Raw genomic sequence first — 226,413 nt, 5'->3', positions numbered from 1 at the left:
TGGTGACCAGGATGGCACCCACATAGGCGTAGATGAGTTGACCACGTGGGTGGGAATGCGTGCCGATATAGAAACCGTCTTTCAGTTTCCTCGCCATCCCGCCTACTGGCCGATCTATTGCCTGGTAGTCATCCCGGTTTTCGCTCTTTCCAAACATGGCGTCTTTGCGATAGTCGTTGTCATCCAGGAGCGCGCGGCGTCGTACGCCGACAAGTACCTTTGGCCGGACGCCAATATGCGTCGCAACGATCTAATGGAATCGAGGCATCGATCCAACAGTCTGGAGCCAAATGTAATGTCAGTGTATCGAAACTTCAACCAGGAAGAACTGGACCAGCAGTACAACGTCAGGGCAGGAATCCCCGGGTTCCAGGACATCTTCCAGGCATGGGAGAAAGTCAGCGCGGAATTCCGTCGCGCCCATCCGGTCAGGGAGAACCTTGCATATGGTCCGGACGCCAAGCAGGCGCTGGACTTCTTTCCCGCAGCCACCAAGAATCGTCCGCTACTGGTCTTTATTCACGGTGGCTATTGGCAATCGCTGGACAAGTCAGACTTCAGCTACGTTGCCGCGCCCTACCTGAAGCACGACATCAACGTTGCGGTGGTGAACTACCGCCTCGCCCCGGATGTCGGCATGAGCGAAATCGTCCGCGACAATCGCGACGCCGTGGCATGGCTCTATCGCAATGCGTCTGAACTCGCATTCAATGCGAACCGGATCTTTGTCTCCGGCCACTCCGCCGGCGGACATCTCACAGCCACGCTGGCAGGGACCGACTGGGAGACCTTCGGCGTCCCCGCCGACATCCTCAAGGGCGGGTGCGCAATCAGCGGCTTGTATGACCTGGAGCCCATCCGCCTGTGCTATCTCAACAAGGTGGTGCGGCTGACCGCGGCAGACGTTGCGAGCTACAGCCCGATGCACCATCTTCCGCAAGTGAAACTGCCCATGATCCTGACCGTTGGCGGGGATGAATCCCCGGAGTACCACCGGCTGCAGCGCGAGTACCAGGCGCTGCTAGGTGAATGCGGTTTTGACGTGCAAGTGGTGACCCAGGAGCGCGGACATCATTTCGACGCGGTCGACCTGCTGGGCGACGTCAACGGCGCCCTTGCCGCGGCCGTATTGCGCATGATCGAGCGTGCCTGAGAACTGAGTCGCGGATCAAGTGGCATTCCCGCGGCGGTTGACCGCGAGCCGGCGCTTGCAATCCAACTCGGCCGATGGCTGGCGACCAGCTCGCCATCGGCCGTCACCTATCTCACCGCACTTTGGCAGCAGGCCAAACCCAGGGATCTGCGCAGCCACCTTGATCACGCTGAGGCACAAAGCTGCGTAATATTAATCAGAGGGGGAAATCCGATGTGAGCCAAACGATACGTCGACGGGGGTGATGGCGCGTCCACTCGCGTCAGCCAACGTGAGCTTTTGGGCATCGCGATGAAAGACGATAGATTGCTGGAAATGCGGATCTTCAAGGCTGTGGTCGAGACCGGCGGATTCACAGCGGCAGCGCATGCGCTAAATGCAAGCCAGCCTTTCGTCAGCCAAACCATCAATAGCTTGGAGCGCCGATTGGGCGTGCAACTTCTGCACCGCTCCACGCGGATGCAACGCCTGACCAGCGAGGGTGAGCGATTTCTCACTTCATGTAACGCGCTACTTGACGCCATTGAGCAGGCCGAAGCCCAGATCCGTTCAAGCGAGCCCACTGGTGACTTGCGTGTCAGCGTCCCCCAGGCCTTCGGCATCGATCAGATTGTCCCGGCATTGCCCGGCTTCATTTCGACCTATCCCAAGTTGACGGTTCGATTTTCGCTGTCCGACTCGCTCGTCAATCTAATTGAGGACAATTTCGATGTAGCAGTGCGGATGGGTCTCCTGCAGGATTCATCGTTGCGCAGCCGCAAGCTTTGCGAATTGCAACGTATCGTCGTTGCTTCACCTGGCTATATTGCCCGGCATGGCATGCCGGTAACGCCGCAGGGACTGGATCGTCATCAATGCCTGCTCTGGGATGCCCCACGCGACCACCTGAACCGCTGGCCCTTCACGATTAATGGCAAGCCGGAGAAAGTCCTGGTACGGGGCCGATTCCGCAGCACCGATGGCAGCACACTGTTTGAGCTATGTGTTGCCGGCATTGGCATCATGCGGCTGGCGGAACACTTGGCGCTGCCGGCAATTCGCAGCGGCAAACTGGTGCCGCTGCTATCCGATTACCAGGCGCAGGACGACACCGCCATCTACGCCGTGTATCTGCCCGAACGCCAACTGGTGCCGCGCATCCGCGCCTTCGTCGATTATTTCGTCGAGGTGTTCCGGAAACCGCCATGGCAAACACCAGCGCCTTGATGCGCACTTATATGCCATAGAAATAAATCCTATTGCTGCTCGCATCTAGATCGGCCCCGGGTACGCGATATAACCTCGCGTCACTGATACCCCCCGCAGACAGGAGCAAGCATGAGCAGCACCGCACAACAAATGACCGAGCTTCGCCGCACGGCGTCCCACCCTTCGAACAACTCAATCTACCGACCCAGGCAGCAAGGTCTGAGATTCCCCAGCCTGCCGGACTTCGCCACGTTTGCCGAAGAGCGCCAGCATCGCAAGGAACGGCTGGTAGCAGCATGCCGCGCATTCGCAGTGCATCACCTCGATTACGGCTTTGCCGGCCATCTGACCGTGCGCGACCCCGAGTTCCCGGAACTGTACTGGACCAATCCGATGGCCGTGCATTTTTCGCAGGTCAAGCTTTCCAACCTGATCCTGGCTGACCATACCGGGAAAGTGGTCGAAGGTTCCTATGCACTGAACCGCGCCGGATTCGTGCTGCATGGAGCGGTCCATGAAGCCAATCCGGATATCGTCGCGATGTGCCATGCGCACACCGTCTATGGCACCGCGTTCGCTGCCCTCGGCCGGCCGCTCGATCCGATCACGCAGGATGCGGCCGCGTTCTTTGAGGACCATGTGGTTATCAAGGACGAGGCCGGAGCGGTCGCCGTCGAAGAACAGGCCGGTATGTCCGTCTGCGACTATTTCAAGGGCGTGAAGGCAGCGATCCACCAGAATCACGGACTGCTGACCGTCAGCCGCCACAGCATTGAAGCCGCTGCCTTCTGGTTTATCGCGCTCGAACGCTGCTGCCAGCAGCAGTTGCTGGTCGAAGCCACCGGCAGCAAGCCGGTGATGGTGCCTGAGCGCAGCTCGCGCTACAGCCGCGAACACGTCGGCAGCGAATACATCGGCTGGCTGCATTTCCAGCCGATCTATGAGCAACTGGTACAGACCAGCCCCGACATGTTCGATTGATGTTCGACTGATACTGCGATTCGAAGCTGCAGGCCAGGCTCGATCCGAGGCCTGCCGTGAATGGAGACAATGATGTTCAAGACTTTACACGGTGATGCCACCACGCACGCCGAACTGGAGGAAGCCACCTACGCTAAGGTGAGCTGGCGGCTGATCCCTTTCCTGTTCCTGTGCTATGTGTTTGCCTACCTTGACCGCGTCAACGTGGGCTTTGCAAAGCTGCAGATGCTCTCGGACCTGAAGTTCAGTGAGACGATCTACGGCCTCGGGGCCGGGATCTTCTTCATCGGCTATTTTTTGATGGAGGTGCCCAGCAACCTGGCGCTGCATCGATTCGGCGCGCGCAAGTGGATCGCCCGGATCATGGTCAGTTGGGGCGTGGTTTCCGCAGCCATGGTCTTCGTCAAGACACCCACCGCGTTTTATGTTCTCCGCTTTCTGCTCGGGGTAGCGGAAGCGGGCTTCTTCCCGGGGATCATTCTCTATCTCACCTACTGGTATCCCGCTTCACGGCGCTCCAAGATCACGGCGCTGTTCATGACCGGCATCCCGATCGCGGGTGTACTGGGCGGGCCGCTGTCCGGCTGGATCCTGGATCGCTTCCATAATGTCAATGGCATGCACGAATGGCAGTGGCTCTTCCTGCTGGAAGCCGTCCCCTCGCTCGTGGCAGGCATCGTCACCTTCTTCTATCTCGATGACAGAATCAGGGACGCGAAGTGGCTCAATGCCGAAGAGAAGGCCATGCTCGAGCGAGAACTTGCCGGCGAATCCGACAAGATCGAGGTACACCATGCCAGCGGCGCATTCACGAATGCGCGGGTCTGGGTACTGTGCGCTTGCTATTTCGGCATCATCATGGGTCTCTACGGCATCAGCTTCTGGCTACCGACGCTGATCAAGGCTTCCGGTGTCACCACTGCGCTCGATGTCGGCCTTCTCACCATGATTCCGTATGGCGCAGCCGCCATTGCGATGGTGATGATCGGGCGCAGTTCGGACCGCACCAAGGAGCGTCGCTGGCACGTTGCCCTGCCGGCGATTGTCGGCGCGTTCGGCTTGGCGGCCAGCACGCTGGTATCACACCAGCCTGCCATGGCGGTCCTGGCGCTTACCTTTGCGACGATTGGTATCATGGGCGCCCTGTGCCAGTTCTGGACGATCCCGCCGGCCTTCCTTGGCGGCGCGGCCGCAGCGGCTGGTATCGCGCTGATCAATTCGGTGGGGAATCTGGCGGGATTCGTCAGCCCCTATCTGGTTGGCTGGATCAAGGACACCACGAATAGCACGGATCTGGGCTTGTATTGTGTCGCCGTGTCATTGATCCTGGCAGCAGCGATCGTGCTTACGGTACCGAGGAAGGTGGTGAATCATTGAGCTTGAGCAGATCCTCATACAGGGCGCGTGGCACCTCGATTCCCATCTGGTCGCTGTTGGCTCGCGCGGCGTAGCGACGCTGCGATGGCAAACGCGCACCCTGACTCGTGATCGCCTCGAACAGGCTCTCGGCGCGTTGAAGGTACTCGCTGGCGCGCTCTCCCAGAAACGCGTTGGGGTCAAATGCCAGAAGCAGCTCGCCGTGACACGGTGTGGCGCCGGCACCTGCATCGAACTCCATGGACTCCGCACTTGTCATGTCGCCGATCAGCGGCCCGGCCATCAACTCGATCATCGCGGACAACGCGGAGCCCTTGTGCCCACCGAACGTCAGCATGGCCCCTTTCAGCGCAGCGACCGGGTCAGTCGTCGGGTGCCCGTCGGCGTCGACTGCCCATCCCTCCTGCAAGGCCTTGCCTTGCCGGCGGTGGAGTTCGATGTCGCCTCTGGCGATCGCGCTGGTCGCGAAATCGAAAACAAAGGGCGTCTTCCCTGGACGCGGCCAGGCGAACGCTAGGGGATTGGTCCCGAACACCGGCTTGGTTCCGCCAGCGGGGGCCACCCACGAATGGCTCGGTGTCATGGCCATCGCGACCAGACCTTCGCTCGCGAGCCTTTCCACTTCCGGCCAAAGGGCGGAAAAATGAAAACAGTTATTGATGGCCATGGCCGCCAGGCCGCACTCCCGAGCTTTCCGGATGAAATGCGGCAGACCGGTCTGAAACGCTAGCAGCGAGTTGCCAAAGCGGGCATCGACCCGGACGATGGATGCCGCCTGGTCGATGAGTTCCGGAACAGCGTGGCCATCGACCTTCCCATGGCGAATGGTATGGACACACACCAGCAGGCGATACAGCCCATGGGACTGGCAATCGTCGCGCTGGCCCGCAACGATAACGTCTGCGATCGCCTTGCTGTGCGCCTCGGAATACCCGTTCGTTTGCAGGACATTGAGCGAAAGCTCGCGTACCTCCGCGAGCGAAAGTCGGACTGTTTCGGACATCGATGTGCAATGCCTCCGTATGAGACGTCTACCGTGCAGTTACGCGATCTGGAGCAGCCAATCCGGAGCATCCTGAAGCGCTACGGGTCGAAGGAAGCGCTGCAATGCGGCGTACCCGACCGACGTGGTTTTGGGGTCAGTGGAAGCCGGCCATGGTCCACCGTGTTGCTGTGCCCGCGTCACGGCTACACCGGTTGGTACACCGGAGAACAGCAGGCGTCCGCCAATATTCCGCGCCGCCCTCACGATCTCGCGATTGTCGTCACTGTCCTTGTCGGCACCCCAGATCGTGACGGTGAGTGTTCCCTTGATAGCGGAGAGTACATCGGGAATTTCGCTGACGGATGGCACCGTGACCACCACGGCTGCTGGCCCGAACATTTCCTCGCGCAGGCCCGAATCCGAAATGAAAGCGGCGCCGGTCGTCTTGAACAGCCGGGGGGCAGGACCTGCGCCGGCTTCTCTCCCTTCCAGGATCACCTGAACGTTGGGATTGGCCTTGATGCGCGCAGCAGCGTCTTCGAAGCCGTTGCGGATGCCTTCGCTAAGCATGCGATGGGTTGGCTGCCCCGCCAGCGCGTCGCCCAGCGCGGCGACGAACTCGCGCCCACGCTCGTCATCGACAACAACAACAATCCCCGGGCTCGTGCAGAACTGGCCACAACCTTGCAGAATCGACGCCGCCAGGGCCTTGGCCGGGGCAACCGCATCAAGGTGAAGCGCCGCCGGGAGGGCCACTACCGGATTGATTGAACCGAGCTCGCCGAAGAAGGGAATTGGAATCTCCCTTTCATTGGCAGCGCGCCACAATGCCACGCCGCCCTGATAGGAGCCAGTAAAGGCGACACCTGCGACAAAGGGGTGCTTGACCAGGTAAATATTGGCTGCGCGCGACATTTCACAATCGAGCACGGAGAACACCCCCTCCTCCACCCCTTGCTCTCGAAGGACGTCGGCCGCAAGCTGCGCAACCGCGATCGACAGTCTGGGATGCCCATTGTGCGGCTTCACGACGACCGGACACCCCGCCGCCAACGCCGCTGCCGTATCGCCGCCCAGGACAGAAAACGCGAACGGAAAGTTGCTTGCTGCAAACACGGCAATCGGACCGATCGGAACCAGCACACGCGTCAGACGCGGACGGCCAGACGGCGGAGGGCCGGGAATCGCTTCATCGTCCACCCTGGCATAGGGAACTCGCGCCACGACTTCTTCCGCGAAGCCGCGTAGCTGGAAAGACGTGCGAGCGATTTCGCCCATCAGCCGGGCGTTACCGAGGCCAGTCTCCTCGTCGGCCAACACGGCGAGTTCACTCGCGCGAGAGTCAAGCGCGTCGGCCAACGCGCGCAGCAATCCGCTCCGGACCGCGGGACTCGAATGCGACCATGCCGCACTTGCCTCATGGGCACGTGCCGCGCGCTGATCGATGGTCGCGAAGGCTTGATTCTGTTCGGAAGAGTGCATGGCTTGATACGAGGGAATCTGACGGTAGAGCTGAAGAGCGATCGGAACGCGGGGGGTCCTGCATCGCGGGACAAGGGCGGGTCGTTCGAGTACACGCGCCCCAAGGCTGCCCATATCGCTGCCTTGGAGCAACGCCGGATCAAACAGTGTCAGGCGTCAAGGCCTTCGGACCACGCGCCATACCAATCGCGGAACAGCGCATATTGCTTCTCGGCATAGTTGCGCTGCGCATCGCTGAGCGCGTCCGTCTCGTTGAAATGGAGCGTGTATTCCTTGTCGCCGTTCAGAACCATCAGGTGCTTGTAGAACAGGACGAGATCCGTGCCTTCGTCGAATGACGACAAGACATTGAGCGCAGCCTCCAACTCCCTGGCCTGGCGACGGGCTTTGACATCACCCTTGGCCGCTTGTTTGCTCAGCTCGACCAGTTGCAGGACTTCACGCGGCAATGCGTTGCCAATGCCGGTGATCGCGCCGGTGGCGCCGCAGTTCACGAACCCGTGGAACACCTGCGTGTCGACGCCCGCCATCAGGATCACGTTTTCGTCTTGCGACGTAATGTGTTCCGCAGCGTAGCGCATGTCCGCGGCACCGCCGAACTCCTTGAAGCCGATGAGGTTCGGAAACTGTCGACGGAGCTCAAAGAACAGATCTGCGCGAGTCGCAAAGCCGTAGTACGGGCTGTTATAGATCACCGCCGGCAGGCTGGGTGCCGCGGCGAGAATGGCGGAGAAATGCGCCTTTTGCGCGGCGGGGGAAGCCGCTCGCGACAGGAGGCGCGGAATGACCATCAGGCCCTGTGCCCCGACCTCGGCGGCATGAGCTGCGTGAGAGACCGCCTCCTTCGAATTGACTGCGCCAGTCCCGACAATGGTTGGAACGCCAGCCGCAACGAGGCGGGCCACGCCCTCTTGTCGCTGCTTCTCCGTCAGCAGCGGCCAATCGCCCATCGACCCGCAGTAAACGACGGCGCTCATGCCGAGCTCAACGAGTTCCAATCCCTTGGCGACGAGTGCGTCGAAGTCCGGCTTGCGCTCCGGCGTGCAAGGGGTCATGAGTGCGGGGATAGTACCCTCAAAAATGTTGGAAGACATCACGCGGTCCTGAAAGTCAGAAGGTTTCGGAAAGAGCGGAATCACAGTGCCCGAGAGCAGCATCGGCGATGCGGCTCCGCAGGTCGTCGAACTCCGCGGTGTGCATATTGTATAAACTCTGATCAAAAATTTGGCACGGAAATTCGTAAGGGTTTACCCTCCGCACGATACGAAACCAAATCATCGCTGCAGGCCGAATCCGCATAAAACGTGCTCTTTTCTGCCCACCATGCGCCCTCACCGTGCGTTTTAGGACGCCCTTTTGCCCCATGACCCGTCATTCATAGGGGAAACCCCTCGTTCTCGTATATTGCATGTTGTATAAAATCTCGTCGCTGGCGCTGGCGAGGCGGGAATCCACCCGCTGACCAGCAGAAGATCAAAAAGGATGAGCAAAGATGGCGAATCAACTCAGCGAGGCTGTCCCCGAAGTCAGTGTGGGGCAACATCGCGGCACGACAACAAGGGACCTGCGCCGCGTTGTTGCAGCGGCAATGGTTGGATCTGTAGCGGAATGGTATGAGTTCTTCCTGTACGGCACGGCGTCCGCACTAGTATTCGGTACGCACTTCTTCAAGAAGACAGGAAATCCCATCGACGGGCTGCTCGCAGCATTCGCGCTCTACGCCGTCGGGTTCGCAGCACGACCCATTGGAGGCATTGTCTTCGGTTACTACGGGGACAAATTCGGCCGCAAGTAGCTCCTCCAGGTGAGCCTGGTGGCCGTGGGGATCACAACGTTCCTGATGGGATGCCTTCCCACTTTCGAGGCGATCGGATACTGGGCTCCCATCTTGCTCGTCACGCTGCGCCTCATTCAGGGCTTTGCCTTTGGTGGAGAATGGGGCGGCGCCGTGCTGCTCGTCAGCGAACACAGCCCAGACAATCGCCGCGGCTACTGGGCCAGCTGGCCGCAAGCAGGCGTGCCGGCAGGCAACCTCGTCGCGACGCTCATCCTGCTTGCGCTGTCGAGTACGCTGCCGGAACAGGAATTCCTGTCATGGGGCTGGCGTGTCGCCTTCTGGTTCTCCGCTGTCGTGGTGCTGATCGGCTTCTGGATTCGCCGAAAGGTCGATGATGCCCCGATCTTCAAGGAGTCGCAGCAACGCCGGGAAAAGGATCACGCGACCCAGCAAGGTGTTCGCTATGTTCTGCGCTATCACTGGAAAGAGGTACTGATCGGCATTGGCGCGCGTTTTGCGGAGAACATCCTCTACTACATGGTGGTAACGTTCTCGATCACATACCTGAAGCTTGTCGTTGGTGCAGACACCACACGGATTCTCAAGCTGATGTTCTTTGCGAATGCCCTGCACTTCATGATCATTCCGCTCATGGGCTACCTGTCGGATATCATCGGCCGAAAACCGGTGTACCTGACAGGTGCAGTCCTCACGGCAGCCTGGGGCTTCATTGGTTTCCCGATGATGGATACAGGAAACGACTGGATCATCATGGCGGCGATCGTACTGGGCCTGGCGATTGAGTCGATGACCTACTCACCGTACTCCGCGCTCATGACCGAAATGTTCCCGACCAATGTCCGATATACGGCCCTCTCCTTGTGCTACCAGATCGCGCCCCTGATGGCGGGCTCCCTGGCTCCGCTCATCGCGCTTTCCCTGCTGGAGAAGTACCACTCCTCCACGCCGATCGCGCTGTATCTCGTGGCTGCAGCAGTCATCTCGATCATCAGTGTGGCAGCAGCGAAGGAAACGCGCGGCAAGTCACTGCGTGAAGTCGACGCCGAAGCGAAAGCGCGAGCGAACGGCTAAGCCGGACTCCCTGAACAGCGAAAAAGAGCCGCCCCATGGGGCGGCTCTTTGCTTTCCTCACTAATGTCGCCCGTAGTCAGGCCATAGCCGAAATGGTCCGCAAACCAGGAGGCCTCGGGGCCGCCTCTAGCTTGCGTTGCGACGACGGGAGATCAGGAAGTTCTTAAGCTCCTCACCCGCGTGTTCGATGTGTCGTTTCAAGAGCGCGGCCGCGCCTCGCCCATCACCCTTGCGACAGAGCTCGACCAGTTGCCGATGCTCGGATTCGGCAATGTCCCGGCTCGCTGAAGACAAGGAAAGCTGGAGGCGCGTGTAACGGTCTGTCTGCTGGAGCAGGGACGCGACGATGTTCGCCGTCTTGGGCTGATCGGCCTTCGACAACAACAGCTGGTGCAGCCTGGTATTCAGATCGCCCCAACGGTCCTGCGCCTGGCCTCTGAGCTCGCCACTGAACTCGGCAAGAATCGCGTCAAGTTCCCTGAAATCCTCAGCGGATAGTTTCCTGACGGACCTGCGAATCAGCGTGGGCTCCAGCAGTGCCCGCAACTCGAACAGTTCGGTGAGCTCCTCGATCGATAGCTCGGACACGATGGCTCCCTTGTGGGGAAGTATCTTCACCAGTCCTTCACTCTCGAGCTGCACCAGCGCCTCTCGCAGAGGGATGCGGCTTATCCCGAGTTCGCTGGCTAGCGCGTCTTGCCGGAGTTGATGACCGTCTGTGTACAGGCCTGAGAGGATCCGGCGTCGAATTTCATCAGCGGCGGCCTCTGCTCGCGTCAGATGGCGAAGACCGGGTTTATTGACGATCATTGGAAGTTGACAACGGCGTCAGTCATCGCCATTTTGCATATTTTCTACATTCTACAGCAAGGCCTCCGAGTCTCACGCCCTTCGACGCTCCTGCAGAAACAGGATAAGTTCCTGGCCCGCGTGTTCAATATGGCGCTTGAGCAAGGCGCACGCCTCCCTGGATTCGCCGTGCCTGCAGAGCCGGACCAGCTCCTCATGTTCGGCTTTGGCTCGCTGCACGGCAGCGTCGCTGATCGAGAGTTGTACTCGGGTGTAACGATCAGTCTGCCGCAGTAGCGACTCGACAAGATCCAGGGATCTCGGTCTATTTGCACGCGCCAGCAAGATCTCGTGCAACTCCGTGTTGAGTTCCCCCCAGCGATGGGAATGCCCCTCGGCAAGTTCAATCGCATACTGTTCCAGAATCTCTTCGAGACGATCGTAGTCAGCCTTCGTGAGACGAGGAATCGAGTGCCGGAGCAGATGCGATTCAAGTAACGCGCGCAACGAGAAAAGCTCTTCGATGTCCTTCGTCGACAGTTCGGCGACGATTGCGCCCTTGTGGGGAACGATCTTTACCAGCCCCTCGTTCTCAAGCTGAACTAGCGCCTCCCGCACGGGGATGCGGCTGATGCCGAATTCTTCCGCGAGAAGATCCTGCTTGAGTTGATAGCCCTCCACAAGCTCGCCTTCCAGAATTCGCCGCCTGAGTTCTTCTGTTGCCGCTTCCGCGCGTGTTGCCGCGCCCAGCGCAGACGTTGATCTTCCGCTCATATTTGTCTCGTGGATGCACCTGATCGACGGGACGCTCTGGGTGCGTCTCGGCCAGGTAGCATTCTACCGTCCTCATGTGCCTTGCTGATGGCGCAGCACGACTTGCAGATACCGCGCATAGCGAAGTCTCCAGCACACGAAATGGTGCCGCTCAGGACATACGAATACTCTGACATCCGCATGGCGCACATTTGCGCCGTGGCGCCCCCGATTGGGCGATGGCTTGCCGGCAGTAGTGCAGACCATCCGGAGTAGGCCGGGCGCGCTATCTCAGCCCTCGCCGACGGGCGGGCATAAGCTCACAGATTCATTGCGGCCTACGACAGGCCCGTGGCGAGCCCCAGCCACCGGGGCCGCGCTCACTACACGCTGCGATAGCGTCCCGCTGCATGCTCCTGCGCGAAGTTTGGCAGCATGGCCTGCCGTGCGGCCTGGTAGGCGTCCCACTGGGTGGCGTCGTGCAAAGACGGAATCGTGATCGGTTCGCGACGATCGAAACCAACCAGGGCGGCATCGACGAGTTCGTCGACTTCCATCACTCCGGGAATCGCGTTGACGTCCTTGCCCGCGCGCGCCCAGATTTCGGTACGCGTCGCCGCGGGCAGCACCGCTTGCACGTAGACGCCCTTTGGTCCGAGTTCGAGTTGCAAGCCCTGTGAAAGAAACAGCACGAACGCCTTCGTAGCGCCATAGACGGTCGATCCGAGTTCCGGCGCGACCCCGACCACAGAGGCGATATTCACGATCGCGCCCGTACCCGCTTGTGCAAAGCGCGGCGCGACCGCAGCAGCGAGTCGCACGAGTGCGGTCGTGTTCAGATTGACGATCGCAGCGACGGTGTCTGGCGTCTGTTCGACGAAGGTGCCCGGCGCACTCATGCCGGCATTGTTCACAAGCACGCCGATGCTCGCGTCGTCTTGCACGCGCGCCTCCACCCGATCGAGTTCTGCGGCGTTGGTGAGGTCAGCCTTGACGATGTCGACGCCGATACCATTTTCGGCTCGCAGTCTCGCGGCAAGATGCTCCATGCGGCTGCGATCACGCGCAACGAGGACAAGATCATGGCCGCGCTTAGCGAAGCGATCGGCGTACATCGCGCCAATGCCGGTAGAAGCGCCTGTAATGAGTACAGCAGGTTTCGTGGGCATCACGTTTGTTGCTCCTTTGGAGATGATCAGGCATTAATCATGATAGTCATCATGATTGCTTTTATCATGATAGCCATCATGTATAATGTCAAGGTCTAGCGCCTGGAGAGGAAATGAAAGTCAGCCGAGAGCAAGTCGCCGAGAACCGGCAGAAGATCCTGGACGCTGCGAGTCGCCTGTTCCGTGCGCAGGGCTTTGACGCCGTGACGGTCGCCGATGTTATGAAGGCCGCTGGGCTCACGCACGGGGGCTTCTACGGCTACTTCAAATCAAAGGATGACCTGATAGCACAAACGCTCACGCATGTGGCTGCTCAAGGCGTGCGGGCGGGCACCGACCTCGCGCGCTATGCGGCGAGCTATCTGTCGCCTGCCCATCGCGACGATGTCGCGGGCGGCTGCCCGATAGCGGCGCTTGGCGCGGAAACGGTGCGGCAGACGCCAGAAGCGCGCGCTGCGATGGCAGAGGGGCTGCAAAAGCAAATCGAACGCTTCGCAGCGAGCGCGCCGCAAGCCGACGCTGCCACAGTGCGGCGCACTGCGATTGGCAGCTATGCGGCGATGGTCGGCGCCGTGATCCTCGCGCGGTTGGCGCAGGATCCGAAGCTTTCCGACGAGGTGCTTGCTCAGACGCACGCGTGGATCCTTGAAAGTACGAAGAGATCAGCAGGATGAGCATTTCGCTCAACTGAGATCGGCCATCTACAACCGTTCGACCGCGCTCTCAGGCGGACTTTTGAACGCCAACTCCGCCCTTTCAAGTGGCCGTCGCACTGAAATCCTTGTGACCGTCCGAGATTTGGATCGGTAGGCGTCGACCGTCCCCCGTCGAACCCTGCATCCCTCGCAAGACACCTTTCGCTCCACGTGCCCGCCGCTTGCCGCAGCGTGGATGGCGGTGCGCCGGCCGAAGTGCTGCGCCTTCGCCCCTGCGCAGCCGAACGACTTAGAAGGGTCAGACTGCGCCTCTCGCGTTCGGCAGAGTCCAGCCACGTAGCGCGACGAACTCGTCATCGGCCATATTGTCAAAGTAACGTGGCTGGAGTTCACCCACATGAAGCCTTTCTTTGGCGCCGCAGTTGCCCTCCTTGTACTCACTGCCGGCTGCGCCTCGACGTGGTCGCCCGCGACTAATCAGACCGCCCAGCGAATTCCGGCCGACACGGATACCTATATCCTGCGCGCTAACCACGGTGCGACGCGCGGTGACTCCACGTCAAAGCCACCGGTGCTCAGTGTCGGTGTCAGCTATTCCGATACGCAATTAATTCTGCCCTGGTTCCTTACTGACATCATCAACGCAGTTAACGATCCCTAGTCTGTCAGCGACTTGCTGCAATCTGATTGGGAGCGGCATCCGAGGACCTGTTTTGGGGCTGGCAGCGCGGATCGCAGAATGTCCCAGTGCGGCCACAAAGCGTCGTCTACTGGCGCACGGTCGAATGACCGAAGCGGCTGAGACAAAGAGACGCTCCCAAATCCGGCCCCCAATGACTGCTTCTGCTCAGCCAGAACCGCCTGCATTGACTGGGATCGAACACGTTATCTCCGATCTTTACAACTTTTCTATCCGCGACGTGTCCTCGCTTACGGAACCTTGATGCTCCGCTGCCTACCATGCACGCGTTAGTGAGAGAAGGCAGGCACTTTCCATGTGGTCTAACTTCTGATGTCTTTCGTCCATGAGAGCGGCCAACATGGGGTTGGCCGAAGAAAATTTAGGAGTGCATTGTTATGAATGACCTATTGACGTTTGCCATCGAGGCCCATGGGGGCCTAGGACGCTGGAAAGAGCTATCCGAAGTGTCGGCGGACTTGGATGTTGGCGGAGTCCTTTGGGGACTTAAAGGGCAGCAAGGATTCGTCGGTGCGTCGCGCGTCACAGCGGCCCTGCATCACCAGTGGGCGTCGCATTCCCCGTTCTTGGACCCAGCGCACCGAACCTCCTTCGAAGCAGAGAGCGTTGCTATCGAGACCTTGGATGACGATATTGTCGAGGCTCGCGAAAATACACGGCAATCCTTTGCCGGTCATACGCTCGAGACGCCATGGGATCGAATTCAACTTGCCTACTTTGCTGGGTATGCAATGTGGACGTATCTCACGTCACCTTTCTCCTTGGTCGCGGAAGGCTTCGAGTCGGAAGAAGTAGCGCCGTGGCAAGAAAATGGCGAGACATGGCGCACGCTCCGAGTCCGGTTCCCGAAATCGATCGCCACCCATTCTACTGAGCAGACCTTCTATTTTGACGACAAGGGTCTCTTGAGACGGCACGACTACGACGTGGAGGTGTCGGCCGGATCACCAGCGGCTCACTATGTCTACGACCATAAGCCGTTCAACGGGATCATTGTTCCGACCAAACGGCGAATCCATATTCGCGGTGAAGATGGCAAGCCGCAAATGGAACCCCTGCTTGTGTCGATCGATCTCAGTAACATCAAATTTAGCTGACGTGTCCGTGTCCTGATCGCACAAGCGCTCGGCCGCGTCGAGTAGAAATATATCGCAAGCAGCTTGTGGCGGCTGTGGCAGTCATGCTGGGCTGCCACAGTTCTGCGCGTCGGCCGGTGTTTGAATCGGTGCCTGGAACACAGTGACCCGCATCCAGGCACCAATCCGTCACTGCTGCGCCGTTTCACCCGCCGCACGCGACCCGACCTTCTGGCTAAAGCTGGCCCACGAATGGCCGTTGGACCTTTGTGGATTCAACCGGTCGATGCAACACACTAGAGGCTGCGGCCGGCCGCTCTTCGATCTCAGGCGTCGCTTCCCGGCCATGAAGCGTCGTTCGGTCGCTCCTTTACTAGGACGTTCGGACGCCAGGTGTACACCCCAAATCCGCCGCTCAAAGGCGACTGCGTGCTTCGCCTTATGTCTCAGGCAACTCGCGGGATCCTTTGGCCCGTATCGTAGTGGCTTCCTGTGTTCTCTAACGCACGCACAAGCCTACCAGCCCTTGTTAATGTGAAGAGTATGAGGCAGCGATGTACTGAATGATTGAGGCAGGATCTGTGGCCAGCTATCGTTGTTGTGGCTATCTCAATCGCTTGGGATAAGTCATCTGAAAGCGGTGATGGGAAGAATATAAAATGATAGTAAAAGAAAAACGCTCTATTCCGCTTCTACAGCCGGAAGCGCCACGACTAGTCAAGATAGCGGTCGTGCTTTTTGCATTTGTCTGGCTCAGGCAGATGCTTTTTTTAGCCCCTCTTCTTTTAAACGACTTTCGCCAAGGCCTCTATGCGTCTCAGGTACAGCGGCAGGCCACTGCAACCTTGGCCTTATGGCTTGCTCTTAATGCCACGTTGATGATTGCAATGGTCTATCAAAAAAACTGGGCCAGAATTACACAAGTGCTATCGACACTGGTGGGACTACTACTTATTGCATGGGACCCTACAAACGACTTTAAGCTTGGCATCGTGTATTTATCTAATGTGGTGGCGACTGTTCTGCTCTTTCGGCCTTCCGCCGATGCCTGGTTCAAGAAGCGTCAGTATTAGTCCGCTGTGGGTCGTCTACGGAAGTTTGGGGCCGAGTCGGGAGGGGCGATCGTCGTTGGGCGACGAGCTTCCGAGTTCGGCCAAAAGCAGTCGGTCAGTGGGGCCTGTCAGAAAATTTGTGTTTAGGGCATAACATGTCACCAAGGAGCATGTATGCCACGCAAGACAAAGACGAGCCAGGCGGCAGACCGTGATCTGCCGACCATCCCAGAGGAACTGATCGCCCATTTCGTCAAGGGCCCGATGACCGCCGAGGCGGTGCAGGACGCCTCCATGGCGTTCAAGAAGGCACTGATCGAACGGGCTCTGGGCGCTGAACTTGGTCATCATCTGGGCTATCCGCCGGGCGAGCAGCGCCCGGCCGGAACGGCCAATCAGCGTAACGGCAAGACCGCCAAGACGGTGTTGACCGAGGATGGCCCGCTGCGAGTGGAGATCCCGCGCGATCGGGACGGCAGCTTTGCGCCGATCCTGATTCCCAAGCATGAGCGGCGCTTCACGGGGTTCGACGACAAGATCATCGCCATGTATGCCCGCGGCATGACTGTGCGAGAGATTCAGGCCTTTCTGGCCGAGCAGTACGGTACCGAGGTCTCTCCGGAGTTCATCAGCTCGGTGACCGATGCCGTCCTGGACGAAGTCACCGCCTGGCAGGCTCGCCCGCTGGAAGTCATGTACCCGGTGGTTTTCTTCGATGCGCTGCGGGTCAAGATGCGCGAGGACGGCGTCGTGCGCAACAAGGCCGTCTACCTGGCCCTGGGTGTGCTGCCCGACGGCACGCGCGACATCCTGGGCCTGTGGATCGAGACCACCGAGGGCGCGAAGTTCTGGATGAAGGTGTTCAACGACCTCAAGACCCGGGGCACCCAAGACATCCTGATTGCGGTGACCGATGGCCTCAGGGGCATGGAACAGGCGCTGAACGCGGTGTTTCCGCACACGACCCTGCAGACGTGCATCGTGCACCTGATCCGCAACAGCCTGGACTACGCGAGTTGGAAGGAGCGCCGGGCCGTGGCCGCAGCGCTCAAGCCGGTGTACACGGCGCCCACCGTGGAGGCCGCGCAAGCCGAGCTGCTGGCCTTTGAGCAAGGCGAATGGGGCCGGCGCTATACGCCAATCGCGGCGGCCTGGCACCGGGCGTGGGATCAGGTCATCCCATTCTTTGCGTTTCCGCCGGCGATCCGCAAGATCATCTACACGACCAATGCCATCGAGAGCATCAACGCGCAGCTACGCAAGATCATCAAGACACGAGGCCACTTCCCCAGCGACGAAGCAGCCACCAAGCTGCTGTGGTTGGCCTTGCGCAACATCACCGGGAGCTGGGGCAGCTCAACCCATGACTGGAAGGCTGCGATGAATCAGTTTGCCATCCTTTACGAAGACCGATTCACGCATCCGCATCGCTGAGATAATGTCCACTCGCCAGTCAGATTGATGGCGAGCTTTAAGCTGCCCTGCACACAAAAAATCTGACAGGCCCGGTCAGTGTCTTTGCTCGGGTGACTGCTTCAGGCTGTAGCAGCCATTCAGTTCTTCTATGCCAATGTCTGCTGACGTCAATAGCAGACATTGGTACCAGCGCAGCAAAGACAAATTCGACAATTGATAGGTGTTTTTAGCTATCTACAAAAAGCTGGTCGATTCAGGTATCCCGCCGGGGGAGCAGTTCGGTACGAAAACTGTATTGCTCTATCCATCTCACCGACTGTGTGATACCTCCGAATGGAAAGAAATGCAGGCTTACCTTTCCATGTGCCTCTGTCAGGCCGGTGGCTAGGCGATCAACAAAAAGATCCGGCCCCGCTGAGCCGAACAGCTTGCCGATGGAGACGCCGTACTTGGACCACATCGATGCGCATGCGCTGACGCCGCACAAGGCGGCATAGCGTGCCAGAACCGCGATGCTTGCAGGGCCCGGCACGCCCACGCGCACTGGATGTTCAATGCCCCGCTCACGCAGGGCTTCCAACCACTCCAACACGATATCTGCATCAAATGCGAACTGCGTGACGATCAAGGGCGTCATGCTGCGTCGTTCGATGCTGTGGCACTTGCGTTCTAGCACCTCCCACTGATCAGCCATGCTCATGACCGGATGGCCTTCTGGATGACCACCCACGCCGACCACCTTGATGCCCATGCGCTCGAAAACGCCTGTCTCGATCAGCGAGGCGCTGTCGGAAAACGGTCCCATCGGAGTGGGCGGATCTCCTGCGATCACGAAGCAACGTTCGACACCGGCTTCAGCGACCGCGCGCTCGACGAACGACTGAAGCTCGGCAAGCGAGGCGATACGGCGTGCAGACAAGTGCGGCATGGGCTCAAAGCCGAGTTTGCGGACTGCCAACGCTGCGGTCAGTCGCGCATCGTTGTCCTCACGTGGAAGGTAGGGAATGGAAATTGTTGACGCAGGCAATATCCGGGGCGCCGCTGCGGTCAGCGCAGGAATGTCCTTCGCACTTACTTCTAACGAATAGGCGTCCGTGATGCTGCTGACGGGCCTGGGCTTATCGGGATGAATCAAGGGTCTTGCCATGCTTGGCGAATACTGGAGGAACTCCGACACGCCAGCGCTGAGCGAGCGCCAGAAGCCATTGAACACATTGTGGAAGCCCAGGGGTGGCGTCGCTCACCCGACAAGGCGTATCAGCCTTCTGCTGGCGTCTCGTCGCCGTAAAACATCACTCCCAGCTGGATACGCTCGCGGCCGCTTTCCACCCGGTGCCGGTTCGTGTCACGCAGCGAGTAGACGCATCCGCAATACTCCTGCTGGTAGAAGTTCTCGCGCTTGCTGATCTCGATCATGCGCGCGGAGCCGCCGCCTTTGCGCCAGTTGTATTCCCAGTAGATCAGGCCGGGGTACCTTGCCGCCGCACGCACGCCGCAGTCGTTGATCTGCTGCATGTTCTTCCAGCGCGAGATGCCCAGAGAACTGGTGATGACCGGAAAGCCGTGCTCATGCGCATACAGCGCCGTGCGCTCAAAGCGCATGTCAAAGCACATGGTGCAGCGCACTCCACGCTCGGGCTCGTTTTCCATGCCCTTGGCGCGCTCGAACCAGTTGTCGCGGTCATAGTCGGCATCGACGAAGGGGACGCCGAACTTCTCCGCGAACCGGATGTTCTCGTTCTTTCGCAGCTCGTATTCCTTGAGCGGATGGATGTTGGGGTTGTAGAAGAAGATGGTGTAGTCGATGCCGGAGGCCAGCATGGCCTCCATGACCTCGCCCGAGCAGGGCGCACAGCAGGAATGCAGCAGCACCTTGTCGTGACCACCGGGCAATGGAAGCGGTTTGCGTTCGACGGTGGTGTTCATCAGTTGGCTCCTTGCGCAATGGCGATGACAGGCTGTCGGGCCAGTTCGATGAAGGCCCGCACATAGTCGATGGCGGTGTCCGCCTCGCGTGCCCCCAGGAAGATCTGCTTGGCGATGCCGCGCACGCCCAGTCGCACAGGCACCACGTCCATCTTGGCCGCGTATTCCTCGACAAGCCAACGCGGCAAGGCGGCCACACCGCGGCCGCTGGCCACCATCTGCAGCATGATGTCGGTGGTCTCGATGGCTTTGTGGCGCCTGGGTGTGACACCGGCCGGCAACAGGAACTGGTTGTAGATGTCCAGGCGCTCGATATCCACGGGGTAGCTGATGAGCACTTCCTGGGTCAGCTGCTCGGGCTTCACATAGGCCACCGAAGCCAGGGCATGGCCCTTGGCCACGACGAGCACCTGCTCGTAGTCGAACACGGGCACGAACTTCAGACCCGGCTTGAACAGCGGGTCTGGCGTGACCAGCAAGTCAATCTCGTAGCCGAAGAGCGCGCCGATCCCGCCGAACTGGAACTTCTGCTTGACGTCCACATCCACGTCGGGCCATGCGGCCAGATAGGGTGAAACCACCTTGAGCAGCCACTGGTAGCAAGGGTGGCACTCCATGCCGATGCGCAGCGCACCGCGCTCGCCCTGCGCAAACTGGCCCAGGCGCTCTTCGGCCAGGTCCAGTTGCGGTAGCACCCGGTTCGCCACCGCCAGTAGGTACTGACCGGCCTGCGTCAGGCGCAGGCTTCGCCCTTCGCGCAGCCAAATGTCGGTGCCCAGTTGCTGCTCCAGTTTCTTCATGCTGTGGCTCAGGGCCGACTGGGTCAGGTTCAACACGCCCGCAGCGGCCGTCAACGACCCTTGTTTCTCGACCTGCTGAACGATGCTGAGGTGGATGCGTTCAAGCATTTGAATGATCCAGGTTCATGGATTTATGAAATAAGACCATTTTACTTCATCGATAACCACAGCTAGCATCCGCACCCATTGTTTGTTTGCGTTGTTCGTAGCGCTCATGGCCCTCATTCACAAACTCGGATTGCGCGGGTAATGGCCTGGGCCAAGGCCGATCCCGCGTGAGCCTTGCGGGTGGGATCCGCACTGCCGGGCGGGTGTCCCGGCGCCACACGGAACCATCTATAGGAAAGCAAAAATGACACGTCCACTTCGTTTAGTCGCGGTTTCCGGCGGGCTGCAACGCCCCTCCAAGGCGGCAGCCGTGGCGGAGCACCTGCTGGACCTGATCGCCGATGAAGTCCCGTGTGAACAGCGCCTGGTCGAACTGGGCCAGTTCGCGCCCCAGCTGGCCGGCGCGGTCTGGCGATCCCAGCTGCCCGATACGCTGGAGCGCGAGCTTGCTGCGGTCGAGCAGGCGGATGTGCTGGTGGTGGCAACCCCGGTCTTCCGCGGCTCCTACACGGGACTGTTCAAGCACTTCTTCGACTTCATTCATCAGGACGCCCTGATCGACAAGCCAGTCTTGTTGGCTGCCACCGGCGGCAGCGAACGTCATGCCCTGGTGATCGACCACCAGTTGCGGCCGCTGTTCAGCTTCTTCCAGGCACGCACATTGCCGCTGGGGATCTACGCGACCGACAAGGATTTCGTGGACCACCGTCTGCAGGACGAAGCGGTGATCGAGCGGGCCGGACTGGCGGTCCAACGGGCATTGCCGTTGGTCGAATTGGCGCGCCAGGCCAGGCCCTCTCTGGCCGAGGAAGTGGTTGTGGCCTGAAACAAGAATCGTTTTTTTTCAGAAATTAGGTCACTAGATCGCAATGAACAACGAACTTACCTTTAACCTCAAGAGCATTTGTTTCGATGAAAACTATCACCCATCGGACAGCACGCGCATAACCACCAACTTTGCCAACCTGGCCCGGGGAAAGAGTCGGCAGCAGAACCTACGCAACACGCTGAGGATGATTGACAGTCGCTTCAATGACCTGGCGCATTGGGACAATCCGATGGGAGATCGCTACTCTGTCGAACTCGAGATCATCTCCGTTGAGATGAATATTGATACCAAGAGCAGCAATTATGTATTTCCGTTGATCGAGATACTGAAAACCAGCATTCTCGACAAGAAAGCGAGCAAACGCATCGACGGCATCGCGGGGAACAATTTCTCCTCCTACGTGCGCGATTACGACTTCAGTGTCTTGCTTCCAGAGTACAACCTCAATCGACCGGAATTCAGCACTCCAGACAATTTTGGCGACTTGCATGGAAAGCTGTTCAAGCAATTTGCCAACTCAAGCACTTACAAGGAGCGCTTCAACAAGCCGCCTGTCATCTGCATAAGTGCCTCGACCAGCAAGACCTATCAGCGAGCCGGGAATCAACACCCCATACTCGGTGTCGAGTACAAACAAAATGAACTGTCCTCGACCGACCAATACTTCGCAAAAATGGGGATGCAGGTTCGATTTTTCATGCCTCCGAATGGCGTCGCACCATTGGCTTTCTACTTTCATGGTGACCTGCTGGACGATTACACGAATCTCGAGTTGATCGGCACCATCAGCACAATGGAAACCTTTCAGAAGATTTATCGCCCCGAAATTTACAACGCCAATTCTGCAGCAGGGAAACTCTATCAACCGAGCCTGAAGAACCAGGATTACTCGTTGACGCAGATTGTCTATGACCGGGAAGAACGCAGCCAGTTGGCTGTCAAACAGGGGAAATTTGCGGAGGAGCACTTCATCAAGCCGTACAAGAGCGTCCTTGAACAATGGGCTGCCAATTTCTCGCTCTGACCAGCCCAAATACACAGACCATTTTTCACGAAGAAGCTATTGCGTAGCTCGGCGATGTCTCGCCCTCGCCAACTCGCCCCCACGATAATACTGGTCTCCACGTCTGAATCGGGTTGGCGAGCAGCGCGGAATTCTTCCGATATCTCGTTGACCAAGCTCGCCGGAGCGAAATCACTGTGTCGCGGCACTCGCATCGGCGCTGCCTGCCGTCATGTCCCACATAACACGCCATCCCGTGGCTGCCCGGGCAAAGCAGTCCCGAAGCACGCTCGCCACACCCATCTTTGTTTGAAAGGAATCCTCAGATGTTTGAAACCTCCGTCGCCGGCAGCCTGCCGAAACCAGCCTGGCTGGCTGAAACCAACAAGCTCTGGCCCCAGTGGAAGGCTGAAGGCGATGCGCTTCGCCAGGCCAAGGCCGACGCGACCCTACTGTGGATTAAGGCCCAGGAAGACGCAGGCCTGGACATCGTGTGCGACGGCGAGCAATCGCGACAGCACTTCGTGCACGGTTTCCTTGAGCAGGTTGAGGGCATCGACTTCGAGAACAAGGTGAAGATGGGTATCCGCGACAACCGCTACGACGCGATGGTGCCGCAGGTGGTGTCGGCTCTGCACCTGAAGGGCCGAGTACATGCCTTCGAGGCGCAGTTGGCGCGAGCGCACACGAAGAAGAAGCTGAAGTTCACCCTGCCAGGCCCAATGACCATCGTCGACACCGTAGCGGACCGCTTCTACGGCGACAAAGTCAAGATGGCATTCGCCTTTGCCGAGTTGCTCAACCAGGAGGCCCTGGCGCTTCAGGCTGACGGCGTAGACATCATCCAGTTCGACGAACCCGCCTTCAATGTCTACATGAAGGATGCCGCCGACTGGGGCGTGCAGGCGCTCGAGCGCGCGGCGCAGGGCTTGACCTGTACGACGGCGGTGCACATCTGCTACGGCTACGGCATCAAGGCCAATACCGACTGGAAGAGTACCCTGGGCGACGAATGGCGCCAGTATGAGGCGGTATTCCCCGCACTTGCCCGCAGCCGCATCGATCAGGTGAGCCTGGAATGCATCCACTCCCATGTGCCGCCCGATCTGATGAAGCTGCTAGCCGGCAAGGACGTGCTGGTCGGCGTGATCGATGTGGCCAGCGACGTGGTCGAGACACCCGAGGAAGTGGCTGACACCATCGGCCGGGCGCTGGAGTTCGTGCCGAAGGAGAGGCTGTTCCCGTGCACGAATTGCGGCCTGGCGCCGATGGCGCGGGACGTGGCGTGGCGCAAGCTGGAAGCGCTGGCAGAAGGCACGAGGCTGGCAAAGGAGCGGCTCACCACGACGTGACGCACTTCTGATCGTCGCGCCCAGTCATCTTAGTCGCGCCGTCGGTGGCGCGACACATCCCGCGCATACTGAATCGACCAGCCTTTCCAAGATTGCTTGAAGTCTCAAGGACTATCGAGCGTTACGTATGGCTGCCATGTGACAGTGACTGGCCCATCATGATTTTGGCATGACAGGCTGCAGCCGCTGCATAGCGGTCGTACGTAGGCGGCAGCTTTGGGTCCGGCAAGAGACGACTGGGTTGCAGCGGGCAGCGCATGGTGGGGCAGCTGGCGGCCTCGACAATCGCTTCGGCGTCGTTGCGATCGTTCTTGTTCGTTTTGACGAAGGGTGTCACATATTGTGTGACGACCTCAATGTCGAGCGGGAGTCCCTGATGCTCGTCGAGCGGCGCGAATGAGCTTGGTCGCAGCGTCGCCCGGATGGGCTGACATCGACTGGCAAGGGTGACGACGCCCGCACCCTCGCGCATCCACTTCGTGCTGCAGACCGATGGCGGAAATGAGATCAAGACCCTTAGATGTCGGGGGCGACCAAAAGACCACTTTTCACGACGTGGATCATTGCAAGGCGATCTTCGACAGCCTTGCGCAGAACCTCCCGTCCCCTGAACGGGTCCGTCAGGTAACTTGCGTACTGGCTCGCCCGAATTTGCACTTTGAGACTCATCGTCGTCGGCCCGCTCTCCGGCCATGTAACCAGAAACGCCGGGCCACTGTCGTCGCATTCGACGAAAACAGTGTCTGGGGACGGAAAACAGCAGTCAGCGCCCTGGGCCAGAAACTGCAGGTCCTTGTCTTTGAACTCGTAGGTTGCCATTTCATTCTCCCATCTGCCCGGAAGATCGTGGCGTCAAAGTCATCATAGCAGGGCGTCGCCGCCGCGCTGACGGAACCATGCCAGCAGGCTTGAACGAGGTGAAGAATTTTCATTTTCCATTTTGGGGAAATTTGGGCCACGACGACGAAGCTGCGGAACGGCATCTGACGGAGGATATCGCAGGGGAGCGCCCGCGCCCCGACCGGCTGATCCCTTTGCCCGGGCCGTGCCTCAAGTCAAAGATTGACGCGCTGGAAATATCCGGTCAGTTCGAGGTAGCCCCGTCCGACCGCTTTGCCTCCCCGCAACGCAGTCACTGCGCCCTCCCAATAGACCGCGCCGGTGCTCGCGCGGCTATCGAGTTCCTGATCATCCATCAGCGGTGCCAGTTCGAGCGAAAGATCGCCTGCGCTCAACCGCATGGCAACCGGATAGCTGGTGCCGGTACGAGGCGAGCGCCAACGGCGCATCGGCAAGAAGTTAACCGCCTCTGGAGCCAGTACCTGCACGTGACCGTCGCCGCCGCGCAGCGTGCCGCCTCCCCAGAACTTGCGCCCCGCCTTGTCCCGAATCTGGAAGGCCATCAACGCGCCGCCGTCATCCAGGTTGAGGCCGAGCCAGTCCCAGCCGACGGCCTCGTCGGCCAGCAAGGTCGACGACCATTCGTGATCCAGCCAGGCGGTGCCGTGCACGGTTTCCTGCTGGCCGCCCCGCTTCAAGGTGCCGCTCACCGTGAGCCCCGGCAGGCTGTAGTAATAGCTTGCCTGGGCCGCCAGAGGGCCCTTGCGGCTGTAACCCCGATCGCCCTGAAGCAGCAACGGTTGGGTTGGCTCCATGGTCAGATCGAGCGTGAAATCCTGCGCGGGAAACCTGGCCCGGTAGCGCCCCGTCATCTCCCGGCGCAGCGACCAGTTGTCGATGTACACATCGGTGTCGGCAGTATCGGCGACGGCCAGGCCAAAACCGCTACGCGCCGCGCGCTGGTCGTGTCGGAGCTTGCCGGCCACAGGATCGCTCAGTGCGACATTGGCGAACAGCAGTTGCTGCGGCGCGAAGCGGCTTGGGTTGGCCTGGTCGAACTGCGGTCGCGAGCGGAAGAACGTCACCTGGAAGCCGAGCGGCGCGCCTGCCTGGTTCTGCAGCCAGCCGGTGGCATACCACCATTCGGTACGATAGTCGGGGTGCGCGCCGTGGTCGCGCGGGAAGGCCAGGGTTCGGCCTGCGTCGACGGGCGGATAGGCGGGCGCGGCGCCCAGCACCGCGGTCGCCACGCCGGAAGCCGGCAACAACAGCAGGAATGAGCGCCGCTTCACCAATCCTCCTGCACCGCGCGCACAGCGCTGCGCGACATCGCCTGCCGCCCGCTCGCCAGTGCAGCGAGCGATGCCGCCGCCACCACCGCGCTCGCCACCCGGGCCAGGAATGCCCAAGGCACATGCAAGCTCATGGTCCAGTGGAACGACTGCGGGTTGACAATGTGAACCAGGATCATGGCGATGACCCATCCCAGCGCAAGGCCGGCTGCCACGCCAAGCAGGGCGAGTAGCGCGCCCTCCAGCGCCAGCATCGCGCCGATCTGCCAACGCATGAAGCCGAGATGCCGCAGCATGCCGAATTCGCGCGCGCGCGCCAGGGCCTGCGCGCTGAAGCTGGCGCCGATGCCGAACAGGCCGATCACGACCGCTATGCCCTCCAGCAGGTAGGTCACTGCGAAGCTGCGGTCGAAGATTTTCAGAGTGATGGCGCGAATCTCGCCGGGCTCGGCGAAGACAATATGTTCACCGCCGGCGACGCGCTGGCGCAGTCTCTCCCTGACCTGCGCCGGGTCGGTGCCCGGCTCCAGCCACAGGGCAACGTCAGTGACACGCCGCTCGTCCGTGAGCCGCCGATAATCGTCCTGGCTGATCACCACCGTACCATACTGGCGTGCGTAATCGCGCCACACGCCGCCCACCAGGAAGGCGACCCGCCGGCCCTGCAACGGCAGCGTGACGCGTTGCCCGGGGTGGAAGCCATAGAGGTCGACCATCGCCTCGCTGACCCATACCACCGGCGGATCACCCGGCTGCGCCGCGACGGGCGCAACCGTCAGCGGCAGCCGAGCGCCCGGATTGCGCGGATCGATCGGCCTGGCAATGACCGTTACGGGCGGACGCCGGGGATCCAGCAGGATCTGGCTCGAACGCAGAAACTCGGCACGCGCAACGCCACGGACGCTGGCGATGGCCGCCTGGTCGTCAAGCGAGAAATACGCGCTGTCGCCGCTTGACGAAGCACGCAGATAGAGGTCGGCCGGCAGGACATGGTGCAGCCAATCGTCCACCGAGATGCGGAAGCTTGACACCATGATCGCCATCGCGACCATCAGGCTGAAGCTGGCGACGATGCCAGCCAGGGCGATGGACGCGCGGCCCGGTGCGCCGGCGAGTTGGGTCAGGGCAAGCTGCGGCACAGCCTGTCGCGAAGACGGCAGCAAGCCGAACACAAGATGCGCCAGCCGTGGCATCAGCAGGATGGCGCCTACCAACAGCAGGGCGATCGCCGCATAACCGAAGACCGGCAGATCCGCCACCGGCCGCAGCGGCGTCAAACCAAGCCCGGCTCCCATCGCAGCAAGCCCGGTCCACGGCGCACGTAGCCGCTTGAGCGGAGTCTCCTCGTCGCCCGCCTTGAGCGCCTGCGCCGGCCGCGCGCGGGCGGCTTCCCATGCCGGTGCGAGACTGCCCAGCACGGCCGCCGACAGGCCGAGCGCGAAGAAGATCAGCGCTGCCAGCGCGTCGAAGCGGACACTGGGCCGTATCCCTTCAAAGTAGCCACCGCCCAGATCGCCCCCCGCGTACCTGAGCACAGCGGCGGCGAGGACGAAGCCAAGCGCCAGGCCGAGCATCGCGCCGAGCGCGCCTTGAGCCGCGCCTTCCGCCAGCAGCAGCCGCAGCAGACCACCGCGCGTCACCCCCAGGGCGCGCAGCAATGCAAGCTGCGAGCGCCGCCGCAGCACTGACACCGCCTGCATCGTGAACACCAGGAAGGCGCCTGTGAACAACGCCACCAGGGCAAGCACGTTCAGGTTCACCCGATAGGCGCGCGACAGGTTGGAAGTTCGGCGCGCGTTGTCCTGCGGCGAGCCCGCCACCACACCTGGCGGCAGCAGCGCAGCCAGCGCCTGCGCAAAGTTGTCGGTGTCCACGCCCGGCCTGAGCTTGACGTCGATCCGCTGCAGCAGGCCAAGCCGGTCGAGGCGCCACTGCGCCGCACCGATATCCATCACGCCCAGGCGCAGGCTCTCGCCCGCCGCCGGCAGCGTGCCGGCAATACGCAACGTAACCGCGCTGAGCCCGACTTGCACCGTGAGCGGGTCCCCGGGCTTGAGATCGAGCCAGCTCAGCGCCGCCGGCGAAAGGAACACGGCGTCGGGATCGAGTACGTCGAGCTTGCCTGCGCGCTCCTCGGCAGGCCGCCCGATCAGATTGGGTGTCACAGGCCCTGCCCGGAACACATCGACGCCAAGCAGCGTCAGCGCACCGGTGCGCCCCGGTACCCGCGCATCGACCTGCACCACCGGGCTGGCCGCCGCCACCTCCTGCAGCCCCGCGATGCGCGGATAGAGCGATTCGTCAAAGCCCATGCGCGGCCCGCGGATTTCCAGATCGGCATTCCCCATCAGGGAGCGCACTGCCTGGGAAAACTCCGCCAGCGCAGCGTGGTTGACCAGATGCACGCCATAGCCCATTGCCACACCGATGGCCACGGCAAGGATGCCCACGATGGCGCGTCCGGGATGGGCGCGCAATTCGCCCAGGAGCAGCGCAAGGCCGAGTGAGCGCGGCGTTCGCATGGCTCAGGCAGCCGCGCTCATCGGCGGCCGCGGCCCCAGCGGCGTCAGCCCGCCTGGCGTCAGTTGCAAGACGCGGTCCGCCGTCGCCGCAGCCAGTGCCGAGTGCGTGACGATCATCGCGGCCGTGCCGTTTGCGTTGACCAGTTCGCGCAGCAGGCTTAGCACCCGCGCAGCCGTATCGTGATCAAGGTTGCCAGTCGGCTCATCTGCCAGCAGCAGCATCGGCCGGTGTACCAGGGCACGCGCAATCGCCACCCGCTGCAGTTCCCCGCCGGAAAGCTCGCGCGGCAGACTGTCCTCGCGCCCCTCAAGCCCAACCGCGGCGAGCATCTCGGCAACGCGCGCCGACGCCTTTTTCCGCTCGACGCCGTTCAACAGCAGCGGCAGCGCTACGTTCTGCGCCGCGCTCAAATTCGGCAGTACATGGAAGGCCTGGAACACGAACCCCAGCTTTCGCCGCCTCAGCAAGGTGGCGGCATCGTCGTCCAACTCGCCCAGATCCTGTCCGTCGAACTGGATGCGGCCACTGTCGGGCCGATCCAGGCCGGCAATCAGGTGGAGCAGCGTTGACTTGCCCACGCCCGATTCACCCATGACGGCGACATATTCGCCCGCGTTCAGCGCAAGACTGACTCCGCCGAGAACTGTGCGCGGTCGGGCGCCGTTGTATGTCTTTGAGACGTCTGTAAGAGTCAACACGATGTCGTCAACCTCGCGAGGCGCACATCCCCGGCAAACCAGTGTCGGAAGCGCGGACACGAAGGCCGACGCCTGGAATCCGGCGGCGCCACCACCCTATTCAAGCTCGACCCCGGTTAGGATCAGGTAGGCGAGGCCCGCGGCCAGCAGGCCGGCGGCCAGCATCCCGTAGTACCACGCCCGATGCCGCGGCGGCTCCGGGTGCGGCATGTGAAACAACAGCCTGTATTGCATCCCAAGCTCCCGTACTGCGTCCCTGACTGCAGCATAGGCCGGCGCGGGCCCCCGGCAAGAGAAACGGAGGTCAGAGACGCGGATCTTCCTTGTCCCGCTTGCTGGCCGCATGTACCGTGGAAGCAAGCTATTTAGCAGGTACCACACGGCGCGTCCGCATCCGGTATCCGTGCAGGTGGCCGCGCACCTGTGAGCTTCGTGGTGCCGGCGCAGATCCGGACTTTCCCGGACGACCACGCGGCCAAGGTGCGGGACTGGTTCGCGAGCCGTCTCGACCAGTCCGAGACTCGCCCGGGCTGATCCTGGCCGCTGTGTCCGTTGGTCTGGGTCTCGCAGCAAGGGGGCAACGTGTCAGAAGATCTCAATCAGGAGAAGCTGCGCCAGCTCGCTGCCACAGTCGCCACCCAGATCGCCGAAGAGGACCGCCCCGCCGTCATCGCATTAATGCGTCAGCTCTTAGGGATCCGTGACAGCGAACTGCCCCGGTATGAACAGGCGCGCGCGGCTTACCGAGCGACTGCGCAAAGCGGCGCAACCTGGGCCCTCGCGAAAATGGCGGCTGGGGCTCTCAAGGAATACGCCTGGGACAGCCGTAGCACGTCCACGCGACTTGGGCTTTCGGGTCTCGCCGTCGTCGCGGCCGCGTTCGCCCGTCAAACCGTAGGGATCGCGGCGTTGGGGGCGCTAATTGGCGTCCCCCTTTGGATCGTGTTTGGCGCCGGCGGCCAGTTCCCCGACCTACTGATTGAGGAGCTCTCCAAGATGGAAGCTTCACGGAGGTTTGCTCAATGACTATGCCACTGCCACAGCCCCTCGCCGGATAAGCCGCCGGAAGGCCTGTGGCTTCCCGGAGGACGCTTCGGATTAGGGTTGGAATGTGATGCGGGCAGCCGAGATCTGGCCCGTTTCGGCCAACGTGGCGGAGGAATGGGCCGCCGACCGTGTTTCCGGTCCCCATCCACAAGGAATCCTGCCTCAAACGCTACGCGCTCGTCGCGTTCCCCATGGGCGACGTCCCGCCTCTCGTCAGCAAAAGAACGCAGCGAGCGCACGGCAAACGCACGATTCGGAGCGAACCGCCATGCCCGCCGATAAGTTCGTCGCCTCACTTTGTTGGCGCTATATTTGCTGACACAGCCGCGGAACTCGAGATAGGCCATGCGAGCAACTGTACTTTAATGGTCGCATGGCAATCGCTCCGAGGACTGCAAGACGCCAACGATCGTCGAACCGGCGGATGGGCACGTCAGCACCGGCGACGTGCGTATGCGGGCCGGGCCGGTAGCCGTACTCGGACCTGGAGCATCAAATGAAGCCAACGCGCAATACCGACTCCGCCCCAGGTGAGTGGTACATCGACACCGCGTGCATCAATTGCGGTGCATCGCGTCACGTCGCGCCGGGGCTGATTGTCGAACGAAACGACAAGAGTGTCTTCGCTCGGCAACCCGTCACGCCGGAAGAGCACCTTGCTGCCTGGCGTGCGGTGCTCGTTTGTCCTACAGCATCAGTACGCAGCGAAACGAAACAGCCTCGTCCGAATGCCGCAATCTTTCCGCAGCCGATCGCATCGGGCGTGTGGCGCTGCGGATTCAACGCACGGTCGTCGTTTGGCGCTCATTCCTATTTTGCCGCGCGTGCGGACGGCAATCTGCTGATCGACTCACCGCGCTATGCGGCCGAGCTCGTGAAGTGGTTTGACGACAACGGTGGTATTGCACACATCCTCCTGTCGCATCGTGACGACGTCGCAGACGCAGACAAATACGCGCGTCAATTCGGCGCGCGCGTCTGGATTCACCGAAAGGATGCGTCGGCCGCCCCATATGCTACGGATCTGCTCGACGACGGGTCGGCACAGAACATAGCGGCCGGCGTGCGCGCCATCCCTGTGCCCGGGCACACTCGGGGCAGCGTCGTGTACCTGCTCGATGATCGCATGCTGTTCGCGGGTGATTCGCTTGCCTGGAGCCCACGCCAGCAGGACCTCGTCGCGTTCAGGGACGCGTGCTGGTACTCATGGGCAGAGCTCACCGAATCGCTCAGCAAGCTGACCGCATATCGCTTCGAATGGTTGCTTCCTGGTCACGGTTGGTTCGTGCACTTGCCGGCCGAGGAAATGCATGCTCGCCTGCTCGCGTTGGTTGGGCGCATGCGAGAGGATTGAAGCCTTACTCAGAAGGCCGCGCCAGCGGTGACTATCAGACCGCTGGCCCAGAAGAGCTGAGGCTCAATATGCACATTGCCGATTCCTACACGGGGAATGGAGCAGGCTGAGCGTTCGACGGGCCCGGCTATATAGGAAGAGCCACGCCGTCCTGCGCGCCGGGAAAGCACCGGAACTGGGCTGGGATCTCGCCAGACCCTTGCAGACGAGATTGCGCTTGATGACTGACGGGAACCAGCGTGCGCAACGGGTCAATGCGTACTCGGCGGCCCGCCTGTCCGTCGAAGCAGACGTCTACAAAATCACCCTGCCAGCTATCGTTGCTCAAGCCATCCGTGCTTGTCCTGCCTCCGACAGCCGAAAGCGCGTTTCACATTGTGGAATTTGCGCCAAATTTCCGCGGCTTCATCTTTTCGCCACCTGAAAACTGGTTTTGCATCGCAAAAATTTACACCTATCTCATTGAAAAATAAGAGAAAATTAAGTCTTATGTCTTATATAAGACTTCACTGCGGCGCATCAAACGGCGCTACCATTTGGTCATGCATTTCGCTTCGACATACGTAGCGGCACGCTCAACCGTTTGCTCAAACGCGCTTTCCTCTTAGGAGATACACATGGCCCAATATCAAGACGACATCAAGGCAGTTGCTGGTTTGAAAGAGAAACACGGCAGCGCGTGGGATGCCATCAATCCCGAGTACGCCGCACGCATGCGCGCCCAGAACAAGTTCAAGACGGGCCTGGACATCGCCAAGTACACCGCCAAGATCATGCGCGCCGACATGGCCGCCTACGATGCCGACCCGTCCAAGTACACCCAGTCGCTGGGCTGCTGGCACGGCTTCATCGGCCAGCAGAAGATGATCTCCATCAAGAAGCACTTCAACAGCACCGAGCGCCGCTACCTTTACCTGTCCGGCTGGATGGTGGCCGCGCTGCGCTCCGAGTTCGGCCCGCTGCCGGACCAGTCGATGCACGAAAAGACCTCGGTCAGCGCGCTGATCCGCGAGCTGTACACCTTCCTGCGCCAGGCCGACGCCCGTGAACTGGGCGGCCTGTTCCGCGAGCTGGACGCTGCCCAAGGCCCTGCCAAGGCCGCCATCCAGGCAAAAATCGACAACCACGTCACGCACGTCGTGCCCATCATCGCCGACATCGACGCGGGCTTCGGCAACGCCGAAGCAACCTACCTGCTGGCCAAGCAGTTCATCGAAGCGGGCGCATGCTGCATTCAGATCGAAAACCAGGTGTCCGACGAGAAGCAGTGCGGCCACCAGGATGGCAAGGTCACCGTGCCGCACGAGGACTTCCTGGCCAAGATCCGCGCCATCCGCTACGCCTTCCTGGAACTGGGCGTGGACGACGGCATCATCGTGGCCCGTACCGATTCGCTGGGCGCCGGCCTGACCAAGCAGATCGCCGTGACCAACACGCCGGGCGACCTGGGCGACCAATACAATGCCTTCCTCGATTGCGACGAGATTTCTGCCGACGCACTGGGCAATGGTGACGTCATCATCAAGCGCGACGGCAAGCTGCTGCGTCCCAAGCGCCTGCCCAGCAACCTGTTCCAGTTCCGTGCTGGCACGGGCGAAGCACGCTGCGTCCTGGATTGCATCACCTCGCTGCAAAACGGCGCCGACCTGCTGTGGATCGAAACCGAAAAACCGCATATCGCCCAGATCGGCGGCATGGTCAGCGAGATTCGCAAGGTCATCCCGAACGCCAAGCTGGTGTACAACAACAGCCCGTCGTTCAACTGGACCCTGAATTTCCGTCAGCAGGCGTATGACGCGTTGAAGGCCGCGGGCAAGGATGTGTCGGCATACGACCGCGCCCAGCTGATGAGCGTGGAATACGATCAGAGCGAACTGGCGAAGATCGCCGACGAAAAGATCCGCACCTTCCAGGCGGACGCCTCGCACGAAGCAGGCATCTTCCACCACCTGATCACGCTGCCGACCTACCACACCGCCGCACTGTCGACCGACAACCTGGCCAAGGAATACTTCGGCGACCAAGGCATGCTGGGTTATGTGGCTGGCGTGCAGCGTAAGGAAATCCGTCAGGGCATCGCCTGCGTCAAGCACCAGAACATGTCCGGCTCGGACATCGGCGACGACCACAAGGAGTATTTCAGCGGCGAAGCGGCCCTGAAGGCGGCGGGTAAAGACAACACCATGAACCAGTTCTGATACCGGTAATACCCCAAGCAAAACACCCCAAAGGTTGGATCGATGTCCAACTTTTGGGGTGTAGTTCATTCAGCTTGTCGTTTCTTGTCAGACGAGATACCTCGCGGGGTACTCATTGAACATCGTCTTGTGCGCTTCCATGCTGATCTAGAGCCCACGCTGCCCGCGTACCTGCGGCTTTCAGGCGGACGCTATTGCTGCCAGCCCAGGCCCAGGCTCTTCTGCAGAGCCACGTAGTCACTGACCAGCTGCGCGTCGCCGGCGATCCGGTTCTGCTGCGCCGATAGCGACGTGCGCTCGGCGTCCAGCCAGTCCAGCGCGGTGGTGGTGCCGGCCTTGTAGCGCTGCTGGGTCAGGCCGGCGGTGCGGGCGGCCGAGGACTCGATCTTGCTCAGTTCGATCACGTAGTCGCGCTGGTGCCCGTAGCGCGACAACCCGGTGTTGGCATCGCGCAGGGCGCCGAGCACGGTGCTTTCGTACTTGGCCCGTGCCATGTCGCGGCCTGCCTCCGCCTGGTCGACGCCGGCCCTGACCCGGCCGAAATCGAGCACGTTCCATTGCAGGTAGGGCGCGCCGACCCAGGTGAAGTTCTCCTTGCGCGCGAGATGGCCGGGATCCGACGCGACGAAGCCCAGGCTGCCGAACAGGGTCAGCTTGGGAAACCAGTCCGCCACTCTCTCGCCGATCTGCGCCTGCTGCGAGGCCAGCCGCCGCTCGGCGGCGCGGATGTCCGGCCGGTTGCGCAGCAGCGCCGCCGGATCGCCCACGGCCACCGTTTCGGGCACCGCCGGCAGCGCGCGCGGCGCGGCAAGCTCAGCGTCCAGCGCGCCGGGCGCACGGCCGGTCAGTACCGCGAGCTGGTCCATTGCCTCGCTGATCTGCACTTCCAGCGGCAGCACGGAGGCACGCGTGCTCTCCGCCTGGGTGCGCACCCTCTCCACATCCAGCTCGGAGGCCACGCCGCGCCCGCGGCGCTGTTCGGTCAGCGCCAGGATGCGTTCCTCCAGCTCGGCGGATTCACTGGCCAGCGCACGGCGCTGCTGGTTATCGCGCAGGATCACGTAGTTGCGCGCCACTTCGGCCGCCAGCTCGACATGGGCGTCGGCCAGGTCGGCCTCGACCGCATCCGCCTCGGCGGCGGCGGCCTCGATTGCGCGGCGCGTGCCGCCGAACAGGTCGATCTCCCAGCTCGCGTCGAAGGTGGCGGCGTAGAAGCCGATGGGGCCGCGGCCGCTCGATCCGGCCGGCTGGCCTTTGAGCACTGCGGTGTCGGGCGAGCGCGCCCGCAGATAGACAGCGTCGACCGACCCTTTGGGCAATGCGTTGCTCTCGTGCCCGCGCAGCGCTGCGCGGGCCTGCCGCAGCCGCGCCTGCGCAGCATGGATGTCGGGCCTGTTCGCCAGCGCCGACTCGATCAGCGCATCGAGCTGCGCGTCGCCGAGTTGGCGCCACCAGTCCGCGGCGGCGGGTGCTGCGGCGGGCGCGGCGGATACCGCCTGCGCCGGCGCGCGATGAAAGGTGGCGGCCTGCATGGCCTCGGACGCTACCGGCGGCGCGCCGCGGTAGTCGGGCCCGACGGTGCAGGCCGCGCCAAGCGCGCTGGCGATGGCGCCGCACAGGCAGGAACGGAAGGGAAACGAAGAACGCGGCATCGGCGATCGGTCTAATGGCCCGCCGAAGCCGTGCCGGGCGCGGGCTTCTTCAGCAGGAGAGTGAGCGGAATGCACAGCAGCAGCGCGATGCCCATCAGGTAAAAGCACTCAGAGAAGGTCATCACCGCGGCCTGCTGCTGGATCTGGGCGGCCAGCTGGCCGAGCGCCTGCGTCTTGGCGTGGACGAGATCGCCATGCCGTGCCGCGAAGGCTTGCGCGCTGGCGGCCATGTAGTCCTGGCCGATCAGCGAATTGCCGCTGACCGACTCGCGGATGACCGCGTCGTGGAAAGCGTTGCGCCGGTCGATCAATACGCCCAGCAGGGCCAGCCCGACCGAGCCGCCGAGGTTGCGCGCCATGTTGTACAGGCCGGCGGCGTCGCCGGCGTCTTCCTTGGCCACTGCGGCCATCGAGGCCTGGTTCAGCGGCATCATCGCCATCACCTGCCCCACCCCGCGCAGCAGTTGCGAGCCGATGAAATCGTCGCCCACCGACTGCGCGGTCAGCCCGATGTCCAGCATGCAGCTCACACCGAAGCAGGCGAGGCCCGCGATCACCAGCACACGCACGTCGACCTTGCCCATCAGGCGCGGCAGGATCGGCATCATCAGGAAGGCAGGAATGCCCGAGATCAGCATCACGCTGCCGGATTGCTGGGCGTTGTATCCGGCAATGCCCGACAGGAACTGGGGCAGGATGTACGACATGCAGTACAGCCCCGCGCCGACCGTGAAGACGATGAAGATCACGCTGGCGTAGCTCTTGTTGCGCAGCAGGCTCAGCCGCACGATGGGCCTGGCCGTGAAGCGCTGCCCGACGACCAGCACGCCGATGCCCAGAATGGCGGCAACCGTCAGGCAGATGATCGTCGTCGACTCGAACCACTGCTCGCGCTGTCCTTCTTCCAGCAGCACGGTCAGCGAGCTCAGGCCGATGGTGAGTGCGACGATGCCGACCCAGTCAGCCTTGATGAACTGGCCCCAGTCCACACGCTCCTTGGGCAGCCCCACGCACAGCAGCACCACCAGCGCGGCCGACACCGGCAGGTTCAGGAAGAAGCACCAGCTCCAGTCGATATTCTCGGCCAGCCAGCCGCCCACCACCGGACCCAGCATGGGCCCGAGCAGCACGATCAGGCCGAAGATCGTCATGCCGATGGGCATCTGCCGGCGCGGCAGGCGCGTGGCCACGATGGTCTGCGCGGTGGGAATCATGGCGCCGCCGGCGAAGCCCTGGCCGATGCGGCCGACGATCATCTGCGTGAGGCTGTGAGAGGCGCCGCACATGGCCGAGAAGCCGGTGAACAGCACCGCGTTGCCGAGCAGGAAGTTGCGCAGCCCGAACACGCGCGTGAGCCAGGCCGCCAGCGGGATCATCACGATCTCCGACATCAGGTAGCCGGTGGAGATCCAGGTGCCTTCGGTGCCGGTGGCGCCGATCTTGCCCTGGATCTGGGGCAGCGCGGAGTTGGTGATCGAGATGTCGAGGGTGGCCATCAGCGCGCCCAGCGCGCCGGCCGCCACGGCGATCCAGTCCGTGACCGAGGCGCGGGGCTGCGCGCCGGCAGCAGCGGCCGGCGGGACTGTGTTAGCCACGGGCGGCTTCTTGTGCGATACGGCGTTCGGCGTCGCGGGCGCTGCGGGTATCGACACGCACCGTCACCGACAGGCCGGGCACCAGTACCTTGCGCGCCTCGCGGCCGGCGTCGATGCGGATACGCACCGGCACGCGCTGCACGATCTTGGTGAAGTTGCCGGTGGCGTTCTGCGGCGGCAGCAGCGCGAACTGCGCGCCGGTACCCGGTGCCAGGCTTTCTACGGTGCCATGCAGCTCCGCGCCCGGCAGCGTATCGACCTCCACGGTGGCGGACTGGCCCGGCCGCATCATGCCGATCTGGGTTTCCTTGAAGTTGGCCTCGAGGTAGAGATCCTGCACCGGCACCACGGTCAGCATGCGCGTGCCCGGCTGCACGTACTGGCCCACGCGCACGCTGCGGTCACCGACGCGCCCTGCCGTGGTGGCACGGATCACGGTGTCCTGCATGTCGAGCTGCGCCTGGCGCGCGTTGGCCTCGGCCACCTCGAGCTGGGCCTTGGCCTGGGCGATCTGCGCCTCGACCGCGCCGATCTGGCGCTGCGCTGCGTCCAGCGCGGCAGCGTCCGCCCCGCTTTCGGCGGCGGCCTGCTTGCGCTTAGTGCGCAGCTCGGCCAGGCGCTCGTCGGTCTCGGCGCCGCTGCTGACCAGCGGCGCATAGCGCTCTACCTGTTCGGCCGCCAGGGCCTCCTGCGCCCGCGCGCCCTGCAGCGTGGCACCCGCGCGCACCGCATCCGCGCGCCGTTGCAGCAGCTCGGCCTCACCGCGCGCCACATCGGCCTTGCGCGCCGCAACCGTCGCGCTCGCCTGCTCCAGCGCCGCGTGGTACTGGCGGTCGTCGAGCTGCGCCAGCGGCGTGCCGGCCTCGACGGCCTGGTTGTCGGCGACGAAGACCGTCGCCACATAGCCCGAGATCTTGGGGGCAACGATCACATTGTCCGCGCGCAGATAGGCATCGTCGGTGGTCTGGACGAAACGGCCGACCATCCACCAGCGCAGGCCCCAAGCCAGCGCGCAGGCCAGCAAGGCGGCGCCCAGCAGGAGCACGATCATCCGGGTGCGGGGCCGCCTGCGGCCGGCTGCTGGGGTATCCGGGAGGACGCTGTCGTCGGCCGGCACGGTGATGGACATGGGGGGCTCCAATTCTTTCCGACTGGAATAATTATTTCGGTCGGCAAATTTATTCCACTTGGAAAATTTTTTCAACTGTTATATTTCCGTGCGGAACGGGACACCGCCCCGCACGGGGCGCACATAGAGAGCGATGGCAAGGAATCGACATGCCGCCGACAGCGGCTATCAGCGGGGCGAAGAGACACGGGCGCGGATCGTCGAGGCCGCACTGAAGCTGTTCGGCGAGCGCGGCTTCGACGGCGCGTCAACGCGTGACATTGCCAATGCGGCGGGCGTGAACGCGCCGGCGCTGCAGTACTACTTCGACAACAAGGAAGGGGTGTATCTCGCCTGTGCGGAACACATCGCGACACGCGTGTGGGAGCACCTCGGCGGCGTCATCGAACGGGCCGAGCAAGCGCTCGTCGAGCAAGTTGACGACGAAGCCCTGATCGAGGCCTTCTGCGCAATCCAGGCGCGCAGCGCGGAATTCATGTACACCTCGCCCGACGAACGCCTGAACTGGCGCCTGTTCATGGCACGCGAGCAGGCCGGGCTGGGCAATTCGGCCGCTTTCCGCGTGATCCAGGAGCGTGTCAACGAGCGCTCCACCGCCGTCATGTCGGCCATCGTGGGCCATCTGCTGGGCCGCCCGGCCAGCGACACGGAGACCCGCATCCGCATGATGGCGCTGAACGGCCAGATGCTGATCTTCCACGTGCTGCGCCGTAGCGCCCTGACCGCGCTGGGCTGGGACACCATCGACGCGGAACGTATGGCGCTGCTGAACCAGACCGTCGGAGAACAGACGCGCACGGTGCTGCGCGCGATGGTGGCCGAGCGCGATGCGCGGGCCGGGGCACAGGCGGGCCGCAAGCGCCCACCTGCAAGCACGACCGCACAGGCAAAGGAACACACGAGCCGGCCGGCGCCCCGGCGCGCGGCAAAGTCCGCAGACTGATACGACACCGCACGAGACGTGGCCGCGACGCGATCACCCCGGCCCTACTGCATCTCCGTGTCTCTCTCTAGGCTGGTGGCGTCATTGAAAGAGCCGTCTTCCAGCCGGATCCATCCCGGACGATCTACTATGCAATAGGCTTCGGCGGCAATGGCATGAGGTACTCCGCCCAGGCCTGGCGCCGCATGGTCGACCTACACCGGCGCATCGATAACGACAGCAAGAGGAGACCGGTATGACAGCAAGAGATCGCACACTTTCCCCGCCTGCGCGGCCCGGACGCCGGACCGCGCTGCGGGCCCTCGGCGCCCTGGGCGCCGGCACCGCGCTACAGCCCTTCGGCGCGCTGGCGGCAGGCGTTACCATGCCTTTCGCCAACGGCGAGCGCGAGCTGGTGGCCTTTCCGCAGAAGCGGCCGCTGATCTTGCTGACCAGCCGGCCGCCGCAGCTGGAGACCCCCTTCTCGGTCTTCAACGAGGGCCTGCTCACGCCCAACGACGCCTTCTTCGTGCGCTACCACTGGAGCGGCATCCCCACCGAGATCGACCCGCAGACCTACCGCCTGCGCGTGGGCGGCAAGGTCGATCGGCCGCTGGAGCTGTCGCTGGCTGAGATCAAGCAGCTGGCCACCCCGGTGGAACTGGTCGCGGTCAACCAGTGTTCCGGCAATAGCCGCGGCTTCTCCTCGCCGCGCGTGAGCGGCGGCCAGCTCGGCAACGGCGCGATGGGCAATGCGCGCTGGACAGGCGTGCCGCTCAAGGCGCTGCTGCAGAAGGCGGGGGTGCAGGCGGGCGCGGTACAGGTGAGCTTCGACGGCCTGGACCACCCGCCGCTGGGCAATGGTCCCGATTTCATCAAGGCGCTGCCGGTCGACCACGCCATGGACGGCGAGGTCATGCTGGCCTGGGGCATGAACGGGCAGGACCTGCCCATGCTCAACGGCTACCCCCTGCGCCTGGTGGTGCCGGGCTACTACGGCACCTACTGGGTCAAGCACCTGTCCGATATCCAGGTGCTCGACAAGGTCTTCGACGGCTTCTGGATGGCCAGCGCCTACCGCATCCCCGACACCCCCTGCGCCTGCGTCGCGCCGGGAACGGCACCCGCGCACACCGTGCCGATCAACCGCTTCAATGTGCGCTCCTTCATCACCAGCCTGGCGGACGGCGCGCGCGTGGCGGCCGGGCGCTCGATCACGGTGCGCGGCATCGCCTTCGACGGCGGCTACGGTATCAGCGACGTCGCCTTCTCGGCCGATGGCGGCCACAGCTGGCAGCAAGCGCGCCTGGGCCGCGACGACGGGCGCTACGCCTTCCGCGAATGGACGGCCACCTTCACGCCGCCACGCAAGGGCAGCTACGCGCTCAAGGTGCGCGCCAGCAACCGCATCGGCCAGAGCCAGCCGTTCGAAGCGCTGTGGAACCCGCCGGGCTACATGCGCAACGTGGTCGAGACCACGCATGTGATCGCAGCCTGAGGGAGAACGCCATGACGATGCACCACACCCTGCTCGCCGGCGCTGTCTGCCTGGGCGCCATCGCCGCCGCGCCGTCCGCGCGCGCGGAGACGATCACGCTGCCGCAGGAAACCGCCACCTTCCGGGAAAGCACGCTGCCAGGCTACAACCTGGTGCTGCGCAACTGCATGGTCTGCCACTCGGCGCAGTACGTGCTGACGCAGCCGCCCGCCATGCCGCGCAGCTACTGGGAAGCGACCGTCAAGAAGATGAAGACGCCCTTCGGCGCGCCCTTTCCGGAGGAAGACATCCCGGCCATGGTCGACTACCTGGTGAAGACCTACGGGGCGGAACAGGCGACACCGGCGAAGGCGCCCCAGCGCTGACTTCGGTGAGCGCCCGGTGGTGGTTTGCTCCCCTCTCCCGCTTGCGGGAGAGGGGCCGGGGGTGAGGGCCGGCGCTTGCGAATGGCGACATGCTGGAAAACACCGACGGCTTCGTTTGGATGTGGCGCCTTGCTAGACCACCCCTCACCCCCGCCCTCTCCCCATGAGGGGAGAGGGAGCCAAGACACTATGCTTGGCCAATGGCGTTGGCGCATCTTGTCGGCTTCGTCTTGCGTTTGTGTGCTGGACCACACCGATGGCTTCGTCTGGTCGTGGCGCCTTGCTAGACCACCCCTCTCCCCAACCCTCTCCCCATGAGGGGAGAGGGAGCCAAGACCTTGTACTTGACCAGCGGCGTTGGCGCACCCTGTCGGCTTCGGTCTCGCGCCGCGCTGATTTGCTCCCCTACAGCAAGGCTCACTAGGCGTTCAAATGCCGCAGCGGACCTAGGCCGCCGGCCGCGGCGTCGGTTTGCCCTCGTGCGGCTTGGCCGGGCTCCGCGGGCAACCTGAACACGGCCACCGCATGCAGCATCTCCTGCGCCTGCATCTTCAGGTTCTCGGCCGCCGCCGCGCTCTGCTCCACCAGGGCGGCGTTCTGCTGCGTGGTCTGGTCCATCTGGCTCACGGCCTGGCCCACCTGGATGACGCCGGTGCTTTGCTCATCGCTGGCCGTGCTGATCTCGTCCATCAGCTCCGTCACCTGCCCGATCGCGGCCACGATCTCCTGCATGGTGGCGCCCGCGCGGTCGACCAGTTCAGTGCCCTTGTCGACTCTCGCCACGCTGGTCTGGATCAGGTCCGCGATCTCCTTTGCCGCCTGCGCGCTGCGCTGCGCCAGGTTGCGCACCTCGGCCGCGACGACGGAGAAGCCGCGTCCCTGCTCGCCGGCACGCGCGGCCTCCACGGCGGCATTCAGGGCCAGGATATTGGTCTGGAAGGCGATGCCGTCGATCACGTCGATGATGTCGGCGATCTGCTTGGAGCTGTCGTTGATGCTGCGCATGGTGTCGACCACCTGGCCCACCACATCCCCGCCCTTCCTGGCGACGGCGGAGGCGCCGTGCGCCAGCTCGCTCGCCTGCCGAGCGTTGTCGGCGTTCTGCCTGACCGTGGTGCCGAGCTGATCCATCGCGGCGGCGGTCTCCTCCAGCGCGCTGGCTTGCTCTTCGGTGCGCTGGCTGAGATCCAGGTTGCCCTGCGCGATCTGCGCGCTGGCGGTGGCCACCCCCTCGGCATTGCGGCGCACGCCGCCAACCACCTCGGCCAGGCTGTCCTGCATGGTCTTGAGCTGTACCATCAGGCTGCCTTCGTCGCGGGGCTTGAGCGCAATGTCCGCGCTCAGGTCGCCGACCGCCACGCGGCGCGCCACGCCGGCGGCATCGCCCGGCTCGGCACCCAGCTCACGGCCGATCGAGCGCACGATCCACAGGCCGATGGCAAGGGCCGCCGCCACGCCGAGGGGAATCAGCAGGACGAAGGTGGTGCGCAGCCTGGCATAGCGCGCGCCGGCCAGGTCGAACTCGCGCCCGGCTTCGTGCTCCTGCAGCTTGAGCAAGGCGCGCCCGTTCTCGCGCACGGGCGCGAACAGCGGACGCAGGCGCTCGGCCACGATGCGCTGGACCTCGTCCACCTCATTTGCGCCCAATGCCGCGACGGCCGGCTGCAGCCCCTCGCGCACGAATCGATCGCGCGCGGCCGCGAAAGCCTCGGCCAGCTTCACCTCATCGGCCGTCAGGTTGGTCGCGCGATACGCGTCCCATGCCGCATCCAAAGCGGCCGCATTTGATTTCACTGTCTGCAGGCTGGCTTCGATCGTCGGCGCATCCGGCGTCAGCGCGGCGGAGGCGAGCGCCAGCCGGTCCTGCATCAGGCGGTCATTGATCTCGGCCAGTTGCCGGGCAGGCAGCAAGCGGTCGTTGTAGACGGACTCCAGGCCCATCTCGGTGGCCTGCACGCCCCACAGGCCCAGGAAACCGATGGCTGCCAGCAGTATGGACAATGTGGCGATCAGCGCGATCAGCCGCGTGGAGATTCTCAGCTTGTTCATGACGGATGCCTTGCTTCGTGGTGTTGGGTCGCAAAGCCCCGACATGCGGGCATACCAAGCTGCCTTGATACCGGTATGCCCGCCGTCGGTGCGGGTCGGGCACCGCTGGCAATTCCCCCGCGCAATTGCCGCGCTGCCACCTGACCTGCAGGTCCTTACGTCCGTCACGACGGGGGGAAGCATCCTACTTTCGGGGGGGACAGAGGCCCGGCAAGCGCATTTGAGTAGTGGCCTATCCGAAGCCAGGCCACTTCTGTCAGAAGCGCCTGAATTTACACGCTGAGATTGGAAGATTCGCCATTCACCGCCAAGGCAAGCGCGGGCCGCCGGCTACGCCAGCGCTGCCGCGAAATAAAGAGAAATGGCGCGGAATGGCGCGAAATGGGCCTGCGGATCGCAGGCGGCGCCCTGCCCTTTCGGCCCCGCGAAGAAGACGAGCCGCAAGCGCGCCCGCCGGACCAATGGTGTGCGGGGGACCGCGTCAGTGGGCCTTTTCTGCCGGAGGCGTGGACGGCTCGCTGGCCGCGTGGCCGGCATGCACCCCGCGCGGACGAGACGCATGGGCCAAGGCATGCTGCTGGGCGCGGACGCGCTCGCTGACGCTCCAGCCGGGGTCCGACAAGGACGGCCCGAACAGCAGGGGCACCGCGGCGAGCGCCAGTGTCACCATGCCGGGCAATGCAAGGAAAAGCAGTTTCATGGAAGCAGCGGAAAGCGGTGCAAAAGGGGGCGGAGGGCGGGGCCGGCAAGGCCAGCAGTCAGGGGGATGCGCCGCCATGCCGCGCCAGGAAGTCCTCCACCTCCGCCCAGGTAGGCGCATGGGCACCGGCGCACGTGGCGGCCAGCGCCGCGGTCGCCGCGGCCCAGCGCATGCGCCGCGCGGGCGAGGCCAGCGGGTCGCGCAACAGCGCCGCCATCCACCCGCCCATGGCGGCATCGCCACAGCCGACGGTGTCGACCACCTCCACGGCGAAGGCAGGCTGTTCAATCGACGCTGCGTCGCGCAGCCAGCGCATGCCGAGCGGGCCCCGCGTGAACAGGATCTCGGCACGCGGCGCCTGCGCGCGCAGGGCCGCCAGCGCTGCCGCCTCGGACTGGCCGGGATAGAGCGAACGCAGGTCTTCATCCGAGACCTTGATGTAATCGGCCAGCGCGGCCACGTGGGCGAACGCCTGCATATAGCCGGAATCACGCATGGGCGTGCGGAAGTTCGGGTCGAAGGCGATGCGCTTGCCGGCCGCGGCGGCCTGGCTGGCTTCCTCGCACAGGCGTGCGGCCAGCGGCTGGCGGGCCAGGCTCAGCGAAATGGACGACGCGCGCGGCCTGGCGCCAGCCGGGCGGGAGCCGCGTCGGGTCGAAGTACAGATCGGCGCTGTCGTCGCCTACGAAGAAGTAGCGTGGTGACGGGCCGGCGCCGACGAAGGCCAGCAGCGGCGAACGCGGCACGCGCTGCAGGAAGCGCATGTCGAGGCCGGCGGCGCGGCTCGCCTGCGCGATCTGCTCGCCCAGCTCATCCTCGCTGACCGCGCCGGCAAAAGCGGTGGCCACGCCCTGGCGGGCACCGGCACAGGCCACGTTCCAGCACGAGCCGCCGGGCAGTCCCAGCCAGCGCTGGGCGTCCTGCCTGACCATGTCGGTCAGGGCTTCGCCGAATACCACATAGGCGGGCAGTTTCATGCCGGACTGCCGCTGTGCACAAGGGGGACCCGGTCGCCTGCAGGCCGGCGGCGCGCCGATGGAGGGCGCGGCGATGAACAGTGCGGAAGGGCCATGCGTGTTGCCTGCATCAAAGCGGAAAAGCCGAGATGCTCGCACAGTGTCGAGCGCGAGGCCAGGGGGCTGGCCGAAACCGGCTTCAGCCGGCCTGGGCAGGCGCCGCTACGGGCACCGCTACAGGCGCTTCGGCCGGGGCGGCGGTGGCCTGGCTGCAGGGTGCCTTCTGCTGCTCGGCGCGCTGCTGGGCGCGCTTCTCGGCGCGTGCGCGCTCGATGACGGCCCAGTCGGGGCCGGCGACTGCCGGCAGGGCGGCGCTGAGCGTGGCAGCACCCAGCAGGGCGAGAAGAACGGTTTTCATGGGGTGGCTCTGGTCCGGAAAAAGCGGGACAGGATGACGCGATGGCATCGCCATGTCTACGCCGGCTGGACGGTCGCCGTACCGGAACGGTCGCCTTCCCTAGCGGGGGAGGAGGAAGACGGCACGCAGCCGGCACGACCGTGCCAGTCCGCGTAGAGGAGCCCGCGGCCCGCGCCGGCCATGCTCATCCGTCTTCCTGGAGGTCGACGAGCGGACGGCATGGCATGCAAGGCGCGGACTGGCGGGCAAGATGAAGCCTGTCTGGATATGGGGGGGCTTCAGGCGGCGCTCTGCGCGGCGTCGGCGCCGGCATGCGAGGGCTGCGCCGACACGCCGGTCAGGTCGCGGCCGGCCAGGTCGAGGCTGGGTGCGCCGGCACGGTTGCCTTCGGTGTACGGGTCGCGCTTGCCGATGTTGGCACCTTCGGAGTAGGGATCGCGCTTGCCAATGTTGGCGCCTTCGGAGTACGGATCGCGCTTGCCGATGTTGTTGCCCTCGGTGTAGGGATCACGCTTGCCGTTGTGCATGTCGTAGCCGTAAACGTCGCTGGCAAAGCCGCTATCTCGCGGACCCGATGCATTGGCCTGTGCGCTGGCCAGTACGCAGGCGCCAAGGGCAGCTGCGGTTGCAAGGGTCTTGAGGAGCTTCGTGTTCATGATGGTGAGTAAGTTCAGAGGGAGACGGCGCTTCCGCTTGCGCGGTGCGGGATGGGCGGATCTGCGTCTCGCGCGCCGTCCGTTTCGCCTTTTGAGCTGTGCAGTCGGCTATCGCGTCATGCACAGGTAGGCAGTGTAGTCACCGGACACTCATTCCAGAAATGATTTATTCGTCTTGGAACCAGTCGCTTTTTTCATTTGCCATGCAGTCTGAAGGGTCAGGGCGGGCTTGGCCGCCGCATGCGTGGGCCGCCTGCCGGGCCAGGCCCCCACCGCGACAGGCCCTGAGCGGCGGCGCCCTGCGGCTCACGGGCTTGCACGGGCAAGCCCGGCTGCCCGACTCAATCGCGCGCCGTGGCCGGCACCTCCACCACCTTCGGCGCCTTCTGCCAGCCGCCGCCGAGGGCCACGAACAGGCGGATCTGATCCAGCGCGATCTGGCTGTCCGACGCGGCCAGGTCCATCTCCGCCACCGCGAGGCTGCGCTCGGCGTCCAGGCTGGACAGATAAGGCGTGCGCCCGGCCTGGTAGAGGCGGCGCTGCTGCGCCGCGGCCCCCGCGGCCTGCTCGCGCGATGCGCGCAGCGCGGCATTGCGCTCCATCTCGCGGCCATAGCCGCTGAGCGCGGTCTGCGTCTCCTGTAGGGCCTTCAGCACCACGCCATCGAAACGCGCCAGCGCGGCATCGGCGCCTGCTTCCATCCCGTGGATACGCGGGCGCACGCCGTTGGTGGGCAGGTTCCAGGTGATGGCCGGGCCGATGCCCCAGTGCGCGGTGGGACCGGTACCGAAATCGGACAGCAGGCCATTGAAGCCGGCCGACGCACCGATGCGGATCGAGGGATACAGGTCGGCCGTGGCCACGCCGATGCGGGCGGTGGCCGAGGCCAGCTCGCGTTCGGCCTGGCGCACGTCGGGGCGGCGCTTGAGCAGCGCTGCGCCATCGCCCACCGGCAGCGGCTGGCGCAGCCGCGGCTCTTCCTCACAGGCGAAATCGGCTGCAGGCAGCCCGCCGGGCGGCTTGCCCAGCAGCGCGGCGAGGCGGTAGCCCGCGCCTTCCCGCTCGGCCTCGAAGCGCGGCAGCGTCGCGCGCAGGCTGTCGGCCTGCGACTGGGCACGCATGGCATCGGCCGGCTGGCCGCGGCCGGCGGCCACCATCTTGCGCACCATCTCCGCCTGGCGCTCGGCCAGCTTGACCTGCTGCTCGGCCACTTCGTGCTCGTGGGTGGCGGCGCAGCCCTGCACATAGGCGCGCACTGTCTCGGCGGCGACACCGACGCGCGCGGCGTCGAGCGCGGCGGCGCTGGCGTCGGCAGCGGCCAGCGCGGCCTCGTCGGCGCGCGCCAGCTTGCCGAAGAAATCGATCAGGTAGGACACCGAGAAGCCCACGTCGCCGATGCTCAGCGGCGGGATCTTCTCCAGCTTGAGCAGGCTTTCCCCCGACAACTGGGCCCGCTCGGCCCGACCCCAGACCGCGGCTTGCGGCAGGTTCTCCGACTCCACTTCGTGATAGACCGCGATGGCACGCCGCAGATTGGCCGCGGCCACGCGCAGGTCGGTGTTGGCCGCCAGCGCCTGGCGCACCAGCACATCCAGCTTGGGATCGTCATACAGGCGCCACCAGTCGTCGGGCGGCGCCTCGGCCGAGACCCCGGCCTGTCCCGCGCCGGCGAGGGGGCCATTGGCCTCGGGTGTGCGCACCAGCGCCTGCTCGGGCACGTGGTAGTCGGGGCCGACCGCGGTGCAGGCGAACAGCAGGGGCATCAGGGCCGGCAGGACGGCCAGGCGCAAGCCGTTCATTGCCGCGCCCCCTTGGCCGGGCTGCCCTCGCGCACGGAAACCGTGGCGGTGCGCCCCGACACCAGCCGCACGCCGGGCGGTACGTCGTCCAGCGCGATGCGCACCGGTATGCGCTGCGCCAGCCGCACCCAGTTGAAGGTGGGATTCACATTGGGCAGCAGGTTGGAGCCGTTGCTGCGGTCGCGGTCCTCGATGCCGGCGGCGATGCTCTGCACGTGGCCGCGCAGGCGCGTCTGCTCGCCCATGATATGGATGTCGACCGCGTCGCCTACCTGGATGCCGTGCAGCTTGGTTTCTTCGAAGTAGCCTTCCACGTGGAAGGACTCCACATCGACCATCGAGAAGACCGGCTTGCCGGTGCTGACATAGTCGCCCAGGCGCGGCAGGCGGTCGTTGACATAGCCTTCCACCGGGCTCAGCACGGTGGTGCGCGCCAGGTTGAGCCGCGCCACCGCCACTGCCGCCTCGTCCTGCGCCAGCGCCGCCTCGCCCTCTTGCACGCGCGAGCGCCCTTCTTCCACCACCTCGGCCGACACCACGCCGCTCAGGGCCACGCTGCGCGCGGCCTCGCGCCGCGCCTGGGCCAGCACGGCGCGGCGGGCGGCGGCGGTGGCCTGGGCCTGGCGCAATGCCAGTTCAAAGCGGTCGCGGTCGATCACGAACAGTGGCTGGCCGCGGTGCACGCGCTGGTTGTCCTTGACCAGCACCTGCGTGACCAGGCCCGAGACATCAGGCGCGACCTGGACCACCTCGGCGCGCACGTGGCCGTCGCGCGTCCAGGGCGCGACGGTGTAGTACTCCCAGAGATTGAAAGCGACGCAGGCGCCGACCACTGCGGCGGCCAGGGTCAGCACGATGGACAGCAAGGAACGCGGGCGGAAATTCATATTTGCAGCCAGCGCGCGGCGGCGACGATGCCACCGAGCAGCATGGAGTAGAGGGCGAGATTGAACAGGGAACGGTGCCAGATCAGCCGGTAGAAGCCGAGCCGCGCGAGCCCGGCGCGCAGCAGCGCCATCAGCCCCACCGCTAGCAGCATCAGCAGCAGCAGCGTGGGCACGAAGACGCCGTAGACGTTGATTTCGCCGCTCACGGCGCCTCCTTTGCGGCGCGTACGCCGGCTTGCCCGCCGATGCGGTGCCTCATGCGGTGCCTCATGCGGTGCCTCATGCCGTGGTCCTCGGCATGGGATGGCGGGCGGGATACAGGGTGACCTGCAGCACCACCAGCGCCGCGCGCGCTTCGCGCGCCTGGCGGCTGGCCGGCGCCATCAATTGGGCCAGGGCCGCATCGATGCCCAGGGAAAGTGTGGACGGCGCCGGCGCATGGGCGGCATGCAGGCGGTTGCGGAAATGCGCGGCCACGCCTTCGAGCACGCCCGCCACCGCGGTGCGCGCCGCCGGCGGCAAGGCCGGCAGGCTGCGGTGCAGCGCCAGCGCGCTGAATCCGACCTGCAGCTCGGCAAAACCGTCGCTGGCCAGTGCGTCGTCGCTGGCCGCCAGGCGCGGCACGAGCTGGCTGAGCCGGTCGAGCATGCGCCCGCCCAGCGCCCCGGCGCCTGCGCCCGCGTCGCTGGCCTGGCGCGTCACGGTGGCGTTGGCCAGGTCCTTCCAGCTTGCGCGGATCAGGCGGTGGGCCGCCACGCGGGCGCCGAAGGGCCGCGTCGCCATGGACCAGAAAGGCGCGAACAACATGGCCCCGACGCTGGCCAGCATGCCGTTGAAGATGCCCAGGAAGTTGACGTCGTAGACGCTGTGGAAATTGGCCAGCGACGCCGTGTTGACCGACAGCAGCATGGCGATCAGGTTGAAGCCCGGCCTGGGGATCAGCACGCCGATGCCCAGGTAGGGCAAGGCCATCATGCCTGCCAGCGTCTCGAAGTCATGGGTGTTGGGCACCACCAGGAACAGGTAGAAGGACGAGACCGCCAGGCACATCACTGACCAGCGCATAAAGGTGCGCGCCACCGGGCGGGGTTCTTCGATGGTGGAGAAGAAGCAGCAGGCGATTGCCGCCACGGCCACCGCGCCGCCACCGTCTTCCCAGCCCGAGGCGATCCACAGCAGTCCGGCGCAGAACACGGCCAGCCCGGTCGAGCCCGCATACCAGAGCAGCATGCCGTGGTCATGGTGGTGCGCACGCGTGAGCGGCTCGCCGCGATGGCGCAGGCGCGGCCCGCGGGCGCTGCTGCGGCGGGCGACCAGGCGGCGCTGCAGCGTGCGGCAGTCCCTGCACAAGGCGGCCAGGGTGCGCAGGTGGTCGACGGCCGCCGCGATCAGGCTGGCGTGCCAGCGCCGGTGGCCTGCCAGCGTGTCGCGGATGGCGTCCCCGGCGTCGCCGTCACCATCCACGGGGAGGGCCGCCGCCTTGGCCGCGCCCTCCAGATCCGCATCCAGCACCGGCGCCGGGCCGGCAAAGCCCGCCCGCGACCAGGCGCGCATCTGCGCCATCGCGCGCCCCAGCGGCTCGGGAATGCCTTCGGGATGGCGGCGCAGGTCCTGCATCACGCCGGCCAGGGAGGACAGCACCGGCAGCAACTGCGTCATGCGCTCGCGCAGCGCGCCAGCCATCCGCAGCACGTACTCGTTCTCGGCGTCATAGGAAAGCTGGGCGATGAGCTGGTCCAGCGCCAGGATGTCCGCCGCCAGGCGGTGGCGGCTGCCGTGGCGCAGTGCGTTGGCCTCGGGATCGGCCGACAGCATGTCGCTGGCCCACAGCGCCGCGTCGGCCAGCCAGGCCGCCGCACGCGCGCCCAGCGCCGAGGCGACGTTGGCCGGAAACACGACGGAGCCGACCACGCCCGCGCAGACGATGCCGATCACGATCTCTTCGATGCGCGCCACCGCGACATCGAAGATCTGCCCGGGCTGCCCGACCGAGGGCAGCGCCACGATCGGCAGCGTATAGGCCGCCAGCAGGAACACATAGCTGCGCGGCGTGCGCTGCAGCAGCGACAGGTAGAGCAGCAGCGCCGTCCACAGGCTGATCGCGGCCATCAGCAGCACCGGACCGTTAACGAGCAGCGGCACCGTCACGACGGCAGCGCTGGCGCCCAGCAGCGTGCCGAGCACGCGGTAGGCCGCCTTGGAGCGCGTCGCCCCGGTCAGCGGATGGGAGACAAAGTAGACCGTAGCCATCGCCCAGTAGGGGCGCGGCAAGTCCATGGACAGCGCGATATAGAGCGCCAGCATCGCTGCAAGAAAGGCCTTCAGCGAAAAAAGCCACTGCCGGGCACTCGGCCAGCCAGCCATGGTGACGAACCTATTGTCTTGGAGATGGGGTGGGGGCGCCGGACCGGCTGCTGCGTTGGCAGCCGGCCCGTGCGGGCAGCTTGGCGCCAGGTAGGCGCCAAGCTGCCGGAAACGTCGTCAAAGGGTGCTGGCGGCCTTGCCTTGCTTGCCGCGGCCGGACGCTGGCCGGGCCGTGCGCCGGGTTCCCGCCCGGCGCGCCGCATGGGCGCTGGCGCCGTCGAACCTGGCCAACCCGCTGGGCAACTCATTGGCGCGCGCGCCGCCCAGGGGGACAATGCAACAGCCCGCTGCAGCCACGATGGCGACGGCTGTCGCAACGGTGGCGGAACGCGCATGCGCACGGATCATCATCTTGCTTCCTTCGATTCACAAAAACCGGGTGGCCGCGCGCCCTGAGCGACAAGAATGTGGCGAGGACGGCGGTCCCGCCGCAATCGGGAGGCGGCACCGGCAGAAGCGAAGTGTAGCCAAATACCCGACATTCTCAGAATGATTTAAAATTACACATCGCATTCGTTTTTTTCATACAAAGGTGGTGTCCCGTGCCCATGGATATCCGCGCCCTGCGCTATTTCGTCGAAACCGCGCGGCTCAAGAGCTTCACGCAGGCCGCCGCCTCCCTGTTCGTCACCCAATCCACCATCAGCAAGATGGTGCGCCAGCTCGAGGATGAGGTCGGCCAGCCGCTGCTGATCCGCGAGGGCAAGCAGGTCAGGCTGACCGATGTGGGCCGCGTGGTCTATGAACGCGGCCAGGAAGCGCTGGGCGTGGTGCACAGGCTGCAGCTCGAGGTGGCGGACCTGTCCTCGCTCGGGCGCGGCCAGTTGACGGTAGGCATCCCGCCGATGGCCAACCTCTTCTTCTCGCCCGCGGTCAGCGAGTTCCGCCAGCGCTACCCCAACCTGGAACTGCGCCTGGCCGAACACGGCGGCCACCTGGTGGAGCAGCAGATCGCCAGCGGCGAGCTGGAAGTGGGGGCCACGGTGCTGCCCGGCGACAGCGGCCTGGCCCTCGCCTCGCGCCAGTTCGCCAGTTATCCGATCTGGGTGGCCGGGCCGCGCAAGGCCAGCTGGGCCAAGAGCAAGACCGTCACGCTGGAGGCCCTGCGCGACGAGCCGCTGGTGCTGCTCAACGACGATTTCTCGCTGACGCGCAAGATGCGCTCGGCCTTCCTGGACGCGCGCATCGAACCGCGCATCGTGGCGCAGAGCGGGCACTGGGACTTCCTCGCCTCGATGGCCGCCGCCGGCCTCGGCACCACCTTCCTGCCGCGGCCGCTGCTGGCCAAGCTGCATATCCAGGACCACCTGGCGGTGGCGCGCCTGGTCGAGCCCAACGTGGACTGGGCGCTGGCCCATATCTGGCAGCCCGAGCGCTACCTCTCCCACGCCGCACGTGCCTGGCTGGAAGTCTGCAACGAGGTGCTGGGCGCCTGAGGCGGGCAAGGCCGGGCCCGGGCTTACCCGTATACTGCTGGGCCATGGCCTACGATCTCAACGACAAGCTCGTCATCGGCATTTCCTCGCGCGCGCTGTTCGACCTCGAACAGGCGAACGCCATCTACCAGAACGCGGGCGTGGCGGCCTATGCCGCCTCCCAGCGCCAGCATGAAGACGCGTCGCTGGCGGCCGGCACGGCCTTCCCGCTGGCCGGCCGATCCCTCGCGGCTGCCGGTGCCGATGGGGCGCATAGAGCGGATGGAGCGAAGGACACGCCGTGAAGACCGCCCTGCTCTACCTGCTGACCGCCTTCGCCGAGATCGTCGGCTGTTACCTGCCATGGCTGTGGCTGCGCCAGGGCGCCACTGCGTGGGTTCTGGTGCCCGGCGCGCTGGCGCTGGCGGCCTTCGCCTGGCTGCTAACGCTGCACCCCGCCGCATCGGGCCGCGTCTACGCCGCCTACGGCGGCGTTTACATCGCTGTGGCCATCCTGTGGCTGTGGCTGGTGGACGGCATTCGCCCCAACCCTTGGGACCTCGCCGGCGCCGCCGTCGCCTTGACGGGGATGGCCATCATCGCCTTCCAGCCGCGCTGATCCCGCCTGCCGCCCACGCGTCCCGCGCGGGACGGTCCTGGCCGCGCTCCGCCGCCATAGCGCGGATCCCCGCCCGCTTGATCCAGCGCAAGTCCCTGCGGCAAGGGCGTGCCATCATCGACTGATCCCGGCGGCGGCGGCCTGTACTGCCGCGCCCCGGCCCTTTTGCCCTTGCTATGAGGAGTCGACATGACAGCGATGATGAAGGCCGCTGTGGTGCGCCAGTTCGGCGCGCCGCTCGAAATCGATGAGGTGCCGGTGCCGGAGCCGGCGCGCGGGCAGATCCAGGTGAAGATCGAGGCCTCGGGCGTCTGCCACACCGACCTGCACGCCGCGCAGGGCGACTGGCCGGTCAAGCCTACGCTACCCTTCATCCCGGGCCACGAGGGCGTCGGCTACGTCTCGGCGGTGGGTGCCGGCGTGACGCGCGTCAAGGAAGGCGACAGAGTCGGCGTGCCCTGGCTGTACAGCGCCTGCGGCTATTGCGAGCACTGCCTGCAAGGCTGGGAAACGCTGTGCGAGAAGCAGCTCAATACCGGCTATTCGGTCAACGGCGGCTATGGCGAGTACGTGGTGGCCGACCCCAACTACGTGGGCCTGCTGCCCGACAGCGTGGATTTCGTCGAGATTGCGCCCATCCTGTGCGCGGGCGTGACCGTCTACAAGGGACTGAAGGTCACCGACACGCGCCCCGGCCAGTGGATGGCGATCTCGGGCATCGGCGGCCTGGGCCACGTGGCGGTGCAATATGCGCGCGCGATGGGACTGCGCGTGGCGGCGATCGACATCGATGATGAAAAGCTCAAGCTGGCCGAGAGACTCGGTGCCGAGGTGACGGTCAACGCGCGCAACGTGGATCCCGCCGCCTTCCTGCAGAAGGCCATCGGCGGGGCGCACGGCGCGCTGGTGACTGCGGTGTCGCCGCAGGCCTTCTCACAGGCCATAGGCGTGGTCCGGCGCGGCGGCACCATTGCGCTGAACGGGCTGCCGCCGGGGGACTTCGCCACGCCGATCTTCGACGTGGTGCTCAAGGGCATCACTATCCGCGGCTCCATCGTCGGCACGCGCAGCGACCTGCAGGAGGCGCTGGAATTCGCCGCGCACGGTGCGGTCAAGGCCACCGTGTCGACCGCGCCGCTGGAGCAGATCAACGATATCTTCCAGCGCATGCGCGCCGGCCAGATCGAGGGCCGCGTGGTGATGAAGATGTCAGCCTAGTCCTCTTCGCGGAAAGCAGCGGCCCTGCGGCGAGGCGGGGCCGCCCTTTCAGCACAGCCCTCAGCGTTTGCCGTCGAGCAGGTCGTTGAGGATCTCGTCGAAGTTCTGCTGTGCGTCCTCGAGCGTCTGCAGGGCCGCGTCGAAGGTCTGCAGGGCCAGTTTCGAGGGCTTGCCGCTGCCATCCGGCGGAAACTGCGATTGCAGCGCGTTGAATGCCACCTGCACCTGCCGCGTTGCGCTGACCACGCGCTCCATCGCCTGCGCTTCTTCCGCCCGTGCCTGGGCTGCGTTCTGCTCTTCCATCCCGTTCACTCCATTGCGCGGCCAGCGGGCCGCATCGTGCGATACATCGACCATCGTACAGGACACATCAAGCCTCGGCAGGCGGGCGCCCTGCATGTGCCCGCCACACGGCCATGCGGCGCCCACCGCGCTTTCCCTTGCGCTATCCTTAGCCAGGTTCCGCGAGGCCCGGCGACTCTGCCGGGCATCACGCACACCCCGTGCCTATCCGACATTTTACCGATCCGCTTCATGAGCACGCCAATCGCATGCATCGCGCCGCCCTCCGCCCCGCCCTCGCCGCCTGGATCCGGGCATCGGTGCTGCCATGCCTGTGCGCGATCCTGCTCGGAGGCTGCGCATTGCCTGCGCTGAAAGACAGGCCGCCATCCACCGCCCTGCCGCAGGAGCAGGCGCGCGCGACGCCGCTGGGCCGGGGTGTCGCCGCGCTGGTGGCCGCACATCCGGGCGAAAGCGGCATCCATCCGCTGGCCAACGCCCACGATGCCTTCGCGGCCCGCATCCTGCTGGCGCGCGCCGCCGCGCGCACGCTGGACGTGCAGTACTACATCTGGCGCGGCGACCTGACCGGCACCTTGCTGCTGGAGGCCCTGCACGCCGCCGCCGAGCGCGGCGTGCGCGTGCGCCTGCTGCTGGACGACCACGGCACCGATGGCCTGGACCCGGTGCTGGCCGCACTGGATACGCATCCGAACATCGAGGTGCGGCTGTTCAACCCGTTTCCCCTGCGCAAGCCCAAGATGCTGGGCTACCTGACGGACTTCTCGCGGCTGAACCGGCGCATGCACAACAAGTCATTCACCGCGGACAACCAGGCAACCATCGTCGGCGGGCGCAATATCGGCGACGAGTACTTCGGTGCGACCAACGACGTGCTGTTCGCCGACCTCGACGTGCTCGCCATCGGCAGCGCCGTCGACGCCGTCTCCGGCGAGTTCGACCGCTACTGGGCAAGCGCCTCCGCCTACCCGGCGCGCCAGCTGCTGCCGCCTGCCAATGCCGCCCAGCTGCAGGACCTGGCCGCACAGGCCTCGCTCCTCGAGCACGACCCGGCGGCGGCGGCCTACATGCGCGCGCTGCGCGAGCTGCCGTTCATCCAGGCGCTGGTGCAGGGCGAGCTGGCGCTCGAGTGGGCCCCGACGCGCATGGTCAGCGACGATCCGGCCAAGGTGCTGGACAAGGCCGCGCCCGAGACGCTGCTGCCGCACCAGCTCAAGGACATCATCGGCCAGCCGCAACAGCACCTGGAACTGGTGTCGCCCTACTTCGTGCCCACCGCCACGGGCGTCGAGGCCTTCGGTGCGCTGGCCAGGCAGGGCGTGCGCGTGCGCATCCTGACCAATGCGCTGGAAGCCACCGACGTCGCCGTGGTGCACGCGGGCTATGCCAAGCGGCGCAAGGACCTGCTGCGCGCCGGCGTCGAACTCTACGAGATGCGCCGCGCGGCCGGCACCGGTGGCGGGAGCGGCGCAGGCGCCACGGATGGCCGCCAGCCCGGCAAGGGCAGCTCCGGCAGCTCCGGTTCCAGCCTGCATGCCAAGACCTTCGCCGTGGATAACGAGCGGGTCTTCGTCGGCTCCTTCAATTTCGATCCGCGTTCGGCCAGGCTCAATACCGAGCTGGGCTTCGTCATCGACAGCCCGGTGCTGGCCGGGCGCCTGGCAACGCTGTTTGACACCGCCATGCCCGCCGAAACCTATTCGGTCCGGCTGGACGACAGCGGCAAGCTGCAGTGGACCGAGCAGACCGATGGCCAGACGGTGCGCCACAGCACGGAACCGGGCACGACGCTGTGGCAGCGCCTGTCCGTCTGGTTCCTGTCCCTGCTGCCGATCGAGCCCCTGCTGTAGCCGCGCGTGCGACGCCGCGGCCGGGGGGCATGGCACGGTCTGCGGCGCGGCGCACATGAGCCCGCATCCGCCGTGCGCTGTCGCACCTCTTCGCCGACGGCTATGTCCTAAGCTCCACGGTAGAGAGGCACGGCATGTCCGCCCGCACAGCGCCTACACTAGCGATTCCGCCCCCAACGTCCGCATTACCATCCCGCCATGACGGCCCCGCTTCGCTCCTTGCCGCTGCTCGTGCGCACAGCCTTGACGGCCACCCTGCTGACCGCGAGCGGCTTTGCCTTCTATTGGACCTACCTGACGCTGAACCAGGACCGCCTGATGTTCGACGCGCGCCGGCGCCCGCCGCGCGGCACCCTGCCCGAGGGGGTGTCGCTGTATGCGCACGAGGTGCCGGGCGGCATGCTGAGCGGCTACATCTACCAAGATATCGCGGCTGGCGCCGTGCGCGACCTGCTGTTCTACCTGCCGGGGCGCGGCGAGGACGTGCTGGACACCATGCAATTCCTCAAATGGCTGCCGCCGTACATCGCTTTTGCCACCTTCGATTACCGGGGCCTGGGCCATTCCGACGGCCAGCCCTCCGAAGTCTCGGCGGTGGCCGATGCCAGCCAGTTCCTGCTGCACCTGCGGCGAGCCTTTCCGCACACACGCGTGCATGTGGTCGGGCGCAGCCTGGGCACCGGCGTGGCGATCCAGCTTGCCGACCTGCAGGACTTCGAGAGCCTGCAGCTGATCACGCCGTACGACACGCTGATCGAGCTGGCGCGCAAGCGTTTCCCTCTGGTGCCGATGCGCCAGCTGATGCGCCACCATTTCAATTCCCTGGCGCACTGCGGCAAGGTGATGCAGCGCACCAAGGTATTGCTGGCCGAATCCGACAACGTGGTGCCGCACGATTGCTCGGAGCGCCTGATCGCGGCCTGGCCCGGGAAGGTGGCGCGGCAGATGGTGCCCGACACCAACCACTACACCATCATCGAGCGGGCCGAAACCTGGCAGGCCCTCAGCGAGTTCGCGCTGGAGTCGGATGAGGACGACGCGCCCGCGGCAAGCGAGATCGACGCGCCAGGCACGGCCCATGCGCGCCTGGGCGCAGATGCGGCGTGAGCGTCACACGACCGACGGCCGGAGCGCACGGTAGAATGCGCGCATGAAACGAATTGCAGCAAAAGCAGTTGGCGCCGGCCTGGCGCTGGCTGCGGCCGGCGTCCTGCTGGGCGGGTTCGCCGCCGTTCTCAGCCTTGGGCAACTCCCCTCCGTAGATGCACTGCGCGACTACCGCCCGGACGTGCCGCTGCGCGTCTATACCAGCGATAACGTGCAGATCGGCGAATTTGGCAACGAGCACCGTGAGTTCATCCCCTTCGAGCACATGCCCAAGCGGATGACCGAGGCCCTGCTCGCCGCCGAGGACGACCAGTTCTACCAGCATGCCGGCGTCGACCTCGCTGGCATCGCGCGGGCGGCGCTGGCCGATATCGGCGAGGGCTACGCGCAGGGTGCGTCCACCATCACCATGCAGGTCGCGCGCAACTTCTACCTGTCGCGCGAGAAGACGCTCGCACGCAAGTGGTACGAGATCCTGCTGGCCTGGAAGATCGACCGCACGCTGTCCAAGGACCGCATCCTCGAGCTGTACATGAACCAGGTCTACCTGGGCGAGCATGCCTATGGCTTCGGCAGCGCCGCGCAAGCCTACTTTGGCAAGCCGCTTGACTCGCTGTCGCTGGCCGAGACCGCGATGCTCGCGGGGCTGCCCAAGGCACCGTCGACCATGAACCCGGCGGTCAACTATCCGCGCGCCAAGCGCCGCCAAGAGTACGTGCTGGGCCGCATGCTGGCGCTGGGCAAGATCACGCCGGCGCAGTTCGCCCAGGCCAAGGCCGAGCGCGTGGCGGTGGTCGACAGCGAGGGCGGGCGCTTCGACGCGCACGCTGAATACGTGGCAGAACTGGCGCGCCAGCTCGCGCATGAGCGTTTCGGCGACGCCGCCTACACGCGCGGCCTGAACGTGTACACGACGGTGTCTTCGGTGCGCCAGACGATGGCCTACGACGCGGTGCAAGCAGGGCTGGAGCGCTACGCGCGACGTCATGGCGGCAAGGGACCGGTGCCGCAGGCCGCGCTGGTGTCGCTCGATGCCAAGACCGGCGCGATCGAAGCCATGGTCGGCGGCTCCGACTTCGGCGTCAGCCGCTTCAACCACGCGACCCAGGCCCAGCGCCAGCCCGGGTCCACCTTCAAGCCCTTCATCTACTCGGCCGCGCTCGAGCGCGGCGTGTCTCCCGGCACGCTGATCAACGACGCGCCGCTCGACGCCGGATCGCGCTGGCAGCCGGGCAACGATGACGGCCGCTTCCTCGGCCCGATCACGGTGCGCCAGGCGCTGGCCGACTCGCGCAACCTGCCTGCCATCCGCACCCTGCAGACCATCGGCATCCCCTATGCTGCCGACTACGCCAGCCGCTTCGGCTTTTCACCCAAGCGCCTGCCGCGCTACCTGCCGATGGCGCTGGGCACCGGCTCGACCACGCCGCTGCGGCTGGCCGCCGCCTATGCCGTATTCGCCAACACCGGTTACCGCGTGGAGCCCTACCTGATCGACCGCATCACCGACGGCCAGGGCAATGTGGTGTACGCCGCCGGCCAGGACGAGCCGGAGCCGCAGCGGGTCATCCCCGCGCGCAATGCCTTCGTGATGGACAGCCTGTTGCGCAGCGTGGTCGACAACGGCACCGGCAATGCGGTGCGGCACTATCTGCGCCGCGAAGACGTGGCGGGCAAGACCGGCACCACCAACGAGGCCATCGATGGCTGGTTCGCCGGCTACGCCGCAGACGTGTCCACGGTTGCCTGGATGGGCTTCGACGACAACCGCAGCCTGGGCAGCCACGAGTTCGGCGCCACCACGGCGCTGCCGATCTGGGCCGCCTACATGGAAGGGCGCCTGGCCGGCGTGCCAGAGTCCGCGCAGACGGCCCCCGTTGACGTGACGCGCGTGGGCGGCGAATGGATCTACGCGGAGAACGCCGACGGCAGCCACGGCATTGCCTCGCTCGGCTTCCCGCCGCCGCAGCCTGCCGCCGCGGCCGATGGGACGGTCGGCACGGACGGCAACCAACCGGCCGGCGCGCAGGCGGAACAATTGCCGACGGCCGCACCCGCCAACGCGAATGGCGGTGTCGGGGAGCAGCCCGCCGGCCGCACCGCCGGCACCACGGTCGCCTTGCCGATGCCGGCTGCCGGGCCGGCACGGCAGCCGGCAGCCCAGCTATAGCCCGCCGCTGCCGACGCGGCCCGCGTGAAGGGGCGACGCCGGCGGCAGCGATGGCGTAATACGAACAAACCAAGCGAACAAGATAAAGAAGGATCCCGCGCACCGGGCACAGGATGGCAAACATATTCTCGAGCATCACCTTGATCTGGTGCGTGACCATGCTGGCGACCGCCGGCGTGCTGCTGCGGCCCTTCCGGCTGCCAGAAGCCTTCTGGGCGGTGGCTGGCGCCGTGGTGCTGTGCGCCACCGGCCTGCTGGCCCTGCCCGCCGCCGCCGCGGCGGTGGCCCAGGGCTGGGACGTCTACCTGTTCCTCGCCGGCATGATGCTGATCGCCGAACTGGCACGCAAGACGGGCCTGTTCGACCATGTGGCGGCGCTCGCCGTGCGGCACGCGCGCGGTTCGGCGCAGCGGCTGTTTGTGCTCGTCTACGGCTTCGGCACGCTGGTCACAGTCTTCATGTCGAATGACGCCACTGCCGTGGTGCTGACACCGGCCGTGCTGGCCGCCGCGCGCGCGGCCAGGCTGCGCCGGCCGCTGCCTCACTTGTACGCCTGCGCCTTCATCGCCAATGCCGCCAGCTTCGTGCTGCCGATCTCCAATCCGGCCAACCTGGTCGTGTTCGGCGAACGCATGCCGCCGCTGGCAGGCTGGCTGGCGCGTTTCGCACTGCCATCGGCCGCCGCCATCGCCGTGACCTTCGCCGTGCTGTACTGGACCCAGCGGGAAGCGCTGCGCGAGCCGATCGCGGATGACGTGCCCGTGCCCCCCTTGTCGCGCCAGGCCCGGCTGACGGCGCTCGGCATCGCGCTGACCGGGCTGGGGCTGCTGGCCGCCTCGCACTACGGCGTCCCGCTGGGCTGGCCGACCTTCGCCGCCGGCGCCGCCACCTTGCTGCTGGTCTGCGCCTCGCGTCCGGCCCTGCTGCTGCCAGCGTTGCGCGAGGTCCCCTGGAGCGTGCTGCCGCTGGTGGCCGGCCTGTTCGTGCTGGTGGCCGGACTGCAGCAGGCCGGCGCCATCGCGGCGCTGGCGCGCGCCGTGCAAGCGGCCGCCGGATACGACGGCATGATAAGCCTGTGGGGCATCGGCTCGCTCGTGACGCTAGTCTGCAACGTGGTCAACAACCTGCCTGCCGGCCTGGTCGCCTCCTCGGCGCTGGCCGCCGGGCATGCATCCGAAACGCTCACCAGCGCCGTGCTGGTCGGCATCGACCTGGGCCCCAACCTGTCTGTCACCGGATCGCTGGCCACGCTGTTGTGGCTTACCGCGTTGCGGCGCGAAGGCCATGCCGTGGGCACGCTGCAGTTCCTGCGCGTGGGCATGCTGGTGATGCCGCCGGCGCTGCTGGCGGCATTGGCCGTGCTCGTCTAGCCTTTCTCCCGTCAGCCGGACGGAAGGCGCGCCGCCCTAGCGCGGCGGGACTGTCGCAACTGGCTGCGAGCCCGCCGTGCCGATCGCCACGCCGATCGCCACACGTTGGGCGCGAACGCCCTGGGCGCCTCCGGCCGCGTCCGGCCGCTCCAGCATGCCGCGCTCCACCATGGCCTGCGGCGGCGGCACCGTGGCAACGGGCAAAAGAAGAAGACTGCTGCAGGGAAACGCGATCAATGGGTTCAATTGCCCGTCCTCACGGTGACACCGCTAGCGGCGTATCGGAATTGGCGAGATGGCGTCGTGGCTTGTGGCGAGGATGCCGCACGCCGAAGCATTATGGGCGCATATCGGCCCGCATTTGCGACAGCTTGAGGCGTGTCACAAACTATTCACAGAAGACTGCTCACAGACGTGCTTTCCTCTAGGCTTTCGGCGCCACAGCGTGGCGCCGGCCTGACTGAAACGCACCTGCCATGTTCAAACCCCGACTTCTTGCCCTGCTGATCACGCTGGGCGCCGCTGTGTGCGCCACGATCCCGGCCCACGCGCAGATCCGCGGCGCCGGTTCGACGGCCGCCGCACCCGTCTACCGCATCTGGGCCGACAGCTACCAGGCCGCATCCGGTCAAAAGCTCAGCTATGACCCGGTCGGCTCCGGCGAGGGCATGCGCCGCATCCGCGCGAACCAGGTCGACTTCGGCGCCTCGGACGTGCCGCTCACCCCCGACGAGGCCAGACGCCAGGGCCTGGTGCTGGTGCCGACCGTGGTGACGGCCGCGGTGCCGGTGGTCAACCTGCCCGGCGTGCCGTCCGGCCAGCTCCGTCTCAGCGGCGAGCTGCTGGCCGACATCTACCTGGGCAAGATCGAAAGCTGGGACGCGCCGGAGATCCGCACGCTCAACCCGGGCCTGGCGCTGCCGCATCTGCGCATCCGCCCGGTGGTGCGCGCCGACAGTTCCGGCACCACCTATCACTTCACCGACTACCTGAGCCGGATCAGCCTGGAATGGAAGACGCGCTACGGCGCGCGCTCCACACTGGATTGGCCGGCCGCCTTCCTGCCGGCCAAGGGCAGCGGCGAGGTGGTCCGCGCCGTGCGCGCAAGCGCGGGCACGATCGGTTATGTCGACTACAACTATGTGCTGGACGGCGACCTGAATGCCGTGCAGCTGCGCAATGCCGCCGGCCAGTTCATCACGGCAAAAGTCAACGCCTTCCGCGAGGCCGTGCTCAACAGCGACTGGAACCGCAAGGGCGACTTCGCCAGCCCCTTGGTCAACCGCGGCGGGCATGACACGTGGCCCATCACTATGGGCACCTTCATCGCGGTGCCGGCGGTCAGCCGCGACGGCGCGCGCACGCTGGCGGCGCTGCGCTTCCTGACCTGGGGCTACCTGCACGGCGACGAACTGGCGCGCCAGGCCAAGTTCGTGCCGCTGCCCGAGCGCGTGCAGGCCGGCGCCTACCGGGAACTGGCCGGCATCACCGACACCGCCGGTACGGCAATCGGCTTGCAGAGCATGGGCGGAGCGGCTGCGCGCTGAGGGTGGAGGCGCCTCGTTGGCGTCTTATGGGCATCTTGTGGGCGCCTGGCGGCTGCCATATAGTGGCAAATGGCATTGCGTCAGGCTTCTCCGCCACGTTCCAGGATGCCAACGACATGAGCAAGCAGCACCCGGCCCCGCCACATCCGGACCATGCTCCCGGCCCCCCCGTGTCCGATCGGATCCGGGCGCGGCTGCAATCGGCGCGGGAACGCTTCCACGCTAACGACAACATCGCCCGCTACATCGAGCCCGGCGAACTGGAGGCCCTGCAGGAAGAGGTCCAGGCGCGCATGGAAGATCTGCTGCGCAGCCTGGTGATCGACGTGGAGAGCGACCACAACACGCGGGAAACGGCGCGCCGCGTGGCCAAGATGTACCTGCGTGAAGTCTTCGGGGGCCGCTATGTGGGCTCGCCCAACGTCACGGAATTCCCCAACGTCGAGCAGCTCAACGAGCTGATGATCGTGGGGCCGATGCGTGTGCGCAGCGCCTGCTCCCACCATCTGTGTCCCATCATCGGCAAGCTCTGGGTGGGCGTGATGCCGAACCAGCACTCCAACCTGATCGGGCTGTCCAAGTACGCGCGGCTGGCCGAGTGGATCATGCTGAGGCCGCAGATCCAGGAGGAGGCGGTGGCCCAGCTCGCCGACCTGCTGCAGGAGAAGATGAATCCGGACGGGCTCGCCATCGTGATGGAAGCCGAGCATTTCTGCATGCACTGGCGCGGCGTGCGCGACACCGACGCCAAGATGACCAACAGCGTGATGCGCGGCTCCTTCCTGAAGGACGACAGCCTGCGCCGCGAATTCCTGACCCTGCTCGGCCTGAACCGAAGCTGAGGGAGGCCCGCCATGCTCGTGCGCCTGCTCTATGCCAGCCGTGCCAGCCAGCCACTGGCACCCACTGCGATCGACGACATCATCGCCACCAGCCTGGAGAACAATCCACGCCACGGCATCACCGGCGTGCTATGCCACGGCAGCGGTATCTTCCTGCAGGCGCTCGAAGGCGAGCGGCAGGCAGTGTCGGCGCTGTACCAGGCGATCTCGCGCGATGCGCGCCACCAGGACCTGGTGCTGCTGCACTATGAGGAAATCTGCCAGAGGGACTTCGCGCCCTGGGCCATGGGGCGCGTGAATGCGTGCAAGGTCAATATTGCCACGATGCTGAGGTACTCGGTGCAGGGCGAACTGGACCCCTACCGCACCAGCGGGGCGGCATCGCTGGCGCTGCTCAAGGAACTCATTGCCGGCGCCTCCATCGTGGCACGCAGCCCCGAACGCGGCCGCGGCTAGCCGCGGCGCGCCAAAACGACTCAGGAATCGGACTCAGGCTTCGATCAGGAAGCGCTTGCGGTTCTTGCCGAGCCAGGCCGGTGCTCGGCCACGGCCGGACCAGGTGGCCCCGGTCTTCGGATCGCGGTACTTGGGCGGGAGAGCCGTGCCGGCCTTGGCTGCGTTGCCCGTTCCCGCCGGGCGGCCACGCTTGCGCTTGGGCAGCAGGTCCGCCACCGTCAATTCATATTCGGCCATCAACTCGTGAATGCGCGCGATGACGTCCGCCACCTCGCTGCGCCGCGCCGACTCCAGTTCGGCTTCGATCCGCTGCCTTTCTTCGAGCAATTCCTTGTACGTCGCCATGGGCTCTCCCGGTCGGAATGAGGCTTCTATGGTACTCCATGCGCCGCGGTCATCACCGTACTTATAACGCTTGCGCCGCCCCACGGATCCGCGCTACAGTCGGCCCCGCCCGCATACATTTTGTATGCAAAATATGAACACAAAATAATATTGGAGACCTATGCCATGGAGCTTGCCCAACAAGTCTTGCCCAATCTGCTCAACGGCCTCGAATGGTCGGGCTGCGCGCTCGCCATGAGCGGCTCGCTGCTGGTGGCGCTGCACAACAGGGCTTCGCGCTGGGGCTGGATTTCCTATCTCTGTTCCAACCTCGTCTGGAGCGCCTTCGCCCTGGTGACCGGCACCTACGGCCTGTTTGTGCAGCAACTGGGCTTCACCGCCACCAGCCTCTACGGCCTGTACCGCCACACGCAGTACCATCGCCAGCTGGAAGCCGGCAGCCCCGCCTAAGCTCCCGCCTAACTTCCCACCAGCGCGCGCACCAGCGCGCCGAGCTGGACGGCGCCGAAGCCGCCCAGCACCAGGGCCGAGGCGCGCCGGATCCACAGCAGGCGCGCCGGGCTTACCGCGTGTCGCAGGCGCGCCACACAGCCGACCAGCACCAGCCACCACGCCGCCGATCCGGCGAAGACGCCCGCCACCATCCATGCGGGCGAGGCACCGACCACCGCGGCGGCCAGCGCCGAGAAAATGGCGATGAAGGACAGGATGGTGGCCGGATTGGCCAGTGTCAGCGCGAACGTGGTCGCGAAGACGCGCACAGGCCGGCCGCCCTCCGGCCGGCGCGCCACAGCCTGGCTCGCCCCGCCGCTATGCCAGGTGGCCCAGGCCAGCCATAGCAGGAATACTGCCCCGGCCACGCCGAGTGCCATTCTCGCGCCGGTCAGCGCAGAGATCACCGCCGCCACGCCCCAGGCGCCCGCCGCCCCGTAGAGCGCATCCGCGCTCGCCGCCCCCAGCCCTGCCGCCAGCCCTGCGCGCGGCCCGTGGTCCAGGGTGCGCTGGATGCACAGCAGCCCGATCGGCCCCACCGGCGCGGCAATCGACAGCCCGATCAGGGCAGCCTTGGAAAACAGGATCGCGTTCGTCATGTCCATGGCCCCCAGTCTAGCGAGCGCCCTATACAACCTAAACCCGCGTTTTTAGGCAAAACTATGGTCTAACCTAAAATTTTCCGGCGATTCGCCATGAAGCCGAAACTGCCTGAGATCGACGACAAATCCTGGCGCTTGCTGCGCGTGCTGCAGGAGGACGCGCGCTGCCCGCTGAAGACCGCGGCCGCCGCGGCCGGGCTGTCGATCCCGGCGGCGGCCGAGCGGGTCCGCAAGCTTGAGGAAACGGGCATCATCCGCGGCTATCATGCCGACATCTCGCCGGCTGCCGCGGGCTACGGCGTCCAGGCCGTGATCGGCATCACTGCCCAGCAACCCAATAAACGCAAATTGCTCGACGTGCTGAACAGGTCGCCACAGGTGCTGGAGTGCCTGCACGTGACGGGCGCGGACTCCTTTCTGCTGCGCGTTGTCGCGCCGGACATTGCCGAGCTTGAGCAGTTCATCGGCACCATCAACGGCTATGGCGAGACGCGCACCTCGATCGTGATGTCCGAGCCCCTGCCACGGCGGGGCCTGCAAAGGCCCTGAGCGAGCCGTGGCCCCGGCCGTGCAGCGGGGCGGGCGTGTGTGCCGCACGCCAGGATAGGCCTGGCATGCGGGATTCAGAGTACCGCCAGCCGTCGCGCGCCGCGCCGTAGCCAGGGCGCGGCACGCGACGGCCGGCCAAGTCCGGCCACCCCCGCCTGGCGGGTGGCGGTGCATCACCATGCGCCCGGGCGCGGCGCTGGCGGCGATCGCCGGCGACCTCGCGCGGGCCGTAGATTGTGCAATCCACCCCAAAAAAAACGAGGAACCGCTCATGCACACCCAAGCCGCGACCATCATCTCCCTGCGCAAACCCGCTCCTTCGCGGGCAGCACCGCCACTGCCCGAGTGGATCCAGTCGCGCATGCGCCAGCATTTCGACGAGCGCATGGGCAAGCTCTGGGGCGGCGACCACCTGCTGCATGGCCGCACCCCTGGCGCCGACGCCCTGTACCTGAACAGCAACGACTACCTTTGCCTGCTGGGCGAGCGCTCGCTGGTGCGGGCCCAGGCGCGCGCGCTGCTGCAGGACGAGCGCGAACTCTTGATGTCCAACGTCTTCCAGCACGGCGACACGCCGCAGCGCCGCGCCGAACGCCGGCTGGCCGCGCTGATGCAGGCCGAGGACGGCCTGATCGCCCAGTCCGGCTGGGCGGCCAACGTCGGCCTGGTGCAATGCATCGCCGGCCCGGGCGTGCCGGTCTACATCGATATGAACGGCCACGCCTCGCTGTGGGAGGGCATCACGGCGGCGGGCGCCCAGGCCGTACCCATCCGGCACAACGATGCCGAGCACCTGCGCCGCCAGGTCGAACGCATGGGGCCCGGGGTGATCATGGTCGACTCCGTGTACAGCACGACCGGCAACGTCGCGCCGCTGGCCGACCTGGCCGACATCGCGCAGGCGAGCGGCTCCGTGCTGGTGGTCGACGAATCGCACTCGCTCGGCACGCACGGCCCGGGCGGCGCGGGCCTGGTGGCGGCGCTGGGACTGGCCTCGCGGGTGCACTTCCGCACGGCCTCGCTGGCCAAGGCCTTCGGCGGCCGCGCCGGCTTCATCGCCTGCTCCACGGCGTTCAAGGACTTCTTCGCGGTCGAAGCCCGGCCCGCCATTTTCAGCTCCGGCCTGCTGCGCCACGAAATCGCCTGGTTCGAGGCGGCCACCGCCTTCATCGCCGCCGCCGACGACCGGCGCGCCAGGCTCCACGCCATCACACGCTCCACCCGGGCGGCGATCTCCGCGCTGGGCTACAACATCAGCAACGGCAGCGAGCAGATCATCGGCCTGGAAGCGGGCAGCGAGCCGCAGGTCAAGGTGCTGCGCGACGCCCTGCAGGCGCGCGGCATTTTCGGTTCGGTTTTCTGCGCGCCGGCAACCCCCAAGAATCGGGCATTGATGAGGCTTACACTGCATGCCAAACTTAGCGCCGCAGACATCGAGCGCCTGCTCAGCGTGCTGGCAGACATCCGCGAAGAGGTGCGGCTCGACCAGTGGTCGTCCACGCGCCGCGCCCAACGCGGGGCCTCGCTGGCCGAGGTGGCGGTGCAATCGCTTGCTGCCTAGTCCGCTGAATCATTGAAATGGGAGGTGAAGGACATGCCATGCGGGAATCAGCGCTAGGGCGAAGCAGGGACTTCGGATTGCACTGCAATCCGCCTGCGCAGCGGCACGCGCTTACCAGCGCGTGCGCGCCCTGCAAGGGCAAAGCGCAGCAATAGCACGGCTATTGCGAGCATTTGCAACGACGCGATGAGCCCGCATGGCATGGCAGGCACCGACCGATTTCAGTGATTCAGTGGACTATCGGCATCTCGGGGCACGACCAGGCAGCACAACCAGCCACATCATCGGAACAGGATGGACAAGACGCTCCCGCGCAGGGACAAGGACATGACGTGGGCGGCGCGCTTCGGGCGCGCCTGGCAGACGCTGTTCGATTCGGCCGTCCGCGCCGCGCTGCTCGACGAGGAGAGCGTGGCGCGGCTGCGCCGCATCCAGCTGGTCGGCATGCTGGGCGTGCTCGGCCATCCGCTCTATTACGTGATCTGGCGCTACGTTTTCCCGCAGCACTATGAGAACCTGGGGCTGCGGCTTTTGTGCACCGCACTGTTCATCCCGCTGCTGTTCGCCTCCCGGTTGTCCCAGCACAGCTGGATGTCACCGTACGCGCTGTTCGCCATCACGGTCGGCCTGCCCTTCGCCTTTGTCTTCTTCTACCTGGAGAACGCCGGCGCGCTGGCCTGGGCAGAATCCGTGCTGATCGCGGTGGTGATCCTCTATCACTTCAGCACGGCCTTCGCCACCATCTCCCTGATCAGCGGAACGGCCGCCGCGGTGGCACTGTTCCTGCTGGGCGGCAACTCGATGGCCAGCATCCCCTGGGATGCCGTGCTGCTGCAGTTGCCGCTCCTGGCCTTCGTGATCGCCGTGCTGTTCGTGATCAAGATCGACCGCCAGGTGCTGATAGAGCAGAAGCAGCGCGGCATGGCGGCTGCGCTGGCCACGGTGGCGCACGAACTGCGCACGCCGCTGACCAGCCTGGCCATGACGGTGGACGGCATCCGCGCGCGCCTGCCGAGGATGCTACCCGCCGAGGATCCGCAATTGCCCGCGCTGCTGGCGGCGGCCGAGCGCATGCGCTCCGACCTGGCCCACGTGCATAACAGCATCGAGCTGCTGGTGGCCAACTCCAAGGACCCGCTGTCGGCCACCAAGTCCTTGTTCGACCCCTGCGTGGCCATCCAGGACGCCATCTCACGCTTTCCCTTCGAGCCGGGCTTCGCACGGCGGGTCAGCGTCGAACCCTGCAACAACACGCTGGTGCTGGGCAATCCGCAGTTGTTCGAGCTAGTGATCACCAACCTGACCAAGAACGCCCTCGAAGCCATCCGCCGCGCCGGCAAGGGCGACATCGTCATCCACTGCGAAACAGGGGACGATGCCATCGAAGTCGTCTTCCGAGATACGGCGACGGGCGTGCCACCGCAGGTGCTCAAACGGATGTTCCAACCGTTCTTCTCCTACCCCGCGCATCGCGGCACCGGCATCGGCCTGGCCTTCTGCCGCAATGTCCTGCGCAGCTGGGGCGCTTCGATCTCCTGCGACTCGATCGAGCACGAGTTCACCGAGTTCCGCATCCGCTTTCCGCGTCCCGAGGCGCGTCCGGAGTTGCGTGCCGAGTTGCCGCGCTGAACCGAAGTCAACCGTTTTCGACAATCCGCATCACGATGTTCCTGGCCGAATCGAGATGCGCGACGGTCATCGAGCGGGCGGCCCGCGCATTGCGTTCGCGACATGCCCTCAGAATGTCCTCGTGCTCGATCTGGAACGACGGCGTGTCCGCGAGCAACGTATTCTGCAGGCGCTCGTAACGTTCGACCTGGCGGCGCAGCTCCGCGATTGCGTTGAGGTGACGTTCGTTGCCGCAATGCGAATACAGGAGCTCATGGAACTCCCGGTTGAGTTCCCCCTGCCTTGCCGGCGTACCTGCATCGCCGAGCAGGCGATGGACGAGTTCGGCGCGCGCAAGCGTCTCATTGTCGAGCTGCTTCACACTCCGATAGATCGCATCGCCTTCTAGCAGTGCCCGCAAGTCGTAGATCTCCTTCACGTCCGACGCAGTCAGCGTCCGCACGACGGCGCCGCGATTCCTGAAGAGGTCTACCAGCCCCTCGCCCGCCAGCCTTTGAATGGCTTCGCGAAGCGGGATCCTGCTGATCCCGAAGCGGTCGGCCAAGTCTCGCTCGACCAGCCGCTCCCCACTTCCCAGCTCGCCGCTGACGATCATCTCCCGCAGGGACGCAGTCACCTGGTCCGCCGTGGAGTTGAATCTTGTTTCCATGACCGAGAGTCCTGTAATTTGGAATAATGGTATACCAAACAGGAATCCGGTGCCACAATGGAACCCGCAGGTTGGTACCGCGCGTGAGGCCCAGCGCCGCTGACCCAGCATCCACTGACAACGTTTCGACTTCGAAGGAGAACACGATGGCCCACGGCGTGCATAAGTATCGCGTTTCGGTGGAGTGGACGGGAAACCAAGGGACTGGCACGTCGGGGTATCGCACGTACGGCCGTGATCACATCATCCGCGCGGGCTCCAAGGCGGACATTTTGGGCTCGTCCGATGCGGCGTTTCTCGGAGACGCGGCACGCTGGAATCCCGAAGACCTGTTGTTGGGCGCTGCATCAGCGTGCCATAAGCTCTGGTATCTGCACTTGTGCGCGGATGCCGGCATCTGCGTGCTTGCCTATGTCGATGACGCCAGCGGGACGATGATCGACAGTCCCGAGGGTGGGCGATTCACGGAAATTATCCTGCACCCTCGCGTGACGATTCGAGTTGGCGATGATCGCGACAGGGCGGAACGTCTGCATCATGTGGCACATGAGAAGTGCTATATCGCAAACTCCGTGAACTTCCCCATCCGATGTGAGCCTGTCATCGAGTTCTCCGCAGCCTGATTCCGTCTGGTCCTGCCCAGAGTTCGCCCGGATGCGCCTTCATGCCGAAATGTGAGCGGTTGCCCTTCGTGACCTGATGCATTTCCGCGTCGCGTGCTACGGAACAGCGCGCCCCATCCCATCCAGAAACTTGCGTTTCCGGGCGGGCCGGTTGCTCAGGTCCAAACCAAGGCCAGTTTGTTTCATGCGCTCATTGTGCCTGGCCAGGTCTCGCCTGAGCATCCTTGCTTGTGCGAGTTTTGAACACGATCCAGAGTTCGCCCTCGAAGCCGGGGCTCACATGCACTGGCTGAATGCACCAGTCCCACCGCTGTCGGCGCCCCGGAAGCCCAGCCATGATCCAGCTCCGGTTGGCGACTTTCGCACGACGGCGGCTGAACTGCTTGGCGGCTGCTGCCCCGGAACGGAGACGTCGAATGCCTGGTCATTGGCGAGCATGTATTGCATCCATACTTGCTGCCCCGAGCTTTGCGCCCATGCTCCCCCGATGCATTGGGCGGCTTCCTTAGGCGCAAGCTTACTTTCGCCAATGGCACGAGTGTCTTGCGTGGGAGGCGGCGTGTAAGGCGACATGGCGCAGCCCGTGAGTGCGGCGGTGGTCAGAGCGACGATGAACGGATATTTCATGTTCTTAGCTCCATATCGAATCGCAGAAGCACCGACGATGCCATTCGAGTCGAATCGTCACCTGCCAGTGCCGGTTAAGTGACCCAAGATGGGTCAAGTCCCCCGTCCGTACAACATAACAGTCTAGGCGCCAGACGGCGGATGAAGTAACGGAAATGCACTGATACGAATGAACGAAGGATGGAAGACGTCGTTCATTCCAATTCCGGTGAGTTTCCGTTGCCTTTCTGGAAGGCGATAACGGTGACTGCCCAATGTGCGGGCTTGCCGGCAGCTCAGTTCATACACGCAAGTCCGTGGCGCATTCAGGGGCAATGCGGTTGACCAGCACCATACCGACGGCGGTCCACCATTCGCTGGCCGCCGGGTCCGTCATTCGCGCTTCGTCCTCCGCGATCCTCTTCTGCTCGGGACGACGCAGGAAGTCCTCCAGGTCGTTGAGGCTGGCGAAGCCCATCAGCGTCACCCCGTCGATACCGCTAGCCTGCGGGTGGTACAGCGGCAGGCCCGGCTCGGTCGGTCCGATGTTGTGTAGCTGCACGTAGCGCGTGGCCCAGCCCTTGGACTGTGCAGCCGAGAGCGGTGCATGTTCGTGAAGCCACCACCGCTGGAACGCCTCCCGGCCAACGGCCGAGCCACGCACGTGGAGCTTGACCAGCGTAACGGCCTCGTTGCCCGTGACACTCGGCACGATGAGATACTGACAAGACAGAATCGGGGCGATGTCGCGGAAGATCGCCTGATCTTCGGGCAGGATCTTCTCTCGCACACGGGCATTCCCTAGCACCACGGCAATGTCCTCGGGGCCCGCAAAGTTCAGGTAGGCGATGCCGTCCCAGCGCGGGCGCCGGTAGGGTTCGACACGGCCGATGACGGTGGGCCACAGCTTGCCCTGCGCATCGACCGGCGCGCGGTACGGCGGCGCATTGGTATGGGTCGGTCCCGGCGCGAAGCGATGCAACTGGTCGTAGCGCAGCAGGCGCTCCAAGCTGTGGTCGTCCGGCTCCTCGGCATGGATGAAGCGCACGCCATGCACCTTGCGCCAATACTCGCCCCAGTGCTCGAAGTTGAGATTCGGATTGCCCTCGAAGACATTGGCGGTGGCATCGGCGGCCGGGTCGGCGATCACTTGCCCGGCACGGTCGAGGAGGTGGCCGTCGGCGCGTCGGCGTTCGGTCAGGGGTGTGTTGTCGGCACGCGAGAGCAGCGAGCACAACACGGTCAAAGGACGGTCGCTGCCGGGTTGAGGTTGCAGGTACGGAGCACGGAACAGCCGTTCTTCGCCAGTCTCAGTCATGGTGGTGATCTCCAGGTGGATTGTGAAGAAAGGACACGGCCAGCGCCGCCAGACCTGCAACTACGGCGAAACCATAGAGGCCGAGCGTGCCCCCATGCGCCCACGCGAAGCTGCCGATGGCGGCGCCAGCCGCCATGCCCGCCATCGTGCCAGCCATTAGTAGGCCGTTGAGGCGGCTGCGGGCCTGCGGCTCCAGCCCATTGACGATGGACTGGTGCGACACCAGCGCGGCCATCACGCCCAGGTCGAAGGCCACGGCGCCGGCCGCCAGGGCCCACGGGCTGGATGGCAGGATTTCCATGCCCAGGAACGCCACGATCACCAGCACGCACCCCATGCGGATCGCGGGCAATGGCCCGCGGCGATCATTGAGGCAGCCGAACCCGGGCGCAGCGAGGGCGCCAGCCGCGCCGGCAATGCCGTAGAACCCCGCCACGCCGGCACCCAGATGGAACGGCGGCGCTGCCAGCACCAGAGCGAGCGTGGACCAGAACGCGCCCAGCGTGGACGCGAGCAGCGCCTGGGCCAAGACGGCCAGCCGCAGGGCGCGGTGCTGTCGCCAGAACGTCCACAGGCTGGCGATCAAGAAGCCGTAGCGGCCGCAGCTTGCGGGCGCCAGGTTCGGCACGGTACGCAAGGCGATCGCCATCACCCCCAGCATCAGGCAGGCCGCGCCGAGTTGCATGGCGCGCCAGCCCAGGGTATCGGCGACCCAGCCACCCAGGGCGCGCGACAGCAGGATGCCGCTGAGCAACCCGGTCGTGACGGTGCCCACGGCACGGCCGCGCCGTTCAGCGGGGGCCAGTTGCGCGGCAATCGGCACAAAGTCCTGGCCGATACTGCCCAGCAGACCAACGGCGACGCTGGCGACGACCAGCCAGCCAAGGCCGGGGGAGGCGCCGGCTGCCAGCAGGGCCAGCACCAGCAGCATCGCTTTGACCAGGACCAGCCGCCGCCGCGGCACCACGTCCCCTAGCGGCGCCAGCAGCAGCATGCCCAGCGCGTAGCCGATCTGGGTCAGGGTCGGCACCCAGGCCACCCGCTGCGGGCTGGCGCCGAACTCCGACTGCACCAGGGACAGAGCGGGCTGGAGGTAATAGACATTCGCCACACCCAGGCCGGCACAGATTGCCAGAAGCAACAGCACGCCATTCAGGCGGGGGCTGGGCAGAAGGGCCATTTGAGGCATCAGGTACTCGCATCGGAATCGACAGCTCCGGCGGGCTGTCCCAAGGAAATGATATTGACGAATCAGGAGTCGATATATGCTCTATCAATCGAAATAGAGTTGAACTGAATTCGTCAATAGGTACCCCATGAATACGCCAGACCCTTTTCGCGGCATCGCCGTCTTCATGCAGGTTGTGCAGGCCGGCAGCTTCACGCTGGCGGCCGAGCGACTAGACATGAGCAAGTCGGGCGTCGCCAAGAGCATCGCCCGCTTGGAAGCCACGCTGGGCGTGCGACTGTTTCAGCGCACCACGCGCCGCTTGAACCTGACCGACGAAGGCCGCCAGTTCAACGACGGCTGCGTGCGTGCCCTGGCGGAGCTGGAGAGCGCGCAGGCGCAGGTGACAACGCAGCACCAGGCGCTGGCCGGGCGGTTGCACGTCGATCTGCCGGTGGTCTTCGGCCGGCGCTGGGTCCTGCCGGTGCTACTGGAGATCGCCCAGGAGCATCCGGCGCTCGAACTGGACGTGAGCCTGACTGATCGCCGGGTCGATCTGGTCGAGGACGGCATCGACCTGGTGATCCGCATCGGACCGCTGCAAGACAGTGCCACCTTGGTCGCCAAGCCCCTGGGCGTGCAGCAGGCGGTGCTGGTTGCCCATCCCGACTACTTGGCCCGGCACGGCCAGCCGCAGACCCCGGATGACCTGCACCAGCACGCCTGCATCACCTTCGGCAGCGGCGGACAGGCGCGGCCCTGGCACTTCCTCGACCGCCACGGCCACAGCCATCCCCTGGCGGTGCGCGGCCGCCTGGGCCTGAACCATAGCGAGGCCATTCTGGATGCCGTCCTGGCGGGGCACGGCATCGCGCTGCTGTCCGACTGGCTGGTGGCTGAACACCTCCGGGCGGGCCGGCTGGTACAGGTGCTGCCCAAGGTCGGAACCCAGGGATTCCCTATTCACGCAGTGTGGCAGAGGAACCAGCACCTGTCGGCGAAAGTGCGACGGGTCGTGGATCTGCTGGCCGAGCGATTCGTAACCCGGGTGCCCTGGCAGGTCAGTCATATTGACGGGCGAACTGTGGCACCGTGACTTCGCCGGTGCGCGAACGCCAGCCCCGCGACAGTGGCGCTCAGCGGGCTGCGGTCGACGAAACGCCCGCCCAGCCAGTTACCATGGATCCGGCACCTCCAGCAGCCTTACTCATCCCCGAGCGGGTGCCGACGTATCCCGGAAAGCGCCATAGCGCATGAGCCGTTCGTGCCGGCGGGCCAAGAGTTCTGTCGGACCGTAGACATCGATCGCCCGGAGGCTCTCGCGCAGGATGCGCTTCAGCGCGGACGCCATCTGCACGGGATTGCGATGCGCCCCGCCAACCGGTTCATTGGCGACCTTGTCGATCAATCCCAAGGCCTTGAGCCGGTGCGCCGTCAATCCCAGGGCATTGGCGGCGAGCTCGCCGTGCCCCGCGCTCTTCCACAGGATGGACGAGCAGCTTTCCGGCGAGATGACGGAGTAGGTTGCGAACTGAAGCATGACCGCCACATCGCAGACGCCGATGGCCAACGCCCCGCCCGAACCGCCCTCGCCGATCACGGTGGTGATGATCGGCGTCTGCAGCCCGGCCATTTCCATCAGGTTGCGGCCGATCGCCTCGGACTGGTTGTGTTCCTCGGCTTCGATGCCGGGCCAGGCGCCCGGCGTGTCGATGAACGTGAAGACCGGAAGCTGGAATTTCTCCGCCAACTGGAACAGCCGCAATGCCTTCCGATAGCCTTCCGGACGGGGATAACCGAAGTTGCGCAGGGTTCTTTCCTTGGTGCTGCGGCCCTTCTGGTGTCCCACCACGACGCAGGGCCTGTCATCGAAGCGGGCGAGGCCGCCGACGATGGACTGATCGTCGCCATAGCGCCGATCGCCGTGTAGCTCGTGGAAGTCGGTGAACATGGACTGCACGTAATCGAGGGTGTACGGCCGCGCGGGGTGCCGCGACACCTGGACGATCTGCCACGGAGTCAGGCGCTCATAGAGGGCCTTCGTCAACTGCTCGCTGCGAATTGACAGCCGTTCGATCTCATTCGAAAGGTCGATCGTGGATTCCTCATCGGAATAGCGCAGCGCTTCGATCTTCTCTTCCAGCTCGCCGATGGCCTTCTCGAATTCAAGGTAGATTCTCGCCATATACATCCCTGTCGCTTGTGTTCTTCTTCTGCCCGCGCGTGCGCCGACCGATCGCCCTAGGTGATGGGTTCGAAGCCGGTCAGGTCCTTGCTGAGGTGGAGGCCCATCGCCTTGCAGGCGGCGCCCAGCACGGCTACCAGCTTCGCGTCCGGCAACGCTTCATCCAGCGCGATCAGTTCCGCCCAGAGGGGAAGCCAGTATCCGGCAGCACCTTGCCTGCCCAGCAATTCCGATACGCTAGCCTGCAAGTCGGCCGACAAGGCGTCGGCGATGCCATCGGCATCCTCCTGCGCGTCGACCACCAGGCAGATCGTCCGATCGCGCAGAAACGCGCCGTGCCCGAGGATTGCTCCCGCATCCAGCGCGATCAGCAGGTCGGCCTGCCTCTCGCCTCTCGTGCCTGTCGTGCTTGTCGCGTCGGAACCGGCCATGGCCGCATCGATGTGCGCGATCGCGTCATGTCCCGACATTTCGATGACGGTGGTGACCTGGCAGTGGCCTGGAAAGCAGTTGTCGATGCAATGCTCCAGCCACGTCGACAGCTTCCTGACGCCGGGCCGATATCTGCCCACGACTTTCAGCGAAAACCCCCTGTATCTGTCGATCATGTGCCCGGCTGCTGTCGCGATGCTCTCTCCTGCCCGGGCTTGGGGTGGCGCCATGAAGCTCATGAGGCGTCCTTCATCGGCGGCATGAGCATGCCTTTCAGGAAGGCCAACAGTGATGCGTCAAGCCCCATGCCGACTGCCAGGCCTGGCTCATGGTCGAACAGCGCCTCTTCCTGCAGAACAAGCATTTCCAGCAGGGACAGCGAGTCAGTGCATTCCGGCGCGCCGTTGCTTGCCATTTTTTGTTGCAGCCATTGCAGTCGGTTCCGGAGCGTCTCGAGGTGGCGCTGCTTCTTCTCCATTACCTCCAATGTCTCGGCAAGGAGCTCGCAAGGAGCAATGCCCTGTCCATCGATGATCTCCCCGATGCGTGCCAGCGGATGTCCGATCTGCCTCAGCAGCAGAATGCGGCCCAGCCGGATTACGTCCGTTTCGATGTAGAGCCGGTCGCCTTTGCCTGACCGGACGGCGGGCGACAGCAGTCCAATCGAATCATAGTGGTGCAGGGTGCGCACCGACAGGCCGGTCTTGCGAGCCAGTTCACCAATCTTCAGCATCGATGCAATTACCTCCGTGCGCGGCATCTTGGGGCCTGACGTCACGTCAGAGTCAAGCGGATTCTGCCGGAGGAGCGGATCGCGATGGAGCGGCTTTCGGGGGTACGCCGTGATCGTTGCGGGGCCGGCATGCACACGACAGATTGCCTGGCAGGGCGTGTAGCCAGATTGCACAGCCGCGTGGCTAGGTCATGCCTTCCGATCCGAGGGAATCGGATACGGCCTGCCTGAAGAGATTCAGCGCCGGTCCGATTCGATCCGCCGATGTGTTGCCGAATCCGAAGACAAAGCCCCTTCTGCACTGTCCGCTCATGCAGTAGCGCGACAAGGCCGGGACGTCGATGCGATGCGCCAGCAGCGCTTTGGACACTGCCACATCATCCATGGGAATCCTCGCCACTGCCGACAGATGCAGACCCGCACTGGCCGCGGGAATATCGAAGAGATCCGCGCACAACGTCCTCAGGCAATGCTGCATCAGTCCGGCCCGCTCTGCATAGCGGCTTCCCATTCGCCGGAGATGCGCGGCCAATTGCCCGCCCTGCATGAAGTCAGCCACCACACCTTGCGTCGGAACCGAAGCGTGAAAGGAAAAGACCTGTGTTGCACGTGCGAACGCCGCGACCAGACCGGGCGGCATCACGATATAGGCGAGGTTGAGAGCCGGCGAGATCGATCGGTTGAAGTTCCCGATATAGATTACCCGCTCACCCTGGTCGAGCGCCGCAAGGGGCGGGAGCGGGCGTTTGTCGAAGTGGAACGCATTGTTGAAGTCGTACTCGATAACCCAGGCATTCCGCGCCCGCACCCATTGCAGCAGTGCCAGCCGCCTCTCCAGAGGCATCGTACTGCCGAGCGGGAATTGATTGGTCGGCGACGCCACCACCAACTTGGCGCCTGGCGCAAGATGGTCGAATTGTGCGCTGTCGAGCCCCTGCATATCGATCGGCACGTGCACCAATTCCGCGCCGGCCGCCATCAAGGCGGCAAGCCGCGTCGTGTAGGCAGGATCCTCGACGATGACCTGATCTCCCGGATCCATCAGTACGTGGCCAGCCAGCATGAACGCTTGCGTCGTGCCGCTGACGACCAGTATCTGCTCGGCTGAGCAAGGTACCGCGTGTGCTTCTCCAAGGTATGCCGCTATCTGCTCGCGCAATTCAGGCAAGCCCAGTGTCGCGCCGTAGCCCAAGTCTGCCACCGGTGCCGAGCGCCAGTACTGTCCGGATGCCTTGGCGAACTGATCGAACGGCAACTGGTCCAGCGCCGGCACTGTAGGACTCAGATCGAACGCCCCGCCGCGCTCGGACGGCAAGCTCAGATCGAGCAAGGCCTGGGTCCTGCGAGACACATGGACGCCCGGCATCGCGTCCTCAGACCGCTTGCCGGCGCTCCGATCCTTCGTGGGATGGCGGTCTTCCGGCAGGACGGCCGCGATATAGGTGCCGGCGCCAACTCGGCAGTGCGTGTAGCCCTCAGCAAGTAAGCGCTCATACACCAGGACAATCGTGTTGCGCGACACCTGCAGCTCGGCCGCCAGTCGACGACTCGGCGGCAATCGCGCGCCCTTGGACAGGCTTCCAAGCAAGATCGCCTGACGGATCTGATTGAAGACCTGCTCGTGCAAGGGCGTCGCGCTGCTGCGGTCGAGAGACAGCGCACTCCATGTCGGGTAATTGAAATTCAGTGCCATATGCAAGCCATACGATGAGCGACTGCCCGCAAGCCACGCATGCGCGACGCGCAACAAGCGGAGAGCAGGCGCCCTGATCGCACTATACGTGCCGGCACCACAGCGGACACTAGGTGCTAGCCAGTATCCGCAGCGCTTCATCGTGCCGCCTCGGGTTGCCCGATGCAATCAGCCGATTGCCCGAGTAGATTGTCAATGGCTTGCCTTCCCAATCTGTGATTACGCCGCCCGCGCCCTCGATGACCGGCACCAAAGCGCAATAGTCCACTTCCCGGTGCCGGCCGCAGTCAATGGCAATGTCGATGGATCCGCTCGCCACACTGCCATAGGCATAGCAACTGGAACCGTACACACACCATTTGGTAGCGGCGCGCAGCGTGTCGAACACTTCCCGCTCCTGCGGGCCGAATGGCTCCGGATTACTGCACGAAAGCAAGGCCTCGGACAGGGACGGACATTGCCGACTGCGAATCGGGCGCTCATTAAAGAGCGACTGCCGGCCGACCGCGCCCACCCACCGGTCGTTGGTGATGGGGTGGTCGATGACGCCAACGATGGGAGTACCGTACCTGGCCAGCGCGATCAGCGTTCCATAGATGGGAATGCCTGTGACGAAGGCCTTGGTGCCGTCGATGGGGTCGATCACCCACACATATTCGGCATCCAGGTCCGTGGCATCGAATTCCTCGCCGAGAATTCCATGATGCGGATAGCGATGCTGGATCAGCATGCGCAGCGTGGTTTCCACATGCTTGTCCACGTCGGTCACCGGACTGTCGTCCGCCTTGGTTTCGAACCCTCGGCGGGTATGCCTGTTCTCGCGCAGGATCGCGCCGCTGGCGTTCGCCAGGCCGTGGGCGAATGCCAGCAGTTCGTCAATGACATTCGGGTCAGTATGGTCGGACATGGTCTTCCCTGGTTCACGCAAGCAAGGTTTCAGGAATCGGCGCCCCGGTCTGCGCCGGGCGTGTGTGGCGGGACATGCGGTTCTCCAGCGCGCGGACCATGCGATCCGCGGCGAAGGCGAAGCCAAGGTAGAGAAGGCCCGCCGTAATGAAGATCTCGTAGGGAGCGAAGGTGCGGGCGACCAGCATATTGGCGACGCCGGTCAGTTCGGCAATGGTAATGGTGCTAGCCAAGGAAGTTCGCTTCACGGTTTTGATGACCTCGTTGCCATACGCCGGCAGCGCTAGCACGATGGCGCGCGGCAGTATGACCTGCCGGTAGAGCGAAGCGAGCGACAGGCCGAACGCCTGTCCCGCTTCGATTTCTCCCCTGGGCACGGCTTCGATTGCGCCACGCAGGATGTGCACGATGTACGCGGTGGTGTTCAAGGTGAAGGTGAGCACAGCGCACCAATAGGGATTGCGCAGGTACTGCCAGGCCCAGCTCTCGCGCACAAGCTCTATCTGTGCCATCCCGTAATAGACGATGAAGATCTGCACCAGCAGCGGCGTGCCGCGGAACACTTGGCAGAAGGCCTCGATCGGCCAGCGCAGCCAACGCGACCCCTGCACTCTCGCAATCGACAGCGGCAGTGCCAGCAGATTGGCCAGCAGCATCGTGATGGCGAACAGCTCAAGCGTGAGTTTGGCACCTTCCCAGAGCATTCCCAGGCTGTCGCCCATGAGTTGAAAGTCCATTGTCATGCACTCCTTTCGCCACGCGCTACGCGTCTTTCGAGGCCAAACAGCACCGCTGAGCTGGCCAGCGTCAGCGCCAGGTAGATGGCGCCCGCCGTCAGGTAGAAGAACAAGGCCCGGCGCGTGTCGCTGGTGGCGAGCTCCGCTGCCTTCATCAGCTCGCTGAGGCCGACGATGGAGATCAGGGACGTGTCCTTCAGGATGGAAATCCAGATGTTGCCCAGGCCCGGCAATGCGAAGCGGAGCAAATGCGGGAGTTTGATGCTGGCAAAGACCTGCCACGTGCTGAGCCCCAAGGCCTTGCCCGCTTCAACCTGCCCGGGCGGCACCGCTTGCAACGCGCCCCGAAAGACCTCCGCCGCGTAGCCGCCGAAAATCAGCGCCAAGGCGAATACGCCTGCCGGGTAGGGCGGTACCTCGATCGTCCCGGTCGGGGCGCCGACCAGGGCAGCCAGGCGTGTCAGCGCGACCGTGCTGCCAAAGTAAACCAGCAAGATCAGGAGCAACTGGGGTGCGCCTCGAATGGTCGTCACGTACACGTTGGCGAGCACACGGATAGCACGATGGCGTGAGAGGCATGCAAGGGCGCCAAGTATGCCCAGGACGCCGCCAAGCACGGACGAGAGCAACGCCACCTCTACCGTCATCCAGACGCCCCGGGCAATCGTCGGCCCCCAACCACTGAATATGTCCATATCTGTTTTGCCTTGCGATTGACGAAACTATCGGCATTGCTTTGCGCGCTGCCTCACTTCCACACCGAGGGCAGCACACTGAAACTCCAGTACTTTTTGTTGATCGCCTTGAAGGTCCCGTCGTCAAACATAGACTTCAGCGCCGTATTGATTTCATCGCGCAAGGCCTGGTCATCCTTGCGCAATCCGATTGCCACACCATCGCCAAAGTACTTGCGCACCTCGAACTCCGGCCCGATGAACTCATAGTTGCGGCCTTCGGCCTTGCCCAGGAAATCCATCTGGACCTTGATCGGCCCGACCAGGGCCATGTCGATGCGGCCGGCGACAAGATCAAGTAGCAGGTTCTCGGCGGAGTCGTAGCGGGCGATGTCCACGCCGACGAATTCGCCAGCCAGGTAGCTGTCGTTGGTCGTGGCGCGCTGCACGCCGACCACCTTCCCCTTCAGAGCCGTGATGTCGGGCGAGCCGTCCGCCTTGAACGGTTTGAGACCCGCCCCCTTGCGCGCGATGAATCGTGCGGTCGACGCGCGATACGGTATGGAAAAGTCGATGCTCTTTTTGCGCGCTTCGGTGATCGACAGGCTCGACGCGACGATGTCGACCTTTCTGGCCATCAATGCCGGAATCAGGCCGTCAAATCCAAGGCAGACAAATTGCACATCGGACTTGACACGCCTGCCCACCTCCCTCGCGATATCGACCTCGAATCCCTTCAAGGCGCCGGACGCATCCCGATAGTTGAACGGTGGGTAGGTGCATTGCACCCCTACCTTGATGTCGCGTGCGTGGGCAACGACAGAGCACAGCGCCAGGGCGCCGATAAGCAGCAGCTTTTTCATCGGACAATCCTTTGTGATGAATGACCGAGGATGGTCAGTGACGGAGGATGGCATTACAGAACACTCTCGATGAACTTCCGACAGCGCTCGCTCCTCGGCTGGCCGAAAACCTCCGCCGGCGCACCGCGCTCTTCGACCCTGCCTTCATGCAGGAACAGGATTTCGCTGGACACCTCCCTGGCGAAGGCCATTTCATGCGTGACCATGACCATGGTCCTGCCCTCCTCGGCCAACTGCTGGATGACCTTGAGGACCTCACCGACCAACTCCGGGTCAAGCGCTGAGGTCGGCTCGTCAAGCAGGAGCAGCTTGGGCTCCATGGCCAGTGCCCTCGCAATGGCGCAGCGCTGTTGCTGCCCGCCCGAGATGTGGGCCGGATAGTGGTGCTGCCGGTCGTACAATCCGACCTTGGCCAGCAGCGCCTGCGCTCGCTCGTTGGCCTCCTTGCGGGTCAGCCCCAAGACCTTCATGGGCGGCATGGTGACGTTCTCGAGCACCGTCATGTGACTCCAGAGATTGAAGCTCTGGAACACCATGCCGATACCGGCACGCAATCGGTTGACCTGCTTCATGCTGAGCGCCGCCGGTTGACCGTCGGCACGGGCCCGCAGCCGGATAGGTTCGCCATCGATCGTGATGCTGCCCGCATCGGGCACTTCCAGCAGATTGAGACATCGCAGAAACGTGCTCTTGCCTGAGCCGCTGGCGCCAATCAGCGTCACCACGTCATGCTCGTTTGCGCTGATATCCAGGCCGCGCAGAACGTCCGTCGCGCCAAAGCGCTTGCGAATGTTCTGCGCCGACACAATCTCTCTAGCGGTCTTCTGGGTCATGTCGATCTTGTCTCCTTATCATTGATCCCGGTGACGGCTGCGCTTCTGGTGGCGCATGCCTTGTCATTTCAGAGTGTCCCGGGATAGGCACCGCCATCCAGCAACAGATTTTGTCCGCTGATGAAGCCTGCGTGACGGCTGCATAGAAAAGCGCAGGCGTGTCCGAACTCCATGGGATCGCCGAAGCGCCCCGCGGGGTTGCGCGCCATCCATTGCGCCTCGACCGCGTCCACAGTGGTGCCGGACAATCTGGCCTCGGCCTCGAGGGTGGCGCTCAGGCGGTTGGTGGCAAACGGCCCGGGTAGCAGGTTGTTGATGGTGACGTTGCGGCTTACTGTGCGTCGGGCCAGCCCCGCCACAAAGCCCGTCAAGCCGCAGCGTGCCCCGTTGGAGAGGCCGAGGATGTCGATCGGCGCCTTCACGGCAGACGAGGTGATGTTCACGATGCGCCCGAAGTTGCGAGCCATCATCGCATCGACCGTGGCACGGATCATTTCGATTGGGGCCAACATGTTCGCGTTCAGGGCATCAAGCCAATCAGCGCGGGTCCAGTCACGAAAGTCGCCTGGTTTGGGTCCGCCGGCGTTGGTCACCAGGATGTCCGGGGACGGACAGGCGGCGAGCACGGCGGCACGCCCTGCTTCCGTCGTGACGTCTGCTGCAACGGCCGTGACCTCGGCGCCGGTCGCTGCGCGAATCTCCTCGGCCGTGGCCTCCAGGGCTTCGCGCCCCCTCGCCACGATGGTCAGCTTGACGCCTTCCTCGGCCAGCGCCGTGGCGCAACTGCGGCCCAGGCCCTTGCTGGCCGCGCAGACGAGTGCGTGCTTGCCTCGAATTCCCAGATCCATGATTTATTCCATCCTTGCGTTCAGAGAAAGCTGGCCTTGACGACCCCGAACGGGGCGAACGTGGACGTCACGCTGGTTCCGCGCACGGCAGCGTACTGCCTGGTGAAGGAACCGGACATCACCTGCATGCCGGCTTGCAGCGGCTGGCCGAACTCCGCCAGCTTGTTGGCCAGCCAGACCACAGACAGCAGACCACCGCCGTCCATGACCGCCGAACCGGGAGCCACGTCCTCCAGGCGGCCATTGACTTCGACGGCCACCGTCGCGCGCGCCAGATCGCGATTGCCCGCAACCAACGGCATGGCTTCGCCGGTGACATAGGCCTTCTGCTGCGCGTTGTCCGCCATTGCAAGCGGCAGGTTGCCGGAAAAAGGCCCGCGCACTTCCACGATCTCCAGGGCGGGAGCGGCGTGTGAGACCGCCTGGACTACCTCGTCGAGCGTGACACCGGGGCCGCGCAGCGTTTTTCCCAGGGTCAGGCAAAGCTCATTCTCGAAGCCGGGCTGGATCAGCTCGTCGTATCGGTAGCTTTGCCCGCTTGAATGCGCGGCGCTCTCCAGCAAGTAGCCAAAGCACGGTTCGTGGACCCCTTGCTGCTGGCGCATCGCTGGCGCAGTCAATCCGACCTTCCACCCGGATTGGCGCTCGCCATGGGCGGTGCGGCGTCGCAGCAAGGCCAACTGCACGGCATACCCTTGTTGCAGCGAGAACTTCCCGGCCCACTCCGCGGGCATATGGCGGCCGTCCTGCATGGCGGCCCAGAGTGCATCGGCAATGATTTCAATTTCCGTGGTATTCATGGTCTGGTAGAGAGAGATACTTGCTCATGCCACGCCGGCAGTCCGCACCGGCGCTGCGGGCAGGCATCGGGCCTGCACAAGGCCTGCCGACCCGTTGGCTTCCGATGCCTCCCGTCCGCCTTCGCCGGGGCAGAGACTTGACCACCTGAGCTAGTATCCCTAGCGGCCATGTGCTCGGACAAGGACCAATATCGCGATGCGACAGGTGCCAATTTCCCCGGCGGCAGGGTAACTAGAACGTGTGCCGGATGCCCGCGACGACGCCTGTCTGTCCAACCCCCGCTGGTACCGAGGTCCCGCTCACGACGCCGAATTGCGAACCGCCTTTGTTGCGCATGTAGGAGGCGGTCAGGTACAGGTCCGTGCGCTTGGACAGGTTGTAGTCCGCCTGGAAGGCATAGCTGATCGCGTCATCTGGGCTGTGCCGTCGGTCAGTCCAGTAGACCGCGGCGCGAAGGATGAACGCTGGCGATACAGCATATGAGCCGCCAAGCCAGAGTAGATTGGAGCGATACGTCGGGGAGCTCAGGCCGCTCTGAAGGTGTCGGTAGCCGGCCATCGTGGAGAGCGCCCTCGTCTTGTAGACAAGCGCCGCGGCGTAGCGCCGCTCGATGCTTCCGGCCGATGCCACGGATGCGCCGCGGCGTTGGTCATAAATCAAGGCCGCGCCGAACGCGCCGCCGCTGTAGGCCACCCCGGCGCCAAGCTCCTGTCCGACCCGCGGCACACCGGGCACCTCGCCACCGTTGGCAATGGTCGAGTCATAGCCGGTGCTGCCCATCGCACTCAAGGTCAAGGCACCGAAATTTCCCGTGTACTTGACCGTGTTGTCGGCACGATAGGACAGCTGAAGATCGTGTGCGAGGACCGAGTACGTCATGAAACGCATCGGATCCATTGGTGCAAGCAGGTCGTACAGCGGAATGTACTGGCGCCCGAGCGTCAGCAGCCCCCACGGTCCGGAGACCCCCACGAATGCCTGGCGCCCGAACAGCCTGCCACCCTGTGCAGACGTGCCGGTATCGAGGTTGGAGCCACTCTCGAGGGTAAAAATCGCCTGCAGCCCGCCACCCAGCTCTTCCGTGCCGCGCAGCCCCCAACGTGTGCCCGAGCTGTTTCCCGATGCCATACGCCATGCCGAGCCGGTGCCGTTCTTGTCGGCGTGACTGACATACTCGATCCCCGCGTCGACGACGCCGTACAACGTGACTCCGCCTTGCGCCTGTGTCTCGCCTCCCCACAGGCTGCCGATCGCGGCCGCGAACAAGCCGCCCCTCGCCTTTGTGCGCATTGTTTCCTCCATCTCTCGTTGTTCTTGTGGCGGTCCTCGCACCTAGAGCCGACTGTCCCTTGGAACAACCGACCCTACGATCCTGACAACCGATCCGCGCGGGCGTTTTTTGCGCGGAAGCCCCGCTCACCGCCTGCCATCCCCCGTAACTACATTGCCGAAAGGCCGCGCCGCAGACGAGATACCCCCGCGTCGAGCCGGTCGATGCTGCTCGCGTAACACCAACGCAGGTAGCCCTCTGCCTGCTCGCCGAATGCGATGCCCGGTGCCAGCCCGAGCCCATGGCTGACGGCGAGTTGTTTGCAGAAGGCGAGGCTGTCGTCCACACCCTCCACGCGAAACAGCGAATACATCGCACCAGGCGGTGGCGGTCCGACCGTAACGCCAGGTATCGCGGACAGCCGTTCGGCCAGGTAGTCGCGGGACTGTTGCAGCCGGGAAACGCAGGCCTGCACATCGGCCTCGCCGTGTTCGAGCGCCGTCAGGCCGGCAAGCTGGACGAATCCCGGGGAGCAGGTGGTATTGATTTCAATGAGCTTGCTCACTTCCGGCATCACCGAGGCAGGCCCCACCATCCAGCCGAGCCGCCACCCGGTCATCGACCAAGCCTTGGAGAAGGAATTGCAACTGATCAGGCGGTCGCCTTCCTCGGCGATATCCAGGAAGGACGGAGCGCATCGGGCGCCGTAGAAGAGGCGCTGATAGACGTCGTCGGAGATGATCCAGATGCCGTGCTTGCGGCAGTGCGCCAACACCTGCAATTGCTCTGACTTTGTTAGAGAGAACCCCGTTGGATTGTTCGGGGCATTGATGAGCAGCGCTTTCGTCCCTGGCGAGAGGGCCGCCAGAAGCGCAGGTATGTCCAGCCCCCATCCTGACGCCGAAAATGTCTGGGCAACGCTGGCCACTTCGGCGCCGAGCATCTTCGGCATCTCGATCAGGTTCGGCCAGACAGGGGTCACGGCGACGACACGATCACCCTTGCCCAGGATTGCCTGCATCGCCATCATGAGCGAGGACGTACCCGACGCCGTGACGGCGATCCGGTTCACAGCGATCGGCTGACCGTGCAGCTCACTCAGGTAGGCGCTGAGGCGCTCCCGTAGCGCGGGCATCCCCAGCGTCTGCACATACCTTGTCTGGCCCTGGCGAATGGCCGAGATGCCCGCCTCTTGAATGTACGTTGGCGTGGGGGTGTCCGGCTCGCCGAACCAGAATGCGAGCATGTCCTCACGCGACATCGCCGCGTTTGCAACCTCCCGGATTGCCGAGGATCGCAATCTCCTCACATCGTCCCTTGCTGCCGGTTGAACCGTGGAAACACCGCTCACTTCGTCCTCCTCTCGATCGTGGCACGCGCTGAGCGTGAAGGCCCTGAACCATTCAATCCGCGTTGATTCCGGGGAAATCCTGTATTGGTATAGTATCTGCGTATATACGGTGTTTCTTACTGATATCACGCACGCATCTATACGTTTTCAAATCAAACATTCTGTGTTTTCGTTGGTACTGAAATGAATATTTCACGCGTATCGTTGGACCGGGCAGACGTCAAGATTCTGCGAGCCTTGCAAGAGGACGCGCGACTATCGAGCGCAGACCTGGCTGAACGTGCAGCCTTGACGGCGTCACCTTGCTGGCGAAGAGTCAAGATCCTGGAGGAACAAGGGGTCATCTCCGGCTACCACGCCAGGCTGGATGCGGCAAAGCTGGGGTACGGCCTGACAGCCTTCGTGTTTTTCAAGCTCGTGCGGGGCGATGCCAAGCGCATGCAGGCATTCGAGCGCGCGGTGCAGGCCCTGCCCCGGGTGATGACGTGTCATCGCGTCTCGGGCACATACGATTACCAGATGATGGTGATCGCCGAGGACCTGAATGAGTTCGGCCGGTACGCGGAGAAGAACCTAAACAGTCTTCCCAATGTGAGTGAGATGTACACGTCCTTCGTTCTGCATGAGGTGAAGGCGATGGAACACGTGCCGCTACCGTCGATGTGAGTTTGGTTTGTTGTCGCTGCCAGCCGCCAGGTTGACTGAAGCAGCTTGGCGGCGATTCGCAATTGTGGTTCTGTCGGGGTAAGGACGTGAAGACGGCGCTGGGCCCACAGGTCATTCGCGTGAGGCCATCAGAGAATAGAGTTGCTGCGCGGCGGATGCACCAACCTCCTTGCAGCTTGTCGGAAGCAGGCCCAACTGTGGGGATGTCATCATTCATGCACGGCTCAATAGAGCCTGTCTCAGAACGACGACGAGGTGAAAAGGCTGCCGGCGGGTTAGTGAGCGCTGCCGCCTGCCTCAGATGTCGAAGTAAAGGTAGAACTCCCAGGGATGCGGCCGCAGCTTCAGCGTGTCGATCTCGTGCCTGCGCTTGTAGTCGATCCAGGTCCGGATCACGTCGTCGGTAAAGACATCGCCCTTGCGCAGGAAAGCCGAATCGGCCTCCAGCGCCGCCAGGGCTTCTTCCAGCGAGCCGGGAACCTGCCGGATGGCGGCGGCCTCTTCCGGCGGCAGTTCGTAGATGTTCTTGTCGAGCGGTTCGCCCGGGTCCATGCGGTTCTCGATGCCATCCAGGCCGGCCATCAACATCGCCGAGAAAGCGAGATAGGCATTGGCCGAGGGGTCCGGGCAGCGGAACTCCACACGCCGCGCGGCCGGTGCATCGGAGACCATCGGAATCCTGGCCGCCGCCGAGCGATTGCGCTGGGACATGGCCAGGTTGACCGGCGCCTCGTATCCCGGCACCAGGCGCTTGTAGGAATTCGTGCTGGGCGCGCAGAACGCCATCAGGGCCGGCGCGTGCCGCAGCAAGCCGCCGATATACCAGCGGCACATTTCCGACGTCATCGCCCAGCCGCCGGCGTCATAGAAGAGGTTCTCGCCCTCCTTCCACAGGCTCTGGTGGCAATGCATGCCGCTCGCGTTGTCGGCGAACAAGGGCTTGGGCATGAATGTCGCGACCTTGCCATGCCGGCGCGCGACGTTCTTGCAGATGTACTTGTACATCATCACGTTGTCGGCCATGCGCAGCAGCGGCGCGAAGCGCATGTCGATCTCGTTCTGCCCTGCCGTGGCCACCTCATGGTGATGCACCTCGACCTGGATGCCGGCCTGCATCAGCGCCAGCACGATCTCGGAACGGATGTCCTGCAGCGTATCGTGCGGCGGCACGGGGAAATAGCCTCCCTTGTACCGCTGCTTGTAGCCGAGGTTGCCGCCGCCATACCCGCCCTCATCGCGTCCGGACGTCCATTCGCCTTCGGCGGACTCCACGTGGTAGTAGCCGGAATGCTGATCCTGCCCGAACCGGATGGAATCGAAGATGAAGAACTCCAGTTCGGGGCCGAAGTAGCAGGTCGTGGCGATGCCGCTTTGCCGCAGGTAAAGCTCCGCCTTCCTTGCCACGTAGCGCGGATCGCGCGAATACGGTTCTTTCCGGACCGGGTCCACCACGTCGCAGATCACGGCCAGCGTGGTTGTGCTGCAGAACGGATCGATGAAGGCCGTGGCGGGGTCCGGCCGGACCAGCATGTCGGATTCGTGGATTTCCTGGAAACCGCGGATCGAGGACCCGTCGAAGCCGATGCCCGCCTCGAACAGCTCGTCGTTGACTTCCGGCAGCGTGATCGAGAAGTGCTGCCACAGGCCGGGCAGGTCCGTGAACCTGAGGTCCACCACCTGGACGGCGCGCTTGCGGATCAGGTCGATCACGTCGCTTGGGCGCTGCGGTGGTTCAGCGCGGTAGCTGCCTGGTTCGATCGAGACCGTGGTCATGCCTGCCTCCTCGTCTGGCCCAGCATAGACCAACATTAGTCCGTCGGATTCCGAAAGGAAAGGCCGCCCCCGTCACGCTGCCGGCTGCATCACGCCCTCGCAAGTGCTGCGGGCGCCGCGCGCCCCGCCGGCCGCTTCGCCGGCCGCCAGCAGCCCCACATCGACAGCAGCGTCGGCGAGCCGGCGCACCGCATCACGCGGCGGTGCGCCGTCATGCTCAGCTCTCCGCGTAGAGGCGGTCGAGCCGGTCGTACAGCGGCTTGTCCACCAGGCGCTGGCGCTCGCTGAAAGGAACCACGAGCGCGGGATCCTCGTCCAGGCGGCCGTGCGCGGCGAGCGTGCCCAGGGCGCGCTGCATGCCCAGCACCGCACCCTGCAGCGCGGCATTGGCGTACAGCACGATGCCGTAGCCCAGCTTGGCCAGCGCCTCGCGCGACTGGGTCGGCGTCTTGCCGCCGATCACGATATTGATGAGCTGCGGCGCAGTGAACAGCCCGGGCAGGCGCTCGATATCGGCCAGCGACTCGGTCGCCTCGATGAAGAGGATGTCCGCACCCGCCTCGATGAAGCGGTGGCCGCGCTCGATCGCGTCCTCGATACCATGCACTGCGGCAGCATCCGTGCGGGCGATGATCTGCAGGTTGGCGTCCTCGCGCGCATCGACCGCCGCGCGGATCTTGCCCTCCATCTCGCCGGCGCTGACGACCTCCTTGCCGGCGAAATGGCCGCACTTCTTCGGCATCACCTGGTCCTCGAACTGGATGGCGTCCGCGCCGCTGCGCTCCAGCGTGCGCACCGTGTGGCGCACGTTGAGCGCGTTGCCGAAGCCGGTGTCTGCGTCGACGATCAGCGGCAGCGTGACGGCATCGCGCACGCGCGCCGTGTGCTCGGCGATCTCGGCCAGGCCGACGAAGCCCAGGTCAGGCAGGCCGAGCGACATATTGGTGACGCCGGCCCCGGTCAGGTACAGCGCCTCGAAGCCGGCGTCGGCGATCACGCGCGCGCTCAGCGCATTGAAAGCGCCCGGCACCAGCAGGCCGCGGCGCTCCTTGACCTTGTCGCGGAAGGCGGCACGGCGTTGGGCGGAAGTCGATGACATGGTTGGGTCTCCTGTTGAAGGTCGGGGCTTCGGCTTTTGCGAGAATCATGCCAATTGGGGCGGACACGGCGCCGGGCCTGCGCCGGGCTCGAAAAATCAAGGACTTGCACGATCCGCGCGCGGCGGCGCCTCATGGCAGAATGTTCCACCGTTTCATAAAAGGCAAGACGGAACGTTCCGGCCTGGAACACCGCTCCGCTGCCCTGGCACGCGCCTCCCTGGAGACAGCCTTGACCCGACTTCCACCGCCCGCCATCTCCGCCGGCGACCGCCCCGGCATCGCGCTGGTCAGCATCAGCCGTCTGCAGACCCTGTGCGAGAGCGTGGCCCCGCGCTACGCCGACCGCGCCCGCTTCCTCTCCGTGCGCGCGGGCTACGGCGCGGCGGTGGCCGCGCTGCAGGCGCACGTCGAGGCGGGCAGCGTCGACGTGGTGCTGGCCGCCGGCTCCAACGGCGCCTACCTGCGCGACAACCTGAACGTGCCGGTGGTGATGGTCAAGGTCAACGGCTTCGACGTGCTGCGCGCGATCACGCAGGCCGTCGCCGCCTGGCCCGGCACCGACGTCGGCCTGGTCCTGCACGAGTCCATCTCCAAGGAATTGGCGGCGCTCGGCGCCTGGCTCAACGTCGGCCTCAGGCAGCGCGCCTACCGCTCGATCGACGAGGTGCGCACGGCGGTGGACACGCTGGCGGCCGAAGGCTGCAGCGTCATCATCGGGCCCGGCATGGCCTGCGACGTCGCCCAGCAGGCCGGCCTGGAGAGCGTGTTCCTGTATTCGCTGGGCGCGGTGGAGGAGGCATTCGAGCGCTCGGTCGAACTGGCGCGCGTGAGCCGCCAGAAGGAAGCGAAGCGAGAGCGGCTGAACACGATCGTGGCCCACCTGCGCGACGGCGTGGCCGCCTTCGACGGCAACGGGCAGCTCGAAGCGGTCAACCCGGCCATGCTCGGCCTGCTGGGCCTGGAGCGCGAAGCCGAGGTGCCGGCACGGCTGCGGCAGGTGGCCGGCACGCTGCTGCGCGAGGCCAGCGAGCAGGGCACGGCCATCGTCGAGCGCATCGAGCAGATCGATGGGCGCGCGCTGATCGTCAACTGCATGCCCATCGTCGAGCAGGGGCAGCGCGCCGGCTCGGTCGTGACCGCGCAAGACGCGCTGGTGGCGCAGCGCGTCGACCGCTCGCTGCGCACCAGCCAGCGGCCCAAGCACCTGGTGGCGCGCCACGGGCTCGACGACCTGGTCGGCACCTCGCCGGCGCTAGACCAGGTACGCCGACTGGCGCGCGCGGCCGCCGCGCACGATGCCACCGTGCTGCTCAGCGGCGAGAGCGGCACCGGCAAGGAACTGGTGGCGCAGGGCATCCACAACGCCAGCCGCCGCCGCGGCAATCCCTTCGTCGCCTTCAACTGCGCCGCCCTGCCCGAGGGGCTGATCGAGAGCGAGCTGTTCGGCCACGAGGAAGGCGCCTTCACCGGCGCGCGGCGCGGCGGCAAGCCCGGCCTGTTCGAGATCGCCCACACCGGCACCATCTTCCTGGACGAAATCGGCGAGATGCCGGCCGCGTTGCAGAGCCGCCTGCTGCGCGTGCTGCAGGAGCGCGAGGTGATGAAGCTGGGCTCAGGCCGGGCCACGCCCATCGACGTGCGCGTGATCGCCGCCACGCACCGCGACCTGCACGCGCTGGTGGCGCAGGGCGCCTTCCGTGCCGACCTCTACTTCCGCCTCAACCTGCTGCCGATCCGGCTGCCGGCGCTGCGTGAACGCCGCGAGGACCTGCCCGGCCTGGCGCAGCACCTGCTGGCGCGCGCGGCCGCGCAATACGGCCTCGCGCGCGACGCCGGGCAGCGCGTGCTGGCCTTCCTCGCTCCGCTCTTCGCGCACTATGCGTGGCCAGGCAATGTGCGCGAACTGGAGAACCTGCTGGCGCGCGCCGCCATCTACCTGGGCGATCCCGCCATCGACCTCGGCCAGGATGCGCGCGATTTCTTTCCCGAATTCGAGCGCATACATGCCGCGGCGCCGGGCGGTCTGCGCGCGGCCGGCAGTGCCGGCACAGGGCCGGCCACGCCCGTCACCCGCGAGGACGTGCTGCAGGCGCTCGCGCGCAACGGCGGCAATCGCGCCGCCGCCAGCCGCGAGCTGGGCATCGGCCGCACCACGCTGTGGCGCCTGATGAAGGAATAAAGCGAAGGATAGCCGCGCCGCCTAGCACGGCGGCCGCACCCAGGCCGCGAACGCGGCGATAGCGGACTGCCGCGGATGCTGGGGCAGCGACACGAGGTAGAAGCCGTAGCCGGCCAGCGCCAGCGGATGCGCCTTGACCAGGACGCCGCGCCGCAGCTCCTCGCCCACCACCACATCGCTGCAGATAGCAATGCCCTGCCCGGCCATCACAGCATCGAGCGCATGCAGTTCCTCGCGGAAGCTGAGCGCCCACCCCTTGCCCGGCAGCGCGAGAGCCGGGTCGATCAGGCGCGCGGTCGCCAGCCATTGCTGCCAGGTCGGTGCCTGCGGGTCGCGGTTCATCCAGTCGAAATGGATCAGCGGCAGGCGCAGCAGGTCAGCTGCGCGCGCAATGCCCGCACCGTCCGCGCCGCCGGCCAGCAGTTCCGGCCGGCAGACCGGGAAGAAGCTGTCGCGGCAGATCTCCTGTGCCGCCATGCCGGGGGGCATCGTCCTCGCGTAGCGGATCGCCACATCCGCGTCACCGGCGCGCAGGTCCAGCACGGCATCGGTGCCGATGATCTCGAGCGGGATGTCCGGATGGCGTGCGCGCCAGTCCGGCAGGCGCGGCACCAGCCAGCGGCTGGCAAAAGCGTTGGGGCTGGTCACGCGCAGCGGCGCCTGCGCTTTCGCCTCGGTGGCGTAGGCCATCGCGCCTGCCAGCGCATCGAAGCCGTTGCGCAGCGGCGGATACAGCCGGGCACCGGCGTCGGTGAGTTGCAGGGGGCGCGGTTGCCGCTGGAACAGGCTTTGGCCGTACAGGGTCTCCAGCAGGCGGATCTGGTGGCTGATGGCCGTCGGCGTCACATTGAGCTCGGCCGCGGCAGCCTTGAAGCTGCCCAGCCTGGCGGCAGCCTCGAAGGCTTGCAAGGACCGCAGCGGGGGCAGCTTTCTCATTGACCTGGATGAGCTTTCCTCACCTTGACCTGAGTTCTTTGATTTTGCCATGCCCCCCTGGGTATGACAGCATGAATCGACAGCCTCGATACCCCGGCCGCGGCGGTCGGCCACAGGAGGGCCTGACCATGGACATGCACCCCGCCGGCGGCGCCCGGTCACGCGGAAACGAACTGCGCGAAAACGAACTGCGCGCTGGCGCCGTCACGGCCTTGCGGTGGGCGCTGCGCGGCAATGTGGTGTTGCGCGGTGACGGCGCTTACGCGGCCGCGCGTCGCGTGTGGAACGGCGCGGTCGACAAGCATCCCGCGCTGATCGCCTACTGCGAGAACGCCCACGACGTCGCCGCCGCGCTGGCCTTTGCGCGCGATGGCGGACACGCGCTCGCAGTACGCAGCGGCGGCCACAATGTGGCCGGCTTGTCGGTCTGCGACGGCGGCGTCGTCATCGACCTGTCGCGCATGAAGCGTATCGCGGTGGACCCCGCGCGCCGCGTCGCGCAGGCGGGCGCCGGGCTGCGCCTGGGAGAATTCGACGCCGCCACGCAGGCCCATGGCCTGGCCACGACGATGGGCGTCAACAGCGACACGGGCATCGCTGGGCTGACGCTGGGCGGCGGCTTCGGCAAGCTCGGGCGCAAGTACGGCCTGGCCTGCGACAACCTGCTCGCCGCCGACGTGGTGCTGGCCGATGGCCGGCAGGTGCGCGCCAGCGAGCAGGAGCACGCCGACCTGTTCTGGGGCCTGCGCGGCGGCGGCGGCAACTTCGGCATCGTCACGGCCTTCACCTACCGGCTCCATCCGGTCGGCCCGATGCTGCTGACCGGCAGCGCGCTGCACCCCTTTGCGCAGGCACGCGATGCGATGCGCTTCTATGCCGGCTATGCGGCCACCGCACCCGACGAACTGAGCGTGGATGCCGCGCTGGTGACCGCGCCCTCAGGGGAGCGCTTTTTCAGCATGTCGGCCTGCCATTGCGGCAGCGCCGCGCATGGTGAACGCCTGATCCAGCCCCTGCTGGCATTCGGCAGCCCGGCCGAGGCCCGGCTGCAGGCCGTGCCCTACCTGCAGATCCAGGCCGCCGGCGACAGTCTCTTCCCGCCGGGGCGCCGCTACTACTGGAAGGCGCAGTTCCTGAAGACACTCAGCGACGAAGCCATCGACGCGCTGCTCGAAGCCTATGCCGCCTCGCCCCTGCCTGGCGCGCTGCTGGTGCTGCAGCAGGTGGGCGGCACCATCGCGCGGACGGCGCGCGATGCCACGCCCTACGTCAACCGCGACGCGCAGTTCGATTGCTTCCCGCTCGCCATCTGGGACGATCCCGCGCAGGACGAGGCCGCCATTCAATGGACACGCGCCGCCTGGCAGGCGATCCGCCCCTTCTCCACCGGCGGTGTCTACGCCAACAACCTCGGTGAGGAAGGCGAGGACCGCGTGCACGCGGCCTACGGTGACAACTACGCCCGTCTCGCCGCGCTCAAGCGGGAATACGATCCAGGCAATGTGTTCCGGCTGAACCAGAATATCCGGCCGGCGGCAGCCGGTTTATAGGCCTCGATGGGCCTCGATGGGCCTCGACGCGCTTATAGGCCCCGCTGCGCCAGTTGCGGGTGGCGGTCGTCGGCCCTCAGCACGGCCGCCATCGCCTCGGCCCGGTCGAGCAGCAGCTTGTCGGCCAGCGGCGGCGCCATCAGTTGCACGCCGATCGGCATGCCGGCCGCGTCGAATCCGGCCGGCAGCGCAATCGCCGGGGCGCCGAGGAAATTGCCGGCCCGGCAGAACTTGCCGATGCCGGCGTGCGCGGCATCGCCAGCGTCCAGCGGCAGCGCGCCGTGGTCGCTCACTGGCATCAGCAGCGTGCCGCGTGCGCCGATGGCCTGCGTGAACGCGGCGGCGGCCTCCGTCCTGCGCGCGATGGCGCGCGCATAGGCATCGTGCCCGATCTGCGCGCCGGCCAGGATGCGCTGGCGCACGACCTCCCAGAGCGGTTGCCGCTCGTCACGCGCCAGTTGCCCGTGCAGGCCATAGCCTTCGTAGCCGATGATCAGCGAGTTGTCATCGGAGAGCGGGCCGATCTCGAGGCCCTCCGGCGGCATCCAGGTCGTCAGCCGCCAGCCTGCCGCGCGCAGCCTTTCCAGCCCGGCCTCCCAGGCTTGCATGGCATCGGCATGCAGCGTGGCCGGGAAGGCCCGCGCATCCAGCACATAGGTCTCATGGTCGGCGGCGGCCAGCGCGGCGCGCAGGTCGCCCAGCAGCGCGCCGTCCGTCGCCAGCGTGATCGGATCGGCGGCGTCGGGGCCGCACAGGATGGCGGTCAGCGCATGGGCATCGACCACCGTGCGGCAGATGGGCCCGAGCACATCCAGGCTCGGCGCCAGCGGCACCACGCCCGCGCGGCTGATGATGCCGCTGGAAGGCTTGAAGCCGACCAGGTGGCTCAGGCCGGCCGGCGCGCGTACCGAGCCGCCGGTATCGCCCCCCAGCGCGATGGGCGCGAGACCTGCCGCCACCGCCACGCCGGCGCCCGAGGACGAGCCGCCCGGCGCGCGCGCCAGGTCCGCATCCCAGGGATTCCAGGGGGTGCCGCACGTGGGGTTCTGCCCCGACAGGCCGAAGGCGAACTCCGTCATCTGCGTCTTGCCCAGCACCACCATGCCGGCGGCGGCGAGCAGGCCGGCCACGGTGCTGTCCTCGCGGCTCACCACCTCGGCACGGCTGAGCGAGCCGGCGGACACCGTGACGCCCGCCAGCTCGATATTGTCCTTGAGAACGATCGGCACCCCATGCAGCGGGCTGCGCGGCGGGCCCGCCTGCAGCGCGCGGTCGGCCGCATCGGCCTGCGCGAGGGCGTGCTGCGCCAGCACGACGGTGAAGGCATTGAGTCCGGCTGCGCGCTCGATGCGCGCGAGGAAATGCTGCGTGACCTCGCGCGAAGTGAGGCGGCGCTCTGCAATCTGCCGCCCGATCTGCAGGGCACTTTGGAAATGAAGGTCTGGGGAGGCGTCGCGCATTGGGGGTGTGAGTTGCGTGTTCCGGAACGCGCCGCCTCCATTACGGTGCAGGAGGCGGCCGCCGCTTTGACGTGGAGGTGACGCTAGGTCAGTTCCTTGCCCGCCGTTTCCGGCATGCGCAGGAAGGTGATGAGGGTGATGACGGCGCCAACGAGCACGTAGTAGAAGAACCAGCGCTCCTGGCCGATGCTCTGCAGCCACGTCAGCAGGTATGGCGTGGTGCCGCCGAGCAGGGCCACCATCAGGTTGTACGGCGCCCCGATGCCGACCGCGCGCACGCTGGTCGGGAACTGTTCCGACATGATCGCCGGGGCGATTGAGGTGTACAGCGCGTAGAGCACCAGGCCGAACAGCTCCACCGCCAGGATCGAACCGAAGGTCGGCTGCATGGTGGTAATGAGCGGATAGAACAGCAGCAGGTAGCCGAGCGCGAAGACGATCAGCTGGGGCTTGCGGCCGATCTTGTCCGACAGCATGCCGAACAGCGGATGGAGCAGCATGAAGACGATCATCGCGATGGTGTTGGCGGCGAAAGCGGTCTTGGAGTCCGCATGCAGGGCACGGATCGCGTAGGTCGGCACGTAGGCCACGAACAGGTAGAAGGCGAAGGTGGTCAGCACCGAGAAGCCGACGATGCGCAGCGTCTCGCGCGGATAGTCGCGCAGCAAGGTATGCAGCGGCCGCTTGACGGGCTGCTGGTGCAGTTGCCGGGACGAGGCCTTGGTTTCCGGCACTGACGTGCGCAGCCACAAGCCCGCCACGCCGCCCAGGGCGCCCAGCAGGAAGGGGATGCGCCAGCCGTAGTCCTTCATCTGCTCGGGGGTGAGCCAGGTCGTCAGCGCCCAGCCGATGGCCGAGGCGGTCAGGATGCCCGCGGCGGAGCTGAAGAAGGCGAAGCTGGAGAAGAAGCCGCGGCGGTGGCGCGGCGCGATTTCGGCCAGGAAGGTCGAAGCCGACGCATATTCCCCGCCCAGCGACAGGCCCTGCACCAGGCGCGCGGCCACCAGCAGCAGCGGCGCGAACAGGCCGATCGATGCATAGGTGGGCGTAAGCCCGATCACCAGGGAGCCGCCGGCCATCATCAGGATGGTGGCTGCCAGCGCCGACTTGCGGCCGTAGCGATCGGAGAAAATACCAAGTGCCCAGCCGCCAACCGGCCGCATGAAGAAGCCAACTGCGAAAATGGCGAAGGTGGCCAGCAGCGATGCGGTCTCGTCGGTCTTCGGGAAGAACTGGCCGGAGAAGAACACGGCGAAGGTGGCGTAGATGGTCCAGTCGAACCATTCGACGGCGTTGCCGATGCTGCCGGCGGCGATCATGCGGGCGGTCGATACCGGAGTCTCCACCGGTACCGCTTGTCCTGCCTGGGTCACGTGATTCATTGGCTTTTTGCTCTTATGGACGGATGGGGGTGCCTATACGTTGGATTTCGCCAACCACACCCAATATTTATACGAAAATGGTCACACACAAAAGATTAACGTTAGGTAATGGACACGTCAAGCGTGCATAACGAGGAAAACGGACAGGTCGCGGACGACACGGACCTGCGCTGCCTGGGCGCCTTGCAGGGCAATCCGCGCGGAACATGGCGCGAACTGAGCGCGGCCTGCGACGTCGCCGAGCGCACGCTGTCGCGCCGGCTGCAGCGGCTGATGGAAGGCGGCTACGTCAAGGTGGTCGCCGAGCTGGATCCGGTGGTGCTGGGCAGCGGCCCGGTGCTGCATGCCTGGCTGCAGGTGGAGAACGGCAGGGAAACCGAGGTGGCGGAGCACCTCGCGCGGCAGCCGCAGACCCAGGTCGTGCTGGCCACCACAGGCGCGGCGGACATCTTCACGGAGATCAACCTGCAGACGCAGGAGCAGTTGTCCGACATGGTCGTGCGCACCCTGCCGGCGGTGCCGGGACTGCGCCAGGTGGAATCGCGCGTGGTGCTGCGCTCGTTCCGCCGTGCCAGCCGCTGGCGCATCGACGGCTCGGCGCCGGCCGAGCCGGTCAATGCCGGCCATGAGCGCAGCACGCTGAGCGCCGACGAGATGCGCCTGGCCGAAGCGCTCGCTGGCGACGGGCGGGCCAGCCTGGGCGCGCTGGCGGAGGCCTGCGGCGTCAGCGAACCGAAGGTGCAGCGCGTGATGAGCGGCCTGATCGAGCGCAATGCGCTGACCTTCCGCGTCGAACTGGAGCCCTCGCTGGTGGGCTACGGCGTGGAGGCCATCGTGTCGGTGCAGGCGCGGCCCGGGCTGGCCGAACGCATCGGCGCAGAGCTGGCGCAGGACAGGCATACCCGCTGCCTGTTCGGTACCAGCGGGCGCTCGCAACTGTTCTGGCACGTGCTGTGCCGCGATATCCGCGACCTGTGGACCGTTTCGACCGAGCGCATCGGCTCGCTCGACGGCGTCATCTCCTGCGACGTCAGCACCGTGGTGAAGGCCTACAAGCGGGCCGGCCGGGTGCGCCACGGCCTGAAGGTGGAATAGGCTACTGGGGCGGCGGGGCCGCCGCCCTGCCCCGCCGCGGGCCGGCAGTTGGCGCGCGGCGCGCTAGCTACACCACGATCTCCTGATGCGCCGCCGGTTTGCGCGCCAGCAGCGCCGACAGCTTCTTCAGCGCAGCCGCCAGCGCCGCGCGGTCGCGCACGCCGCCAAGCGAGATGCGGATGGCGTTGGACGCCGCATCGCCCGCCTGGAAGGCCCCGGACGGCGTCACGGCCAACCCTTCGGCCCGCGCCGCGCGCGCGAGATCCGGCGGCGTCCAGTAGCTCGGCAATGCGTACCAGACGTGGATGCCCGCGGCCGGATCGCGCTGCGCGCTTGGCAGGCTGCCCAGCACCTGGCCGGCCAGGCCGTGCCGCAGGCGCGCTTCCTCGCGCACGCCGGACAGCAGCTCCGCCGCGCTGCCGTCGTGGATCCATTGCGTGACCAGTGCCGTGGTCAGCGGCGTCGACATCAGCGCGAAGGAGCGCAATGCCGCCAGGAAGCCATCCTCGGCCGCGGCATCGGGCAGCAGCACGAAGGCGGTGCGCAGGCCGGGTGACAGGCACTTTGACAGGGTCGACACGTAGTAGACGTGGCCGGGCGCGAAGTGCGCCAGCGGCGGCGGCGCGTCGGCGGCGAACTGCCAGTAGGGATCGTCCTCGATGATGCGCACGCCCAGCCGCGCCGCGACGGCTGCCAGCGCCCGCCGCCGCGCTTCGGGCATGGTCGCCGTGGTCGGGTTCTGCAGGGTGGGGTTCAGGTACAGCAGGCGCGCGCCGTGTGCCTGGCAGGCGCGCTCCAGCGCATCGGGGCGCATACCGTCCGCATCGGACTCCACCACCACGATGCGCCGGCCGAGCTGCTCGGCGGCGGCGCGCACGCCCGGATAGATCAGCGGCTCGGTCAGGATCACCTCGTCCGGGCGGCTGAGGGCCAGCATCAGCGCCGCCAGCGCGGCCTGCGCGCCCGGGCATACCGCCACGCGCGCGGCATCGACCGTGCCGAACATCGGCGCGAGCCACATGGCGCCGGCCTGGCGGTCGGCCTGGCCGCCGCCGCCCAGGTGGTAGGTCATCAGCAGGTCGGCATCGGCGCGCAGCAGCACCTGCGCCAGCCCGCGCTTGAGCATGTCTTCCAGGTCCAGGCCGGCCGGCGGCGGCGGGATGTTCATGCTGAGATCGACCATCTGTTCCAGCACCACCTTGGGCGCCGTCACATAGCTGCCCATCGCGCCGCGCGCAGCCAGCAGGTTGCGGCGCTTGGCCTCCGCATAGGCGCGCGTGACGGTGGTCAGGTCGACCTGAAGCCAGTCGGCCAGGCGGCGCTGGGCGGGCAGGCGGTCGCCCACGCGCAGGCTGCCCTGCGCGACGGCGCGCTCGATGGCGTCGACGATCTGCTGGTAGCGGGGCCCGGCGCCGCGCGCGAAGCCCGAGATCCACTCCGGCGCGCCATCGCGTACCGCTTCGCCCTTCGTTTGCATGGTTCCACCCTGCGTCATTTTGTCGCCGATGTATGGATTATGTCTTACTTTAGCATCGCGCAAAACAAAGCAAAACACATACATCCGAAGTCTTGTATGCGCCCCGTCATGCGAGCGCCGCCTCCCCGCGGCGCGGCGCGCGCCATGGCAGGCCACGCAGTTGGGTCGGCGGGTGGACCGTGTGACCCGTAACCAAGATGCGTGATATGTGCGATACAGCAACCACAGCCGTCGGCTCCCGGGCCGGCCCGGCCCGGACAGGCTTCAAGGCGTTCCTTCAACGAGGCGGCGGCGCCGCCGCCATGGCCCGGCGCGCGGCAGGAGCGGGCCTGTTCCTGCTGCTCACCGGCTGCAGCGAACTGGAGCTGCTCAATCCCAAGGGCGACATCGGCGCACAGGAGAAGACCCTGATCCTGGTCGCGCTGTTCCTGATGCTGATGGTCGTCATCCCGGTGATCGTGCTCACCCTGTACTTCGGCTGGCGCTACCGGGACTCGAATACCAAGGCCACCTATGCGCCCAAGTGGTCACATTCCACAAAGATTGAAGTCGTAGTCTGGGGCATTCCCTGCGTGATCGTCGCGGTGCTGGCGGTGCTGATCTGGAAGACAACCCACGATCTTGATCCATACAAGCCGATCGCATCCCATACAAAGCCGGTGCGGGTGGATGTGGTCGCCCTGAACTGGAAGTGGCTGTTCATCTACCCCGACTACGGCGTCGCCTCGGTGAACCAGCTCACCATCCCCGTCGACACGCCGATCGAGTTCCGGCTGACCGCCGAGTCCCTGATGAACTCCTTCTTCATCCCGCAGCTCGGCAGCCAGGTCTATGCCATGGCCGGCATGCAGACCCGCCTGCACCTGATCGCCAACCACGCCGGCGTCTATCACGGCCTGTCAGCCGCCTATAGCGGCGAGGGCTTCTCCGATATGCGCTTCGATGCCGTGGCAACGCCCCGCGCCGACTTCGACGCCTGGGTCGCCCAGGCCCGGCGCTCGCCGCTCAAGCTGGACCAGGCGAGCTACCGCGAGCTGGAACAGCCCAGCACCAAACACCCGGTCACCGTCTACGCGAACGCCACGCCCGCCCTGTTCGACGGTGTCGTCAACCGCTTCATGCGCGGACCGTCGGGCGAGGACATCTGCCGCAATGATGTCCGCGACACCCCCTTCGAGCGCGTCATCGCGCAACGCAACGGGAACCAGGCCGCAGAAGAACAGTAATCATGCTCGGAAAACTCAATCTCGACGCCATCCCCACCCACGAGCCCATCATCATGGGCACGCTGGCGGCGGTGGCCATCCTCGGCACCGCGCTGCTCGCGGCCATCACCCGCTACGGTAAGTGGACCTATTTGTGGAAGGAGTGGATCACCTCGGTCGACCATAAGAAGATCGGCGTGATGTACATCATCCTGGCGCTGGTCATGCTGCTGCGCGGCTTCGCCGACGCCATCATGATGCGCGCGCAGCAGGCCGTCGCCGCCGGCGGCGAAGCCGGCTACCTGCCACCGCACCACTACGACCAGATCTTCACCGCCCACGGCGTGATCATGATCTTCTTCGTGGCCACGCCGCTGATCGTGGGCCTGATGAACGTGATCGTGCCGCTGCAGATCGGCGCGCGTGACGTGGCCTACCCCTTCGTCAACTCGTTGAGCTTCTGGCTGTCGGCGGTGGGCGCGGTGCTGGTCATGATGTCGATGTTCGTGGGCGACTTCGCTGCGACCGGCTGGGTGGCCTACCCGCCCTTGTCGGGACTCGGCTACAGCCCGACAGTGGGGGTCGACTACTACATATGGTCCCTACAGATATCCGGGCTGGGCACGACGCTGACCGGCATCAACTTCATCGTCACCATCCTGCGCATGCGCGCGCCGGGCATGAACCTGATGAAGATGCCGGTGTTCACCTGGACCGCGCTGATCACCAACATCCTGATCGTCGCCGTGTTCCCGGTGCTGACGGCCACGCTGGCGCTGCTGTCGGCCGACCGCTACCTCGGCATGCACTTCTTCACCAACGAGCTCGGCGGCAACGCGATGATGTACATCAACCTGATCTGGGTGTGGGGCCACCCGGAGGTGTACATCCTGATCCTGCCCTGCTTCGGCGCCTTCTCCGAGATCATTGCCACCTTCTCGCGCAAGCCGCTGTTCGGCTACAAGTCGATGGTCTACGCCACCTCGTCGATCGGCATCCTGTCGTTCTTCGTCTGGCTGCACCACTTCTTCACCATGGGCTCGGGCGCGAACGTGAATGCCTTCTTCGGCATCATGACCTCGATCATCTCGATCCCGACCGGCGTCAAGCTGTTCAACTGGCTGTTCACCATGTACCGCGGCCGCATCCGCTACCACTCGGCCACGCTGTGGACGATCGGCTTCATGGTCACCTTTGCCATCGGCGGCATGACCGGCGTGCTGCTGGCCGTGCCGGGCGCGGACTTCGTGCTGCACAACAGCCTGTTCCTGGTCGCCCACTTCCACAACGTGATCATCGGCGGCGTGCTGTTCGGCTGCCTGGCCGGCATCAGCTTCTGGTTCCCCAAGGTGTTCGGCTTCACGCTCAATGAGTTCTGGGGCAAGGTGGCCTTCTGGTGCTGGCTGATCGGCTTCTACCTGGCCTTCATGCCGCTCTACGTGCTCGGCTTCAAGGGCATGACCCGGCGCATGAACCACTATGACGTGCCGGGCTGGCAGCCCTGGCTGATCGTCGCGCTGATCGGCGCGGTCATCATCGGCCTGGGCATCCTGGCCATCGTGATGCAATTCGTCGTCAGCATCCGCCAGCGCAACGCCAACCGCGACCTCACCGGCGACCCCTGGGACGGCCGCAGCCTGGAATGGGCCACGGCGTCGCCCGCGCCCTTCTACAACTTCGCCCACGTGCCGCAGATCACCTCGCTGGAACAGCACTGGGATGACAAGGAAACCGGACGCGCCTACAAGCAGCCAGCCCGCTACGAAGACATCCACATGCCGCGCAACACCGCCTCCGGCGTGGTCATCTCGGCCTTCAGCCTGGTGCTGTGCTTCGCCCTGGTCTGGCATATGTGGCTGGTGGCGGCCATCGGCCTGGTCGGCGTGATCGCCACCTTCATCGCCCGGACCTACGACCGCGATGTCGACTACTACGTGCCGGCGGCCGAGGTCGCCCGGATCGAGAACGCGCGTTTCGCGCAACTGCGCGAGGCAGCCTGAGCCATGACCACCGTACTCGTTCACCAAAGCCACGGCCACGGCCACGCACACGACCACGATCATCATCACGGCCACGACGATGGATCCCGCACCACGCTGGGATTCTGGATCTACCTGATGAGCGATTGCCTGATCTTCGCCTGCCTGTTCGCCACCTTCGGCGTGCTGGCCAACAGCACCGCCGGCGGCCCGACCGGGCGCAACCTGTTCGAGCTGCCCTTCGTGCTGGGCGAGACCATGCTGCTGCTCGCCAGCAGCTTCACCTTCGGCATGGCCATGCTGGGCATGCAGGCGGGCCGCCCGGCCCGCGTCAACACCTGGCTGGGCATCACCTTCCTGTTCGGCGCCGCCTTCATTGCGATGGAGCTTTATGAGTTCGCCGAACTGATCCACCAGGGCGCTGGCCCTGGTGTCAGCGCCTTCCTGTCGGCGTACTTCGGGCTGGTCGGCACGCACGGCCTGCACGTCAGCGTCGGCCTGCTGTGGCTGCTGGTGATGATGCACCACGTGCGCCGCTTCGGCCTGGACGCCCCCACCCGCCGGCGCCTGGCCTGCCTAAGCCTGTTCTGGCACTTCCTGGACCTGATCTGGATCTGCGTGTTCACCTTCGTTTACCTGCGCGAGTTCGTATGAAGCCCACTCCCCTGCAAGCCCATCATGCCGCGCAGCACGGCAGCCTGAAGAGCTACCTCGTCGGCTTCGCGCTGTCGCTGCTGCTGACGCTGGCCTCCTTCGGCGTGGTCATGGCCGGCCTGGTGCCGCGCGACATGCTGCTGCCCGCCATCGTGCTGCTGTGCGTGGCGCAGCTGGTGATCCAGCTCGTTTACTTCCTGCACATCGGCACGGCACCGTCGCAGCGCGAGAACGCCGGCATCTTCGTCTGCAGCGCGCTGCTGATCGCCATCATCGTGGCGGGTTCGCTGTGGGTGATGCACAACGCGAACACCAATATGATGCCGACCACGATGTCGGTGGAAGGCGCGAAGTTCCGCGAATAAGTTCCGCGCTTAGAAACAGAAGCAATAGAAGCAAAAGAGGTAGCTCGCCATGTACCAGTACACCGACTTCGACAAGGCCTTCCTGCGCAACCGCGCCGCGCAGTTCCGCGACCAGATCGAGCGCTGGCAGAGCGGGCGCCTCAGCGAAGACGCCTTCCGTCCCCTGCGGCTGCAGAACGGCTGGTACGTGCAGCGCCACGCGCCCATGCTGCGCGTGGCCGTTCCCTACGGCGAGCTTTCCAGCCGGCAGTTGCGCGTGCTGGGCCGCGTGGCGCGCGAGTACGATGCACCCGAGCCCGAGGTCTATCGGGCCGCCATCGAGGCGCAGGGCAAGCTCGGCACCGCGCAGCTGCCCACGCATCACGCCCACTTCACCACCCGCACCAACGTCCAGTTCAACTGGATCCCGCTGTCGCGCGCCGCGGATGTGATGGACCTGCTGGCTACCGTCGACATGCACGGCATCCAGACCAGCGGCAACTGCATCCGCAACATCTCCTGCGACGAGCGCGCCGGCGTGGCGCCCGACGAGATCGCCGATCCGCGTCCCTTCGCCGAGATCATGCGGCAGTGGACCACGCTGCATCCGGAGTTCGCCTACCTGCCACGCAAGTTCAAGATCGCCATCAGCGGCGCGGCCGAGGACCGGGCCGCCACCGACTGGCACGATGTCGGCCTGCGCCTGCTGCGCAATGAGGCGGGCGAGCTGGGCTTCCGCGTGGCGGTGGGCGGCGGCATGGGCCGCACGCCGGTGATCGCCACGGTGCTCGCCGAATTCGTGCCGTGGCGCCACATCATGAACTACATCGAGGCCGTGGTACGCGTGTACAACCAGTACGGCCGGCGCGACAACAAGTACAAGGCGCGCATCAAGATCCTGGTCAAGGCCGAGGGCCAGCGCTACATCGACGACGTGGCCGAGGAATTCCGGCAGATCGTCGAGGTGGACGGGGGCCCCCATACCATTCCGGAAGACGAGCTGGCGCGCGTGAGCGCCTGCTTCGTGCAACCCATGCGTGGCGATGCCCAGCCGGACGATGCGGCCGGCGAGGCCTTGCGCCAGGCGCAGGCCGCGCAGCACCCCGCCTTCGGGCGCTGGCTGCAGCGCAACGTGGCGCCGCACCGCGACCCGGCGCTGCGCATCGTCACGCTGTCCTTCAAGCGGCGGCTGCAGGCGCCGGGCGATGCCTCGGCCGAGCAGCTGGAGACCGTGGCCGACCTGGCCGAACGCTATTCCGCCGGCGAGGCGCGCGTCACGCACACGCAGAACATCGTGCTGCCCTGGGTGCATGCGGCGGACCTGTTCGCACTCTGGCAGGACGCCCGCGCCGCCGGCCTGGCCAGCGCCAACGTGCACCTGCTGACCGACATGGTGGCCTGCCCCGGCGGCGACTTCTGCGCACTGGCCAACGCGCGCTCAATCCCCGTGGCGCAGGAGATCACCGAACGGTACCAGGATATGGACGAACTCGAAGACATCGGCGAGATTGACCTGCACATCAGCGGTTGCATCAACTCCTGCGGACACCACCACAGCGGGCACATCGGCATCCTCGGCGTCGACAAGGACGGCCAGGAGTGGTACCAGATCACGCTCGGCGGCGCCGACGGCACCGCCGCCAGCGGCCCGGCCCAGCCCGGCAAGGTGGTCGGTCCCGCCTTCTCCGCGGCGGAAGTGACCGAGGCTGTCGGCGCCATCCTGTCGGCCTATCTCTCCCTGCGCGACCGCGATGCGGCGCGCCACGAGCGCTTCATCGACACCCTGCGCCGCGTCGGCCCGGAGCCGTTCAAGGCCGCCGCCAACGCGGTGCGGGACAGTACCGCGCGCGCCGTGCGGGAAACCGTGGAAAAGGAAGCGGCATGACACAAGCGGCACGCATCCGGCTGCTGACTGCAGCCGAACACCAGGCGGAAGATGCCACCAGCGCCACCGCGCTCGGCAACGACGCCGACCCCGCCTCGCTGGACGGGAGCCTGGACGGACTTGAGCGCATCGAGCTGGACTTCCCCAGCTTTACCGACGGCCGCGCCTACAGCCAGGCCTACCTGCTGCGCCGCCGCCTGGGCTTTGCCGGCGACCTGCGCGCAACTGGCGAGGTGCTGGTCGACCAGGTGATCCAGCTCGAGCGGATGGGATTCAGCAGCGCCGTGCTGCGCGACGCGGCCGATGTCGCCGATGCGCAGCGGCAGCTTACGCGCTTCCCGGCCTTCTACCAGGGCGATGTGGTCAGCCAGGGAAGCGCCGCCGGCCAGGCGCAGCGCGAACGCGGATGATCTCGCTGCCACAGCTGTCGCTGTTCACTTAACGCTGCACAGCGCACACCAACAATCTGAGTCCTTGCGGCCAACCCGTTCAACGGACGTTGAACCCACGGTTCTTCCAAGTTTGAATTATCCGGCGCCCGGTTCACTTAACTTTGAACCTTGCGGCTTTGCGGTGCGGCCTACACGCCCGCGTGTGGGCGGTGCCCATATAAGGGTGTGTGAGGGCTCTGGTCGACCCATAGGAGACATTGACCCATCAGCCCGCAAATCACTACCGCCAGTCGGTGGTGTCAGCCAGCACCTGACGTCCGTATCTCATCGGCCAGCCAATCGCGCAGGACGCGCACCTTCGGGTGGTCACGATTGCCGGTACGGTACACGAGGTCATAGCCGCGCTCGGCTTTCAGTTTGATGTTCGGGAAGGGAGCGACGAGCCTGCCCGCCGCGATGTCATCCGCCACCAGGGCACTGCGCCCCAGCACTACGCCCTCATCTCGAATGGCTGCCTCAATGGCCATGCTGCCATGGCTATATGCTGGACCACGGCCGCTGGCGGGCCGATCCACGCCCGCGAGCGCAAACCATTGTTCCCAATTGGCCAACATGCGGTCCTCGTGCAACAGCGTGCATGAGGCCAAGCTCTCGGGCGTAGGCAAACCGCCCACTGCTGCGAGATAGGCCGGGCTACAAACCGGCGTGACGGTTTCTTCCAGAATCCGCTCGGCGACGACGTTGCGGTAGCGGCCGCTGCCATAGCGGATGGCTGCGTCGACCTGACCGTCATTCAGATCGACGTTGACGTCCGTTACATCGAGATGAACATCGAGTTCGGGATGCGTGGCCTTCAATCGATGCAGGCGCGGCGCAAGCCACTTGCTGGCAAACGACACGCTGGTGCTGATCTTCAATCGCGACACGCTGTTCTGGGTGCGAAGGCGCTCGGCCTCCCGCGTCAATTCCCCTAGCAGGCGAGCAACCGACGCGTGAAACTCAGCGCCTGCCTCCGTCAGGACAATCCGACGCGTCAGCCGCCGAAAAAGCACCACGCCTAGATAGCTTTCGAGCGTTTTGATGTGCCGGCTCACCGCCCCATGGGTGACATGCAACTCCTCTGCGGCCAGCGTCATGCTGAGCAGCCGCCCTGTGGCCTCGAAGGCACGCAAGGTTTGCAGAGGGGGAAGGCGGTCGAACATCGTGGCTGAACGTGTGAATCTGGCTCACGCATTATGTGATGACAAATGGTTTGTCGGCAAGGCTGTCTGCGTCGCACCATTCAGGGCAGTAGCTGCGAGGGCCGCAGCGACTCTTCCCACCCGTCATTTCAGAAGCACGATGCAACTCCACACCTGGCTAATTTTTCTCGTCACGTCGATTGGCATGTCGTTATCGCCTGGCCCAAACGGCATGCTTGCGCTCACGCATGGCGCAATGCATGGCAGCCGTAAGACGCTGTTCACTATCGCCGGCGCAGTGCTCGGCTTCGTGGCTGTTATTGGTTTGTGCATGTTCGGTATTGGAGCGCTGATCAAGGCCTCTGTTTTGTGGCTCACGGCACTGAAGTGGGTGGGCGGTGCCTACCTGCTCTGGCTCGGGATTCAAGTCTGGCGCGCTCCGCCCATCGCGGTGACTGCCGGCACGGAACCTGTACAGGCCAGCGGCTGGTCGCTGTTTCGCCAAGGGGCGCTGTCGGCGGCAACCAATCCCAAGGGCATGCTGTTCTTCAGCGCGTTCCTGCCGCAGTTCATCGATCCGCAACGCAACCTGGTGATGCAATTCACTGCTGTGGCCGCAACCTACGCTGCCACCGAGTTTCTGGCCGAGTACACCGTGGCGAGCGCTGCACACCGAGTGCGCCCCTGGATTGAGCGAGTCGGACGCCGGTTTAACCGGGTGTGCGGCGGCGTGTTCGTCGTCATCGGTGCTGCACTGCCGCTGCGTGCCTAGAAGGCCCGGCAATGACCTCCTTGCAAAGACGGGACGCATGCCCGGCGCCGATTGTTGGTGACGCCCTCTGGGCGATGATCGAGCCACTGTTGCCACAAGCCAAGCCGAGGCGGTTCCGGCATCCCGGTCGCTTGCCGGTGTCGGACCGCGCCGCCCTAAACGACATTCTGTTCGTCAGCAATGGCATTCGTTGGGCCGAGCTGCCCGGCGAAATGGGGTACAGCTCTGGTGTTACATGTTGGCGCCGGATTCGCGCATGGCAACGCACGAGGGCATGGGCGCGCGTCTGCGACGTCCTGGTGCGAGAGCTTGCGCCAGCGCAACAGATCGACTTTGCTCGTACGTTCGATTCGGCAAAGGACCACGTTGGCTGGACAGGTTCGCGCCACCAGCACCACGCCGCCGCAGGCGCATACTGAAACTCGTGGCCGAGACTCCGCAAACCAGTGCGCGCATTGGCGCTGGCATGTTCGATATGAATCTTCTTGTCTTTAAACTCATCGTGACTCCGCTCCTGCTGCTGGCTGCCAGCGTGGCCGTACGCCGCTGGGGCGAGGCCGTGGGCGGCTTCCTGGTCGGCCTGCCGCTCACGTCGGGGCCGATCTCGGTGTTTCTGGCGCTTGAACATGGGTCGACGTTCGCCGAGCGCGCAACGTCAGGCTCCCTCGCGGCGACAGCGGCGCAAGCAGCGTTCTGCCTTGCGTATTGCCGGCTTGCTACCCTGGGCTGGCCCATTGCCCTGTCGGGCGCGTGCGTGGCCTTTGCCGTTGCCGCAACGGCGCTGCAAAGGAGTGGCTTGGCGCAGACCGGGCTGTTTGTCGTGGCGATGTCGGCCATGACGTTTGTGCTCTACGTCACGCCAAGAAACACTGCGCGCGGCAAGGGACTGAATTCGCCATGGTGGGACCTGCCGGCGCGCATGGTGCTGATTACGTGCCTGGTCGTCAGCGTGACGTTGATCGCGCCTTATGTCGGGCCGCAGGTAAGCGGCGTGCTCGCGTCGCTTCCGTTCATGGCGACCATTCTGGCCATTTTTGCGCACCGCCTAATCGGCGCCGCTGCCGCACAGCAAGTGCTTCGCGGAATGGTGGCAGGGTTGATTGGCTTTGCTGCGTTCTTCTATGTGCTCAGCCTGACATTGACGCGGCTCAGCCTGTTCGTCGCATACAGCGGGGCGATTCTGATGGCGTTGGCAGTGCAGGCGATCTCTTTGCGTCGAATGCGCCTGCTAGTGGCACAGACCGCTGAATAGAGCGATCTCGACGTCCTGCTTTGCTAGCGGTATCCGAATGTCCGCGTATGGCCGAACTGAGCCGGCAGACAGCCACGCGAACTGCAAAATTGCCGTGCTGCCTTTGTGGGCAAGTGGCGTCCACCCTTCCGGATCGCTGACGAACCAGGTTCAGAGTTGAGCGAACAAAGTTCAGAGTTAAGTGAATCTCTACAACAGCGCGGCCATGCCCTAATGCCATTCAGTTGAACGCTGAAGCTTGTTCCCCCGTCGTCTCCGTCGTCCCCGCGCAGGCGGGACCCAGTTGCTTTAACGGCGCCAACGCACGAAGGACGCTGGGTTGCGAGCTGGCGCTCGCCGTGCGGGCCGTCCTGCGGGCGGGCCCGCCCCTTCCCCCTCTCGCTGACACTTCCGCTGGCAACTCCGCGGCAGCGCACTGCGCACGCGCGCCGTCCGGGCCGCGCGTCAGCGCCCGCTCTCCCACTCCGGCTGGCATGACCCGAGCGCGCCCGCCGGCAGTTCCCAGCGCATCGGCACGCCCGCGATCGCCATCGGCATCCGCAGCCGCTGCGCCGGCCCCCAGGCGGTGTGCTCGACATGGGCATCGAGATCAGCCGGCGCTTCAGCCGCCAGCGTGCCGGCGGTGCCCGGCAGCGCAGCGCCCGGCGCCGCCGGGTGCGCGATGAGCAAACCCGCCGTGCGCGCCAGCGACGCGCGCGCGCTGCATCCCGCCCCGCTCGCCAGGCGCCGCGTCAAGCCCCGGATCACAGCGGCCGCCATCAGGTAGCCGGTGGCATGGTCGATCGCCTGGCCAGGCAGCGGCACGGGCCGCTCGCTTGCGCTCACACGCATGCCCGCATCGGCGATGCCGCTGCTCATCTGCACCAGGCTGTCGAAGCCGCGCCGGCCCTGCCACGGACCGCTCCAGCCGTAGGCATCGAGCGAAACGTCGATCAGCGCGGGATTCAGCTCGCGGCGCCGCGCCGCATCCAGCCCAAGGCGCGCCAGCGCGTCGGGCCGATAGCCATGCACCAACACGTCGGCCCCGCGCAGCAGTTGCTCCAGGCGCGCGCGGTCCGCCGCCTGCTTGAGGTCCAGGCGCGCGCAGCGCTTGCCCGCCACCACCTCGGGCACCGTGCCCGGCTCCTCCCAGCCCGGCGGATCGATGCGCAGCACCTCGGCGCCGAAACCGGCCAAGAAGCGCGTGGCGACCGGGCCCGCCAGGATGCGCGTCAGGTCGAGCACGCGGATGCCGCGCAGCGGCCGCTCCGGCGCCAGCGGCCACGCCGGCGCGCCCACGCCGCCGGCCACCTCCAGGTGCAGCAGCGGCTCGGCCGCCACCGCCCTGCCCTGCGGATGCGCGGCCCACTGCTCGACCGAGCGCATCACCGCCGCGCAGCCCTTGTTGGCCACGACTGCCGCCTCGAGTTCATCGGCGCGCCAGCGCGACACCGCACGCGCCACGGCAGCGCGGTCGACGGGCGCATCCAGCACCGCCAGCGCCGCATCGCGGTGATGCGGCGCATTGGTGTGCAGGCGGATCCAGCCATCCGCCGCCAGGTAGTCGCCTGCCACCGGATCCCACTGCGGCGGCAGCGACCAGCCTTGCGGGCGCAGCGAGGTCAGGAACCAGAACGAGGCCAGGCGGCGATCGATGGTAACCGCCGGCCATTGCCCTGACGATGCGGCCACCAGCTCGGCCACCGCCAGGCTCGCCGCGCCGACCGCGCCGGCGGCGAAATCGGTGAAAGCGAACGCCGAAGGCGCCGCGCCGGCGCCGGTGAAATTCAGTCTTGCCAGGTCGCAGGCGTCCCCGCCCGCCGCCAACCAGAATTCACGCAGCAGGTGCGCCGCGGTGGAAGGATCGGCAAGGCTTGTGGTGGCTTCGTTGTGCATGATCGGGCAGAGGTTGTGGGCTCGCTCAGCAGGATAGGCTCGCCAGCGGGCCAGTCAATCTTGATTGATTCGATCAATATGTCTAGGCAGGCCGGTTCACGGAAGGCCGGCCTTTCGGCGGCCTCCACCGCTTTAACGCAGCAGGCATGACCGGTGCGGCCGGGCAGACATGGCTGCGTCGAAACCCCTATGCCTGTCCTCATGGAGACAGCCGCTACGGCGAAGCGATTCAGGTCTTCTTGCGCTTCGTCCCGGATGATCGTTGCGCCGCGGGCGTGGGAGCCGGCGCGGGCGACGATGCGCTCACGCCGCCGATGCCGGGCACGATATCGACGCCGATCCGTTCAGCGAGATCCAATACCGCCTCGTAGGTGGCTTCATGCGAAACAAGGCCGAGCGAATCGCCGCTTTGCCTGAGCACCCCCGGCTTGATACGGTCGCCAAATAGCATCAGTGCCAGCGCGCTATCGTCTTGGCGGGAGGTCCAGAGCAGTCCTTGCGCATCCAGGCATTGCGCGTGCAAAGCAGCGGCCCAGGCACGGGTGGCCGGATACTGGTCCTTCTCGGTATCGATCAGCGCATTGCGGGCAGTGCCGAGCTTGCGCAGGGCGACGCTGCGCAGGTCGATCAGCTTCAGGGGCTCTGCAGCCTCGATCTGCGAATGGAGCTGGCCGGCGAGCTTAGACTTGTCGTAGATCTTGGGACCCGCCGCATGCGGCACGTCGTGGAACACGGTTTCCATTGCGGCGCAATCGAATGAAGAACCGCCATACAGTGTCGGAACCGGCTGCCCGGCGGCACTCAGGATCAGACTGAAGCGGGCGTTGCCTGCGATGCCGGGGTTGAATCGGTCACCCGCGTACTTGTCCAGATGGATGCGATGTATGGTCCGCTCGGCGGACCACGTGGTCCACGAGACAGCCAGCCTTCCAGTCGGCGGCGGTTTCACGGTAGCGCTGCCGTCTTCGGCCTCGCTCTTGGGACCGTCCTTCGACGCTTTCCTCGATTCCTGCGCTGGCCCGCCCATCGGCTTAGCCATGGGCCACGCCCTCGCGCTCGTCCCGGGCGGCGGCGATCACGCGTTCGGGGTGGGCCTCTAGCAGATCCTGCGGGCGCTTGCCGCCCAGGAAGCCATTGGCACTCAAGAACCAAGCCGCCAGGGCCCAGCCATCCTTGCTGCCATCAAACGCACGTAGCACCTCGGTCATCGCCTTACGCGGCCGGTAGCCTGTGGATGGGTCCAGGCCGTAGCCCGGGAAGTAGTCCACGCCATGGTGCCGCAAGGCAAAGATAGCGCCGTCGCGCTTCCATTTATTCGGCTGGGCGCTCGGGTTGCTGGCGCTGAATCCAGCCAGTTCGGCGACCTGCGGCGCAGTCAGCCAGTCCGCTCCCGTGAGGATGGCCGTGCGCGCCCGCCCCATCATCGCGGCTTCGCGGAGCAGGGCCGGACGCGGCGGTTCGACAGGCACGAGCGCGTCGACCAGGGTCTCCAGAGTATGCTGTTCACGCCGAAGGATGGCGGCATCCACCAGGGTGGCAAGACTGGACAAGGTACTTTGCAGGGCACGCACCGCGCGCTTGCTGCCATGAGCGATGGTCACGGCCACCACCTGCCCGTCATCTGTGTCCGCAAGTTGCCGGCGCACCTGCTTGGGGCTGCCCGATAGGGTGGCCACCCCTTCCAGTTCGGAATGTGCGTACTCGGTCGTCATGGCGCCCTTGCTCGATGAGATTGATTACTTAGAAATCATTGTAATCTATCTAACCGACAATGGCGGACGCGCCTTCGGCACTCAGTTCCTGGATCCAGTGCCCCGTCGCCAGTCGCCCGGATACTCCAGCTGCAGCGCGACGAAGTCCGCGGTGTCGGCGCCATAGCGCTGCGCGATATCCCGCAGCGTGGCGTCCAGTGCCGGCACCGCCGCCAGCGCGGACGCGTGCGCCGTGGCCTGCGGCAGGGCTGCGCCGGCCGCGTCGCCACGGTCCGGCAGGAAGACCAGGCCGCTGCGCAGGCGCACGCCCGCCAGCGCTGGCGCGATCGCCAGGACCCGCGTGCGGTAGGTGCGCGCAAAGGCATCGGCAGCCAGGGCCAGCGCGATGTCGTCGCCGCCGGCTTGCAGCGCCGCGCCAAGGTCTTCGTGCCGCCAGAATTCCAGGGTATTGCGCGCCGCCGTGTACAGGTGCCGCGCCCCGAGCCGGAATGGCGTGGCAGCGTAGGCGTCCGACCAGCCCGCGGCGCCGATGCGGCGTGCCACCTCGGCCGCACGCGCGGTCCCGCCGATGGCCTCGATCAGTGCGAGCGAGACGGGAATGGAGGCCGTGACGCCGGTGGTCGTCACCACCTTGCCGTCGGCCACGTAACGCCGGTCGTCCACCCATCGCGTGTCGGGAAACTGCCGGGCCAGGGCGCTGCGCGAGTACCAGTGCCCGGTGGCCCGGTGCCCCCGCAGCACCCCGGCGCGCGCCAGCACCCAAACGCCATCGCAGATGCCGACCAGCGTCGCGCCCTTGTCGCGCTGCTGCCGCACCCAGGCGAGCAGCGCGGGATCGTCATCTTCGTGCACGGCCGGCACCACTACATAGTCGGCGCCAGCGGGATAGCGGCTGTCGAACTCTGCGATGGTGGCATCCGCCTGCACGGTGAACGCCGGGAACAGCCGCACGGGGCCCGGCCCGGTGCCCAGCGCGAAGACATCCGCCACGTCGGCCAGCTTGAGCACGCCGTAGGGCACCACGTAGTCGGTCAGCTCGGTGAAGGCATTGTGGCCGACAACGGCGACGACGGGGCGCGTACGCCCGGGATGCAGCGGCGCGGCTTCGATTCGGGCTTGAGGCTCCCCGCCCGGAGAAGCATAGGCGGCCTGGGTGAAGGGTGCGGACGCGGGAGACGACGTACTCGATGCCGGCGGCGCGGCGGGTGCGCGGCTCGTGCCGGTGAACACGACGGCAGCCAGCAGCACCACAGCCAGGAAGCGCAGGCCGCGCGGCAGCATCGCCGCCCTCATGCGAGCCGCGCGACCGCCGCGTCCAGGCCGGCGCGGGCCAGCGCGATGGTCTCGGCCTGCGCCAGTTCCGGCCGGCCGCAGTCGAATGGAGGCGCCGGCGCGTATTCCAGCATCAGCGTGATCGCCTGCGCCTGCTCGCGCCCATGGGTCAAGGCCACGAGCTGCAGCGCGAAGTCGATGCCCGCCGTGACGCCGCCGCCCGTCAGGCGGTTGCGGTCCTGCACGATGCGCCCCGCATCGGGAATCGCGCCGAAGCGCGGCAGGTGCTCGCGGTAGTTCCAGTGGCAGGCGGCGCGATAGCCTGCCAGCAGGCCGGCGGCACCCAGCAGCAGCGAGCCGGAGCACACGCTGGTGAGCCAGCGCGCCTCGCTGCCCTGGCGGCGCAGCCAGGCCAGGGTCGCTTCGTCGCGGATGGCGAGCAGCGTGCCCGGGCCGCCGGGGACGCACAGGATGTCCAGCGGCGGGCAGGCATCGAAGTCGGTGGTCGGCGTCAGAGCGATGCCGCCGTCGCAGGGCACGCTCGTCCTGTCCTTGGCGACCAGGTGGATGGTGGCACCGGGCAGGTGGGAGAAGACCTGCGCGGGACCGGTGAGATCCAGCTGCGTCAGGTGCGGATAGAGAAGAAAGCCGATGGTCAACGGCTGGTGCATGGCATGCCTCCGAGGGATGGTGAGGCCCGTGCGGCCGCAGCGGCCGGCGCGGGTGTCGGATACCGAGTATCTTGACACCTCGGTTTGGCGGCAATGACAATGACTTGTCGATTCCTGCCAAACCCTGCAAGGCTGCCAGAACACGCCAGAACGCCTCTCGGCAGTCTCTCTGCAGCCTCTGCAGGAAACCACGCCATCGCCGCGCCCGCCATGCCACCAGACTCCCCCAAGCCGCAGCCAGCCCTCAAGCCGACGCGCCTGCGCCAAGTGGCGCTGGTGGCCTTCCCCTCCTTCCAGATGCTGGACATCGCCGGCCCGGCGGACGTGTTCGCCATGGCCAACGCCTATCACGTGGAGCCGGCCTATCGCGTGGCGCTGGTCTCGGCCACAGGCGGGCCCGTGGCCGCCTCCAACGGCATCGTGCTGCAGACCGAGCCGGTGGCTGCCGTGCCGGCGCGCGGCGTGGATACCTGCATCATCGCCGGCGGCGAACGCGACGGCCTGGTCGCCGCCGTCTCCGACGCCACCCTGGCCGGCTGGGTGCGGCAAGTCAGCGAGGGCGCACGGCGCTATGGCTCGGTCTGCACGGGGGCGTTCGCGCTGGCGCAATGGGGCCTGCTCGATGCGCGCCGCGCGACCACGCACTGGGCGGCCGCCCAATTGCTGCAGCGCTACTATGAGAACGTCGAGGTCGAGGCGGATGCGCTGTACGTGCAGGATGGCAAGGTCTGGACCTCGGGCGGCGTGACCTCGGGCATCGACATGTGCCTGTCCATGGTGGAGCAGGACCTGGGGCGCTGGGTCGCCACGAGAGTCGCCAAGCAATTGATCCTGGCGGTGCGGCGCATGGGCAACCAGTCGCAGTATTCGGTGGCGCTGGGCGCGCAATCCGGGCAGTACGCGGAACTGGTGGACTGGATGCGGGCCCGCCTCGGCGAGCCCATCGACGTGCAGGCGATGGCCGACCAGGCGGGCGAGTCCCCGCGCAGCTTCCACCGCCGCTTCCTCAAGGCCAGCGGCATGACGCCGCACGCCTTCCTGGAGGTGCTGCGGCTGCAGGCGGCGCGCAGCCGGCTGGAGGCAGGCGAGTCGATCAAGGCCGTCGCGCACGCCACGGGTTTCGGTTCGGAAGCCCATCTGGCGAAGGCCTTCCGGCGCCGCTTCGACCTGACGCCCTCGCAATACCGGGCGCAATTCGCCCCGTAGCGCGGCGCGAGTGGCATCGCGACCTCAACGACGCGCCCTATGGGCAGCGCGTGCCGCCCCGCAATCTCACAGGCCGGGCGACTCGCCATTGGGCCCGGTCACCCCTTGGCCCGCCCTGCGCGCCACGCGCGGCGGCGCCGGCTTGCGCAAGCCCGCAGCGACGATCGCGGCAACGATGACGGCCGCGCCCAGCAAGGTGCGGACGCTGGGCTGCTGCCCGAACAAGGCCCAGGCAAAGGCGATGGCGTAGACGGGCTCCAGCGCAACCACCATGCCGACGGTGCGCGCCTGCAACCACGCGAGGCTGGATACGAACAGGGAGTGCGCCAGCCCCGTGCAGAACACGCCCAGCACCGCCAGCCAGAACCATGCGCCGGCGGACAGGCCGGACAACTGCCCGGCGGCGAAGGGCAGCGTGACCAGCGCCACCACTAGGTTCTGCCCGCAGGCCACCTGCATCGGGTCCATGTCGCCGGCCATGTGCCGGTTGGCCAGCGCCAGCAAGGCGAACGACAGGCCGGATGCGATCCCCCAGGCCAGCCCCGCCGTGCCACGGTCAGACAGGTCCAGCGATGGCGTCACCAGCACCAGGCCGGCCGTGACCAACCCCAGCAGCAGCCATTCGGCGGGCCGCACCGTCTCGCGGAAGACCGCCGCCTCCAGCAAGGTGATGAACGCCGGGAAGCTGGCGAAGCCCAGGGTCGCGACGGCCACGCCGCCCACCTTTACCGCCACAAAGAACGTGACCCAGTGCAGCGCCATCAGGCATCCCGAGACGCCCAGCGCCGTGGCGCGCCGCATGCCGAGCCGGCCCAGCGCCGGTCGGCCCCGCAGCCGGGCCGCCAGCGCCAGCACGCCCGCGGCGAACGCCGCCCGGCCCATGGTGATGACGACCGCGCTGGCATGGATCTCTGTGCCGAGCACGCCGACCAGGCCGAACAGCAAGGCGACCAGATGAACGTAGGCGAGAGCGCGTCGGTGCGTCATTGCGGGATGGCAGCCAGGAAGGAAGAAGCCGACTCACAGGCCGGCACGCCGTATGATCGCATGCCGTGCGGCGGCAAACCGTCATGGGATGACAGATGACGGCACCTCGCCCGGGCAGTCGGGCGGCCGGGCATGCCCGCACCAGCGGCGGCGCGGCCGCCGCACGCCCCTGCCCTGCTCAGCGGCCGACCCGCAACTGCAGGCTTGCGGGATAGCGGCTCGCCTGGGCCTCGGGCTTCTGCGCCAGCAGCCATGCAATGGCGATCTGCGCACGCGTCATCTGCTTGCGCGCCGCGCCCGGCAATCGCGATAGCCGCAGGGGGGCTCACTTGCCCCCGACGGACCGCTTGCGCGCGAACACGACGGAGCCTCTAATTGACCTGAGGAAGTTCCAAGGAGGCCCCATGGCGCGATGCACAAAATGTGGCTTCGAGAATGCGGTTGGCGCCAATTTTTGCCAGCAGTGCGGCTCCAGGCTGGCACGCCTCTGCTCGCGCTGTGGGCACACACTGGATCCGACCGCGCGCTTCTGCAGTGCGTGCGGCGAACCCGTCGGCGAAGTGCCGCAAGTATCGTCCGCGCCACCCATTCATTACACCCCACCCCACCTCGCCGAGCGCATCCTTGCCGAGCAGGCAGCCATGGAAGCCAGGGGCGCCACAGCCGGGGAGCGCAAGACCATCACGGCGCTGTTCGCGGACATGGCCGGCTCGACGGCGCTGATCCACGACCTGGACCCGGAAGAAGCACGCCGCCTGATCGATCCTGTCGTGGCCCTGATGATGGAGGCCGTGCACCACTATGAGGGCTATGTCGCCAAGTTGCTGGGCGATGGCATCCTGGCCCTTTTTGGCGCACCGATTGCCCACGAAGACCATCCCCAGCGCGCTCTGTATGCCGCGTTGCGCATGCAGGAGGCAATGCGGCGCCACAGTGACCGCATTCGTCTGGAGCAAGGCATCCCCCTCCAGATTCGGGTGGGCATCCACACCGGAGAGGTGGTCGTGCGCTCCATCCGCCGGGACGACCTGCACACCGACTACGATCCGGTGGGTCACACAATCCATATCGCCTCACGGATGGAGAGCATCGCCACACCTTCGTCCATTCTCGTGAGCGACGCGGTCCGCAAGCTCACCGAGGGGTACTTCGACTTCAAAGCCCTGGGGGCAACCCAGGTCAAGGGCATTCCGGAGCCGCTCGCCGTGTACGAGGTGCTGCGTCCTGGGGCGTTACGCACACGCCTGCAGGTGTCGCAGCGTCGCGGTCTGGCGCGATTCGTCGGACGCCAGGTCGAGCTGGCGCAATTGCATGGCGCCCTGGACCGGGCCAAGGCGGGAAGCGGGCAGATCGTGGGCGTGGTCGGCGAGGCCGGGGTCGGGAAGTCCCGTCTGTTCCACGAGTTCAAGGTGCTGTCACAGCGCGGTTGCATGGTGCTGGAGACCTTCTCGGTCTCGCACGGCAAGTCTTTTGCCTATCTGCCGCTGATCGAACTGTTGAAAAACTACTTCCAGATCGAGGCAGAGGACGATGAGCGGCGCTGCCGGGAAAAGGTGGCGGGCCGGGTGCTGATGCTCGATCGCTCGCTGGAAGATCTCCTGCCCTACCTGCTCCATTTGCTGGGTATCGCCGACCCCGGCTCGGCACTACCCAATATGGATTCCGGAATCCGCCGCCAGCGAACCTTCGAGGCCATCACTCGCCTGCTGGTCCGTGAAAGCCACAATCAGCCGCTCCAACTGCTGTTCGAAGACCTGCAATGGTTGGACAACGAAACCGAGGCCTTCCTGGATGTGCTCGTCGACCACCTGGCCGGCGCCAGGATTCTGCTTCTGCTGAATTACCGCCCTGAGTATCAGCATGGCTGGCATCTGAAGGCCTGCTACACAAACCTCCGGCTGGATCCGCTGGGCCAGGTCGAGGCCCAGGAACTGCTTGCCGCACTGCTTGGGGATGATCCCGCCCTTGTGCCTCTGAAGGCGCTCATCATGGAGAAGACCGAGGGCAATCCATTTTTCATGGAGGAGGTGGTGCAGACGCTCTCAGAAGAGAAGGCATTGCTGGGCGAGCCCGGTCACTATCGCATCGAGAAGACGCCCACCGCGCTGCATATCCCCACCACCGTACAGGGCGTCCTGGCTGCACGTATCGACCGCCTGCCGCCCGCCGAGAAAGGTCTGTTACAGACCCTCGCCGTGATCGGCAAGGAGTTTCCGCTGAGCCTGATCGAGCGGGTCGTCGCGCAATCGGAAGACCAGCTCCGCCATCTCCTGTCACGCCTGGAGGCCGGCGAATTCATTTACGAGCGGCCGGCCTTCCCCGACATGGAATACACGTTCAAGCATGCGCTCACCCAGGAGGTTGCCGGCAGCTCGCTGCTCACGGAACAACGTACCGCGGTACATGAACGCACGGCGCAGGCCATCGAGGCCCTCTTCCATCATCGGCTGAATGACTACGCCAGCGAGCTGGCCCGGCACTACAGCCTCAGCGGGAATGACCCCAAAGCTGTCGAGTACCTGCAATGCAGTGGACAGCAGGCCCTGCAGCGCTCCGCTTATCAGGAAGCGATCCGCCAGCTCGCGGCAGCCCTGACATTGCTCAGGCGCCTGCCGGACAACCCGGAGCGCGATCACCGAGAAATCGCATTGCAGCTTGCCATCGGGCCGGCGCTGATTGCAGCCAGGGGATTTGCCTCGCCGGAGGTGGAGGCAGCCTATAGCCGCGCCCTGGCATTGTGCGGCCAAGTCGGCGAAACCACCCAGCTCTTCCCGACCCTGGCCGGCCTGCGCAGCCATTTCTCCCTGCGCGCAGAACACGCAAGAGCCTACAAATTAGGGAAGCGGATGATCAGCCTGGCAGAGAAGGCGCAAGACCTCGATTTGTTCGGCGAGGCTGACGCCTCACTTGGAACAACCTTGTACTTCTCAGGCAGATTCAGGTCGGCAAATGCCCATCTTGACCATGCGATCTCGCACTACTCTGCGAAGCCGCTTCACGCCCACCTGACGTTCTATGGCATTGCCCCGGAGATCCGTACGTTCTCGGTTTTAGCCCTGGTCCTCTGCACGCTCGGCTGTCCTGACCAGGCCAGCAAGCATGCGCAAACATCCCTGGTATTGGCCCGGGAGCTTTCGCACCCCTTCAGCCTGGGTCAAACTCTATGCCTGGTGGCGGAGATGCACGTGTTACGTCGCGAGCCGGGCCTCACGCAAGAGTTGGCCGAGGCCGCCATCGCGCTCTCGACCGAGCACGGCTTCCCGGTCTGGCTGGCCTGGGGAAAGATCCTTCGCGGCTGGGCACTGGCCGGCCAGGGGCGCCTGGAGGGGGGCATCGAGCTGATGCGCGAAGGGCTAGCAGACTATCTCGCCACCGGAGCAAAGCTCGCGCAGTCGCACTTTCTGGCCCTGCTGGCGGAAGCCTATGGACGCATCGGACGCCTCGACGCGGGCATGAGCGCGCTTGCCGAAGCGAAAGCCATGGCAGAGACCACCGGAGAGCATTATTGCGAAGCCGAATTGCATCGGCTCGAGGGGGAACTGATACTGCATGCCTTGAACGACGGGACTCGCACCAGGGATGAAGCGGACGCCGTCGCGTGCTTTGAGAAGGCGATCGCTGTCGCGCGCCAGCAGGGCGCCAGGTTGCTGGAACTGCGGGCAAGCCTTGGCCGAGCGCGGTGCTGGCAGCGACAGGGCAAGACCGATGCGGCAATCCAAAGACTTGCCGAAATCCATGGCGGGTTCACCGAGGGATTCGACCTCGCTGACCTGAGTGAAGCCAAAGCAATGCTTGACAGCCATTAGCCATTGCGGCCGAGTACGGGCAAGCTGGTGTCCGTAACCACTATGTGCGCGGAGTGCAGTCGTTAGTGCGCACGGTCCGGCATGACTTTGGGTGGAGGACTGGCCATGGCGTTGCTGCTGCTATTCGCGCTGTTCACCAAGCATCTCGTATGCGACTTCCTGTGGCAGCCGGGCTGGATGCTGGCCGGCAAGGGCGACTTCCGGAGCCTGGGTGGCTATGCCCACGCGGGCCTGCATGGTCTGTGTACGGCTGCGCTCCTCGGTGGATTCGGTGTGACCTACTGGCTCTGGCTGGGGATCTTCGACGCTGTCGTCCACTACATGATCGATCGCTGGAAGGTGCGCCTCGGCCAACGCGCCAAGTTGACGCCGAATCTGCCGCAGTTCTGGTGGGCATTTGGCCTGGACCAGTACGCGCACGTGCTGACCTACCTTGCCATGGTCTGGCTAGTTGCGAGGCTGGACTGATTCGTTGGCTTCCAGACTCCCGACAGGACGACGCATTGCGCTACCGGAGCTGACGCGGCGGGTGACCGGCACGCCACCGCTCCGGCCTTATTCCTCCTTGCCTTATTCCACCTTGACGCCGGCGTGCCTTACCAAGTCCGCGTAGCGGTCCGCCTCCGCCCGGAAATAGCTCGCGGCTGCCTCCGGCGTGCCCGGCTTGACGACTGTCGCCTGCTTCTTCATCGCATCGACGACTTCCGGGCTGGTGAACGCGGTGGCAAACGCATCGTGCACGCGCTTCACGTCTGCTGGCTTCATATTGGCCGGGCCGATCACGGCGAACCAGCCTTCGACGTTGTAGCCAGGCAGGCCTTGCTCGGCGATGGTCGGAATTTCGGGCGCGGCGGGCGAGCGGGCCTCGCCGCACACACCGATCGCGCGCAGGGTGCCTGCCTTCAGGTGCGGCAGCGCGGCGTTCAGCGCCACCACGCCCATCTCCACCTGTCCTCCCAGCAGATCGGTGATCATCGGCCCTGTGCCCTTGTACGGCACATGCCGGGCCTTGACGCCCGCGTCGTTGAGGAACATCTCGCCGGCCAGATGGAGGATGGTGCCGTTGCCCGACGACGCCAGGTTGTAGGCGTCCGGCTTCGCCTTCATCAGCGCCACCAGTTCCTTCACATTACGGGCCGGCACCTTCGGATTGACCACCAGCACCAGCGGCGTGGCGCCGAGCACGCTGATCGGGGTGACATCCTTGACGGCATCGAATGGCATCGACTTGAAGACGCTCGGATTGATCACGTGGTTGTTCGAGACGAGGCCGAGCGTGCTGCCATCCGGCTGGGCCTTGACCACCGCCGCCGCGCCGCTGATGCCGCCCGCGCCCGGCAGGTTCTCGATCACCACGGGCTGGCCGAGCGCCCTGCCCAGTGCCGGGCCTGCGGCACGCGCGATGATGTCCACGCCGGAGCCGGCGCTGATCGGCAGGATCAGGCGCACCGGCCTGCCGCCCTGCGCGGCGGCCGGAAGCGCTAGCAGGCCAGCGGTGGCCAGCGCGGCCGCGCTGGCGGCCTTCAGGAATGTGCGGCGGGCAATGCCCGGGAATCGGGCTTGCCGCTCTGCGTAAGCGTGCATGGTTGTCTCCTCCATGTATCGGTCTGTGGTCCTGCGCCGCGTCAGGCGCGGCCTGGCCTGCCAAGTCGGCCGAGAATCTCCTCATTGTGTTCGCCGGCCCTCGGCAGCGGGCGGCGTACGCCCGGGCGGCGGCCATCCATCAGCAGCGGCAGCAGCACAGTCGGCGCAAGGGAGCCGTCGTCCACCTGCATGGGCACCAGCCCGCCGCTTGCCTTCAGGTGCGGATCGTCCAGCAGCTGGTCCGGACGCATGATGGGCGCATAAGGGATGCCGGCCGCCTCCAGCCGCGGCACCAGTTCCTCCGCGCGGTGGTGCTGCAGGATCGCGCCGAGCTGCTCCAGCAGTTGTGGGCGCACCGCGACGCGCGAGGCGTTGTCGGCGTACTCGGGCTTCTCCGCCAGCTCGGGATGGCCCAGCACCTTGCACAGCGTGACGAACTGCTTGTCGCTCACCGCGCCGATGAAGAGCTGCTCGTCCCCGCACAGCCGGAAGATGTCGTAGACGCTCCACGCCGACACGCGCGACGGCATCGGCGGTGGCGGTTCGCGCGTCATGTCGAACTGCTGCATATGCTGCGACGCCAGGAAGACGCAGTTCTCGAACAGCGCGCTCTGGATCTCCTGGCCCTTGCCGGTGCGGTCGCGCTCGCGCAGCGCAGCCAGCACGCCGATGGCGCCGAACATGCCGCCCATGATGTCGTTGACCGAGGTTCCGGCGCGCAGCGGCCGCCCCTGCGGGCCGGTCATGTAGGACAGGCCGCCCATCATCTGCACCACCTCGTCCAGCGCCAGCCTGTTCTCGTAGGGCCCGGGCAGGAAGCCCTTGTGCGAGACGTAGATCAGGTGCGGATACGCCGCCGACAGCGTCTCATAGCCGAGCCCGAGCTTCTGCATCAGCCCGGGACGGAAGTTCTCGAGCAGCACATCGCTCTGGCCCGCCAGTTCCGCCGCCGCGGCCCGTCCTTCTTCCGTGGTGATGTCCAGCACCACGCTCTTCTTGTTGCGATTGAAGGCGCGGAAGAAACCGATGCCCAGGCCCGGCAGCTTGCGCGTCTTGTCGCCGCCCGGCGGCTCGACCTTGATGACCTCGGCGCCGAGGTCGGCAAGGATCATGCCGCAGGTCGGGCCCATCACCATGTGCGTGAACTCCACCACGCGTATCCCTGACAGCGGCAGGGCCTGGCCGTCTTGTTGTCTGTCTTGTTGCCCGTCTTGTTCCTTGTCGTCGCGCATCTTCGTCTCTCAGGCTGCGGCGCGCGCAGTCGGCGCCGTGAAGGTCTTGGGCAGGCCAGCGCGCCACAGCGTGCCGTGCAGGGCCTCGCCCCGCAGCCAGCCTGCCACCCGCTCGCGCAACGCTAGCAGGCGTTCGATGTCGATGCCGGTGTCGATGCCCATGCTGCCCAGCATGTAGGCCAGGTCCTCGCTGGCGACATTGCCGCTGGCGCCGGGCGCATGTGGACAGCCGCCGATGCCGGCCAGGCATGCATCGAAGCGGGTCACGCCCGCCTGCAGCGCGGCCAGGACGTTGGCGAGGCCAAGTCCGCGCGTGTCATGGAAGTGGCCGCACCAGAAGCGGTCGCCGGCGATCGCGATGGCACGCGCGAACAAGTCGCGCACCCCGCCCGGGTCGGCATATCCGACGGTATCGGCGAGGCTGACGCGGTCGGCGCCGGCGTCGAGCAGGGCCTGCATGAGGCGCAGCACTTCGTCCGGCTCGACCCGGCCCTGGATGGTGCAGCCGAATGCCGTGCCGACCCCGCCCTCGATACGCGTTGCCGCCCCCGCGGCATCCCGCGCGGCACGGATGCGCGCCACTTCGGCCACCACCTCGTCCGGTGTCTTGCGCAGGTTGGCCAGGCTGTGCGCATGGCTGGCGGACAGCGGCACGATGATCAGGTCGGCGCCGCTCGCGATGGCGTCCTGCGCGCCGCGCAGATTGGGTACCAGCACGGAGACGAACAGGCCTGGCAAGGTGCGGGCGAACACCACCAGCTCGGCTGTGTCCGCCAGTTGCGGCAGCAGACGCGCCGGCACGAAGGACCCGACCTCGATCTCGCGCTGGCCGGCTGCGTAGGCAGCGCGGATCCAGTCCTTCTTCTGCTCGGTGGTCAGCATCGTCTGGATGCTCTGCAGGCCGTCCCGCAAACCGACTTCGCGGATCACGGCACGGCTGGGATAAGTCGCTGTCATGGCTGGAGAACCGTGGAAACACCCCCCAAGCAGGGGCGACGGAGCGACTGTATGACTTTCTTTCTCCGGAAGACAGCGACGATTCGTGCACGATATCTTTCCAAGCTGGAAAGTCTCAATAGCGCCACTCGCAACAGCCGATACATTCCCGATGCGCCAGCTCGCCCGCCGAATTAGCGATTAAGATTCCATTCCGGAACCCCAGAGCCCCGCCATGCGAGACCTTGACCTGACCACGCTGCGCCTGTTCGTTGCCGTATGCGAGACGCAGAACATGGCCCGCGCCGCCGAGCAGGCGCACATCGTGGCGTCCGCCATCAGCAAGCGCCTGGCCCAGCTCGAGGAAACGGTGGGCGCCACACTGCTGGAGCGGCGCCGGCGCGGCGTCATCCCGACGCCCGCCGGCGAAATTGTGCTGGCCCATGCGCGCGCCATGCTGGCCGCCGCCGACCGCGTGGCGCGCGACATGGCCGACTACGGTTCGGGCATCCGCGGCCAGGTCCGGCTGCTGGCTACCGTTTCGTCCATGGCCGAATCGCTGCCGGACGACATCGCGGCCTTCCTGCAGATGCCGGCCCATCGCGACATCGGCATCACCGTCGAGGAGTGCCTCAGCACCGATGTCGTGCGGTCCTTGCGCGAGGGATCCGCGCCCCTGGGGATCTGCTGGGATGCCGCCGACCTGGAAGGCTTCGAGACCCGGCCCTATCGCAGCGACCACCTGGCCGTCGTCGCCCATGCCTCGCATCCCCTGGCCCGGGCGCAAGCCTGCGACTTCGAGCAGACGCTTGCCTTCGACCATATCGGCATGCCGGCACAGACGGCGGTGCAGACCATGCTGTTACGCCATGCCGCCATCCTTGGACACCGAATCGCCTATCGCGCTGTCGTCTCGACCTTCGATGCCGCGCTGCGCTGCGTGCGGGCCGATCTCGGCATCACCATCATCCCGGCGGAGATCGCCCAGCCCATCGCGGCGGCCTTCGACCTGCGCGTCATTCCATTGCGCAATGACTGGGCGCGGCGGCGCTTCGCGATCTGCTTCCGCGACATCGCATCGCTCTCGCCCGTGGCGCGGCTGCTGGTCGAGTACCTGGAGACGTCGGCGGCCACGGCTGCGATGCCGGCCGCGCCGCCCCGGGCAACACCGCACGCAAACCCGCGGCGGACAAAGACGAACAGGCGCTAGGCATCGGTGCTTGTCGCACCTTGATGCGGCCTCAATCGATCTGCCTTTGCCACATCGCGAAGAGGCCGCCGCACACGGCGATGCCCATGACGAAGTAGAAGCCGTCGAGCGCGCTCAGGAAGCTCGCCTGCTGCGTCACCATGCGGCTGACCTCGACGAGCGCCAGGCGGCCCGCTTCGCCGGCGGTGTGGCCAAGCGTCTCGAAGGTCTGCGTCAGTCCGCGGAGTGTGTCCTGGTAGAGCGGATTGAACGGGTTCACGTTCTCGGCCAGACGCGCATTGTGAACGGCGAAGCGATGCTGGTCGAGCATGATCATGGTCGCCGTCGAAAGTGAAAAGGTCAGTTGCTTGACGATATTCTTGAAGCGGTAGCCATGCGTGAACTCCTCGGTGGCGAAGAGGCGGAAGGTGACATTGGCGGTGGGCAGCGCGATAAACAACAGCAGCAGGCCGCGCAGCACGAGAGGCGGCACCAGCCATGACTGGCTGACGCCGGGCGGCATCTTCATCATCCAGCCGCAGACCAGCGCCGCCAACAGGAAACCGGGAACGATCAGCCACTTCTTGTGCGCGATTCGCCCGGCATAGCGGAAGTAGACGAAGACCATCGGGATCGAGGCCAGCGACGTGAGCCCGACCAGCCTGCCGGCATTCTCCACGGGGTAGGCCAGCCCGCCTTCCAGAAAACGCGAAACGAGAAAGCCGATGGCTTGGCTCAGGTAATAGAAGGCGACGTACAGGGCGATGCCTGCCTGGAAGCTTCGTTCGCGCAGGGCATGCAGTCGCACGAGCGGCTTCGGGTGGTGCCATTGCTGCCACCCGAACCAGCCGAGCGCCAACAGGCCGGCCACGGTCAGGAGCAGGGGTTCGGGAGACGCGCTGAACAGCTCGAAGCGCACCTGCTGCATGACGATCTGCAAGGCCCCGAGGGCGAACGCAAAGACGATGTAGGGCCAGACATGCGATTCGCCGCGCAGCCGGGGATGGAGGCGCCCGAAGTGCGGCACCACGAGCCAGGCGAACAGGGAGAGGGATCCCCCCGCCACCGCCATGCACAGGAAGAGCGCGCGCCAGCCGAACAGCGCGACCATGTAGCCGCCGATCAGCGGGGCGAGCGCGCTCGCCAGCAGGATCATGAGCAGGAAGACGCGTATTGCGGCAGGACGCTCCTGCGGCGTGAACCGGGTCTGCAGAAGGATGCGGCAGGCACCCATCATGGGGCCGATGAAGTAGCCCTGTGCGCCGCGCGCGACGGCCAGCTCGATCGAGGACTCGCACAGGGCAGCCGCGACCGAGCCGGCCGCGAACAGCAGCAGGCTCGCGCTGATGTAGCGGCGATACCCGAGCCGCTCGATCCACCATTCCTGCTGGACGATGCCAAGCACGGAGGCCACGGCATAGGCGCTGGCCGACCAGACCAGCTCGTCCGGCGCTGCGTTGATGCCGCCCGCGATATAGCTGGTGAAGAATGAAAAGATCGTGTTGTCGAAATAGTCGAGCCCGGTGGCCAGCGCAATGAGCCACGGAAAGGCCTGCCGGCGCAGGCCCGCGATATCCAGCAGCGCCAGCCGGGATGGCGTCGCGCTCATGCCGGCCGGTCCTTGCCGTCGCGCGCGGTCCGGCCGCGCTTGCGGGCAGCCATGCGCTGCGGGAGCAGGTCTTCCGAGCGCTCTCCGGCGATTCTGCGCTGCAGGTAGTCGAGATCGTCGCTGAGCTCGCGCCGCAAGGCCTGTGCCGCCTTCAGTTCGCGGCGCACGGCCGCGATACGCGCATCCACGGCCTCGATCTGCTGCGCCAGCGCCGCGCCGGTCTGCTGCAAGGACGTCAGCGAATAGCCCTTGCGTCCTTCGCCTACAGTCTCGAGAGGCCGCTTGAGAAATTCGGCGATGGCCTGCAGGGAAAAGCCCAGCGAGCGCATGCGCAGGATGCGCGAGAACCTCTCCAGATCCTGCTCGCCGTAGAGGCGATAGCGCCCTTCGCTGCGGCTTGGCGTGGCAAGGCCGAGCTCCTCGTAGTACTTGAGCGTCCGCGGCGTCACCTGCAGCCGCTCGGCAGCGTCCCGGATCGTAAGAAGCGTGGGCTTTTCAGCGGACATGGGCGGAACGTGGAGAAGCATGTGTGATGCGAGACAAAGCGGATTGTAGCGCAACATGGACGTGAACGTACACGTTCATGCTTTGAGGCGGCGGATACTGCCAGGTTGCGGCCGCCCGCCGCTGCGTGCAACGTATGAGCCACATGAAATCCTACCTCGCGCCGATCTCCGGCACCCGGGTAAACGCCGCCTTTGATCCATCGGCCCTTTTCCTTATAGTTCCAAACATAGAACTAACCAATGCAAGGGACGGAGCGGGCCGGGACACCGGCCATCATGGCCGATACGGCTTACCGGATCCTCACCCGGCCCAGCCGCAGGACCATTGGCAGGTCCCTGCCCCACGGAATCGGGGGAGACATGAAGCAGGAAGAGACTGCCGGCCCGCTGGCCGGCGTGAAGGTGGTGGATATCACCTCGGTGTTCATGGGGCCGTCGGCCACGCAGATGCTGGCCGACCTGGGTGCCGATGTGATCAAGGTGGAACCGCCCGCCGGAGACAGCACGCGCAGCATCGGCCCTGGCGGCGACGAGAAGCTGGGCCCCCTCTTCCTGGGCCTGAACCGCAACAAGCGCAGCATCGTGCTGGACCTGAAGGCCGAGGCCGGGCGCGACGCGCTGCTGCGCCTGGTCAAGGACGCCGACGTGCTGGCCTATAACGTGCGCCCGCAGGCCATGCAGCGCCTGGGGCTGGGCTACGAAACGCTGGCGGCAATCAACCCGCGCCTGGTCTACGTCGGCATGTTCGGCTTCTCCCAGCGCGGCCGCTACGCACCGCAGGCCGCCTTCGACGACCTGATCCAGGCCGCGACCGGCCTGCCGCAGGCGGTGTCCCTGGGCACCGGCGACATCCCGCGCTACCTGCCCATCACCATCGCCGACCGCTCGGTGGGACTCTATGCCTTCGGCGTGATCAGCGCCGCGCTCTACGCGCAGGCGCGCACCGGCAAGGGACAGAGAGTCGACGTGCCCATGTTCGAGACCATGGTGCCCTACGTGATGGGCGACCACCTCTATGGCGAGACCTTCGTGCCGGCCAAGGGCGGCTTCGGCTACCCGCGGCTGCTGTCGCCGGAGCGCCGCCCCTACCAGACCAAGGACGGCCACGTCTGCTGCCTGATCTACCACGACCACCACTGGCGCACCTTCCTCAAGGTGATCGGCAAGCCGGCGCTGTACGACAGCGATCCGCGCTTTGCCAACATCACCACCCGCACCGCCCATATCACCGACCTCTATGCCATGGTGAGCGACGAGATGGCCAAGCGCACCACGGAGGAATGGCGCGTACTGCTGGAGGAGGCGGATATCCCGGTCTTCCCGATGCACACCTTCGCATCGCTGCTGGACGATCCGCACCTGGACGATATCGGCTTCTTCAGCGAGTCCGACCACCCGGCCGCCGGCCGCATCCGCGAGATGGCCGTGCCCAGCGAATGGCACGGCACGCCCCTGGCCAGGCGCCGCCATGCGCCCAGCCTGGGCGAGCACAGCCGCGAGGTGCTGCGCGAGGCGGGCTACGATGACGACGCCATCGATGCGCTGATGGCATCGGGCATCTCGAAGGATGGCGCCGCCGCGTAGGCGGGCGCAAGCGAGCCGGGGAGCGAATTTGCGATGACGCGCACCACGGCCGGCGCACCCGCCGGCGACAACAGCTTGCTGGGCGACGACGGCACCGGCGGCGTGACCCGCTATCGCCAGCTTGCCAGCGTGCTGCGGCACAAGATCGTCTCGGGCGAGTACGCGCTCGGCGAGCGGCTGCCCACCGTGGAAGCACTGGCGCAGACCTATGGGATCGCCAAGGTCACCGTGCGCCAGGCCTTCGCCCTGCTGGCCGAAGAGGGCCTGGTCCAGAGCCAGCGCGGGCGGGGTACCCATGTCATCAAGGAGCCATCCGGGCCGGGCGAGCGCCTGCGCTCGGCCATCAACGACGAAGCGGTTGGCGCGAGCGATCTCGAGATCCGCATCCTCGATAAGCGCAAGGACGCCAGCCTGCCCCCGGAACTGTGCAGGCATGGCAAGCCGGTGGAAAGCTACGTGATGCTGCGCAAGCTGCACGTCCACGACGGCACGCCTTTCTGCCTGATCGAGATGTACGTGGCCACCTCGGTGTTCATGCAGTTCCCGCGCGGCAGCGAGAAGCGCCACAAGCTGGTCCACCTGCTGCGCCGGGTCGCGGGCGAGCGCCTGGGCATGATGCACCAGACCTTGACGGTCGAGCCCGCGGACTACGTCCTGGTGCGCGATCTTGCCTATATCTTCGGAGCCCCCGTCGCCAAGATCGCCAGGACGACGCGGGATCTCGACGGCAATGTGCTGATGGCGGGCTTCTTCTGGTATCGCGGCGACCGCTTTGTCCTCGACGTGGAGCTGCCCGCCAAGCTCACCGAGCGCTATCCGGCCCTGGCGATCCCCGAAAGCCGCCGCTAGCCGGGCCGGCTGCGGGGGAACGAGCGCTGGGCGGCACCACCGACATCACTAACGACAACGCCAACGACAACACCGACGATCCCCACGGATACAGGCACAGGCAGAAGGAGGAGACAAGATGAAGCAGCGAATCGACCGGCGGGGCTTTCTCGGCCTGCTGCCGCTATTGGCCGCCGCGTCGGCTACACCCGGACTTGCGCGCGCGGCCGGCGCGAACGACTATCCGGACAAGCCCATCCGCGTACTGGTGCCGTTTCCGCCCGGCAGCGGCACGGACGACAGCGCACGCTACGTCGCGCAGAGCATCACCAGCCAGACCGGCCAGTCCGTCGTGGTGGACAATCGTCCTGGCGCCAGCGGCATCATCGCGGCCAAGGCAGCCGCAAGCGCGCCGGCCGATGGCTATACCTTGTTCATCACCACCAATACCACGCACGCCGCCAATGCGTCCCTGTTCAAGAAGCTGCCGTACGATCCCATCAAGGACTTCGCGCCGGTATCGCTGATTGCCAAGAGTGGACTGGTGCTGGTCGTGCCCGCGGACAGCCCCGTGCACACGGTGGCGGAACTGACGGCGCTGGCCAAGGAAAAACAGGGAAAGCTGTCGTTTGCCAGCGGCAGCTCTTCCACCCGGATCGCCAGCGAGCTCTACAAGATCATGAGCGGGGCACCCGCACTGCACGTGCCTTACAAGGGCGTGCCCCAGGCGCTGACCGACCTGATGGGGCATCAGTTCGACTTCATGATCTCCGACATCTCGCCGGCCAGGCCCCTGATCCAGAGCGGCAAGCTGCGCGCGGTCGCCGTGACGACCGCCCAGCGCCACCCGCTGTTCAAGGATGTGCCGACCATGGCCGAAAGCGGCTTGCCGGGCTATGAACTGACGGCGTGGGTCGCCGCCTTCTTCCCGGCCGCCACGCCCAGGCCCATGATCGAGCGGATGAGCGAGCTGATCCGCAAGACCTTGGCGGCCCCCGCCACGGTCGATCATTTCGGCAAGACCGGCGGCGAGGCCACCCCGTCCACACCGGACGAACTGGCGGCGTTCGTGCGCAGCGAGACGCTGAAATGGGCGAAGGTGATCAAGACGGCCGGCATCGAGCCGGAGTGAGGCGCCGAGACGCCGGGACTCCGAGATGACAGCGCCCTGCCCCTGGTGCGGCTCAGACCCGCGATACCACCGCGTGACTGACCGGCCCGGCCATCGGCCACGCCCGGCCAGGGGACATGGCACTCTGCGCTGAGCGCGACAGGGAGCGCGCGGTCTGCATCGGGATACCGAAGCGATCGTAGAAGGCCATCTCGATATCGCCCTGTGGTGGCCAGCCGACCAGGCGCTTCAGTTCCGCCGTGCCGGCGCGCCCTGCCATGGCTTCGAGCAATGCCCGCATCAGCCGCTGCGTACGGCAGAGCTCCGTCAACGCCGTGCCTTCGGAGAACAGCATGCGGCGAAGCTGATGGGCGGGAATGTCCAGCAGATCCGAGATGAAGCCGGCATTCCATGCGTGTTCCGGTTGCAGGAAAACGCGCTGCGAGATCTGGCGGTGCAGCGAACCATCGATGGCCGGCGGCAGGCTCGGCCGGATTTCGAGGGTGCAGGACGCGGGTCGCGCGGTGCTGCCATCGAGGCATAGCTCGACGGCTTCAAACGGCTCGATGGTGGCACGCTGGCCGGGGACAAGCAGGCGCTCGAAGCCTCGGCGCCGGATGGCCAACCTGCCCTGCGTGGGCTCCACGGTGAGCGCGAACGCCGGCAGCAGGTGACGCAGGCTGATGTGCTGGCAGGAGTGCAATCGGGTGCGCATATCGTACGGGTAGGCGATCAGGTTCAGGCCGCGATCATCGCTGCTGGCCGCGTTGCCCACCATCTGCATTTTCCGAAGCTCATGTTCCGCCTCGTGCAACGCGGGCCGGGATTGTCCAGCGGCGCACCGGCCAGGAGATCGGCAAGCGCGGCGATTCTGCAGGGCGGTTGTGACTCTTCACATATACATACATTCTCGGATGTATATATAATTCCGCTCATGTGCCCTCGTGCACGGAGAGGATCACCCAATGAAGCAGCAGAAGCGGATTGTCATCGTAGGCGGCGGCGTGGCCGGCCTGGAAGTCGCCACGGCGCTCGGGCGCAGGTTCTCGCGCGGGAGCGCCGATGCCTCGGTCACCCTCATCGACCGCGATTTCGCCCATGTCTGGAAGCCGATGCTGCATACCATCGCGGCTGGCACCCGCGACATCTCCCAGCAGCAGACCACCTACCTCGCCCAGGCGCGAGATGCCGGCTTTGCCTACGAGCCCGGCGAACTGTGCGGCATCGACCGGACGGCGCGCGAGCTGCGGCTCGCGCCGCTGCATGCACCGGACGGCCGGCTGCTGGTGCCGGCACGGCGCCTTCCCTATGACGCGCTGGTGGTCGCCGTGGGCAGCGAAGCCAACGACTTCGGCACGCCCGGCGTGGCGGCGCACTGCTTGCGCATCGATTCGCGCCTGCAGGCCGACGCCTTCAACCAAGAGGTGCGCATCCGCATGCTCCAGTGCCTCGCGCAGAACGAGACGCTGTCCATCGGCATCGTGGGCGGCGGCGCCACCGGGGTCGAGCTGGCGGCAGAGCTGGTGCAGCTGACGGAGTCGGCGGCCGCCTACGGCGCGCAGGACCTGGCCGCGCGCATCTCTATCACCTTGGTCGAAAGCGGGCCGCGCCTGCTCGCGGCCTTCCCCGAGGACATCTCGGCCGCCACCCAGGCCCGGCTGGAATCGCTCGGCGTCCAGGTGCTTACCGGCACGCGCGTCATCGAGGCGACGGCCGACGGGTTCTCGCTCGAAGGCGGCGGCCACGTAGCGGCCTCGCTCAAGGTCTGGGCAGCCGGCGTCAAGGCGCCCGACTTCCTCGCGCAGATGGACGGCCTGGAAACGAGCCGCGGCAACCAGCTCGTGGTGCAGCCTTCGCTGCAAAGCACGCGCGATCCGCACATCTTCGCGGTCGGCGACTGCGCCAGCCTGAGGCTGCCCGGCACCGAGCGGCCGCTGCCGCCCACGGCCCAGGTCGCGCACCAGCAGGCGCAGCACCTGATCCAGCATCTGCCCGGCGCCGTGCTGCGCGGCGAGCCCGTCCCGGCCTTTGTCTACCGCGATTTCGGCTCGCTGGTCTCGCTGGGCGAATACGACGCCTACGGCTCGCTCGGCAAGTTCGGGCTGTTCAAGGGCGCCACCATCCGCGGGCGGCTGGCCCAGCTCAGCCACGTGATGCTGTACCGCAGCCACCAGTCACGGCTCTACGGCTTCTGGCGCGGCGGCCTGCTGTGGCTGGTCGACCGGCTCAATGCGCAGCTGCGCGCGCCGATCCGGCTGGACTGACTGCCGCGCCTGGCGGCATGCGCAGGGTGCTCAGGCGCCCTCCGCCCCCTCCGGCAGCGTCAGCACGCCGCGCGCCTGCAGTTCCTGCAGCTGCGCATCGCTCATCTCCAGCAGCTTCTGCAGCACCGCCCGCGTGCCCTCCCCCAGCGTCGGCGGCGCATTGCGGATCGGCAAGCGCTGGCCGTCCAGCCGGTACGGTGGCGCGAACACATTCGTGCTGCCCGCCACCGGGTGGGGCATCTCGCGCAGCAGGCCACCGCGGCGCGTGCGCTCGCTGGTCAGCGCCTCGTGCAGCCCCGCCACCTTGCCGCAGGGGATACCGCAGGCTGTCATGCGCTCCAGCAGCAGGTCGCGGCCGAAGGTGCCGATCAGTTCCGTAATCAGCGGCGTCAGCGTCTCGCGGTTCTTGGCCCGCTCCACATTGGTGGCATAGCGCGGGTCCTCGACGATGTCGGGACGCTCGACGACCTGGCGGCAGAACTTGTCGAACTGGCTGTTGTTACCCACGGCGATGATGAGCGGACCGTCGGCGGCATCGAACATGCCGTAGGGCACAATGGACGGATGGGCATTGCCATAACGCGCCGGATCGCGGCCCAGCAGCATGGCGTCCAGACCGTAGTAGCCGGTGACCATCACCCCGCAGTCATACAGCGCCATCTCGATCAACTGCCCCCGTCCCTTGCGCTCGCGGCGGAACAGCGCGGCCAGCACGGCCTGCGCGGCATACATGCCGGTCATCAGGTCCACCACCGCCACGCCGAACTTCAACGGCGGCTGGCTGGCCTCGCCGTTCAGCGCCATCAGGCCGGCCTCGCCCTGGATCACCAGGTCGTAGCCCGGACGCTTGGCCTCCGGGCCGCTGGTGTCGTAGCCCGAAACCGCGCAATAGATCAGGTCCGGCTTGATGGCCTTGAGCTGCGCATAGCCCAGGCCCAGCTTTTCGGCGCCGCCGGTCTTGAAATTGTGGATCACCACATCGAACTGCGGCAGCAGGTCGTATACGATCTGCACGCCCTCCTGGCTCTGCAGATCCAGCGTGATGGACCGCTTGTTGCGGTTCATGCTGTTGTAGTAGGTGGTCTCGGTCTTGCCGATGCGCATGCCCCAGTCACGCGTGTCATCGCCGCGGCCGGGGTGCTCGACCTTGATCACCTCTGCGCCGAAATCGGCCAGGACCTGGCCGCACAGCGGCCCCGCGAACACGCGCGACAGATCGAGTACGCGCACGCCCTCCAGCGGAAAATCCAAGCCCTGGGATTCCTCATTGTTCGTCACTTCCAGTCTCCATTAATCCTTGTGAGGCAGCCGTCTCATCTCTGCGGCCACGCATAGTCTATCTGAGTCGGGACGGCAGGGCCGGCGAGCGAACACCGCAGCCCTCTGGCAGCAGACACCCGCAGTGCTCGAAAAATGTGTGCACCGTACTGCCGACATGGCGCTATCGGCCGGACGTCCAGGGTTGCTATGGTCGCTTCCAGTAAGGGGGCGCCCGCTCCGGGCGAAACCCCGAGCGCAACTTCAACCTATCTCCGGTCCAGAACGATGCCCGAGCTTCTCGAACTGTCCGCGCCGACACTGTCCAGCCTATTCCGGTCCCTCAGCCTGACGCCCACCGACTACGCCGACGCGCTGCTCGCCCACATTGCCCGCTGGGAACCGCACATCAACGCGCTCGCCCAGTTCGATCCGCAGCGCGTCCGTGCCCAGGCCGCCGCATCCACACTGCGCTGGGCAGCAGGCAGGCCGCTCAGCGAGATCGACGGCGTGCCTGTCACGCTCAAGGAACTGATCGCCACCGAGGGCGACCCTGTACCACAGGGAATACCCGTCACGCCGTCGCAGCCAGCCAAGGCCGATGCCCCCATCGCCATGCGCCTGCGCGAAGCCGGCGCGGTGTTGCTCGGCAAAACGACCGTGCCCGACTACAGCATGCTCGCGTCCGGCGCTTCAAGCCTGTATGGCGTGACGCGCAATCCGTGGTGCGTCGCAAACAACACCGGCGGCTCCAGCAGCGGCGCCGGCGCCGCCGCCGCGGCCGGCTACGGTCCGCTGCATGTCGGCACCGATATCGGCGGCTCGATACGCATCCCCTCGGCCTTGTGCGGCCTCGTCGGATTCAAGCCCTCGCTTGGCCGGGTGCCGATCGATCCGTATTACACGGGCCGCTGCGCCGGACCGATGACGCGCACGATCGACGACGCCGCGCTGCTGATGCGCTTTATCGCGCAGCCGGACTGGCGCGATGCGACCAGCCTTCCGCCCGAGCCGATCGACTGGTCGATCGACCCCGCGGACGTCCGCGGCAAACGGATCGGCCTCATGCTCGACATGGGCTGCGGGCTCGCGCCCAGTGCGGATATCGTCCGCGCGATCGAAGCGGCTGCCGAGACGTTCCGCGCCAATGGCGCCGTCATCGTCCCGCTGCCGCCCATGCTGGATCAGGAGATGCTCGACGGCCTCGACCGCTTCTGGCAGGCACGCATGTGGGCCGAGCTGGAGCGCCTTTCCGACGACGAGCGCGCGCGCCTGTTGCCGTACGTCGTCGCCTGGGGGCGCCAGGGCGCGGCCGTCTCCGGTGTCGAAGCCGTACGCGGCTTCGCCCGCACGTTCGAGATGCGCGCGGCGGCGGCGCGCCTGTTCCAGTCGGTCGACGCGCTGCTGTCGCCGACCACGCCGATCGCGTCCTACCCCGCCGAATGGGCGAGCCCGACCAATGACCCGACGCGCGCACTGGACCCGATCGCGTTCACCGTCGGCTGGAACATGGGTGAGCAACCAGCGCTCTCGATCAACTGTGGCTTCACCGGAGACGGAGCACCGATCGGGCTCCAGATCGTCGGACCCCGCTTTGCCGACCGCCTCGTGCTGCAACTCGGCAAGGCCTACGAAAACTGGCGCGGCGCGATGCCGTCCTGGCCGACGCCACCTCACTGACCATCACCCCGTGACCATCACCCCGTGACCGCCACCCCGTGACCGCCACCCCGCGCCGGCCGCGACTTTACGGCCGGGCGCCCGACGATTGCCGCGCCAGGAAGCTGCACGTCGCGACCAGCGCCTTCGCGCATTCGGCAAGGCAGCTCTCCATCCGGTTGCGCGGGCCGGCAACGGCGACCGCAAGCGTTTCCTCGTGCAAGGTGAAGAACGCCGCCACGGCCCACACATCGCTCACGTTCTCCCCTCGCGTGACGAAATAGCCTGCGCGGCGGCTCTCCTTGAGTTCGCGGATGAGGGCATCCGGATCGGTCTGCGTCACCGTGGTGATGAGCGGCAGTTGCCGGCCATCGAGCCAGGCGCGCAACTCCTGTTCCTTGAGCCCGCCGAGCAGCGCCTTGCCGATGGAACTTGAATGCAGCGGCTTGAACTCGCCGGGCTTGGCCGAGTAGCGAATGGCATGCAGCCCCTCGACCACCTGCAGGTAGATCACGGCGTCTCCCTGGCGTTTGCCCAGGATCACCGTTTCGCGCGTAGCGTCGCGCAAGCGTTCCAGCACAGGCGTCGCGCGCTCGATGAACGGGTCCTTGTCCAGGATGTCGTGCGCCACGTCGTAGATGCGCCGCGTCGGATAGAGGGCGCGCGGGCGCGTGAGCGAATAGAGATAGCCGCGCGCCATCAGGGTCTGCACGATGGCGTGGCAAGTGCTCTTGGGAATGCCGATCGACTGGGACAACTCGGTCAACGAGAGCGGACGCTGGCTCGCCTGGAACGCTTCGAGAATGTCGATCACCCGTGCGATGGCCGTCACCGTGACTCCGCTCATCTGCTCATCTCCTCGCCTATGCCAGGCCTCAGAAATTCATCCCGCTGAACAAGCCGCCTCATGTCGCGCAACTTTCGCGGCCGCAAGGCCTTTTGTTCGAAATGCTGAACTTGCGTTCTTGTCCGCGAATTAGACGAATACTAGCATCGCTTCAACACAAGTACAGGAGGCACGTTGACGTGGAAACAGACAACGACATCGTCGTGGAAGACCGCGCAGGCGGCGCGCTGTGGATCACGCTCAACCGCGCGCACAAGCACAACGCCCTGGCACGCAAGGTCCTGTCGGCGCTGGCGCAAGCCATGGCAGCAGCGGCTGCGCGAGACGACCTGCGCTGCATCGTGCTGACCGGCGCGGGCGATCGCTTCTTCGCCGCCGGCGGCGACCTGCTCGACCTGTCCACCGTGCGCGACACGAAGGCCACGTTGGAGATGAGCGAACAGGCGCGCGGCGCGCTCGACACAGTGCGCCGCTGCCCCTTGCCGGTGATCGCCCTGCTCAACGGCGACGCGATCGGTGGCGGCGCCGAACTGGCGCTGGCCTGCGACATGCGCATGCAGGCAGCGCACGCGCGCATCGGCTTCGTGCAGGCGAAGCTCGCCATCACCTCCGCGTGGGGTGGCGGGCCGGACCTGTGCCGCACGGTGGGCGGCGCGCGCGCCATGCGCATGATGAGCCGGTGTGAGCTGGTGGATGCGGAATCCGCATTGGCATGCGGACTTGCCGACGCGGTGATCCACGACGGGCTGGATGGCAGCGATATCCAGGACTTTCTCGCCCCGCTGCTGGCCTGCGCGCCGCAAGTCCTGCGCGGCATCAAGGCGCAGATCATTGCCTGGCGTGAAGGGGTGGCCTACGACTCTGCCCGGCGCGTCGAGCAGCAACAGTTGCTGCGTACATGGCTCCATGAGGACCATTGGAGCGCATCGGACAAATTTCTCGCCAGGGGAACAAAATGAGCAAAGGCGAGAACGCCGCGTCGATGGACCTCCCCGGCCTCCAGGAGCCATCGCTTCGCCAGGTGAGCCCGAGCGGCATCGACGTCCCCACCAGCGTGACCGGCTCGGGCGGCACGGGTGACGACGCCACACGCATCGGCGTGCCGGGCGAGTATCCGTTCACGCGCGGCATTTTCCCCGACGGCTACCAGGGTCGCCTGTGGACCATCCGCCAATACTCCGGCTTCGGCACCGCCGAGGAATCCAATGAGCGCTACAAGTTCCTGCTCGCGCAGGGCCAGACCGGACTCTCCGTGGCGCTCGACCTGCCCACCCAGTGCGGCTTCGACCCCACGCATCCCATGGCCCGCCCGGAGATCGGCAAGGTCGGCGTATCGCTGTCCAACCTGAGCGAGGCGGAGATCCTGTTCGACGGCATCGATCTGTCCAGGATCTCGACCTCGTTCACGATCAACGGCACGGCGGCCATCATCTATGCGATGTACCTGGCTGTCGCCGACAAGCAGAACGTGCCGCGCAGCAAACTCACCGGCACGATCCAGAACGACATCCTGAAGGAGTATGTGGCGCGCGGCACCTGGATCTTCCCGGTGCGCCCCTCGATGCGCCTGATCGCCGACTCGATCCTGTACTCGAACGAGGTATCGCCGCGCTTCAACCCCATCAGCATCGCCGGCGCCCACGTGCGCGACGCCGGTGCCACGGCGGCCGAGGAGATGGCCTACACGCTGGCCAATGGCCTTGCCTACGTGGACGAGCTGCGTGCGCGCGGCGGCGACGTGGAGAAGTTCGCGCGGCGCCTGTCGTTCTTCTTCTATGTGCACATGGATTTCTTCGACGAGATCGCCAAATTCCGGGCTGGGCGTCGGCTGTGGGCACGGTTCATGAAGGAGCGCTACGGCGCACAGGATCCCCGCGCACAACACTTCCGCTTCGGCGTGGTGTGCGGCGGTTCGTCGCTGGTGGCACCACAGCCCTACAACAATGTGGTCCGCGTGGCGGTCGAGACCATGGCCGCCGTGCTCGGCGGCGCGCAGTCGATCTTCACCTGCGCCTTCGACGAAGCGTTCCAGATCCCGACGGAGTTCTCGGCAGAACTGGCCGTTCGCACACAGCAGATCATCGCCTATGAGAGCGGCATCGGCCGCACCGTCGACCCCCTCGGTGGCAGCTACTTCCTGGAGCAGCACACCGACCGCATGGAGCAGAAGATCCTGGAGGTCATGGCCGAGATTGACGCCTACGGCGGCGTGGTGCGCGCGATCGAAGATGGCTGGATCCAGATGCGGCTCGCCGAACGTGGCCTCGAGCGCAAGCTCGACAGCGACGCCGGGCTCAATGTCATCGTCGGCCAGAACCATTTCAAGAAGGCCAACGAGGAAATCCGCGTGGGCGAGGTGTTCACGCTGGACGCGACCGTCGCGCAACGCGCCCTCGAGAAGTTCCAGCGCATCCTCGACACGCGCCAGCAATCGGCCGTGGACAAAGCGCTCGCCCGGCTCGCCACGGCCGCGGCGAGCGACAACGAGAACGTCATGCCCTATCTCGTCGATTGCTGCCACGCCTATGCCACGGTCGGCGAAATGGTGGCGTGCCTGAAGAAACCCTGGGGCGAATTCAAGGAGCCGGTGAACCTATGAGCACCCTACACGCGACTACCGCGACTACCGCGACTACCGCGACCACCGTGACTGCTGCGCTCGCCGGCAAACGGATACTGATCGGCAAGCCCGGGCTGGACGGCCACGACATCGGCGCCAAGATCATCGCGCTCACGCTGCGCAATGCGGGAGCCGAGGTCATCTACACCGGGCTGCGGCGCAGTCCGCTCCAGATCGCACAGGTGGCCGTCGACGAGGGTGTCGACGCGGTCGGGCTGAGCATTCTGTCGGGCAGCCACAAGGAGCTGGTTCGCGATGTCATCGCCCAACTGCGCGAGAGCGGCGCAGGCGAGGTGAGGGTGTTCGTGGGCGGCACGATCCCTGCCGAGGATCATCCCTACCTGCGCGAACTGGGCGTGGCCGGCGTGTTCACCGCCGACATGCCGCTCGAGCGCGTGGTCGCCCAACTCGCCGAGTGCCTATCATGAACGCGCCGCTGGCCGGAATCCGCGTGGTCGAGGTCGGGCACATGCTCGCCGGCCCCTACTGCGCGCTGATGCTCGGCGACCTGGGCGCCGAGGTCATCAAGGTCGAGACGCCGGAAGGGGACATCGGCCGGACCGTCAGCCCCCACTTCGTCGGCCCGCACAACGCCTACTTCGCCAGCCTGAACCGCAACAAGAAGAGCGTGGTGCTCGACCTCGCCAGCGACGATGGACGCGCCGGGCTCCAGCACATCGTCGGCTCGGCCCACGCCCTCGTGACCAACCTGCGGCCCTCGGCGATCCGCAAGCTCGGGCTGACCTACGAGGCCCTGCGCCAATGGAACGAGCGCCTGGTGTGCGTGGCGCTGACCGGCTATGGCCTGGACGGACCATACTCCGACAACCCGGCCTACGACTACGTGATCCAGGCGATGACCGGAATCATGGCATTGACGGGCGATCCGTCCGGGCCGCCGACCAAGGCGGGCTACTCCGCCGTGGACAACTCGGCAGGACTGGTGGCCGCGGTCGGCCTGCTGGCCAAGCTGGTGCAGGGCCGCGGCGGACAGGTCGACGTGGCGATGTACGACGTGATGCTCTCGCAGCTCAATTACCTCGCCAGTGCTGCGCTCAATGCAGGCGAGACAGTCGAGCGGCTGGCGCACTCCTCGCATCCCTATCTCGTGCCCGCCCAGATCTTCCCCACCGCCAAGGGCTGGCTCACGCTGTTCATTACCCACGACCGCTTCTGGCAGACGTTCTGCAAGGAAGTCGGGCAGACGGCGTGGACCACCGACCCCAGGTTCGCGACCATGGCCGCGCGGCGCGCGCATCGCGACGAGGTCGTTGCTGCCATTACCCAAGTCCTCTGCACCGCGCCGGCCGCGCAGTGGGTGCGGCGCCTGGCGCCCCTCGGCGTCGTGGTCTCGGAAGTGGGGACGCTGAACGATGCACTGAACAGCGACATCGCGGCCGCGCGCGGCCTGGTCGTGCCGCTCGGCGACGGCAGCCTGCCGCTGCGCGGCGTGGCCAGCCCCATCCGCTTCCCGGGCTTTCATCCCGAATACGGCTTGCCGCCGCTGCTCGATGAGCATCGCGACGAGATTCTCGCCAAGGTGATCGCATGATCCTGCCTGCTCTCGACCGCCACGCCCTGGGCCGCACCTTGACCCGCATCGCGAACGCCGACGTGCTCGAGCTGGCCATGCAGCCCCCGCCCGCCGTGCCGCCCTGCCCTGCCCGCCGCATCGGCATCACGGGGGCACCCGGCGCAGGCAAGAGCACCCTGCTGGGGCAGCTCGCCCTCGCGCGGCTGACGAAGGGGCGAGTCGGCGTTCTGGCCGTCGACCCCAGCAGCCCCAGGAGTGGCGGCGCGATTCTGGGCGACCGCATCCGCATGGACGAGCTCGACGGCAGCGCTGAACTGTACATCCGCTCGCTCGGCTCGCGCGGGACTTCCGATGGGCTGGCCGACAACCTGCCCGAGATGCTCGACGCCATGGACGCATTCGGCTTCACTGAAGTGCTGCTCGAAACCGTGGGCGTCGGGCAGACCGAATACGCGGCACGGCAGCAGGTCGACACGCTGGTACTGCTGCTGTTGCCCGAGAGCGGCGATACGGTCCAGGCAATGAAGGCGGGCATCATGGAGATGGCCGACATCTTCGTCGTCAACAAGGCGGACCTGTCGGGCGCACCACGGATGGCCACCGACATCCGGCGCATCGCCGCCGTCACCCGGCATGCCGAGGGGGCATGGATCCCGCCCGTGCTGCTGACCGCAGCCAGCCAGCCCGCCTCGATCCAGGCGCTGTCAGAGGCCATCGACCGGCATCAGGCCTGGCTCGGCGACGGCCAGCGGCAACAGGCGCTGCGCGAACAACGCGCCCGCTACCGGCTCAGGCGGGTGATCGAGGCGCGGGCAGCCAGCGTCATCGCGCAGCAAGACAGCGGATTCTTCGCGTTGCCCATCCAGCAGCAGGTGCAACACGTCGCCACGCGCATCGCGGCAGGCGCCAGTGGCGACGCTCCGCATGGCACCCGATTCGAGAGCTAGGCCCATGTCACGCGCCACGGTCAGATCGTTCAAGAAATCCCTGCATGCCGGCACCCGCCTGACAGCATCGGACGCGGATATCCATGCCGCGCGCGCTGCAGCGCTGCAACTGCTGCGCCATAGCGTGAAGCTCGGGCACCCGCGCCTGGCCATCATGCGCCTGCTGGATGCGGTGAAGCTCGACGCTGCGATCGACGACACGCTGTGGGACGACTTTGAACGCCTGCGGGGCATCTCGAATGACGCCGGGCAACGCGAAGCGCTGAAGACGCTTCGTGCCTCGCACCGGCTCGCAGGACCGGAATAGCTGCACGCGGAGGGCGCCGAGCGGCGTCCTGCCGATGGAATCCTGGGGCCCAGGGCGCGGGCCTCATCCCGGGCATCCGGGATCGATTGCGCCCACATAACAATCGAGGGGAGACGACATGCGAAATTCTTGGGTGCATTTCTCAAACGGCGCGCGAGCGGCTGCGCGCCACGGCATCGCGGCGGGCTTTGCCGCCCTCGCCGCCCTTGCCGCCGGTTCCAGCGGGCTGGCTGCAGCCGCCCCCGCCCCGCAGTACAGCGACGGCATCGTGAAGATCGGCGTCATCGCGGACATGTCCGGCCAGTACGCCGACATGGGCGGAAGGGGCATCGTCGAGGCTGTGAGGATGGCGATCTCCGACGCCGGCGGCGAAATCGCCGGCAAGAAGATCGAACTCGTCTTCGCCAATCATTCCGGCAAGCCCGACGTGGCCGCGACCCAGACGCGCGAGTGGTTCGACCGCCAGGGCGTCGACATGGTCATCAGCGGACCGAGTTCCGGCACCAGCCTTGCCATCGCCAAGGTCGCGGCGGAGAAGCGCAAGCCGGTCATGGTCACCGGCGGCGTGGCGGCGCAACTGACCAACGAGGAATGCTCGCCGTACACGATCCATTACCTCTACGACACCGTCGCACTGGCCAGGGGTACCGGCGCGGCAATGACCCGCAACGGCGGCAAGTCATGGTATTTCCTGACGGTCGACTACGCCTTCGGCACATCCCTGGAACAGGAAACCACCAAGGTCGTCGTCGCGAACGGCGGCAAGGTGCTGGGCAGCGTGCGCCATCCGCTGGCTGCGTCCGATTTCTCTTCGTTCCTGCTGCAGGCGAAGTCTTCGGGCGCACAGGTGCTCGGGTTGGCCAACGGCGGCGGCGACACCATCAACGCGATCAAGGCTGCCAGGGAGTTCGGCATCACGCGCGACATGAAGCTGGCCGGGCTGATGCTCTTCCTCACCGACGTGCACTCGCTGGGGCTGGACGTGACGCAGGGCATCACGCTGACCGAGGCCTGGTACTGGGACCAGAGCCCCGAGTCCCGGCAATGGGCGGCGCGCTTCCAGGAAAAGATGAAAAAGATGCCCACCAGCATGCAGGCCGCCAGCTACTCGGCAGCGCTTCACTACCTGGCGTCGGTCAAGGACGTGGGGACAGACGACCCGGACAAGGTCATGGCGCGGATGAAGAGCCGGAAGATCAACGATATGTATGCGAGCAACGGCTACGTCCGTGGCGACGGCCGCATGATCCACGACCTGCGCCTGATGGAGATCAAGCGCCCGTCCGAATCCCGCCAGGCATGGGACTACTACAAGCCGATACAGGTCATCCGCGGGGAAGAGGCCTTCGCCTCCAAGGAAGAGTCGCGATGCGCCTTCTGGAAGTAAGGGCTGCTGCCGGGCCGGCGTGGCTGCAGGACCCGCCGCCGGATGCTTTCGCATTACACGTTTGACTGTTGTTCGCTTGAGAACCGAGCCGATCGCAGACATCGGCAGGCGGAACACCGCCATCCACCATTCCGTGACTACGGATCATTCAGGAGACAATGATGACCACTGCACCTTCCCGCGCCAGCGCACATCCGCTGCAAGTCGGCCCTTCCAACGGCGCCCTGGAAGCGATCAAGCGCGGCACCAACCTGCCGATCCTCGATGTCGGCCCCTATCTGGCAGGCGCGCCCGGTGCGCTTGAGCAACTGGGTGCCGACGTGAAGATGATCCAGGAGAACCTGGGATTCTTCGCCATCGTGAACCACGGCATCCCACAGTCGCTGATCGATGAGTCGTTCCGGCAGACCGCCCGGCTGTTCGAGGTTCCCATGGAGGAGAAGCTCAAGCATCGCGTCGGCTATCACCATCAGGGCTACCTGCCGCCGAAGGCCTCGATCCTCCAGTCGCGCGCGATCATGGACAAGATTGCCCTCAATACGAAGAAGGACACCAACGCTGCGTGGCTGTTCATGCGCAACCGCACGGCGGACGACCCGAAAGTGGTGTCCAACGTGCGCCATCGCGGGCTGAACCAATGGCCCGAGAGCCTGCCCGACTTCAAGTCGACGCTGATGGAATACCAGCTGTCGATGGAAAAGCTCGCGCTGCGCCTGCTACCGATCTATGCGCGGGCGCTGGATCTGCCGGCCGATTACTTCGACAGCATGTTCAAGGCCCCGGAATACTATCAGCGCTGCGCCTACTACCACCCCGAAGAGCACATGGAGGAGGGGCAGTTCTCCCTGGCGCCCCACTCCGATGGCAGTTTCCTCACGCTGCTGCCGATGACGCCGGTCCCAGGGCTGCAGGTCATGACGCCGTCGCACGACTGGCTCGACGTCAAGTACATCGACGGCGCGCTGATCGTCAATACCGGGCAGGTCCTGAACCGGCTCTCCAATGACCGCTTCATCGCCACCCCGCACCGCGTCATCAACCCGCCGACCAAGCGCTACGCGCTGACGTTCTTCTTCTACCCCGACGACGACGCCAGCGTCGCGCCAATTCCCGCCTGCGTCGGGCCGGGAGAATCGCCGAAATACGATTCGCGGAGCTTCTACGACTTCTTCGTGCCCTACCTCGACGACCTCTACCACTACAACGACAAGGAGTTCATGAAAGAAGTGGAGTCGACCGAAGCGCAGGCCGGCAACGCCTGAGCGGAGCAGGCATCGAAGAACTTCCTTGGGAGTGGAAGGTGAAGACAATACTGATTGGAGGCAAGTGGGTCGGCGCCGCGGATGGCCGGTGCATCGACGTCGTCGACCCGAGCACCGGCGCCGTGTTCGCGCAGATCAGCCGAGGCGCGGCCGCGGACGTCGATCTCGCGGTGCGGGCAGCGCGCGCGGCGCTCGACGGCGAGTGGGGGGCGACGAGCGCGACGGAGCGCGGCCGGATCCTGCAGCGCCTGGCCGGACTGATCCTGGACAACCGCGAGGAGCTGGCCCGCATCGAGGCGCGCGACACCGGCAAGCCGCTCTCCGCGGCACGTGCGGATGCCAATGCGGTGGCGCGCTACTTCGAGTTCTACGGCGGGGCGGCGGACAAAGTCCACGGGGAGACGATTCCCTACCTCGATGGATACCAGGTGAGCGTGGTACGCGTGCCGCTCGGCGTGACGGCCCACATCATCCCGTGGAACTACCCGGCGCAGATGATGGGCCGTACGCTCGCCCCGGCATTGGCGATGGGCAATGCTGCCGTGGTCAAGCCATCGGAGGACGCGTGCCAGAGCGCGATCCGCCTGGCAGAGCTGGCGATGGAGGCCGGCTTGCCGCCTGGCGCGCTGAATCTTGTCACCGGCTACGGGGCCGAAGCCGGCGCGGCCCTGACCGCAAACCCGGACATCGATTTCGCGACCTTTACGGGCTCGCCTGAAGTCGGCGCGCTGGTGCAGCGTGCCACGGCCGACAACCACGTCCGCTGCGCGCTCGAGCTTGGCGGGAAGTCCCCCCAGATCGTGTTCGACGATGCCGATATCGAGCGCGCCGTGCCGATCATCGTCAAGGCCATTGTCCAGAACGCCGGACAGACCTGCTCCGCGGGAAGCCGCCTGCTGGTGCAGCACGGCATCTATGACCGCTTCGTCGGCAAGGTGGCGAAGGCGTTCGCCGCCGTGCGGGTCGGCGTGCCCGAGATGGACCTGGACTGCGGCCCGATCATCAACGCGCGGCAGTATGAGAGAGTCAAGCGCTTCGTCGACGATGCCGTGGCCGGGGGCGTGCCCGTCATCGCCCAAGGTGCGCTGGCACCCGGGCTGCCGCCCGAAGGATGGTTCCTGCCGCCCGTGCTGCTCGGGCCGGTCCCACGCGATCACGCCTTGGCGCAGCGCGAGGTGTTCGGCCCGGTACTCGCGGTGATGCCGTTCGCCGATGAGGACGACGCCGTCGCGCTGGCCAACGCCACCGACTACGGGCTCGTGGCGGGCGTATGGACGGAGAACGGCAGCCGCCAGATGAGAGTGAGCCAGCGGATGCGCAGCGGCCAGGTCTTCATCAATTGCTATGGGGCCGGTGGCGGCGTCGAACTGCCGTTCGGCGGCGTGAAGCACAGCGGCCACGGCCGAGAGAAAGGCATGATCGCGCTCCATGAGATGAGCACGATCAAGACCATTGTTCAGCATTACCGATAGGAGAGGACATGTCCAGACTGCAGAACCAGGTTGCCATCGTAACCGGCGCGGGAAGCGGCTTCGGCGCGGCGATCGCGCGCGCCTATGTCAAGGAAAAGGCCCGGGTAGTGCTCGCCGACATTCACGGGGACGCTGTCCGCAAGCTCGCCGACGAACTCGGAGCGGACGCGAGCGGAATCACCTGCGACGTGACGCGGGCCGATCAGGTCGAGGCGGCCGTCAGGCATTGCGTCGATACCTTCGGCGTTCCCGACATCGTGGTCAACAACGCCGGAACGACGCACCGCAATGGGTCGATGCTCGATGTGGAGGAGGATGTGTTCGACCGGGTGTTCGCGGTCAACGTCAAGTCGATCTATCACATGACCCGCGCGGTCGTGCCGCTGATGAAGACCCGCAAGAAGGGCGTGATCCTCAACGTCGGCTCGGTGGGTAGCCACCGTCCCCGGCCCGGGCTGACCTGGTACAACAGTTCAAAAGGCGCGGTGAGCGTGATGTCGAAGTCGATGGCCGTGGAACTCGCCGCAGACGGCATCCGCGTCAACCTGATCTCGCCCGTGATGGCCGCCACCGCCTTGCTGGGGGAATTCATGGGCGTTCCCGATACGCCGGAGAACCGTGCGCGCTTCGTCGCCACCATCCCGCTCGGCCGCATGTGCGACCCGGGCGACGTGGCCAGTGTGGCAGTCTTCCTCGCCAGTACCGAAGCACAGTTCCTGACGGGGATCGACATGCCCGTGGACGGGGGACGCTCGATCTGACGGCACTTGGGGCCGGGCGATGCCTCGCGCTTGCGCGACGCTGCCCGGCGCTTACTGCACGGCGGAGTGCATTCGGTGGCGCGCCATCTCGGCCACCAGCATTTCGGCACAGCGGCGCGCAGCGAGTGTCTGTGTGCGGTACCGGTACAGGCACAACTCCACGCGCACTTGCTGCAGTTCCGCGTCCGCGATGCGAATGGCATAGAGCCCGCTGTCGTCGAGTCGAGCAGCGTCCGGGGAATCGGCGCCCGAGCCAGCGGCCTGCAGCGAAAAGCTGGGTCGGATCAGCAGCGCTGCGCCCTGGCGGGCCAGCGCCTGCTGCGTTTCGAGGGAGCCGGTGGTAAACGTTGGCTTGAGCGTGATCCCGCATTGCTTCGCGGCCCGATCGAGCGCCTGCCGCGTGCCGAACGCGGCATCCGGCACGGCGAGCGGCTCGCTGACCAACTCTGCGAGCGTCACGCTCGATCGCGAGCAAAGCGGATGACCGGCCTTCACCAGCACGTGGTGCCACACGTCGACATGCGCGATCTTTTCGATGTCGTCACGGTGCGGCAGGTAATAGCCGATCGCGAGATCCGCCCGGCCCTGGCTCAGCGCATCGAGCGTCTCGCGCGCCGTGGCCACGGTGATGTCGAACTGGATGTTCGGGTGAAGCCGTGTGAACGCGGCGAGGACCGGCGCCAGCAGTCCCGAAACGACGCCCTCCGTCGTGAACACCGTAACGGTGCCCGCGTCCAGGTTGCGGCGCTCCGAAATCAGCGTCTTGACGAGGTCGAGCTCACGCAGGACCATGTCGACCCGCTCGGCCAGGAACTCCCCCTCCTCGGTCAGGCGGATGCCGCGCGGCCCCCGCTCGAACAGCGGCGCGCCGAAATGGTGTTCGAGCGCCTCGATCTGCCGGCTGATCGCCGTTGGCGCGACATGGAGCCGCTCCGACGCCTTGCGCAAGGACGTGCTGTTTGCCAATTCCTTGAAGTAGCGAAGCGTACGGAGTTGCATCGGCGTGAAGGACAGGTGGGCGAAGTCGAAGTGGGTGCGTTCCCGTCCGGCATCCCCGCAAGGAAGACCCGTCTCGCGCCTCCTCCCCAGAAACGCAACGCTGGAAAGGGGCGCCCGGTCTCGGGCGCGTCCGATCTTCGCTGAGTGGCATGTTGCGTGTCCATAGGGATTGACCGCAGGTGAGAGAAGTCCGGGACGCTGCGGCGGCCCTGGCCGGGACGCCACACCCGCCGCTCACTCGTCGTCGGCATCCAGCCGCAGCAGCCCGGGTGGCAGGCCGGTACGGGCGCCCCAGTAGTAGATCAGCAGGCTCAGCATGGCCACTACCAAGGTGTCATACGGATGAGCGAGCGCACCGGTGCCGCCGAAGCCGCCGAAGTAGGAGGCGCCAATGATCAGTACGTAGAAGCCGATCAGCCATAGTGAGGACTTCACCTGCTGGCCGAGGCTGACCTCCCGGGTCGGCACCAGGCGCCCGCAGGCGAGATAGATCACGAACATGACGATCTGCAGGCCGAGCAGCCAGGACACGGTGCCCCAGCCCGACCAGTAGACGATCAACGCCGCGACGACGAAGGACACGGGGCCCATCACCGCGAAGCCGCTGACGCGGAAGGGGCGCGGCATCTGCGGCGCGTTGCGGCGCAGCGCCGCGACGGTGACGGGCGCGACGGCATAGCTGAGCACCAGCGCGGCGGACACGACATTGATCAGGGCTTCCCATGAAGGGAAAGGCAAGGTCCAGAAGACGGCCAGCCCGAAGGTCAGCCACAGGGCCGCGCGCGGGATGCCGGACTGCGCGTCGACGCGCGTGAACACGCGGAAGAAGGTGCCCGTGCGCGCCCAGCCGTAGACCACCCGCGGGGTCGCGTTCATATAGATGTTGCCGCAGCCGCTCGGCGAGATCACGGCATCGGCCACCACCATATAGGCCAGCCATCCGACGCCCAGCGCCAGCGCGATGTCGCGGTAGGGCAGCGCAAGCGCCTTGCTGACATCCTGCCAGCCCTTGGCCAGCAGTTCGGCGGGAATGCTGCCGAGGAAGGCGAGTTGCAGCAGCACATAGATCAGCGTCGACAGCAGGATGGAGAGGATCAGCGCCACCGGGATGGTCCGCTGGGGCCGGCGCACCTCGCTGGCGACCGAGATGATCGGCGTAAGCCCGAGATACGCGAAGATGATGCCTCCGGCCGACACCGCCATCTCGATGCCGGGCAGGCCGTACGGCGCGAAGCCATGCATGGTGAGATTCCCCGGCCGGAAGTAGAGGAACAGCACGGCGACCACCGACAGCGGCACCACGAACTTGAACACGCTGACGATGTTGTTCGCCCGCGCGAAGGTCTTGACGCTTGAGTAGTTCAGGTAGAAGAACAGGCACAGCAAGGCGGCCTGCAGCAGCCAGCCCCGCAGCGTGGGCTCGCTCGTCCCGCTCCGGGTCAGGCTCGGGAACCACGCCGCCGCGTACTGGCGCGCGGCGACCACCTCGATCGCGATCAGGCTGGAGAACGCGATCAGCGTGACGAAGCCCATCAGGTAGCCCAGCAGCGGGCCGTGCGAGAACACCGGATAGCGCACCACCCCGCCGGCGCGCGGCAGCGCGGCGCCCAGCTCGCAATACACCATGCCGAGCAGCAGCACGGCGAAGCCGCCGATCAGCCAGGACACGATCCCCGCTGGTCCGGCGATGGCCGACACATGGCTGGCGGCGAACAGCCAGCCGGAACCGAAGATGGCGCCCAGTCCGATGAAGGTGAGGTCGGTGAGCGATAGCTGCTTCTTGAAATGGCCTTCGGCTGTCTCGCCGCGCGCGGGCTCGAACAGCGGATGCGTACCGTGCAGGTTTCCTTGGCCGGGCATCGGCTTGTCTCCTTTTATGTGATGGGCGAACAGGACAGCCGCCGGTCTGCGCCGGGCGTATCGATTGCTGTCCTGTCTGGGGCAGTGCGGCCCCGTTTCCCGCCCGGCGGCTGGCCGCGGCGGATGGGGCCTAGTCGGGCCTACAGGCCCACGACGGGCAGCGCCGGCCGCCTTGCCAAGACGAGATTGCGCATCACGCGATGGATGGCCTCGATGTCGAGCGAGAAGTGGGACTTTAACTGGGTTGTGACGGGGGGGAATACCCCGCTCCATGCGATGGCGTTGCGGCTCACTGTCTGTCCCTCCTGGGTCGTCGTCGGCGATGCCGACGCGTATTGGATGTGACAGTCAGTATCGCTTTCAGGCCTTGCGCAGGCTTGGGGTTTTTCGCACGCGGGAAAGATGAAATCGGCACAGTCCCGCCGGGGCTGCCATCAGGCTGCGGGCATGGCCTTGTCCTTGGCCTGCACCAGCGCGCGGTACTGGCTCGGTGTCAGCCCGACCGTCGCCTTGAACTGGCGCGTGAAGGCGCTGTGATCGTTGTAGCCGCACTGCGTGGCGATATCGGTGATGCTCATATCGCCCGCCAGCAGCGCCGAGGCGGCCTCCAGCCGGACCTTGAGCAGCATCTGGCGCGGCGTCAGGTGGAAGATCTTGTGGAAGTAGCGCTCGATCTGCGCCACCGACATATCGATGCGCTGGGCGATATCGGGCAGCCGCAGCGGCTGGGCGTAGTTCTCCTGCAGATAGCGCGCGGCGATCGCCAGCCGGGTGTAGGCCGGGTGGCTGTCCTCTGCCGCCTGCAGGTCGCGCGAGATGCCAACCACGCCCAGCACATGTCCGGCCGCATCGAGCAGCGGCAGCTTGCTGGTCAGGCACCAGCCCGGCCGACGCCCCGGATACAGGTGAAGCTCGAGCTGGTCGATCAGCTTGCTGGCCTGCCGCAGGACAGTCTGGTCCTGCTCTGTGAAGATGCGCCCGAAGCGCGAGGGAAAGACCTGCTCGGCGCGCTTGCCGAGCAGCGCGCGCTTGTCCTTGAAGCCGCAGCGGCCGGCCAGCGTCGAATTGGCGAGGACATAGCGGGCCTCACTGTCCTTGACGAAGAACACCACATCCTGCATCGCGTCGAAGATCGGCTCGAGCAGCGCGAAGTGCGCGACCATCTGTGACAGGGTCGTATTCTCATCGGGGGCAGGGACGGTCAGTTCGGCCATGATCGGATGCCAGGGGTCGGACAAGGTCGGACAAGGAGAGAACCTCGCAGGCGGCGAGCGACGGATACACGGGTCCGCGCAAGCTCGCCCGCTGCAGGCCAGCCGACATTGTGCCGGCTGGCCACGGCGGCTGCATCCGGGATGCCTCTGACCCGGGACGCGGCCCGGCCGAGGCCGTCGCACTACGCGCCCGCTTCGTCTGCCTGCAGCAAGGTCTCGATGCGCACCGGCGCGAAGGGCGGCCGCGGCGAGCGCTCGCCGTCGCCATCCCAGCCCAGGCAGAAGGCGGCGGCCGGGCCGCACACCTTGCCCTGGCATGGCCCCATGCCGCAGCGCGTGTGCAGCTTGGCCTCGCGCCATGACGCATGCCGCGCCGCCTGCGCGAAGGAAACGTCCTCGCAGCGGCATAGCAGGGTGTCCGCCGCCGCCAGCGTGCGCAGTGCGGGGTTCAAGACGAACGCCTCGTGCATGCGCCCTGCAAAGGCCTGGAAGCGCGCGCGCCGGGCAAACAGCGCTTGCGCCTGGCCGGCCGCGCCGGTGGCGGCCAGCCCAGCGATGCGCCCTTCCAACGCGGACAACTCCATGCCGCCGACACCGGTGCACTCCCCCGCGGCGAAGACGCCCGCTACCGACGTAGCCTGCCACGGATCGACCAGGATTGCCTGGGCACCATCCTGCGCCTGCATCCGGCAACCGAGCGCGGCGGCGATGGCGGTGTTCGGCACGAGCCCGTACCCGCAGGCGAGCCGGTCGCAGTCGATCCAGCGATCGCCGCCGCGCTCGCGCACGCGCACCCATTCAATCCGCTCCCCGCTCCCGGCCGCCTCCGCCACGTGCGCTCCGCACAGGTAGGACGTGCTCCCCAGCGCCAGCCGCATGTGCGCAGCCTGCAGCAGCTTGCCGGGCGTGCACGCCAGCGAAGCCGCGAAGCGGGCCACGGCCTGGGCTGGCGCCTGCTCGACGATGGCGGCGACCTGCGCCCCATGCGCGCGCGCCGTCATGGCAGCCGCCCACAGCAAGGGGCCGCTGCCGGCGATCACCACACGCTGGCCGGCCACCGGCGTGCCGCCCTTGACCAGTGCCTGCAGGCCGCCGGCGCCGGTCACCCCGGGCATGATCCAGCCGGGGAACGGCAGGAAGCGCTCGCGGGCCCCGGTGGCAATGACCAGGGACTGGTAGCCGATGCGCACGGCAGCGCCGGCACGCTCGGCCAGCACTTGCCGCTCCGGCAGCCACTGTGCAACGCGCGTGCCGTCCAGCAGGGTGACTTCGGCACGCGCAGTCAGATCCGCGAGCAGGGCACGCGCCGGCCGCGCCAGCGGCGCCTGCGGACCGTGGCGCCAGACCTGCCCGCCCGGCCGGGCATTGTCGTCGACCACGGCGACCGTCGCGCCGCGCGCCGCGGCCGCCTGCGCGGCGTTCAGCCCGGCCGGCCCGGCGCCGATGACCAGCACGTCGAACTTCATGGCGCGGCCTCCCCGGTCTGCACCGCCATGCCTGCCGCGCACACGGTCTGGCAAGCCAGCCGGTGGCGCACCCCGTCGATGGTCACGCGGCACTCCTGGCAGATGCCCATGCCGCACAGTGGCCCGCGCACCTGCCCGCCGACGGCGCGGCGCGTGAGCGCGGGCGCACCATGCTGCGCCAGGCAGATGGCCGCGGCGACGGTGCTGCCTGCGGCGAGCGTGATTTCCCGCCCATCGACGGACAATATGATCTGTTCAGGCATGGGCAACTCCCGGGACTGCCAGGCGCTCGGGCAGATAGGGATGGTCGTCGAACGGGGCCGGCAGGCCCAGCATCCTGGCCGCGACCAGCTTGGCCGTGCCCAGTGCGGTCGTCACACCGAGTCCCTCGTGCCCGGTCGCCAGCCACAGCGACCGATGCATCGACGCGGCGGCAAACGGCCCCGCCGGGCCGATCAGCGGCAAGCCATCGGGGGTGGCAGGCCGCAAGCCGGTCCAGGCACGGATGGCATTCAGCCCGGACAAGGCCGGCATATAGGCCACGGCGCGCCGCAGCATGCGGGCCAGCATGCCCGGCTCCACCGCCGCGCCGGCTTCGCCGAACTGGCGCGACGAGCCGAGCAGAAGCTGCCCGGTCGGGCGCGGCTGCACATTGAAGGCGACCGAGCTGCTGCCCGCCTGGTGCGCGCTCTTGATATAGCCCAGCTCGAGAACCTGGTGCCTGACCAGGCCGGGATAGCGGTCGGTGATCAGCAGATGCCCCTTCTTCGCCTGCAGCGGCAGCCCCGGCAGCAAGGCACGGGCCTGCAGCCCGTTGGCCAGCAGCACGGCGCCGCATTCGATGCGCTCGCCATCGGCAAGCCGGACGCCGGTGTGGCAGACCTCGGCCACCTCACAGCCCAGCCGTTGCCCGATCTGCCCCGGCAGCGGCTGCGCGAGCAGCCAGGCGGCCACCGCGGGCGCGTAGACCACGGCGTCGTCGGGCACCAGCATGCCGCCGCACAAGCCGGGGCGCAGCGCCGGCTCGGCTTCGCGCAGTTGGCGGGCATCCAGCGTCTCGCACGCGATGCCGCTCGCCGCCAGCGCCCGCTGCCTGGCTTGCGCCAGTGCATACTCCTCGTCGTCGGCAGCCACCCACAGCGTGCCGCAGCGGGAATAGGCATGACGGGCGTCCAAGGCAGGCGCCAGTGCCCGCCACAGCGCACACGAGCGGGCGCTGAGCTCGAATTCGGCGGGCGAATCGTCCATCACCACGAGATGGCCCATGCCGGCTGCAGTGACGCCGCCGCCCACCACCGCGCGCTCGAGCACCAGCACGTCGAGCCCGTGCGAGGCCAGTTCGTGCGCGCAGGCGGCACCGACGATGCCCGCGCCGACCACGACCACATCCGGGCGATCCTGGCGGCTCATGATGCGTGGATGCCCCAGGCAAAGGGATCGTCGTCGGCAAACAGCAGGCGGGCTTCCGCACTGATATGCGCGCTGCCGCGGATGCTGGGCAGCACGTGGCCCGCCGGCAAGGCGGCATCGGTGCGGTACGCCGCCTCGAACACGCTGCCGATGATGCTCTGCTGCCGCCACACCGCCCCCGGCGCGAGCAGGCCGTCGGCCGCCAGGCAGGCCACCTTGGCGCTGGTGCCGGTGCCGCAGGGCGAGCGGTCGTAGGCTTTGCCCGGGCACAGCACGAAGTTGCGGCTATCGATGCCGGCGACGTCCGGCTTGGCGAAAAGCTCGATATGGTCGATCGCGGCACCGCCCTCCCCGGTCACGCCATTGGCCTCGAGTGCCTGCCGGATCGCCCAGGCCATCTCGGTCAGAGAGTCGATGTGCCCTGCTTCCAGCGCCTGGCCGTGGTCGGACACCAGGAAAAACCAATTGCCGCCCCAGGCGATGTCGCCGTGAACGCGCCCGTGGCCAGGCACGTCGAGCGGGACCGCACGGCGATAGCGATAGGCCGGCACATTGTGCACGGTGACCGAGCGGTCCGCGTGCAGCTCAGCCTCCACCACGCCCACCGGCGTCTCGATGCGGTGGCTGCCCGGCCCGATGCGGCCCAGATGCGCCAGCGAGGCGACCAGTCCGATCGTGCCGTGGCCGCACATGCCCAGGAAGCCTACGTTGTTGAAGAAGATGACGCCGGCCGAGCAACCCGGTTCATGCGGCTCGCACAGCAGCGCGCCAACCAGGACATCCGAGCCGCGCGGCTCGTTGACGGTGCCGGCGCGCCAATGGTCGAACTCTTGCCGGAATACATCCAGCCGTTGCGACAGAGGCCCCTGGCCCAGCGCCGGGCCGCCCGCCACAACCAGGCGGGTAGGTTCACCGCCGGTGTGGGAATCAATGACTGTGAGGGTTTTCATGACGGCCATCGTAGGCCGTGCCGTGGCTACCGTCTTGGCGGATCTGCGCCCGGCCGATGACGATTTCTGCATACTCGCCGGGAAGGCCGGCGCTGAGGAAGTCGGGGCGCGGCCACCGCCGTCATGGCGCACGACGGCGGTGGCCCTACCCCTGTATTTCGTCCCGTCCGGTGGCAGGGTTCATGGCCAGCATGACCCTGTCCGCCGATCAGTACCGCGCATCCACCGGCTTCTTGTCCTTCGGCCAGTCCTTGACCTTGCCGGCGAAGTCCGGGCGGGGCTGGTGGGTGAAGAACTCGGCCACGTCCACGGCCTCCTGATCCGTCAGGCCGCCCTGGCCCAGCGGGAAGCGATCATGGAAGGCGATCGGCATATTGCGCTTGACGAAGGCCGCTGCCGTGTAGGTGCGCGCCATGCCGGCACCGATATTGAAGGACTCGTCACCCCAGAGCGGCGGATACACCCACTGGCCGGCGGCATTCTTGACGCCCTCGCCGTCGGTTCCGTGGCACATGGCGCACTGGGCGGCATAGACCTGCTTGCCATTGTCGACGTTGGGCACGATCTGGTTGCTGACCTTGCCGACGCCGCGCCCTACCACCTTGTCTTCAGGCTTGGTCTCGCGGCGCATCCAGTCGAAGTAGGCCACCATCGCCTTCATTTCCGCCGAATCCAGCGGCAGCGGCTTGCCGTTCATCGAGCGCAGGAAGCAGCCGTTGATGCGATCCTCCAGCGTGATCACCCGGCCGGCACGCGCCGCATAGCTGGGGAAGAAGGCCGACACGCCGACGTAGGGCGAGCCGTCGGCCACCGTTCCGGCGTTGAGGTGGCAGCTTGCGCAGTTCAGCGCATTGCCCACGTTCTTGGGCAGCATCTGCCGCGTGTCGATGTTCAGCCGGGCACCCAGCGTGAGCTGCTTGGCGTTGGGTTCGTCGAGCATGTCCGCCAGGCGAGGCGTCTGGAACTTGCTGCTTTCCACCTTGCCGGTATCGAGCTTCTTGCGCATATCGCGCACCGTCGCGGCGCTGATGAGGCGCGCATCGGCCCGTCCCCAGCTCTTGCGCGTGAAGTTCAGGATGTCGGCGATCTCCTGGTCGCTCAGCCGCGCGAACGCGGGCATGGTGAGCACGCGCGCGTGGCTTGCGGTCTGCGGCGAACGCCAGCCGGTCAGCATGATGTGCACCAGCGTGGACGGCTCATCCGACTGCAGCACGGGGTTGCCCGCCAGCGGGGGGAAGACGTCCTTCACACCCGCGCCGTCGGAGCGGTGGCAGTCATTGCAGAACTGCAGGTAACCCAGTCCGCCCCGGCTCGTATAGAGATCGAGCGGTACGTTCGAGCTGGCAACCTTGGCAGCCCCCGCGGGCTGGATCGCGGGGGCCGGCCCGCTGGCCACCTGCATGGGCTTGTCGTGCTTGGCCGCGGGCAGCGACTTGAGGTAGGTGCCGACCGCCAGCAGGTCACCGTCGCTCATGTACTGGGTGCTGTGCTGTACCACGTCCACCATATTGCCCGAGACGGTGCCGTGGCTGTTGCGCCCGGTCTTGAGCATCTGCGCGGTCTCCTGCGCCGTCCAGAGATTGCGCAGGCTCAGGGCCCGCCAGCCCTCGACCGTCTCGCCGGAGAGGAAATACTCGCCCTTGCCGCCGGCATCCGACATGGTCTTTTCCTGGAAGCCGATGCCGCGCGGAGTGTGGCAGGCCCCACAGTGGCCCAGGCCCTGCACGATGTAGGCACCGCGGTTCCACTCGGCGCTGCGGGCGGCATTGGCCTGGAACGGCTTGTCATCCAGGAATGCCCAGTTCCACAAGGCCAGGCCCCAGCGCTGGTTGAACGGGAAGCGCAGGGCGAGCGGCCGGTTGGCCTGGCGCACCGGCATGACCCCCTTCATCAGGTAGGCATACAGCGCCCGCATATCCTCGGGCGAGATCTTCGCGTAGGAGGGATAGGGCATGGCCGGGTACAGGTTGTGGCCGTCCGCGGCCACCCCCTTGCGCATGGCGCGATCGAACTGTTCGAAGCTATAGGCGCCGATGCCGGTCTCCCGGTCGGGCGTGATATTGGTCGAATGCAGCTCGCCGAAGGGTGTCTGCAAGCCAAGGCCACCCGCCAGCGGCTTTGACTTTTCGCCCGTATGGCATGCCACGCAGTCGCCCAGGCGGGCCACGTATCGTCCGCGCTCCACCTGGGCGCGCGTGGCGGCATCGAGGTCGGCCGAGTAGTTGGCTGGCAGGTCATCGATGACCTGGGGCACGGCGGCGTGGGGGGATGGCAGCGGTGCCGCAGGCGCAGTAGGCGTCGGGGGAGTCTGGGCGTAGGCGGCTGCCGCGAACAGCCACGAGAGGTGCAATGCGGCGAGGGCCTTGCCCAGTGGCCGCTTGCGCTTGATCGACAGGGTGTGCATAGCGTGGGTGGGCACACTGGCCTGCTGCGTCAAGGCCCTCGTTTCCACAACGGAATGCGACTGCTTGCTTGGCGTGACCGGCGTACCGCTGACTGATTGATTGTTTATGGTTCTGAGTACCGAGTATCCACTGACGCTGCGTTGTGCTCCAGTCGCCACCTTGATCCCGGTCAATATGTGATCAATTTGACTCTTCTCAGGTTTCAGGAGGATGACGCGTGGGTCTCGGGAAAGGCGCGGAGGGTGTGGGAGATGCAGCAGGCCATGCGCCGGCTGGGGTCGAAGCCCCGTCGGGCCGAGGCACCGTCCATCAAGTTGCCAAGGCAGCGCCCCCTCACAATTCCGAGTACAGCACTCAAGAACTGAGCGAAAATTGCCTCTGTACTCTTGTGTGGTAAATGGATTTGTGCACCCCCCAACGGTCGCCCGACCCTTACTCTTCCCCCAACCAGTATCACGCGCGGCCAGTTCCCGCCCCCCCCCCCCCCGGGCTCGCCGACGCGCAGTCATCGGAGTTTCTGTAGTGAAGAGTCAAGCAGGGCATAAAAGCGAGGCCTGTTCCGGCCTCGCCCTTGGCTGGCGTCCCAGCCATTGCAACAGCAGCGCGCGGTCCCGTGCGCGCGGCGGCTGCCAGCGCGATCTGCCTGGCGGCGATCCGGCTGGAAGGGGCTGCTGATGAAGCTTTATGAAAAATTCGCGGACGATATCGAACGATTGATCCAGCAAGGCGTCTACCGCCATGGCGAACGCCTGCCTTCGGTACGGCAAGCCAGCCAGCAACACCGCATCAGCATCACCACGGTGCTCCGTGCCTATCTGCTGCTGGAAAGCCGCGGCCTGCTGGTGAGCCGGCCCCAGTCCGGCTACTTCGTCAATCTGCAGCGCGGCAGCGGCGAGCGGCAGATGCAGGAGCTGCGGACATCGCAGCCGATTGCCGTATCCTCGTCGGTGGATGTCAGCCGGCTCGTGCTCTCGACGCTGCGTTCGATCGGCACCGGCGACGCCGTGCCGCTTGGCTCGCCCTACCCCGATCCCGTCCTGTTTCCATTCGAGAAGCTGAACCGCTATGCCTATAGGGCCGGCCGGGACAAGACGCAGTGGAGCCTGACCAACGCGCTGCCGCCAGGCGATCCGCGCCTGCTGCGACAGATCGCGCGCCGCTACCTCGAGAACGGCATGCCGGTCGACCCGAACGAGATCATCGTTACCGTCGGCGCGACCGAGGCGATCAATCTGTGCCTGCAGGCCGTCGCCAAGCCAGGCGACGTGATCGCCGTCGAATCGCCGACGTTCTACGCCATGCTGCACGCGATCGAGCGCATGGGCATGAAGGCGATCGAGGTATCGACCCATCCGGAGCATGGCATCGATATCGCCGCGCTGGCCGCGATCGTGAAGTCGCAGCCGATCGCGGCGTGCATGGTCATGCCGAACTTCCAGAATCCGCTTGGCTTCCAGATGCCGGACGAGCGCAAGCGGGAACTGGTCGAATTCCTGGCGGCGGCGGACATCCCTGTCATCGAGAACGCCGTCTACAACGAGCTGTACTTCGGCGACACGCATCCCAGCTCCTTGAAGACCTACGACCGCAAGGGCCTGGTCCTGCATTGCTCATCGTTCTCGAAGAGCCTGACGGCAGCCTATCGCATCGGCTGGGCACTGCCGGGCCGCTATCGCGATCAGGTCGAGAAGCTCAAGTTCCTGAACACCCTTGCCACGCCCTTGGTTCCGCAGCTCGCCATCGCGGAGTATCTCGAACGCGACGGCTATGAGCACCATCTGCGACGGATCCGCAAGGCCTACGCGCAGCAGGCCAATCTGATGCGGGCGATGGTGTCGCGCTTCTTCCCGGAGGGCACGCGCCTATCCAGCCCGGCCGGCGGCTATGTGCTGTGGATCGAGTTGCCAGCCAAGGTCGATGCCATGCGGCTCTACCAGCTGGCACTCGACCGGGGCATCACGATCGGGCCCGGTCATATGTTCTCGATCTCCGGCAGCTACCGGAATTTCATCCGTCTCAACTACAGCAGCCCCTGGTCGAGCCGGATCGAGGAGGCGGTGATCGAAGTCGGCAAGCTGGTTGCGACGTGCGCGCGCTGAGCGTCGCCGCCTGAACGCCGCGCCCCGCCGCTATATGACTGTCAGCCGCCCGTCACAGGCGGAAAGAACGCGACCTCACTGTCCTCGCGCACCACAAAGGCGCGGTCCACCAGTTCCAGGTTGACCGCGGCCCGGACCGGCCGGCGCGTCCGCAGCGCTTCGGCCGAGCGCGCATCTCTCGATGCGAGTTTCTCCACGAGTCCGTCTACGGTCATCTCCGGCTCGTCGATGTCCACGATCTCCTGCTCGATGCCGAGATCCTCGCGAATACTGGCGAAATACTTGATGGTGAGTTTCATCTGTGTCGTTCCGTTTCCGCTTTCAGGCGGGATGGCGAGGCCGGTCAGCCCCAGCGGTTCACCGCCACTTCGTCCCGCGCCTTGGCGGCGACCCATTCCGACGTGCCGTCGCGCCGGATTTCCTTCTTCCAGAACGGCGCGTAGGTCTTGAGGAAATCCATCAGGAACGCGCAGGCATCGAACGCTGCCTCTCGATGGGGAGCCGCCACAATGACCAGGACCACCGGATTGCCGAGCGCGATACGGCCGATCCGATGCACGATCTTCACCGCCTCCACCTGCCATCGCGCGGTCGCCTCCTCGACGATGCCCCATAGTGTCTGCTCGGTCATTCCTGGATAGTGCTCGATCTCGAGCGCCAGCACATCGTCGACGTCGCCACAGTGGCGAACGACTCCCAGGAAGTTCACGACCGCGCCCACATCCGGATTGCGCGTGATCGGATCGAGTTCCGCGCCGACATCGATCGGCTGCTGCTGCACACGCACCTCGAAGCCGGCGGTGATGGCGTGCCGTACAAGACCGGCGCTGTCCGCGTTTTCCGCGTTGCCCGCCTCGTCCTCGCTACTGGCGCCGTGCGGTGTGGCCTGGGAAGGGAAACTGGATGTCATTGTCATTCTCCGGATGGTGGCTCGTCTCGCGCACCGCCGCAGCATCAGCCACCGACCAGCGACATACGGACCGTTGGGTAAGCCTTGCCCTGCCTGCGGCTGCGCTTCGTTGCCCGCAGTTCGGAATAGCGGTCGGCGCGGCCCGTCCACTGCTTGCGGATCGCCTCGGCCAGTTGCGCTTCGGATGTGCCTTCCGACAGCCAAGGCCTGAGGCTGGTGCCCTGGCTGGCGAACAAGCAGGTGTAGAGCTGGCCGTCGGCCGATACGCGCGCTCGCGAGCACGCGCCGCAGAACGGCTGCGATACGCTGGCGATGAATCCCACCTCACCGCCGCCGTCGGCGTGGCGATAGCGGATCGCGGTTCCTGCGCCTTGCGCCTGGTCGACCGGGACCAGCGGGAACACGGATGAGACGATGTCGCGGGTCTGCTGTGCCGTGAGCACCGCGCCATCGGACCAGAAGTCGGCGCCGCCGACATCCATATACTCGATGAAGCGCACGGCCACGCCGGTGCCCTTGAACAGGCGCACCAGCGGAAGGATCTGGCTTTCGTTCACGCCCCGCTGGATCACCGCGTTGACCTTGAGCGGCGCCAGCCCCGCCGCGCACGCCGCCTCGATACCCTTCAGGATGCGCGACACCGGCATGTCGGTGTCGCTCATGCGGCGGAATACCGCGTCCTCCACTGCGTCGAGGCTGACCGTCACGCGATTCAGGCCGGCGTCCTTGAGCGAGCGTGCCTTGGCGGCGAGCAGCGCACCGTTGGTCGTCAGCGCAATCTCCACCGGCTTGCCAGCGACGGTCGTCAGCTTCGCGAGCTGCTCAACCAGCGATTCAAGGCCGCGCCGCAGTAGTGGCTCGCCCCCCGTAATGCGGATCTTTTCGACGCCGAGCAAGGTGAACGACTTTGCGATCTTGAGCAGTTGCGCGAACGACAGGCGCTCGGCGGACGGCATGAAGGCGTAGTCCGCGGGGAAGGCGTCCCGCGGCATACAGTAGGTGCAACGGAAATTGCACTGGTCGATGACCGAGAGGCGCAGGTCCCGCAGCGGGCGACCGAGAAGGTCGACGGCACCGGTGGTGGGGCCGGCCGCTGCTTTGGAGCCCGCAACGGACCCCGGAACGGCGACGGCAATGTCTGGGGCGTCGGCGAAATCGAGAGTACTAAGCATGGCCGCTCACCGCACCGCACAGTGATCGCTAACGGCCGCTGCAGCGGTCGGTGCGCCGCCAGCCGGCGTCGCGTACTCGACAAAGCCGTCGCCCCGGCAGAAGCAGAGCAGCCGGATCCCGGCCTGGCGCGCGATGTCGATGGCGAGCGTGGTTGGGGCCGAGATGGTTGCGATCATCGGAATATGGAAGCGTGCGGCCTTGCGCACCAGTTCATAGCTGGCGCGGCTGGAAAGCAGAACGAAACCGGTGCAGGTGTCCGTCCTGCGGCGGGCAAGCTGCCCGATCAGCTTGTCGAGCGCGTTGTGCCGGCCGATGTCCTCGAATACCTCGAGCACGGCGCCGTCGGCCCCACACCACGCCGCTGCATGCATCCCCCCGGTCTCACGCATCAGAACCTGATGCTGGGGCAACTCGCGCGACGCGCGCCGGACCGCATCGGTGCCGATGCTGTCCGCTGCGCCGGCGGTGACGACGCGCGCCGGCTGCAGGTCCAGCAGCGCGATGCTCTCGATGCCGCAGACCCCGCAGCCCGAGCGTCCGGCCAGGGCCCGTCGCTTTCCCTTCAAGGCCGCAAAGGCTTCCTGGGACACGGTCAGCTGCACTTCCGCGCTGTCGGCGAAGCAGGACACCTCGATATCGAACACGTCCGAGGCCCGCTCGACGATGCCCTCGCTGAGCGCGAAGCCCAGCGCGAACGGCTCCAGGTCGATCGGCGTTGCCATCATCACCGCGTGCGAGATGCCGTTGAACACCAGCGCAACCGGGAGCTCCTCAACGATGCGATCGCCGGCCGGATACGCGCCGCCGCGCTGGTGACGCATCACGGTGCGCTCGACGCTGCCGGTGTGATCGATGGTGGGCGGGTTCTGCATGGGGGCTCCTCTTGAAGCACTGCGGTCGGCTGTGAGAGCACAGATTGAATGGTATCGGCGCACACGCCGCCATTCAGGTACACCTCCACATGAATCGGTGAAGTACAGTTCGCGCGCGCCCACCTTTGATTGCAGACGGACGCGGAACTGCACTATCGTGGCCACCAGCCTCGGCACTGTCGTCGTGCTGCAGTACCGGGTGTTCCGCGGCAATGTGCGCGAGGGCGACACCGATTGCCACTGACGTGCCGAATGCCGAACGCGGCCGCACCGTCTGCCTCTCTGTTCCTCCCCCCGCGCATCGCGTGGATGCGTCGCGGTTCCTAGCCCCCAAAGCCCCTGGAGCATCCCGCGGGCTAATCAAACGTCAACCAAGAAGCACCATGATCGTAAGGCCAAGACAAAACTGGTTCCTGATGCTGTTCGCCTGGAATGGTTCGGTACTGCAGTCCATCATTCCCCAGCTTGTCTTCATGGGGGCCGTCAGCAGCCTGGCGGTGGTCACGCATGGGCGCGTGTTCGGCGAGAAGATCCCCCTTAACACGGCGCTGTTCACGCTGTTCGGCCTGGCGCTGGCCATCTTCCTCGCGTTCCGCAACAATGCCAGCTACGACCGCTTCAACGAGGCCCGCCGGCTGTGGGGCAGCCTGCTGATCGCATCACGGGCACTCACTTCGCAGATGCTCTGTTACCTGCCGCAAAGCCTGGCCGCGGCGGAACGCACGCAGCTTGCCGACACCCTGATCGCTTTCGTCTACGCGCTGAAGCATCAACTGCGCGAGACCGATCCTGCTGAGGATCTTCGCCGCCTGCTCGGCCCCGAGCGGGCGGAAGTGCTGCGCGGGAAATCCTACAAGCCGGTGGCCGTGCTGAATGACATCCGCCGCAATTTCTCCCGCCACCAGGGACATCCCGCTGCCGCCGACACCACGCGCTGGATGTTCGACGCCCAGATCAACGAACTGGAGAGGGCGTTGGGGGGATGTGAGCGGATCGCCTCCACGCCGATCCCCTTCGCCTACAACGTGCTGCTGCATCGCACCGTCTATGCTTACTGCATGCTGCTTCCCTTCGGCCTGGTCGACTCGACAGAGTTCTTCACGCCATTGCTGTGCGTATTCATCTCCTACACGCTGATCGCACTGGAGGCGATCGCGAGTGAAGTCGCCGATCCATTCGGACGCGCCCCGAATTCACTGGCGCTCGACGCCATGACGCGCAATATCGAACGGTCAGTCCTCGAACTCTGCGAGAGAGAGATGCCCGAGGAAACCGTACCTGTGCGTCCTTACCAGCTCACGTAGGCCAGCCTTCAAAGCGCTTCCTCCCGGCGATGACGTCCTGCACCGCGTGCCCGAGCCGGCACGTAACCTGACTGTGCTCCGCGCGGCAACGCCGCGCTGTGCCTGTTGCCGTGCGCGCTGCACGGTACGCTGCAGACGAGACTCCACTACCCGAGAGATACGGCGGATGAGACGACAGGAGACGACCGGGCCCCTGCTTGGCTTGGCCGGGTCGATCGCGTCGACCAGCCGCGCGAATTCCCGCGATTCCCATGAAGACATTGCACTCGATACCGCTTGTTGCCAATGGCATTCGCCGCAAGTTCGACCGCTTTCTGAATGCGGCGGAGCTTGCCGGCCTGATCCTGATCGGGCTTGCCACCGCATTCGCGATGGCGCAGGAGGTCTGGAAGGTGGTCCTGGCCGGGAACGTTTCGCTGACCGACCTGCTGCTGATGTTCCTGTACCTGGAAGTGCTTGCGATGAACGTGCGCTATCTTCGCCTCGGCCATCTACCGGTTCGTTTCCCGCTTTACATCGCCATGGCATCGCTTGCACGCGACCTCATCCTGCGCGGCGTTACCGATAGTGCCGCACACATGCTGATGACCACCGTCGGCATCGTCCTGCTTGCCGCAGGCGTGCTCGTTCTGCGCTTCGGGCAGCATCGCTTTCCCATGGCGGATGACGAAGCCGACGATCTCTCCGCTGACGAGTGACGGGGCTCTGCAGCCGACAAGGCGCCCGCCCGGGGCGCCATCCATCCAATACGCTGATAGCTTCACGGAACCGCTGAACTGCGGCCCGCCGAGAGTCGGGAGGGGGTAGCTTCCCCTCCCGGACAGGCGTCGGGGGAACAGATACCGCTCCACGCGGCAACGGCATGATGGCCGGGCGCTGTCCGCTGCCCGGCCATCGGTGCAAAGGCTGGTGATTCCGCCGCTTTGCCAGACAGCGTGCGTGCCAGCCTTTTTTCGCTTTGAGTCATCTGCTTCGAATTAGAAAGCCACCGCGCCGTATGGTGCGCGGTGGCCGTGCCCGGGCCGTGCCCGGCCGCTCAATGCTGGGCCGGAATGACCTTCCCCCGGAACAGATGGTACTGGTAGAGGTTGTAGCCGATCATGACTGGAAACACGAGGCCGATGCCGACCAGCATGAATACCAGTGTCGGGCTGTCCGATGCCGCTTCGGCGACGCTCAGCTTGCCCGGCACGATATACGGGAACAGGCTGATCGCCAGCCCGGCGAACGATACGACGAAGAGGATGGTCGAGCCGATGAACGGGCCATGCTCGCCGCGCATGTAGACGGCATACAGCACATAGGCGGAGGCCAGCGCGGCCAGCAGCGCGAGTGCGACCAGCACGTGGAACACGCCGTGGTCCTGCCAGCGCGTGTTGCCCACCTGGCTGAAGCGCAGCGTGGCATATGACACTACCAGCGCGGCGGCAACGGTCGTGCACAGCGACACCATGGTGTAACGGCGTGCGGCGCTTTCGATGCTTCCGGTCGTCTTCTTGATCAGCCAGGTCGAACCAAGCAGCGTGTAGCCGGACACGACGCCGATGGCGGTCGCGATCACGAAGCCGAGGCTGGCCGCGCCCGGCGTCAGGCCGGTGAGGATCTTGCCCAGCACGATGCCTTGCGAGATGGCAGCCAGCAGGCTGCCGAGGCCGAACACGCGGTCCCAGACCGTCTTGCTTGTGTGGGCGGCATGGCGGAACTCGATCGCGGCGCCGCGCATGATGAGGCTTGCGATCAGGACCATCACGGGTACGTAGAGATCCGACAGGATCATCGCGTAGGCCGCGGGGAAGGCACCGAACAGCGCGCCGCCGAGCGCAACGAGCCAGGTCTCGTTGGCGTCCCACACGTGGCCGATGGATTGGATCATCACGTCGCGCTCGCTCTCGCGGCGGCGTAGCAGCGTGAGGATGCCGACGCCGAGGTCGAAACCGTCGGTGACAACGTACAGAATGAGCATGAGGCCGATCAGGCCGAACCACGCGTGGCTCAGCAAGGTCTGGGTGGAAAGGGGTGTCATGTGGGTTTCCAGCGGATTAGGCGCGAATGCTTGAAGGGGATGCGGATCAGTAGTCCACGGCGTGCGAAGACGTCATGCGGGCCGGCTCCCGCGGCGGCGCCAGCGTCAGGTCCGGGCCCTTGCGCAACCAGCGTCGCGCAAAGACGAAGAAAGACGAGATCAGCACCACGAAGAACGCCCCGAACATCGCCATGCTGCCGGCGATCGCGGTCGGCGGGATGGCCGATGCCGCGTGCTCGGTGCGCAGCAGCCCGTAGACGACCCACGGCTGGCGGCCGACCTCCCGCACGATCCAGCCGCATTCCACCGCGATATATGGCAGAGGGATCGCCAGCACCCACGCCAGCAGCAGCTTGCGCTGGGCAAGCAGCGCGTCGAGGTGGCCGCGCGTTCTGCGCAGGGCGTAGACGGTCCAGAAGGCGAGCACCATGAACAGGAAGCCGATGCCCGCCATGACGCGGAACGCGTAGTAGAGCATGGGGATCATCGGCGGCTGGTCCGCCACGGGGATGTCTTTCAGGCCTTTGACCTGGCCGTGCAGGCTGTGCGTGCCCAGGATGCTGAGCATGCCCGGGACTTCGATCGACCAGTCATTGCGCTGCTTGTCTGCGTCGGGCCAGGCGAGCAGCGACCAGCTCGCGCCCGTGCCGGGTGCATTGGTTTCCCAGTGGCCTTCGATCGCGGCTCCCTTGGCGGGCTGCGTCTCGAATACGTCCACGCCGCTCGAATCGCCGAGCCAGATCTGGATGGGGGCGATGAAGGCAAGCAGCAGCAGCGCCAGCTTGAACGAACGAACGAAGAATTCCGGATTGCGCCGCTTCAGCAGGTAGTACGCGGAAATCCCGGCGACCACGCCGAGACCGGTTTCGAGTGCGGCGAACCACATGTGCAATACGCCCCAGGCCATGTCGGGATTGAAAATCGCCTGCACATAGTCGCTCACCACCAGCTTGCCGCCCACGACCGTGACGCCGCTCGGTGTCTGCATCCACGAGTTGGCGACCATGATCCAGAAGGCGGAGATCGAGGAGCCGAGCGCGACCATCGCGGTGGCGAACAGGTGGACGCCCTTCGGCACGCGTCCCCAGCCCAGCATCATGATCCCGACGAAGCCGGCCTCCAGCATGAAGGCCATGGCGCCCTCGAAACCGAGAATGTTGCCGAAGAACTGGCCGGTGTACCGCGAGAACGGCCCCCAGTTGGTACCGAACTGGAATTCCATCGGAATGCCGCTGACCACGCCCACGGCGAAGTTGAGCAGCAGCAGCTTGCTCCAGAACCGTGCGTGACGGTACCAGACCACGTCGCTTGTCCTGACCCACAGGATCTCGACGACGAGCAGGAAGGCAGACAGGCTGATCGTCAGGATCGGCCAGAGAATATGGAACACCGCGGTCATGGCAAACTGGCCACGCGCGAGGTTTAGCGCTTCGACAGGCATGGGAATCACCGGAAGGATTGGAAGGGCTGCTGCGCCCGGAGCGGGCGCAGTCTCACCGGTCCAAGGAAGATCGGAAGAGAATCAGAAGGCCGGCAGCTCGGCCGGCTCCGACGAGCGGTGCAGCAATACCGGAATCGACTTGGAGGTCGGCGTGTTACAGACATCGCCCACGCTCGACAGCGGCACGAGCGGGTTCGTCTCCGGGTAGTAGGCGCCAATGCAGCCGCGCGGGATGTCGTACTCGACCAGGCGGAAATAGTTCGCGCGACGCTCGATCCCGTCGTCCCACACGGTGGTCATGTCCACCCAGTCTCCATTGCTAAAGCCGAGCATCGCAATGTCTGCCGCATTGATGAAAATGACGCGCCGCATGCCGAACACACCCCGATAGCGATCATCGAGCGCGTACACGGTCGTGTTGTACTGGTCGTGCGAGCGGGTCGTCATCAGCGTCATCAGTCGTTCACCGTGTTCCTTCCTGGCGCGCACGATCGGCGTGTCTTCCTGGATCGGGTGGACGATGAAGTTCGCCTTGCCGGTAGCCGTCTGCCAATCACGCTCGCGCGATGCCACGCGCAGGTGGAAGCCACCGGGATGCTTGATCCGCTCGTTGTAGTTCTCGAAGCCGTCGAGCACCTTCTCGATCGCGTCGCGGATCTTCGCGTAGTCGCGCGCGTAGCTGAGCCAGTCCACCTTCGCGTCGCCCAGCGTCGCATGCGCGATGTTGGCGATGATCGCCGTCTCTGACATCAGATTGGGCGAGGCTGGCTGGTTCATGCCATACGAAATGTGGACCATGCTCATCGAGTCCTCGACGGTGACGCCTTGCGCGATGCCGTCCTGCACGTCGATCTCGGTGCGGCCGAGCGTGGGCAGGATCAGCGCGTCGGTGCCGTGGACGAGATGGCTGCGGTTGAGCTTGGTCGCAATATGGACGGTGAGGTCGCATGAGCGCAGTGCGTCGAAGGTCCGGTACGTGTCGGGCGTCGCCATGGCGAAGTTCCCGCCCAGGCCCATGAAGACTTTTACGTGGCCTTCGATCATCTGTTCGACGGTTTCGACGACGTCGAGGCCATGCTCGCGCGGCGGGGCGAAGTCGAACACGGCGCCCAGGCGATCGAGGAAGGCTGGCGTGGGCTGCTCCTCGATGCCGACGGTACGGTTGCCCTGCACATTGGAGTGTCCGCGCACCGGGCACAGGCCCGCGCCCGGCCGGCCGATATTGCCGCGCATCATCAGCAGGTTCGTGAGCATATGGACGGTCTGCACCGAATGCTTGTGCTGCGTGATACCCATGCCCCATGTGGCGATCACCCGCTTTCCGTTGGCGTAGATCCGGCACAGCCCTTCGATATCCTCGCGGGCCACGCCGGACTCCGCCTCGAGCAGCGGCCAGCTTTCCTTGCGCAGATCATCGGCGAACGCTTCGAAGCCGAGCGTATGTTCGCGGATGAAGTCCAGGTCCAGCAGCCGCTCGGTGCCGTCGGCGACAGCCTTGTCATCGAGCTCGATCAGATGCTTGGCCACGCCCTTGATCAGCGCGAAATCGCCGCCCAGCTTCGGCTGGATGAACGTCGAAGCGATCTTGGTGCTGCCCAGCGTCAGCATTTCGACCGGATGCTGCGGGCTGGTGAAGCGCTCGAGCCCGCGTTCGCGCAACGGATTGACCGAGACGATGGTGGCACCGCGGCGCGAGGCCTCGCGCAGTTCGCCGAGCATGCGCGGGTGGTTGGTCGCAGGGTTCTGGCCGAAGATGATGATGGTGTCCGCGACCTCGAAATCGTCGAGCGTGACCGTACCCTTGCCGATGCCGACTGCGGTCGGCAGGCCACGGCTGGTCGCCTCGTGGCACATGTTCGAGCAGTCGGGGAAGTTATTGGTGCCGACCATCCGAACGAACAGTTGGTAGAGAAACGCGGCCTCGTTGCTGGCACGGCCGGAAGTGTAGAAGGCCGCCTGATTGGGCGAGGCAAGCTTGTTCAGGTGGCTCGCGACCAGCGCGAACGCATCCCGCCAAGCGATCGGCCGATAGCGGTCGGTCTGGGCGTCATACACCATCGGGTCAGTCAGGCGGCCATGCTGCTCGAGTTCATAGTCCGTCTGCTTCATCAGTTCTTCGACGGTATGCGCTTCGAAGAAGGCCGGGGTCACGCGCTTTGTGGTGGCCTCGGCGGCGACCGCCTTCACCCCGTTCTCGCAGAACTCGAAGGTCGAAGCGTGCTGGCGGTCCGGCCACGCGCACCCCGGGCAGTCGAAGCCGTCCGGCTGGTTCTGCTTGAACAGCATGCGGTAGTTGCCGCCGGTGACCCGCTCCTTGAACAGGTTGATCGCAACATATTTGAGCGCGCCCCAGCCTGCGGCCGGGTGATGGTATGCCTCGATCTTTCCTTTCGGTTCCCTGTTGCTATCCATGAACTCGACTCCACATTGACTACGCGTCGCGCTCTCCCCGGGAATCGGGGCTCGCCTCGCGCTTGGTTGGATGAACTGAAGAGTAAGAGCCAGGCGCGCGCGGAGGGCACACACTTCATGTCGACTCACAGGAGTACAGTTCGGCCGGCATCGCGCCGGCGAGCCGGCTGTATGCTGGCGCCGCAACAATGGAGTACAGCGGACGGGCCGACGACGGAGTACAGATTGAGAAGGCGTGCCGAGGAACCGCCGCGCGATGTGGAGGCGCTAGAATCGTCGCGTGAAGACGGCGCGGAAGCAAAGGGGCGGATATGAACGGGATGCAGTCGGCCATGGCCGAAGATGACGTGATCGATCCGAGCGTCGCCGCGGTTCTCGAGCAGTTGTGGGTCGCCTACCAGGAGAACCCGGGCAAGCCTTGGACGCTGGCCAAACTGGCCAAGCGTGCGCGGCTGCCGATGAGTGCGTTGCGTCGGACCCTTACCCTGATGAAAGCGGCGAATCTCGTCGACTTCCAGCTTGACGAAGAGGGGCGCGGCTTTGCAGACCTGACCGCGCAGGGTGTGGCGCTCTGCGCTGTGGCGGCCGGGTCTGCGTCCGGCGCGCTCTCACACAGTCGTCATCAGGATTGACCTGATAACCCGACAGGCTCCGTCAGCCTTAGGCGTGGGCTTTCACCCTTTCTGCTGCGAAGGCAGCATGGCGTCCAGCGTGTCGAGGAATGCCCGAACCTTGGCTGGCATCAAGCGTCGCTCCGTCAGCAGCGCATAGATGCGCAGCGGCGCGCAACGAAACTCAGGTAAGACCCGCAGCAACTTCTTCTCGCGGATGGCGTCCTGGCAAAAGGTGGCCGTAATGCGCGCCACGCCCAGGCCGGAGATGGCCGCCTGCAAGCGTACCCCCGCATTGGAGCTGCTCATGAAGGGGACGGTTATGGGGATCTTGATCGAAGCGCCAGCGGCATCGGCGAACTCCCACTCCGTGTCCTTTGAGGACACCAGCAAAGGGAATTCGAGCAGGTCTTCTGGATGCTTCGGCTCCGGTTGCCGTGCGAGCAAGGACGGCGCGGCGAACAGTCCCCGTTCCAGCGAGAAGACCCGGCGCGCAATCATTCTCGAGGTCGGCAGATCGCTGTCCGACATGACAAAGACAATGTCATAGCCCTTGTTGAACAGTTCGCTCGCAGGCCCGTATTCGACGTCGATGTGGACCCGCAATTGCGGGTGACGATGCATCAGTTCGCAAGCAGCGGCGGCCAGGTGATGCGCGCCGAACTCATACGGCGCCGCAATGCGCAAGGTACCGGCGACCGCAACGCCCTCCGATCTCGCATCCATGGCTGTTTCGCGCAGCCGTGCAAACAAGGGGGCGACCTCCCGGTATAGAGACTCTCCTCGTTCGGTCAACCGGATCCGGCGCGTGGTGCGTTCGATCAAGCGCGAACTTAGCGCGGCCTCCAGCCGCATGACAGCAGCGCTCAGGCTCGATTTCGGCCGGTCTAGGATCCGCGACGCAGCGGCGAATCCGCCATGTTCGATAACCTGGCAAAAGATATCGAAATCGCCCCAGTTGTTCGTCTCGTAGTCCATCGGCCGATTATCCATGCAAATGGACGATGGGTCCACGATCTGCGCCTTTATCCCACCACAGACGCAAACCTATACTGCCGCCCAATGGTACGGGGTGCGGTGCCTACTGCTATCCCGCCTGAGAGCAACGAGAGGCCTCCTGGCCTCGAACACGGAGATAGTCATGAGGGAGAAGACAGTGGTGGGCGTTGACGGGATCTTTCTCGAAAACTGCTGGTACGTGGCCGCCTGGGACCACGAGCTGATCGATGGCAAGAAACTGGCGCGCACGATCCTGGAAAAGCCGGTCCTCCTTTACAGGGGCGAGAGCGGCATCGTGGTCGCTCTCGACGACCGCTGCTGCCATCGCGGCGCGCCCCTTTCGATGGGCCGCATCGAAGGCGACTGCGTGCGCTGCATGTACCATGGCATGAAGTTCGATGCGACCGGGAAATGCGTCCAGATCCCGGGGCAGGAAATGATTCCGCCGAAGCTCGGTGTCAGGAGCTATCCGGTGGTCGAGCGCGATCACCTGGTCTGGATCTGGATGGGCGATCCCGCCAAGGCTGACCCGGCCCTGATCATCGACTATCCGCCGCTGCACGAACCCGGCTGGCGCGGCATCCCCTCCTATCTGCACTACGACGCAAACTGGTTGCTCATTGTCGATAACCTGAGCGACTTCGCACACCTGGCCTTTGTCCACACCAATACGCTGGGCGGGTCCGAGGAATATGCCTATACGACCAAGCCTGTCGCGGTGGAGCGCAAGGCGAGGGGCTTCCGCGTGGAGCGCTGGCACATGAACAGCGACGCCCCGCCCTTCCACCGCAAAGTCATCCCGAACAAGAACGACAAGGTAGACCGCCGCAATATCGGTGAAATGCATATCCCCGGGATCTTCTTTCTCGAGACCATGTTTTCACCGGCCGGTTCAGGCGCAGAAAAAGGGAATTTCTCCGATGCCCGCCAATACCGCAATTGTCAGTTCATGACTCCAGAAACGCGCCGCACCACTCACTTCTTCTGGAATTACCTGCATGACTTCGACCTCGACAATCCAAATATCGCACTTTCTCTGAGGGATAGCCTGGTCGAGGGTTTTCTCGAGGACAAGTCGATCATCGAGGCCCAGCAAAAATTGCTCGACTCTGACCCCGACTTCAAGCTCCTGGCCATCGGCTCGGATGCGGCCCTTTCGCACTTCCGCTGGACGCTGCAGAAATTGGTCGATGAAGAACGAGGCGTGGCAAAGGTAGCGTAAGCCTCGCCCTCCCGACGGGTCTGACCAGCGCGGCGCGAGTCGGCGCGCATCCAAGGAAACGTGAATCAAAGCATGACCGATCTACTCAATCTTCAAGTCACCGACGTGGTGGCCGAAGCACGCGATATTCTGCTATTGGAGTTGCGCCGCGCATCCGGTGAGCCCTTACCCGCATTCGAACCCGGCGCCCATATAGAGATCCGGCTGCCGAACGGAATGCAGCGCCATTACTCGCTGCTCAACGACTGGCGCGAAACCGAGCGCTACGTCATTGCCGTGGGCAAGGCGCGCAATGGCCGTGGCGGCTCGGCTTACATCCATGGTTCGCTACAGCGTGGCACGCCATTGACGGTCGGTGCGCCGCGCAACCATTTCCGTCTCGACCAGGACGCCGCCAGCTACCGGTTCATTGCTGGCGGCATCGGCATCACGCCGATCATGGCGATGATTCGCTGGTGCAATGCGAACGAGCGGCCTTGGGAGCTGTTCTACGCGTCACGGAGCAGACAGCGCGCCGCATTTTATGAGGAGTTGCGCGAATTCGGCAGTGGCAAGGTGCATTTTCATTTCGATGACGAATGCGGCGAGGTCTTGAAGGCCTCAGACGCTCTCTGCCAATTGCGTGAAGGAGAGCAGATCTATTGCTGTGGCCCAGAGCCGCTCATGCGTGCGGTCGAGGAAGAAACCTCTGCCCTGCCGGATGGCGTGGCGCATTTTGAATGGTTTGCTGCACCGCAGGATAGCCCGGCTGCGTCGCCGCAAGGGCAATCCTTCCAGGTCGAGCTGCGCCGCAGTGGCCTTTCGCTAGAGGTACCGCGCGAGCGCAGCATCCTTGAAGTGCTCGAGGCCAGTGGTTTCGAAGTGCCATTCGCCTGCCGGGAAGGCTTGTGCCGGACCTGCGAGACCACGGTGTGCGAAGGGGAGCCGGATCATCGCGACTACGTGCTGTCGCAGGAGGAGCGCTGTCATGGCAAGTCGATGATGGTGTGCGTGTCGCGCTCGAAATCGCCGGTGCTGGTGCTGGATATGTGAGCGTCGCCCCCCTTCTTTGTTTGGTACAAAAAATGAAAAACATCACGGAGACAAGTGCCAATGAAGACGATTGCCGGAATCATTCTCTCGATCATCGCCCTCTACGCAAGTGCCGCTGCGGCGGCCGACGGCTATCCAGACAAGCCGATCCGATGGATCGTTCCATACGCTGCCGGCGGCGGCACAGACGTGCTCGCGCGCACCGTTGCCAATGCGATGCAGGAGAGCATGGGCCAGTCCATCATCATCGACAATCGACCAGGGGGATCGACCAATATCGCCAACCAGCTATTGGTGCATTCCAAGCCGGATGGCTACACGATACTGTCTGCCGAAAATGCGGCACTCGTATTCAACGAGCACCTATACAAGAAGCTCCCCTTCAACCCGGAGCGTGACTTCTCCTATATCGGCACCATCGGGCTGGTGCCGCTTGCCCTGGTGGTGCAGCGCGACTTCCCCGCGAACACCATGAATGATTTCATTCAGTACGCCAAGCGCAATCCCGGGAAGTTGAGCTATGGCTCGGCGGGAAGCGGCTCACCGCATCACATCGGCATGGAGCGCTTGAAGCAGGCGACGGGCATCGAGATGGAGCACGTGCCTTACCGTGGCGCCGCACCTGCCATTCAGGACCTGATTGCCGGAAGAGTGCCGGTGATGCTGCTTGATCTGGCTTCCGGCCTGCCCTACATGCGATCCGGGCAAGTCAAGGTGCTGGCGGTCGGCACCGCAAGGCGTGCCTCGGCACTGCCCGATGTTCCGACGTTTGCCGAAGCTGGATTCAAAGGCATGGAGATCTTCGGGTTCCAGGGTGTGGTGGCCCCCGCTAACATTCCTCCACAAGCGGCCATGCGGCTCAGCGCCGAGCTGCGCAAGGCGCTCGGCCATCCAAGCGTGGTCGCCAAGCTGGCGCAATTCGGCATCGAACCCTTGAACATGTCAGGTGATGAGTTCAAGCGCGTATCACGCGAGGAATCGGGCAAGTGGGGCGAAGTCATTCGCAAGGCGGGCATTTCGCTGGATTGACTGCGGATGACGAAGGCCAATCCATGCGCTTTCTCGCCATGGCTGATCGGTTCTAGGTACTAGGTAGAGCGGGGCCAGCGGAAGGACGCAATCCGTCCGCTGGAACCCATTCCGGATCCATTCCGGATCCTCCGTCTTCAATAGCGTCGTGATGTGCCTCCGCACGGACAAAAACCCTCAAGCGTGTCCCGCACGGTCACGGCGAAGTCTCAGGGTGTCAATCTCCAAGTAGATCGCCTTCCTAGAATAGTGCTTGTTCGAGAAGGGCACGTTGGAGTGCCCTCAAACCGTGACTAAGAACTATGGCTGGCTTTGAACGATTTCTGGTAACCGGGGCATTGGGGTGTATCGGTGCGTGGACGGTGCGCCGCCTGGTGCGGCAAGGCGTACCCGTGGTCGCGTTTGATTCAGACGCCGACTCTCGGCGCCTGCGACTGCTGATGGACGACGCACAGCTATCGCGTGTGGACATCGTTCGCGGCGATATCACGAACCTGCAGCTTCTGCAGGAAACCCTCGATACCCATCGCATCACCCATATCATTCACCTGGCGGCCTTGCTGCATCCACGGTTCAAGAGCGATCCTCCACTTGGTGCCCGCGTCAATGTGCTGGGCGGCGTGAACCTGTTCGAGGCAGTGGCCCAGCGCGCAGCGCAGATCCACAATATCGTGTATGCCTCGTCGATCGCGGTATACGACAAGCCCGACGCAGCGGACGACGAAGTCGTCATGCACGACAGTCCCGCACATCCGACCACCCTTTACGGCGTGTTCAAACAGGCCGAAGAGGCAATGGCCCGGGTGTACTTCCAAGACAGGGGCGTCTCCAGCATCGGCCTTCGCCCTGCGACAGTTTTTGGTGCCGGGCGCGACTATGGCCTCACTGCGGCGCCCACCCAGGCAGTCCTCGCAGCGGCGCTCGGGCGCCCCTTCCATATTCCGTACAGCGGCCGCAGCCACATTCACTACGCCGATGACATCGCGCGCATCTTCATCGCCTGCGCACGTTCCGGCTATCGCGGCGCCGATGTCTTCAATATGCGTGGCACCGTGGTGGACATGCACGATGTGCTGACGACGATCGAGTCCTTGGTTCCCGCAGCGCGCGGTTCGATTACCTGCGCAGGGCCGTCGCTCGATCTTCCGGTCGACTACGACGCGGCAGCACTGGAGAAGGTGATCGGCGCACAGCCGCACACGCCACTGCCTGAGGCCGTGCGTGAAACCTTTGCGCTCTTCCGCAGCAAGATTGCCAGCATGGAGATCCGCGACGCCTGATCCGTGCCCCCCTTCCCCGACCCGTCCTCTCGTTTTCCCGCACTGTCCCGAAATGCCACCGACTTGTCCCGCACGGTCAAGCCCCGCACCTGGCGATTCCAGATACTGCGACAGGAACTGATGCGATGCAACGCACCGCGTGCCAGACGCACCAACAGCCTGGCGATCCAGCGTATCCGCCTGCTCGATGGTTCGAGACAGCCCTGACGCCTGGACGACACGGCCAACGCTTGATTCTGACCGACCACCTGGATTTCCAATGAAGCTGACCCCCGACACTACCGTCCTGATGGTTCCCGGCCTGCGCGATCATATGCCGGAGCACTGGCAGACGCTGCTCCAGGCCCAGTTGCCGAACGCTCGCTCGGTGCCGCCGCTGGAACATGACAAGCTGAGCCGCGCCGCACGCGTTGCCGCGCTCGATGCCGCGCTCGCGGAGATCGAAGGACCGGTAGTGCTGGTGGCACACAGCGCGGGCGTGATGATCACGGTGCATTGGGCGGCTCAGCATCACAGAAAGATCCGCGGCGCGCTGCTGGCCACGCCGGGCGACCTGGAGACCCCGCTGCCGGCTGGCTTGCCTGATCCCGCCACCCTGGAAGAGCACGGCTGGCTGCCCATCCCCCGCGCCCCCCTGCCCTTTCCCAGCATCGTCGCAGCCAGCCGCAACGATCCCCAGGCGAAGTACGAGCGCGTTGCGCAAATGGCCAGCGACTGGGGCAGCCGACTCGTCGACCTGGGCGAGGTCGGGCACCTCAACCCGGCCGCTGGCTATGGCCCCTGGCCGCGCGCCGCCGAGCTGTTGAAAGAACTGCTGCGCGCCGATTGACGCGCCCATCGACGCCCCGACTGCGCCGGTGGCGACAAGCGCTCCGGCCAGCCTAGACCGCAGTACCTGGCAGTACCCATTGCGACGGGAATACCCGCGCCACAAACCAAAAAAGAAGAAGGAGGAGACTTGTCCATGAAGCACAGGAGTATGGCCACGGCCGCATTGCTCGCCTGTTCCGGGAGCGCCTTCGCTCAGTCGAGCGTCACGCTTTACGGCGTGGTCGACGTCAACATCGAGTACGCGAACCACATCGGCGCGGTTCCCACGGCTGCCAACCAGTTCAACCGTGGCCCGTCCAACGACGTCTACCGCATGAACTCCGGCGGCTATTCCGGATCCCGCTGGGGTATTCGCGGCACGGAAGACCTCGGCGGCGGCCTGAAGGCACTGTTCGTGCTGGAGAACGGCTTCAACGTCGACACCGGCACGCTTCAGCAAGGCGGCCGAATGTTCGGGCGCCAGGCATTGGTGGCCATGCAGAAGGACGGCATCGGCCAGCTCAGCCTGGGCCGCCAGTATGCCTCCATGTTCGAGGCACTGGCCAACTTCGCACCCGCTGCGTACGCCACGCAATACGAACCCACGGTGCTGCTGACCGGCCCGAACTTCCGCGAGGACAACACCGTCAAGTACACCGGCCAGTTCGGCCCGGTGACCGCGTTGGCGCACTGGTCGTTCGGTACCGGCCTGGCCCTGCCACAGACTGTAGGCCTGGCCACGCCGATCGGTGGCAACGGTGAAGTCCCAGGCCAGTTCCGCCGCGACACGGCCTACGGTGCCGCGGTGGCATACCAGGCCGGGCCGATTGGCGTCACGGTCGGCTACGACCAGTGGAACCCGACCATCGGCACTGGCACCGGCACCTGGAAGAAGGCCGCGGTTGCTGCCAGCTACACCTTCGGCAACCTGGCGAAGATCATGGGTGGCTACCGCTGGGGCCAGAGCAAGGGCGCGGCGGATGTCCTGACCCAGCGCGATGACTTCTACTGGATTGGCGCCAACTACCAGGTCACCCCGGCCATCGGCCTGACGCTGGAATACAACTACGACAACGTCAAGAGCCTGTTCGGCGATACGCATGTGGCAAACCCCTGGCAGATTGCCTTCATTGCGAGCTACGCTTTCTCCAAGCGCACCGACGTCTATCTTTCCACCGCGTATGCCAAGAACGCTGGCCTGATGATGGAGTCGCTCGCAACGAGCTTCGCCAACAGCCTGTCGCTGGGCAACAACTACGTGCTGGCCAACGGCCAGAGCAACATGATTGGCGTGGCCCTGGGCCTCCGCCACAAGTTCTGACACGTCCGAGGGCCGGACGGTGGCAGCCTGCCACCGCGGCCCCATTCCCCTTGCTCGATTCGGCCGCACATGGAGCCTCCCTGGTGGCCGCCTTTTATTTCGCCCATGCTGTGGCGGCTTTGATGCCGGCCAGTTGATACGCCTGAGCGCCATTTCATCCACATGCCTGCCACTACGTTGCCGACTGCATGGGAACAGACATCCACACCGCACCCTGGGCAGTGAAAAGGCAAGCAGGAGCCCGACTTCGTGCTTTCCCTATGCGCCCCAAAATGTCAAATAGCTGACCCAAATTATCAAGGCGCTCCACATCATTGACCGATACTTTTTTGCACCACCACGCCATTGCCCGGTAGTGGCGCATGAGACGGGCGCGACCCGCCTGCCGCCCGAGCAACTGAGAATCTGACCACCTGACCTAGGCCGCGCTGCACGCAACTGTACGCGTCATCAAGCTGATGCCATGAATGATTCCTTGACACTCTCGGTCGAGGCTTACTTCGACCTGATCTGCCCGTGGTGCCTGATCGGCAAGCGGCACCTCGAAAGCGCCATCGCCCAACTCAGCCGCGAGCGCCCGGAAGTCGTCGTGAACGTGGAATGGCGGTCCTATCCGCTGATCCCCGCCACGCCGTCCGCCGGCATGCCTTACCGCGAGTTCTACGTGGCGCGCCTGGGCAGTCCCGAGGCAGTGAAAGCCCGGCAGGCCCAGGTGTGCGCCGCCGCCCTGGAAGCCGGCCTCACGCTGGCGCTGGAGCGCATCGAGACCTTTCCGAGCACCCTGCTGGCCCATCGCATGGTGCGCTTCGCCCGCCAGCAGGCGGGGGCCCAGGCCGCGTCGGCACTGATCGGCGACCTGTTCGCGCGCTACTTCCTCCGCGGGCAGAACATCGGTGACCCACATGTTCTGCGCCAGGCCCTGGACGAGTGCGGTATTCCGGCGCCTGGCCCCGCCGGCGCCCCCGTGGACCACGACCTCGACTGGCTGCCGCCGCTGCGCGATGCCGAAGCTCCGTCTCCGCGATTCGGACTTGGCGTGCCTCACTTCATCTTCAACGGCACACATAGCGTGTCCGGCTCACGGCCGCCCGCCACCTTACTGGAGGGCATGCAGCAGGCGCTGGCGCGGGCGAAGCAGCGCGCGACCATGGCTGCCACCTGAACGCCGTCGCGAAGACCGCATTCCATCCGCCAGAGCCTTTTTCCTGCCTCACCCCGCACCGCCAAGACGCGGGCGCGGGCTTTCCAGATCCCACACCGATAAAGGGGAGACACACATGCCGATCCGCCCTGCCGTCTTTCGCGTGCGTCGCGCAGCCGTCGCTGCGGGCGCTGCCGTCCTGGCCCTCGCCATGCCCGCAGCCATGGCCTGGACCAACAAACCCGTCCGCGTGCTGGTGCCGGCCCCCGCCGGCGGAACCATGGATGTGCTGGCCCGCCTGCTGGCCGACCAGCTCACGGCAGATCTGGGCCAGCCCGTGGTGGTCGACAACAAGCCGGGCGCCGGAGGCGCCATTGCGATCAATCAGATGCTGCAGGCACCTCCCGACGGCCAGACCATCCTGGTCTCGACCACCAATGTACTCACGGAGATCCCGCATGTGATGAAGGTCTCCTACGATCCGATGAAGGATGTGAAGCCTGTTGCCGCCGTGGCCAAGTCGACCCTGCTGCTGGTCGGGTCAACCAACCTGCCGGCCAAGGATCTGCCAAGCCTGATCGGCTTCGTGAAGGCCCATCCGGGCACGCTGGGCTTTGCTTCCTACAGCGCTGGCACGGTCTCCCACTATGCCGGCATGATCATGAACAAGAAGGCCGGTATGGACCTGCAGCACATACCGTTTGCGGGCTCCCCGCCGGCGCTGACCCAGGTCATGGGCGGGCAGATCGCCTTGATGTACGACGGCATGGTGACCTCGCTGCCATACATCAAGGCAGGCAAGCTGAAAGCCTTTGCCGTGGCGTCGAAAGTGCGATCGCCGCTGCTGCCGCAGGTCCCGACCTTTGCCGAGTTGGGCTACCCGGACATTGAATTCAGCAACTGGGCGGGCGTCTTCGCCTCCGCCAAGGTCCCGGCCGAGCTGACCCAGAAGATCCAGGCCGCAGTCTACAAGGCGGCCTCGGTAGCCAAGGTGCAGGAACGGATCGTCGCGCTCGGCTTTGAGACGGTGCCCGCCCAGACCCTCCCGCAGCTCAACCAGGACTTGCACACCGAGTTCGATCGCAATGCCGGCATCGTCAAGGCCTACCATATCCAGCCATGATGTCCACGGCCCGGGCAAGTCCCGGGCTGGTTCTCCAGGTGATGCTGGGCGATGCGCTCGCCCGCATCACTACAGCTGATTGAAAGACCCCGCTCAGATCCTCCCCCCACGTCATCACGGAGCCTGTGCATGCCACAGCCCGTGGAAGCCAGTGATCTCGCCCGAAGTACGGTCAATGTCCCCAATGGTCACGGCGAAGGCCCCGATCATCAACCGGCAAGCTGCCCGTTTGCCTAGAATCGGCTCACAGACCATACGACACAACGCACTGCGTCGATGGACTTCGGGCAAGGCCCATTGACACAGGAAGGAGCATTCATTGCATACCGCAACCGGTCCCTTGAACCATGCCGGCACCCCTGAAGAGGTCGGACTCTCCACGCGGCGGCTGCAGGCCATCTCGTCACGGCTCAACGAGGACGTCGATCGGCGAAAGATCCCCGGCGCTGTCGTGCTGGTGGCACGCAGAGGCCGCATTGCCTGGTTCGAAGCGATTGGCTTCGAGAATGCGGATGCGCCTTCTCGCCCCATGCAGCGTCACTCGGCCTTCCGCATCGCCGCGATGACAAGACCCATCGTCGGCGTGGCGGCGCTGATGTTGATGGAGGAAGGCAGGCTGGCCCTGACCGACCCAGTCGAACGCTTCATCCCGGCGTTTGCCCGCCTCCAGGTTGGCGTCGAGTCCGTCGACGCGAATACCGGCGAGCGCCGCCTTGCGCTGGAACCGGTACACCGCGCCATGACCGTTCACGACCTGTTCCGGCACACCTCCGGCCTGACCTACGGGCAGTTCGGCGATTCCCTGGTGCAGCGCCTGTACCGTGAAAACGGCTTAATGGATCCGAGCCAGACCAACGCCGAAATGGCCGCGAAACTGGCAGCCATCCCGCTGCAGTGCCAGCCGGGAACGACATTCGAGTATGGCATGTCCACCGACGTGCTCGGCCACATCGTCGAAATCGTCTCCGGGATGCCTCTTGACCGCTTCATCTCCGGACGTGTGACGCAACCGCTGGGCATGCATGCGACCGCCTTCCATCTGGTCAGGCAGGACGACGCAGGCCTGGCGTTGCCGTTCCGCGATCGCGGCGGGGCCCCTAGCGCCCTGTTCGACTACGACATCGACAATCCGCCTCGGTGGCATTCCGGCGGTGCTGGCCTGCTGTCTACCGCCGGCGACTACGCTCGCTTCTGTCAAATGCTGCTCGGCGGCGGCACGCTCGATGGCATGCGCCTGCTCTCGCGAAAGAGCGTCGAGCTCATGCTCAGCGACCATTTGCCGCCGGGGGCGTCCTATGGAAGTTCGACGAAAGGACTGGGCATCAATGCGCCGTTACCTGAGCTGGGACAGGGCCACGGCCTCGCCGTTGGCGTGCGCACCGGCCGCGGCTTGTCTCCGGTACCGGGCTCCGCCGGCGACTTCTATTGGGGCGGCGCGCTCGGGACGTATTTCTGGGCGGACCCGCATGAGCAACTGTTCGCCATCCTGATGCTGCAGGAGAACGATCTGTCGACACGCGCCTGGTACCGGGCCTTCCTGCGCAATGTCGTCTACGGCGCGTTGGTGGACTGAGCAGGCAACAGCCCCTCGTGGTTACCGGGAAGTTGGTGCAATCCCTGTGCGTAGTGCCAGGGAACGAACTTTGGAGAAGCACGCATGACGAAAACTAACCGGCGCTGGATCCTCAGGAAGCGCCCGGCCGGCGACATCGGCGACAACGACCTTCAGCTCGTGGAAGAACCGCTGCCGCAGCCTGGCAGCGGCGAGATGCTGGTGCGCAACATCTATCTCATGGTGGCGCCGACCAATCGCATCTGGATGAGCCAGATCGACCAATACCTGCCGCCAGTGGCACTTGGCGAGGTGATGCGCGGCGTCACCATGGGCGTGGTGGTCGAGTCCAACCATGCGGAATTCAAGCCTGGCGACATCGTCGAAGGTGGCATGGCGTGGGAAGAGTACTCGGTGACGAACAACGCCAGGCGCGTTCCGGTGGAGTACGGGCTACCTCTGCACGCATTCGCGAGCGTACTGGGGAACTCAGGCATGACAGCCTATTTCGGCATGCTCGATATCGCCAAGCCGAAGGCCGGCGACACCATTGTCGTGTCGGCTGCCGCGGGTGGTGTCGGCTCGATCGCCGGACAGATCGGCAAGATACTCGGGTGCCGGGTCGTCGGCGTTGCGGGTGGAGACAGCAAGCGCCGGCTCGTCACGGAGGAGTTCGGCCTGGATGCTTGTATCGATTACAAGGGAGGCAGGCTGCTTGCCGATCTTCGCGCAGCCTGCCCGAACGGCATCGACGTCGATTTCGAGAACGTGGGCGGAGACACGATGGATGCCGTGCTGACGCTGATCAATCCTTGGGCCCGCATCGCCCTCTGCGGCATGATCTCCACCTACAACGCAAGCGGTGACTGGTGGAGCCCGAAGATGTTCCGCAACGTCATCATGAAACGCGCCCGCATCGAAGGCTTCCTCATTTCCGATTACCGCGCGCGATTCCCGGAAGCCGTCGAAGTCATGGCGAAATGGGTCAGGGACGGACAGCTCAAATACCGCGTCGACATGGTCGACGGCATCGAGCAGGCCCCTGCCGCCTTGAACCGCCTGTTCACCGGCAAGAACATCGGCAAGCAGCTCGTTCGGCTGTCGCCGGAGCCCGCACTCGGCTGATTCCCACCACCATTGCGCACCGACACCCATGGTCCACACAGACATCACCGGCGAGGGCTCGCCGGAAGCGGCCGGCAAGGCCGCTTCCCACCCCCTTCCCCACCTCGACAGCTTTCAGGGCAAGGCGGCGATCATCACCGGCGCCGCGTCCGGCATCGGCCTGGCGCTGGCCAAGGCACTGGCTGAGCGGGGTGCCGACCTCGCGCTTGCCGACATCGACGCAGGGGGGCTCGACGCGGCACGCGCCATGCTCGCTTCGACCGGAAGACGCATCTGCACTCGCGTGCTCGACGTTTCCTGCGATGAACAGGTACGCGATGCGGCATCGGAATTCGAGGCAAGGTTGGGCAAAGTCCATCTCGTCTTCAACAATGCCGGCATCGATATGAGCGGCGAGCTGGCGTCGCTCTCCGAGCAAGACTGGCAGCGCGTCTTCGGCATCAACGTGTTCGGCGTGATCCACGGCATCCGCCATTTCCTCCCGCTGCTGCACCGTCACGGTGAGCCAGCCCATATCGTCAATACGGCTTCCGGCGCCGGCTTGTGGGTGAACAGCGACTTTCCGATGGGCGCTTACGCCGCCACGAAATACAGCGTGGTGGCGCTCTCCGAGGCCCTCGAACAAGAACTCTCCGGAACCGGCATCGGTGTTTCCGTGCTTTGCCCGGGTCCGGTGAAGACACCGATTGCCGAACGCTCGAGCCATGCAAGCGATCAGTTCAAAACCACTGTTGCCGCGGGTGCGCCCCCTGAACTGGTGGCCAGCCTGACGCTGGAAGCGATCCGCGCGCGCGAGTTCTACATCTTCACACCGACGCGCATGCGGCCGCGCCTGGAGAAGCGATTCGCGCGAATTCTCGACGCGCTCGAACGTGCCCCCACATGACAGCCGAAGGGGACACGACATGATTCACCTCATCTTCCTGTTCAAGCGGCAGGAAGACGTGGATCGTCACGCATTCCCGCACTACTGGCACGAAGTGCATCCCCCAGCGGCAGTTGCGGTGGTACGTGCGCATGCGGCTGCACGCCGTCGGCCCGCCAGGCGCTGGGGCTGCAGCCAAAGTGGCTGCGGAACCAGCGGGAGAACGCACTCTGCATGGAGAACCCGAGCAAGGCGGCGACGTAGCTGACCGAACGCTCGGCATCTCCGAGATACTGGACCGCAAGCATGGCGCGGACCTCGTCGAGGATGTCACTGAAGGTCGCGCCTTCCTGCATCAGCTTGCGGTGGACCGTGCGCCGGTCGATGCCTAGCTGGCCGGCGACCCGCTCAACGCTGCAGCTTCCCTTGGGAAGCGAGGAGAACACCATGCGCCTGACCTGCTCGGTCATGGACTGGGTCGAATGTGCGACCAGAGAGTCCAGGTACGCATGTGCATACCGCACCAGTTCCGGGCGTGCGGCGGGCGGCACCGCTTCCATGTCTTTCAGCTCGCAGACGATGCCGTTGAAATCGCAACCGAAGTCCACCGCCCCGCCGAAAACGCGCACGTGGGATGCCGGGCCACTTGGGGCGCTGTGCGAGAAGCAGACGCGCCGTGCGCGCCAGATCGGGCCGATCAGCTCCCTGAGCATCCGGTAGAGCGAGCCCAGCACCATTTCATCCGCTTGACGCGTCGGACCCGCGTACTCAACCATTAGCGATACCCGTATGACAGATGCGCTTTCCTTCTCCTCAAGGCTGATGACCACCGCCTCACTGTGCAGCACGATGTAGCGAATCATGGCGCTCAGCGCGTCGCGCAAGGTGGCGGAATCCCGAAGCGCCATGCCGATCGGCCCCAGGATCGACAGTTGACGGCGCTCGCACATGCGCAGGCCGAAGTCCTCTGCACCGGATGCCGCCGCGGACACCTCGAGAAGGCGGCAGGCCGCGCTTGCAGAAATCAGGTGGTCTTCGGCCTCCAGGCTGCTCCGCGGCAAGCCGACTTCTGCCAGCATCTGCAGTGGATCCAGTCCCACCGAGCGTGCAACCTCGGTGTACCCGGAAAGCGTTGCACTGCGGACTAAACGGCGCATAGGCCTCCTTACGCGGAGGGGCGGCAGCCGGGCCGCGGCTGCCGTCGGATTGTTATTAGTGGAGTTCGGCCCCTGCCCTGCCTCACGCGCGGCGCATGAGGCTATAGCTCTGGGCGCTGGGGCCAACGTCGGGCATGCTGGCCAGGAACAGGGCCAGGGGAACGACGTCCTCGGGCTCCTTGAACCACTCGCCGGGCGGGCATGCAACGTCGCGCGTCATGTCCGTCTTGACGGGCCCGGGAATCAGTTCATTGACGCTGATGTTGTCCTCCTGCAATTCCGTCGCCAGGGACTGGGTGAGCATCCACAGGCCGCTCTTCGAGCATGAGTAAGCGGAGAAGCCCGGGTTGGGCCGCTTGCCCTGGCCGGAGCCGATCATGATGATCTTGCCAGCGCCGCGCCGACGCAGGTGGGGAATGGCGGCATGAGCGGTGTGGTAGGCGCCCGTCAGGTTGATGTCGATGGTCTTGCGCCAGAGCACCGGATCGCCATCGGCGATCCTGCGCTGTTCGAGCGCGACACCGGCATTGGCAACGACGATATCGACGCCGCCGAATTCATCGCTGGCTCGCTGGAAGAGGGCCTTGACCGTTGCGTAGTCCGCCACGTCCGCGGCATGAGCGATGGCGCGGCCACCGGCCTGCCTGATCAGGGCGGCCGTCTCTGCGATGTCGGCCTCGCTGCGGGCGCTGCAGACCACGGCGGCTCCGGCGCGGGCGTAGGCAAGGGCAATGGTGCGCCCGATGCCGCGGCCCGCGCCCGTGATGACGGCGACCTTGTTCTTGAGCAGGTCGGGTTCGATATGGCTCATGTTCAGTCTCGCTTTGCCTTTCAATGGCTCTCAGGTTGTCAGTGCTCAGAGGCCGCGCTGCGGCCCCTCATTCAGAATGGGCGATCCCCGATGACCGTGGCGCGATCCATCTGGCGATGGCACGGTGGGTAATCCATGACAGCGTAGTGCTGGGTCGAACGGTTGTCCCAGATCGCCACGCTGTTCTTTGTCCAGCGCCAGCGCACCTGGAACTCCGGAATGTAGGCCTGGCTGATCAGGTAGCGCAGCAGGTCAGACGCCCCCTGGTTGAGATCCTGGCCGAAGCGCACGCGGTCCGGTGTATGGAAGTTGGTAAAGTGCGTCGTGAAACCGTTCACGAAGAGCACTTTTTCGCCTGTCTCGGGATGGGTCCGCACGACTGGATGCTCGGCATCCGGAAACTGTGCCTTCAGTGCGAGGCGCTTTTCGATCGGCATGGCCGCACCGAAACTTGCCTCGATGCTGTGGCGTGCCCGCAGGTCCGCGATCTGCTCCTTGACGTGGCCCGGCAGGTTCTCGTACGCGAGCACCATATTGGCCCACATCGTGTCACCTCCCACGGGGGGACATTCCCGGCAACGCAGAATGCTGGCAAGCGGCGGCGCCTCGCGCCAGGTGGCGTCCGTATGCCACGCGTTCTCGTAACGCGGCGTGGGTTGCTCGGGACTCTTGTAGATGCGGACCAGTCCCGGATGCTCGGGATCGCTGCCTGCCACGGGATGGTCTTCAAGCTCGCCGAAGCGGCGCGCAAAGGCGACGTGCTGGCCGGCTGTGATGTCCTGGTTGCGCAGGAATAGTACGCGATGCTTGAGCAGCGCCTCACGGACGCCGGCGAATACGCCGTCATCGTGAATCGCATCGGCCAGGCTGGCGCCGATCAATTCGGCGCCGATGGAACAGGTTAGTTGCTCGACTCGCATGGCGACTCCAACAGATGGTAAGGATCGAAGTACCGGTGGGTATGATCCAGCCCCGGGGGTGTCCGCCGCCATGCAAGCAGGTCGCACGTGGCCTCTCTTTCACCTCTCTTTCACTCCCCGGCTGGGGTTCCGTTGCTCGTTGCCCGTTGCTCGCCTTGCGCAGGCATTCGACGTCTGCCAGCCATGGAAACTGTGCAAAGCAAACGGGCACGGCATGCAGGCAAAGTATTGAAGAAGTGGCCCCGGATGCGTTGACATCCCGGGGCAAGGACTTTACATTTTGGGGTACCTAGAGGAAGTCCTATGCCGACTCTGCTGCAGCACGTAAACCTGACGAATTTTGTTGACGTGGCGCGCAAGGTCGGCCTGGATCCCTACCGGCAATTGCGGCAGGCGGGTATCAGCCCGACCGCCCTGGTGGACCCTGACATCAGGGTCCCGGCAAAGTCGGTCGTGCGCCTGCTGGAGGATTCGGCGCAGCTCGCCGGCGTGGAGGACCTCGGACTTCGCGTAGCCGAAACGCACCAGCTGACAGGTCTCGGACCGCTATGGATCGTGATGCGCGATGGCGCCACCCTGCGCAACGCGCTCGAGGCGATGGCGCGCTATCTTCATTTGCTGAATGAAGCGCTCGACTTGCGGATCGAGGAAGTCGGGGACACCGCGGTCGTCAAGGTGGAGATCCTGGTCAGCGTCCAGGGATCCATGCGGCAATCGGCGGAATTCATCATCTGCCTGTGGTTCCGGCTGTTCAAGCTGCTTTCCGGGAACGCCTGGAAGCCGCGCAGCGTCTGCTTCACCCACGATGCACCGGCCAGCCTTGCCACGCATCGTCGCCTGTTCGGGGTACCGGTCCGCTTCCATCAGGAATTCAACGGTATCCTGCTGTCCGCTGCCGATCTCGATGTGGCGGGTCCAGCCTACGACCCCGCGCTGGCCCGCCATGCGCGGGAATTCCTGGATGCCAAGCTGGCGCAGCAGGATTCCACCATGCCGGCCAAGGTGCGCAAGCTGGTATTCGCACTGTTGCCAACGGGCGAGTGCGGGGCCGAGCAAGTCGCCCGGCAGCTTGGCATCGACCGGAAGACAATGCACCGCCATCTGGCCGGCTATGGCCAGAACTATTCGTCTATCGTCGATGGGGTCAGAGTCGACCTGGTATCGAGATATGTAAAGAATAGCGAGCGGCCGTTGTCGGACGCGGCGATCCTGCTGGGCTTCTCTTCGCTCAGCGCCTTCTCACGGTGGTTTTCCACTCGCTTCGGCTACAGCGTTTCGTCCTGGCGCCGCCAGCAAGCGGCCCTGGACGGCACGGACCAGAAGTGGCCCGACCCGCCCCAGGAGGCAGAGGAATAGGCACCAGATTGCCTCAGGGTATTCGGCCAGGACTTGATGCTCGCTCCTCCTGCGTCGCCGCAGTGCGGGGGAGTGGCGCTATGGTCGGGGAACGCTGACATAGTCGGGACCCAGATCGGTCAATGCCGGGCAGCCCAACAGTCCGAGCGTCCGGTCGATTTCGGCGCGAAGGATCCCGAGGGCGTGTGTCACTCCCGCCTTGCCGCCAGCCGCTAAGCCGTAGAGCGTGGCGCGGCCCGACATGGCGGCGTCCGCCCCCAAGGCGCGGGCCTTGACGAAATCGCTTCCCCGTCTCAAGCCGCTGTCGACGATCAGGGTCATCTCGGGGCCAACCGCCGCACGGATTGCCGGCAGCACCTCGATCGGCGCGACGCAGCCGTCAAGCTGGCGGCCGCCGTGGTTGGTAAGGATCAGGGCGTCGACACCAAGTGACTTGGCCCGCAGCGCGTCATCGGGCCGCACGATGCCTTTGACGATGAGCCTGCGCGGCCACAGGTCGCGCAACCACTGCACGTCTGCCCAGTTCAGCGATGGGTCCATCTGCTTCGACAGGAAGGTCGCCGCGTGACGAGCATCGTCCTCCCCGGGTGGCAGGACGTCGCCGAGATTGCGGAAACGAGGCATGCCGTGCGGCACCAGTACGTCCCACAACCAGTGGGGCCGCATTGCGAGGTCGAGCAGATTGGCGAGATCGAGCTTCATCGGCGCCCGATAGTTGCGCCGGTCCCACTCCCTGTTGCCGAACACGGGGACGTCCGTCGTCAGCACGATGGCCTCGGAACCCGCCGCCACCGCGCGCTTGACAATGCCAGCTAGGTTCGCGCGATTCTTGAACGGATAGATCTGCATCCAGTGCCGCACGCCGGTGTCGGCCACGCGCTCGAGCGCTACCGTCGACACCATGCTCTGGCACATCGGGATGCCGGCATCGCGCGCAGCCTCTGCCAGCGCCAGGTCGCCCTCGTGCGACAGCAGGCCGTTGAAGCCGGTCGGCGCGATCACCGCCGGCAAGTCGATTCGCTCGCCGAACAGCGTGCAGCCTGGATCGCGTACAGAGACGTCGACCAGCGTCCGCGGTGCAAAGGCGATGGCGTCATAGCTTGCGCGGTTGCGGCGCAGGGTCAGTTCATCGTCTGCGCCGCCTTCCATGTATTCAAGACAGAAGTTCGGGATGCGTGCGGCCGCCATCGCCTGCAGCTCCGCAATATTCTGGGCGCGCCGCACATCGCGGCCGCGATAGAGTCTGCGTTTCATCGTCATGTGGATCGGTCCTATCAGCTTGGCGCCAGAGCGGCGATGCGGCTCCTGTCATGTCAAACCATGCTGCACTACGCGACGGCCTGCGCTTCGGCTTCCGCCCCTGCTGCCGTCCGCCACTTCCCCATCAGGCCGTCCAGCCTCGGCAGGACGGCGTCGAGGTGACGGGCTTTCACGTGGCCGAAGCCGCGGATGTCTTCGGGCAAGCTCGCGATCGTGACGGCGAGCGACAAGCTATCGGAATCGAGTGAGACAAGCACTTCCTCGATCGTCGCCTGGTAACGCGCAACCAGCGCCCTCTCCGTTCTGCGCTCGGCCGTGTAGCCGAACGGGTCCAGTGCGCTGCCACGCACCCATTTCATGCGAGCGAGCAAGCGCATCGCCACACGAACCCACGGCCCGAATGCGCGCTTCGTGAGTTCGCCGGCTGCATTGCGGCGGGCGAACAGGGGCGGCGCGAGGTGATGGACCAGCCGGTACTCGCCTTCGAACGTCTGCGCAAGCTGATCCAGGAACGCCTGGCCAGTGTGCAGCCTGGCCACTTCGTACTCGTATGTAGGCCATGAGCTTGAACAAGTTGCGCGCAACGGCCTCGCTCAGGCGCGTGCCCGGCGCACGTGAAGCTTCCACCAGCTGTACCTTCCCAACGAATTCCCGGTAGCGGGCCGCATAGGCAGCGTTCTGGTAGTCGCTCAGGAACTGGGCGCGCGCGTCGACCAGCGCGTCGAGCGACGGCTTCCTGGCGAACGAGATGACCTGGCCCGCTTCGCCACTGGAGTGCGCCCATGCCGGATCGTGCGCGCAGCGCCGCCCCAGCTCGAATGCAGCCTTGTTCTCCTCGGTCTTCACGCCGTTCATCTTCACGGCTTGCATGATCGCATCGCGCGCGAGCGGGATGCGGCCGCTTTGCCATGCGTGGCCGAGCAGGATCATGTTCGTGTAGACCGACGAGCCGAGCAGCCGCGTGGCGATCGATTCCGCATCGAACGCGGCCATCGCCTGCTGACCGACGACCGCTGCGAGGGTCTGCATGCACTGCGCATTGGGGGACTGCCAGTCAGGATCGCGCACGAAGGCGGCGGTCGGCGTCGCGTGCGTATTCAGGACAACGAAGCTGCGCGACGGATCGAGTGTGGCCAGCGACGTCCTGTGCGTGGCGACCACGGCGTCGCAACCGATCAGCAGGTCGGCGTTCCCTGTGGCGACGCACGCCGCGTGGACGGCATCCGGGTGCGGGGCGATCTGCACATGACTCCAGGTTGCGCCGCCCATCTGCGCCATGCCCGTGGTGTCTTGGGTGACAACACCCTTTCCCTCCAGGTGTGCGGCCATGCCAAGGATCTGCCCGATGGTCACCACACCCGTACCGCCGACACCAGCGATAACGATGCCCCATGCCGTTGCTGCGCAAGGCAGCCGCGGTTCGGGCAGTGGCACGGCCGCGGTTGCCATCGACCTCTCCAGTGCAGCCGGGCGCTTCAGCCGCCCACCCTCGATCGTGACGAAACTCGGGCAGAAGCCGCTGACGCACGACAGATCCGTGTTGCAGGTACTCTGGTTGATCTGGCGCTTTCGTCCCAGGGCGGTCTCGCGCGGCTGTACCGCGACGCAATTGCTTTGCTGCGAGCAGTCGCCGCAGCCTTCGCACACCAGGTCGTTGATGAACACGTGCTGTGTCGCGTCCGCCCGGGTCCCGCGCTTGCGCTCGCGGCGCTTCTTCGTAGCGCACACCTGATCGTAGATGAGCGCAGTCACGCCCTCCACTTCGCGCAGCTCGCGCTGCACGGCATCCAGGTCACTGCGATGATGCACCCTGACACCGGGGGCGAGCCTAGCGGCGTCGGTGTAGCGATCGGGGGCATCGGTCACGATATCGATGCGGCGCACGCCTTCCGCCTCGAGTTCGCGCGTCATCGCGGCAACGTCGAGGCCGCCATCCACGGGCTGGCCGCCGGTCATCGCGACGGCGCTGTTGAACAGGATCTTGTAGGTGATGTTCACCCCCGCCGATATCGCCTGCCTGATCGCGAGGATGCCGGAGTGGTTGTAGGTACCGTCGCCGAGGTTCGCGAACGTATGGCGGCGCGTGCTGAATGGCGCCTGGCCGATCCAGGGTGCGCCTTCGCCGCCCATCTGCGCCCACGAGGTGGTGGCACGGTCCATCCACACGGCCATGCCGTGGCAACCGATGCCGGCCATCGCCTGCGAGCCGTCGGGCACCTGGGTACTCGTATTGTGTGGACAGCCCGGGCAGAACCACGGCAACCGCTGCGCGTTCCCTGCCGTCGGATCCGCAAGCGCCTGTTCCCTGGCCGCGATGACGACCAGGCGGGCGTCGATCCGCGCCGCCACATCCGGCGGGATTCCAAGGGATTTCAGGCGGCGGGCGATGGCCTTGGCAACCAGCGCCGGCGTCAGGTCCGCCGGCGCACGCAGCAGCCAGTCCCGACGGGCGGACGCGTGCCCCCACTCGCCACCTGCGTCGCCTGCATCGCCATCGGCCAGATCGTGCTTGCCGGCCACGCGCGGGCGCAAGGCGGGAGGGCAATGGTAGAGCTCGTCCTTGACCTGCTGCTCGATGATGGGACGCTTCTCTTCCACCACGAGCACCTCGCGCAAGCCCACCGCGAACGCGCGCAGGCTTTCGGGCTCGAGCGGCCATGGCACGCCGACCTTGTGCAAGCGCAGCCCGACCGCGCGGCAATGTGCGTCATCCAGGCCGAGATCGAGCAGCGCCTGACGCACGTCGGAGAACGCCTTGCCGGAGGCAATGATTCCGAGCCGATCCGCGGGGCCCGCGATGACGTTGCGGTTCAGGTGGTTGGCACGGACGTAAGCGAGGGCGGCGGGCCACTTGACCTCCATCAACCGCGCTTCCTGCGCCAGCGGATCGTCCGGCCAGCGGATATGGACGCCGGCCGCCGGCATACGGAAATCCTCCGGCAGCGCGATGCGCACACGTGCGGGATCGAGGTCGACCGAGGCGGCCGATTCCACAACTTCCTGGACGGTTTTCATGCCGGCCCACAGGCCCGCGAAGCGGCTCATTGCGAACGCGTGCAGCCCGAGATCAAGAATGTCCTGCACGTTGGCCGGCGCGATCACCGGGATGCCGGCCGCGATGAACGTGTGATCGCTCTGGTGCGCGAGCGTGCTGCTCTTGGAGAGGTGATCGTCCCCCGCCACGGCCAGCGCGCCGCCCAGCGGCGCCGTCCCGCTCAGATTGGCATGCTTCAAGGCATCGCCGCTGCGGTCGACGCCCGGCCCTTTGCCGTACCAGATGCCGAACACGCCATCGAACTTCCCGTGCGCCGGATCGTAGGCGAGTTGCTGCGAGCCCCATACCGCATCGACGGCCAACTCCTCGTTCACGCCGGGCTGGAAGACGATGTCATGGGCCTTGAGTTCAGTGCTGGCATTCCACAGCGCCTGGTCGTATCCGCCGAGGGGTGAGCCGCGGTAGCCCGAGATGAAGCCGGCGGTATGCCGGCCGGCCAGGGTATCGCGCGTCTGCTGCAGTATCGGCAGGCGCACCAACGCATGGACGCCGTTCATGAAGGCAAGGGAAGCCCTCGGACGCGGAGCGGCAGTGGGTTCGCAAGTCTCGCGCAAAGTGGGCAACGCAGGGGCGCTCATGGGGGATCCTGTCTCCGTCATCGATGGTCAACGCACAGGTCCGTCGCTGCGTAGGAGCACGCTGCGGGGCCGGCATCGTCGCCGCTGGATATAGCGGATTATCCGAGGACGGAGGGCAATCCCGCCCCCTGCGCGGAGGAGGGGCGCGCCACGTGACGAGGCTGTGTGCGTCCCGTCGGTGAGCGAGACAGCAGCAGCAGGACGGGCTTATTCCAGCCCCTCCAGCAGCCCCAGCAACTGGGCGCGGCGCACGGCATGCTTGCGCGTGCCGGCATTGAGCTTGCCGAACAGGTTCTTCACGTGCCATTTGGCGGTGACCTCACCCACGCCGATGGCTTGTGCGATTTCCTTGTTGGAGAGATTGCGCGCCAGCAGCTCGAGGACTTCGCGCTCCTTGGGGGTCAGCATCATGCTCGCAACCGCACGCGGCTCGGCTGCGGGACGTTCCGCCCGGTGCAGTACGCGGGCAGCCGGCACCGCCTGGCCGGAGTCCGCTCCTGCGGTGCCCTCCTCCGCCACGCGCCGGACCCAATCGGCCAGCGCCGGGTGCGCATCGACGAAGGTGCGGGCGAGACCATAGGTCTGCGCCAGGGTCATCGCTTCCTGCAGCAGCACGCGGCCGTTCTCGCCGTTGCGATGGCGTGCGAATGCCTGCAGCGCCATGATCTCGATGCCTTGCCGCCTGAGTTTCATGGCCTCCGCGAGCGGCGCCGCGCGCCCCAGGGCGTCGATGGCGGATGGCCATTCCTGGGCGGCGATCGAGGCGTTGGCGTGTGCCATGAGCTGCCGCAGCGCCACGTCGCGACGCCACAACGGACCCTGGGTAGACGCGACTTGTGCGACCAGTTCGTCGAGGCGGGCGACCAGGGCGCGGCACGTTTCGGCGCGGAAGCGCCCGGCATGCATGCGCACCTGATCCGCGAGGCTCGCAATGCAAAGCCGCGGCATCCCGCGCGCGATACCAACCGCATACAGTGCCTCGAGCAGGTCCAGCGCGCGGCGCTCCACGCCCTGCGCGGCCGCCACACGCGCCGCGATCAGGTACGCGAGCAATGACGTCTCTGACGTGCCGGACCGTTCCAGCACGTCGAGCCGGTTGGCGAGCAGCGCACTGGCTTCGTCGACCTGATCGCGCTCGTAGACCGCTGCGGCCAACAGCGACGCCAGCATGCAGGCGAGCGGATGGCGGCGCCCGAGATCCGCTTCCGCGCTTGCCAAGGCAGGCCGCAGGATCTCCTCGCTGAGTGCCACCTGCCCCTCGCGAAGATAGCTCAGTCCGATGACGAACTCGCCCCATCGCGCCGCGTAGCGATGCCCCTCGCCGAGATTGCCGCGCGGCGCGAGCTGCAGATGGCGCCGCGCGTTGCCGGGCTGCCCTTGCAGGATCTCCGCCATGGCGAGGCGGTTGGCATGCATCTGGACCAGGCGCGGGTCATGCAGCGCAGGTGGCTGGCGCCAAGGTTCCAGCAGCGCGAGGCAACGGTCAGGCTGGTCCGCGTAGTAGGCCGCAATGCTTAGGATCAGCGCGCATTCGTAGCGCAGGGCGATGTCAGCATCCGGCTCGTCGAGCATGCGCGCCACCAGCGACTCGGCTTCTCCATGCCGCTCGCCGAGCGCAAGCACCCAGGCCGCCGCCAGGCGCAGGCCGGGATATCGGTCGAGTTCTGCATCGGGCAGGCGCTCCAGCCATTCGAGCACGGTACCGAGCCGCCCCTGCATCACCGCATCGTAGAGCGAGCGCCCCGCCAGCTCGAAGGCCAACGCATGCTGTCCCGCGGCATGCGCGTGGCGTGCGGCTTCCTCGGTCAGGCCGTGCGCGGCGAGCCAGCGCATCCCCCTAGCGTGCAGTTCAGCCTGTTCCTCGCGCGGCAATTCGGCAAGGCGGGCCTGGAGGACACTGCGCGCCAGCGTGTGCAGCCGGCACCAGTCGCTGTCGTCGCCGACCACGAATATGGGCGTTTCGCGGACCAGCCTCGCCAGGCGCTCCGGCGCCTGCTCGCTGCCTGTCAGCGCGCGGCACAGATCGGGGTGAAGGTGATCGACAATGGCGATGCGGATCAGGAAGGCCACGTCGTCGGGCGACAGCTTGGCGATCAGGCTGCCGATCAGATGCTGGCCTTCGTCAGCCGGGCGGGCCGACATGGCATCGATGACGCCGCGCTGGTCGGCGCCACGCGCCATTGCCGCCAGGATGAGTTGCAGGCCAAGGGGCCACCCGTCTGTGATCTCGTGCAAGCGCGCGCAACTGTCGGCATCCACCCGATCGCCGAATCGGCTGCGTGCAAGGGCAATCGTTTCGTTGAGGCGGAACCGCAGCGCTTCTGCACCGATGCAAGCGCACTGGCCATAAGCCGTCAAGTCGAAGACCGCTGCTTCGAACCCATTGCGCGCGGCTACCACGATGCGCAGATTGGGCGGGGGGTTGTGCAACAGATAGAGCAAGGCCGCGACCCCGGCCGGCGAAAGGCGTTCCGCTTCGTCGACGATCAGCACGAGGTCCAGCGAAGTCTGCGCCACCTCGGCGAGCCAGGCCGTCATGGCCTCGGTGCCGCCCGGCGCCGCCGCCGCGCCCTCGAGCAGCGTGCGACCGAAGCCGGGACGGCCGCAGCCCACCCGTACCGCAAGAACGAGGCAATGCAGGAAACGTTGTGGATCGTCGTCGGCGTCCGCGGACACCCAGGCGACAGCAGCGCCACGCGCCAGATACTCGCGGCGCCATTGCGCGAGCAGCAGTGTCTTGCCGTAACCCGGTGGCGCCTGTACGACGATCACGGGCCGGTCGCGCAGCGCTTCGCTGTCGAGATGGAGGCGGGAACGGACAAGCAGGTGCCTCGGCGCGCGCGGCGGCGTGGTCTTGAGCGCAAGCTCGGAAAACGCGGCGCCGGCGCCGCGGTGCGCGGAGGTCAATTGGCAGGTCCCGTTTGGCTTGGATGCGGCGCTCGCCCTGATGTGCATGCAGGACTGCGTCGATGCAATGCATTGTCCCTTGCCGTGCCCTGCCGTGCGGGCGGCGAGCGCTGACTCAAGGTTCGAACACAAGGTCGAACGGTCCATTATATCCACATGGCCGCCCTTGCTGGCAATCGGTGCCCCTCCGCCGAGGAGGGGGTGCGCGACGCGGCGGCGCTCTAGCATGCTGGCAGGCTTGATACTTCGTTCGAGGCGTCGGATGCAATTCATGGACGTGTGCATGCTGAACCAGGCGGGGGTCCCGGCATGAGCCGGCGCTTGCCCAGGGCTGGCGCGGTCACGTGCCGCCATCTGCTGGTCCCCATCGACGAGGCGGACGAATCGACGGCCACCGTCGTCGGGGCCATCGAGCTGGCGCGTATCACGGACGCCCGCATCACGTTCATCCATGTGCCGCGGATACTCGCCGACACCGATGCGGACGCCACTGCCTCCCCCGCCAGCACGCCGTATGGTCATGGGAGCCGCAGCCGCGAGTTGCTCGTCAAGGCGGAATCCATCGCGCAGGCGCTGGGGGTGCCATGTGCATCGGCTGGCTCGGCAGGCCGGGCACCGCACGTCAAGATCCTTACCGCGGCGCGCGAGGCTGGCTGCGACCTGATCTTCATCGGCGTCCCCGGCCACGACGGGAATCCCGGCACGATGCCTGGCCCGCTGGGCTTGAGCGTGCTTGCGCACGCCGATATCCCGGTGCTCCTTCTTCCGGTTCCGAAACCCGCAGCGCCGGCGCGGGCGGTCCGCATCATTCTCGACGAACACCGCGCTCTTTCGGCCGTATTGCGCGCCTGGGTGGACATGCTCATGGACGCCGAAGACCAAGGGAACACGGCCGACGTGCCGCTGATGCGCGTCATCATCCAGTTTCTCAAAACGTTTCCGGTCGCGCGCCATCATCCGCGCGAGGAGGCCTTGCTCTACATCCGGCTGCGCCGGCGTACGGCCAACGTCGACGCCGAACTCGACGAACTGGAACACCGCCATCTTTGCCATGCGCGACTGGCCGGCATGCTCACCGAGGCTGTCGAGCGATATCGGACAGGTGCCCCGTTGTCCGACCTGATCCAGACGGTGGACCACTATGCCCGGTTCATCTGGGAGCACATGGGGCGTGAGGAAGGTGTGATCTTCCCGGCCGCCGAACGTTACCTGACAGAAGACGATTGGGTCGAGATCAATGCGGGGTTCTGCTCGGGGACGGCAGACGTAGGCTCGGAGCAGCACCACGCGGTCGACGTGCTGCTCGCACGCATCGCCAGATCGATGGCAGATGGCCGGGAGCCGTCTATCAGCAAGCCATCCGGGCGCAGTACCGACGCACTTTGAATGCGCACGGCAGAACCAAGCCGTCCATTCCGATAGTCGAGAGACGGGAAGCCCCTCTTTAAGCGCGCAAACGGGGGTTCAGATGGGCACTTCAGCAGTCTGTCAGGGCGCATGGATGGTGTCGGTCTCCTGCCGACCCCACCTCAATCGACAGACGCGGATAGGAATGAAATCAACGTGCCGGGATGCTCGGCAAAGTGCCCTGTCGAGCAAGCAAACGACGTGTCGATTCAGCGCGCAGAGAAGCAGTGTTCATCGCGAGAGAGCTTCCCGTGCATGCAGCGTGAGGCAGGACGAGCAGTGATCGTCGACCAATAGGAGTTCTAAGGGACGTCTAAGCCAACCACCGGGCTTCAACAAGAACCGGGGATTATACGAAGAGAGAGGAGATAAGGCACCATGAAGACATATCGCATTCCAGAGCGGAAGATCAGCCCGCCGCGCAAATTCGCCATAGCGGCAGCATCGGCTACGCTAGTCGGTCTATCGGCGTGCAGCGGAGGAACTGATCCATCAGCTACACCTGTCACCCCCAATACGCCAGCCACTCCAAGTGCCGCAACCTTGTCGTGCGACGATTCAATGAAGACGGCATTCAAGCCGGATGCGAATACGACAGTCCTGCTGGTGAAGGCATTCAAGAAGGGGGATGCGCTCCTCCTGTCGGGCACCTCGACGGCAACCACGCCTACCGCTGCGAATGACCTTTGCGTCGTCAAACTGAACGTGGGGCCAGGTAACCCCGGACCTTCCGATGCTCCCTCGACCTCGCCGGGCATCGGAATTGAAATCTGGCTGCCAACCGCAGCGAAATGGAACAATCGGATTCACGCAAAGGGCGGCGGCGGATGGGCTGGCTTAGCCGAAGGCAGCTTGACCCAGTTTGCCGGCACGACGCTCACGCCAGCCATGGCCGGGACGGTGACACCCGCGAGTATTGCCGGCATTGAGGGAGCGGTGTCAGCAAGCACGGACACAGGGCATGTTACCGGTAGTACCGGCGGGTCTTTCGCGATGAATCCGGATGGAACGATCAGCGAGCAGCAGTGGATCGACTTCTCTGAGCGTGCCGTGCATGAAATGGCAGTGAAGACGAAGGCACTCACGAAAGCGTACTACGGCAAAGATGCCGACCATGCGTATTTTGTTGGCTTTTCTCTTGGCGGACGCCAGGGTCACAAGGAGGCGCAGGTCAATCCGGCTGACTTCGACGGCATCCTTGCCGGCATGCCCTCATTCAACCTCTCCAAGTTCAGCACGGCGGGTGTGTATCACCGCCTTGTCCAGCAGATCGACCTCCATGGCAGCGCTTTGACTGCGGCGCAATTGGGCTTGGTTTCCAACGCTGCTATCAGTGCATGCGATACCGTCGGCGGCCAGCATCTCGGCTATATACCGGATCCGTCGCAGTGCAAATATGACCCAAGCCAAGACGCTGGCGTGCTTTGCACAGCGAGCGGCGGTACCAACTCAAGCGCAAACTGCGTGTCGACGGCGCAAGCCGCTGCCATCAACAAGATGTGGTACGGCCAGACAGCAGACGGCTCGGTCCCGTCGCCGGCAGTGGACAACGGCTTCGGCGTCACGCTTGCCAGCAATCAGAAATGGTATGGGATCACGCGAGGAACAGACCTCACGCCAGTCGCGGGCGGCGGCGCCTGGAGCCCCGCAGCATTGCAACTTTACACAGACTTTCTCGCACTGGAAATGCAAAATCCGCTGCTTGGCTTGCCTTCGTTCCATAACGCGACCGGGAACGGCACCAATGGCTGGGCGGGCTTGAGCTACGCAGAATTGTCCATGGCATTTGACCGCGGGGTAGCGTTGCAAACGGCGTTTGACGATATCAATACCGACAATCCGGATTTGTCCGCGTTCCGCGACCGGGGCGGAAAGATGCTCATATTTCACGGGCTCGCCGATATCGTTATCCCGCCGCAGGGCTCCATCAATTATTACAACCGGGTGGCCAACCAGATGGGCGGTATAGCGCAGATTCAGAATTTCTACCGCTTCTATCTCGTTCCGGGCCAGTCGCATGGCTTCATGAGCGGCGTCGCCAATCCGAGTGCTACCCCCCCGCTGCCCACTGAGACCGGACTATATGATGTGCTGACCGATTGGGTGGAGAAAGGGATCGCCCCGGGACGTGTGGACATCAAAACCTCTGATGGGACCAAGAGCCGACCGCTCTGCGTTTACCCGCAACAGGCGACCTACGGCGGCGGCGATCCTAACCAAACCGCTAGCTATACCTGCTCCTGATCCTTTCGCTTGACTCTGCGATTGCTGTTCCTGCGCAGTGGTCGCCTCAATCGGCCCACCGCGCGGCACAGTCCTTTGCGACTGTAGAGAGCGGTATGCAGAGCGTCCCTATTGTCGGCAATCTGCGCCCCCTTCCTAAAGGAGGGGGCGGATGATGCGGCTCCGCCCTAAGCTGGCTACTAGGCTGAACGTTGCCTGAGGCCATGTGGCTTGCATTGAACGTCGTGATGGATTTCCTGCCGTGTTGCCGGAAGATGGCGAGCGCAGGGAGCCTTGGCGACGTGCCTGATTGATCGAGACCGTCAAACGGGCGCGGTGAGGCGCGCCCATTCACACTGAGGAGACAAGGATGCAATTTCTCGACGATTCGCTGCACCCCGAGAACCAGGACAAGGTCGTCATCACCGTCGCCCCGTACGGGCCGGAATGGATGCCGCAGGATTTCCCGGAAGACATTCCGGTGACCATGGAAGAACAGGTGCAGAAGGCCGTGGACTGCTACAACGCCGGCGCCACGGTGCTGCACCTGCATGTGCGCGAGCTGGACGGCAAGGGCTCCAAGCGCCTGTCCAAGTTCAATGAGCTGATCGCCGGCGTGCGCGCCGCGGTGCCCGACATGATCATCCAGGTCGGCGGCTCGATCTCCTTCGCGCCGGAAGACGAGGGCGAGGCCGCCAAGTGGCTGTCGGACGATACGCGCCACATGCTGGCCGACCTGACCCCGAAGCCCGACCAGGTGACCGTGGCCATCAACACCACGCAGATGAACATCATGGAGCTGCTGTACCCCGAATACCTGAAGGGTACGTCGCTCGAGAATCCGGCCTACCAGGCCGCCTACAGCGAGATGACGGTGCCGTCCGGCCCGGGCTGGGTCGAGGAGCACCTGCGCCGCCTGCAGGCGTCCCGCATCCAGCCGCACTTCCAGCTCACCGGCATCCACGCGCTCGAAACGCTCGATCGCCTGGTACGCAAGGGCCTGTACAAGGGCCCGCTGAACCTGACCTGGATCGGCATCGGTGGCGGCTTCGACGGCCCCAACCCGTTCAATTTCGTCAACTTCGTGCACCGCACCCCGGACGGCTGCACGCTCACCGCCGAGTCGCTGATGAAGAACGTGCTGCCGTTCAACATGATGGCGATGGCCATGGGCCTGCATCCGCGCTGCGGCATCGAGGACACCATCATCGACCAGCACGGCAACCGCATGACCTCGGTGCAGCAGGTCGAGCAGTGTGTGCGCGTGGCGCGCGAACTGGGCCGTGGGATCGCTTCGGGCAAGGAAGCCCGCGAGATCTATCGCATCGACACCTGGTACGACAGCGCCGAGGAAACGCTGGCGGCCAACGGCATGGCGCCCAACCGTCAGGCCGGACAGAAGAACCTGCCTCTGCGCGCAGCCTAAGGTGAGAGGACCGCCCGGCCGCGGCGACCAGTCCGCGGCCGGGGCATCCAGTTTCCACATAAAAACAGAGCCCCCTATGCCACGTCGTCTTGCCTTCTTCCGAATCCGCAAGCTTGCTGTCGCCCTCAGCATGGCTGCAGCGATGCCCGCTGCCATGGCGTGGACCAACAAGCCCATTCGCGTGCTGGTACCGGCCCCCGCCGGCGGAACGATGGATATCATCGCCCGCGTGCTGGCCGACCAGCTCATGGCAGACCTGGGGCAGCCAGTGGTGGTCGACAACAAGCCGGGCGCCGGTGGTGGCATCGCGATCAACGCCATGCTGGCGGCGCCGCCTGACGGCCAGACCATCCTGGTCTCGCTTACCAATGTACTCACCGAAGTGCCCCATGTGATGAAGGTTTCCTACGATCCGATCAAGGACGTGAAACCGGTGGCCGCCGTGAGCAGGGTGACCATGGTGCTCGTCGGCTCGCCCGGCCTGCCGGCCAAGGATCTGCCGAGCCTGATCAATTATGTGAAGGCCAATCCCGGCAAGCTGAGCTTTGCTTCTCCCAGTGCGGGAACGGTCGGCCACTATGCTGGCGTGATCATGAACCAGAAAGCCGGCATGGATCTGCAGCACGTGCCGTTTGCGGGCTCTCCCCCGGCCTTGACGCAGGTGATGGCCGGGCAGATCACCGTGATGTATGACAACATGGTGACCTCGCTGCCGCTGATCAAGGCAGGTAAGCTGCGGCCCTATGCCTTGGCCGCGAAACAACGTTCGCCGCTGCTGCCGCAGGTCCCGACCTTTGCCGAAATGGGCTATCCGGACATCGATTTCAGCAACTGGGGTGGTGTCTTCGTGTCCACACGTGTGCCGGCAGACGTGACCCAGAAGATCCAGGCCGCGGTTTACAAGGCGGCCGCGAAACCCAAGGTGCAGGAACGGATTGCGTCACTTGGCCTGGAGACCGTGCCTGCCCAGAGCCTGCCGGAACTCAGCCAGGCTCTGCGCACCGAATTCGATCGCAATGCCGGCATCGTGAAGACATACCACATTCAGCCATGACGTCCGCATCCCATCATGCGGGGCCGGACTGCGGGCATTCGGTGGCGGTATGGCCACGAGACATCACCAACCGCAGGCTGCTGTACGGCTCCGGGGAGTTGCAACCGGGATGGCGAGCCCTTACATGATCGCCCACGTGGCGGTACCATCTTCTTCGCGCCAGACCGGGCTTCGATCGGCTCCCTCCGGATGGCCAGCCAAGCTTCGAAGCGCTGCGGACCCGTGGGGGAACCGGCAGCCCGTGAGACATTGACCACTTGAACTTAAGCATTCGAGGAGATCTGAGATGGCGAAAGCAATTCGCTTCTATGAGACTGGCGGCGCCGACGTGCTCAAGCTGGAGACCGTTGAGGTCGGAGACCCCGGCCCGGGCCAGGCTCGCGTCAGGCACACCTATATCGCCGTCAACTTCATCGACATCTATTTCCGCACCGGACACTATCCGCTGCCGCTCCCGAACGGCCTGGGCTCCGATGCCGTGGGCGTGGTCGAGGCCGTCGGCCCCGGCGTGACCGACATCCGCGTCGGTGACCGCGTGGGTTACCTGCTCGGCCCGCAGGGCGCCTATTCGGACGTGCGCGTCATGCCCGCCGAGGTGCTGATTCCCCTGCCCGATGGCGTCTCCGACCGCACCGCCTCCACGCTCATCATGAAGGGCATGACGGCGCAGTACCTGTTCCGCCAGGTCTACCCGCTCAAGGGCGGCGAGACCATCCTGTACCACGCCGCCGCCGGCGGCGTGGGCCTGATTGCCTGCCAGTGGGCGCGCGCCCTGGGGGTGACCATGATCGGCACCGTCAGCACCGATGAGAAGGCCGAAGTCGCGAAAGCCAATGGCTGCACGCACACCATCGTGACCTCGCGCGAGAACATCGTCGAGCGCGTGATGGAGATCACCGAGGGAAAGAAGGTGCCGGTCGTCTTCGACTCGGTCGGCAAAGCGACGCTCGATGATTCGCTTTCCTGCCTGCAGGTGCGCGGCACCCTCGTCAGCAACGGCACCACCTCCGGGCCGGTGGAGATCGACAGCCGCACACTGGCGGCCAAGGGCTCGCTGTGGGTCACACGCCCGGCCATGGTCCACTACGCCACGCCGCGTTCACACATGCTCGCCATGGCCAACGAGGTGTTCGACATGGTGCTGGCCGGCAAGATCACGAGCGAGCCCAAGCAGACCTTCGCGCTGGCCGAGGCCGCACAGGCGCACCGCGCCCTCGAATCCCGTCAGACCAGCGGCGCCACCGTGCTGGTGCCATAGCAGTGCCATAACACTCGCGGCCTTCTGCGCGTTAGACGCGCTTGCCCGCAGGCAGGCGCGTCTAACGAACGATGGCGCGGCTGCGCAAGACCGGGCCGGCACAGGCGCCCGGCTGCATCACGAAGATTGGAGACATCATGGATCTAGGGTTGAAGGGCAAGCGTGCCATCGTAACGGGCGGTAGCCGCGGCATCGGCAAGGCTATTGCACTCCAGTTGGCACAGGAAGGCGTCGACGTGGTCATCGCCGCACGCGGGCGGGAAGCAATGGAAACGACGGCCACCGAACTTGCTGCCCTGACGGGGCGCCGCATCGTTCCGCTGGCGGTCGATACCGCCGACAAGGCATCCGTCGACGCCATGGTGGCGCAGGCCATCGAAGCCTTGGGCGGCATCGATATTCTCGTCAACGCCGCAGCCATGCCGGGCGGCATCTCGCCGGCAACGCAGCTGGACCAGATCGTAGATGCGGAGGCGCTGGAAGACATCGACATCAAGGTCATCGGCTATCTGCGCACCGCGCGAGCACTTGCTCCGCATCTGATTGCCCAGGGCTGGGGTCGAATCATCAATATCGGTGGACTCGCGATCTATCACACGGGCCGCCCCGTTGCCACGCTGCGTAACGTGGGCGTGGCTGCCATCACCAAGAATTTGGCTGACGAGCTCGGCCCCAAGGGCATCAATGTCACGGCTGTCCATCCCGGACCGACCCGCACCGAGAAGACCGACGCTGCAACCGAGGCGTGGGCGGCCACCAAGACCACCCTCGGCCGCATTGTCGATGCCAAGGAAGTTGCCTGGGTGGTGACCTTCCTCGCGTCGCCGCTGAGTGTGGCAATCAATGGTGACGCCATCTCAGTCGGTGGGGGGACCCCCGGTACCATTTCCTATTGACTCCACCGAAGTCTGCACGCCGATAAGCGTCTGGTATCGCTGCCGCACGGACGAATTCCGGGCGGCAGCGATCTTACTTTCGTGGGTACGGCATCCGAACCTCAGCGGTCCTCCGCCCCCTCAAGCCGCTGGCGCAGCACCGCGCGCAGATCCTCGCCGTAGCCGGTAAGGGTGCCACCGTCGACAGCCAGCATCTGTCCCGTGATCATGTCCGCCCGCTCGCTGGCGAGGAAAGATACCGCTTCGCCAATCTCCTCGGGGTTGCAGAACCTGCCCAGGGGAACGGTCCGCTTGATCAGCGCCGCGCGCTTCTCTGGCGTCGTGTAGGCCTCGATGGCAGGAGTCAGGATGCCTCCGGGGCACACCGCATTGACGTTGATACGCTGGTCCGCCAGCTCCCATGCCAGATGCTGCGTCAATCCGGTGACTGCGTGCTTTGACGCGGTGTAATCCACACTGCTGAAGTACGCCATGCGAATGCCGGCGATCGAGTCGATATTGACGATCTTGCCCTTGCCCTGCGCGTTCATGGCGGGGATGACGGCCTGGCAACAGAAGAGGATGCCCTTTGCGTTCACCCCCATCACGCGGTCCCAGTTCTCCTCGGTAACGTCGCGCACGAGCGCGGACGCACCGCCGACGCCGGCGTTATTGACCAGGATGTCGATGACGCCGAACGCCTCCAGGGTCCGACTGGCCATGGCTTCCGTGTCCGCCTTCTTGCTGACGTCGGCGCGGATGGCAATGGCACGCCTGCCCTCCGGATCGATGCTGGAAGCGACACGCTGGGCAGCCTCAAGATTCAGATCGACCACCGCGATCTTCGCCCCTTCGCGCGCCAGCACACGTGCGATGCCTTCGCCGCCGCCTTGGCCGGCGCCGGTAATGATTGCAACCTTGTCCTTCAGTTCCATTGTCGTCTCCTTGTGAACCTGCGCCGGATGTTCATTCCGTGCGCCTATATGTTGGATTGACCGCAGCTAGCCGCGGCTTGCTGCGCCTACGGTCGGCACAGCGCCACGGCTGGAAATCCGTTTTCCTTCCGGCATGGGCTTATCGAAGTCCGGCGACACAGCCAGCAAGGCCCCATGCCAAGAGGTGCAGCTTCAGCACAAGTGCACGGACTAAGGTGTCGAACCGGCGTTCGCGCCCACTTCCGCCCCCCCGCGTGACTTGACGAAGAATGCGATGACTTGCCACAGCACAAACAACGCGATCAGGCCAAGCAGGGATCCGCTGATCGGACGGGTCATGAAGGCGGAGAAGTGGCCACGGCTCACCAGCATCGCCCTGCGGAAGTTCTCTTCCAACATGGGCCCAAGGATGAACCCCAGCATCAGCGGGGACGGATCCATGTCCAGGCGCATGAACACGTAGCCGGCCAAGCCAAAGGCGGCAGTCACGAAGATGTCGTCGAAGCTGTTATTGACGCTGAAGGTTCCGATGCAGCAGAAGAAGAGAATTGACGGGAACAGCACGCTGTAAGGGATCTTGAACACCGAGAGCCAGTAACGCACCAGGGGCACGTTCAGCACAAGCAGAAAGCAGCCCCCAACCCACATGCTCGCAACCAGGCCCCAGAAGAGATCAGGGTGGCCGGCAATCATGTTCGGCCCCGGCGTGATGCCTTTGATGATGAAGGCCGCCATCATCAACGCCATCACCGCATTCTCAGGGATACCGATACTCATCAGGGGAATGAAGCTGGTGCGCGCCGCTGCCTCGTCGGCCGCTGCCTGGCCTGCCACGCCTTCGATCGCGCCAGAGCCGATCTCATGCTTGTACTTGCTGACCTTCTTGTCGACGGCATAGGCGGCGAATTGCGCAATCACCGGGCCGCCGCCAGGCAAGATGCCGAGAAAGGAACCGATCACGCTGCCACGCAAGGCGCTGGGTACGATCCTCTTGAACTCCGGCCAGGTAGGTATCAGGTGGATCTTGCCGTTGAAGGGCGTGCGTTCCTGGCGGGCGTCGAGGTTCTTCGTGATCTCTGCGATACCGAAGCAGCCCAGCGCTATGCTGACCAAGCCGATCCCATCGATGAGAAACGGCAGGTCAAAGGTGTAGCGCTGCATGCCGCTGTTCACATCGGTTCCGACCTGCCCGAGCAGCACGCCGATCAGGCACATAGCCAGGCCGTTCAGCATGCTGCCAGTCGTGACGAAGCTCACGCAAACGAAGCCGACGAGCATCAGCGCGCAGTAGTCCGCCGGGCCGAACAGAAACGCCACCTCGCCAAGAGTCGGCGCGAGCAAGGTCAGCACCACAATGGCCACCGTGCCGCCGATGAAGCTGGAGACCCCGGCGGTGAACAGGGCCAGGCCGGTCTTGCCTTTCAGCGTCATCTGGTAGCCATCGATACACGCCACGATGCTGCTGGCGTGCGGCATCTTCATCGTGATGGCGCTGACGCTGTCGCCATACTGTGCGCCATAGTAAATGCCCGCCAGCATGATGAGCGCGCCACCAGTCGGAATGGAATAGGTCAATGGCAGCAGCAAGCTGATCGTGGCCAGCGGCCCCAATCCGGGCAGCAGACCCACCAGGGTTCCGACGACGCAGCCGATGGCACAGAACAGGAGGTTCTGCAGGGTCAGCGCGTGCTCGAAGCCGAACGCAAGATTGTGCAGGGCGTCCATGAGATCAGTAGGCAGGTAGGTTGAGGCCGAGCAGCTGCCGGAACGCGAAGGCCACGGCGATCAGGCCCGCCGAGATCATCAGACTGCGCTTCCAGGAGTACGAGGTGCCCGCGAGGGAGGCGACGAAGACCATGAATACGATCCCCGCGACCATGCTGAACAGCTTGGAAAGCGCCGCAAAACCGCATAGTCCAAGCAGGATCAACGCGATGTTCCTCAGGCGGAAGTCCAGCGGCACGCGTTCGACGAAGCGCGATCGCACAATCGTGATCACGGCAATCACGAACAGGAGGCTACTCACCATCAGAGGAAAAAGACCCGGGCCGGCATGGCTGAAGTCGCCGATCGGGTAGCGAAACGCGCCGATGCCAAAGGCCAGCGAGATGGCTGCGAGGAACAAGCCCCTGACGAGATTTCTGTCGTTCATGTTCATCGATTTCCCTCAATGATGTGGGTCTTGGCAGGACTTGGGCCACCGTCCGCACGAGACAGAGCGGGACACTTCAGATTCATCAACGCAAGGAGAAATGGCGTGCTCATCTCCTGAGCTGAACCAGGCCGACGACGAGCAAGGGATGCCCCGCTACTTTGCAGACCCCAGAGCATCGCGACCAAGTGCAGAAAGTATCCAGCAACCATGCCGAGCGCTTTGACAAGCCGGGGCACAAAATTGACATTTCGGGGCAGATAGGGAAACCACGAAGCTTGCCGCTAAGCGACGTTTGTCACGCAGGAAATGCTGTTGCGGAAGGGGACGAAACCCTGGGAAGGGTCACGCAGAAAGTCGGCACCGCGGCGCTTCGCAAGCAGACGCCATCACGCCCCCTGCCGGCCCCGTTTGGATTGACATCGTTCTGCCTGCGTACGTGGTCGTCGCGGCAAGTGTCTCGTAGGCGCGCGGCGATCCTCTCTTAATGGGAGCGCCGGCTCGACTTGAAGGCATCAAATGCCGCAGGCTTAGTCAAGCCATCGATTGCGTCCTTACCATGAAACGTCGCGAAAGACTCGATGCCTGCTCGCTTGGTAAGTAGTTCATTCACGGGATGTTCGGGATTGCGATAGCCGATGGACATCCCGCAGAACAGCATCCGGTTGTCCGGCGTACCGAGGAAGCTGCGGATGGTCGACGGGTAGATGGCCCAGCATTCCTGCGCGCAGCTATCCAGCCCTTCCTCGCGCAGCAGCAGCATGACGCTCTGCAGGAACATGCCGAGGTCGCTCCACTGCGGCGGGCCCATGTCCCGGTCGACGGTGCAGAACAGCGCGGCGGGCGCGCCAAAGAACTGGAAGTTGCGCGCGAACCAGCGCTGCCGCGCGGCCTTGTCTTCCCGCGCGATGCCCAAACGGGCATACATATCCTCCCCGACCGCATAGCGGTAATCCCGATAGGGTGAAGGCAGTTCCTTGGGATAGATGTCGTACTCGGCGCGTTCGCTCCGGTCGCCTTGCGCGACTTCCGCCAACCGGCCTTGCATCACGGTCTTGAGTTCGGCGAGCTTGTCGCCGGTGACCACGTCGATGTGCCACGGTTGCAGGTTGCCACCCGAAGGCGCGCGCGAGGCGGTGGCCAGTACCCGGCGCAGCACGTCAGGGGGCACGGGGGCGGAGAGGAAATCGCGGACGGAGGCGCGGCTGTTGATCGCGTCGGTAACGGACAGAGTCATGGAAGCAGGATGTTGATGGCTGACGGAATATCTGGCTTACTTGGCCGACCAGACCGGCGCCCGCTTCTCGAAGAATGCGCGGATGCCCTCCTCCATGTCTTCGCTGTCTTTGATCGACGCCAGCGCTTCGGCCGTGGCAAGCCAGCCGTCCGCTTCGTCCAACGCCAGCATACCGTTCATGGCCGCCAGCGACGCCTGCACGGACAGCGGCGCATTCTGTGCAATCCGGTGCGCAAGAGCCAGGGCTTGCTCGAGCGCCGTGCCTGGCTGGGCGATCTCATTGACGAAGCCGAGCTCGTAGGCCCGTACGGCGGAAATCGGCTCGCCTTTCAATACGAGTTCGCGCGCGATGTTGGGCGGCAGGCGCTGCTGTGTGCGGAACAGCGCGCCGCAGGTCGGAATGACACCGCGCATGACTTCGGGCAGCCCGAAACGCGCATCGGCGGCGGCTACGACAAGGTCGCACGCTAGCGCGATCTCCATGCCACCACCAAGGGCCACGCCTTCGACGGCCGCGATTAGCGGCTTGATCCGACGGCGGCGGATCAAGCCGTACTCGCCGCCACGCTCGGTGACATAGTCGCCCCGGGATGACAGGTCGCTGCCTGCGCAGAAGCATTCGGTGCCGCCGGTCAGGACGCCGGCGTAGAGGCTTGTGTCGTCGTCCAGCGTGTTCAGGGAGGCGTCCAGCGCGTCGGCAAGTTCGCGATTGAACGCGTTTCGCTTGTTTTGCCGCCGCAAGGTGATCGTTAGGACGTGGCCGTCCCGCTGCAACTGGACCAGTTCGCCGGCGCTCATGCCCGCACCTCCGAATCCTGTGGCGTCAGCACGACCCGGCCGACGGTAGCCCGGTCCAGCGCCAACGCGATGGCTTCGCCGAAGCGTGCCAGCGGCACCGCGTGCGTGACCAGCGGTGCCACCTTGCCGGCGCGCCACATCGCCAGCACCTCCCGCTCCAATCGGCAGCGCTTCGCGGCCTCGCGCTCGCCGAACTGGCGGTAGTCAACGCCGACCAGCGACGCGCCTTTGAGGATGCTGAGATTGGCCTTCAGTAACGGCACGTCCCCGCCGGCGAAACCGACCATCAGGTGCCGGCCGCCCCAGCCCAGCGTGCGGAAGGCGGTGTCGGTGACTTGGTCGCCGACGGGGTCGAACACGACGTCGACTCCGCGCTGCCCGGCGAGCACCTTCACTTCGTCCTTCCAATGGCCCGTGCTGTCCACCACCGCGTCAGCGCCCGCGGCCTGCAGGGCCTGCCGCTTCGCCGCCGTAGAGGCCAGTGCAATAACGCGGGCGCCGAGCGCCTTGCCGACCTGTACGGCCGCGTACCCCACGCCGCCGGCGCCGCCGGGTACCAGCAGGGTTTCACCGGTGGCGAGGTGGCCGCGTTCGCGCAGGCCGTACAGCGCCGTGCCGTAGGCCGCTTGCAGGACGGCGGCCTGCGCCAGGTCCTCCGTCTGCGCGAGCTTGTGCAACTGCTCGGTGGGGAAGCATGCGTACTGCGCCCACACGCCTCGGCCGATGCCGCAAACGCGGTCACCGACTTTCAGTTCGGCGCCAGGCGCTACCGCATCGACGACGCCGCTGAACTCCGAGCCCGGAATAAACGGCGGCGTGGCCTTGACCTGATAGCCGCCTCGCGCGACCAGCATGTTGACGTACGAAATGCCAGCGGCTTCGATACGCACCCGGACCTCGCCCGCGCCGGGCTCCGGAACGGGAAGTTCGTCGAGGCGGAGCGCATCGTCGCTCGGGTCGTAGTGATGCACCTGCAGGGCTTTCATTGGCCAGTTCCTTTTCACTAGGAGTGCATGCGGTGAACCTCCTCCCGCCACCGCAGCGGGGTGAAACGAGTATATTGATACGGTTTTTGGATGGATATACCGATCCACGGATATGACAAATGCAGAAATCGCATGAATAAGGCGAACTTCTCGGAGGCCGAAGCCTTCCTTGCCCTCGCGGATTTCGGCGGCTTTGGCGCTGCCGGACGGGAGCTGGGGGTCACGCAGTCCACCATCAGCAGGCGCGTGGCCGCGCTGGAGGCGCGCATCGGCCGTTCGCTGGTCCAGCGCACGACGCGTCGTGTGTCACTGACCGAAGCCGGGCAGACCTATGCAAACGAACTGCGCGATGTTCTGCTGCGGCTGCAGGACGCCGAGGCGCGCGTGCAGGATCAAGCGGCGGAGCCCGAAGGGCTGGTGCGCGTGACCATGCCGACGGCGTACGGCAGGATCTGCGTGCTGCCCTGCATTGCCAGGCTTTCTGAGCGCTACCCGCGTTTGCGCTTCGAAGTGGATTTGTCGGATCGCTATGTCGATTTGCTCGACGGCTTGTATGACGTTGCTGTAAGACTCGACCCATCGCACCAGACAGGCATCGAAATCAGGCCGATCCAGACGTTTGGGTCGTTGCTCTGCGCCTCGCCGGCTTATGCAAGCCAGCATGGTCTACCGGCAACGCCGACGGACTTGAGCGCGCACGCCTTTCTGGCAATGCGCACCTATGCGCCCCGCTTGAAGTGGCGTGCTCTTTGGCGCGGCAAGCGGGTGGAAATCGATCTGACACCGCGAATAACTGCCAGTGACGCCACAGCGCTTCGCAGCCTCGTCATCGAAGGCGCGGGGCTTGCGGTCCTTCCCAGTTACCTCGTTGCGGGGGATCTTGCAGCGGGGACCATTATTGACGCATTGCCTGGCCTCGGCTTTCCGCGCCGCGAGATGTTTGTGGCGTATCCGCGTTATCGCTGCGAACTCAGCAAGGTCAAGGCTCTCGTGGACGAGCTGACCAGAATGGGATGATCCACAAGAGCCGCTCGCGTGTCTAAAAACGCTTCAGCGTGCGAGCGTAGACTTCCTCGTCGGGTACGCCGAGCCGGCTATAGACTGGCATAGACCAGGTCGCGCTTTGCCCCTTGCCGCACGAGCCATACCCGCACTCGTTCCAGATATAGAAACTGGAAATCCGATCGGCAGCATCGTACAAGGTGGATACTTGAGTCGGGCCGATGCCGTCGGCAGGCTTCAGGGTAAACTTCCATTCCCACATGGCACGCTCATTCGACACGTACACTCGCGGACCGGCGCCGATGAAGACATACTCGCCCGGCGCAAAGGTAATCCGCTTGCCTCTTTCGATCGTGAGCACGTACTCGTTGCCAACGGCCCAGACGTAGGGGTGGCTGCGATCCGAGTCAGGACCGTTCTGCATCTGCTGAAGGTCCGATGCCGGATCTTCCTTCTGGTAGTCAGCGCTTCCGCCTCCGCGGCTCACCAGCCCGCCCCAATTCATCTGGTACTTCCCGTTCACCAGTTGCGGTCCGCCATGCGCCCAGGTCCCATTCGGGAAATTGACCTGAATGGCGAAGAAGTTGAGCCCTTGACCGATAGCCGACGTCACTCGCACGCGCGCCGAGACTTTGAAGATGTCATTCGGCGTCGCCGGAAATGCAGCATGGCTGTGAATATCGCCCGCTTCCGGTCCGATGACGAAATTCATTGCCGCCGATGGGTCAGGCATCGACGAATCGGTCGACGCCCGGACAGCCGTTTGCGTCACGCTGAACAACGCGCTTGCTGCCAGCATTGCCTTGATTGTTGACTGGACTTTCATGTGAGCTTCGATCCCTCGAGAGAACAAAGCCCGGCCGCTGTTCCGGCCGGGCAATGCATTGGCGCCCCGCAGTGATCGCCGTGAGAACGACCGCCTTCAGCGCATCCTGCGATAGGCAACGAGAGTATCGGGGGCGGCGTTGACTGTTCACTTGTAATGAATTGTTAGACCGTGCACGCGTCGCAGTCCACATTCGCCAAGCGGCTTCGCCGCGACACTCGGGCGAACCCGACGGGCTACGGCGAATGCGGCGTGGGTCTGGGGCGCAGCGGCGGACGAGGAGTCGGCACACCGCCGGGCACCTCGATATAGGGTGCGACGATGAGCGGATATGGCGTCGATCCATTGGCCTGCGGTCCCTCGGGTGTCGCAATCGGCTGCGCCCCTGCGTCGCGCTGCTGCGAAAGCGGCGCGGATTGCAACTCGGTGCCGCCGGATCCGCCGTCGCTGATGCCGCGTTGGGTACCAAGGACCAACGGTGGACTGCTCTCCTGCGGAGCGGAAAATGCTGCCGCCGAAGCCATCCCCAGCAGTACGATGGTCACCGTTGATCTCAGCAAGTGGATCGGATCTGAAAACATAAGTGCTTCTCTTTAAGGTAGGAATGCCGGCTATCGCGAAAGCGTCTTTTTATTCCGATAAGGTGCTCGCGGATTGCGTGGCATCGGCGGCCAGCGATCGCAGGATGTCCCGCCAACTCAGGATGCCAACCGGCCGAGACTGCTTATCCACAACGGGAATGCACGACACATGGTGAGTGAGAAATAGCGCGATGGCTTCCGCGATCTCCGCCTCGGGCTCCAAGGTAATGGGCTTGCGTGACATGATCTGGTGCACGCGCTTGTTGAGGGTGTTGACGTCTCTGGCCGACTCTACCGTGCTGCCAATAAAGGGGCTGATCGCGCGGAGCAAATCGCGGTCGGAGACAACGCCATGCAGCTTCCCATCTTCGACCACGAGCAGGTGGTGGAACTTCGCCTCGTCAAAGATGCTCTTGACCGTTGCCAAGGTGTCGTCGAACACCACGGTGACAATCCTTTTGGACATGATGCTATCAATACTCACTACTGGCTCCGTATTTTTTTATCCGCTCGGATGCTGTCATTGGTCGATGGAAAGGCCAATTGGCCAAGGGCGGTGACACACGCAACTTGTCTAGCCCTGGATGCCAACTGGATATCGGCATCATTCCCCCGACTCTGCATATCCCCAGCAGGAATTATCGTCGAGCACGTTAAAAGTGTGAATCGAGAGCGGCGCCGCCCTCAGGGGCGAGCTTTGGCAACGGGGATCGAATCACTGCAAGTCGCCCGGCGCAAGCTTGTAATGGTCCTTGACTTGCCGCGCACATAAAGCATCGCATGCCCCTGCAGCCGAGCCCCTTCCGGACTCATTTCGTCGCGTCGACACGGGCAGAGAGCCTGCCTACCAGCGCATTTGCGACCAGCTCATCCCCGATCACAACCTCCGACGCGCCGGCGCTCTCAAGCAGGGCTTTGCGTAAGTCATTCTCGCCGGGCGCGGCGATAGCGAGCGCAGGATTGAGAGTGTGAGCGATCAATGTGACAGCCAGCTTGTTGTCAGCGTCGTGGACAGCCACGACAAGCGCTTTGGCACAATCAAGCCGAGCGAGCCTGAGCACCTCGTCGAACACACCGGCTGGGCCAAGCAAGGTCATATACTCTTGCGCGCACGCTCGTTCGGCCGTGTCCCGATCCGCGACCAGAATCAGTACTGTCTCGCCTGCCGCGCGCAGGCGCGCCGCCACCAACTCGCCGAGCGAGCTGAAGCCGACCACGACGACATGGTTGGCGAGCCTTTCGAGCCGGCTCTCCATTGCCCTGTTCTCGCGATAGGCCATCACGTCGTCGCCTGACAGCATGCCTGTCAGCCTTGTCACTGCGAAGCCGCCGACCAGCATTGTCGCCAGCATGGCCACCAGCATGAACACCTTTTTTCGCTCATCGAATTCGGAGAAGTCGCCGAGCGTGGTGACAAGGTTCATGCCGTCCCACAAGGCTGCAAACAGTTTGGTGCTGGACGGTGCGTTCGATTGATCAAGCAGCGCCAGCCCCACGACGGCGCCAATCAGCAGCAAGACCAGCAATCCGATCGTATGACGCACACGACGGCGCCATTCCCGAATTCGTAACGCGCCAAGGTGAGGTTCATCGACCCGATAGAGCCACATCATTTATCCCCCTGGACGGTTAAGGAAATGATCAGTGGGATCCGCGTTGCATTGCTCCCCGTTGCTCGCCGTTCTATCTGCAGTTTCGCTGCCTCAAGGAGGCGACACGTAGACTCATCGCCGTTCATTCGCCATCTCGCGCACCCCGTGGCGCACGCTGCACACACTTTGATCTAACGGAGAATCTCCAGGTCGCCGCGAAGGCATGAACCGAGCTGCCCGTATTCACGACTTCGCTCGATCGATTCTTGTTCTTTCTGCCGCGGAGAAAATGACCCCTTCAGGATAGGCCATTCATGAAGATTTATCTGGTATGCCCGAGGCGAACGACTTGCTGCAATGCCGCACGACACTCACGATCTCGATTTTGGCTACAGTACCGTCAAGCTTTCCGGAGTTGCCTTGTGCCGATGGCCTCGCGCCGGGCTTCTGGGCCGATCTGCCGGTCTGGGCGTGCCGCTTGCAGGGCTGCTCGTGCTTGAGTGACGACGAGCAGATGGGCGCCGAATTCGCTGTCGTTGGATTTAAACTACGAAGAATAATCCGGCGTCGTTCGCCACGCCATGCGGAGGAGACATGTTCAACACAGGCAAGTCTCGTCGCAGCGCAAGACTCGCCCTTGCCTGCGCTGCTCTCGTTTCTGGATGCTCGACCTGGCTCGAGCCAGACATAATCCGCTCCGGCCGACCGGCCTACAATAGCGCGATACTCGCCACCGGGGACGAGCAACTCCTGCAGAACATCGTGAGAACGCGGTTCTTTGACAGTGTGGGCTTTCTCGCGGTGACTTCAGTGACCGCGAACGTTTCCGTGACTGCTTCGGCGACCGTGCAGGCGGGCATCGGACCGGAGAGCAACTACGCTGGCAATCTCGTTCCATTTTCGGGAACGCTCTCGAGGGAGCAGAATCCCACCATTTCCTACGTACCTCTCGTGGGCGACGATCTCCTGCGGCACCTCGGCGCGGAAACGACGATGGAGCGCACGTTCCTGATGCTGAACAGCGCGGCCATGCCGGAGCAGGTCTGGAATATGATCGTCAGGCGCATCAACAACCTGCGCAATCCCGACTTTCCTGATCCGCCGCTGCTCGCCGTCGACCCCCGGTTCGAGCAGGTCGTGGCCACCGCCAGCCTCCTGCAGCGGCGCGGGGTGCTCTCCTGGGTGCAACTTGCGGGCAATCAGAGTGGCTATGGCCTGGTGATACACAGTTATTCGCCGGCTCATACCCGTGACGTCGAGAGGCTCCTTGCATTGCTCGGCGTGAAGGCGCCAGTGCTTGCCGGAGACGACATCGTGATTCCCGTCCAGCTCTCCGTCGGCTCGCCGAATCCAGGCAGCATTGCCATCGAAACGCGTTCGCTGTTCGACATGATGCGCATAGCAGGCGCCGCGATCGACCTGACTCCCGACACGTCGGGCGCAGCCCGCCCGCCCGCTCCTGGCCCAGCCGCCCGTAACCTGCGCATTCGTTCGGGCAGCGCTCCGCCTGCTGATGCGCGGGTGGCAACGCAATACCATGGCAGGTGGTACTACATTGAAGGCGACGACGAGCCAAGCAAGCAATGGTTCACAGTCCTGCAATTGCTGGCAGGCGCACCGGCCGGGGGCAGCTCCGCCGCGCCGGTGCTGACGATTCCTGTCGCCGGCCGGCGCTAGGGTTTCCAAGCCTGCCAAGGCTCGAAGGTCAGACCCGCTCACGCAGTCGGTGAGGCTGACGCGCCAGCCTCACGACATCGCGCTTGAAGGCTTCAGTGAACCGACGCCCGCCTCCGATGATGACCTTCCGATTGCTCCGCATCTGCCCGTTCCTGTGCGCCGCGTCGGCACTGTGGCTGTCCTCGCCTGCGCATTCGGCGCTGCCCGATGAGATCCAGGTCTATACCAGCGACATCAACGCGCCCGGTGAATTCGGGCTGGAGTTGCACCTGAACACCACGCCAAGCGGCAATTCGCAGCCGTCGTATCCGGGCGAGGTGACCAACCCCCACGGCTGGCGCGCCACGGCCGAGTTTTCCTATGGCCTTGCGCCGGCGTGGGAACTGGGCTTCTATATCCCGACCGTCCTGACGCGCGAGAACACCTACTACGTGACCGGGCCCAAGCTTCGCCTGAAATGGCTGCCCTTGCGGCCGCAGGACGGCGTGGGATATTTTGCTGGGGCGAACGTCGAACTGGCGCACGTCGACCAACGCTTCGATCAGTCCACGCGCACGCTGGAACTGCGGCCGATCTTCGGGTATCAGGATGCCCGCTGGCTTCTCGCCGTCAACCCGGTGCTCGACTGGAACCTGGCCGGCCCCGACAAGAGCGGCGTGCCGGACTTCGCGCCCAGCTTCAAGGTGGCGCGCAGCGTGCTCCCGTGGCTGCGCGCAGGGGTGGAGTGGTATCTGGACCTGGGCCGCCTCAACCATCCGGCGATGGGCCCACAGCAGGCCCAGGCGGTCTATCTCGCATTCGATGTGAACCACGGCCCGCTGGTCTTCAATTTCGGCATCGGGCGCGGCTTGTCGCAGGCGGCGGATCGGTGGACGCTGAAGTGGATCTTTGAGATTCCGCTGCCCTGAGTTCGCTCCTGACAAGATGGAGCGCGCTATATCGCGTTCAGTAGCGCCAGCAGGGCCAAGCTCTTGTAGCTGCTGCGCTGAAGCGGTGACCGAAGTCGGCCAGCGCTTCAGCGCAGCACCGCGAAGCGGGTCACTACCCGTTGGGACTGGTACCTCAGGCCACGCTGCGCAGCGGGACGTTTCTTACGCCGGGCTTGCGGTTCGGCGCCATGCCGTTGGCGGCCAGCGTTTCATCGACATCGTTGTACCAGGTGCCAATTCGGTAAATTTCCCGGGCTTCCTTGCCATTGGCGATCTCGCGGCCCAGTTCCTTGGCGATACGCACGGTCTGCTGAATCTGCTGCACCGAGGTGAAGCGGTTACCGTGCTGGTCGATCAGGGTGTCCTCAATGCCGCAGCGCACGTGCATGCCCATCGCCAACGCAATCGTGTTCCACGGAAGCACGTTCTTGAACAGCGATTCGGCGGTAACGGTGCAGCCATCAGGTGCACGTTGGATGAAGTCGAACAGGTTGTACGGATGCGGGCCATGGTGACCGCCACCGATGCCGATGCAGGTCAGGTTCAGCGGCCCCTTGTAGATCCCCTTGCGCACCATGCGGTCCAGCGTTTCGAGCGCATGCATGCCGACCAACTGGAAGTGCGGCTGGATGCCGGCTTCTTGCAGGCGGCGCAGATGCTCTTCCGCCCAGGCCGGGCCAGCGGGAACAATCATTTCACGGTAGGCGTCGTACATGGCCGGACTGTCGAGGGACGTGCCCTTGTAGTATTCCGGATAGATCAACTCCATGATATTCATCTGGATGGTGTTGAGCGCCACCGTCACCTGATCCGGCTTCGGGTCGAGTTCGGCCAGTGCGTGACGGGTATCGTCCGACAGCCACTTGGCGGCCTGGCCGTCATCTTCCGGAGCAAAGGAAATCGAGCCGCCGACCTGGATGATCATGTCCGGCACCGCCTTGCGCACGCCGGCGATCAGTTCATTGAACATGGACAGGCGCTTGGAGCCCTTGCCATCCGGCTCGCGCACGTGCAAGTGCAGCACGCTGGCACCGGCTTCATAACAATCCACCGCCTTCTGGATTTGCTCTTCCATGGTCACAGGAATGTCTTCCGGGAAATCTTCCGGCATCCATTCCGGGCCATACGGGGCCACGGTAATGACCACCTTGTCCATGTTCTCGGGGTGCAGCGAATCGTCTAGAAATTGCATATCGGTCTCCTCGAATAGACTTCATTTATTGGCGCCGCCACGAACTGTCGAGGCGGGCCGGACATGCATTATTGAAAACGGCTTGTCGCCGATCGTTCCCACGTGTTCCAGATCTTCTGCAAATGGACGAGCGCGAGCGCTATGGCACCGCTATGGCACCAGCACGGTGGCCCCGCTGGTCTGCCGGGATTCGAGGGCGCGGTGCGCCTGTGCGGCTTCGGCGAGCGCGAAGGTCTGCTTGGGCTCGCTCGTGATCTTGCCGGCCAGCACCATGTCGAACACCTCGTTGGCCATGGCGAGCATGTGTGAACGCGGCGTGGCGTAGTGGACCATGGCCGGGCGTGTGACCCACAGCGAGCCCTTGGCCGCCAGTGTGCGGCTGTCGATCTCCACCGGCCCGGAGGTGGTGCCGTTGCTGACGAGGGTGCCGCGCACCTGCAGGCAGGAAAGCGAATCATCGAGCGTCGCTTTGCCGACCGAGTCGAAGACGACCGGCACCTTCTTCCCGTCGGTGATCTCCATCACGCGCTCGACGATGTTCTCGCGCGAGGTCACGATGGTGTGCGTGCAGCCATTGGCTTTCGCGACTTCGGCCTTCTCGTCGGTGCTGACGGTGCCGATCATGGTCACCCCCAGGGCGCGCGCCCACTGGCAGGCAATCAGGCCCACGCCACCGGCGGCGGCGTGGTACAGGATGGTCTCGCCGCCCTTGAGCGGGTAGACCTGGCGGAACAGGTACTGCGCCGTCATGCCCTTCATGATGAGCGTGGAGGCGGTGCGGTCGGAGACGCCATCGGGCAGGGGAATCAGCACCTCGGCGGGCATGACGCGCACGTCCGAATAGGCGCCCTGCGGGCCGAGCAGGTAACCCACGCGGTCACCGACGCGGATGTCGGTCACGCCGGGGCCGACGGCCTCGACCACGCCCACGGCATCGGAGCCCAGGCCGTTAGGCAGGGCCAGCGGATAGTGTCCGGTGCGGAAATAGATGTCGATGAAGTTGACGGCGATATAGGTGTGTCTGACGCGAGCCTGGCCCGGGCCGGGGTCTCCGACCTCAACGGTCTCGAGCTTGAGCACGTCGGCGCCGCCAGTCTCATAGAAGCGAATTGCTTTTGCCATTCCATTTCTCCTGAAAATGCTTATGTTGCAGATCTCGCGGCCGGTTCGGCGGCTGCCCCGGTCACCATGAGCACCGGGCGGCGAGGCGCCCTGGAGCAATCAGAACGCGACAGCATCTTTGCCCTTCAGCTGAAGCATGTCGCGCGTCTCATCCGGCGTGGCCACCTCCAGGTTCAGCGAATGCAGGATGCCGACGATGCGCTGGACCTGTTGAGCATTGCTCGTCGACAGCTGGCCTGGTCCGTCCCAGAGCGAATCCTCCAGCCCCACGCGAACGTTGCCACCCATGGCGGCAGCCATGGAGGCGATCGGCATCTGGCTGCGGCCCGCACCCAGCACAGACCAGTAGTAGTCCTTGCCGAACAGCCGCTCGGCGGTGCGACGCATATGCATGACGTCATCGGGGTGCGTGCCGATGCCGCCGAGCAGGCCGAAAACGGACTGGATGTAGAACGGCGGCTTGAGGATGCCGCGGTCAATGAAGTGCGCCGCCGTGTAGAGATGGCTGGTGTCGTAGCACTCGATCTCGAAGCGCGTCCCATTGCCGGAACAGGATTCCAGGATGTAGCGAATCTCCTTGAACGTGTTGCGGAAGACGCGGTCTTCGGAGCCCTCGAGGTAAGGACGTTCCCACTCGTACTTGAAAGACTTGTGCCTGCCGAGCATCGGGTACAGCCCGAAGTTCATCGACCCCATGTTCAGCGAGGCAACCTCCGGCTTGAGCTGCAGCGCCGGCTGCAGCCGTTCCTCGACGAGCATGTTGGGCGCGCCACCCGTCGTGAGATTGATCACCACGTCGGAGCGCGCGGCGATCTCCGGGAGGAATTCCCGGAAGAGCGCGGGATCCTGGGACGGTTGGCCGTTTTCGGGCTTGCGCGCGTGCAGATGGACGATCGAGGCGCCGGCTTCGGCTGCAGCAACCGCCTCGCGTGAGATGTCTTCTGCCGTGATCGGCAGATAGGGGGACATCGTCGGTGTATGAATGGCGCCCGTCACGGCGCAGGTGACGATCACCTTGTTTTGAGGTGCGGCCATGGCAAAGTGTTCCGTTCGTGGTCGATTTAGAGAATGGGTTGGTGAGTGGCGGCGTGTCCGGTGAGGAAAAGTCTAGTAATCTTGCCCCGGCAGTTTTCTCTCACTTCACGACAGTCACATCTCATTTCATGACAGAATGACGTGAAACTCCGGGTACCGCGGGAACGAACGGATCGGAACCACACACCGGATGGGTGAGAAGCAATGAGTACATTGATCCGTACTGGCGTGATGACCAACTACTTCAAGGTTGCGCAGCAACTTGGCTTTGACCCGCAGCCGCTGCTGCGCAAGCTGGGCTTGAGCAGAGAGATGCTTGCGGACCCGGAGTGCCGGATTCCCGGGAGTGCGGCCGTTACCTTGTTGAAGGAGTCAGCGCGAATCACCCAGTGCCCGACATTCGGGCTGCGTATGGCTGATCTGTGGCAACTGTCCGACCTCGGTGTCATCAGCGTGTTGCTCACGCACCAGCGAACCCTGCGCGACGCCGTTGGAACCCTGATTCAGTATCGGCACCTGATGAACGAGTTCCTGGTCATACGCATTGAGGAGGTCGGCAAGAAAGTGATCGTGCGGGAGGACGTCGTCGCGGATGAAACCGGGACGTCCATACAGTCCACTGAGCTGGCACTGGGCACCCTGTCACGCATGTGCAGCACGCTGCTGGGTGCGTCTTGGCACCCCCTGAGCGTCCACTTCACCCATGATGCTCCACCAGACCTGCGGCTGCACCGCCGCGTATTTGTGGGAAAGCTGGAGTTCGCCAGTTCCTTCAATGGCTTGGTTTGCCGTGCTGCCGATATGGACTTTCCCAACCCTGTCGCTGACCCTGTCATGGCACGCCATGCGCAACGCTTGCTTGAGGGTCTGCCGGGAGCCAACGAGCCATCCATTGTGCTCGAGGTGCGCAAGGCGATCTATCTGATGCTTCCGATAGGGCGCGCGACGATTGAGCAGGTTGCCCAGGGCCTGGGGATGAACGTGCGCACACTGCAGCGCCAGCTCGAAGGCGCTGGAAAGGTCTTCTCGGACATGGTCAACGGCGTACGGCGCGATCTCGTCATCCACTATATGGACAACAAAAGCTACTCGCTGGGACGCATTGCCGAGTCGCTCGGATACTCCGCCTATGGCTCGTTCGTACGTTGGTTTGCGGCGCAGTTCGGAATGACGCCGACGCGGTGGCGAAGCAGTAAGCCTGCACATTCAAGGCAGGCCGTGACAGGTTCTAGTTCGCGTCGACGCGGATGATCGTTTCCTACTGGCAAGGCTGACCCTGCCTTGCAACCTTCACCTGGATGTCCGACCCGGCAGGAGCGTCAGTGCTGCCACAGCCACCAGCGGTCCGACAGCGAGGGTGAGCAGCGCGACTGAAAAGGAGTGTGTCTGGCCATAAAAGTAGCCCACGACGAGCGGCGACATCGCACTGCCGGACTGCCAGATGGCATTGGTCAGACCGGCACCAGCCCCTGCGGAGTTACGGCCAGAAGAGTCGCTTACCTGCGCCATCAGGACCGGCGTGTAGCCGAACGCAACAGCGCCGAGCACAGGTGCGATCAGGTAGAACTGGGTAACGGTCGAGCACTGCCCAAAGATCATCAGCACAATCGCAAAAGCGCTGAGACACAAGATCGAAATCCGCTTGCGCGCGCTGCTATGCACGTCAGACAGCCACCCCAACACTGGCTTGGCAATGACAGCGCCCACACCAAAACTGGCCGCGATGGATCCGGCCGTCACCGGGGAGATACCGTACTGCTTGGTCATCAATGCATTGCCCCAGGCGCCGAAGCCAACCGTGGCCCAAAGTCCCCCCATGCCGGCAATGGCAAGCAGCACCAGGTTGCGGCTCTTGAGCAAGGCGACAATATCGGCCACCCGGATGCGCTGTTGCGCGGGTGCCCCGCTAGGCGCGTCGCGCAAGATCAGCCAGGCAACGATCGCGCAAGCGAATGTAATCGCACCCAGCAGACGGAAGGCGTTCTGCCAGCCGTACCATTGAGAGATGGTCGGGACCGTCGCATTGGTCAGCACGACGGCTAGCGAGGTTGCGGTGGTATAGATACCCATCGCGCGGCCGCGGTCCCTGCTGAACCAGGCAGCAATGATCTTCATGCCGGCGGAATAGTCTGCGCCGGCGGCAAGGCCCATGGCGAACTGAATGGCGATGCCCGTCCAGAGGCTGTGCGCACTGCCAAAGAAGAACGTGAAGATCCCGAGCGGAACGAGAGCCAGGGTGAGCATGGCCCGACCGCCCACCACGTCCGTCAGGATGCCGCCAATGACGTTGGCGATCACGTAGCCAACGTAGAACGCCGTGACGAAGGCGCCTAACATCGACACGGACAACCCGAGTGACTGGCCCACGGGGGCCGCGACGCTGCTCCACGCCACGCGGTCTACGTAACTGAGCAGGAAGGCTGCCCAGACCACTGCCAGCACTACCCATCGATACTGCGAACCTTTGATCAGTACGGTCGGAACCGGACCAGTGCCTCCAGCCGGCACCGCGTCATCCGCAGCGGATACGCTTGTCTTCATGTGCTCCTCCATTGCAGGATTCTTTATTGGGGGCGTCCTGCATCTTGTCGATTGTCTATGGCTCGCGATCCACCAAAGGGGCGACGCGAGAAAGCGGGGACAGCCTTGCGTCGTCCCCAAGTGCTACTCAAAGAGCGAGAACCAGCGTCCGTGACTTGGAACGCGAGCAGCAAGGCGTAAATTGATCATTCTTCGCCTGTTCCTCAGGCGATAGGTACAGATCGCGGTGATCGGGCTCACCCTCCAGCACGCGAACCACGCAGGTGCCGCAGATGCCCTGACCGCACGACACCGGCACCTCCACCCCGGCTTTGGCGAGCGCCTCCGCAACGGTCAGGTCAGACGGCACGGAGACCACCTTGCCGGAACTCGCCAGGCGGACGTCGAAGCTGTCGCCCGAAGTATCGACATCGGCTGCGAAGAACTCAAAGTGAAGGCGTTCTTCCGCCCATCCCAATCGCCGCGCGGCATCCAGGACCGCGTCCATGAAGCCCTTGGGACCACAGACGTAAAGGTGCACGTCCTCGCCGGCCGACGCCAGCAGTCCCTGGATATCGAGCTTCTGCGTAGGTTCGCCGTCATCGAAATGACACGTCACCCGCCCCGCGAAAGGCGAGCCTTCAATACGCGCGAGAAATGCGGCGCGCTCGCGTGAGCGTGCGCAGTAGTGCATGTCGAAGTCGCCGCCCTCGCTGGACAGGCGCTCCGCCATGCAGAGCATCGGCGTCACGCCGATTCCACCAGCCAGCAGCAGGTGCCGCGGCGCGTGCTCAGCCAGAGCGAAATGATTGCGCGGCACGCTGATTTCCAGCACGCTGCCTTCATGCACCTGCTCGTGCATCGCGCGCGAACCGCCGCGCGATTCGGCATCGTTCAGGACTGCGATCAGATATCGGTGGCGTTCCGACGGGTCGTTGCACAGTGAATACTGCCGTGTGAGACCGCCGGGAATCCGCACGTCGATATGCGAGCCAGCCGAGAACGGCGGCAGGCCGCCACCCGCGACATCGGCGAGCTCGAAGCTGCAGATACCTTCGGCTTCCACCTGCTTGCGGGCGACCCGCACGGTAAGCTGAGATGCGTGCATGCCGCCTCCTACATGACGTGAAGGCCACCGTCCACCATTAGCGTGGTGCCGGTAATGAATGAGGCCTCGTCACTGGCCAGCCACAGGATGGGCCAGGCGATTTCGTCAGGCGACGCCCAGCGGCCGAGCAGCGACGTATCCTGGCGCTGCGTCTTCAGGACTTCGACGCTCTTACCCGCCGCATGCGCGCGGCCGACGTGGAAATCGGTAAGCGTCGAACCCGGGCAAACTGCATTGGCACGCACACCGTGTGCGGCTTCCTCGAAGGCCAGGGTACGCGTCATCGCAAGCATGCCCGCCTTGGTCGCGTCATACAGCCCCATGCCCTTGCGTCCGGTCACCGCGTAGCATGAGGAAACGTTGATAATGCTGCCGCCACCGGACTCCCGCAGCAGCGGCAGCACGGCCCTGCAGTAGTTCGATGTGCCGACCAGGTTCACATTGACCATGTCGTGCCACTCTTGCGCGGTGGCATCGGCCAATGCCGAATAGTTGCGCATCGCCGCGTTGTTGACCAGCACGTCGAGGCCACCGAAGCTATCGGCCACCTGCCGGGCAGCCGACTCGGCCTGGGCGAATTCGTTGACGTTGGCTGCCATGGTGAGCAGCCTCGCCTCGGGAAACGCATCCCTGATCGCTGCGGCGGTCCGGTCAAGCGCCTCGGCGTTCGCATCGATCAGCATCACTGCGGCGCCCTCGGCACAGAAGATCCGTGCGGTAGCGGCGCCGATGCCTCCGCCGCCACCCGTGATCAATGCACGCTTGCCGTGCAGGCGGGCTCGTGGTTCCATAACCGTGTCTCCTTCCACCGCCACAATCAGATCGAGTAGACCTGCTGGTCCTTACCGTCTGCCAGGTGGATGACAGCCCACTCTTGCGGCTTCTTGTCGCGCGGCAGCAAGACACCGGCGGCGCGCACGCGCTGCTGGTCGGCATCGATTGCGGGCGGCACGGACTCCGGCGTCAACGCCGTGGCGGCTTCAACGAGCATGCGGCGGGCCATGACAATGGCACGGTCAGTCGGCAGCAACTTCTCCATGCTGTGATCCTGGATCGGGCCCATGCTTTCCTGCAGCGAGGAATCCTGCACTGCAAAGCCGAACACGCCGGAATAGGCGCGCTTCTCTTTCTGCGCCTGACGATCGATCAGGTAGTCGTTGTCCTTGTTGGCCTTGGGGCGGAAGGTGCCGCCCGGCTCATACTCACAGTGGATACCCTTGCCGGCATTCAGATCACGCAGTTCCTCCTCGTTCAGGGGGCGGTCCACGCGGAAGTTGATGCTCCACGCCCAGCAGTTGTGGTCATCGATCGGTACCCAGACGTGGCCGCCAAGCGCGTGATCGCCGAATGGCGGAATCAGCGTGTACCAGGGGAAGAGCCACTGGGTCACGCGCCAGTAGTACGAATCGGGCTCGCCGTTGCGACGGCCGAAGAGGGTCAGGCCAAACGGCGTCTTCTCGATCTCGAACACGACGTTGCCGTCCGCCTTGATGTAGTCGAGCGCCTTGGTGCCCTGATGCAGGGGATCATCGTCCACCTCGTAGCGATGCACGTACGACACGTGGCTGGTGTCGATGCCGCCCTCCATCGCCTGCAGGTAATTAGACTCCTGCAAGCGCTTGGAAACGAACACATGGCCGTCCGGCAGGTTGCACCATTCCACGTCCGGCGGTGCAGGCTGCTTGTCCTTCGGCCCCAGATAGGCCCA

Annotated in this window: 200 protein-coding genes and 4 pseudogenes (2 of these 204 running past the window's edge); 94 read left to right on the top strand and 110 right to left on the bottom strand. The window is 65.3% G+C overall.

All coding sequences use genetic code 11. From position 1 onward, the window contains the following. Window positions 1-157, bottom strand: the start of a protein-coding gene (locus tag AC1Z3O_RS22995) for an AraC family transcriptional regulator (RefSeq protein ID WP_483518182.1). The gene continues 629 nt to the left of window position 1, outside the view; the window shows 157 of its 786 coding nt (coding positions 1-157); its start codon is at window positions 155-157; its stop codon lies off the left edge, out of view. A gap of 138 nt (window positions 158-295) precedes the next feature. Between AC1Z3O_RS22995 and AC1Z3O_RS22990 the strand changes: the two genes are divergently transcribed. From AC1Z3O_RS22990 to AC1Z3O_RS22975, 4 genes are all read left to right on the top strand, one after another. After that, window positions 296-1,153, top strand: a complete 858-nt coding sequence (locus AC1Z3O_RS22990) for an alpha/beta hydrolase (RefSeq protein ID WP_483518181.1) — start codon at window positions 296-298, stop codon at window positions 1,151-1,153. Window positions 1,154-1,444: 291 nt separating this feature from the next. Further along, window positions 1,445-2,359, top strand: a complete 915-nt coding sequence (locus AC1Z3O_RS22985) for a LysR family transcriptional regulator (protein ID WP_483518180.1) — start codon at window positions 1,445-1,447, stop codon at window positions 2,357-2,359. Window positions 2,360-2,491: 132 nt separating this feature from the next. Continuing rightward, the gene (locus AC1Z3O_RS22980; protein ID WP_483521927.1) at window positions 2,492-3,322 is read left to right on the top strand and encodes a class II aldolase/adducin family protein; all 831 of its coding nucleotides are present in this window, start codon (window positions 2,492-2,494) and stop codon (window positions 3,320-3,322) included. Between the two features lie 72 nt (window positions 3,323-3,394). Then, entirely contained in the window at window positions 3,395-4,699 is a 1,305-nt protein-coding gene (locus AC1Z3O_RS22975; protein ID WP_483521925.1) for an MFS transporter, read from the top strand. Here the strand turns inward: AC1Z3O_RS22975 and AC1Z3O_RS22970 are convergent. The 3 genes from AC1Z3O_RS22970 to AC1Z3O_RS22960 all read right to left on the bottom strand — a co-directional run bounded on the left by AC1Z3O_RS22970 (window position 4,668) and on the right by AC1Z3O_RS22960 (window position 8,260). Next, window positions 4,668-5,702: an Ldh family oxidoreductase gene (locus AC1Z3O_RS22970; protein WP_483518179.1), complete on the bottom strand. Its 1,035-nt coding sequence runs from the start codon at window positions 5,700-5,702 to the stop codon at window positions 4,668-4,670. The genes AC1Z3O_RS22975 and AC1Z3O_RS22970 overlap by 32 nt on opposite strands. A 39-nt stretch (window positions 5,703-5,741) precedes the next feature. Beyond that, on the bottom strand, window positions 5,742-7,166 hold the full coding sequence (locus AC1Z3O_RS22965; protein ID WP_483518178.1) for an aldehyde dehydrogenase (NADP(+)): 1,425 nt from the start codon (window positions 7,164-7,166) through the stop codon (window positions 5,742-5,744). A gap of 149 nt (window positions 7,167-7,315) precedes the next feature. Then, window positions 7,316-8,260: a dihydrodipicolinate synthase family protein gene (locus AC1Z3O_RS22960; RefSeq protein ID WP_483521923.1), complete on the bottom strand. Its 945-nt coding sequence runs from the start codon at window positions 8,258-8,260 to the stop codon at window positions 7,316-7,318. A gap of 398 nt (window positions 8,261-8,658) precedes the next feature. Between AC1Z3O_RS22960 and abaF the strand changes: the two are divergent. Then, a pseudogene (abaF, locus tag AC1Z3O_RS22955) lies at window positions 8,659-10,035 on the top strand (fosfomycin efflux MFS transporter AbaF). 126 nt (window positions 10,036-10,161) lie between these two features. Here the strand turns inward: abaF and AC1Z3O_RS22950 are convergent. From AC1Z3O_RS22950 to AC1Z3O_RS22940, 3 genes are all read right to left on the bottom strand, one after another. Further along, on the bottom strand, window positions 10,162-10,845 hold the full coding sequence (locus AC1Z3O_RS22950) for a GntR family transcriptional regulator (RefSeq protein WP_483518177.1): 684 nt from the start codon (window positions 10,843-10,845) through the stop codon (window positions 10,162-10,164). A 72-nt stretch (window positions 10,846-10,917) separates the two neighbouring features. After that, window positions 10,918-11,598, bottom strand: coding sequence for a GntR family transcriptional regulator (locus tag AC1Z3O_RS22945; RefSeq protein ID WP_483518176.1), 681 nt, complete (start codon window positions 11,596-11,598; stop codon window positions 10,918-10,920). 362 nt (window positions 11,599-11,960) lie between these two features. After that, the gene (locus AC1Z3O_RS22940) at window positions 11,961-12,746 is read right to left on the bottom strand and encodes an SDR family NAD(P)-dependent oxidoreductase (protein WP_483521922.1); all 786 of its coding nucleotides are present in this window, start codon (window positions 12,744-12,746) and stop codon (window positions 11,961-11,963) included. A 113-nt stretch (window positions 12,747-12,859) separates the two neighbouring features. On the opposite strand from AC1Z3O_RS22940, the gene AC1Z3O_RS22935 reads away from it, so the two are divergent. The 5 genes from AC1Z3O_RS22935 (at window position 12,860) to AC1Z3O_RS22915 (ending at window position 17,664) form a co-directional block, all read left to right on the top strand. Beyond that, window positions 12,860-13,420 carry a TetR/AcrR family transcriptional regulator gene (locus AC1Z3O_RS22935; protein WP_483518175.1) on the top strand — a complete coding sequence of 187 codons (561 nt, stop codon included), beginning with the start codon at window positions 12,860-12,862 and terminating at the stop codon, window positions 13,418-13,420. A gap of 379 nt (window positions 13,421-13,799) precedes the next feature. After that, the gene (locus AC1Z3O_RS22930) at window positions 13,800-14,063 is read left to right on the top strand and encodes a hypothetical protein (RefSeq protein WP_483518174.1); all 264 of its coding nucleotides are present in this window, start codon (window positions 13,800-13,802) and stop codon (window positions 14,061-14,063) included. Window positions 14,064-14,479: 416 nt separating this feature from the next. Further along, entirely contained in the window at window positions 14,480-15,199 is a 720-nt protein-coding gene (locus tag AC1Z3O_RS22925; RefSeq protein WP_483518173.1) for a hypothetical protein, read from the top strand. Window positions 15,200-15,837: 638 nt separating this feature from the next. Further along, window positions 15,838-16,251 carry a hypothetical protein gene (locus AC1Z3O_RS22920; RefSeq protein WP_483518172.1) on the top strand — a complete coding sequence of 138 codons (414 nt, stop codon included), beginning with the start codon at window positions 15,838-15,840 and terminating at the stop codon, window positions 16,249-16,251. Between the two features lie 153 nt (window positions 16,252-16,404). Continuing rightward, complete coding sequence (locus tag AC1Z3O_RS22915) at window positions 16,405-17,664, top strand: IS256 family transposase (RefSeq protein ID WP_483518171.1); 1,260 nt, start codon at window positions 16,405-16,407, stop codon at window positions 17,662-17,664. A 235-nt stretch (window positions 17,665-17,899) separates the two neighbouring features. On the opposite strand, the gene AC1Z3O_RS22910 is transcribed toward AC1Z3O_RS22915, so the two are convergent. The 3 genes from AC1Z3O_RS22910 to AC1Z3O_RS22900 all read right to left on the bottom strand — a co-directional run bounded on the left by AC1Z3O_RS22910 (window position 17,900) and on the right by AC1Z3O_RS22900 (window position 20,480). Next, on the bottom strand, window positions 17,900-18,781 hold the full coding sequence (locus tag AC1Z3O_RS22910) for a methylenetetrahydrofolate reductase (RefSeq protein WP_483518170.1): 882 nt from the start codon (window positions 18,779-18,781) through the stop codon (window positions 17,900-17,902). 122 nt (window positions 18,782-18,903) lie between these two features. Next, a complete protein-coding gene (locus AC1Z3O_RS22905; RefSeq protein WP_483518169.1) occupies window positions 18,904-19,572 on the bottom strand; it encodes an epoxyqueuosine reductase QueH in 669 nt (222 codons plus the stop codon). After that, window positions 19,572-20,480 (bottom strand): LysR family transcriptional regulator, encoded by a 909-nt coding sequence (locus AC1Z3O_RS22900; protein ID WP_483518168.1) that lies wholly within the window; start codon window positions 20,478-20,480, stop codon window positions 19,572-19,574. Before AC1Z3O_RS22900 ends, AC1Z3O_RS22905 begins: the two co-directional genes overlap by 1 nt. A gap of 244 nt (window positions 20,481-20,724) precedes the next feature. Between AC1Z3O_RS22900 and msuE the strand changes: the two genes are divergently transcribed. The 3 genes from msuE (at window position 20,725) to AC1Z3O_RS22885 (ending at window position 23,664) form a co-directional block, all read left to right on the top strand. Beyond that, window positions 20,725-21,306, top strand: coding sequence for an FMN reductase (msuE, locus tag AC1Z3O_RS22895; RefSeq protein ID WP_483518167.1), 582 nt, complete (start codon window positions 20,725-20,727; stop codon window positions 21,304-21,306). A gap of 43 nt (window positions 21,307-21,349) precedes the next feature. Further along, the gene (locus tag AC1Z3O_RS22890; protein ID WP_483518166.1) at window positions 21,350-22,333 is read left to right on the top strand and encodes a DUF1852 domain-containing protein; all 984 of its coding nucleotides are present in this window, start codon (window positions 21,350-21,352) and stop codon (window positions 22,331-22,333) included. 305 nt (window positions 22,334-22,638) lie between these two features. Then, the gene (locus tag AC1Z3O_RS22885; protein WP_483518165.1) at window positions 22,639-23,664 is read left to right on the top strand and encodes a methionine synthase; all 1,026 of its coding nucleotides are present in this window, start codon (window positions 22,639-22,641) and stop codon (window positions 23,662-23,664) included. Between the two features lie 121 nt (window positions 23,665-23,785). Here AC1Z3O_RS22885 and AC1Z3O_RS22880 read toward each other — a convergent pair whose 3' ends face one another. From AC1Z3O_RS22880 to AC1Z3O_RS22855, 6 genes are all read right to left on the bottom strand, one after another. Further along, window positions 23,786-24,136, bottom strand: a complete 351-nt coding sequence (locus AC1Z3O_RS22880) for a hypothetical protein (RefSeq protein WP_483522156.1) — start codon at window positions 24,134-24,136, stop codon at window positions 23,786-23,788. A 44-nt stretch (window positions 24,137-24,180) separates the two neighbouring features. Then, a complete protein-coding gene (locus AC1Z3O_RS22875) occupies window positions 24,181-24,483 on the bottom strand; it encodes a hypothetical protein (protein ID WP_483518164.1) in 303 nt (100 codons plus the stop codon). A 236-nt stretch (window positions 24,484-24,719) separates the two neighbouring features. Continuing rightward, entirely contained in the window at window positions 24,720-25,796 is a 1,077-nt protein-coding gene (locus AC1Z3O_RS22870) for a lipocalin-like domain-containing protein (protein ID WP_483518163.1), read from the bottom strand. Next, the gene (locus tag AC1Z3O_RS22865) at window positions 25,793-28,318 is read right to left on the bottom strand and encodes an FtsX-like permease family protein (RefSeq protein ID WP_483518162.1); all 2,526 of its coding nucleotides are present in this window, start codon (window positions 28,316-28,318) and stop codon (window positions 25,793-25,795) included. Before AC1Z3O_RS22865 ends, AC1Z3O_RS22870 begins: the two co-directional genes overlap by 4 nt. A 3-nt stretch (window positions 28,319-28,321) precedes the next feature. Beyond that, the gene (locus tag AC1Z3O_RS22860; RefSeq protein ID WP_483521920.1) at window positions 28,322-29,017 is read right to left on the bottom strand and encodes an ABC transporter ATP-binding protein; all 696 of its coding nucleotides are present in this window, start codon (window positions 29,015-29,017) and stop codon (window positions 28,322-28,324) included. A gap of 96 nt (window positions 29,018-29,113) precedes the next feature. Further along, window positions 29,114-29,251 carry a hypothetical protein gene (locus AC1Z3O_RS22855; RefSeq protein ID WP_483518161.1) on the bottom strand — a complete coding sequence of 46 codons (138 nt, stop codon included), beginning with the start codon at window positions 29,249-29,251 and terminating at the stop codon, window positions 29,114-29,116. Window positions 29,252-29,599: 348 nt separating this feature from the next. On the opposite strand from AC1Z3O_RS22855, the gene AC1Z3O_RS22850 reads away from it, so the two are divergent. The 3 genes from AC1Z3O_RS22850 (at window position 29,600) to AC1Z3O_RS22840 (ending at window position 33,616) form a co-directional block, all read left to right on the top strand. Further along, window positions 29,600-30,043: a hypothetical protein gene (locus tag AC1Z3O_RS22850; RefSeq protein WP_483518160.1), complete on the top strand. Its 444-nt coding sequence runs from the start codon at window positions 29,600-29,602 to the stop codon at window positions 30,041-30,043. 517 nt (window positions 30,044-30,560) lie between these two features. Beyond that, on the top strand, window positions 30,561-31,418 hold the full coding sequence (locus AC1Z3O_RS22845) for an MBL fold metallo-hydrolase (RefSeq protein WP_483518159.1): 858 nt from the start codon (window positions 30,561-30,563) through the stop codon (window positions 31,416-31,418). A 617-nt stretch (window positions 31,419-32,035) separates the two neighbouring features. Then, window positions 32,036-33,616: an isocitrate lyase gene (locus AC1Z3O_RS22840; protein ID WP_483518158.1), complete on the top strand. Its 1,581-nt coding sequence runs from the start codon at window positions 32,036-32,038 to the stop codon at window positions 33,614-33,616. A gap of 191 nt (window positions 33,617-33,807) precedes the next feature. Here AC1Z3O_RS22840 and AC1Z3O_RS22835 read toward each other — a convergent pair whose 3' ends face one another. From AC1Z3O_RS22835 to AC1Z3O_RS22825, 3 genes are read right to left on the bottom strand one after another with little or no spacing between them, the layout of a single operon-like run. Next, window positions 33,808-35,268 carry an efflux transporter outer membrane subunit gene (locus AC1Z3O_RS22835; protein ID WP_483518157.1) on the bottom strand — a complete coding sequence of 487 codons (1,461 nt, stop codon included), beginning with the start codon at window positions 35,266-35,268 and terminating at the stop codon, window positions 33,808-33,810. Window positions 35,269-35,279: 11 nt separating this feature from the next. Then, on the bottom strand, window positions 35,280-36,863 hold the full coding sequence (locus AC1Z3O_RS22830) for an MDR family MFS transporter (protein WP_483518156.1): 1,584 nt from the start codon (window positions 36,861-36,863) through the stop codon (window positions 35,280-35,282). Further along, window positions 36,856-37,992, bottom strand: a complete 1,137-nt coding sequence (locus tag AC1Z3O_RS22825; RefSeq protein WP_483518155.1) for an HlyD family secretion protein — start codon at window positions 37,990-37,992, stop codon at window positions 36,856-36,858. Before AC1Z3O_RS22825 ends, AC1Z3O_RS22830 begins: the two co-directional genes overlap by 8 nt. 133 nt (window positions 37,993-38,125) lie before the next feature. Here AC1Z3O_RS22825 and AC1Z3O_RS22820 point away from each other — a divergent pair, with 133 nt between their 5' ends. The 3 genes from AC1Z3O_RS22820 to sorB all read left to right on the top strand — a co-directional run bounded on the left by AC1Z3O_RS22820 (window position 38,126) and on the right by sorB (window position 40,777). Next, window positions 38,126-38,935, top strand: coding sequence for a CerR family C-terminal domain-containing protein (locus tag AC1Z3O_RS22820; protein WP_483518154.1), 810 nt, complete (start codon window positions 38,126-38,128; stop codon window positions 38,933-38,935). Between the two features lie 235 nt (window positions 38,936-39,170). Then, window positions 39,171-40,412, top strand: coding sequence for a SorA family sulfite dehydrogenase catalytic subunit (gene sorA, locus AC1Z3O_RS22815; protein ID WP_483518153.1), 1,242 nt, complete (start codon window positions 39,171-39,173; stop codon window positions 40,410-40,412). An 11-nt stretch (window positions 40,413-40,423) separates the two neighbouring features. Next, a complete protein-coding gene (sorB, locus tag AC1Z3O_RS22810; protein WP_483518152.1) occupies window positions 40,424-40,777 on the top strand; it encodes a SorB family sulfite dehydrogenase c-type cytochrome subunit in 354 nt (117 codons plus the stop codon). Window positions 40,778-41,197: 420 nt separating this feature from the next. Here sorB and AC1Z3O_RS22805 read toward each other — a convergent pair whose 3' ends face one another. From AC1Z3O_RS22805 to AC1Z3O_RS22765, 9 genes and pseudogenes are all read right to left on the bottom strand, one after another. Continuing rightward, complete coding sequence (locus tag AC1Z3O_RS22805) at window positions 41,198-42,826, bottom strand: methyl-accepting chemotaxis protein (RefSeq protein WP_483518151.1); 1,629 nt, start codon at window positions 42,824-42,826, stop codon at window positions 41,198-41,200. 481 nt (window positions 42,827-43,307) lie between these two features. Next, complete coding sequence (locus AC1Z3O_RS22800; protein ID WP_483518150.1) at window positions 43,308-43,526, bottom strand: hypothetical protein; 219 nt, start codon at window positions 43,524-43,526, stop codon at window positions 43,308-43,310. Between the two features lie 58 nt (window positions 43,527-43,584). Further along, a pseudogene (locus AC1Z3O_RS22795) lies at window positions 43,585-44,503 on the bottom strand (carbohydrate kinase family protein). Window positions 44,504-44,681: 178 nt separating this feature from the next. Beyond that, window positions 44,682-44,900, bottom strand: coding sequence for a hypothetical protein (locus AC1Z3O_RS22790; RefSeq protein WP_483518149.1), 219 nt, complete (start codon window positions 44,898-44,900; stop codon window positions 44,682-44,684). Between the two features lie 278 nt (window positions 44,901-45,178). Continuing rightward, window positions 45,179-45,556: a hypothetical protein gene (locus AC1Z3O_RS22785; RefSeq protein WP_483518148.1), complete on the bottom strand. Its 378-nt coding sequence runs from the start codon at window positions 45,554-45,556 to the stop codon at window positions 45,179-45,181. A 341-nt stretch (window positions 45,557-45,897) separates the two neighbouring features. After that, window positions 45,898-47,355, bottom strand: a complete 1,458-nt coding sequence (locus tag AC1Z3O_RS22780; RefSeq protein WP_483518147.1) for an efflux transporter outer membrane subunit — start codon at window positions 47,353-47,355, stop codon at window positions 45,898-45,900. Then, entirely contained in the window at window positions 47,352-48,242 is an 891-nt protein-coding gene (locus tag AC1Z3O_RS22775) for an efflux RND transporter periplasmic adaptor subunit (protein WP_483518146.1), read from the bottom strand. Before AC1Z3O_RS22775 ends, AC1Z3O_RS22780 begins: the two co-directional genes overlap by 4 nt. Next, entirely contained in the window at window positions 48,239-48,448 is a 210-nt protein-coding gene (locus AC1Z3O_RS22770) for a DUF1656 domain-containing protein (RefSeq protein ID WP_483518145.1), read from the bottom strand. The genes AC1Z3O_RS22775 and AC1Z3O_RS22770 overlap by 4 nt, the downstream gene beginning before the upstream one ends. 73 nt (window positions 48,449-48,521) lie before the next feature. Then, window positions 48,522-50,606: an FUSC family protein gene (locus AC1Z3O_RS22765; RefSeq protein WP_483518144.1), complete on the bottom strand. Its 2,085-nt coding sequence runs from the start codon at window positions 50,604-50,606 to the stop codon at window positions 48,522-48,524. 542 nt (window positions 50,607-51,148) lie between these two features. Here AC1Z3O_RS22765 and AC1Z3O_RS22760 point away from each other — a divergent pair. The 4 genes from AC1Z3O_RS22760 to adhP all read left to right on the top strand — a co-directional run bounded on the left by AC1Z3O_RS22760 (window position 51,149) and on the right by adhP (window position 53,858). Further along, window positions 51,149-52,042 (top strand): LysR substrate-binding domain-containing protein, encoded by an 894-nt coding sequence (locus AC1Z3O_RS22760; RefSeq protein ID WP_483518143.1) that lies wholly within the window; start codon window positions 51,149-51,151, stop codon window positions 52,040-52,042. Between the two features lie 44 nt (window positions 52,043-52,086). Further along, on the top strand, window positions 52,087-52,326 hold the full coding sequence (locus AC1Z3O_RS22755) for a 5'-nucleotidase (RefSeq protein WP_483518142.1): 240 nt from the start codon (window positions 52,087-52,089) through the stop codon (window positions 52,324-52,326). Continuing rightward, on the top strand, window positions 52,323-52,640 hold the full coding sequence (locus AC1Z3O_RS22750; protein ID WP_483518141.1) for a YnfA family protein: 318 nt from the start codon (window positions 52,323-52,325) through the stop codon (window positions 52,638-52,640). The genes AC1Z3O_RS22755 and AC1Z3O_RS22750 overlap by 4 nt, the downstream gene beginning before the upstream one ends. A gap of 189 nt (window positions 52,641-52,829) precedes the next feature. Continuing rightward, complete coding sequence (gene adhP / locus AC1Z3O_RS22745; RefSeq protein ID WP_483518140.1) at window positions 52,830-53,858, top strand: alcohol dehydrogenase AdhP; 1,029 nt, start codon at window positions 52,830-52,832, stop codon at window positions 53,856-53,858. Between the two features lie 60 nt (window positions 53,859-53,918). Here adhP and AC1Z3O_RS22740 read toward each other — a convergent pair whose 3' ends face one another. Beyond that, complete coding sequence (locus AC1Z3O_RS22740; RefSeq protein ID WP_483521918.1) at window positions 53,919-54,161, bottom strand: hypothetical protein; 243 nt, start codon at window positions 54,159-54,161, stop codon at window positions 53,919-53,921. 248 nt (window positions 54,162-54,409) lie between these two features. On the opposite strand from AC1Z3O_RS22740, the gene AC1Z3O_RS22735 reads away from it, so the two are divergent. The 4 genes from AC1Z3O_RS22735 to AC1Z3O_RS22720 all read left to right on the top strand — a co-directional run bounded on the left by AC1Z3O_RS22735 (window position 54,410) and on the right by AC1Z3O_RS22720 (window position 60,658). Further along, window positions 54,410-56,011: a phospholipase D family protein gene (locus AC1Z3O_RS22735; RefSeq protein WP_483518139.1), complete on the top strand. Its 1,602-nt coding sequence runs from the start codon at window positions 54,410-54,412 to the stop codon at window positions 56,009-56,011. Between the two features lie 198 nt (window positions 56,012-56,209). Continuing rightward, on the top strand, window positions 56,210-57,118 hold the full coding sequence (locus AC1Z3O_RS22730; RefSeq protein ID WP_483518138.1) for an alpha/beta hydrolase: 909 nt from the start codon (window positions 56,210-56,212) through the stop codon (window positions 57,116-57,118). A 43-nt stretch (window positions 57,119-57,161) separates the two neighbouring features. After that, complete coding sequence (locus AC1Z3O_RS22725) at window positions 57,162-59,288, top strand: penicillin-binding protein 1A (protein ID WP_483518137.1); 2,127 nt, start codon at window positions 57,162-57,164, stop codon at window positions 59,286-59,288. A gap of 113 nt (window positions 59,289-59,401) precedes the next feature. Further along, entirely contained in the window at window positions 59,402-60,658 is a 1,257-nt protein-coding gene (locus tag AC1Z3O_RS22720; RefSeq protein WP_483518136.1) for an arsenic transporter, read from the top strand. A 36-nt stretch (window positions 60,659-60,694) separates the two neighbouring features. Here the strand turns inward: AC1Z3O_RS22720 and AC1Z3O_RS22715 are convergent, their stop codons facing one another. Next, window positions 60,695-60,904: a hypothetical protein gene (locus AC1Z3O_RS22715; RefSeq protein ID WP_483518135.1), complete on the bottom strand. Its 210-nt coding sequence runs from the start codon at window positions 60,902-60,904 to the stop codon at window positions 60,695-60,697. 230 nt (window positions 60,905-61,134) lie between these two features. On the opposite strand from AC1Z3O_RS22715, the gene pstS reads away from it, so the two are divergent. The 3 genes from pstS to AC1Z3O_RS22700 all read left to right on the top strand — a co-directional run bounded on the left by pstS (window position 61,135) and on the right by AC1Z3O_RS22700 (window position 63,503). Further along, window positions 61,135-62,205: a phosphate ABC transporter substrate-binding protein PstS gene (gene pstS, locus AC1Z3O_RS22710; RefSeq protein ID WP_483518134.1), complete on the top strand. Its 1,071-nt coding sequence runs from the start codon at window positions 61,135-61,137 to the stop codon at window positions 62,203-62,205. A 116-nt stretch (window positions 62,206-62,321) separates the two neighbouring features. Then, window positions 62,322-63,047, top strand: a complete 726-nt coding sequence (gene folE / locus AC1Z3O_RS22705) for a GTP cyclohydrolase I (RefSeq protein ID WP_483518133.1) — start codon at window positions 62,322-62,324, stop codon at window positions 63,045-63,047. 12 nt (window positions 63,048-63,059) lie between these two features. Beyond that, window positions 63,060-63,503: a BLUF domain-containing protein gene (locus tag AC1Z3O_RS22700; protein ID WP_483518132.1), complete on the top strand. Its 444-nt coding sequence runs from the start codon at window positions 63,060-63,062 to the stop codon at window positions 63,501-63,503. A 33-nt stretch (window positions 63,504-63,536) separates the two neighbouring features. Here the strand turns inward: AC1Z3O_RS22700 and AC1Z3O_RS22695 are convergent, their stop codons facing one another. Then, entirely contained in the window at window positions 63,537-63,848 is a 312-nt protein-coding gene (locus tag AC1Z3O_RS22695; protein ID WP_483518131.1) for an H-NS histone family protein, read from the bottom strand. Window positions 63,849-64,013: 165 nt separating this feature from the next. On the opposite strand from AC1Z3O_RS22695, the gene AC1Z3O_RS22690 reads away from it, so the two are divergent. After that, window positions 64,014-64,298 (top strand): nicotinamide mononucleotide transporter, encoded by a 285-nt coding sequence (locus AC1Z3O_RS22690; protein ID WP_483518130.1) that lies wholly within the window; start codon window positions 64,014-64,016, stop codon window positions 64,296-64,298. Between the two features lie 8 nt (window positions 64,299-64,306). On the opposite strand, the gene AC1Z3O_RS22685 is transcribed toward AC1Z3O_RS22690, so the two are convergent. After that, window positions 64,307-64,939, bottom strand: coding sequence for a LysE family translocator (locus AC1Z3O_RS22685; RefSeq protein ID WP_483518129.1), 633 nt, complete (start codon window positions 64,937-64,939; stop codon window positions 64,307-64,309). A 96-nt stretch (window positions 64,940-65,035) separates the two neighbouring features. Here AC1Z3O_RS22685 and AC1Z3O_RS22680 point away from each other — a divergent pair, with 96 nt between their 5' ends. The 3 genes from AC1Z3O_RS22680 to AC1Z3O_RS22670 all read left to right on the top strand — a co-directional run bounded on the left by AC1Z3O_RS22680 (window position 65,036) and on the right by AC1Z3O_RS22670 (window position 68,681). After that, window positions 65,036-65,491, top strand: a complete 456-nt coding sequence (locus AC1Z3O_RS22680) for an Lrp/AsnC family transcriptional regulator (protein WP_483518128.1) — start codon at window positions 65,036-65,038, stop codon at window positions 65,489-65,491. 271 nt (window positions 65,492-65,762) lie between these two features. Continuing rightward, the gene (gene cqsA / locus AC1Z3O_RS22675; RefSeq protein ID WP_483518127.1) at window positions 65,763-67,052 is read left to right on the top strand and encodes an alpha-hydroxyketone-type quorum-sensing autoinducer synthase; all 1,290 of its coding nucleotides are present in this window, start codon (window positions 65,763-65,765) and stop codon (window positions 67,050-67,052) included. A gap of 294 nt (window positions 67,053-67,346) precedes the next feature. Beyond that, the gene (locus tag AC1Z3O_RS22670; protein WP_483518126.1) at window positions 67,347-68,681 is read left to right on the top strand and encodes a sensor histidine kinase; all 1,335 of its coding nucleotides are present in this window, start codon (window positions 67,347-67,349) and stop codon (window positions 68,679-68,681) included. A 7-nt stretch (window positions 68,682-68,688) separates the two neighbouring features. Here AC1Z3O_RS22670 and AC1Z3O_RS22665 read toward each other — a convergent pair whose 3' ends face one another. Continuing rightward, window positions 68,689-69,330 (bottom strand): GntR family transcriptional regulator, encoded by a 642-nt coding sequence (locus tag AC1Z3O_RS22665; RefSeq protein ID WP_483518125.1) that lies wholly within the window; start codon window positions 69,328-69,330, stop codon window positions 68,689-68,691. A 146-nt stretch (window positions 69,331-69,476) separates the two neighbouring features. On the opposite strand from AC1Z3O_RS22665, the gene AC1Z3O_RS22660 reads away from it, so the two are divergent. After that, complete coding sequence (locus AC1Z3O_RS22660; protein WP_483518124.1) at window positions 69,477-69,953, top strand: OsmC family protein; 477 nt, start codon at window positions 69,477-69,479, stop codon at window positions 69,951-69,953. 276 nt (window positions 69,954-70,229) lie between these two features. Here the strand turns inward: AC1Z3O_RS22660 and AC1Z3O_RS22655 are convergent, their stop codons facing one another. The 3 genes from AC1Z3O_RS22655 to AC1Z3O_RS22645 form a co-directional block, all read right to left on the bottom strand. Beyond that, window positions 70,230-70,580: a putative periplasmic lipoprotein gene (locus tag AC1Z3O_RS22655; protein ID WP_483518123.1), complete on the bottom strand. Its 351-nt coding sequence runs from the start codon at window positions 70,578-70,580 to the stop codon at window positions 70,230-70,232. 280 nt (window positions 70,581-70,860) lie between these two features. Beyond that, on the bottom strand, window positions 70,861-71,877 hold the full coding sequence (locus tag AC1Z3O_RS22650; RefSeq protein WP_483518122.1) for an EthD domain-containing protein: 1,017 nt from the start codon (window positions 71,875-71,877) through the stop codon (window positions 70,861-70,863). Next, on the bottom strand, window positions 71,870-73,057 hold the full coding sequence (locus AC1Z3O_RS22645; RefSeq protein WP_483518121.1) for an MFS transporter: 1,188 nt from the start codon (window positions 73,055-73,057) through the stop codon (window positions 71,870-71,872). Before AC1Z3O_RS22645 ends, AC1Z3O_RS22650 begins: the two co-directional genes overlap by 8 nt. 136 nt (window positions 73,058-73,193) lie before the next feature. Here AC1Z3O_RS22645 and AC1Z3O_RS22640 point away from each other — a divergent pair, with 136 nt between their 5' ends. Further along, window positions 73,194-74,141: a LysR family transcriptional regulator gene (locus AC1Z3O_RS22640; protein WP_483518120.1), complete on the top strand. Its 948-nt coding sequence runs from the start codon at window positions 73,194-73,196 to the stop codon at window positions 74,139-74,141. 111 nt (window positions 74,142-74,252) lie between these two features. Here the strand turns inward: AC1Z3O_RS22640 and AC1Z3O_RS22635 are convergent, their stop codons facing one another. The 13 genes from AC1Z3O_RS22635 to AC1Z3O_RS22575 all read right to left on the bottom strand — a co-directional run bounded on the left by AC1Z3O_RS22635 (window position 74,253) and on the right by AC1Z3O_RS22575 (window position 86,371). Further along, window positions 74,253-75,230, bottom strand: coding sequence for an acetyl-CoA carboxylase carboxyltransferase subunit alpha (locus AC1Z3O_RS22635; protein ID WP_483518119.1), 978 nt, complete (start codon window positions 75,228-75,230; stop codon window positions 74,253-74,255). 56 nt (window positions 75,231-75,286) lie between these two features. Further along, window positions 75,287-75,901, bottom strand: coding sequence for a hypothetical protein (locus AC1Z3O_RS22630; protein WP_483518118.1), 615 nt, complete (start codon window positions 75,899-75,901; stop codon window positions 75,287-75,289). After that, window positions 75,898-76,395, bottom strand: a complete 498-nt coding sequence (locus tag AC1Z3O_RS22625) for a MerR family transcriptional regulator (protein ID WP_483518117.1) — start codon at window positions 76,393-76,395, stop codon at window positions 75,898-75,900. Before AC1Z3O_RS22625 ends, AC1Z3O_RS22630 begins: the two co-directional genes overlap by 4 nt. A 184-nt stretch (window positions 76,396-76,579) precedes the next feature. Beyond that, the gene (gene pdxR / locus AC1Z3O_RS22620) at window positions 76,580-78,088 is read right to left on the bottom strand and encodes a MocR-like pyridoxine biosynthesis transcription factor PdxR (protein ID WP_483518116.1); all 1,509 of its coding nucleotides are present in this window, start codon (window positions 78,086-78,088) and stop codon (window positions 76,580-76,582) included. A gap of 109 nt (window positions 78,089-78,197) precedes the next feature. After that, complete coding sequence (locus AC1Z3O_RS22615) at window positions 78,198-78,995, bottom strand: inositol monophosphatase family protein (protein ID WP_483518115.1); 798 nt, start codon at window positions 78,993-78,995, stop codon at window positions 78,198-78,200. A 13-nt stretch (window positions 78,996-79,008) separates the two neighbouring features. Beyond that, the gene (locus tag AC1Z3O_RS22610; RefSeq protein WP_483518114.1) at window positions 79,009-79,716 is read right to left on the bottom strand and encodes an ABC transporter permease; all 708 of its coding nucleotides are present in this window, start codon (window positions 79,714-79,716) and stop codon (window positions 79,009-79,011) included. Between the two features lie 17 nt (window positions 79,717-79,733). Continuing rightward, window positions 79,734-80,426: an ABC transporter permease gene (locus tag AC1Z3O_RS22605; protein WP_483518113.1), complete on the bottom strand. Its 693-nt coding sequence runs from the start codon at window positions 80,424-80,426 to the stop codon at window positions 79,734-79,736. 53 nt (window positions 80,427-80,479) lie between these two features. Continuing rightward, complete coding sequence (locus AC1Z3O_RS22600; protein WP_483518112.1) at window positions 80,480-81,268, bottom strand: transporter substrate-binding domain-containing protein; 789 nt, start codon at window positions 81,266-81,268, stop codon at window positions 80,480-80,482. A gap of 53 nt (window positions 81,269-81,321) precedes the next feature. Beyond that, a complete protein-coding gene (locus AC1Z3O_RS22595; protein WP_483518111.1) occupies window positions 81,322-82,101 on the bottom strand; it encodes an ABC transporter ATP-binding protein in 780 nt (259 codons plus the stop codon). Between the two features lie 68 nt (window positions 82,102-82,169). Next, window positions 82,170-82,949 carry an SDR family oxidoreductase gene (locus AC1Z3O_RS22590; RefSeq protein ID WP_483518110.1) on the bottom strand — a complete coding sequence of 260 codons (780 nt, stop codon included), beginning with the start codon at window positions 82,947-82,949 and terminating at the stop codon, window positions 82,170-82,172. A 20-nt stretch (window positions 82,950-82,969) separates the two neighbouring features. After that, entirely contained in the window at window positions 82,970-83,701 is a 732-nt protein-coding gene (locus tag AC1Z3O_RS22585) for a 2-keto-4-pentenoate hydratase (protein WP_483518109.1), read from the bottom strand. A gap of 280 nt (window positions 83,702-83,981) precedes the next feature. Further along, complete coding sequence (locus tag AC1Z3O_RS22580; RefSeq protein WP_483518108.1) at window positions 83,982-85,052, bottom strand: porin; 1,071 nt, start codon at window positions 85,050-85,052, stop codon at window positions 83,982-83,984. A 137-nt stretch (window positions 85,053-85,189) separates the two neighbouring features. Then, window positions 85,190-86,371 (bottom strand): pyridoxal phosphate-dependent aminotransferase, encoded by a 1,182-nt coding sequence (locus tag AC1Z3O_RS22575; protein WP_483518107.1) that lies wholly within the window; start codon window positions 86,369-86,371, stop codon window positions 85,190-85,192. Window positions 86,372-86,554: 183 nt separating this feature from the next. Here AC1Z3O_RS22575 and AC1Z3O_RS22570 point away from each other — a divergent pair, with 183 nt between their 5' ends. Beyond that, window positions 86,555-87,037, top strand: coding sequence for an Lrp/AsnC family transcriptional regulator (locus AC1Z3O_RS22570; RefSeq protein ID WP_483518106.1), 483 nt, complete (start codon window positions 86,555-86,557; stop codon window positions 87,035-87,037). Between the two features lie 297 nt (window positions 87,038-87,334). Here the strand turns inward: AC1Z3O_RS22570 and glnA are convergent, their stop codons facing one another. Both glnA and AC1Z3O_RS22560 read right to left on the bottom strand, forming a co-directional pair. Next, the gene (gene glnA / locus AC1Z3O_RS22565; protein ID WP_483518105.1) at window positions 87,335-88,810 is read right to left on the bottom strand and encodes a type I glutamate--ammonia ligase; all 1,476 of its coding nucleotides are present in this window, start codon (window positions 88,808-88,810) and stop codon (window positions 87,335-87,337) included. Window positions 88,811-89,027: 217 nt separating this feature from the next. Further along, on the bottom strand, window positions 89,028-89,909 hold the full coding sequence (locus AC1Z3O_RS22560; protein ID WP_483518104.1) for an isocitrate lyase/PEP mutase family protein: 882 nt from the start codon (window positions 89,907-89,909) through the stop codon (window positions 89,028-89,030). 140 nt (window positions 89,910-90,049) lie between these two features. On the opposite strand from AC1Z3O_RS22560, the gene prpR reads away from it, so the two are divergent. Then, entirely contained in the window at window positions 90,050-92,089 is a 2,040-nt protein-coding gene (gene prpR, locus AC1Z3O_RS22555; protein ID WP_483518103.1) for a propionate catabolism operon regulatory protein PrpR, read from the top strand. Window positions 92,090-92,110: 21 nt separating this feature from the next. Here prpR and AC1Z3O_RS22550 read toward each other — a convergent pair whose 3' ends face one another. Continuing rightward, window positions 92,111-93,025, bottom strand: coding sequence for a LysR substrate-binding domain-containing protein (locus tag AC1Z3O_RS22550; protein WP_483518102.1), 915 nt, complete (start codon window positions 93,023-93,025; stop codon window positions 92,111-92,113). 128 nt (window positions 93,026-93,153) lie between these two features. On the opposite strand from AC1Z3O_RS22550, the gene AC1Z3O_RS22545 reads away from it, so the two are divergent. After that, window positions 93,154-94,575 carry an FAD-binding oxidoreductase gene (locus AC1Z3O_RS22545; RefSeq protein ID WP_483518101.1) on the top strand — a complete coding sequence of 474 codons (1,422 nt, stop codon included), beginning with the start codon at window positions 93,154-93,156 and terminating at the stop codon, window positions 94,573-94,575. 32 nt (window positions 94,576-94,607) lie between these two features. Here AC1Z3O_RS22545 and AC1Z3O_RS22540 read toward each other — a convergent pair whose 3' ends face one another. Together AC1Z3O_RS22540 and AC1Z3O_RS22535 are read right to left on the bottom strand one after the other, a co-directional pair. Further along, on the bottom strand, window positions 94,608-96,035 hold the full coding sequence (locus AC1Z3O_RS22540; RefSeq protein WP_483518100.1) for an amidase: 1,428 nt from the start codon (window positions 96,033-96,035) through the stop codon (window positions 94,608-94,610). Between the two features lie 83 nt (window positions 96,036-96,118). Beyond that, entirely contained in the window at window positions 96,119-97,417 is a 1,299-nt protein-coding gene (locus AC1Z3O_RS22535; protein WP_483518099.1) for an MFS transporter, read from the bottom strand. Window positions 97,418-97,540: 123 nt separating this feature from the next. On the opposite strand from AC1Z3O_RS22535, the gene AC1Z3O_RS22530 reads away from it, so the two are divergent. Continuing rightward, window positions 97,541-98,512 carry an Lrp/AsnC family transcriptional regulator gene (locus AC1Z3O_RS22530; RefSeq protein WP_483518098.1) on the top strand — a complete coding sequence of 324 codons (972 nt, stop codon included), beginning with the start codon at window positions 97,541-97,543 and terminating at the stop codon, window positions 98,510-98,512. A 67-nt stretch (window positions 98,513-98,579) separates the two neighbouring features. Here AC1Z3O_RS22530 and AC1Z3O_RS22525 read toward each other — a convergent pair whose 3' ends face one another. Continuing rightward, a complete protein-coding gene (locus tag AC1Z3O_RS22525) occupies window positions 98,580-99,989 on the bottom strand; it encodes an aminotransferase-like domain-containing protein (RefSeq protein WP_483518097.1) in 1,410 nt (469 codons plus the stop codon). 302 nt (window positions 99,990-100,291) lie between these two features. Here AC1Z3O_RS22525 and cyoA point away from each other — a divergent pair, with 302 nt between their 5' ends. The 6 genes from cyoA to AC1Z3O_RS22495 are packed head-to-tail and all read left to right on the top strand — an operon-like array spanning window position 100,292 to window position 106,466. After that, window positions 100,292-101,215 (top strand): ubiquinol oxidase subunit II, encoded by a 924-nt coding sequence (cyoA, locus tag AC1Z3O_RS22520; protein WP_483518096.1) that lies wholly within the window; start codon window positions 100,292-100,294, stop codon window positions 101,213-101,215. A 2-nt stretch (window positions 101,216-101,217) separates the two neighbouring features. After that, window positions 101,218-103,194, top strand: coding sequence for a cytochrome o ubiquinol oxidase subunit I (gene cyoB, locus AC1Z3O_RS22515; protein ID WP_483518095.1), 1,977 nt, complete (start codon window positions 101,218-101,220; stop codon window positions 103,192-103,194). Between the two features lie 3 nt (window positions 103,195-103,197). After that, a complete protein-coding gene (cyoC, locus tag AC1Z3O_RS22510) occupies window positions 103,198-103,827 on the top strand; it encodes a cytochrome o ubiquinol oxidase subunit III (protein WP_483518094.1) in 630 nt (209 codons plus the stop codon). After that, window positions 103,824-104,192, top strand: coding sequence for a cytochrome o ubiquinol oxidase subunit IV (gene cyoD / locus AC1Z3O_RS22505; RefSeq protein ID WP_483518093.1), 369 nt, complete (start codon window positions 103,824-103,826; stop codon window positions 104,190-104,192). The genes cyoC and cyoD overlap by 4 nt, the downstream gene beginning before the upstream one ends. Before the next feature lie 49 nt (window positions 104,193-104,241). Continuing rightward, entirely contained in the window at window positions 104,242-106,056 is a 1,815-nt protein-coding gene (locus AC1Z3O_RS22500; RefSeq protein WP_483518092.1) for a nitrite/sulfite reductase, read from the top strand. Next, window positions 106,053-106,466, top strand: coding sequence for a DUF934 domain-containing protein (locus AC1Z3O_RS22495; RefSeq protein ID WP_483518091.1), 414 nt, complete (start codon window positions 106,053-106,055; stop codon window positions 106,464-106,466). The genes AC1Z3O_RS22500 and AC1Z3O_RS22495 overlap by 4 nt, the downstream gene beginning before the upstream one ends. A gap of 281 nt (window positions 106,467-106,747) precedes the next feature. Here AC1Z3O_RS22495 and gcvA read toward each other — a convergent pair whose 3' ends face one another. Beyond that, the gene (gene gcvA, locus AC1Z3O_RS22490; RefSeq protein WP_483518090.1) at window positions 106,748-107,650 is read right to left on the bottom strand and encodes a transcriptional regulator GcvA; all 903 of its coding nucleotides are present in this window, start codon (window positions 107,648-107,650) and stop codon (window positions 106,748-106,750) included. Window positions 107,651-107,789: 139 nt separating this feature from the next. On the opposite strand from gcvA, the gene AC1Z3O_RS22485 reads away from it, so the two are divergent. From AC1Z3O_RS22485 to AC1Z3O_RS22475, 3 genes and pseudogenes are all read left to right on the top strand, one after another. Then, window positions 107,790-108,401 carry a LysE family translocator gene (locus AC1Z3O_RS22485; protein WP_483518089.1) on the top strand — a complete coding sequence of 204 codons (612 nt, stop codon included), beginning with the start codon at window positions 107,790-107,792 and terminating at the stop codon, window positions 108,399-108,401. An 11-nt stretch (window positions 108,402-108,412) separates the two neighbouring features. Further along, window positions 108,413-108,742 (top strand): annotated as a pseudogene (locus AC1Z3O_RS22480) (transposase); the annotation flags it as partial. Between the two features lie 125 nt (window positions 108,743-108,867). After that, entirely contained in the window at window positions 108,868-109,653 is a 786-nt protein-coding gene (locus AC1Z3O_RS22475; protein ID WP_483518088.1) for a hypothetical protein, read from the top strand. A 444-nt stretch (window positions 109,654-110,097) separates the two neighbouring features. Here the strand turns inward: AC1Z3O_RS22475 and AC1Z3O_RS22470 are convergent, their stop codons facing one another. The 5 genes from AC1Z3O_RS22470 to AC1Z3O_RS22450 form a co-directional block, all read right to left on the bottom strand. Further along, window positions 110,098-111,528 (bottom strand): CoA transferase, encoded by a 1,431-nt coding sequence (locus tag AC1Z3O_RS22470; RefSeq protein WP_483518087.1) that lies wholly within the window; start codon window positions 111,526-111,528, stop codon window positions 110,098-110,100. A 229-nt stretch (window positions 111,529-111,757) separates the two neighbouring features. Next, window positions 111,758-112,567, bottom strand: coding sequence for an RES family NAD+ phosphorylase (locus AC1Z3O_RS22465; protein WP_483518086.1), 810 nt, complete (start codon window positions 112,565-112,567; stop codon window positions 111,758-111,760). Further along, the gene (locus tag AC1Z3O_RS22460; protein ID WP_483518085.1) at window positions 112,560-113,240 is read right to left on the bottom strand and encodes a hypothetical protein; all 681 of its coding nucleotides are present in this window, start codon (window positions 113,238-113,240) and stop codon (window positions 112,560-112,562) included. Before AC1Z3O_RS22460 ends, AC1Z3O_RS22465 begins: the two co-directional genes overlap by 8 nt. An 81-nt stretch (window positions 113,241-113,321) precedes the next feature. Next, the gene (locus AC1Z3O_RS22455) at window positions 113,322-114,521 is read right to left on the bottom strand and encodes a DJ-1/PfpI family protein (RefSeq protein ID WP_483518084.1); all 1,200 of its coding nucleotides are present in this window, start codon (window positions 114,519-114,521) and stop codon (window positions 113,322-113,324) included. Between the two features lie 8 nt (window positions 114,522-114,529). Continuing rightward, window positions 114,530-115,183: a DJ-1/PfpI family protein gene (locus tag AC1Z3O_RS22450; RefSeq protein WP_483518083.1), complete on the bottom strand. Its 654-nt coding sequence runs from the start codon at window positions 115,181-115,183 to the stop codon at window positions 114,530-114,532. 210 nt (window positions 115,184-115,393) lie between these two features. On the opposite strand from AC1Z3O_RS22450, the gene AC1Z3O_RS22445 reads away from it, so the two are divergent. Beyond that, window positions 115,394-116,389, top strand: a complete 996-nt coding sequence (locus tag AC1Z3O_RS22445) for a GlxA family transcriptional regulator (protein WP_483518082.1) — start codon at window positions 115,394-115,396, stop codon at window positions 116,387-116,389. A 66-nt stretch (window positions 116,390-116,455) separates the two neighbouring features. Here the strand turns inward: AC1Z3O_RS22445 and AC1Z3O_RS22440 are convergent, their stop codons facing one another. Beyond that, window positions 116,456-117,376, bottom strand: coding sequence for a DMT family transporter (locus AC1Z3O_RS22440; protein WP_483518081.1), 921 nt, complete (start codon window positions 117,374-117,376; stop codon window positions 116,456-116,458). Between the two features lie 404 nt (window positions 117,377-117,780). On the opposite strand from AC1Z3O_RS22440, the gene AC1Z3O_RS22435 reads away from it, so the two are divergent. Both AC1Z3O_RS22435 and AC1Z3O_RS22430 read left to right on the top strand, forming a co-directional pair. Beyond that, on the top strand, window positions 117,781-121,182 hold the full coding sequence (locus AC1Z3O_RS22435; protein WP_483518080.1) for an adenylate/guanylate cyclase domain-containing protein: 3,402 nt from the start codon (window positions 117,781-117,783) through the stop codon (window positions 121,180-121,182). Between the two features lie 105 nt (window positions 121,183-121,287). Beyond that, on the top strand, window positions 121,288-121,650 hold the full coding sequence (locus tag AC1Z3O_RS22430; RefSeq protein WP_483518079.1) for a DUF3307 domain-containing protein: 363 nt from the start codon (window positions 121,288-121,290) through the stop codon (window positions 121,648-121,650). Window positions 121,651-121,752: 102 nt separating this feature from the next. Here AC1Z3O_RS22430 and AC1Z3O_RS22425 read toward each other — a convergent pair whose 3' ends face one another. From AC1Z3O_RS22425 to AC1Z3O_RS22415, 3 genes are read right to left on the bottom strand one after another with little or no spacing between them, the layout of a single operon-like run. Continuing rightward, window positions 121,753-122,766: a tripartite tricarboxylate transporter substrate binding protein gene (locus tag AC1Z3O_RS22425; RefSeq protein ID WP_483518078.1), complete on the bottom strand. Its 1,014-nt coding sequence runs from the start codon at window positions 122,764-122,766 to the stop codon at window positions 121,753-121,755. A 41-nt stretch (window positions 122,767-122,807) separates the two neighbouring features. Beyond that, window positions 122,808-123,998: a CaiB/BaiF CoA transferase family protein gene (locus AC1Z3O_RS22420; RefSeq protein WP_483518077.1), complete on the bottom strand. Its 1,191-nt coding sequence runs from the start codon at window positions 123,996-123,998 to the stop codon at window positions 122,808-122,810. A gap of 9 nt (window positions 123,999-124,007) precedes the next feature. Beyond that, window positions 124,008-124,955, bottom strand: coding sequence for a hydroxymethylglutaryl-CoA lyase (locus AC1Z3O_RS22415; RefSeq protein ID WP_483518076.1), 948 nt, complete (start codon window positions 124,953-124,955; stop codon window positions 124,008-124,010). A gap of 214 nt (window positions 124,956-125,169) precedes the next feature. On the opposite strand from AC1Z3O_RS22415, the gene AC1Z3O_RS22410 reads away from it, so the two are divergent. Then, on the top strand, window positions 125,170-126,144 hold the full coding sequence (locus AC1Z3O_RS22410; RefSeq protein WP_483518075.1) for a LysR family transcriptional regulator: 975 nt from the start codon (window positions 125,170-125,172) through the stop codon (window positions 126,142-126,144). A gap of 31 nt (window positions 126,145-126,175) precedes the next feature. On the opposite strand, the gene AC1Z3O_RS22405 is transcribed toward AC1Z3O_RS22410, so the two are convergent. Beyond that, window positions 126,176-127,732: an MFS transporter gene (locus AC1Z3O_RS22405; RefSeq protein ID WP_483518074.1), complete on the bottom strand. Its 1,557-nt coding sequence runs from the start codon at window positions 127,730-127,732 to the stop codon at window positions 126,176-126,178. Further along, window positions 127,729-128,238: a MerR family transcriptional regulator gene (locus AC1Z3O_RS22400; RefSeq protein WP_483518073.1), complete on the bottom strand. Its 510-nt coding sequence runs from the start codon at window positions 128,236-128,238 to the stop codon at window positions 127,729-127,731. Before AC1Z3O_RS22400 ends, AC1Z3O_RS22405 begins: the two co-directional genes overlap by 4 nt. Window positions 128,239-128,598: 360 nt before the next feature. On the opposite strand from AC1Z3O_RS22400, the gene AC1Z3O_RS22395 reads away from it, so the two are divergent. The 3 genes from AC1Z3O_RS22395 to AC1Z3O_RS22385 all read left to right on the top strand — a co-directional run bounded on the left by AC1Z3O_RS22395 (window position 128,599) and on the right by AC1Z3O_RS22385 (window position 131,782). Beyond that, on the top strand, window positions 128,599-129,822 hold the full coding sequence (locus AC1Z3O_RS22395) for a CaiB/BaiF CoA transferase family protein (protein ID WP_483518072.1): 1,224 nt from the start codon (window positions 128,599-128,601) through the stop codon (window positions 129,820-129,822). 33 nt (window positions 129,823-129,855) lie between these two features. Beyond that, a complete protein-coding gene (locus AC1Z3O_RS22390; protein ID WP_483518071.1) occupies window positions 129,856-130,671 on the top strand; it encodes a GntR family transcriptional regulator in 816 nt (271 codons plus the stop codon). 118 nt (window positions 130,672-130,789) lie between these two features. Further along, on the top strand, window positions 130,790-131,782 hold the full coding sequence (locus AC1Z3O_RS22385; protein WP_483518070.1) for a Bug family tripartite tricarboxylate transporter substrate binding protein: 993 nt from the start codon (window positions 130,790-130,792) through the stop codon (window positions 131,780-131,782). 52 nt (window positions 131,783-131,834) lie between these two features. Here AC1Z3O_RS22385 and AC1Z3O_RS22380 read toward each other — a convergent pair whose 3' ends face one another. Then, a complete protein-coding gene (locus AC1Z3O_RS22380) occupies window positions 131,835-132,536 on the bottom strand; it encodes an AraC family transcriptional regulator (RefSeq protein ID WP_483518069.1) in 702 nt (233 codons plus the stop codon). 190 nt (window positions 132,537-132,726) lie between these two features. Between AC1Z3O_RS22380 and AC1Z3O_RS22375 the strand changes: the two genes are divergently transcribed. After that, entirely contained in the window at window positions 132,727-134,025 is a 1,299-nt protein-coding gene (locus AC1Z3O_RS22375; protein WP_483518068.1) for an NAD(P)/FAD-dependent oxidoreductase, read from the top strand. 30 nt (window positions 134,026-134,055) lie between these two features. Here the strand turns inward: AC1Z3O_RS22375 and AC1Z3O_RS22370 are convergent, their stop codons facing one another. Next, window positions 134,056-135,303, bottom strand: a complete 1,248-nt coding sequence (locus AC1Z3O_RS22370) for a CaiB/BaiF CoA transferase family protein (RefSeq protein ID WP_483518067.1) — start codon at window positions 135,301-135,303, stop codon at window positions 134,056-134,058. Window positions 135,304-135,570: 267 nt separating this feature from the next. Here AC1Z3O_RS22370 and AC1Z3O_RS22365 point away from each other — a divergent pair, with 267 nt between their 5' ends. Next, a complete protein-coding gene (locus AC1Z3O_RS22365; RefSeq protein WP_483518066.1) occupies window positions 135,571-136,962 on the top strand; it encodes an amidase in 1,392 nt (463 codons plus the stop codon). 67 nt (window positions 136,963-137,029) lie between these two features. Here AC1Z3O_RS22365 and AC1Z3O_RS22360 read toward each other — a convergent pair whose 3' ends face one another. After that, window positions 137,030-137,788, bottom strand: coding sequence for an IclR family transcriptional regulator (locus tag AC1Z3O_RS22360; protein ID WP_483518065.1), 759 nt, complete (start codon window positions 137,786-137,788; stop codon window positions 137,030-137,032). A 179-nt stretch (window positions 137,789-137,967) separates the two neighbouring features. Here AC1Z3O_RS22360 and AC1Z3O_RS22355 point away from each other — a divergent pair, with 179 nt between their 5' ends. The 10 genes from AC1Z3O_RS22355 (at window position 137,968) to AC1Z3O_RS22310 (ending at window position 148,078) form a co-directional block, all read left to right on the top strand. Next, window positions 137,968-138,747: an enoyl-CoA hydratase/isomerase family protein gene (locus AC1Z3O_RS22355; protein WP_483518064.1), complete on the top strand. Its 780-nt coding sequence runs from the start codon at window positions 137,968-137,970 to the stop codon at window positions 138,745-138,747. Continuing rightward, window positions 138,744-140,387: an acyl-CoA mutase large subunit family protein gene (locus tag AC1Z3O_RS22350; RefSeq protein ID WP_483518063.1), complete on the top strand. Its 1,644-nt coding sequence runs from the start codon at window positions 138,744-138,746 to the stop codon at window positions 140,385-140,387. Before AC1Z3O_RS22355 ends, AC1Z3O_RS22350 begins: the two co-directional genes overlap by 4 nt. Then, the gene (locus AC1Z3O_RS22345) at window positions 140,384-140,836 is read left to right on the top strand and encodes a cobalamin B12-binding domain-containing protein (RefSeq protein ID WP_483518062.1); all 453 of its coding nucleotides are present in this window, start codon (window positions 140,384-140,386) and stop codon (window positions 140,834-140,836) included. The genes AC1Z3O_RS22350 and AC1Z3O_RS22345 overlap by 4 nt, the downstream gene beginning before the upstream one ends. After that, window positions 140,833-141,960 carry a CaiB/BaiF CoA transferase family protein gene (locus tag AC1Z3O_RS22340; RefSeq protein WP_483518061.1) on the top strand — a complete coding sequence of 376 codons (1,128 nt, stop codon included), beginning with the start codon at window positions 140,833-140,835 and terminating at the stop codon, window positions 141,958-141,960. Before AC1Z3O_RS22345 ends, AC1Z3O_RS22340 begins: the two co-directional genes overlap by 4 nt. After that, window positions 141,957-142,889 (top strand): ArgK/MeaB family GTPase, encoded by a 933-nt coding sequence (locus tag AC1Z3O_RS22335; RefSeq protein WP_483518060.1) that lies wholly within the window; start codon window positions 141,957-141,959, stop codon window positions 142,887-142,889. Before AC1Z3O_RS22340 ends, AC1Z3O_RS22335 begins: the two co-directional genes overlap by 4 nt. Before the next feature lie 4 nt (window positions 142,890-142,893). Continuing rightward, window positions 142,894-143,196: a hypothetical protein gene (locus tag AC1Z3O_RS22330; RefSeq protein WP_483518059.1), complete on the top strand. Its 303-nt coding sequence runs from the start codon at window positions 142,894-142,896 to the stop codon at window positions 143,194-143,196. A 118-nt stretch (window positions 143,197-143,314) separates the two neighbouring features. Beyond that, complete coding sequence (locus tag AC1Z3O_RS22325; RefSeq protein WP_483518058.1) at window positions 143,315-144,583, top strand: ABC transporter substrate-binding protein; 1,269 nt, start codon at window positions 143,315-143,317, stop codon at window positions 144,581-144,583. A gap of 161 nt (window positions 144,584-144,744) precedes the next feature. Continuing rightward, the gene (locus AC1Z3O_RS22320; protein ID WP_483518057.1) at window positions 144,745-145,845 is read left to right on the top strand and encodes an isopenicillin N synthase family dioxygenase; all 1,101 of its coding nucleotides are present in this window, start codon (window positions 144,745-144,747) and stop codon (window positions 145,843-145,845) included. 38 nt (window positions 145,846-145,883) lie between these two features. After that, a complete protein-coding gene (locus AC1Z3O_RS22315; RefSeq protein WP_483518056.1) occupies window positions 145,884-147,317 on the top strand; it encodes an aldehyde dehydrogenase family protein in 1,434 nt (477 codons plus the stop codon). 8 nt (window positions 147,318-147,325) lie between these two features. Then, a complete protein-coding gene (locus AC1Z3O_RS22310; protein WP_483518055.1) occupies window positions 147,326-148,078 on the top strand; it encodes an SDR family oxidoreductase in 753 nt (250 codons plus the stop codon). Window positions 148,079-148,129: 51 nt separating this feature from the next. Here AC1Z3O_RS22310 and AC1Z3O_RS22305 read toward each other — a convergent pair whose 3' ends face one another. From AC1Z3O_RS22305 to AC1Z3O_RS22265, 9 genes are all read right to left on the bottom strand, one after another. Then, window positions 148,130-149,077 carry a LysR family transcriptional regulator gene (locus AC1Z3O_RS22305; protein WP_483518054.1) on the bottom strand — a complete coding sequence of 316 codons (948 nt, stop codon included), beginning with the start codon at window positions 149,075-149,077 and terminating at the stop codon, window positions 148,130-148,132. Window positions 149,078-149,311: 234 nt separating this feature from the next. After that, window positions 149,312-150,937 (bottom strand): APC family permease, encoded by a 1,626-nt coding sequence (locus AC1Z3O_RS22300; protein ID WP_483518053.1) that lies wholly within the window; start codon window positions 150,935-150,937, stop codon window positions 149,312-149,314. Between the two features lie 140 nt (window positions 150,938-151,077). Continuing rightward, on the bottom strand, window positions 151,078-151,230 hold the full coding sequence (locus tag AC1Z3O_RS22295; RefSeq protein WP_483518052.1) for a hypothetical protein: 153 nt from the start codon (window positions 151,228-151,230) through the stop codon (window positions 151,078-151,080). A gap of 141 nt (window positions 151,231-151,371) precedes the next feature. After that, window positions 151,372-152,151: a PAS domain-containing protein gene (locus AC1Z3O_RS22290; protein WP_483518051.1), complete on the bottom strand. Its 780-nt coding sequence runs from the start codon at window positions 152,149-152,151 to the stop codon at window positions 151,372-151,374. A 182-nt stretch (window positions 152,152-152,333) separates the two neighbouring features. After that, window positions 152,334-153,617: an FAD-dependent oxidoreductase gene (locus AC1Z3O_RS22285; protein WP_483518050.1), complete on the bottom strand. Its 1,284-nt coding sequence runs from the start codon at window positions 153,615-153,617 to the stop codon at window positions 152,334-152,336. After that, window positions 153,614-153,880, bottom strand: a complete 267-nt coding sequence (locus AC1Z3O_RS22280) for a 2Fe-2S iron-sulfur cluster-binding protein (RefSeq protein ID WP_483518049.1) — start codon at window positions 153,878-153,880, stop codon at window positions 153,614-153,616. The genes AC1Z3O_RS22285 and AC1Z3O_RS22280 overlap by 4 nt, the downstream gene beginning before the upstream one ends. Continuing rightward, window positions 153,873-155,027 carry an NAD(P)/FAD-dependent oxidoreductase gene (locus tag AC1Z3O_RS22275; RefSeq protein WP_483518048.1) on the bottom strand — a complete coding sequence of 385 codons (1,155 nt, stop codon included), beginning with the start codon at window positions 155,025-155,027 and terminating at the stop codon, window positions 153,873-153,875. Before AC1Z3O_RS22275 ends, AC1Z3O_RS22280 begins: the two co-directional genes overlap by 8 nt. After that, window positions 155,024-155,986, bottom strand: a complete 963-nt coding sequence (locus AC1Z3O_RS22270; protein WP_483518047.1) for a 4-hydroxyproline epimerase — start codon at window positions 155,984-155,986, stop codon at window positions 155,024-155,026. Before AC1Z3O_RS22270 ends, AC1Z3O_RS22275 begins: the two co-directional genes overlap by 4 nt. Before the next feature lie 199 nt (window positions 155,987-156,185). Continuing rightward, window positions 156,186-158,381: a c-type cytochrome gene (locus tag AC1Z3O_RS22265; protein ID WP_483521916.1), complete on the bottom strand. Its 2,196-nt coding sequence runs from the start codon at window positions 158,379-158,381 to the stop codon at window positions 156,186-156,188. Window positions 158,382-159,056: 675 nt separating this feature from the next. On the opposite strand from AC1Z3O_RS22265, the gene AC1Z3O_RS22260 reads away from it, so the two are divergent. Beyond that, window positions 159,057-160,481, top strand: a complete 1,425-nt coding sequence (locus AC1Z3O_RS22260; protein ID WP_483518046.1) for an aminotransferase-like domain-containing protein — start codon at window positions 159,057-159,059, stop codon at window positions 160,479-160,481. A gap of 41 nt (window positions 160,482-160,522) precedes the next feature. Here AC1Z3O_RS22260 and moaD read toward each other — a convergent pair whose 3' ends face one another. Genes moaD through fdhD form a run of 4 tightly spaced genes read right to left on the bottom strand, consistent with a single transcriptional unit; the run spans window position 160,523 to window position 163,436 of the window. Next, on the bottom strand, window positions 160,523-160,780 hold the full coding sequence (gene moaD, locus AC1Z3O_RS22255) for a molybdopterin converting factor subunit 1 (RefSeq protein ID WP_483518045.1): 258 nt from the start codon (window positions 160,778-160,780) through the stop codon (window positions 160,523-160,525). A 44-nt stretch (window positions 160,781-160,824) separates the two neighbouring features. Next, on the bottom strand, window positions 160,825-161,391 hold the full coding sequence (locus AC1Z3O_RS22250; protein WP_483518044.1) for a molybdenum cofactor biosynthesis protein MoaE: 567 nt from the start codon (window positions 161,389-161,391) through the stop codon (window positions 160,825-160,827). A 44-nt stretch (window positions 161,392-161,435) separates the two neighbouring features. Further along, complete coding sequence (gene moaA / locus AC1Z3O_RS22245; RefSeq protein ID WP_483518043.1) at window positions 161,436-162,563, bottom strand: GTP 3',8-cyclase MoaA; 1,128 nt, start codon at window positions 162,561-162,563, stop codon at window positions 161,436-161,438. Between the two features lie 6 nt (window positions 162,564-162,569). Beyond that, window positions 162,570-163,436: a formate dehydrogenase accessory sulfurtransferase FdhD gene (fdhD, locus tag AC1Z3O_RS22240; protein WP_483518042.1), complete on the bottom strand. Its 867-nt coding sequence runs from the start codon at window positions 163,434-163,436 to the stop codon at window positions 162,570-162,572. 383 nt (window positions 163,437-163,819) lie between these two features. Between fdhD and AC1Z3O_RS22235 the strand changes: the two genes are divergently transcribed. Next, window positions 163,820-164,740: a bestrophin family protein gene (locus tag AC1Z3O_RS22235; protein WP_483518041.1), complete on the top strand. Its 921-nt coding sequence runs from the start codon at window positions 163,820-163,822 to the stop codon at window positions 164,738-164,740. A gap of 251 nt (window positions 164,741-164,991) precedes the next feature. Further along, window positions 164,992-165,438, top strand: coding sequence for a phosphate-starvation-inducible protein PsiE (locus AC1Z3O_RS22230; protein WP_483518040.1), 447 nt, complete (start codon window positions 164,992-164,994; stop codon window positions 165,436-165,438). Window positions 165,439-165,776: 338 nt separating this feature from the next. Here the strand turns inward: AC1Z3O_RS22230 and cydB are convergent, their stop codons facing one another. The 3 genes from cydB to AC1Z3O_RS22215 form a co-directional block, all read right to left on the bottom strand. Further along, window positions 165,777-166,763: a cytochrome d ubiquinol oxidase subunit II gene (gene cydB, locus AC1Z3O_RS22225; protein ID WP_483518039.1), complete on the bottom strand. Its 987-nt coding sequence runs from the start codon at window positions 166,761-166,763 to the stop codon at window positions 165,777-165,779. A 46-nt stretch (window positions 166,764-166,809) separates the two neighbouring features. Next, window positions 166,810-168,204 (bottom strand): cytochrome ubiquinol oxidase subunit I, encoded by a 1,395-nt coding sequence (locus AC1Z3O_RS22220; protein WP_483518038.1) that lies wholly within the window; start codon window positions 168,202-168,204, stop codon window positions 166,810-166,812. Between the two features lie 81 nt (window positions 168,205-168,285). Then, window positions 168,286-170,616, bottom strand: a complete 2,331-nt coding sequence (locus AC1Z3O_RS22215; RefSeq protein ID WP_483518037.1) for an FdhF/YdeP family oxidoreductase — start codon at window positions 170,614-170,616, stop codon at window positions 168,286-168,288. A 332-nt stretch (window positions 170,617-170,948) separates the two neighbouring features. Between AC1Z3O_RS22215 and AC1Z3O_RS22210 the strand changes: the two genes are divergently transcribed. Continuing rightward, a complete protein-coding gene (locus tag AC1Z3O_RS22210; protein ID WP_483518036.1) occupies window positions 170,949-171,248 on the top strand; it encodes a helix-turn-helix domain-containing protein in 300 nt (99 codons plus the stop codon). Between the two features lie 42 nt (window positions 171,249-171,290). Here AC1Z3O_RS22210 and AC1Z3O_RS22205 read toward each other — a convergent pair whose 3' ends face one another. Continuing rightward, window positions 171,291-172,205 carry a LysR family transcriptional regulator gene (locus tag AC1Z3O_RS22205; protein WP_483518035.1) on the bottom strand — a complete coding sequence of 305 codons (915 nt, stop codon included), beginning with the start codon at window positions 172,203-172,205 and terminating at the stop codon, window positions 171,291-171,293. A 163-nt stretch (window positions 172,206-172,368) separates the two neighbouring features. Here AC1Z3O_RS22205 and AC1Z3O_RS22200 point away from each other — a divergent pair, with 163 nt between their 5' ends. The 11 genes from AC1Z3O_RS22200 to AC1Z3O_RS22150 all read left to right on the top strand — a co-directional run bounded on the left by AC1Z3O_RS22200 (window position 172,369) and on the right by AC1Z3O_RS22150 (window position 184,747). Next, a complete protein-coding gene (locus tag AC1Z3O_RS22200) occupies window positions 172,369-173,448 on the top strand; it encodes an aromatic ring-hydroxylating dioxygenase subunit alpha (RefSeq protein ID WP_483518034.1) in 1,080 nt (359 codons plus the stop codon). Window positions 173,449-173,520: 72 nt separating this feature from the next. After that, window positions 173,521-174,480 carry a PDR/VanB family oxidoreductase gene (locus AC1Z3O_RS22195; RefSeq protein ID WP_483518033.1) on the top strand — a complete coding sequence of 320 codons (960 nt, stop codon included), beginning with the start codon at window positions 173,521-173,523 and terminating at the stop codon, window positions 174,478-174,480. Between the two features lie 60 nt (window positions 174,481-174,540). Then, entirely contained in the window at window positions 174,541-175,509 is a 969-nt protein-coding gene (locus tag AC1Z3O_RS22190; RefSeq protein WP_483518032.1) for a Bug family tripartite tricarboxylate transporter substrate binding protein, read from the top strand. 302 nt (window positions 175,510-175,811) lie between these two features. Then, window positions 175,812-176,789 carry an NAD-dependent epimerase/dehydratase family protein gene (locus AC1Z3O_RS22185; protein ID WP_483518031.1) on the top strand — a complete coding sequence of 326 codons (978 nt, stop codon included), beginning with the start codon at window positions 175,812-175,814 and terminating at the stop codon, window positions 176,787-176,789. A 259-nt stretch (window positions 176,790-177,048) separates the two neighbouring features. Next, window positions 177,049-177,618 carry an RBBP9/YdeN family alpha/beta hydrolase gene (locus tag AC1Z3O_RS22180; protein ID WP_483518030.1) on the top strand — a complete coding sequence of 190 codons (570 nt, stop codon included), beginning with the start codon at window positions 177,049-177,051 and terminating at the stop codon, window positions 177,616-177,618. Between the two features lie 135 nt (window positions 177,619-177,753). Next, window positions 177,754-178,920, top strand: coding sequence for a porin (locus AC1Z3O_RS22175; protein WP_483518029.1), 1,167 nt, complete (start codon window positions 177,754-177,756; stop codon window positions 178,918-178,920). Between the two features lie 463 nt (window positions 178,921-179,383). Beyond that, window positions 179,384-180,082 (top strand): DsbA family oxidoreductase, encoded by a 699-nt coding sequence (locus tag AC1Z3O_RS22170; protein WP_483518028.1) that lies wholly within the window; start codon window positions 179,384-179,386, stop codon window positions 180,080-180,082. A gap of 115 nt (window positions 180,083-180,197) precedes the next feature. Continuing rightward, window positions 180,198-181,184 (top strand): tripartite tricarboxylate transporter substrate binding protein, encoded by a 987-nt coding sequence (locus AC1Z3O_RS22165; RefSeq protein ID WP_483518027.1) that lies wholly within the window; start codon window positions 180,198-180,200, stop codon window positions 181,182-181,184. A gap of 319 nt (window positions 181,185-181,503) precedes the next feature. Continuing rightward, window positions 181,504-182,757, top strand: coding sequence for a serine hydrolase domain-containing protein (locus tag AC1Z3O_RS22160; protein ID WP_483518026.1), 1,254 nt, complete (start codon window positions 181,504-181,506; stop codon window positions 182,755-182,757). A gap of 84 nt (window positions 182,758-182,841) precedes the next feature. Continuing rightward, a complete protein-coding gene (locus AC1Z3O_RS22155) occupies window positions 182,842-183,861 on the top strand; it encodes an NADP-dependent oxidoreductase (protein ID WP_483518025.1) in 1,020 nt (339 codons plus the stop codon). Between the two features lie 28 nt (window positions 183,862-183,889). Next, complete coding sequence (locus AC1Z3O_RS22150; RefSeq protein ID WP_483518024.1) at window positions 183,890-184,747, top strand: SDR family NAD(P)-dependent oxidoreductase; 858 nt, start codon at window positions 183,890-183,892, stop codon at window positions 184,745-184,747. 41 nt (window positions 184,748-184,788) lie between these two features. Here AC1Z3O_RS22150 and AC1Z3O_RS22145 read toward each other — a convergent pair whose 3' ends face one another. The 3 genes from AC1Z3O_RS22145 to AC1Z3O_RS22135 form a co-directional block, all read right to left on the bottom strand. Next, entirely contained in the window at window positions 184,789-185,883 is a 1,095-nt protein-coding gene (locus AC1Z3O_RS22145; protein ID WP_483518023.1) for an AraC family transcriptional regulator, read from the bottom strand. Window positions 185,884-185,965: 82 nt separating this feature from the next. Further along, window positions 185,966-186,694, bottom strand: a complete 729-nt coding sequence (locus AC1Z3O_RS22140; protein WP_483518022.1) for an SDR family NAD(P)-dependent oxidoreductase — start codon at window positions 186,692-186,694, stop codon at window positions 185,966-185,968. 71 nt (window positions 186,695-186,765) lie between these two features. After that, window positions 186,766-187,614, bottom strand: a complete 849-nt coding sequence (locus AC1Z3O_RS22135) for a TauD/TfdA dioxygenase family protein (protein ID WP_483518021.1) — start codon at window positions 187,612-187,614, stop codon at window positions 186,766-186,768. Window positions 187,615-187,917: 303 nt separating this feature from the next. Between AC1Z3O_RS22135 and AC1Z3O_RS22130 the strand changes: the two genes are divergently transcribed. Continuing rightward, window positions 187,918-188,970 carry an AraC family transcriptional regulator gene (locus AC1Z3O_RS22130; protein WP_483518020.1) on the top strand — a complete coding sequence of 351 codons (1,053 nt, stop codon included), beginning with the start codon at window positions 187,918-187,920 and terminating at the stop codon, window positions 188,968-188,970. Between the two features lie 78 nt (window positions 188,971-189,048). Here AC1Z3O_RS22130 and AC1Z3O_RS22125 read toward each other — a convergent pair whose 3' ends face one another. From AC1Z3O_RS22125 to AC1Z3O_RS22115, 3 genes and pseudogenes are all read right to left on the bottom strand, one after another. After that, a complete protein-coding gene (locus AC1Z3O_RS22125) occupies window positions 189,049-190,230 on the bottom strand; it encodes an alpha-hydroxy acid oxidase (RefSeq protein ID WP_483518019.1) in 1,182 nt (393 codons plus the stop codon). Between the two features lie 68 nt (window positions 190,231-190,298). Next, window positions 190,299-193,863: pseudogene (locus AC1Z3O_RS22120) on the bottom strand (indolepyruvate ferredoxin oxidoreductase family protein). Between the two features lie 207 nt (window positions 193,864-194,070). Beyond that, window positions 194,071-196,818 (bottom strand): winged helix-turn-helix domain-containing protein, encoded by a 2,748-nt coding sequence (locus tag AC1Z3O_RS22115; RefSeq protein WP_483518018.1) that lies wholly within the window; start codon window positions 196,816-196,818, stop codon window positions 194,071-194,073. Between the two features lie 261 nt (window positions 196,819-197,079). Between AC1Z3O_RS22115 and AC1Z3O_RS22110 the strand changes: the two genes are divergently transcribed. From AC1Z3O_RS22110 to AC1Z3O_RS22085, 6 genes are all read left to right on the top strand, one after another. Continuing rightward, window positions 197,080-198,156: a universal stress protein gene (locus tag AC1Z3O_RS22110; RefSeq protein WP_483518017.1), complete on the top strand. Its 1,077-nt coding sequence runs from the start codon at window positions 197,080-197,082 to the stop codon at window positions 198,154-198,156. 399 nt (window positions 198,157-198,555) lie between these two features. Next, window positions 198,556-200,421: a tannase/feruloyl esterase family alpha/beta hydrolase gene (locus tag AC1Z3O_RS22105; protein ID WP_483518016.1), complete on the top strand. Its 1,866-nt coding sequence runs from the start codon at window positions 198,556-198,558 to the stop codon at window positions 200,419-200,421. Window positions 200,422-200,770: 349 nt separating this feature from the next. Continuing rightward, window positions 200,771-201,826: a beta-keto acid cleavage family enzyme gene (locus AC1Z3O_RS22100; RefSeq protein WP_483518015.1), complete on the top strand. Its 1,056-nt coding sequence runs from the start codon at window positions 200,771-200,773 to the stop codon at window positions 201,824-201,826. Between the two features lie 76 nt (window positions 201,827-201,902). Continuing rightward, the gene (locus AC1Z3O_RS22095; protein WP_483521914.1) at window positions 201,903-202,880 is read left to right on the top strand and encodes a tripartite tricarboxylate transporter substrate binding protein; all 978 of its coding nucleotides are present in this window, start codon (window positions 201,903-201,905) and stop codon (window positions 202,878-202,880) included. Between the two features lie 286 nt (window positions 202,881-203,166). Continuing rightward, window positions 203,167-204,138, top strand: coding sequence for a quinone oxidoreductase family protein (locus AC1Z3O_RS22090; RefSeq protein WP_483518014.1), 972 nt, complete (start codon window positions 203,167-203,169; stop codon window positions 204,136-204,138). 137 nt (window positions 204,139-204,275) lie between these two features. After that, window positions 204,276-205,034 (top strand): SDR family NAD(P)-dependent oxidoreductase, encoded by a 759-nt coding sequence (locus AC1Z3O_RS22085; protein ID WP_483518013.1) that lies wholly within the window; start codon window positions 204,276-204,278, stop codon window positions 205,032-205,034. A gap of 101 nt (window positions 205,035-205,135) precedes the next feature. On the opposite strand, the gene AC1Z3O_RS22080 is transcribed toward AC1Z3O_RS22085, so the two are convergent. From AC1Z3O_RS22080 to AC1Z3O_RS22055, 6 genes are all read right to left on the bottom strand, one after another. Further along, entirely contained in the window at window positions 205,136-205,948 is an 813-nt protein-coding gene (locus AC1Z3O_RS22080) for an SDR family NAD(P)-dependent oxidoreductase (protein ID WP_483518012.1), read from the bottom strand. Window positions 205,949-206,158: 210 nt separating this feature from the next. Further along, window positions 206,159-207,673, bottom strand: a complete 1,515-nt coding sequence (locus AC1Z3O_RS22075) for a tripartite tricarboxylate transporter permease (RefSeq protein WP_483518011.1) — start codon at window positions 207,671-207,673, stop codon at window positions 206,159-206,161. A 4-nt stretch (window positions 207,674-207,677) separates the two neighbouring features. Continuing rightward, window positions 207,678-208,100, bottom strand: a complete 423-nt coding sequence (locus tag AC1Z3O_RS22070; protein WP_483521912.1) for a tripartite tricarboxylate transporter TctB family protein — start codon at window positions 208,098-208,100, stop codon at window positions 207,678-207,680. A 484-nt stretch (window positions 208,101-208,584) separates the two neighbouring features. Continuing rightward, on the bottom strand, window positions 208,585-209,331 hold the full coding sequence (locus AC1Z3O_RS22065; RefSeq protein ID WP_483521910.1) for a nitroreductase: 747 nt from the start codon (window positions 209,329-209,331) through the stop codon (window positions 208,585-208,587). 42 nt (window positions 209,332-209,373) lie between these two features. Next, entirely contained in the window at window positions 209,374-210,135 is a 762-nt protein-coding gene (locus AC1Z3O_RS22060; RefSeq protein ID WP_483518010.1) for an enoyl-CoA hydratase-related protein, read from the bottom strand. After that, a complete protein-coding gene (locus AC1Z3O_RS22055; RefSeq protein WP_483518009.1) occupies window positions 210,132-211,121 on the bottom strand; it encodes an NADPH:quinone oxidoreductase family protein in 990 nt (329 codons plus the stop codon). The genes AC1Z3O_RS22060 and AC1Z3O_RS22055 overlap by 4 nt, the downstream gene beginning before the upstream one ends. Before the next feature lie 132 nt (window positions 211,122-211,253). On the opposite strand from AC1Z3O_RS22055, the gene AC1Z3O_RS22050 reads away from it, so the two are divergent. Next, window positions 211,254-212,138 carry a LysR family transcriptional regulator gene (locus AC1Z3O_RS22050; RefSeq protein ID WP_483518008.1) on the top strand — a complete coding sequence of 295 codons (885 nt, stop codon included), beginning with the start codon at window positions 211,254-211,256 and terminating at the stop codon, window positions 212,136-212,138. Window positions 212,139-212,160: 22 nt separating this feature from the next. Here the strand turns inward: AC1Z3O_RS22050 and AC1Z3O_RS22045 are convergent, their stop codons facing one another. From AC1Z3O_RS22045 to AC1Z3O_RS22030, 4 genes are all read right to left on the bottom strand, one after another. After that, complete coding sequence (locus tag AC1Z3O_RS22045; RefSeq protein ID WP_483521908.1) at window positions 212,161-212,856, bottom strand: hypothetical protein; 696 nt, start codon at window positions 212,854-212,856, stop codon at window positions 212,161-212,163. A 329-nt stretch (window positions 212,857-213,185) separates the two neighbouring features. Then, the gene (locus AC1Z3O_RS22040; RefSeq protein ID WP_483518007.1) at window positions 213,186-213,530 is read right to left on the bottom strand and encodes a hypothetical protein; all 345 of its coding nucleotides are present in this window, start codon (window positions 213,528-213,530) and stop codon (window positions 213,186-213,188) included. A gap of 49 nt (window positions 213,531-213,579) precedes the next feature. Continuing rightward, window positions 213,580-213,996, bottom strand: coding sequence for a CBS domain-containing protein (locus tag AC1Z3O_RS22035; RefSeq protein WP_483518006.1), 417 nt, complete (start codon window positions 213,994-213,996; stop codon window positions 213,580-213,582). 343 nt (window positions 213,997-214,339) lie between these two features. Then, window positions 214,340-215,143 carry an NAD-binding protein gene (locus AC1Z3O_RS22030; protein WP_483518005.1) on the bottom strand — a complete coding sequence of 268 codons (804 nt, stop codon included), beginning with the start codon at window positions 215,141-215,143 and terminating at the stop codon, window positions 214,340-214,342. 573 nt (window positions 215,144-215,716) lie between these two features. Between AC1Z3O_RS22030 and AC1Z3O_RS22025 the strand changes: the two genes are divergently transcribed. Beyond that, window positions 215,717-216,799: a hypothetical protein gene (locus AC1Z3O_RS22025; protein ID WP_483518004.1), complete on the top strand. Its 1,083-nt coding sequence runs from the start codon at window positions 215,717-215,719 to the stop codon at window positions 216,797-216,799. A gap of 131 nt (window positions 216,800-216,930) precedes the next feature. Then, window positions 216,931-217,707, top strand: a complete 777-nt coding sequence (locus AC1Z3O_RS22020; protein WP_483518003.1) for a hypothetical protein — start codon at window positions 216,931-216,933, stop codon at window positions 217,705-217,707. A 154-nt stretch (window positions 217,708-217,861) separates the two neighbouring features. Here the strand turns inward: AC1Z3O_RS22020 and AC1Z3O_RS22015 are convergent, their stop codons facing one another. The 3 genes from AC1Z3O_RS22015 to kce form a co-directional block, all read right to left on the bottom strand. Then, window positions 217,862-218,920 (bottom strand): beta-keto acid cleavage family enzyme, encoded by a 1,059-nt coding sequence (locus AC1Z3O_RS22015; RefSeq protein ID WP_483518002.1) that lies wholly within the window; start codon window positions 218,918-218,920, stop codon window positions 217,862-217,864. A gap of 150 nt (window positions 218,921-219,070) precedes the next feature. Next, complete coding sequence (locus tag AC1Z3O_RS22010; protein WP_483518001.1) at window positions 219,071-220,042, bottom strand: quinone oxidoreductase family protein; 972 nt, start codon at window positions 220,040-220,042, stop codon at window positions 219,071-219,073. A 99-nt stretch (window positions 220,043-220,141) separates the two neighbouring features. Then, complete coding sequence (kce, locus tag AC1Z3O_RS22005; RefSeq protein WP_483518000.1) at window positions 220,142-221,077, bottom strand: 3,5-dioxohexanoate:acetyl-CoA acetone transferase; 936 nt, start codon at window positions 221,075-221,077, stop codon at window positions 220,142-220,144. Window positions 221,078-221,281: 204 nt separating this feature from the next. On the opposite strand from kce, the gene AC1Z3O_RS22000 reads away from it, so the two are divergent. Further along, window positions 221,282-222,328 carry an AraC family transcriptional regulator gene (locus AC1Z3O_RS22000; protein ID WP_483517999.1) on the top strand — a complete coding sequence of 349 codons (1,047 nt, stop codon included), beginning with the start codon at window positions 221,282-221,284 and terminating at the stop codon, window positions 222,326-222,328. Between the two features lie 39 nt (window positions 222,329-222,367). Here AC1Z3O_RS22000 and AC1Z3O_RS21995 read toward each other — a convergent pair whose 3' ends face one another. The 4 genes from AC1Z3O_RS21995 to AC1Z3O_RS21980 form a co-directional block, all read right to left on the bottom strand. Next, on the bottom strand, window positions 222,368-223,630 hold the full coding sequence (locus AC1Z3O_RS21995; protein WP_483517998.1) for an MFS transporter: 1,263 nt from the start codon (window positions 223,628-223,630) through the stop codon (window positions 222,368-222,370). Window positions 223,631-223,745: 115 nt separating this feature from the next. Then, complete coding sequence (locus AC1Z3O_RS21990; RefSeq protein ID WP_483517996.1) at window positions 223,746-224,705, bottom strand: PDR/VanB family oxidoreductase; 960 nt, start codon at window positions 224,703-224,705, stop codon at window positions 223,746-223,748. Between the two features lie 8 nt (window positions 224,706-224,713). After that, window positions 224,714-225,496: an SDR family NAD(P)-dependent oxidoreductase gene (locus AC1Z3O_RS21985; RefSeq protein WP_483517994.1), complete on the bottom strand. Its 783-nt coding sequence runs from the start codon at window positions 225,494-225,496 to the stop codon at window positions 224,714-224,716. 26 nt (window positions 225,497-225,522) lie between these two features. Next, window positions 225,523-226,413, bottom strand: the 3' portion of a protein-coding gene (locus AC1Z3O_RS21980) for a Rieske 2Fe-2S domain-containing protein (RefSeq protein WP_483517993.1). The gene runs 384 nt beyond the window's last position; only the last 891 of its 1,275 coding nucleotides appear in the window; its start codon lies beyond the right edge, outside the window; the stop codon is at window positions 225,523-225,525.

It is taken from the genome of Cupriavidus sp. 09_S30 (genome assembly GCF_056930435.1).
This window is presented reverse-complemented; position numbering and strand designations above follow the sequence as displayed.

What these genes read in the sequence shown, in the direction of transcription:
- AC1Z3O_RS22990 (WP_483518181.1), top strand. Translation starts at nt 296, where the DNA reads ATGTCAGTGTATCGAAACTTCAACCAGGAAGAACTGGACCAGCAGTAC.
- AC1Z3O_RS22985 (WP_483518180.1), top strand. Translation starts at nt 1,445, where the DNA reads ATGAAAGACGATAGATTGCTGGAAATGCGGATCTTCAAGGCTGTGGTC.
- AC1Z3O_RS22980 (WP_483521927.1), top strand. Translation starts at nt 2,492, where the DNA reads ATGACCGAGCTTCGCCGCACGGCGTCCCACCCTTCGAACAACTCAATC.
- AC1Z3O_RS22975 (WP_483521925.1), top strand. Translation starts at nt 3,395, where the DNA reads ATGTTCAAGACTTTACACGGTGATGCCACCACGCACGCCGAACTGGAG.
- AC1Z3O_RS22970 (WP_483518179.1), bottom strand. Translation starts at nt 5,702, where the DNA reads ATGTCCGAAACAGTCCGACTTTCGCTCGCGGAGGTACGCGAGCTTTCG.
- AC1Z3O_RS22965 (WP_483518178.1), bottom strand. Translation starts at nt 7,166, where the DNA reads ATGCACTCTTCCGAACAGAATCAAGCCTTCGCGACCATCGATCAGCGC.
- AC1Z3O_RS22960 (WP_483521923.1), bottom strand. Translation starts at nt 8,260, where the DNA reads ATGTCTTCCAACATTTTTGAGGGTACTATCCCCGCACTCATGACCCCT.
- AC1Z3O_RS22950 (WP_483518177.1), bottom strand. Translation starts at nt 10,845, where the DNA reads ATGATCGTCAATAAACCCGGTCTTCGCCATCTGACGCGAGCAGAGGCC.
- AC1Z3O_RS22945 (WP_483518176.1), bottom strand. Translation starts at nt 11,598, where the DNA reads ATGAGCGGAAGATCAACGTCTGCGCTGGGCGCGGCAACACGCGCGGAA.
- AC1Z3O_RS22940 (WP_483521922.1), bottom strand. Translation starts at nt 12,746, where the DNA reads ATGCCCACGAAACCTGCTGTACTCATTACAGGCGCTTCTACCGGCATT.
- AC1Z3O_RS22935 (WP_483518175.1), top strand. Translation starts at nt 12,860, where the DNA reads ATGAAAGTCAGCCGAGAGCAAGTCGCCGAGAACCGGCAGAAGATCCTG.
- AC1Z3O_RS22930 (WP_483518174.1), top strand. Translation starts at nt 13,800, where the DNA reads ATGAAGCCTTTCTTTGGCGCCGCAGTTGCCCTCCTTGTACTCACTGCC.
- AC1Z3O_RS22925 (WP_483518173.1), top strand. Translation starts at nt 14,480, where the DNA reads ATGAATGACCTATTGACGTTTGCCATCGAGGCCCATGGGGGCCTAGGA.
- AC1Z3O_RS22920 (WP_483518172.1), top strand. Translation starts at nt 15,838, where the DNA reads ATGATAGTAAAAGAAAAACGCTCTATTCCGCTTCTACAGCCGGAAGCG.
- AC1Z3O_RS22915 (WP_483518171.1), top strand. Translation starts at nt 16,405, where the DNA reads ATGCCACGCAAGACAAAGACGAGCCAGGCGGCAGACCGTGATCTGCCG.
- AC1Z3O_RS22905 (WP_483518169.1), bottom strand. Translation starts at nt 19,572, where the DNA reads ATGAACACCACCGTCGAACGCAAACCGCTTCCATTGCCCGGTGGTCAC.
- AC1Z3O_RS22900 (WP_483518168.1), bottom strand. Translation starts at nt 20,480, where the DNA reads ATGCTTGAACGCATCCACCTCAGCATCGTTCAGCAGGTCGAGAAACAA.
- msuE (WP_483518167.1), top strand. Translation starts at nt 20,725, where the DNA reads ATGACACGTCCACTTCGTTTAGTCGCGGTTTCCGGCGGGCTGCAACGC.
- AC1Z3O_RS22890 (WP_483518166.1), top strand. Translation starts at nt 21,350, where the DNA reads ATGAACAACGAACTTACCTTTAACCTCAAGAGCATTTGTTTCGATGAA.
- AC1Z3O_RS22885 (WP_483518165.1), top strand. Translation starts at nt 22,639, where the DNA reads ATGTTTGAAACCTCCGTCGCCGGCAGCCTGCCGAAACCAGCCTGGCTG.
- AC1Z3O_RS22880 (WP_483522156.1), bottom strand. Translation starts at nt 24,136, where the DNA reads ATGCGCGAGGGTGCGGGCGTCGTCACCCTTGCCAGTCGATGTCAGCCC.
- AC1Z3O_RS22875 (WP_483518164.1), bottom strand. Translation starts at nt 24,483, where the DNA reads ATGGCAACCTACGAGTTCAAAGACAAGGACCTGCAGTTTCTGGCCCAG.
- AC1Z3O_RS22865 (WP_483518162.1), bottom strand. Translation starts at nt 28,318, where the DNA reads ATGCGAACGCCGCGCTCACTCGGCCTTGCGCTGCTCCTGGGCGAATTG.
- AC1Z3O_RS22855 (WP_483518161.1), bottom strand. Translation starts at nt 29,251, where the DNA reads ATGCAATACAGGCTGTTGTTTCACATGCCGCACCCGGAGCCGCCGCGG.
- AC1Z3O_RS22845 (WP_483518159.1), top strand. Translation starts at nt 30,561, where the DNA reads ATGAAGCCAACGCGCAATACCGACTCCGCCCCAGGTGAGTGGTACATC.
- AC1Z3O_RS22840 (WP_483518158.1), top strand. Translation starts at nt 32,036, where the DNA reads ATGGCCCAATATCAAGACGACATCAAGGCAGTTGCTGGTTTGAAAGAG.
- AC1Z3O_RS22835 (WP_483518157.1), bottom strand. Translation starts at nt 35,268, where the DNA reads ATGCCGCGTTCTTCGTTTCCCTTCCGTTCCTGCCTGTGCGGCGCCATC.
- AC1Z3O_RS22825 (WP_483518155.1), bottom strand. Translation starts at nt 37,992, where the DNA reads ATGTCCATCACCGTGCCGGCCGACGACAGCGTCCTCCCGGATACCCCA.
- AC1Z3O_RS22820 (WP_483518154.1), top strand. Translation starts at nt 38,126, where the DNA reads ATGGCAAGGAATCGACATGCCGCCGACAGCGGCTATCAGCGGGGCGAA.
- sorA (WP_483518153.1), top strand. Translation starts at nt 39,171, where the DNA reads ATGACAGCAAGAGATCGCACACTTTCCCCGCCTGCGCGGCCCGGACGC.
- sorB (WP_483518152.1), top strand. Translation starts at nt 40,424, where the DNA reads ATGACGATGCACCACACCCTGCTCGCCGGCGCTGTCTGCCTGGGCGCC.
- AC1Z3O_RS22805 (WP_483518151.1), bottom strand. Translation starts at nt 42,826, where the DNA reads ATGAACAAGCTGAGAATCTCCACGCGGCTGATCGCGCTGATCGCCACA.
- AC1Z3O_RS22800 (WP_483518150.1), bottom strand. Translation starts at nt 43,526, where the DNA reads ATGAAACTGCTTTTCCTTGCATTGCCCGGCATGGTGACACTGGCGCTC.
- AC1Z3O_RS22790 (WP_483518149.1), bottom strand. Translation starts at nt 44,900, where the DNA reads ATGAAAACCGTTCTTCTCGCCCTGCTGGGTGCTGCCACGCTCAGCGCC.
- AC1Z3O_RS22785 (WP_483518148.1), bottom strand. Translation starts at nt 45,556, where the DNA reads ATGAACACGAAGCTCCTCAAGACCCTTGCAACCGCAGCTGCCCTTGGC.
- AC1Z3O_RS22780 (WP_483518147.1), bottom strand. Translation starts at nt 47,355, where the DNA reads ATGAACGGCTTGCGCCTGGCCGTCCTGCCGGCCCTGATGCCCCTGCTG.
- AC1Z3O_RS22775 (WP_483518146.1), bottom strand. Translation starts at nt 48,242, where the DNA reads ATGAATTTCCGCCCGCGTTCCTTGCTGTCCATCGTGCTGACCCTGGCC.
- AC1Z3O_RS22765 (WP_483518144.1), bottom strand. Translation starts at nt 50,606, where the DNA reads ATGGCTGGCTGGCCGAGTGCCCGGCAGTGGCTTTTTTCGCTGAAGGCC.
- AC1Z3O_RS22755 (WP_483518142.1), top strand. Translation starts at nt 52,087, where the DNA reads ATGGCCTACGATCTCAACGACAAGCTCGTCATCGGCATTTCCTCGCGC.
- adhP (WP_483518140.1), top strand. Translation starts at nt 52,830, where the DNA reads ATGACAGCGATGATGAAGGCCGCTGTGGTGCGCCAGTTCGGCGCGCCG.
- AC1Z3O_RS22740 (WP_483521918.1), bottom strand. Translation starts at nt 54,161, where the DNA reads ATGGAAGAGCAGAACGCAGCCCAGGCACGGGCGGAAGAAGCGCAGGCG.
- AC1Z3O_RS22735 (WP_483518139.1), top strand. Translation starts at nt 54,410, where the DNA reads ATGCATCGCGCCGCCCTCCGCCCCGCCCTCGCCGCCTGGATCCGGGCA.
- AC1Z3O_RS22730 (WP_483518138.1), top strand. Translation starts at nt 56,210, where the DNA reads ATGACGGCCCCGCTTCGCTCCTTGCCGCTGCTCGTGCGCACAGCCTTG.
- AC1Z3O_RS22725 (WP_483518137.1), top strand. Translation starts at nt 57,162, where the DNA reads ATGAAACGAATTGCAGCAAAAGCAGTTGGCGCCGGCCTGGCGCTGGCT.
- AC1Z3O_RS22720 (WP_483518136.1), top strand. Translation starts at nt 59,402, where the DNA reads ATGGCAAACATATTCTCGAGCATCACCTTGATCTGGTGCGTGACCATG.
- pstS (WP_483518134.1), top strand. Translation starts at nt 61,135, where the DNA reads ATGTTCAAACCCCGACTTCTTGCCCTGCTGATCACGCTGGGCGCCGCT.
- folE (WP_483518133.1), top strand. Translation starts at nt 62,322, where the DNA reads ATGAGCAAGCAGCACCCGGCCCCGCCACATCCGGACCATGCTCCCGGC.
- AC1Z3O_RS22700 (WP_483518132.1), top strand. Translation starts at nt 63,060, where the DNA reads ATGCTCGTGCGCCTGCTCTATGCCAGCCGTGCCAGCCAGCCACTGGCA.
- AC1Z3O_RS22695 (WP_483518131.1), bottom strand. Translation starts at nt 63,848, where the DNA reads ATGGCGACGTACAAGGAATTGCTCGAAGAAAGGCAGCGGATCGAAGCC.
- AC1Z3O_RS22690 (WP_483518130.1), top strand. Translation starts at nt 64,014, where the DNA reads ATGGAGCTTGCCCAACAAGTCTTGCCCAATCTGCTCAACGGCCTCGAA.
- AC1Z3O_RS22685 (WP_483518129.1), bottom strand. Translation starts at nt 64,939, where the DNA reads ATGACGAACGCGATCCTGTTTTCCAAGGCTGCCCTGATCGGGCTGTCG.
- AC1Z3O_RS22680 (WP_483518128.1), top strand. Translation starts at nt 65,036, where the DNA reads ATGAAGCCGAAACTGCCTGAGATCGACGACAAATCCTGGCGCTTGCTG.
- cqsA (WP_483518127.1), top strand. Translation starts at nt 65,763, where the DNA reads ATGCACACCCAAGCCGCGACCATCATCTCCCTGCGCAAACCCGCTCCT.
- AC1Z3O_RS22670 (WP_483518126.1), top strand. Translation starts at nt 67,347, where the DNA reads ATGGACAAGACGCTCCCGCGCAGGGACAAGGACATGACGTGGGCGGCG.
- AC1Z3O_RS22665 (WP_483518125.1), bottom strand. Translation starts at nt 69,330, where the DNA reads ATGGAAACAAGATTCAACTCCACGGCGGACCAGGTGACTGCGTCCCTG.
- AC1Z3O_RS22660 (WP_483518124.1), top strand. Translation starts at nt 69,477, where the DNA reads ATGGCCCACGGCGTGCATAAGTATCGCGTTTCGGTGGAGTGGACGGGA.
- AC1Z3O_RS22655 (WP_483518123.1), bottom strand. Translation starts at nt 70,580, where the DNA reads ATGAAATATCCGTTCATCGTCGCTCTGACCACCGCCGCACTCACGGGC.
- AC1Z3O_RS22650 (WP_483518122.1), bottom strand. Translation starts at nt 71,877, where the DNA reads ATGACTGAGACTGGCGAAGAACGGCTGTTCCGTGCTCCGTACCTGCAA.
- AC1Z3O_RS22645 (WP_483518121.1), bottom strand. Translation starts at nt 73,057, where the DNA reads ATGGCCCTTCTGCCCAGCCCCCGCCTGAATGGCGTGCTGTTGCTTCTG.
- AC1Z3O_RS22640 (WP_483518120.1), top strand. Translation starts at nt 73,194, where the DNA reads ATGAATACGCCAGACCCTTTTCGCGGCATCGCCGTCTTCATGCAGGTT.
- AC1Z3O_RS22635 (WP_483518119.1), bottom strand. Translation starts at nt 75,230, where the DNA reads ATGGCGAGAATCTACCTTGAATTCGAGAAGGCCATCGGCGAGCTGGAA.
- AC1Z3O_RS22630 (WP_483518118.1), bottom strand. Translation starts at nt 75,901, where the DNA reads ATGAGCTTCATGGCGCCACCCCAAGCCCGGGCAGGAGAGAGCATCGCG.
- AC1Z3O_RS22625 (WP_483518117.1), bottom strand. Translation starts at nt 76,395, where the DNA reads ATGCTGAAGATTGGTGAACTGGCTCGCAAGACCGGCCTGTCGGTGCGC.
- pdxR (WP_483518116.1), bottom strand. Translation starts at nt 78,088, where the DNA reads ATGGCACTGAATTTCAATTACCCGACATGGAGTGCGCTGTCTCTCGAC.
- AC1Z3O_RS22615 (WP_483518115.1), bottom strand. Translation starts at nt 78,995, where the DNA reads ATGTCCGACCATACTGACCCGAATGTCATTGACGAACTGCTGGCATTC.
- AC1Z3O_RS22610 (WP_483518114.1), bottom strand. Translation starts at nt 79,716, where the DNA reads ATGGGCGACAGCCTGGGAATGCTCTGGGAAGGTGCCAAACTCACGCTT.
- AC1Z3O_RS22605 (WP_483518113.1), bottom strand. Translation starts at nt 80,426, where the DNA reads ATGGACATATTCAGTGGTTGGGGGCCGACGATTGCCCGGGGCGTCTGG.
- AC1Z3O_RS22600 (WP_483518112.1), bottom strand. Translation starts at nt 81,268, where the DNA reads ATGAAAAAGCTGCTGCTTATCGGCGCCCTGGCGCTGTGCTCTGTCGTT.
- AC1Z3O_RS22595 (WP_483518111.1), bottom strand. Translation starts at nt 82,101, where the DNA reads ATGACCCAGAAGACCGCTAGAGAGATTGTGTCGGCGCAGAACATTCGC.
- AC1Z3O_RS22590 (WP_483518110.1), bottom strand. Translation starts at nt 82,949, where the DNA reads ATGGATCTGGGAATTCGAGGCAAGCACGCACTCGTCTGCGCGGCCAGC.
- AC1Z3O_RS22585 (WP_483518109.1), bottom strand. Translation starts at nt 83,701, where the DNA reads ATGCAGGACGGCCGCCATATGCCCGCGGAGTGGGCCGGGAAGTTCTCG.
- AC1Z3O_RS22580 (WP_483518108.1), bottom strand. Translation starts at nt 85,052, where the DNA reads ATGGAGGAAACAATGCGCACAAAGGCGAGGGGCGGCTTGTTCGCGGCC.
- AC1Z3O_RS22570 (WP_483518106.1), top strand. Translation starts at nt 86,555, where the DNA reads ATGAATATTTCACGCGTATCGTTGGACCGGGCAGACGTCAAGATTCTG.
- glnA (WP_483518105.1), bottom strand. Translation starts at nt 88,810, where the DNA reads ATGACCACGGTCTCGATCGAACCAGGCAGCTACCGCGCTGAACCACCG.
- AC1Z3O_RS22560 (WP_483518104.1), bottom strand. Translation starts at nt 89,909, where the DNA reads ATGTCATCGACTTCCGCCCAACGCCGTGCCGCCTTCCGCGACAAGGTC.
- prpR (WP_483518103.1), top strand. Translation starts at nt 90,050, where the DNA reads ATGTTCCACCGTTTCATAAAAGGCAAGACGGAACGTTCCGGCCTGGAA.
- AC1Z3O_RS22550 (WP_483518102.1), bottom strand. Translation starts at nt 93,025, where the DNA reads ATGAGAAAGCTGCCCCCGCTGCGGTCCTTGCAAGCCTTCGAGGCTGCC.
- AC1Z3O_RS22545 (WP_483518101.1), top strand. Translation starts at nt 93,154, where the DNA reads ATGGACATGCACCCCGCCGGCGGCGCCCGGTCACGCGGAAACGAACTG.
- AC1Z3O_RS22540 (WP_483518100.1), bottom strand. Translation starts at nt 96,035, where the DNA reads ATGCGCGACGCCTCCCCAGACCTTCATTTCCAAAGTGCCCTGCAGATC.
- AC1Z3O_RS22535 (WP_483518099.1), bottom strand. Translation starts at nt 97,417, where the DNA reads ATGAATCACGTGACCCAGGCAGGACAAGCGGTACCGGTGGAGACTCCG.
- AC1Z3O_RS22525 (WP_483518097.1), bottom strand. Translation starts at nt 99,989, where the DNA reads ATGCAAACGAAGGGCGAAGCGGTACGCGATGGCGCGCCGGAGTGGATC.
- cyoA (WP_483518096.1), top strand. Translation starts at nt 100,292, where the DNA reads ATGGCCCGGCGCGCGGCAGGAGCGGGCCTGTTCCTGCTGCTCACCGGC.
- cyoB (WP_483518095.1), top strand. Translation starts at nt 101,218, where the DNA reads ATGCTCGGAAAACTCAATCTCGACGCCATCCCCACCCACGAGCCCATC.
- cyoC (WP_483518094.1), top strand. Translation starts at nt 103,198, where the DNA reads ATGACCACCGTACTCGTTCACCAAAGCCACGGCCACGGCCACGCACAC.
- cyoD (WP_483518093.1), top strand. Translation starts at nt 103,824, where the DNA reads ATGAAGCCCACTCCCCTGCAAGCCCATCATGCCGCGCAGCACGGCAGC.
- AC1Z3O_RS22500 (WP_483518092.1), top strand. Translation starts at nt 104,242, where the DNA reads ATGTACCAGTACACCGACTTCGACAAGGCCTTCCTGCGCAACCGCGCC.
- AC1Z3O_RS22495 (WP_483518091.1), top strand. Translation starts at nt 106,053, where the DNA reads ATGACACAAGCGGCACGCATCCGGCTGCTGACTGCAGCCGAACACCAG.
- gcvA (WP_483518090.1), bottom strand. Translation starts at nt 107,650, where the DNA reads ATGTTCGACCGCCTTCCCCCTCTGCAAACCTTGCGTGCCTTCGAGGCC.
- AC1Z3O_RS22485 (WP_483518089.1), top strand. Translation starts at nt 107,790, where the DNA reads ATGCAACTCCACACCTGGCTAATTTTTCTCGTCACGTCGATTGGCATG.
- AC1Z3O_RS22475 (WP_483518088.1), top strand. Translation starts at nt 108,868, where the DNA reads ATGTTCGATATGAATCTTCTTGTCTTTAAACTCATCGTGACTCCGCTC.
- AC1Z3O_RS22470 (WP_483518087.1), bottom strand. Translation starts at nt 111,528, where the DNA reads ATGCACAACGAAGCCACCACAAGCCTTGCCGATCCTTCCACCGCGGCG.
- AC1Z3O_RS22465 (WP_483518086.1), bottom strand. Translation starts at nt 112,567, where the DNA reads ATGGCTAAGCCGATGGGCGGGCCAGCGCAGGAATCGAGGAAAGCGTCG.
- AC1Z3O_RS22460 (WP_483518085.1), bottom strand. Translation starts at nt 113,240, where the DNA reads ATGACGACCGAGTACGCACATTCCGAACTGGAAGGGGTGGCCACCCTA.
- AC1Z3O_RS22455 (WP_483518084.1), bottom strand. Translation starts at nt 114,521, where the DNA reads ATGCTGCCGCGCGGCCTGCGCTTCCTGGCTGTGGTGCTGCTGGCTGCC.
- AC1Z3O_RS22450 (WP_483518083.1), bottom strand. Translation starts at nt 115,183, where the DNA reads ATGCACCAGCCGTTGACCATCGGCTTTCTTCTCTATCCGCACCTGACG.
- AC1Z3O_RS22445 (WP_483518082.1), top strand. Translation starts at nt 115,394, where the DNA reads ATGCCACCAGACTCCCCCAAGCCGCAGCCAGCCCTCAAGCCGACGCGC.
- AC1Z3O_RS22440 (WP_483518081.1), bottom strand. Translation starts at nt 117,376, where the DNA reads ATGACGCACCGACGCGCTCTCGCCTACGTTCATCTGGTCGCCTTGCTG.
- AC1Z3O_RS22435 (WP_483518080.1), top strand. Translation starts at nt 117,781, where the DNA reads ATGGCGCGATGCACAAAATGTGGCTTCGAGAATGCGGTTGGCGCCAAT.
- AC1Z3O_RS22430 (WP_483518079.1), top strand. Translation starts at nt 121,288, where the DNA reads ATGGCGTTGCTGCTGCTATTCGCGCTGTTCACCAAGCATCTCGTATGC.
- AC1Z3O_RS22425 (WP_483518078.1), bottom strand. Translation starts at nt 122,766, where the DNA reads ATGCACGCTTACGCAGAGCGGCAAGCCCGATTCCCGGGCATTGCCCGC.
- AC1Z3O_RS22420 (WP_483518077.1), bottom strand. Translation starts at nt 123,998, where the DNA reads ATGCGCGACGACAAGGAACAAGACGGGCAACAAGACAGACAACAAGAC.
- AC1Z3O_RS22415 (WP_483518076.1), bottom strand. Translation starts at nt 124,955, where the DNA reads ATGACAGCGACTTATCCCAGCCGTGCCGTGATCCGCGAAGTCGGTTTG.
- AC1Z3O_RS22410 (WP_483518075.1), top strand. Translation starts at nt 125,170, where the DNA reads ATGCGAGACCTTGACCTGACCACGCTGCGCCTGTTCGTTGCCGTATGC.
- AC1Z3O_RS22405 (WP_483518074.1), bottom strand. Translation starts at nt 127,732, where the DNA reads ATGAGCGCGACGCCATCCCGGCTGGCGCTGCTGGATATCGCGGGCCTG.
- AC1Z3O_RS22400 (WP_483518073.1), bottom strand. Translation starts at nt 128,238, where the DNA reads ATGTCCGCTGAAAAGCCCACGCTTCTTACGATCCGGGACGCTGCCGAG.
- AC1Z3O_RS22395 (WP_483518072.1), top strand. Translation starts at nt 128,599, where the DNA reads ATGAAGCAGGAAGAGACTGCCGGCCCGCTGGCCGGCGTGAAGGTGGTG.
- AC1Z3O_RS22390 (WP_483518071.1), top strand. Translation starts at nt 129,856, where the DNA reads ATGACGCGCACCACGGCCGGCGCACCCGCCGGCGACAACAGCTTGCTG.
- AC1Z3O_RS22385 (WP_483518070.1), top strand. Translation starts at nt 130,790, where the DNA reads ATGAAGCAGCGAATCGACCGGCGGGGCTTTCTCGGCCTGCTGCCGCTA.
- AC1Z3O_RS22375 (WP_483518068.1), top strand. Translation starts at nt 132,727, where the DNA reads ATGAAGCAGCAGAAGCGGATTGTCATCGTAGGCGGCGGCGTGGCCGGC.
- AC1Z3O_RS22365 (WP_483518066.1), top strand. Translation starts at nt 135,571, where the DNA reads ATGCCCGAGCTTCTCGAACTGTCCGCGCCGACACTGTCCAGCCTATTC.
- AC1Z3O_RS22360 (WP_483518065.1), bottom strand. Translation starts at nt 137,788, where the DNA reads ATGAGCGGAGTCACGGTGACGGCCATCGCACGGGTGATCGACATTCTC.
- AC1Z3O_RS22350 (WP_483518063.1), top strand. Translation starts at nt 138,744, where the DNA reads ATGAGCAAAGGCGAGAACGCCGCGTCGATGGACCTCCCCGGCCTCCAG.
- AC1Z3O_RS22345 (WP_483518062.1), top strand. Translation starts at nt 140,384, where the DNA reads ATGAGCACCCTACACGCGACTACCGCGACTACCGCGACTACCGCGACC.
- AC1Z3O_RS22340 (WP_483518061.1), top strand. Translation starts at nt 140,833, where the DNA reads ATGAACGCGCCGCTGGCCGGAATCCGCGTGGTCGAGGTCGGGCACATG.
- AC1Z3O_RS22335 (WP_483518060.1), top strand. Translation starts at nt 141,957, where the DNA reads ATGATCCTGCCTGCTCTCGACCGCCACGCCCTGGGCCGCACCTTGACC.
- AC1Z3O_RS22330 (WP_483518059.1), top strand. Translation starts at nt 142,894, where the DNA reads ATGTCACGCGCCACGGTCAGATCGTTCAAGAAATCCCTGCATGCCGGC.
- AC1Z3O_RS22325 (WP_483518058.1), top strand. Translation starts at nt 143,315, where the DNA reads ATGCGAAATTCTTGGGTGCATTTCTCAAACGGCGCGCGAGCGGCTGCG.
- AC1Z3O_RS22320 (WP_483518057.1), top strand. Translation starts at nt 144,745, where the DNA reads ATGACCACTGCACCTTCCCGCGCCAGCGCACATCCGCTGCAAGTCGGC.
- AC1Z3O_RS22310 (WP_483518055.1), top strand. Translation starts at nt 147,326, where the DNA reads ATGTCCAGACTGCAGAACCAGGTTGCCATCGTAACCGGCGCGGGAAGC.
- AC1Z3O_RS22305 (WP_483518054.1), bottom strand. Translation starts at nt 149,077, where the DNA reads ATGCAACTCCGTACGCTTCGCTACTTCAAGGAATTGGCAAACAGCACG.
- AC1Z3O_RS22300 (WP_483518053.1), bottom strand. Translation starts at nt 150,937, where the DNA reads ATGCCCGGCCAAGGAAACCTGCACGGTACGCATCCGCTGTTCGAGCCC.
- AC1Z3O_RS22290 (WP_483518051.1), bottom strand. Translation starts at nt 152,151, where the DNA reads ATGGCCGAACTGACCGTCCCTGCCCCCGATGAGAATACGACCCTGTCA.
- AC1Z3O_RS22285 (WP_483518050.1), bottom strand. Translation starts at nt 153,617, where the DNA reads ATGAAGTTCGACGTGCTGGTCATCGGCGCCGGGCCGGCCGGGCTGAAC.
- AC1Z3O_RS22280 (WP_483518049.1), bottom strand. Translation starts at nt 153,880, where the DNA reads ATGCCTGAACAGATCATATTGTCCGTCGATGGGCGGGAAATCACGCTC.
- AC1Z3O_RS22275 (WP_483518048.1), bottom strand. Translation starts at nt 155,027, where the DNA reads ATGAGCCGCCAGGATCGCCCGGATGTGGTCGTGGTCGGCGCGGGCATC.
- AC1Z3O_RS22270 (WP_483518047.1), bottom strand. Translation starts at nt 155,986, where the DNA reads ATGGCCGTCATGAAAACCCTCACAGTCATTGATTCCCACACCGGCGGT.
- AC1Z3O_RS22265 (WP_483521916.1), bottom strand. Translation starts at nt 158,381, where the DNA reads ATGCACACCCTGTCGATCAAGCGCAAGCGGCCACTGGGCAAGGCCCTC.
- AC1Z3O_RS22260 (WP_483518046.1), top strand. Translation starts at nt 159,057, where the DNA reads ATGAAGCTTTATGAAAAATTCGCGGACGATATCGAACGATTGATCCAG.
- moaD (WP_483518045.1), bottom strand. Translation starts at nt 160,780, where the DNA reads ATGAAACTCACCATCAAGTATTTCGCCAGTATTCGCGAGGATCTCGGC.
- AC1Z3O_RS22250 (WP_483518044.1), bottom strand. Translation starts at nt 161,391, where the DNA reads ATGACATCCAGTTTCCCTTCCCAGGCCACACCGCACGGCGCCAGTAGC.
- moaA (WP_483518043.1), bottom strand. Translation starts at nt 162,563, where the DNA reads ATGCTTAGTACTCTCGATTTCGCCGACGCCCCAGACATTGCCGTCGCC.
- fdhD (WP_483518042.1), bottom strand. Translation starts at nt 163,436, where the DNA reads ATGCAGAACCCGCCCACCATCGATCACACCGGCAGCGTCGAGCGCACC.
- AC1Z3O_RS22235 (WP_483518041.1), top strand. Translation starts at nt 163,820, where the DNA reads ATGATCGTAAGGCCAAGACAAAACTGGTTCCTGATGCTGTTCGCCTGG.
- AC1Z3O_RS22230 (WP_483518040.1), top strand. Translation starts at nt 164,992, where the DNA reads ATGAAGACATTGCACTCGATACCGCTTGTTGCCAATGGCATTCGCCGC.
- cydB (WP_483518039.1), bottom strand. Translation starts at nt 166,763, where the DNA reads ATGACACCCCTTTCCACCCAGACCTTGCTGAGCCACGCGTGGTTCGGC.
- AC1Z3O_RS22220 (WP_483518038.1), bottom strand. Translation starts at nt 168,204, where the DNA reads ATGCCTGTCGAAGCGCTAAACCTCGCGCGTGGCCAGTTTGCCATGACC.
- AC1Z3O_RS22215 (WP_483518037.1), bottom strand. Translation starts at nt 170,616, where the DNA reads ATGGATAGCAACAGGGAACCGAAAGGAAAGATCGAGGCATACCATCAC.
- AC1Z3O_RS22210 (WP_483518036.1), top strand. Translation starts at nt 170,949, where the DNA reads ATGGCCGAAGATGACGTGATCGATCCGAGCGTCGCCGCGGTTCTCGAG.
- AC1Z3O_RS22205 (WP_483518035.1), bottom strand. Translation starts at nt 172,205, where the DNA reads ATGGACTACGAGACGAACAACTGGGGCGATTTCGATATCTTTTGCCAG.
- AC1Z3O_RS22200 (WP_483518034.1), top strand. Translation starts at nt 172,369, where the DNA reads ATGAGGGAGAAGACAGTGGTGGGCGTTGACGGGATCTTTCTCGAAAAC.
- AC1Z3O_RS22195 (WP_483518033.1), top strand. Translation starts at nt 173,521, where the DNA reads ATGACCGATCTACTCAATCTTCAAGTCACCGACGTGGTGGCCGAAGCA.
- AC1Z3O_RS22190 (WP_483518032.1), top strand. Translation starts at nt 174,541, where the DNA reads ATGAAGACGATTGCCGGAATCATTCTCTCGATCATCGCCCTCTACGCA.
- AC1Z3O_RS22185 (WP_483518031.1), top strand. Translation starts at nt 175,812, where the DNA reads ATGGCTGGCTTTGAACGATTTCTGGTAACCGGGGCATTGGGGTGTATC.
- AC1Z3O_RS22180 (WP_483518030.1), top strand. Translation starts at nt 177,049, where the DNA reads ATGAAGCTGACCCCCGACACTACCGTCCTGATGGTTCCCGGCCTGCGC.
- AC1Z3O_RS22175 (WP_483518029.1), top strand. Translation starts at nt 177,754, where the DNA reads ATGAAGCACAGGAGTATGGCCACGGCCGCATTGCTCGCCTGTTCCGGG.
- AC1Z3O_RS22170 (WP_483518028.1), top strand. Translation starts at nt 179,384, where the DNA reads ATGAATGATTCCTTGACACTCTCGGTCGAGGCTTACTTCGACCTGATC.
- AC1Z3O_RS22165 (WP_483518027.1), top strand. Translation starts at nt 180,198, where the DNA reads ATGCCGATCCGCCCTGCCGTCTTTCGCGTGCGTCGCGCAGCCGTCGCT.
- AC1Z3O_RS22155 (WP_483518025.1), top strand. Translation starts at nt 182,842, where the DNA reads ATGACGAAAACTAACCGGCGCTGGATCCTCAGGAAGCGCCCGGCCGGC.
- AC1Z3O_RS22150 (WP_483518024.1), top strand. Translation starts at nt 183,890, where the DNA reads ATGGTCCACACAGACATCACCGGCGAGGGCTCGCCGGAAGCGGCCGGC.
- AC1Z3O_RS22145 (WP_483518023.1), bottom strand. Translation starts at nt 185,883, where the DNA reads ATGCGCCGTTTAGTCCGCAGTGCAACGCTTTCCGGGTACACCGAGGTT.
- AC1Z3O_RS22140 (WP_483518022.1), bottom strand. Translation starts at nt 186,694, where the DNA reads ATGAGCCATATCGAACCCGACCTGCTCAAGAACAAGGTCGCCGTCATC.
- AC1Z3O_RS22135 (WP_483518021.1), bottom strand. Translation starts at nt 187,614, where the DNA reads ATGCGAGTCGAGCAACTAACCTGTTCCATCGGCGCCGAATTGATCGGC.
- AC1Z3O_RS22130 (WP_483518020.1), top strand. Translation starts at nt 187,918, where the DNA reads ATGCCGACTCTGCTGCAGCACGTAAACCTGACGAATTTTGTTGACGTG.
- AC1Z3O_RS22125 (WP_483518019.1), bottom strand. Translation starts at nt 190,230, where the DNA reads ATGACGATGAAACGCAGACTCTATCGCGGCCGCGATGTGCGGCGCGCC.
- AC1Z3O_RS22115 (WP_483518018.1), bottom strand. Translation starts at nt 196,818, where the DNA reads ATGCACATCAGGGCGAGCGCCGCATCCAAGCCAAACGGGACCTGCCAA.
- AC1Z3O_RS22110 (WP_483518017.1), top strand. Translation starts at nt 197,080, where the DNA reads ATGAGCCGGCGCTTGCCCAGGGCTGGCGCGGTCACGTGCCGCCATCTG.
- AC1Z3O_RS22105 (WP_483518016.1), top strand. Translation starts at nt 198,556, where the DNA reads ATGAAGACATATCGCATTCCAGAGCGGAAGATCAGCCCGCCGCGCAAA.
- AC1Z3O_RS22100 (WP_483518015.1), top strand. Translation starts at nt 200,771, where the DNA reads ATGCAATTTCTCGACGATTCGCTGCACCCCGAGAACCAGGACAAGGTC.
- AC1Z3O_RS22095 (WP_483521914.1), top strand. Translation starts at nt 201,903, where the DNA reads ATGCCACGTCGTCTTGCCTTCTTCCGAATCCGCAAGCTTGCTGTCGCC.
- AC1Z3O_RS22090 (WP_483518014.1), top strand. Translation starts at nt 203,167, where the DNA reads ATGGCGAAAGCAATTCGCTTCTATGAGACTGGCGGCGCCGACGTGCTC.
- AC1Z3O_RS22085 (WP_483518013.1), top strand. Translation starts at nt 204,276, where the DNA reads ATGGATCTAGGGTTGAAGGGCAAGCGTGCCATCGTAACGGGCGGTAGC.
- AC1Z3O_RS22080 (WP_483518012.1), bottom strand. Translation starts at nt 205,948, where the DNA reads ATGGAACTGAAGGACAAGGTTGCAATCATTACCGGCGCCGGCCAAGGC.
- AC1Z3O_RS22075 (WP_483518011.1), bottom strand. Translation starts at nt 207,673, where the DNA reads ATGGACGCCCTGCACAATCTTGCGTTCGGCTTCGAGCACGCGCTGACC.
- AC1Z3O_RS22070 (WP_483521912.1), bottom strand. Translation starts at nt 208,100, where the DNA reads ATGAACGACAGAAATCTCGTCAGGGGCTTGTTCCTCGCAGCCATCTCG.
- AC1Z3O_RS22060 (WP_483518010.1), bottom strand. Translation starts at nt 210,135, where the DNA reads ATGAGCGCCGGCGAACTGGTCCAGTTGCAGCGGGACGGCCACGTCCTA.
- AC1Z3O_RS22055 (WP_483518009.1), bottom strand. Translation starts at nt 211,121, where the DNA reads ATGAAAGCCCTGCAGGTGCATCACTACGACCCGAGCGACGATGCGCTC.
- AC1Z3O_RS22050 (WP_483518008.1), top strand. Translation starts at nt 211,254, where the DNA reads ATGAATAAGGCGAACTTCTCGGAGGCCGAAGCCTTCCTTGCCCTCGCG.
- AC1Z3O_RS22045 (WP_483521908.1), bottom strand. Translation starts at nt 212,856, where the DNA reads ATGCCTGACCCATCGGCGGCAATGAATTTCGTCATCGGACCGGAAGCG.
- AC1Z3O_RS22040 (WP_483518007.1), bottom strand. Translation starts at nt 213,530, where the DNA reads ATGTTTTCAGATCCGATCCACTTGCTGAGATCAACGGTGACCATCGTA.
- AC1Z3O_RS22035 (WP_483518006.1), bottom strand. Translation starts at nt 213,996, where the DNA reads ATGTCCAAAAGGATTGTCACCGTGGTGTTCGACGACACCTTGGCAACG.
- AC1Z3O_RS22030 (WP_483518005.1), bottom strand. Translation starts at nt 215,143, where the DNA reads ATGATGTGGCTCTATCGGGTCGATGAACCTCACCTTGGCGCGTTACGA.
- AC1Z3O_RS22025 (WP_483518004.1), top strand. Translation starts at nt 215,717, where the DNA reads ATGTTCAACACAGGCAAGTCTCGTCGCAGCGCAAGACTCGCCCTTGCC.
- AC1Z3O_RS22015 (WP_483518002.1), bottom strand. Translation starts at nt 218,920, where the DNA reads ATGCAATTTCTAGACGATTCGCTGCACCCCGAGAACATGGACAAGGTG.
- AC1Z3O_RS22010 (WP_483518001.1), bottom strand. Translation starts at nt 220,042, where the DNA reads ATGGCAAAAGCAATTCGCTTCTATGAGACTGGCGGCGCCGACGTGCTC.
- kce (WP_483518000.1), bottom strand. Translation starts at nt 221,077, where the DNA reads ATGGCCGCACCTCAAAACAAGGTGATCGTCACCTGCGCCGTGACGGGC.
- AC1Z3O_RS22000 (WP_483517999.1), top strand. Translation starts at nt 221,282, where the DNA reads ATGAGTACATTGATCCGTACTGGCGTGATGACCAACTACTTCAAGGTT.
- AC1Z3O_RS21995 (WP_483517998.1), bottom strand. Translation starts at nt 223,630, where the DNA reads ATGGAGGAGCACATGAAGACAAGCGTATCCGCTGCGGATGACGCGGTG.
- AC1Z3O_RS21990 (WP_483517996.1), bottom strand. Translation starts at nt 224,705, where the DNA reads ATGCACGCATCTCAGCTTACCGTGCGGGTCGCCCGCAAGCAGGTGGAA.
- AC1Z3O_RS21985 (WP_483517994.1), bottom strand. Translation starts at nt 225,496, where the DNA reads ATGGAACCACGAGCCCGCCTGCACGGCAAGCGTGCATTGATCACGGGT.